The following is a 230,686-nucleotide window of genomic DNA, read 5'->3' on the forward strand; positions in this document are numbered from 1 at the left end:
AACAAGGAAGATACAATAACAGAAGAGTTGAATTATTCTTCCAAAATGTAGACTTCAAAAATGTTAAATTCATTAACCAATAATAATTAATAATTTGGGAACTATTTTTTAGTAGTTCTCAAATTTTATAATTTTTTTAAAATTATTTTTAAAAGAAGGCGAAGGCCTTTTTTTTGTATAATAAAAAATATGAGAAAAAATGATTAAATATTTTCTTTTTTTGTAAAAAATGTGATATAATTTATTATAATTATGTATTGTTCAGGAGAAAAAATTGAAGAATAATTTTAGAGAAAATTTATTAACTGTAGAAAAAATGAGAGAAAAAATAATCGAACTGAAAAGAGAGGGGAAAAGAGTAGTTTTTACAAATGGAGTGTTTGATATTTTGCACATAGGTCATCTGACTTATTTGGAAGAAGCTAGGAATTTAGGAGATGTTCTGGTTGTGGGTATCAACAGCAACTCTTCCGTCAAAGTCAATAAAGGCGACAAAAGACCGATTAACGACGAAAAAAATAGAGCGTTCGTGCTTTTGGGGACAAAATTTGTGGATTTTGCGGTTATTTTTGATGAGAAGACGCCGGAAAAACTTCTGGATATTCTAAAACCTAACATTCATGTGAAGGGTGGAGATTACAGAAAGGAAGATTTGCCGGAAACAAAGACTGTGGAAAAAAATGGCGGAGAAGTTAAAATTTTATCTTTTGTGGATAATGTTTCTACGACGGATATAATTAATAAAATAATTGAAGTTTATAAAAAGTGAGATTAAAATATGAAAATAATGAATTTTGATGAAATAAATAATTTGGCACGAAGTTTAGCAAAAAAGTTGGAAAATGGCGGATGTGTTGGACTAATTGGAGATTTGGGAGCGGGGAAGACGACTTTTACGAAAAAAATTTGTGAATATTTTGGAGTTACAGAGAATGTAAAAAGTCCGACATTTACTTATGTCATTGAATATGAGAGTGGAAGGAAAAAAATTAGCCACTTTGATGTATATAGAATTAGCAATACTGAAGAGATTTATGAAATTGGATTTGAAGATTTTATCGGAGATGAAGAGAGCGTCATAATTGTAGAATGGGCAGATAAAATTTTATCTGAAATGCCGCAAGATACGATTTTTATTGAAATTAATCACCACTCTGAAAATATGAGAAAAATTTCCGTCTATAAATTTGAAAATGGAGAAAAAATAGATTATTTAGAAAAATTGGGAGAATGAAAAAAGAAAAATTAGAAAAAAGAAATAGAAGAAAAAACAAAAAGATAGGAGAAATAAAAAAATAAATAAAGAAAGGGAGATTATGATAACTTTTGCAATAACTACGACCACTAAATTGGCTGGTCTTGCGCTTTATGAAAATGAGAAAGTTTTGGGGAAAATTCATATTGAAGTTGCGAAATCACATTCTACAACAATTTTGGAGCAAATTGACTGCCTTTTAAAGTGGACTGGAAAAAAATTAACTGATATAAAAAATGTGGTTGTGTCGATTGGACCTGGCTCTTTTACAGGTGTGAGAATAGCTATTTCGGTTGTAAAAGGAATTTTTTTTGGAAGAGAAGATGTTACATTTTATGAAGTGAATGAACTTGATGCGCTAGGTTATCAGGCATTTTTTAATATTTGTGCGACTTGCGATAATTTTTTTAATAAAAAAATTTATGCTTTGATAGATTCGAGAAAGGAAAAAGTTTATTTTGCGGCTTATAAAGTTTTTGAAAATAAACTTGAATTAGTGGAAGATTATAAAGTTGTTAAATTGGATGATATAATCTTGGAAATTAATAATAAAAAAAATGAAAAAGAAGATAAAAATAAAGAAAGTAAACAAGATAAAGAAGATAGAGAAGAAAATAAAAATAATGAAATTTATATGATTGGAGATGCAGTTTTTAATTATAAAGAAAAGATAAAAGAAAATTTGAGGCAAAGTGTCCATTTATTTGAAGAAAAAAATTTGAAAATTGATGTGGCAACTTTTGTTCAAATGATGCTCGCAGGAAAACTTGAAGATAAAAAAACTGATATTTTTAATTTAAGACCGAATTATTTGGAAAAATCACAGGCGGAAAGGGATAAGAAATAATGGCGTTAAAAAATTTTTTTAAATTTGGAAAAAAGAAGAAAAAAGAAGAAGAGATTGAAGAAACTAAAGAAACTGAAAAAAATGAAAAAATTAAAAAAAATATAGAAAACAAAGAAAATAAAGAAAATGATAAAGAAGAAAAAACAAAAAAAGGCAATGAAATTTCTGAAAAAAATAAAAAAAATAAAAAATTAGAAAATGAAAAAAAATCAGAAGAAAACAAAAATGAAAAAGGAAAAGAAGAAAAAGAAAAAAAAGAAGAAAAAATTGAAAAAACTAAGAAAAAACCAAAGTTAAAACCGTTAAAAGATAGACTTGCCACACCTAAAAAAGGATTTTTCTCAAAATTGAAAGAGATGTTTTTGGGAAAAACAATTGACGATGAACTTTATGAAGAGTTGGAAGAACTGCTTATTCAATCTGATATTGGAATGGATATGACGATGGAAATTGTGGCAGATTTGGAAAAACAAGTTGACAAAAAGAGATTGAAAGCGTCGCAGGATGTCTATGAGGAATTGAAGGAACTACTGAAAAGTAAGTTGGTCTACAACACCGAAGAAAATACGAAACTTGATATTCAAGATGGAAAACTTAATATTATTTTGGTAGTTGGAGTAAATGGAGTTGGAAAGACGACTTCGATTGGGAAAATTGCGAAAAAGTTAAAGGATAAAGGAAAAAAGGTTATAATTGGAGCTGGAGATACATTTAGAGCGGCTGCAATTGAACAGATTGAGGAATGGGGGAAAAGGACAGGAGTTGAAGTTGTGAAACAATCTCACGGAAGTGATCCTGCGGCTGTCATATTTGATACGGTAAAAACAGCTAAAAATCGAAATTTTGATGTGGCAATACTGGATACTGCGGGAAGACTTCATAATAAAAGAGATTTGATGAAAGAGCTGGAAAAAATTAATAAAATTATAAAAGAACAATCGGGAAATGATAAATTTGAAACACTTCTTGTAATTGACAGCACGACTGGGCAAAATGGGCTTGAACAAGCTAAAATCTTTAACGAAATTGTGGATTTAACAGGTATTATTTTGACTAAGTTTGATGGAACTGCAAAAGGTGGAATTATTTTTCCGATAACTAATGAATTAAAAAAGCCAATTAAATTTATTGGAGTTGGGGAAGGAATTGAAGATCTTAGAAAATTTGATTCTAAAGAGTTTGTAGAAGCGATTTTTTCTGATTAGCTTTAAAAAATGTGTGAAAATAAAAATAAAAAATAAAAAAAGAAATGGAGTTGAAAAAATGTCTAAAAATTTATTAGAAAGTTTGAAGGCTAAAGCAAAAATATTGCAAAAAACAATTATATTACCAGAAACGGAAGATCCAAGGGTGTTAAAAGCGGCTGAAAAAGTTATGAGTGAAGGTCTTGCAAAAATTGCACTTGTGGGAAGCGAAGAAAAAATAAAAAAAGAGGCGGAAAAATTGGGAGTAAATTTGGATGGAGCGATTTTTTATGATCCAAATAACTGTGCGACTATTGACCAAATGTCAGAAATTTTGAGAAAGAGAAGAGAAAAAAAAGGTATGACTTTTGAAGCGGCAAAAGCCACAATGTTGTCAGATCCTAGATTTTTTGCGGCAATGCTTGTAAAACAAGGAAGAGTTGACGGAATGGTCGCAGGTTCGATTTCTCCAACAGCTCATGTACTAAGAGCGTCAATTTTAGTAATTGGACCAAAAGAAGGGCTAAAAACAATTTCAAGTTCGTTTGTTATGGTAACTGACTCGAACTTTGGAGCAAATGGAACACTTATTTTTACAGATGCGGCAGTTATTCCCAATCCAACGGCGTTACAACTTGCAGATATAGCAATTTCAGCGGTTGAAAAAGCCAAAGTTACAGTTGGGATAAAAGAGCCTAAGGTGGCATTTTTGTCTTATTCAACAAAAGGAAGTGCCGACGGAGAATCAGTTAGAAAAGTTAGAGAAGCGATTGAAATTTTAAAAATGAGAGATGTGGATTTTGAATTTGATGGAGAAATGCAACTGGATGCGGCAATCGTTCCAGAAGTGGCAAAACTTAAGGCACCAAACTCAAAAGTGGCAGGAAATGCGAATGTATTAGTTTTCCCTGATTTAAATGCAGGAAATATCGGTTACAAATTGACTCAGAGATTTTCAGGTGCGAAAGCGTTAGGACCGTTAATTCAAGGATTAGCTAGACCTGTCCATGATTTATCGAGAGGTTGCAGCGTGGAAGATATAGTTGAAGTTGTGGCGATTACAGCCGTTGAATCTGATGAAAAATAATAATGATTAAGAAAAAAATAAAAATTTTTGGAGGAAATAAATAGATGAAAATATTAGTTATAAATAGTGGAAGCTCGTCGTTAAAGTTTGAATTAATTGACATGACAAATGAAAAATCAATTGCAAAAGGACTGTGCGAGAGGATAGGAATTGCAAATCCAATGATCAGTTACAAAAATTTGATAAAAGATATAAAAATAACTGAAAAGCCAGAACCTATGGATGATCATAAAATGGCAATTGACGCCGTATTAAAACTTCTTCAGGACGACAGTATGGGAGTTATTAAAAGTGTTGATGAAATTGATGCGATAGGGCATAGAGTTGTGCAAGGAGGAGCTTATTTTAAAGATTCGGCTTTAGTCGATGAAAAAGTTATTTCATTAGTTGAAGAACTTGGAGAACTTGCGCCACTTCACAATCCAGCTGCGGCAATGGGTGTGAGAGTTATGATGGAACTACTTCCAGATAAAAAAAATGTCGTGGTATTTGACACTTCGTTTCATCAGACAATGGAGCCAAAAGCATATATGTACGCTTTTCCGTATGAAGACTATGAAGAGTTAAAAGTTAGAAAATACGGTGCACATGGGACTTCGCACAGATATGTGAGCGAAATTGCAGCTCAAATGTTTGGAAAAAAAGATTCCAAAATAATAGTTTGTCACCTTGGAAATGGAGCTAGTATAACAGCTGTGAAAAACGGAAAAGTTGTTGACACTTCAATGGGTCTAACTCCACTTGCTGGAGTTATGATGGGAACCAGAACCGGAGATGTGGATCCATCGGCAGTTGTTTATATAATGGAAAAAAGAGGTTTAACTCCAAAAGAAATGAATACAAGAATGAATAAACAGTCTGGAATTAAAGGAATTTTTGGACCTAGCTCGGATTTTAGGGACTTGGCAGCTGGAGTTGAAGAAGGAAATGAAAAAGCAAAATTGGCATATGAAATGTTTTGTTACAAAATAAAATCTTATATTGGAGCTTATGCCGCTGCAATGAATGGACTTGATGCAATAGCATTTACAGGTGGAATTGGAGAAAATGCTTTTTATGCGAGAAGAGATATTTGTAGGGATTTGACATATTTAGGAATTGATTTAGATGAAGAAAAATCAAGTAAATGGTTACCGGGAAATGTAGAAATTACTAAAGAAAATTCTAAAGTAAAAGTTTATAAAATTGAAACGGCGGAAGAAATAATGATAGCGAGAGATACTTATAGACTTACAAGAGAAAGTTAGGTGGGGAAAAATGGCAAGTTTAAATATAATTTACTATTCAGCGACAGGAAATACTGAAGAAATGGCAAAATATATTGCACAAGGTGCAAAAGATGCGGGAGCAGATGTGAAAGTGATAAATGTGGAAGAAGCTGACGAAAAATCAGTAAATGCTGATTTTTTAGCGTTTGGTTCACCTGCTGCAGGAGCGGAAGAAATAGCGCCAGAAATAGTTGAATTTATTGAATCCAATAAAGATAAAATTTTTAATAAAACAGTTGGACTTTTTGGCTCTTACGATTGGGGAACAGGAGTTTTTATGGAAAGTTGGGTAGAACAGCTAACTAGCGAAAATTTCTCAATCGTAGGAGAAGGATTTATAAATCACTTGGCAGCTGATGATGATGAAAAAATTGAAAAATGTAAAGAATATGGAAGAAAAATAGTATTGTAGTAAAAACAAAAAAAGGGGGATTTTTTCCCCCTTGATTAAATAAGTAAAAATTTTTTTCTTTTCAAACATATTTTATTTTGCCTAAGAATTAATAATTCTTGATATTAAATAAGAAATGTGATACCATTAAATATAAACTATTTCAAAAAATAAGTTTTTGGAGGAAAAAATTGAGAAATTTGATATTACAGTTTTGTCTTATGGTGCTTGTTGGAACACTTATAGGTTGGTTTACTAATTATTTAGCTATAAAATTACTTTTTAGACCATATAAGGAGATGAATTTTCTCTTTTTTAAAATACAGGGATTAATTCCCAAAAGAAGAGCGGAAATATCTTTAAATATAGCCGATGTTGTGGAAAAAGAGCTGATTTCTGTGGATGATATCGCAGATAAAATTGAAGAAATGGAACTTTCAGATGAAATTATTGATAAGTTATTAGATAAAGTTATTGGAGAAAAATTGCAAAAAAATATATTGGATAAAAATCCGTTATTAAAAATGTTTATAAATGATAGCGTGATTGAAAAGATAAAATCTTATTTTAAAAAGAGCATTTTGGAAAATAAAGAAGAAATTATTGGGGAAATTATAAAAATAGGAAAAGAAAAAATAAATTTTCGTGAAATTATTTTGGAAAAAATGGAGAATTTTTCTTTGCAAGAAATAGAAGAAATTATTTTAAGAATTTCAAAAAATGAACTAAAGCATATTGAAATAATAGGTGGAGTTCTTGGGGGAATTATCGCAGTGTTTCAATTCTTATTGATGGTGGCACTAAAAGCGATATAAGTTTTGAGAGAGGGAGAAAAGATGGAAAAAGAAAGAGTATTGGCACCCGATGAACTGGGAGAGGACAATATTCAAAAGTCACTTAGACCAAAAACTTTTAGAGAATATATCGGTCAAGAAGATTTGAAAAAAAAAATGAACATTTTTATAAAAGCGGCAAAAATGCGAAATGAAACTGTGGACCACATTTTGCTATATGGACCTCCAGGACTTGGAAAGACGACGCTTGCAGGAGTGATTGCAAATGAGATGGGAGTAAATTTAAAAATTACAACTGGACCAGTTTTGGAAAAATCAGGGGATTTGGCGGCAATTTTGACTTCGCTTGAAGAAAATGACATTTTATTTATTGACGAAATTCACAGATTAAATACTTCAGTTGAAGAAATTTTGTATCCTGCGATGGAAGACAATGAAATTGATATTTTAATTGGAAAAGGACCGTCAGCTAGAAGTATTCGGATTGAGTTGCCAAAATTTACATTAATTGGTGCGACGACTAAAGCGGGACAACTTAGTACGCCACTTCGGGACAGATTCGGTGTGACACATAAAATGGAGTTTTACAATCTTGATGAGCTTACAGAAATTGTTCGAAGAGGAGCTGAAATTTTGAGCATTTCGTACGATGAAGACGGAATTAGCGAGATTTCTAAAAGAAGTCGTGGAACGCCTAGAATTGCGAATAGACTTTTGAAAAGAGCAAGAGATTATGCACTTGTTGAAGGAAATGGAGTTTTGGACAAAAAAAGTGTAAATGGAATTTTAAAACTTTTGGGAGTCGATGAAAATGGCTTGGATGAACTTGACAGAAAAATTTTAAGTTCGATAATTGATGTCTATAACGGCGGACCTGTTGGAATTGAGACATTATCACTTTTGCTGGGAGAGGACAGACGAACAATTGAAGAAGTTTATGAGCCGTATTTAATTAAAATCGGATTTATAAAGCGGACACCCCGTGGAAGAGTTGTAACTGAAGCTGGTTACAGACATTTAGGAATAAAAAAAATATTGGAAGAATAAAAATGAGGTGAAAAGCTGTTGTTGACAGTGATAGCAGAAAAGAAAAATATCAGTGATAAAAAAATTATTATTGATAATAAATTGGATTGCGGACATATTCAAAATGTGTACAGACTTCAAATAAATGATGAATTGAGAGTTATTGACGGCGAATTTGAATATTTGACAAAAATTTTAAGCATTTCTAAAAAAGAAGTCATTTTAGAAATAATAAAAAAAATGGAGGACAATTATTCACTTGATGTGAATATTGACATGGCGATAGGAATTTTAAAAAACGACAAGATGAATTTAGCGATACAAAAATTGACGGAAATAGGTGTTAATAAAATAATTCCGTTAAAGACAAAAAGAGTCGTTGTAAAAATTAATGAAAAAAAAGAAAAGTGGGAAACTGTTGTAAGAGAAGCGCTAAAACAATGTAGAGGAGTGAAATTTCCCAAAATTTCAGAAATAAAAAAAATTTGTGAAATTGACTACGAAAAATATGATAAAATAATATTTGCCTATGAAAATAGTGAAAATTCAAAGTCGATTTTTGAATTAATTGATGAAAAAGATAAAGATATTTTGTGTATAATTGGACCAGAAGGCGGAATTACCGAAGAGGAAGTAGATTTTTTGAAAGGAAAAAATGCTTTTGAAGTGAGTCTTGGCGCTAGAATTTTACGAGCTGAAACAGCTTCAATTGTAGTTGCGGGAATTATTTCAAATTTAAATTTAAAATAAAAAATTAAAAAACTAAAAATAATAAAAAACAAAACAAAATTAAATTAAAGAAAGGAAAAAAAGAAAATGAGTGAAATAAAAAATGAATTTGGTGCAGAAATTCAACAAATAATTGACATTATGGAGGATAAGAAGGCACAGGACATAAAAGTATATGATATGCGTGGAAAATCACCATTTTTTGATTATTCGATACTTTGTACTGGAAGTTCAAGTAGAAATATTGAAGCGATTGCGACTGATGTAAAAAAAAGTTTGGAAACGGTTAGAAGTGTTGAAGGACTGGAAGAAGCTAATTGGGTTTTGATTGATGCAGGAGATGTGATTGTTAGTATATTTAGTAAAGATGCGAGAGATTATTACAAATTAGATGAATTTTACAACGGAGTAAATGGAAAAAATAAAGAAAACAAAGAAAATAAAGAAATTGATGAATAAAATATTTTAAAATAAATAAAAAAATAAAGACAAGGCAAAAAAAGAAGGAAAAAAAATGAGAGAATTAGACAAGGAAGAAAAAAATCCAAGGTTTATTGCTTTTATTATGCTTGTAGGAATAGGATTTTTAGTATTAATTTCAAAATTATTTATTTTACAAATTTTAGAAGCTTCTAAATATGAAGAAAGAGCACAGCAAAATAGAATTAGAACAAATATAATAAAAGCTAACCGTGGTGAAATTTACGATAGAGAAGGTCATTTACTTGCAAAAAATATGACAGGATATCAATTGGTTCACATTGGGACAAAAACGCTTGATGCAAATGATGTGAAAATATTGAAAGAAATGAAAAATATGAATCCAGAGCAAATTCATGCAAGACTTTCAAGTGAGAAAAAGAAAAAAGCTAAGGACTTGGAAGAGACAATGCTTGATATTAAAAAAATTAATGAAGTGACTGGAACAAATTTGGATGACATAATTGATAAATTTTTTAAAGAGCAAAGACTTGGAACGGATAAAAAAATATTGGTTATTGAGGATTTGGATAAAAATGTTGCACTAAAAGCTATTGAAAAATTGGATAACGATAGAATTGACATAGTTGAATATAATAAGAGATTTTATCCTGAAGATACAATAGCATCTCATGTTATAGGTTATGTAAAACCGATAAGTGAAAAAGAATATAACGAGTTAAAAGACAAAGGTTATCAAAATAGTGACCTAATTGGGAAAAAAGGTGTTGAGCGTTCTTATGACAAAGAGATGAAAGGTCAGGATGGAAAAGAGAGTATTGAAGTTGATGCAAAGGGGAATATAATAAGACAAATTTCCACAAACGAAAGTATTGCTGGAAAAAATGTATATTTGTCACTCGACTTTGACTTGCAAAAAGCTATGACAGAAGCATTTAGCGGGAAAACTGGTGCATTTATTGCAATGGAAGCGAAAACTGGGAAAATAGTCACTTTTGTAAGCAATCCTGAAATAAGCTTGAATTTGATGAGTTCAAAAATTCCTGGAGCTCAGTGGAACGCTTTGGTAAATTCTAAATCAAAACCACTTGTAAACAAAGGAATTGCAGGACTTTATCCTCCTGGATCGACATTTAAGGCAGTAACTGGTACAGGAATATTGGAATCTGGAATTTCTCCGTATGCAACAGTAAATTCTACAGGACAATATAGATTTGGAGGTTCAGTATTTAGAGATTCGCATAAAGCTGGACATGGTATAACTAACTTTGCTAAATCTATCGAAGAATCAGTAAATACATATTATTATGTATTTTCTCAAAAGGCTGGAATAAAAAATATTGATAAATATGCTAAAGAATATGGAATCGGTGAAAAAACAGGAATTGACATACCTGGAGAATCTACGGGAACATTGCCAAGTCCTGAATGGAAAAAGAAAAGATTTAAGAAAAAACAAGATCAAAAATGGCTTCCAGGAGATTTAATCAATATGTCAATAGGACAAGGTTATGTGCTTGTTACACCAATACAAATTGCTTCGGTTTATCAAGCAATTGCAAATAATGGTGTGCAGTTAAAACCAACTGTAGTTGACAGATTTGTCACTTATAACGGAAAAGTCACAGTGAATCAGCCAAAATTGTCGAGAAAATTAAATGTAAGTCCGAAGACGCTAAAATTGTTGCAAAATGCATTAAGATTGCCAGTAATGGGTTCAGGCGGAACGGCAAAAATTCTTAGAATAGAGGGATATCCTGTTTCTGCTAAAACAGGTACGGCACAAAATTCTGGATTTAGAGACAATCACTCGTGGATAGCTGGATACTTTCCATCAGATAAACCGCAAATTGTATTTGTTTCGGTCGTAGAAGGTGGAGGATATGGTGGAGACGCATCTGGAGAAATGGCTAGAGTCTTTATAAATAAATATAGAGAAAAATATGTTTTAAAAGTAAAACAAAAAGATAAAGATAAAACACAAGATGATAATAAAAATAGCAAAAATAATAAAAATAACGAAAATGATAAAAATAATGGAAATAACGGAAATAAAAAAGGATAAAATTTGAAAATATAAAAATATAAAAAAATAAAGTGAGGAGGTGTTTACTAAATGTCAGATAAAGAAAGAAGAGAAGTAGGAAGTTTAAATTCAACAATAAAAAGACATTTTTCTAAAAAAGAAGATACTAATAAAATAAAATCTAATTTAAAGAGATTTAGAAGAAAAAGTACGAATAGAAGACATTTAGATGAAAAAAACGAAACAAGATATGTTCCACTTGCAAACAATAGAAATAGACATGTTGACAAAAGAAGTTTCAAAGATGAGGCAAGAGATGAAAAAATGTATGTAATCCCATTAGGCGGATTGGAAGAAGTTGGGAAAAATATGACGGCATTTCAGTATAAAGACGAAATAGTTGTGGTGGATGCCGGACTTACATTTCCAGAGGATGAACATTTGGGAATTGATGTTATAATACCTGATTTTGCATATTTAGAAGCGAATAGAAATAAAATAAAAGCTTTGCTTTTGACACATGGGCACGAAGATCATATTGGAGCGGTGCCGTATTTTTACCAAAAATTGGGAACAGAAAATATACCGATGTATGGTGGAAAACTAACACTTGCACTTGCAAAAGCTAAATTTGAGAAAAAGGATGCGAAACTTCCAAAAGAGAAAGTTATAACTGGAAGAAATATTTTAAAGATTTCAAAATATTTTACGGTGGAATTTATAAGTGTTACACATAGTATTGCTGATTGTTACGCCATTTGCATAAAAACTCCTGCTGCGACAATTTTACATTCGGGAGATTTTAAAGTGGATTTGACGCCAGTAGATGGAGAAGGATTTGATTTTGGAAGGCTGGCACAACTAGGAGAAGAAGGTGTGGATTTACTTTTGTCAGACAGTACAAATGCACAAATTCCTGGATTTACACCATCTGAGAGAACTGTTGGAGAAAGTTTGAAGGATGAATTTTCAAAAGCCAAAGGAAGAATAATACTTGCGGCATTTGCATCTCATGTTCACAGATTACAGCAAATTGTAAATATTGCCTATTCTCATGGAAGAAAAATTGCAATTGATGGAAGAAGTATGATTAAAATATTTGAAATTTGTTCAAATCTGGGATATTTAAAACTTCCAAAAGACATAATGATAGATATTGAAAGAGTGGAAACACATCCAGCAGATAAAGTGTTAATTTTATGTACTGGAACTCAGGGAGAGCCACTTGCAGCGCTTTCAAGAATCGCAAATGGAACTCATAAATATATAACGTTAAGACAAGGGGATACAGTTGTAATTTCAGCAACACCTATTCCAGGAAATGAAAAGGCTGCAACCAAAAATATCAATCAATTGATGAAGCGGGAGGCCAATGTCGTGTTTGAAAAAGGAATTGGAATTCATGTTTCGGGACATGGTTGTCAAGAAGAACAAAAACTTATGATAAATCTTGTGAAACCAAAATTTTTCTTGCCAGTTCACGGAGAATATGCGATGATTAAAAAACATAAAGAGTTGGCGGTTGCTGTGGGAGTTGAAGAAAAAAATATACTGTTGGGTGAAAATGGAGCAAAATTTGAACTTTCCAAAAGAGAGTTTAGACAAGTTGGAAAAGTACCAAGTGGAGCGACATTCATTGATGGATTTGGAATTGGTGATATTGGAAATGCAGTCTTAAAAGATAGACAAAACTTAGCTGATGATGGAATAGTAATTATTTCGATTTTAAAATACAAAAATGGAACTTTTAATGAAAATATAGAACTTGTTACAAGGGGATTTGTTTACAATAAAGATGCAGAAAGCTTACTTTCTAAAACAAAGGAATTGGTAAAAAAAGAACTTTCCGTTTTACAGAGTGAAAAAGTTAAAGAAATTGGAAAAATAAAACAGAGAATTAGAATAAAAGTCGGAGATTTCTTGTCAAAAGAAACTGACAGAGATCCAATAATTTTACCAATAATTATGGATAATTGAGAAAGGAGATAATACAAAATGGTACAGCAACTTTCAAGTAGAGAAAGAGCTTTTTTGAGAAAGCTGGCACACAATCTTGAGCCTGTCGTAAGAATTGGAAAAGAAGGAATAGATGAAAATGTTTTAAAAAGTATTGCTGAAGTTGTAAAAAAAAGAGAATTAATAAAAGTAAAAATCTTGCAAAATTCATCAGTAGGATTTGATAGAGAATTAGCTGATGAAATTGCAAAAGATACAAAATCAATTTTTGTGGATAAAATTGGAAATGTTCTTATATTTTTTAAACCTAAAAATACAAAAGATGCAGTAATTACAACTGAATTTAATGAATTTAAAAAGAAAAAAAATAAAAAATAAAAAAATTGAAAAAAGAAAAAATAGAAGTAAAGTGAAGAAAAGAAATAAGAAAAGGAAAAGAAGATGAGTGCAGGAATATTATTTGGAAATAGACTTTTGGATGTTGCGGCAATATCTTGCCTTTCAGCGCAATTTTACAAAGTTTTTTTTCCTGTATTTAAGGGAAGAAAACCGCAGTGGGGAAGGTTAATTCAAACAGGTGGAATGCCGAGTTCTCATGCTTCAACGGTTGTTTCTCTCGCAACTGGCGTGTTTTTTATAAAAGGCGCTGCTTCCATAGAATTTGCTATTTCAATGGTATTTGCTGGAATTGTCCTGTACGATGCGACAGGTATCAGACGTCAAGCTGGAAAACATGCAAAAGCATTAAATACATTAATAGAAGCGATAGAACATCGAGAAGGAATAGAAATAATAAATGAGAAATTCAAGGAACTTTTGGGACATACTCCACGAGAAGTATTTTGGGGTACTGTTTTAGGAATAATGTTGAGTTTTTTATTCAAAAGATATATTTTGGGATAAATTTTAAGTTGAAAAAATTTCTCAATTGTATTATAATGAACAATAAAAAAAAAATAAAGAATGAAGGAGCGGATGAAATAATGATAGAAATGATATTACCTGATGGTAGCAAAAGACAGCTAGAAAAACCAATGACAGTAGTGGAATTTGCAAAAACGATTGGTTCTAGTTTAGGTAAAGCAACTGTAGGAGCTATGATTGATGGAACCCAAGTAGATCCTTCGTACATAATTGAAAAATCAGGAAATATACAGCTAATAACAAATACTAGCGAAGAAGGAATAGAAATAATTAGACACAGTGCGGCTCACATAATGGCTCAAGCTGTGCAAAGATTATTTCCAAATACAAAAGTTACAATAGGGCCTGTTGTGGAAAATGGATTTTTCTATGACTTTGATCCTGAAAGACCTTTTACTGAAGAAGATTTAACAAAAATCGAAGAAGAAATGAAAAAAATAGTAAAAGAAAATTATCCTTTTGAAAGAAGTGAAATGAGTGCCGAAGAAGCTAAAAAATTCTTTGCTGAAAAAGGTGAAACTTATAAAGTTGAAATAATTGATGACTTGGGAGTTGATAAAGTCAGTATTTATAAACAGGGAGAATTTGTGGATTTATGCCGTGGAACACATGTTCCATCAACTGGATATTTAAAAGCATTTAAATTAATGTCAACTGCTGGAGCTTATTGGCGTGGAGATTCAAATAATAAAATGCTTCAAAGAATTTATGGAGTAGCTTTTGCGACTAAAAAAGAGCTGGATGACTATTTGACAATGATGGAAGAAGCTGAAAGAAGAGATCACAGAAAATTAGGAAAACAGCTTAACTTATTTTTCTTGGATGAACATGGACCAGGTTTCCCATTCTTTATGCCAAAAGGTGTGGAAATTTTTAACAAACTTCAAGAAATGTGGAGAGTTGAACATAAAAAAAGAGGTTATCAGGAAATAAAAACTCCAATTATGCTGGATAGAGAACTTTGGGAAATTTCTGGACACTGGTTTAATTACAGAGAAAATATGTATACATCGACAATTGATGAAAAAATTTATGCAATTAAACCAATGAACTGTCCAGGTTCAATAATAGCATATAAAAATAACTTGCATTCATACAAAGATTTACCATTAAAATATGGAGAAATGGGACTTGTTCACAGACACGAATTTAGTGGAGCTTTGCACGGACTTATGAGAGTTAGAGCATTTACACAAGATGATGCGCATGTTTTTTGTACAAAAGAGCAAATTGAAGAACAAATTATTGAAATTATTGATTTATACGATAAATTCTATACTTTATTCGGATTTGAATATCATATTGAATTATCAACAAAACCAGATAAAGCAATCGGTTCAGATGAAATTTGGGAAATGGCTGAAGCTAATTTAAAATCAGCTTTGGAACACAAAGGGATTGATTATAAATTAAATCCTGGAGATGGAGCGTTTTACGGTCCAAAAATTGACTTTAAGATGAAAGATTCAATTGGAAGAATTTGGCAATGTGGAACAATCCAATTAGATTTCAACTTACCACAAAGATTTGAAATGAGCTATATCGGAGCAGACGGAGAAAAACATGAACCAGTAATGATTCACCGTGCAATGTACGGAAGTTTAGAAAGATTCCTTGGAATTTTGATTGAACATTATGCAGGAGCTTTCCCAACTTGGTTAGCGCCAGTACAAGCAAGAATTTTAACAATTTCTGATGAACAAGTGCCTTTTGCAAAAGAATTATTTACAAAATTTCAAAATGCAGGAATTAGAGTTGAACTTGACACAAGAGCGGAAAAAATTGGATATAAAATTAGGGAAGCAAATGGAGATCAAAAAATACCAGTTCAGTTGATTATTGGTAAAAATGAAGTTGCGAATAATGAAGTGAATGTTAGAAGATTTGGTTCACAAGAAAGCAAAAATGTTTCAGTTGATGAAATTGTTAATATTTTGTTGGAAGAATCAAAAGTTCCGTTTAAAAAATAATTTTATGTAAAAAATTATTAAAGTTACTAAATAAATAAAAATAGAGGTGATTTTTATGAGTAATTATTATGATGAAAATAACGATTTTTTGGAACAGGAGTACAAAAATGAAGAAAAAAATCCACGACTTGCAACTTATGAAGATTTAAACAGGTTAGTTGCTTCAAAGGTTCGTGGAAGTGTGTTTTGGATGGTTTTTGGATTGGTATTATCTGGAATCGCAGGTTTTTTTGTAATGAATGCAGCTTATGTTGGGATATTTTCGTACGAGGTATTTGCAGCTTTAGTAAAAATATCAGTAATATTGGAACTGGTAACAGTTTTAGCGTTCACGTTTTTAATTTACAAAGTGTCGTCAAGAGTTCTAAAATTGATGTTTATTGTGTATTCGATACTTACGGGAATAAGTTTTTCAGTCCTTTTTGCAACTGATTTAAATATTGTAATTACAGCATTTTCTGTAACTGCACTATTATTTTTGATTTTGGGGATTTACGGCTATGTCACAAATGAAGATTTGACAAAATTTGGAAGCATTGCAACTGTAGGACTTATTACAATTATTTTGGCAAGTATAGTAAATATATTTTTACAAAGTGACGGTGTAGTCTGGTTTATGACAATTCTTGGAATAATCATATTTGTTATTTTTATCGCTGTTGACATAAATAGAATAAAAAATAATATAATTGCTCATGCTGTGCAAGGAGATACAGAAATTCTTAATAAAATCGAAATTATGGGAGCATTAAATTTATATTTAGACTTTATAAATTTGTTCTTGTATATTTTAAGAATATTGGGAAGAAGAAAATAAATTATATTAAAAATATTTATGTGAAAAATGCTTTAAAGTCGGAGTTTTTCTGATTTTAAAGCAATTTTAATTTTTTAGGAAAGTGGGAAAATCTTGCAAGATAACAAATTAAATAATGATACGGAAAAATTCATTAACGATGAAATTATAAACAGTAAAATTTGGGTGTTTTGCGGCATATTGATTTCAGTTTTGTTGTCGCAGATGTTAAATTTACAGGCTGAAATGTATAAAATTATGTATATTTTTAAAATGAAGCAAGTTTTGGATAAAATATCGTTTTTATTTATTGGAATAATTGTTTTAGAAATTTTTTTGACATTTTTTTTATATAAAATTATAATTAACAAAAGCAAAAAAATTATAAAATCAAGTTTTGTAATTTATTCACTTTTGACAGGTTTAAATTTGTCAATTTTTTCTTCGGTAATAAAAGTTTTGTTTCAGAAAAATATTGGAATTTTATCTGTAATATTGCTAATAATATCGTTATTTCTAGCGATAATTTTAATAATTTTTGATTCAAAAAAATAAAAAAAATGATAAAAATAAAAGTTTTAGAAAATAATGAAACTGAATTTTTGGAAAAAATAAGATTTTATGTGGCGGCAGTTTTATATACGGATATTGTAAAAATACTGATTTTGCTTATAATAAGCACGATAATTTTAATATAAATTTGAAAGGAAAATAAAAATAGATGAAAAGAAAAATAGAATGTGTGGAAGAGTTTCACAGAATTTATAAACTTGGAAATTCTAAAAAGCCGATTGGAAAATTAAAGGATGGATTGGAAAAATTGAGGTTTGACTTGATGGCTGAAGAAAATGGAGAATATTTGGAAGCGGCTAAAAAAGGGAATGTTGTAGAAGTGGCAGACGCACTTGGAGATATGCTCTATATTCTTTGTGGAACAATTATTGAGCATGGAATGCAAAATGTGATTGATGATGTTTTTGAAGAAATCCACAGAAGCAACCTTAGCAAATTGGATGAAAATGGAGATCCGATTTATCGGGAAGATGGGAAAGTTATAAAAGGACCGAATTATTTTCCGCCAAATTTAAAGAAATTTTTTGAAAAAAATGATAAGTAGTTTTTGAAATAAAAAAATTTATTCTGTCTAAATAGTGAAAATACTTGTAAAAATTTGAGAAATATGATAAAATATAAACCGATATGTGAAGAATTTTAACTAAAAAAATTAGTTAATTAAAAGTTATAAATAGTGAAAGCTATATTCAAAATTAAGAAAGGAGCTACTAATTTTAGTAGGGTGAAAAACAATGAGAAGATGTGAAGTTTTTGGAAAAGAAGTTAGCCACGGAAATAGAGTAAGTCACTCTCATAAAGCTACAAAAAGAATATGGAAACCAAATTTACAAACAATGCTTTTAAATATTAATGGAAGTGAAATAAGAGTAAAAGTTTGTACAAAAGCTATGAAAACATTGAAAGGAAAAAATGTTGATCAAGTTAAAAAAATATTATTAAAAAATATTAAAACATTAAGTCCTAAAATTCAAAAAGCATTATTTTCAGTAAAGTAAGTTATTAATAACTTACTTTTTTTTGAAAATTTTAAATTATTTTGAAAAAATAAAAAAAATGAAAAAAAGTGTTGACATCTAAAAGTATATATGATATAATCTCTCTTGTCTGTGAGATATTAAGATTTTATAGATACGATGTGCGGTCTTCGTCTAGTGGTCAGGACTCCAGGTTTTCATCCTGGCAACAGGGGTTCGACTCCCCTAGACCGTACCAAGTATTAATTATGGTCGCATAGCTCAGTTGGGAGAGCACCTGCCTTACAAGCAGGGGGTCATTGGTTCGAGCCCAATTGTGACCACCATTTATGGAGGTGTAGCTCAGTTGGTTAGAGTGCTTGCCTGTCACGCAAGATGTCGCGAGTTCGAGTCTCGTCACTTCCGCCATAAAATTTGATTGCCGCTTTAGCTCATCTGGTAGAGCAACTGACTTGTAATCAGTAGGTGGTTGGTTCGAGTCCGACAAGCGGCACCATAAAAAATTAATAATGTTGTGGAGAGGTTCCCGAGTGGCCAAAGGGATCAGACTGTAAATCTGCCGGCTCAGCCTTCGAAGGTTCGAATCCTTCTCTCTCCACCATTTTTTTTTATAAAAATTTTAATATGAAAAATCATATAATTTCATAGGAGGAAATATTAATTATGGTTAGAAAAATAAAAGGAGCAGGAAATAAATCAGGAGGAAGCCAACAAGATATTATAAAACAAGCTCAAGTGATGCAACAAGAAATGTTAAAAATTCAAGAAGGATTAAAAGATAAATTTGTAGAAAGTTCTGTAGCTGGTGGTGGAATCACTGTTAAAGCCAATGGTCAAAAAAAAATAGTTGATTTATCAATTTCTTTAGATGTTTTAAAGGATGCTGTTGAGGAAAATGATTCAACAATAGTTTCAGATTTAATTATAAATGCAGTAAACGAAATTTTAGATAAAGCTGAAGAAATGGCTGAAAAGGAAATGGAAGTTGTTACAGGTGGTGTAAGCATTCCAGGATTATTTTAATAAAAATTTAGATTTTTTGTAGTTTTCATGCCATATAAGAATAAACCAGAACGAAACTTCTGGTTTTTTTATAAAAAAATAAAAAAATATTTGACAAATTATATAAAATATGATAACATACTTTATGTAACGTGTGGGTGGATGTCCGAACGGTAAGGGACCGGTCTTGAAAACCGGCGAAATCGCAAGATGTCTGGGTTCGAATCCCAGTTCACCCGCCATTAAATATAATTTTGGAGAAGTGGCAGAGATGGCCGAATGCGCTCCCCTGCTAAGGGAGTATCCGGGCTAAAACTTGGATCGAGGGTTCGAATCCCTCCTTCTCCGCCATTTTTTTATAAGAAGGTTTTTTTGCATCTGTAGCTCAACTGGATAGAGCGTCTGACTACGGATCAGAAGGTTATGGGTTCGACTCCTGTCAGGTGCGCCATAGTTTATTAAATAAAAAAAATATTAGACATTGAAAATCAATAAATAGTTTTTATTGGTTTTTTTATTTTAAAAAAAATTTAAGGAGAATGAATGGAAGAAAATAAAGAATTAGAAAAGAAAAAAAATATCAATAAAATGATAATAATGATGTTTTTGTGTGTAATTGTCTATAATTTTGGACATCCTGGAACTCCAGCACTAATTGAAATGAGAGGATGGGAAAAAAGTGTGTCAGGAGAACTTTTGGCATTTATGAGTGTGGCTATGTTTATTTCGTCGCCATATTTGGGAGCTATTGCAGATCATATTGGAATGAAAAAGTTATTTATCTTTATGCCGTTTATCTATGGGACTTCTCAGTTATTTTTTGGATTTGTTCCCCAATTGCCTTTGGTGTTTATCGCAAGAGTTGTTTCAGGATTCGCATCTGGTGGGACTTATGCGATTGCTTTTGGGTATGTGAGTCAACTGTCGAAAAGTGGCGAGAAAGCTAAAAATATTGCCAAAGTCAGTTCGGCTACTGTAATAGGTGGCGCAATTGGTCAGAAAATTGGAGGAATGGTCGCTGATATTGACCCAAGATATTCTTTTGTACTGCAGTTTATATGTGGAAGCATCGTTTCCATTATTATATTATTTCTTATGAAAGAAATAATTTGCAGAAAAGATAAAACTGAAAAGCTTGATCCAAAAAAATTAAATCCATTTGCAACTTTTAAATATATAAAAGATTTGGATAATTATTCAAGATATTTTTGTCTTATAATTTTATTATCTGGAATAGGAATTTATTCATATGCCAATGCGCTTAACTATTTTTTGCGGTTTAATGAAAAAGTTTCCTCAAATACAATAGGAACTTTTGTGATGTTTTCTTCACTTACCGCTTTTTTTGGAACGGCATTTTTGCTGGAAAAATTGGTTTCAAAATTTAAAGAAAAAAATATTTATAAATTTATGATTTTGATTGGAATAATTTTTATGGCAGTAATTTTGTTTGAAGTGAAATTGGATGTGATTCCGTATGTTATAATGGCAATTTATACGATGTCTTACGAAATGGTGAGATCACTTGGAAATACAATTATTGCTAAAAGATATAAAGAAAATCAAGGAAAAATTTTAGGAGTGGCGTCCGCTGTTGGCTCGCTTGGAAATGCGATTGGCTCCCTTTTATCAGGACACCTTTTGAAAATGAGTGAATTTTTGCCTTTTATTACAAATATTGCTGTAATGGGAATTGTATTTTTACTTATTTTATTTAATAAATTTGATAAAGAAAAAATAGAAAAAAACTAAAATTTATGATAAAATTAAAAAAATTGTAAAAAAATAGAGAAAGGAAATTTATGTATAATTTTAGTTATTTCAGTCCAATTCATATAGAAACATTTATTGTTTCAGCATTATTCTGCACTTTGCTGCTTTTTGTTCCAAAAATTTTTAAAAGACTTGATTTGAAAAAATATTCACTTTTTTTGGGGTATTTTTTGCTATTTTTTAAAGTTGTTGATTCTGTCTATCGGGTAATTTATCAAAAAGAGCCAATCTATAATGTGATGCTTGTTCATCTTTGCAACTTTGTGGCAATCTTTGCTGCTTTTTATCTAATTTTTAGGACAAAATATTTGTATAATGTCGTCTATTATCTATCTTTCGGTCCTATTTTAGCGCTAATTCTACCAGGAATCACGAATTATTTTAACAATTACTATGTCTATATTTTTATGATAATGCACGCTTTGATTGTTTTTACAGTTGTATTTGGAGCAAAATATTTAGATGGAGAACCTACGAAAAAAGGGCTTTTTCAATCTATAGTAACTTTACTTATAATATTTTTGTATGCCGCATTTTATAATTTTTTATTTAAAGATATAAATGCAATGTTCTTGCGAGAATATATTGAACCTAGAATATTTGGATTTATAAAGCCATTTTGGATATATAGGATTGTTTTAATAATTGGAATGGTATTATTAGAAGTTTTGCTTTATTTTCTTTCAAAAATAAAAGCAAAAAATGAATTCGATTAGATTAAAAAAGCACAATTTATCCCGTATTAAAAAAGGGGGGATTATTGTGCTAGTTCGTAAAAAAAAAATTATTTTTCAGTTTTATTGCTTTCTTCTTCAAATTTATCAAGTATAACTTTTGTTATTTCTTGCCGTAATTCAGGAGTTATAGGATGAACTATATCTTTAAATTCTCCATTTGGCATTTTTCTAGAAGGCATTGCTACAAATAATCCATTTTGACCGTCAATTATTTTTAGACCGTGTATAACAAAGCTATCTTCAAAAGTAATGTCAACATGTGCCTTTAATCTATCATTGGCATCTTCAGGCTTTTTTCCAATTCTAATACGAACATCTGTTACTTTCATAAATTTTTCTCCTTTTCTGTATGTTATTTGTTACCTTTTCAATATAATTATACCCCATTTGTTGCAAAAAACAAGAGATTTTCCTGATATTTTTTATACTTAGATAGATAAGGAATTATTTTTTTTATAAAATAATTTTTAGAAATCAAAAAAATAAAAATTTTGATTTTATTTTAGAATGTGTTAAAATTAGCAAAGGAGGTATTTATGTACAAAGCTATTGTCAGTGATTTGGATAGAACACTTTTGAATGAAAATCACAAAGTTAGTCCATACACAAGAGAAACTATTAAATTGCTCTTGAAAAAAGGCATAAAGTTTTATATCGCAACTGGAAGAAGTTATCTTGGCGCAAAGGAAGTTATGGAAGAAATTGGACTAAAAATTCCATTAATTACATCAAATGGAGCAAGAATTTTAGATGAATCTGGAGCTGAAATTTATGTGAATAATCTTGCAAGAAAATATGTCGAAAAATTACTTGCGATGGATTACAAATCATTTGGAAGTGATATTATTTTAAATGGATATTCAGGCAGCAATTGGTATGTGACCGAAGATGCACAAGCTTATTTTTATGCGCAAAAGCCAGAGAGAAAATTGTATCCAGAACAGATTTCTTTTGAAGATTTTAGCACTAAAAATTTTTCTAAAATATTTTTTTTGGGTAATCATGAAAATCTTTTGGAATTGGAAAAAGAAGTTAAAAAAGTTACCAATGACGAAACGAATATCGTTTTTGTAAATAAAAGAAGTTTGGAAATTTTTTCAAAAACTTGTGATAAAGCTGTCGCAGCTAACTTTTTACTGCAAAAAGATGGGCTTACATTAAAAGATGCGGTATCTTTTGGAGATGGAGTCAATGATTATGATTTAATAACGCAGACGAGACTTGGATTTGCAATGAAAAATTCTATTTATAGGCTGCTGGAAAAACTTTCTGATATAGAAATTATTGAAAGTAATGAAAATGATGGAATGGCTAAAAAAGTGCAAGAAATATTTGATTTGTAGTTTTTTGAAGTGAAAAAATTGTAAAAAAAAATTATTTTTAGAAAGGAAACTGTTATGAAAAAATTAGCATTGGTTGTCGATGACACACCTTATATAAGAGAAGATATAAGAGATATATTGGAAGAAATGGGATACGAGGTATACGAAGCAAATGACGGACTGGAAGCTTTGAGAATGTATAAAAAAATAAAACCAACAGTTGTGACAATGGATATTAATATGCCAAATATGCATGGACTTGCGGCTACAAAAGAAATTTCAAATTATGATAGGAATGCGAAAATATTGATTTGCAGCACAATGGTGATGTTTCCAAATTATCAAAAAATGGGACGTGAAGCAGGAGCAAAATCATTTTTACCAAAACCATTTACTGATGAAGAATTTATAGATGCATTTTCAAAATTATTCTTGTAAAATTGAATTTACTGAATAAATTAAAAAAATTAGGAAAAATTTTTCATATACGGTAAGATTCTAGACGCTATAAATGAGTTTATTAAGTTAAAAAGATTTTTATAAAAATTCGTAAAAGGAGACAAAAAATGTATAAAGCAGTTATTAGTGATTTAGATGGAACATTAATTGGCAAAGGGCATTATATCTCGCCTGTCACCATTGATACAATAAAAAAAATAATGGAAAAAGGCATTAAATTTTATATTGCTTCTGGAAGAAGCTATGAGCAAATTGGTTATGTGACAGAACAGCTTGACATAAAAATTCCTGTGATTGCTGCAAATGGTGCAAGAATTTTTGATGGAGATGGGAAGTTGATTTATGAAAGAGGATTAAATAAAGAAGATTCTGATGCGATACTTAATTTAGATTATAGAAATATTGCAAAAAAATCTCATCTCAATATCTTTTCTGGAAATGAATGGATTATAACAAAAGGGACAGCACAAGATGTCTTTGACAGAATAACTAATCAAGTAAAAGTGAATTTTAGGGAAGTTCCAGAAACAGAATTAAAAAATTTGGATATTTTAAAAATTTTTTATATTGGCGACCACGAAGAGCTTTTAAAATTGGAAAAGGAGATTTTGAAGGTGACTAAAGGTGTAAATGTGATTTTTGTTACAGATACATGTATGGAAATTATGTCAAAAGGAGCTAATAAAGGACTTGCAGCGAAATTTTTGCTGGAAAAGGAAAATGTAAAATTGGAAGAAGCTATAGCTTTTGGCGATGGAGAAAATGACTTTGAGCTGCTTACGATGGTTGGAAAAGGTTATGCTATGGGAAACGCCATTGATAGACTGAAAAATTTGTTGCCAAGTGATTTTGAATATGTAGGAAAAAATATGGAAGATGGAGAAGCGCTAAAATTGCAGGAATTGTTTTTAAAATGAATTTTTTTATTTATTTTTTGTAAGGAGAAAAAATTTTTGATTTCTCCTTGCAGCTAGTACTTATTTTAAGAAATAAAAATTTGAGAATTTTTTAGGTTGGCAGTTGACAATTAATTATATTTTTGATAGAATGAACAAGTAAAAAATAAAAATAAAAAAATGTAGGATAGTAGGTATAATTTGCACTTTTTTGCAAATTTTGGAAGTGAAAATGAAAATTATAAAATGTAGTTATTGGTAGGAAAATATGCGTTTTTGCATAATTTAGTAGTATTGAATTTAATAAATTTTTTAAAATTAATTATTTGTAAATTTTAGTTTATAAATTAAATATTTTTTAGTAATAAAAATTCTGTCAATGAGTTTCTTTTTATAAATTTATTTTATTGAGTTTTTATATAATAAAATATAAGTGCAATTTTCAACTCTCCTATTATAGAGAGTTTTTTTATTACAAAATAAAAAATAAATGGAGGAAAAATTATGATTATAAAAGTAGATGAAAATATTTCACAGGAAAATATGGAAAAATTATTGAAAAGAGTGGAAGAGCTTAATTTAAAGCCACATTTGTCTTATGGAAGTGAATATACAATAATTGGATTAGTTGGAGATACAAGTGTTATAGATGTGAACAGAGTTTTGGCAATTGAAGGAGTGCTTGATGTGCAAAGAGTGCAAGAGCCGTACAAAAGAGCGAGCAGAAAATTTCATCCAGAAGATACGGTTGTAAAAGTGGGAGATGTAGAAATTGGTGGAAATAATCTTGTGATGATGGCAGGACCTTGTTCGGTTGAAAATAAAAAGCAAATTATGACAGCGGCAAGAATAGTGAAAAAATATGGAGCAACAATGTTAAGGGGTGGAGTAGTAAAACCAAGAACATCACCGTATGCGTTCCAAGGTCTAGGAATGGAAGGAATTGAATTGATGAAAAAGGCAAAAGAGGAAACAGGACTTCCAATAATATGTGAAGTGATGTCAATTTCACAATTGCATGAATTTGGTCCACACGTTGATATGATTCAGCTTGGAGCAAGAAATATGCAGAACTTTGATTTATTAAAGGAAGTTGGGAAAACAAATATTCCAGTACTTTTGAAAAGAGGACTTAGTGCGACAATAGAAGAATGGCTTATGTCGGCTGAATATATTTTGGCAGGAGGAAATGAAAATGTAGTTCTTTGTGAGAGAGGAATAAGAACTTATGAAACCGCTTATAGAAATGTGCTTGACTTAAATGCAGTGCCAATGATTAAAAAATTGACACATTTACCAATAATAGTTGATTCAGCTCACTCTACAGGAAAATACTGGATGGTAGAACCGCTTGGAATGGCAGGAGTGGCAGCAGGAGCAGATGGACTTATGGTGGAAGTTCACCCGGAACCAGATAAAGCGTTGTCAGATGGACCACAATCATTGAAAGAAGATGTGTTTAAACATTTGATGGAAAATGTGGAAAAAATTGCGAATGTATTAGGAAAAAGTTTTAAAGCAAAATAATTTTGTTGAAAAATAGATTTTGTTTTTAAAACTTTGAAACACTTGAAATTTTATAAAAAAGTATGTCAGCAATAAATTATAAAAATTAGAAAATTTGATAGAACAGAATAGAATACAATAGAATAGAACTGAAAATAAAAAAAGAAAAGAAAATAAAGTAAAAGAAAGGGAAATAAATTTATGATTATAAAAGTAGATGGGAAAATTGATAAAAGCGTGTTAGAAAGATTGATAAAAAGATTGGAAGAAGAAAATAATGTTAAAGTGAAGCCAATTATTGGGGCAGAATATTCAATTTTAGGACTGGTTGGAGATATTAGCTCTATTGATATTAAACATATTCAATCTTTGGAATATGTAATTGATGTGCAAAGGGTGCAAGAACCGTATAAAAGAGCAAGTAGAAAATTTCATCCAGAAGATACGATTGTAAAAGTAGGAAATGTGGAAATTGGAGGAAGTAATCTTGTGATGATGGCAGGGCCTTGTTCAGTTGAAAATGAAAAACAGATAATTGATACAGCAAAAGCTGTTAAAGCCGCAGGAGCAACTATTTTAAGAGGTGGAGTAGTTAAACCTAGAACATCTCCTTATGCATTTCAAGGACTTGGTATGGAAGGTGTTAAACTTATGGAAAAGGCAAAAGAAGAAACAGGGCTTCCAATAATATGTGAAATTATGTCAATTTCTCAACTTCACGAATTTGGTCCACACGTTGATATGATTCAGCTTGGAGCAAGAAATATGCAGAACTTTGATTTATTAAAAGAAGTTGGGAAAACAAATATTCCAGTGCTTTTAAAAAGAGGACTTAGTGCGACAATAGAAGAATGGCTTATGTCGGCAGAATATATTTTAGCTGGCGGAAATGAAAATGTAGTTCTTTGTGAAAGAGGAATCAGAACTTACGAAACAGCTTATAGAAATGTACTTGATTTAAATGCAGTGCCAATGATTAAAAAATTGACACATTTACCAATAATTGTAGATTCAGCTCATGCGACTGGAAAATACTGGATGGTAAAACCGCTTGCAATGGCAGGAGTGGCGGCAGGAGCAGATGGGCTTATGGTAGAAGTGCATCCTGAACCAGACAAGGCATTGTCAGATGGGCCTCAATCATTGAAATTTAACGTATTCGAAGATTTGATGCAAGATGTGGAAAAAATTGCAAATGTGTTAGGAAAGAGCTTTGAAGCAAAATAAATTATTTAGCTAATGAAGGAGAAAAAAATATGATTGTAACAACTACAAATAAAGTTCAAGATAAAGAAATATTGGAATATAAAGGAATTGTTTTTGGTGAGGTTATAACAGGAATTAATATTTTAAAGGATATAGGAGCAGGAATTAGAAATTTTTTTGGTGGAAGATCTGGAGGATATGAGAAAGAATTGCTAGCAGCTAGGACTGAAGCTCTGAAAGAAATGGAAGAAAGAGCAAAAGATATGGGAGCAAATGCCATTGTTGGAGTAAAAATGGATTATGAAGTGTTGGGTGCTGATAATGGAATGCTTATGGTTACCTGCAGTGGTACAGCTGTTGTAATTTAAGATTAAATTGTGAAATGAGATAGAATTATGATGAAAAATAATTTGAAAAAAATAGAAGATTTGACGGTAACGATTGTTGGGCTTGGAGTGATTGGCGGGGGATTTGCTCAAAGCTTAAAAAATATTGGGGTAAAAACAATTTATGGGATTGATATTGACGAAGAAACTTTGAGAAAGGCTGAAGAGAAAAAAATTATAACCGAAGGATTTGTAAAAACTAAAGATCCTTTGAAAAAATCGGATTTGGTTGTAGTTACGCTTTATCCGAATATTGTGAAATCATTTTTTGTAAATAATATTGAAAATTTTAAAGACGGTGCGATTATTACTGATGTTATTGGAATTAAAGGGAAAATAATCGAAGAGATAGATCCGTTTATTGAAAAAAGTGAAAAAAAAATTGATTTTATTTTTGGACATCCGATGGCGGGGCGTGAAAAGAGAGGAATTGATTTTGCGGATAGCCGTGTTTTTCAAAATGCGAATTATATTCTTATAAAAGATAAAAAGAATAAAAAAGAAAATCTGGATTTGTTGAGTGAGATAATTAAAAAAATGGGCTTCAAAAGTGTAAGTTTTTTGACCGCTAAAGAACATGATGAAATAATTGCATTTACAAGTCAGCTTACTCACGCAATAGCGGTTTCACTCGTAAACAGCGACAATCAAAAATATGATACAAATAGATTTATCGGAGATTCCTTCAGAGATTTGACAAGAATTGCCAAAATTAATGAAGACTTGTGGTCAGAATTATTTTTGGGAAATAAGGAAAATTTGCTGAAAATGATTCAGCAGTTTGAAAATGAACTGGATATAATAAAAAATGCTTTGAAAAATGATGACATTGGAACATTAAAAGAGCAGTTTATAATTTCCACAAGAAGAAGGGAAAAAATAGACTAAAAGATTTTTAGTTCTAAATTTTTCCAAAAAAAATAAAAATAAAATAAAATTTTTTAAAAAAAATCAAAAACAAAAACAAAAAAATATAAAAGATAAAAAATAGTGAGTGCTTTCACAAAAAAAGAGTTTTGTAGTCAAAGCCTCACTTTTGAATTATAAAAATATAAATATTTAGGAGAAAAAATTATGAAAAAATTACGTGTTGGTTTGGAAAAAAATTCTTATGATATTTTAATTGGAGAAAATTATGCGAAAGATTTTCCAAAATATATAAAAGAAATTTATAGCGGGAAAAAATTATTTGTCATAACTGACTCGAATGTGAACGAAATTTACAAAAATATTTATGAAAAAATGTTTGGTGGATTTGATTACACGGTTTATGTACTAAAAGCTGGAGAAAAAAACAAACATATTGGAATTATGCCGGAAATTTATTCAGCGATGGTAGAAGCTGGTGTAAAAAGAAAAGATTTAGTCGTGGCTTTTGGAGGTGGAGTTGTTGGGGATATTGCTGGGTTTGCAGCGGCCTCATTTTTGAGAGGGATTAGTTTTATTCAAATTCCTACAACAATAGTTTCGCAAGTTGACAGCAGTGTTGGAGGAAAAGTTGGAGTTGATTTGCCTGAGGGGAAAAATCTTGTTGGGGCATTTCATCAGCCAAAACTTGTTTTAATTGATAATTGTTTTTTAAATACACTAACAGATAGATATTTTTACGACGGATTTGGGGAAATTGTGAAATATGGATGTATTTATGACAAGAAATTTTTTGATAGACTTGTGGAAATTGTGGAAAAAGTTGGGGTTTCGCAAGATGATGAAAATTATATAAAAAAATTGCGTGAACATTTGATGAAGTATGTGAATGAGCTTGTTTATCGTTCTTGTGAGATAAAGAAGGAAGTTGTGGAAAAAGATGAGAAGGAAAGCAACTTGAGAATGATATTGAATTTTGGGCATACGATTGGTCATGCGATTGAGCAGTTTACAAATTATGAAAAATATTCACACGGAGAGGCGATTTCTGCTGGGATGGTGGATATTACGAAAATTGGGGAGAAAAAAGGATTTACTAAAGAAGGGGAAGCTGTGAAAATTGCAAAATTGCTTAAGGCATTGAATTTGCCGACTGAAATTGAGTATCCAAAAGATGAGATTGCTAAGATTATGAAAAGAGATAAGAAAAGTACGAGTGATGGAATTAATTTTGTAATTTTGAAGGAAATTGGGGAAGTTGAGATTATGAAGATTGGGGCGGAAGAGATTTTTGAGTAAGCATTTGCAAGTGTGGAAATATAAATGTGTGATTATATTGGAAAATTGAAAAGGTTAGGCAGTGTCTGATAAATTTATTAAAATCTTGAATTAAAAAAGAATAAAATGGAGGAATAAGATGGATAATAAAATTATTAAAGATGAAGTTTTTGGAGAAATAAAAAATTTTGAAACTGAAGTTGAGTGGCTTGGGAGAAAAATAAGTGTGAGTTTTGATGGTGGAATTGGGCATAATTGGAGTGAAGAGAAAAAAGTAGAAGAAGTTAAAGGGGCAATTGAACAATTTAAAATTATGTATCTCAATCAAAAAGAATGGGATGAGAGAATAAGAGATAGAATTGTGGAAGATTTGCGTTGGTTAGCGGAAGATTGGTTTTCTTCGGTCGATGAGGAAGATGTGGATGGAATGATAGAAATACTTGAAAAAAATTCAAATTCTAAATTTACGGAAAAAGAAAAGGAAGAGTTAAAAGAACAAAAAGTTTCAAAAGAAGTTTTTAAAAATGGAATTTATTTAGAAAGTTTGAACATAACTTCTGACGGAGATTTTACGGTGTATTTTTATGATGATGAAGTATTTTTTGCAGGGCATTGGATTGATTTAATGGGGAATGTTAGCGGGGAATTTAGCAGTGAAGCGGATATTATAGGATAAATTTTTAGTTTTGAGTGTTGAAAAAGGATTTGGATAAGGATAAGATTTTGAGTAAAGGTTTTGATTTAAAGGCTTCTTTTAGACCTAAAATGAAGAGAAAAAAATAAATAGAAAAAGGAGAAAGATGTATGAAAATAAAAATAAAACCAAGCACCTTAAACGGTACAATAGAAATACCACCATCAAAAAGTTATTCACACAGGGCGGTAATTGCGGCTGCATTAGCTGAAGGCGGGAAGAAGTCAAAGATTGATAATTTGAAGTTTTCTGTGGATATTACAACAACGACAGATATTATGGAAAACTGGGGAGCGAAAATTAAAAGATTTGAGAGTGCTCTTGAGATTATCGGGAATGATGGGAAAGTCGTTCCGAAAGATAAATATGTACAATGTAATGAGTCGGGATCTACAATCAGGTTTTTGATACCGATTGGGATTACAAGTGAAAATGAACTGATTTTCGATGGAAAAGGAAAACTGGTGGACAGACCGCTTGACTCGTATTATAGGATTTTTGATAAGCAGGGAATTTTTTATAAAAATGAGAATGGGAAATTGCCGCTTACAGTAAATGGAAAATTGAAGGCAGGAAATTATGAAATTGACGGGAATATAAGTTCACAGTTTATTACGGGACTTTTGTATGCCTTGCCACTCTTGGACAGAGATTCAAAGCTGACTATTAATAAGAATTTGGAGTCTAAGGGATATATTGATTTGACATTGGAAATATTGAAACTGGCAGGAATTGAAATTGTGAACAATGACTATAAGAGTTTCGATATAAGGGGAAATCAGATTTATAAGCCGTTTAATTATACTGTTGAGGGGGATTATTCACAAGTTGCGTTCTGGATTGTGGCTGGAATAATTTCTGCAAACAAGGATAATGAAGTGAAATGCCTGCATGTGAATAAGAACTCGCTACAAGGTGACAAGGAAATAATAGAAATTGTTGAAAGAATGGGTGCAAACCTTGAGATTTTGGATGATTATGTGATTGTGAAGCCATCTAAAACAAAAGGAACTGTGATTGATATTTCTCAATGTCCTGATATTGCACCGATTTTGACTGTGCTTGCTGCATTGAGCGAAGGAGAAACTCGAATTATTAATGGAGAAAGACTTAGAATTAAGGAGTCGGATAGAATTACTTCAATAAAAACAGAGCTTAATAAACTTGGTGCGAATGTGACTGAGGAAGGAGACAATTTAATTATTCAAGGTGTAGAAGGATTTGCAGGCGGAGTGACTGTAAATGCTTGGAATGATCATAGAATTGCAATGTCGCTTGCGATCGCTTCAACAAGATGCAAAAAGGAAATAATTCTGGAAGAGGCTGAAAGCGTTAGAAAATCTTATCCGCATTTCTGGGATGATTTTGTGAAAATGGGTGGAGAAATAGAGAAAGACTTTTAAAAAGATTTTTTAGAAAGATAAAGTTTATTTGTAATAGAAAAATAAGTTAAAAATGGTAGAATTTAAAATAAAATTTTTTAAAATAGAAATAGAGAGTTAATTGAATATGCGAATGTGAAATTTAATTAAATATTGTTAAAACCGTTAGGAAAGGGAATTTATATGAGTAAATTATTTTTGACATCATATTTAGCGGGAACGAAAAATTTAGTGAAAGAATTTTTAAAAGATATACTAGAAAAAGAAATTACGTTTGTTCCTACTGCTTCAAACACTGAAGATTATAAAGGATATGTAGACGAAGCTAAGGAGGCATTTTTGGAATTGGGATTTTCAATAAATATTTTAGATATTTCAAAAACAGAAAAACAAAAAATAGAAAATATATTGAAGGATACAAAAATTTTGTATGTATCAGGTGGGAATACATTTTATCTATTGCAGGAGCTAAAACGTAAAAAAATTTTGGATACTATTAAAAATAAAATTTCAAATGGAATGCTTTATATAGGAGAATCGGCTGGAGCGATTATTACTTCTAAAAATATAGAATACAATCAGATAATGGATAATAAGGAAATTGCTCCTGATTTAGATAATTATGAAGCAATGAATATTACAGATTTTTATATTTTGCCACATAATAATGAATTTCCGTTTGTCGAAAGTACAAAAGAAACTATAAAAATTTATGGAAATAAATTAAAATTGCTTCCAATAAGTAATAGTGAGGCAGTTTTTGTAAATGGAAAAGATTTTGTTGTAAAAAATGATAACAAGTAAAAATAAACGTTAGTGTGGAAAAAGTATTGTGAGAAGTGGAGAAAAATTTATGAAATTAAATTGTAAAAAGAAACTATATTTTGGACTGATGGTCTTATTTTTATCAGGAATGACATTTAGTACTATTTCTGTTGCAAAAACTGTGAATAAAAGTAAAATATCAAAATCAATTTTAGCTGATAATGCAATTGTTAATGTTAAATCTTATGGATTTGTAGATTTGGAAGGTGCGAAAACTTCGGCGATTATTGTTGAGTATAATCAGAATATTAAGTCAGATTCTGTGGATAAAAATGATTATGAGATTACAGATTATGCGATTTATAGCGAGAAAAAAGATGGTTTTGAGAAAACTGTGGAAATTGATAGAGATGGTATGAAAGGGAATGAAGGGCAAATTACGAAAATTTATGTCAATGATAAGACAGAAATTTCCAAAAATGGTGGTACTAAAGAGGGAAAATATGTAATTATTGAAGTGAATACAGCATATATGCTTATGGGACAGAATTTATCCTATACGAGCACAATGATGGCTGGAGTGAAACAAATTGGAGAGGTTACTGGTAAGAATGGAAAAATTGCTGCTGGAACGAGGGAAATTTCAAATTATACTTTGGAAGATAAACAGCAAACTAGACCAACAGGTGAAACAGTTAAGCAGAGTATTATTACAGCAGATAAAAATAAAATTATCTTGCCAGAATTTGACAAAAATAGTGGTTGGAAAATAAACTATATTGGAAATGGAGGATTTAAGGCAACTAAGGCATATAGTGAATATACTGGGAAATATGAGAATTTTGAGTTACCTTATGCAATTTATATTCCAAATAAAGAAGTTTTAGAAAAGAATAAAGGAAATATTTCGGTTGTACTTCATATGGAACACGCAGGAGCAAATGATACTGATCCAATGGCTTCGCTGACTTCTACAAAAGCGGCTGCAAAAATGGCAAGTAAAGAACTTCAAGAGAAACATCCAGCAATAATCATTGTTCCACAAGTTGAAGAAAATCGTCGTTCTACTAATGATGTTGTTTCTTCGAGCGAAGAAAATCCAGCAATTTGGGAACTTTTGGATTCTGTTTTGAAGGAATATAAAGGATATATTAATGAAAGCCGTATTTATGGAACAGGTCAATCTATGGGAGGAATGCTTCTTTTAGATATGGCGGCACAAAGAGATAATTTTTTTGCAGGTGTAGCAATTTTAGGTTCTCAATGGTCTAATAATTATAATAAAGATTTTCAAAATAATGGTGCGCCAGCTCGTTCACCACAAAATGATTCGATTAGTTTTAATGGGTTTGGACTTGATAAAAAGAATTATCAAAATTGGTATTATATGATTTCTGATGATAATATATTGGTTCATACAGCTTCAAATGATTTGATGGCAACAAGTTTGTGGAAAACGATTCAGGAATATTTTAAGGCTGCAGGAGTTGAAATTGCTCATGATGAATGGGATCCGTATCTTTCAATTGAAGAGCAAAATAAAATTGATAAAAAAATGACAATCCACGATAATACAAAACCAGGTACTGGAATTAACTGGGGAGAATTTAGCAAGGGATCGCATATGTCGACTTGGAAATATGGATATCAAATAGATTATCCTTTTGAGTGGCTATTTGAGCAAAGACGGGAAACTGCTCAAGCTCGTGGAAAAGTGGAACAATTGAAAAATAAATGGCTTGGTCGTGATAAAAATGGAAATATTAAAAAAGGATCTGGGACTGCTGAATTGAACACAGCTCAATATACGCCTAATGGAAAAAGTGATATTTACACAGAAGATTGGAAACCTTATATTATTGTGAGTAAATTGATAAGTGATATTCCGAACGCTGAAAAAATAGTATTGAATAAGAGAACTGGCGAAAAATATACGAAAAAATCATATGTGGAAATGGTTCGTAAATTATATAATTTACTTTCAAAAGAAGAAAAAACAAAAGTTAAAAATTATAAAGATTTAGTAAAGGCTGAAAAATAGAGTTTTCAATCTTAAAAGTTGCAAATAAAGATTGATATTATTAAAAATGGATATAAAGTTAAAAATTAAATTTTTAAAGTATTGTGGAATATTTTAAAATATATTAAAGAAAAATTGTTAAAAGATAAAAATCATTTTTTATTATGATTTGCATAAAATAGAAGGAGTAAAAAAATGGCAGCAAATTTTGGAAAAAATTATAAAATTTCGATTTTTGGAGAATCGCATGGTAGTGCATTAGGAATAAATATTGATGGAATTCCAGCAGGAACGGAGCTGGATTTGGAATTTATCTCGCAGGAAATGAGAAGAAGAGCACCTGGAAGATCTAAATTGACAACACCTAGAGTGGAAAAGGATGAATTTGAGATTTTGAGCGGATTTTTTGATGGAAAAACTACTGGAACACCGCTTGCAATGATTATTAGAAATTCAAATCAGCGTTCAAAGGATTACAGCGAATTAAAAAGAAAGCCAAGACCAGGACATGCAGACTGGAGCGGATTTAATAGATATAACGGATTTAATGATATTCGTGGAAGCGGACATTTTTCTGGGAGAATAACGGCTTCGTTGGTATTTGCTGGAGCGATTGCAAAACAGATTTTGAAGGAGCAGGGGATTTTAATTGCAGCTCACATTAAATCAGTGAAAGATATTGAAGATAGAGATTTTGTGGAAAGCGATATTATAGAGGAAAATATTGATAAACTCAGAAATATGACTTTACCTGTCTTGAATGAGGAAATTGTGGAAAAAATTGAAAAGGCTGTGGAAAAAACTAGGGAAGAAAAGAATTCACTTGGTGGAATTGTAGAACTTATGGTTAAAGGACTTCCTGCGGGAATAGGAGATCCATATTTTGAATCAATGGAAAGCGAACTTTCGAGAATGATTTTCTCGGTGCCAGCTACAAAGGGAATAGAGTTTGGGACAGGCTTTGGAATTACGGAAATGACAGGATATGAGGCGAATGATGAAATGTATTTTGATGAAAATGGAGAAATAAAATCATTTACAAATAATAACGGTGGAATCATAGGTGGAATAACTACTGGAATACCAATTTCATTTAAAGTGGCGATAAAACCGACGGCTTCAATTGAAAAAGCACAAAAAACTGTGAATCTTGAAACTAAGAAAAATGATATTTTAGAAGTTCATGGAAGACATGATCCAATAATAGTGCCGAGAGCGGTGCCAGTACTGGAGGCGGCTACGGCGATTGTAATTTTGGATAGGTTGTTGGAAGCTAAGAAATATCAATTGTAAAAAATTAAAATAGAGAAAGTGAGAAAATTATGAAAAAAAGCTTAATGACTGCAATATTTTTTCTTTTAGCGATTGGAGTAGTCGGGAATAGTGCTAAAAAGATTGATGTAAAAACAAGAAATTTTAGGAAGGTAAGTGAAAAGTCCGTGAAATTACCGAATTATGATGGAGTAAAGAAAATCAGTATTTTTGTAAAAGGTTTTGAAAGTGGGCCTACAGTGAGTAAAATTATTTTGCAAATGGATGATTATCGAATTACTGGGCTTGATAAAAATAATTGGAAGGTCAAGACTAATGGAGTTGAGAGAAAGGTAACTAATGTATATATTTCAGATGATAAGGGGGAAAAAGCCTTTGATACTGGAATTGTTACGCTTGAATTGGAAAATGTATTTAATCAGAAGACTTTGGAATACGAAGGCTCACCGTTTTCATTTAATATTAAGAAATTTTTTAATGAATGGGCGAAAGAATATGTTGTAGAAATTGACGGGAAAGTTACTGTTGATGGGAAAGATTATGCGATTAATAAAAAGGAAGATGTAATTAATAATCGTGTTTCAAGTGATACAGCATTATTTAATTACAGAAGTTCATTTAGTGGAAATTACAAAAATCCGATTACTAAAAAGATGGAAAATTTGAAATTGGAAATGGCTGCATATGAGCCTGAAAATTTGAAAAAAGGTGAGACAAAACCATTAGTTATTTGGCTTCATGGACAAGGTGAAGGTGGAGATGATCCTGATATTGACATTTTGGGAACAGAAACTTCAGCACTTGCGAAAGAGGAAATTCAGAAATATTTTACTACGAGTGGAACTGATACGAAGGGAGCATTTGTGCTAGCTGTGCAGTCGCCTACTTACTGGATGGACGAAGGTGACGGGACAAATGGTAACGGAAGTGGAATTTCACGATATACTCAAATTTTGATGGATACAATTAAAGAATATGTGAAACATAATCCATCTGTTGATACAGAAAGAATTTATCTTGCTGGAGATTCAAACGGCGGATATATGACAGTAAATATGATAATTAATTATCCAGACTATTTTGCAGCGGCTGTACCAATTTGTGAGGCGTATGCTTATTATGAATATGAGAGAAATGCTGACGGAACTTATAAAACAAATGATATTGAAGTTTCTGCAGGCGGGGAAAATAGTGCAGTTTCAAAATTTAAAGAAACAAAGAAATTATGGGTAACAAAGGAAAAAATTCAAAAAATGAAAAAAACGCCAATTTGGTTTATCGCAGCGGCAGATGATAGAATTGTAACGCCGCAAAAGTTTTCGCTTCCAACATACAGAGATTTATTGAAGGCTGGAGCAGATAATGCGTGGTATTCGTACTATGAAAATGTGATAGGGACAGATGAGCCAAATTCTAGATTTCCAGGACATTTTTCGTGGATATATTTTTTAAATAATCAAGTGGAAGGTGTGCAAAATCGAGAAAAAATAAAAAATTCTAAAGATGAGTCAACTTTTGGTTTTGAGCCAAGCAATTCTGGGAAAGGTGGAAACAAGAAAGCTCAGTTGAAAGGAAAGACATTTGAAAATGTGTTCGAGTGGATGAATTTTCAGAAAAAAATAAAAAACAGATAAAAGTTTAGAGAAATTTAGAAAGGAGCTGTCTTTTTCAGAAAAAATTAAATATTTGCAGTAACTTTTTTAAATTTATGTTATTATTACCTTGCATAGTAAAAATGATTTTTTCTAATTAGGCGAGATATTTTAGTATATCATTTTTACTATGTTTTTTAATGCATTTTTTTGTTACACTTAATTATACAATGTACTTTCAAAAAAAATTAAAAAAAGTGTTGACAAGATAAAAAATATATGATATACTAACTGGGTAGTTAGGAATTTTGAAAAAAGATTATGCCTTGGTGGCGAAATCGGTAGACGCACAGGACTTAAAATCCTGTGGAATATTATTCCGTGCCGGTTCAAGTCCGGCCCGAGGCACCACAATCATATTTATGCGGGAGTAGCTCAGTTGGTAGAGCGTCAGCCTTCCAAGCTGAATGTCGCGAGTTCGACCCTCGTCTCCCGCTCCAAAGTATGAGCCATTAGCTCAGTCGGTAGAGCACTTGACTTTTAATCAAGGTGTCACTGGTTCGATCCCAGTATGGCTCACCATTTTTACCATATGTGCCTGTAGCTCAGTTGGATAGAGCAACGGCCTTCTAAGCCGTGGGCCAGGAGTTCGAATCTCTTCAGGCACGCCATATGGATCCATAGCTCAGCTGGTTAGAGCACTCGGCTCATAACCGAGCGGTCGCTGGTTCAAGTCCAGCTGGATCCACCATTTGAATTTTATGCGGTCTTCGTCTAGTGGTTAGGACTCCAGGTTTTCATCCTGGCAACAGGGGTTCGACTCCCCTAGACCGTACCATTTTTTTTAAAAACCATATTAATATGTGGTATTTTTTTTGAAGTAATTATAATATAAATTTTTAAGTTGTGGGTGGATGTCCGAACGGCTAAGGGACCGGTCTTGAAAACCGGCGAAATCGCAAGATGTCTGGGTTCGAATCCCAGTTCACCCGCCATATGCCCAGATAGCTCAGTCGGTAGAGCAAGGGACTGAAAATCCCTGTGTCCGTGGTTCGATTCCGCGTCTGGGCACCATTAAATTCAATAATTTGTATTTTAAGTATGATGTTTTATAAAAACATCTTTTTTTTTATTTGTTGAAAAAAAAAGGGAAATACGATATAATAAAAAAGGGTTAAAAAATTGAGGGGATTGTAATGGAAGAAATTTTAAAAAAAGATGAAGAAAAAGAAAAAGGGCATCGCAAGCGGTTGAGAGAAAAATTTTTGACTGTTGGAACTAAAGGGCTTCAGGATTATGAAATTTTGGAATTGCTCTTGACTTATACAATTGTGCGAAAAAATTGCAGGGGGATTGCTAAAGAATTGCTTTTGAAATATGGGGATTTGTATTCTATTTTGAAGCAATCTGGCGAAGAATTGCAAAAAAATAAAAATGTGACAGAAAGAGCTGTCGTTTTTTTGAAATTGATATTTGAAATAATTGAAAATGGGTTGTATAAAAAAATTTATAACAAAAGAATCGAAATATCCAGTAATACTAAATTATTAAATTATTTGAGTTGTTCTCTTTTAAAAAGGGATGTTGAAGTTTTTAAAGTTTTATTTTTAAATAGTCAAAATGAATTGCTGAAAGAAGAAGAGTTATTTTTTGGGACTTTGGATAGAAGTACAGTTTATATCAGGGAATTGATAAAAAAGATATTAAATTATAATGCAAAATCAATAATTATTGTCCATAACCATCCATCTGGATCGTTAAAGCCATCAGATTCAGATATTTTTTTGACAAGAAAGATAAAAGAACTTTTTGACAAGATAGAAATACAGCTTTTGGATCATTTGATAATTAGTGAGCGGGGATATTTCAGCTTTTTAGAAGGTGGAATATTGTGAAAATAATAAATATAAAATTTAGGAAAACTAAAAAAGTTTATCCGTTTATAATTAATGAAGTGGAAAATTATAAAAAAGGAGACTATGTCTTGGTTGATACCATTCGGGGAGAGCAGATTGGGATTGTTTTAGATGCTGTGTTAAATCAGGAAAAGATTTTGGAGGAAAAAGAAGAACTTAAAATGCGTGAAGTTAAGCGAAAATTGAATGAAAGTGAAATAAATAAACTTACGGAGCTTGATAAAAAGGCAGACGAGGCTTATTTTATATGTAAAAAAATTGTAAAAAGATTTCTTCCTGAAATGAATCTTGTAATTGGCGAGTATACTTTTGATGAAAATAAGCTAATTTTTTATTTTACAGCGGAAAAAAGACTTGATTTTAGGGAATTGGTAAAAGAAGTGAACAGAACTTTTAAAAAGAGAGTGGAGTTTTATCAAATTAAAGTAAATGATGAAGGTCGTATCTTATCAGCATTTGGAAAATATGGAAGAGAAATTTATTGGTAAAATTATATACTCAAACCTATTTAAAATTAAATTATTAAAAATTATATAAATCTAGGAGTTGAGTAAAATAGTCATAGTTTTTGAGTTCGGTTTTAAAACAGTTTTACTATAAAATAAAAAATTAAAAAAGATAAAAATTAGAAAATATCTAAAATTTATCTTTTTTTATTTTTATGTTAAGAAAAAATTGTTTTTTATAAATTTAATTTTTATGTATTTTTATTTTTCATAAAAATTTTAATTATTTATTATTAAATTTTCCACATATTTTTTTATAATATTTTGTGCTTTCTTGCAAATTTCGTCATAACTGCCAGCTGGCTTAAATTTTTCTAGTACCGCAACTTCAATTTTTTTCGGTCTTGGAAATTTCATATATCTCGAATATGCGTTAAATGCGCCTTTTATCCCAAGGCACTGAATATCTACACCCATTTCTTTAGCTATGATTGCGAATACTTTTTTAAACTCGGCAACTTTACCATCTTTTGTCCTTGCACCTTCAGGGAAAATTAGCACACTTTTACCACTTTTTAAATGTCCAACAATCTCTTCCACGCTTTTTCTTATATTTTTGTTTATGTCAACTAAAATAACATTTCCATGGTTTACAAGAAGTTTCATAAAACCTTTTTTAAAATACCAGTCAATTGCTAAAAATAAAGTGTTATTTAATATTTTTCGTGGAAGCAGAGTTCCTAATACAACTGGATCAACAAAACTTTGATGGTTTGAGACAAAAATTTGAGGTTCTGCCGTAAGATTTTTTTTATTTATTTTTTTTGTCCTAAAATACAAATCAACTATTGGTTGAAGTGGTTTTAAAATTTTTGTAACCCAACGATTTTTATTGTCAACAATCGGTTTAGTTTCATCAATTATCTTTTTCCAGTCAACTTCATTATCTTCAATTTTTGTAGCTTTTTGGTTGATATATTCAGAAAGCAAAAGCAAATTAGGCATTTTAGAAAACTCATCTTCATCCAGTCTAATTCCAAAGTTACTTTCAATATATGCAAAAAATTCGACGATGTCAAGTGAATCCATTCCAATTTCAAGTTCCAGATTTTCTTGTGGCTGTGGAGCAATTCCCTTATTCTTTTTGACATATTCTTTTAAAATTCTGTAAATTTCGTTATCTGGCTCGATTACTTTTTCTTTTTTATCCGTTTCACCTTTTTCGTATAAGTCAGGCAACATAAATCTTCTTGTTTTTCCAACTCGAGTTTTTGGCAATTCATTTTCAAAAAGTTTATAATCCAGTATTTTTTCATAGTTATGAGCTTTTAAGTTGTAGTCTTCAACAATATTTTTTATGTAAGTTTTTGTGTTTGTAATATTTCTTTTTCTAAATTCCAATAAATCTGGAACAATTATTGCCGCAAGTTTATTTTTATGATTAAAAATTCCGATTTCCTTTATAAGTCCGTCACTTTTTTTTAGAACTCTATCTTCTAGGGTTTCAGGATCAATATTTTTACCATTCGATAAAACAATCATCGTATTTCGTCTTCCACGAATTGTAATAAATCCTTCGTCGTCAATTGTTGCCAAATCCCCTGTTTTAAACCATCCATCTTCAGTAATCACTTCTTTTGTTTTTTCCGGTTTATTGTAATAACCTTTCATCACAATTGGTCCTTTTACCATAAGCTCTTCATTTTCAATCTTTACTTCGACATTAAAAAGTTTTTTCCCAACGGTTCCAATTTTTCTCTCTTTTTTAGAATTTACTGCTATAACTGGCGAAGTTTCAGTAAGTCCGTAACCCTCCAGAGAATAAATTCCCAAAGTTTCGTAAAATCTTGAAATTTCAGGATCCATTTTTGCTCCACCGACGACGATGAAATCCAAACGTCCTCCAAATTTTTTGTGAACTTTTGCGAATACTTTTCGTTTTAATTTTATAGAATTTGAGTTTTTCATAATTTTGTAAATAGTTCTTGTTAAAAATTTTGCATTAATTTGCTCCATAACTCCATCATAAAATAATTTAAACACTCTTGGAACCCCAATTAGCGCTGTAACTCTATTTTTTTCAAGAGCTTCGAAAATCTCTTTACTTGCAATTTTTTCCACAAAAACGATGGAAGTCTGATATTTTAACATCAAAAGCACAGTCGCTGTAAGTGGCAAAATGTGGTGAAATGGAAGCAGCGCCAAAATTTGGTCACGGTAGTCAAAAATTCCTTTTTCATAAATTCCTTCCATTTCAGAATTTAAGTTATCAAATGAGAGCATAACTCCCTTGGGATTTCCAGTCGTTCCAGAAGTGTAGAGCATAGCAGCAGTTTCATTTCCAGTCGGATTATTTAACTCAAAATCTGAATTTCTTATAAAATTTAACTTTTCTTCTGAGATTTTAACTTTATCAACATTAATTATTTTTATTTTATCTTTAAATTCATATTGATTGACAGCATCAATTATATTTTTTTGAGTCTCATCAGAACACAAAATAATATCAGGATTTGCGTCATTTAACACATACAAAATTTCTTGAGGGTTGCTATTCGCATCAAGTGCAATTCCCGCCGAATTTTTATCCCAAATAGCCATAAATCCATAAATCCACTCGGGACGATTTTCCATAATTATAAGTCCAAATCTGTCTTTTTCTAAATTTATTACATATTCTGAAAAATATTTAATATTATTTATAAGCTCAGTATAATTTATATGTCTATTTTTAAAATCGACTAAAGCAAGTCTGTCCGCTCTTTGTAAAAACATATATTTTCCTCCTCTTTTTAGATAAAAAAATTATATCACATTTTGGGTTGATACGCTATTTTTTTCTATTTTGGAGATAGTGTAAAAATTTTAGGGGCATATTTTGATTATAGGATGTTATTTTGTTTAATATAGTTTTTTATTGTTTTAAATAAGGGGAAAGGACCGCCATTTCCCCTTATAATCCCCACGCTCGTCTAAGCATTTTTTGAAGCAAAGCCGAAACTCACTTCGTTCAGACAGTCGTCTTTACTCCAAAAAAATCACAACATCTTTTGTATAGCACTTCTGCATAAAAAAGAAAAAAATGTTATTTTAATAATTTTATGGGTTGAATAAGAAATCTAAAATAGAAGTTTTTATTTACTCCTAAATATTTTACTCTATTTATTTACATAAAAAAATTGCTTTTTTTCCATAACTGTGGTAATCTTTGGGTATAAAAATTAAGTGAAGGGAAGTAAAGAAATGAATTTTAATGACTACAAATACGAACATATAGAAGTAGAAAAAATAAAAGATGAATTTTCTGAAAATATTAAAAATTTTGAAAATTCTAAAAACATGGAAGAACAATGTGAATATTTTGACAAAATTATAAAACTTAGAAATTATGTGGATACGATGCAGACACTTGTGTCAATTAGACATAGCATTGATACAACTGACAAATTTTACGATAAGGAAAACGAGTATATGGACGAAATTAGTCCAATTTTATTTGGTTTTACAAATGATTTTTATAAAGCGCTTGTAAATTCTAAATTTAAAAAAGAGCTAATCCAAAAATACGGAAAATTTTTGTTTGACCTGGCTGAAAATACGCTAAAAACATTTTCTAGCGAAGTTATCCCAGATTTTCAGGAAGAAAATAGACTTACAAGTAAATATGAAAAACTTATCGCAAGTGCAAAAATTGAGTTTGACGGAAAAGAGCTAAATTTGTCACAAATGGTGCCTTACACTCAGTCGAAAGACAGAAATGTGAGAATTGAAGCGGCTAAAAAAGTTGCTAATTTTTTCTCTGAAAATAAAGAAGAATTTGACAACATTTACGACTCGCTTGTAAAAGTTAGAGATAAGATGGCAAAAAAATTGGGTTACAAAAATTATGTGGAATTTGGCTACAAAAGATTATCTCGACTTGAATATGACGCAAAAATGGTCGCTGGATACAGAAAACAAGTGTTAGAAAACATTGTGCCAATTTATACAGAACTTAGAAAAAGACAGGAAAAAAGATTGGGTGTAGGAAAATTGAGATTTTATGACGAAGCGATAAAATTTAATTCTGGAAATGCCGATCCGCACGGATCACCTGAATGGATTTTAAATAACGGAAAAACAATGTATAAAGAATTGTCCAAAGAAACCGACGAATTTTTTACATTTATGACTGAAAATAATTTACTTGACTTGCTTTCAAAAAAAGGAAAGATGAGCGGTGGATACTGCACCTACATTCCAGATTACAAATCGCCATTTATTTTTGCGAACTTTAATGCGACCTCGCACGATGTCGATGTTTTGACACACGAAGCCGGACACGCTTTTCAAGTTTATCAAAGCCGTGGTTATGAAGTTCCAGAATATTTGTGGCCGACTTACGAAGCCTGTGAAATTCACTCGATGAGCATGGAATTTTTAACTTGGCCGTGGATGAATTTATTTTTTGAAGAAGATACCGAAAAATACAAATTTATTCATTTATCAGAAGCGCTTTTATTCATTCCATACGGAGTAACTGTGGACGAATTTCAGCACTGGGTTTACGAAAATCCAGAAGTTTCGCCACAGGAAAGAAGAGAAAAATGGCTTAAAATTGAAAAAAAATATCTTCCTATAAGAGATTATGGAGAAGTCGAAGAATTAAAAGACGGAATTTTCTGGTTTAGACAAGGACACATCTTTTCATCGCCATTTTACTACATAGATTACACTTTAGCACAAGTTTGTGCATTCCAGTTTTGGATAAAAGCCAATGAAAATAGAGAAAAGGCTTGGAGTGAATATTTAAATTTATGTAAATTAGGTGGAAGTAAACCATTTTTTGAGTTGATGAAGTCGGCAAACTTAAAAAATCCTTTTGAAAAAGGCGTATTAGCTGAAGTTGTGCCAAAGATAAAAGAATATTTGGACAGTATTGATGATATGAAATTATAAATAAAATATATTAAATTATAAAAAAAATATATAATTAAATAATTATTTTTTACTTGCATTTACAAATGTTTAGTGGTATACTAATTGTAGATACAAATATGAGAGTTGAAAAATATAATAAATTATGGAGGAAAACGTATGATATACGAAAATATTATTGATTTAATCGGAAATACACCAGTTGTAAAATTAAATTTTTTAAAAGGTGATGATGTTGCTGATATTTATGTAAAATTGGAAAAATATAATATCGGAGGAAGTGTAAAAGATAGAGCAGCTCTTGGAATGATTGAAGCTGCGGAAAAATCTGGAGAATTAAAACCAGGTGGAACAATTGTAGAACCAACATCAGGAAATACAGGAATTGCATTAGCAATGATAGGGAAAGCAAAAGGTTACAAAGTTATAATTATTATGCCAGATTCAATGAGTATTGAAAGAAGAAGTATTTTATCTGCTTACGGAGCTGAATTAATCTTAACTGAAGGTGCTAAAGGAATGAAGGGTGCAATTGCAAAAGCTGAAGAACTTGCAAAAGAAAATGGATATTTCTTGCCACAACAATTTAAAAACCCTGCAAACCCTGCAAAACATTATGAAACAACAGCAAAAGAAATTTTAGATGATTTTCCTGTACTGGATGCTTATATTTCAGGAGTTGGAACAGCTGGAACTCTTGTTGGGGTTGGAAAAAGATTGAGAGAAGAAAGACCAGGAACAAAAATATATGCTGTAGAACCTGCTTCATCAGCTGTGTTATCAGGAGAACAACCTGGAAAACATCTGCAGCAAGGACTTGGAGCTGGATTTGTTCCTGCCAACTATGACAGCAGCGTAGTCGATGAAATTATAAAAACAACAAATGAAGAAGCTGTGGAATTTTCAACAAGAGCTGCCAAGGAAAACGGATTATTCGTTGGGATTTCTTCGGGAAGTGCAATAGCTGCAGCGTACAAAGTTGCTAAAAAATTAGGAAAAGGTAAAAAAGTACTAGCCATACTTCCAGACGGTGGGGAAAAATATTTATCAGTGGATGCATTTAGAAATAGTTTACAATAAAAAAAAGAAAAGAGGGAGCATATTTTTGCTTCCTTGATTTTAAAAAATATATAAAATATGAGAATAGTTCAAGTAGTAATAAAATTATTTACTTGAAATTTTTTTATAAATTTTATAAAATTAAATATATAGAAAGCTAAAAAAACTAAAAGAAGGAGGAGTTTGCCATTTTTAAGCAATTAAAAGAAGAATTTGACAATATCGCTCAAAAAGATCCAGCGGCCAGACATAAATTGGAAATTTTATTATATCCGTCGCTACATGCAGTAATAAATCACAAAATAGCGCATTTTTTTCAAAAGAAAAAACTTTTTTTCTTGGCTAGACTTTTTTCTCAAATTTCAAGATTTTTTACTGGAATAGAAATTCACCCAGGAGCAACTTTAGGAAAACGAATTTTCTTTGACCACGGAATGGGAATTGTAGTTGGAGAAACTGCTGAAATTGGTAATGATTGTGTAATTTATCACGGTGTGACTTTAGGTGGAGTGACGACTGAAAAAGGAAAAAGACATCCTACATTAAAAAATAATGTGACAGTCGGTGCGGGAGCAAAAATTTTGGGAAATATAACAGTTGGAAACAATGTAAAAATAGGTGCAAATTCTGTCGTTTTAAAAGATATTCCCGACAACGCCGTAGCTGTTGGAATTCCTGCCAGAATTATTCAAAAAGCCGAAGAGGACTTTTTTATGTGGCATATTTAGTTTGTAAAAGTAAGTTTTAAAAATAGGGAATATTGAGATTGAAGTTCGATATTCTCTCTATTTTTTTATTTTAAAATTACCCATAAAAAATTTTTTGGATAAAAATAAAAAAAGTGTTGACAAAATTATTTTTTTTTGGTATACTTGTGAAGTCGTAAAAAAAAAATTATAATTTGTTGGGCTGTCGCCAAGCGGTAAGGCACTAGACTTTGACTCTAGCATGCAATGGTTCGAATCCATTCAGCCCAGCCATTTTTAAAAATTTAAAATAGTTATTTATACGAACTGTCTGAAAAGGCAGTTTTTTTTTAATATTTCATAAAAAGAATTAAAATATTGAAAAATAAAAATAAATTTGATATAATTGTTAGACAAAAAGAATAAAAATTAAAATAGCGCTAGTCCTTTTTTAAAAGGAGACGAGGAAAAAGAGTTATCGAAATTTCAGCGGATGCTCTTTAGGTTATCACAACCTAAATAATATACAAAAATTATAAGAAATTATAAAACAAAAATATTATAGTGATTATTCTTTTTGAATTTTATATTTGTAAAGGAGAATGCTATGTGTGGAATAGTAGGTTACATTGGTTCACAAAATGCTCAGGATTTTGTAATTGATGGATTGGAGAAATTGGAATATAGAGGATATGATTCAGCTGGAATTGCTGTAAATACTGGAAAGTCAGAATTTAACATTGTAAAAAAAGTTGGAAGACTAAAAAATTTGGAAAATGCTCTAAAGGAAAATCCTTTGGAAGGAAATATTGGAATAGGGCATACGAGATGGGCAACTCACGGGAAACCATCTGACATAAATTCTCATCCACATTTCAACAAGGATAAAACTTTGGTTGTAGTTCACAATGGAATCATTGAAAATTATTTGGAACTAAAAAAAGATTTAATTGCCAAAGGATATGAGTTTGTTTCTGAAACTGATACGGAAGTTGTAGTACATTTGCTAGATAGCCTTTATGAAGGTGATTTATTAGAAGCTGTAAAAAAATTGCTAAAAATTATTAAAGGTGCGTATGCGCTAGGAATGATGTCAATTTCAGAACCTGACAGAATTATTGCTGCAAGAAAAGAAAGTCCATTGATTGTGGGACTTGGAAAAGGAGAAAACTTTATCGCTTCTGACATTCCAGCAATTTTGAAATATACAAGAGATGTATATTTAATTGAAAATAATGAAATTGTAGAAATAAAAAAAGATTCTGTCAAAATAATGGATGTAGATGGAAATGAGATAAAAAGAGATATAACACATGTTGGGTGGGATTTGGAAGCAGCTTCCAAAGGTGGCTATGAATATTTTATGGAAAAAGAAATTCATGAGCAGCCAGAAGTGCTTGTAAAAACTTTAAACAGCAGAGTTGATGAAAATTATAACATTAATTTTGATGATGCGGGGCTTACAAAGGAATATTTGAGCGGAATCAATGATATTTATATCGTGGCTTGCGGAACTGCTTATCACGCTGGGCTTGCTGGAAAGCATATTATTGAGAAAAAAACAAGAATCCGTGTGGATGTTGAAATTGCGTCAGAATTTAGATATAGAAATCCTGTGATTGATGAGAAGACGCTGGTTATTGTATTAAGCCAGTCTGGAGAAACTTTGGATACACTTGAGGCTATGAAAGAAGCGAAAAAACATGGAGCGAGAGTTGTTGCAATTACAAATGTAGTTGGTTCTTCGATAGCAAGGGAAGCGGATCACGTAGTTTATACTTGGGCAGGACCTGAAATCGCTGTTGCTTCTACAAAGGCATACACGACTCAAATGGTAATTTTAAACTTGATGGCAATTGATTTTGCATACAAATTTGGAAAAATTACAAAAGATGAAGCAGTTGAAGATATTAAAAAATTGTATGATGTGGAGCAAAGTATTCAGAAAATGCTGGAGTATGACGAAAAAATAAAAAATGCCGCAGACAAGATTAAAGATAGCGAAAGCATGTTCTATCTTGGACGTGGGCTTGACTATGTAATCGCTGTGGAAGGTGCATTAAAATCCAAGGAAATTTCGTATATTCATTCGGAGGCATTTGCTTCAGGGGAATTGAAACATGGTACAATTGCACTTATTACAGACGGAGTACCAGTTGTTGTAAACGTTACACAGTCTGGGTTGTTTGAAAAATCAGTATCAAATATTAAGGAAGTTACGTCAAGAGGAGCCTACGTTATCGCAATTGCAAAAGAAGGAAACACAGTTGTGGAAGAAGTGGCGGATGAAGTGTTCTATATTCCAGATGTAGAAGATGATTATGCAGGATTTCCAACAATCGTTATCCATCAGCTATTAGCATACTATTTATCAAAATTAAAAGGAAATGATGTGGACAAACCAAGAAACTTGGCAAAATCAGTAACTGTAGAATAAGATAATTATCTAATAATTATAAATAATAATGAAAATGGAGGAAAAAATTATGAAATTTGATGATTTGAAAAAAGGAGCGGAAGACGCTTTAAAGAAAACTGAAGATGGAGCAAAAAATTTAGCTGATAAGGCTGCTGAAAAAGCAAAGGAAGTTGCAGGAAGCGAAGTTGCTCAGAATATTAAAAAAGGAACAGAAGAAGTTTTTGAAAAAACTGTGGAAGGCGCAAAAGATTTAGCAGAAAAAGCTTCAAATAATAAAATTGTTCAAGATGTGAAAAAAGGTACTGAGGAAGCAGTAGACAAGACAGTAGAAGGAGCTAAGGGCTTAGCAAATAAAGTTACTGGTGTATTTAAAAAATAGTAATTTTATAAGATTTACATAGAAGAACAAGAGTAATAAAAAATTAAGGGTTATCTTTTTATAAGATAGCCCTTTTATGAACTTAATTTATATAATTATTTTGAAATTTTATACATTTGTCTGTAATTTTCTAATTTTTCTTCAAGTTCAGCAACTCCCCATTTTCCATTGTCTTTTTCCAAATAAATTGTAGCTTTTGAAGATGAATATTCTTGTGTTTGTTCCAAAGTTTTTTTCACAGTTTCAAACATTTTTGTTGTTATTTTATCAAAAATTTCATCTTCTGACAGATTCTTCAATTCTTTTTTGCTTATAAAATCTTCGTTTGTCATTAATTCAAATATTTTTTTGTAGCTTCCTGCCACATCTGGCATTTTTATATTTAATGTAACTTCTGCGACATCGTTTGTAACATATCTTATTTTTTCAACTTCAATTTTATTGTTATTTAACACATAATCAAACGTATCGCTAGAAAATTTTTCCATCTTTTTTTGATAATTTTTAAACATTTGTTTATTAGTTTTAGATGTTTGTAATTCTTGGTTCATCATTCGGGAAAGCATTGATTTTGTTCCAATTGATGCTCCTTGTAAAATTAAATTATAGTCTCTTTTAGCTGCAATTTCGATTTCTTTATTATTCTTATCCAGTTCTTGCTGTGATAAAGTGACACCTTTTTTTTGAATAACTTTATAATTGTCTGAAAATAGCTGGATTGACAAAGTTAGTAAGAGAAAAGTTAGTAGCTTTTTCATAAATAATCACTCCTTTAAATTTTATTTTCTAATGTCATTTTAACATATTTTTTTAGAAAATGTAAAATTTTTATTTAACATAATATTTCTTCCCATAACTTTGCATAAGTTCCAAAATAGGCAGCAAATCTTTTCCTTTTTCAGTGAGAACGTATTCTGTCTTTTTTGGATAAACATCATATTCCCTTTTTTCGATGAGTTTTTCTTCGATTAAATAGTTTAGATGCTCAATAATCATTTTTTCGTTACTGCCTTTTATTTGATTTTTGAAATCTTTTGTTCTGACTTTTCCGTGTCTTAAAAGCCATAATATGATGACTGTCCATTTTTTTGATAATATTTTTTGAGTTAATTCCAGCGGACAAGTGTAAATTTTTTCTTCCATATAAATTTTCCTTTCGATGAAATTATTTGAAATTTTAAAAAATACCAAATAATCTTCATTTTACTATAATTCTTTTAATTTTTCTATATTTTTTTAGAAATTTTTATAAAATACCACACTCGAATTAGCAGTCCTCCTGTCCAGCCTATCGGTGCGGCAATCCAAATTCCGTTATAGCCTAACGACGTTTTGGAAAGTAAAATGGCTAGAGGCACTTGAAACATACAAAATGAAGTGATAGAGGCTATTAGTGGAACTAAGGATTTTCCGTAACCTAGTAGCAACCCATTTAGTATTTGCATTGTGCAGAAAATTACGTAAAATGCTGAAATTATACGTAAATATTGATTTCCTATAAAAATCACCTCGGGATTTCGGTTAAATATTGAAATAAAGAATGCTGGAAAAATAAAAATAATAATTGAGATTATGATGGAAAATGCGATTCCTAAAATTAGGCTATCTTTTCCACCTGTAATTATTCTATCCATTTTTTTGGCTCCATAGTTTTGGGCTGTAAAAGTCATCAACGCCTGTCCTAAATTTATGGATGGCAATTCTGCAAAGGAGTCGATTCTGGAAGCAGAAATAAAAGCTGCAATACAGTCTGTTCCAAATCCATTTACAAGAATTTGAATAACAATAAATCCTAGGCTGATTAAAACTTGCTGTAACATTGCTGGCATTCCAATAATCAGTATTTCTTTTAAAATATTAAAATTTAAGTTGAAATAATGTTTTTGAAAAATTAGATTCGGATATTTAAATTTTATGTAAAATAAGCAAAGAAAAAAAGAAACAAACTGTGAAATAACAGTTGCAATTGCAGCTCCAGCAACTCCAGAGTTTAGTACTGCTACAAAAAATATATCTAAGATAATATTTAAAATTACGGAAGTAATTAAGATGTAAGTCGGCGTTTTTGAATCACCTACGCCTTTTAGTGTGTTTGTAAGAGAATTGTAGCCAAAAGTTGGAACAACTCCAATAAAAATAATTTTTAAATAGAGATTTGCCTCCAGTAACAATTTTTGCGGAACATTAATTAAAATTAAAATATTGTTTGACAGTAAAAAACCTAGTGTTGTAACAATAAGAGATAAAATTATGGAAAAAATAAATCCTGTATTTGCCGTGATTTTCAAATTGTCCATATCTTTTGCACCAAAATATTGGGAAATTAGAATGCTTGTCCCTAATGAAATTCCTATTGAAACAGCTATTATAAGTACATTAATCTGATAACTTGAGCCTACAGCCGCAAGGCTTTCCTTTCCTAAAAAATTTCCCACAATGATTGTGTCTGAAATATTATAAATCTGCTGAAATAAATTTCCTATTAAAATTGGTAAAGAAAAATAAATTATAGTTTTTAATTCGTTTCCTTTTGTTAAGTCTTTCATCTTTATTTTTTCTCCTTTTTTTCTTTATCTGCCTCTTAATTGATATTTTAACATTTATTTCATTTGATATGAATAACATACTTTTTTGTAAGTAAAAATTTTAGTAGTATTTTTATTTGAAAAAAATATATTTTTTTGATATACTTAAAATGTAAAAAAATATTTTATAGATTTGAGGAGAAAAAAAGATGAAATTAGAATTTAGTTATAAATTTGCAAAAAATTTTTTTGATGAAAAAGAAATTACTCAACTAAAACCATTTGTAGAATTGGCAAATGAAGTTTTAGTAAACAAGGAAGGAGCGGGGAACGATTTTTTAGGTTGGACAACTTTACCTTGCGACTATGACAAAGAAGAATTTGCTAGAATAAAAAAGGCTGCCGAAAAAATTAAAAATAATTCAGAAGTGTTGGTCGTAATTGGAATTGGTGGTTCTTATTTGGGAGCAAAAGCTGCAATTGAATTTTTATCACACAGTTTTTATAATAATTTACCAAAAGAAAAAAGAAATACCCCAGAAATTTATTTCGCTGGAACAAATATGAGCGGAGTTTATTTGAAACACCTAATTGAAGCAATTGGAGACAGAGATTTTTCAGTAAATATTATTTCAAAATCTGGAACAACAACTGAACCAGCAATCGCTTTTAGAGTGTTCAAAAAATTGTTGGAAGAAAAATACGGAAAAGAAGGTGCAAAAGAAAGAATTTTTGCCACTACTGATAAAGCAAAAGGAGCATTAAAAACATTAGCTACAAGTGAAGGATATGAAACTTTTGTTGTACCGGATAATGTTGGAGGAAGATTTTCTGTTTTAACAGCAGTTGGACTATTGCCAATCGCTGTGGCTGGAATAGACATTGATGAGTTGATGCGAGGAGCGGCTGATGCTGTAAAAGATTTTTCTAGCAAAAAATTGGAAGAAAACCAAGCTCTGCAATATGCAGCTGTTAGAAATATTTTACTTAGAAAAGGTAAAAGTGTGGAATTGATGGTCAATTATGAACCAAGATTACATTATTTCGCTGAATGGTGGAAACAATTATTTGGAGAATCTGAAGGAAAAGATGGAAAAGGACTTTATCCATCATCAGCTGATTTTTCAACTGATTTGCACTCTTTAGGACAATATATTCAAGAAGGTCAAAGAGTATTCATTGAAACTGTTGTTTCAATTGACAAACCATCGGTTGAATTTGAAATTGAAAAAGATGCAGAAAATTTGGATGGATTAAATTTTGTGGCAGGGAAAACTTTGGATTATGTAAATAAAAAAGCGAGAGACGGAGTTATTTTGGCTCATGTTGATGGTGGAGTACCTAATTTAGCGGTAAATATTCCTGAATCAACTCCTTATCATTTAGGATACGCTTTTTATTTCTTTGAAAAAGCATGTGGAGTAAGTGGATATATATTGGGTGTAAATCCATTTGATCAACCAGGAGTAGAAGCTTACAAGAAAAATATGTTTGCATTGCTTGGAAAGCCAGGATATGAAGAAGCGGGAAAAGAATTGGAAGCAAAGTTAAAAGAAATGGAATAAATAAAAGATTTTTTTAAAAAATAAATGTAGTAAAAAAGGGTTATTTTTTAGTAAAAGAAAATTAAAAAATAACTTTTTTTTAATTATTTTAAAAATAACTTGATTTTTTATAAAAAAGATGTAAAATATATTTGGATAGATGTAATATTAATTTTAAAATTGGTTTAATTATTAAATTGTTTATCGAAAAATTTAATTGAAAGTAATTTAAAGATAAATAATAAAATATATTTATGAGAAATGAATAAAAGGAGTTAGCGGTGACAAAAGAGAATTTATGGAAAAACTATTCCGAAGAAAAAAAATCAAAAGTATTTGAGTTTGCCGAAGGGTATAAAAAATATTTGAATTTGGCAAAAACGGAAAGAGAATTTGTTGTAGTAACAGAAAAGGAACTTAAAGAAAATGGTTTTATTGATATAAATGCAAAAGAAACTTTAAAAGAAGGAGATAAAGTTTATTTTAACAATAGAGATAAAAATATTATTGCAATAATTATTGGAAAAGAAGATATAAAAAATGGAATTAATATGGTCGTTTCGCATTTGGACTCTCCTAGACTGGATTTGAAACCGAATCCGATTAAGGAAGTAGAAGAATTTGCACTATTAAATACACATTATTATGGAGGAATAAAGAAATATCAATGGGCTTCAACTCCACTTGCATTACACGGAGTAATTTATCTAAAAGATGGTAAAAAAGTAACTTTATCAATTGGAGAAAAAGAAAAGGAACCTGTATTTTGTGTACCTGATATTTTGCCACATTTAGCTCATAAAGTACAAGGAGAAAGAAAAACGGCAGAAGTAATAAAGGGTGAGGAATTAAAACTGCTTTTCGGGAATACGCCTGTAAAGAACAAAGATATTGATAAAAAAGTGAAACAATGGGTTTTAAACAAATTAAAGGAAAAATATGGAATAGAAGAAGATGACTTTTTTACAGCAGAGTTAGAAATTGTTCCAGCTGGTAAATTAAGAGATGTAGGTCTAGATGAAACTATGATAGGTGGTTATGGACAAGATGACAGAATTTGTGCATATACTTCGCTAAAAGCGTTATATGAAGTTAAAAATCCTAAAAAAACAGTTATGGTTTATTTGACTGATAAGGAAGAGATTGGAAGTGAGGGCTCAACGGGATTAAAATCGACATTACCAGAATATATTGTAGGAAAAATTTTGTCAATGACAGAGAAAAATTATAATGACCAAATTTTAAGAGAAACATTGTGGAACTCAAAAGCATTGTCATCAGATGTGACGGCGGCTATAAATCCAGTTTTTTCTTCAGTTCACGATTTAGATAATGCGGCGAGATTATCTTATGGAATAGCTTTTGCAAAATATACCGGTAGCGGAGGAAAGTTCGGATCGAGTGATGCTGACGCGGAATTTATTCAAGAAGTTAGGAAAGTTTTCGAGAAAAATGCCATAGAATATCAGATTGGAGGGTTTGGAAAAGTAGACGAAGGCGGTGGAGGAACTGTTGCAAAATTCTTGGCTTATTATGGAATAAGGACAATAGATGCAGGACCTGCACTTATATCTATGCATTCGCTATTTGAGATTTCTTCAAAAGCTGATTTGTATGAAACATATAAAGCGTATAAAGTGTTTTTTGAAATATAAAGGAGAATATAAATGAGCTATAGAATAGATATATACAAAGATAATAAGTTTTATAAAAAAGCCGATTTCAGAGAAAAGGGAGATAAACTTCTAATTTATAAATGGGAAAATGTTGATAAGGGAAGTTATTTTTTTGAAATAAAAGATGAAAACGACGAAACCTATGGGGTTACTTATAGTCACACAGCTCCATTTGCTGAAACTTTTGAGGCTGTTGTCAAAAAAAGTGTCCCTTCTAAACCAATAACAGGTTTTCAAAAAGGTGTCGACATTTTAATTATATTTGTACCAGAAGAAAAGAAATTTATTTTAAAAAAGATGAAGTTTTATAAGATGAATTTAAATATAGCTGAATTTGGATTGAGTGAAGCTAAGAATATAAAAATTGCAACAAATTACGACGGTTGGAGATTGGAAGACGATCCAATAAGACAGCTTGACAAGACAAATTATGAAGTAATTTTAGCAATTCCTGAGGGAAGTTACGAATATAAATATGAAATTGATGGAAAATGGTATCCTGAAGGTGCGAATAGAAAATTAATAATTGGAGAAAATGGAGATTTATTTGCCAAAGGAGACTTGGGAACTGGAAAATTTGTGTATGAAGCAATTGACAAAAATGTTAATTTAAAAGCGATTGCACATAACTACAAAAGTTTACAGTATTTTAATAAAATTTCTGATAGGGAATATGAATTTAAGCTTAGAACGCAGATGAATGATGTTGAAAGAGTTTATATAAGCATAGTCTTACATGAAGAAGACAACTATGAAATGATTTATGAGCTTGAGAGATTTCGTGACAGGACAAATGGATTTGATTATTTTGAGAGAATTATAGATTTTGGTAAAAAAGTTGATAAAATTCGTTATTACTTCATTTTGGAAGATGGTGGCGTAAAAGCTTATTTTAACGGGAAAATTCTGGATTATAAAGTGCCGCCTAAAATTGTAATTGATACAAAATCAGATGACATTCAAATTTTTAGTATTCCTGACTGGGCTAAAGAAGTTATTTGGTATAATATTTTTCCTGATAGATTTTATAATAAAAACCATTATAATGATCCTGTTTTTAATGAATTTGGACCAGAAGTATTCAAAAAAAATGAACTTCACGAACAAAACTTTATAGAAAAATATAGATGGGGAAAAGTTAATAATTTATATGGAAAATTTGACAGAAACCGTTGGACAGCTGATTTTAAGGATAAAGTTGGCTGGGAGAGAGTCGGGGAGCAAAATATAGATTATAGCTTAAAATATGCTAGAATGTATGGTGGTGATTTGCAGGGAATAAAAGAAAAGATACCGTATTTGTTGGAATTAGGAGTAACCGCAATATGGTTGAATCCAGTATTTTTTTCATATCAAAACCACAAATATGGAGCAAATGATTTTAGACATATTTCACCAGATTTTGGAACTATTAAGACGAGTGGAAAAGAATACGGTGTGAGAATTAACAAAGAAAATAAATTTGGGAATAAATCTTATGTTGATGTACTTAGATCAAATGTAAAAAATAATAGTGAACTGAAGTTATTACAAGTAAATTTAAAAGGAGAAAACAGAGGTAAAAACGGCTATGGTGAAACTGAAGATCCGGCGACTTGGGTTTGGACAGAATCAGATTTGATAATGGTTGATTTAATAAAAGAGTTGCATAAAAATGGAATAAGAGTTATATTTGACGGAGTTTTTAACCATAGTAGCGATAGACACTGGTCATTTAATATTGTAATGGCACAAGGGGAAAGTTCAAAATATAAAGATTGGTATAAATTTACTGATTTTAGTGGTCATGTTCCAGTAACTGATGATATGACTGATGAACAAGCTTATGAAACGCTTATAATGAATAAGAAAAAAGTAGGTTATAACGCTTGGGCAGGATTTTATTCACTTCCAGAATTTAATACATTTAATCAGGAATACAAGGACTACATTTTTAATATCACGAGAAAATGGATGTATGGTCCAGATGGAGTTGAAAGTGAAGATTGGAGACAGGACGACGGAATTGATGGATGGCGATTAGATGTGCCAAATTGTTTGGAAAATCAAGGATTTTGGAATGAATGGAGAAAAGTTGTAAAAGAGAGCAAAAAAGATTCATATATAACAGCAGAATTATGGGGAAATGCTTCAGCTGATATAAATAACGGAAATAAGTTTGACACAGTCATGAATTATGAGTGGCTAAAAACTGTAATTGGTTTTTTTGTAAACCAAAGTAGCCAAGGTGGAGATCGATATAAGTTAAAGGCACAGGATTTTTTTAACGAACTTCGGGAAAAGAGCTCTTGGTATCCGTATCAGGCACTTCAAGCCAGTCAAAATTTAAATGGTTCTCACGATACGGATAGACTTTATTCAAGAATAGTGAACGATGGAATTGGAAGAAATCTGGAAGAAGGAAAGCAGTTGGAAAAAGGTTATAACAGCATAAAACCGTGTCTTGCAGGAAATTATCATCCAAATACAACAATTGACTGGAGAAATAGCGAAATTAAGCCGAAAGACATTTTAAAATTAATTTCAATTTTCCAAATGACTTATATTGGAGCACCGATGTTATTTTACGGCGATGAAGTTGGAATGTGGGGAGCAACTGATCCATATTGCAGAAAACCTATGTTATGGGAAGAATTTATTTATGATGATGAAAAAAATCCATCATATATCAATCAAAATGAAGTTTATCCGCAAGAAGTTGATAGAGATTTGTTTCAATGGTACAAAAAATTAATAAGAATAAGAAAAGAAAATAAAGTTTTAGTCTATGGAAAATTTAAAGAAATAATGGCAGACAATGAAAAAGATGTCATTGTTTATGAAAGAATCAATGACAGGCATTCAATAATTGTCATAATTAATAATTCCTTTTATGAACAAGAAATTGAATTTTCAACTGATTACTTAGACGAAAGATTTATAAATTTGATAAATGGAAATACATTTCGTTCTACTAGTAACGGAAAGATAAAATTAAAATTAAAGCCAAAAGAAGGGAAAATTTTAAGAAAAGGGCATAAATGAGAAGATTGGAAGAAAAAAAAGTAAATTTCCGATTTGCGACAGCTGAAGATGCCAGTAAAATTTTAGAAATTTACAAATATTATATAGAAAATACAACTATAACTTTTGAATACGACGTACCAACATTTGTGGAATTTAAAGAGAGAATAAAAAATACTCTGCTTGAATATCCATACATTGTCTGTGAATATAAAAATGAAATACTAGGTTATGCCTATGCTCACAAAGTTTGGATGAGAGCTGCATATCAGTGGGATGCGGAGCTTTCTGTTTACATAGATAAAGATTACACAGGAAATGGATTAGGAAAAAAATTATATAAAATATTAATCGAAATTTTAAAATTGCAAAATGTCGTAAATGTGTATGGCTGCGTAACTTATCCAAATGAAAAAAGTGATAAATTACATGAAAGTTTTGGCTTTAAAAAAGTTGGAATTTTTGAAAATTCAGGCTATAAATTTGGAAAGTGGATAGGCGTAACCTGGTTTCATAAAGCAATTTTAGAGTATGAAAAAAAACCACGAAAATTAAAAAAAATATCACAAATTGACAAAGAAAAAATAAAAATGATTTTTTTTAACAAATAAAAAACGTTTTTAAGAGAGAATAAATTTGTGCAATAAATAACTTGAAAATTAGATTAAAGAGTGATATAATTTTAGTGGAAAATAAAATAATAAATATAATAAATTTAGGAGGCACTAATGGCTAAGAAAACTTTAAAAGATTTAGACGTAAAAGGAAAAAAAGTATTAGTAAGAGTTGATTTTAACGTACCTATAAAAGACGGAGTTGTTGGTAACGATAATAGAATTACAGCTGCATTACCTACATTAAACTATATTTTAGATAATGGTGGAGCAGTTATTGCTTTTTCTCACTTGGGAAAAGTTAAAACTGAAGAAGATAAAGTTTCAAAAACATTGGCACCTGTTGCTAAAGTATTGGCGGAAAAATTAGGAAAACCAGTTAAATTCGTACCTGTAACAAGAGGGCCTGAATTGGAAAAAGCGGTTGCAGAATTGAAACCTGGAGAAATTTTAATGTTTGAAAACACTAGATTTGAAGATTTGGATGGTAAAAAAGAATCTAAGAATGATCCTGAATTAGGAAAATACTGGGCATCACTTGGAGATTTATTCGTAAATGATGCATTCGGAACTGCTCACAGAGCTCACGCTTCAAATGTAGGAATTGCATCAAATATCAAAGAATCAGCAGTTGGATTCTTAATTGAAAAAGAAATTAAATTTATTGGAGGAGCTGTTGATAATCCTGAAAGACCATTAGTAGCTATTTTAGGTGGAGCAAAAGTTTCTGATAAAATTGGAGTTATTGATAACTTGTTAGAAAAAGCCGATAAAGTAATTATCGGTGGTGGAATGATGTTTACTTTCTTAAAAGCTTTGGGAAAAAATACAGGTTCTTCATTATTGGAAGCTGATAAAGTAGATTTAGCTAAATCATTGATTGAAAAAGCTAAAGCAAAAGGTGTTGAATTATTGTTGCCAGTAGATGCTGTTGTAGCTCAAGAATTTAGCAATGATGTACCATTTAAAACAGTTTCAGTGGATGAAATTGAAGATGGATGGATGGGATTAGATATAGGTGAAAAATCTGTAGAATTATTCAAAAAAGCTTTAGAAAGTGCTAAAACAGTAGTATGGAATGGACCTATGGGAGTATTTGAAATGTCTAATTTTGCTAAAGGAACAATTGGTGTTTGTAAAGCAATCGCTGAATTGAAAGATGCTAAAACAATTATTGGTGGAGGAGATTCTGCGGCAGCAGCAATTCAGTTGGGATTTGCTGACAAATTCTCTCATATTTCAACAGGTGGTGGAGCTTCATTGGAATACTTAGAAGGAAAAGTATTACCAGGTGTAGCGGCTATTTCAGAAAAATAAGATGAAAGATAAAAAATAAAGTTTGTTATTATATATAATTTTTTCATTTTAACAATATCTAGCAAGAAGTCTCCCTCTTCTACAAGAGGGAGATGAATTGCAGAACATAACTTGAAATAATAATTATTATATGGTATAATCTCGTACATCAGGGCAGGGACTGCCCGAAGAGCTTGGTAAATATATTTGGCTAACAGAAGCAGATACTTCCCAAGAAGCTCCCACTTCTAAAAGCGGGAGTAGTTCACTTATGGCTGTTTCTAAAATTTACTATTTTGGGAACGGTCATTTTTTATTAAAAAAATTTAGATAGGAGAACTATGGCTATTGATATTATTAGAATTCTAGCTTTTATTTTTATTGTATTGCTTCATACAGTAAATATTCAATACGGGATAAATATATGGATTTTGTTATATGGCGTAATTTCTATAGGGGTTAATTTGTTTATAATGATTAGTGGGTATTTGCTTCTAGATAAATCAGAAAAAATGTCAGTTTTTTTTAAAAAAAGAATTAGGGGGTATTTCCACTTTTCATATTTTTCAATATAGTTTATATTTTTGTAAATAAAGTAAAAATAATGCCAGTATTACAAGGAAAAGAAATTGTAGCTCCACATTTTTGGTATATTTATATGATTTTGGGTCTTTACTTTATCACACCTTGGCTTCAAAAAGTTCTGAAATTTGCTAAAAAAGAAACTTTTATAATATTAATTTTATGGTTTTTATGTAGCATTTTAAATCCACATTTGATAAAATTTGATCTTCCAAGAATTCCATTTTCACATTTTCCAATAACAGAATTTATAGGCTACTATATTTTGGGTTATTACATAAAAGTCGATAGAAATAAAATAAAAAAAGTACCTTTTTCTATAATAATTATAATTTATTTAATCGGATTTTTTATAAGTGCAATTTCCACAAAATATGTTTTATTAAAAACAGGAAACAGAATCAGCGACTTTTTTGATAAAAATTCACTTGGAACATTTTTTATGACAGTTTCATTTTTTACTTTTTTTATAAAACTTGATTTTAAAAATAGAAATGAAGCAGTTAAAATTGTCTCAAATTCAACATATTTTGCATTTTTAGTACATTTATTAGTTTTAAAAATTGTTGTGAAATTTAGTGATGAAATGATTTTTAAATCTTTTACTACAGTGATTATCAGTATTTTACTTGGAATAATTTATGAAATATTTGTAAGAAAATTTTTTTTAAAAATAAAATTATAAATTTTATAAAAATATTGTTTTAAATATAAAAATATTTTATTTACAAAATAACATTTATTACAAAAAAGGTTGATTTTTTCTCAAATTAAGGGTATTATTTTAGAGTAGTATGATTTTGTAATCATATTTATTTTAGTGTAATTTAAAAAAATATGGACAACAAAACTTGTCTATATTATAGAAGGAGAGAAAATGAGTATAAAAAAAGATTGGGCGGCAAAAGTCGTGAAAAGAGAAAAAGTTGCAAATAAAACTTATGAGCTGACTGTTTCAAAACCTGAAGGATTTAAATATGAAGTGGGGCAATATGTTAATTTTAAATTTCCGGAACCATATTTTGAAACTGAAGACAATATGATGAGACCACTGTCTATTGCTTCACATCCTGAAGAAGATGTACTAAAATTCGTAGTTCGTGAAAGTGAAAGCGATTTTAAAAAGATGTATAAAGAAATTAAAACGGGAGATCCTGTTTCACTTTTTGGACCACTTGGAAACTTTATTCCAGTAGAAATTCCTAAAGATCAAAATATAGCTCTTTTAATTTCAGGAATTGGAATTGCGCCAGTATTGCCATTTTTCAAAAAATTAAAAGATAAAAAACATGAAGGAAAAATTAAATTATTTTACAGCAATCGTACGCCTGATATTGTAACTTATGACAAAGAATTGGAAAATTATCCACTTGGCGATAATTACGAATATATAAAAGTTTTGACAGGAGTTCAAAAAAGAATTGATGGAGATTTTATTGAAGCTCATGTTGGAGATCTAAATGACTATGTTTATTATATCGTAGGAACTAAAGAATTTATTAAATCAATGAGAGTGGCATTAAAAGATAAAGGTGTTGACAATAAAAAAGTAAAAATTGATAATTTTGGATAAAAAAAGAAGGTTGTCGAAAAAGACAGCCTTTTTTCTTTTTATTGATTTTTTGAATAAATATTTTTTATGAGATTATTTCAGATTAATCAGAGAAATTTTTATCATTTACTTCTCTAATTTCATTTTTACTCTTTGCCACAACAATTGTACAGACAGCGTCTCCTGTAATATTTACAACTGTTCTGAACATATCAAGAATTCTGTCAACACCAATTACAACTCCAATTCCTTCAAGCGGCAGTCCAGCTTGTTTTAACACAAGTGACAACATAAGCATTCCAGCTCCTGGAACTCCTGCCGTACCGACTGAAGCTAATACCGCTGTTAAAATAATTCCAATGTATTGTGTTGGTCCCAAATGGATACTATAAAGGTTTGCGATAAATACTGCCGCAACTCCTTGCATAATCGCAGTTCCATCCATATTTACTGTCGCTCCCAGTGGTATTGTAAATGAGCTAATTTCTTCTGAAACACCGAATTTTTCTGATAGTGTTTCAATATTTACTGGAATTGTCGCATTACTGCTGGATGTAGAAAATGCCACTGAAACAACGTTTAAAAAGTTTTTGAAAAACTTAATTGGATTCATTTTTGCCATACCTACAAGCATTATTTGATAAACTCCTGTGTGAATTACAAAAGCTATTAATGTCACGACAACAAATCCTATTAATTTAACAAGCACATCTATTCCTGTTGAAGCAACTACTTTTGAAATCAGTGCAAAAACTCCAAGTGGAGCAACTTGCATTATAAGTTCTACCATTTTTAATACAAGTTCATTTGCTTCTTCAAGTAAAGTCTTTAAATTTTTAACTTTATCTCCCAAAGCTGTAATTGCAACTCCTAAAAGCAAAAAGAATATTATTATAGCAAGCATTTTTTCCTCTGACATCGCATTTACGATATTTTTTGGAATCATATCAAGCAACACGTCAATAAGTTTGCTCTGCTGAGCAATTTCATATTCTCCTTTTGGAAGATTTCCGTGAATCATTCCTTTTCCAACATTAGTAATTTTTGCTACAAATAATCCAATGGCTACGGCAATCGCAGTAGTTGCAAAATAAAATCCTAAAACTTTTGTCCCAATTCTTCTAAGTTTCTTTACATCTCCAATGGAAGCTGCTCCCATCGCAAGAGAAATAGAAACAAGCGGTACAATCATAACTTTCATAAGATTGATAAACATTCCTCCAAAAAACGCAAGAATCGAATCAATAACAACATCTTTCACAAATGGATTTTGTGAAAAAGGACTCAAAATTAACCCAAATACAACCCCAAGTGCCAGTCCAATCATAATTCTGGTTGTCAAACCAAATTTTTTCATAAATTTTTTAACAGTATAAAATACTGCCTCCTTTCCAAAATTTTGTAATATATCCTGTATTCTAACTTTTTATGAAAAAATTTACAACCTATTTTGAAAAAATTTATTATTTTTAAATGTTTTTTTAATATTCTTATTTTCTTTGAAATTTATTTCATCTAATATTTCGTTAACTTTATCGCTAAAAAGCATTTTGATTGTATAAAAAATATGTGAGAAAATATACATTTTTCACTGTGTTGGTGTAAACATTGATGTATTTTCATCTATTTTTCGTGATTTTTTCTATTTTTTATAAACAGATAAATAATTTCCATAAGCAACATTACACTCCAAAACATCATATAGAATGCTCTGTCTTTTTTATACTTTGTTTCCAATTTCTTGCTTAATTCTGAATTTAAAGAAATATTTTCATCTAAATCTCCTGTTTTATCTAATTGATATTGATACAGAATTTCTTTTTTACTTCCAAATTTATCAACAAAGTGCTCTGCATCCTGTAATTTTATTTCTTTTAAACCTAATCTTTTTTCTAAAGTTTTTTCATCTAAGTTATATTCAATCTTATTACCGTTAATCCAAAAATATGTTTCTGGTTTGACACCATATTTTCCTTCGTAAGAATCTGTTTCCTCGATATAACCAACCCAAGTATTATTAATTTTAGCTAATCCATTTAAATACAAAATCAAATCTTCAGGCTTCGTCTTATCAACAAGTTTATAAACTTCATGCTCTGAATCCGAACTCAAAGTTCTTTTTATCAAAAAATTTCGTGATACTTCGAGTTCACTGTTACGGTTAACTGTGTCATAGGGAAAACGAAGATACCTAACAAATAATAATGACAAAATTGTAAATGCAATAAGAAAATTAAATTTTCGTTTTGAAACAAAAAACCAGAAAGTTAATAAAATTAATATTGGAATTATAAAAGGGGATAACAAGACAAATCCCCAAGTTATATTTGTATTTGTAAGCATATTTACTCCTAAATTTCTATATATTTATAACCCTTTTATTTTTCAGAAATACTTTTTAAATAATTTTCATAAATCTCAAGTTTATCATCAAGATTTTGTAAATATTTTTGCCACTTTTCAATTTCTATATTTACATATTTTTTATGATTTGTCAAAATTTTCATTCTTTCTTTTATCGTTCCGTTCCCTTCATACCGTAAATCTGAATATTTCTTAATTTCACTCAATTTCATTCCCATATCTTTTAATCTTTTTAACATTTTTATCCATTCAATATCAGTTTCATCGTATATTCTTCTATTTTTTTCATCTCTTTTTACACGAAACAGCTCCTTTTTTTCATAAAACCTTATTGTATATGGAGTTAAGCCTGTTTTTTCTGAAAATTCCTTTATTTGCATTATTTTTACTTCCTCTTTCAAAAACAATTTATAAAACTATTATACAACAAAAAAAGGCTACTGCAAAATACAATAGCCTAAATTCATCACTTTATTTCAAATTATTTTTAAAAAAACTTTCAAATTTATCAAATGGAATTAGATTTTTTCCACCACCATCATATAAATCTGTATGCACTGCACCTTTTACAATGTATAATTCTTTATTTTTATTTCCTAATGCTTTATAAGCATCTTCTGAAAAGTATCTTGAGTGAGCATTTTCTCCGTGAACTATTAAAGTAGGCGTTCTCATTTCAGAAGCATATTGTAAAATTGGCATATTAATTAATGGTAACATTCCAGTTGTTGTCCAACCACCATTTGGATTTGAATTTACTGAACGAGGGTGGAATCCTCTTTTTGTTGTGTAATAATCTGAGTAATCAGCAACAAATTTTGGTGTATCTTTTGTTATTTGATCTTGTCTTAAATTAACAGGTGGTACTACATCAGAATAATTATTTTCAACGGCTTTCCATCTAGCTTCATTCATTTCTTTTTTCAGATTATATCTTCCTTCTGCATCAACTGAATCGTTGTAACCTTTTGCAGAAACTCTTGTCATATCGTACATTGTCGAAGTTGCAACTGCTTTAATACGAGTATCTGAAATTCCTGCATTTAAAGCAAATCCTCCCCATCCACAAATTCCTAAAATTCCAATTTTATCTCTGTCAATAAATGATTGTGTTCCTAAAAAATCAACTGCCGCACTAAAGTCTTCAGTATTAATTTCAGGTGATGGAACATTTCTTGGCTGTCCTCCACTTTCTCCTGTATATGAACCATCAAACGCTAATGTTACAAATCCTCTTTCTGCTAGTGTTTGTGCATATAGTCCTGATGATTGCTCTTTAACTGCTCCAAATGGACCTGAAATTGCTATTGCAGATAGTTTTTGATTTCCAATATTTTTTGGAACATACAAATCCCCAACCAGAGTTATTCCATAACGATTTTTAAACATAACTTTAGTATGCTCAACTTTATTACTTCCCGGGAAAGTTTTATCCCATTTTTGTTCTAATTTTATACTCGAATCTTTCACTTGTTTAATTGCAGGTATTGCCATAATATTTCCTCCTATACTTATTATTCCTAATATTGTAGTTACTAATAACCTTTTTCTTAATATTATTATCACATTCCTTTATTTTGATATTTTATTTCTTTCATTTTTCACAAGTGAATTGTACATCATTTTTTTAACTATTTCAAATACTTCTAATTTATATATAACTATAATTTTTAGTTATAATTAGAAATATATATTTTCAAATTTTCTAAAAATTTTTTTGAAACATTTGATAAAGTTTGATTTTTTTTCCAAATAATGCTCATCTCTGTTTCAAGCTCCGGTTTTAATGGAATGAATTTCAAATTGCTTTCACCCGTATTTATTATTCCATCAAAACATAGAACACTTCCAATATTTTGATTTGCCATTAATGATGCATTATAAAGTAAGTTATAAGTACCTACAACAGTGAACTACTCCCGCCTTTAGAAGCGGGAGCTTCTTGGGAAGTATCTGCTTTTGTTAGCCAAATATATTTACCAAGCTCTTCGGGTAGTTCCTACCCTGTCTTCTTTTATTTTCTTAATATTTCAACATCGCTTTTCCAATGTTTCTTACATTCAATGCCGCATTGTAATCTCTATCAATTTCAATCCCACAGCACTTACATTTATAACTTCTTTCTGATAATTTCAGCTCCTCTTTAATATTTCCACATCTACTACAAGTTTTCGACGATGGAAACCACTTATCTATCTTCAAAAATTCTTTCCCTAAAAATATCAGCTTATACTCAAGCATTCTCAAAAACATTCCCCATCCATTATCTCCTACACTTTTCCCAAAATTTAATGCCTGACTCATCCCTTTCATATTCAAATCCTCAACAACCACAGCATTATACGCTTCAGACAATTTTTTTGATAATTTATGTAGAAAATCTCTTCGACAATTTTTAATATATTCATGCAATTTTGATATTTTCGCTTTTTGCTTATACCAATTTTTAGAAAATTTTACTTTTCTCGATAATGATTTCTGTAATTTCTTCAATTTTTTCTCCAACATCCTAAAATATCTTGGATAATCAGCTCTTTGGTTTTCAGAGCTGACAAATAATTCAGACATTGAAAAATCAAGTCCAATCACTTTATCATTACTTGGATTTTTTTGAATTTCTTTTTCAAATTCTGTCAAGATGGAAACATAGTAATTTCCATTACTGTTTGTCAATGTTACTGACTTTATCTTGTAATCCTTCGGTATTTCTCTATGATATTTTAATTTAACTTTTTTCAATTTTGGCAAAACCAAATATTTTGTTTCCTCAATTCGTATTGAATTATTCACACAATTTGTCGTGTAACTTTTAACATTATTCTTTTTAGATTTGAACCTTGGAAACTTCGCTCTTTTCTGAAAAAAATTCGTAAACGATCGTTTTACATTCAATTGAGCATTTGAAAGTGCTAGACTGTCTACTTCTTTTAGAAATTGATTTTCACTTTTTAAACTGGCAGGTGTAATTATTTTATTTTTTCCCGTTTCTTCATAAAATTTATTTGCAGCATACAAAATCGTATTGTAAACAAAACGAACACATCCAAAAGTCTTGTTTATCAATAATTCTTGCTCCTTATTTGGATAAATTCTGTATTTGAATGCTAAATTATATTTCATGAAATTACACCTCCTTTTAATTTTGAATATTATTTTTAATGACTTCTCTTCAATATTTTACACAAAAATTGTATCATAGACATATCCTTTTTTCAATTTTTTTACAAAAAAAGCAATTCATCTCCCACTTGTAGAAAGCCTACGACTTCTTGCTGTCTTTTTGTTAAAATTTTCTATACTTTTTCCTATCCAGCCAGCTAAAAAATTATCCACATTTGTTTGTTTTGAAATAATTAAAGGAATATTTTCTAAATCTTTGGACAAAATATAGTCTTTTTTTGCAAGAAAATTATCCTTTCTCACAAGTAACCCCCATTTATCACACCAGGGCAAACTCAAATGCTCATATTTACTTTTATCCACAAACCCAAATGTAATTGCAAAATCTAAAGTTCCATTATCCAGTTTTAAAAGCATTTCGTCTGCATTTCCACTAGTAACATTTGTTTTTATATTTGGATAATCAATCATCATATCATTAATAATCTTAAAAATATGTCCCATTTGAGCACTTTCTCCTGCACCAATATTTATCTCTCCTCCAACAATATCTTCTTGTGTCAAGTTGGCAACTGTCGTATCAACTAATGCTAAAATTTCTTTTGCTTTTGTTAAAAAATAAACACCATCTTCTGTTAAAGTAATATTCCGATTCCCTCTTTTAAAAAGTGTAACACCCAATTCTTCTTCCAAATTTTTTAATTGCTTTGAAAGTGCTGGCTGTGAAACATAAAGAATTTTAGCCGCATTAGAAATATTTCTTTCTGTTGCCACAACTAAAAAATATTTTAAAACTCTTAATTCCATTTTTTCTCCTTTTTTACTATAACTAAAACTAATAGATAAATATTAGTTATAAGTATTAGATATTTTTATTGTTTTATATTATACTAAATATGTAAAATAAAAACAATTTGTTAGAAAAAATTAATTTGCGAAAATCTTTCAAAAAACTCTTGACTTATACCATACTCTAACTGCTATCCTTTATTTATCAAATTTATGGAGGTAATAACTATGAAAACAAAATATACTGTTATAACAGGAGCAAGTTCGGGAATAGGAAAGGCTGTGGCTCTAAAATTTGCAGAAAGAAATAAAAATCTTGTTCTAATTGCACGAAGAAAGAATTTACTAGAAGACTTAAAAAGCGAAATTTTGAAGAAAAATCCTAATTTGGACATTATTGTAATAGATTTTGACTTAACTGATGTCGGTAAAATCCCTGAACTATATTCAAAATTAAAAAATTATCACATTGAAACTTTAATAAACAATGCAGGTTTTGGAATGTATGGCGATGTAAGAGAGCAGCCTTTAAATAAAATTTTAGATATGCTTCATCTCAATGTAGAGGCATTAACTTTGCTATCTTCTTTATACGTCCAAGATTACCACAACGAAGAAGGCTCTCAATTAATCAATATCTCCTCAACAGGAGGTTACACAATCGTTCCAAACGTAATTGTCTACTGTGCCACAAAATTTTACGTAAATGCCTTCACAGAAGGACTCGCACTAGAATTAAAGCAAAACAACGCACAATTAAAAGCAAAAGTCCTAGCACCCGCCGCAACCAAAACTGACTTTGGAAATGTCGCAACTGATAAGACTGATTTTGATTATGATAAATCTTATCCAAACTATCATACATCCGAAGAAATGGCAGATTTTCTCATTCAACTTTACGAAAGCGACAAAACTGTCGGCTACATCAATCGTGAAACTTTTGAATTTGACTTGTCCGATGGATTTTTTCAAAATGCATTTAGTTCTAAAAATAATATGAAATTTTAAATATTAGTTTTTATTGTTGATTTTCCTAAAAAAATATTATAAAATATAAAAAAAATTATTATTATGGGAGTGATTTTATGAAAAAATTTATATTTTTATTTTCTTTGTTAATTTGCAGTTTAAGTTTTTCTGACACTAATATTGACCAAATATCTTCTGAAGTTTGGAGATGCCCTTATTCTGTTGACAGAACTTTTAAGGGACTTACTTATATAAAATTCTTGAATGAAAATGGCAAGCCGTCTATTTCAGTTAGCATATTGGATAATCGCGCAGCATTAAAAACAGGAAAAGTTTCGCTTGAACTTTCACAATTAGATTACGAAGTAAAAGAAAATGAAAATTCTATCTATTTTACAAACTTGAGTGACAAAACACAAGTTTTTTCAAATTACAAATTATCTTATTCATTTGATAAAAAAAATAGACCTAAAATGGATTTATATCGTATTTCAGATAACAAAAAACTTTGCAGTCTTATAACAAATTAAATTATCAAAAATACAAAAATAATCAATAATTTTTAAGCAACGATTTCTTAGTGATTTTCGTTGCTTGATTTTTTTCCGACGGTTTTTATATATCTGATATTTCTAGTTGCTCCTATTTTTTGTAATATATCATTTTTCACCAAATATCTTAACAAATCTCTAGCACGGCTTTCTTTTACATTCAAAAGTTTTTCTAATTTCAATCGTGTAAGTTCATCATTAGTTTCAAAAAACTCCATTATTTTTTGAATTTGCACCTCTAAAATCTTTCTTTTTTTGATTTCAGTTTTAATTGTGGATTCCCTATTATTTAAATTTTTTATAAAATCATAATTTAAGTTTTTCATTACCACTTTAAATCCATTAAAATCTGAAAAAAATTCAACTAATTTTGTTTTCTGTATAATCATAGATTTATAATATAATTCTATATACTTTTATTTTTTATGTATTCCTCAACATAAAAGTTACCAAATTCTTCCATTGTATCGAGGACAGGAATCAATTTTTTTCCTTTCTCTGTCAAAAAATATTCAACTCTAGGAGGAACTTCAGGATAAACTTTTCTTCCCACGATACCGTCTTCTTCAAGTTCCCTTAACTGTTTAGTAAGTGAACCTTGAGAAATATTCGATAAAAACTTTTTGATTTCACTATATCTTCTGGCTTCATTTTTTAAAAACCAGATAATTGTTATTTTCCATTTTCCTGCAAAAATTTTTTGAGTATAATTTATTCCACATATTCTATTATTCTTTTCAATATTCTTTATTTTGTATTTTTTTAAATCTTTCATTATAAAACCTCCTCATATCACAAAAGTACATTTTTTAATACTATGTCATTTTTTATTGCCTACTTCAATATTTAGTGTAAATGTATTATAATATTTTAAAACAAAAAAATCAATAAAAATTGAGAGGAGAATAATAATGAAAAAAAATAGAATAACAGAAATTTTAGGAATCAAATATCCGATAATACAAGGACCAATGGCATGGCTAACAGATGCAAAACTAGTAGCAGCCGTTAGTAATGCCGGTGGACTAGGAATTTTAGGACCTAGTGCAGGTCAAACAACAATGACGCCTTCTCCACAGGAAACAATGGAAAGAATGAGGGAAGAAATTAGAAAAACAAGAGAATTAACTGACAAACCTTTTGGTGTTGTAATAATAGTAGATGTAGATATGAAATTTACAAATCCTCTTTTAGATATGATAATTGAAGAAAAAGTTCCAGTTGCACTTGTAAACGGAGTCGCAGGAATGGATTTTGAAAGTACATTTAAAAGATTAAAAAATGCTGGGATTAAAATAGTCTTTAGAGGGGAACCAACTGTTGAAAATGCTAGAACTATAGAAAAATTAGGAGCAGATGTATTTGTTGCAACAGGATTTGATGAAGGAGGAATGCTTCCAGGAGGGCAGATAGGAACTTTTTCAATAGTACCTTTAATAGTAGATTCTGTAAAAAATATTCCTGTTATGGCTGCTGGAGGAATTTCTGATATACGTGGTGTCAGAGCTGCATTTGCACTTGGAGCTGAAGGAGTATTTCTTGGAACAAGATTTTTAGCTACAGAAGAAGCAAGAACAGCGCAGAATGTAAAAGAACTGATGCTAAAAACAACCGCTGAAGATTTACATATTTTTAGAACATTGCCCCACTTTTACAGATCTATTCCTACAAAACTATCGGCAGAATTAGTTGAAATGGATAAAAACGGTGCTACAAGAGAAGAACTGTTCTTAAAACAGGGTGGAGGAAAAAATATGAAACTCGGAATGCTTGATGGGGATGAAAATGGATACATTTCGGTTGGTTTAGGAGTAAGTTTTATTAAGGAAATTAAATCTGTTAAAGAAGTTGTAAACGAGTTAATGGCTGATTTTATTGATTAATTAGAGAGGTGTCTCATAAGTTAGAAATAATCCAAAAAACATATATATTATATATTCTTATAAATTAAAGATTTTTGTTTTTATTAATTTTATAAAAATAATCATATATAAAATTTATGATTTTGTATTTTTATTCCTCTTATGAGACATTCTTTTTTATTTCATTTTTCTAATATACCCATTCCCATAAAATGCCCAAGCCAACTGTCCCGTCATCACAATCCAAATCAGCGGCTCACAAATCATCACACCAAAATAACCCAACTTTGGCACAATAAAAATTACGAAAATTATTTTCCCAAAAAATTCGATTATACTGGAAACTAGAGGGATTACTTTTTCTCCTAGAGCTTGTAGAGCGTATCTTAAGTTGAATAAAACGCCTAATATTGTGAAAAATGGTGAGGCTATTTTTAGGTAGGTTGAACCGTTGTAAAGGACTACTTCAGAGTTTGAGCCAGACATTAGGTGAATCATATTTTTGGAAAATAAATATACAAAAATTGTGATTCCAATTGCAAAAATTATATCTATCATATTAGCGTAAAATACGCCTTTTCGGATTCTGTCTACTTTGTTTGCACCTTTATTTTGGGAAACGAAAGTTGCAAGTGCGAGTGCTATTGTAGTTAGCGGAATGTTGCAAAATCCCATAAGTTTTCTTGCCGAAGTATGTCCAGCGATAATCAAGTATCCAAACCCATTTATCGCATACTGTAAAATAAGCGTTCCCATAAGTACAATTGCAATCATAAATCCCATAGAAAGTCCCTGTCCAAGCAGTTCCTTGTACAATTTTTTATCAAATCTGAAATGTTTTTTTCTAGGTATTAAAATTGGCTCTTTTACGTAAATGTAGATAATACTTAAGATAACTGAAATTGCCTGTGCAATAACTGTTGCAACCGCAGCTCCTCCAATTCCCATTTTAAGGGAAGTTATAAAATAAATATCAAGAAAAATATTTAAAATTGAGGCAATTACCAAAAATACGAGCGACATAAAGCTATTTCCGATTGCACGTAAAAGTCCTGACGACAGGTTGTAGGAAAAAGTTACGCCAATAAACATTGTTATTATGTTTATATATTCAAATGCTTCTTTTATAATATTTTCAGGCGTATGCAAAATTTTTAGCAGTGGCATAAGAATAAACCGTGATAAAATCATTACTCCCACAGTAATCCAAATTCCAATAACAATTGAACCAGCTACAGACTTTTTCAAAAGATTCTTATTATTCGCCCCATAATTTCTAGCTGTAACCATACTAAGCCCATTTCCAATTCCTAACGCAAATCCAAAGATTAGTTCAAAAATAGCAGCCGAAGCCCCAATAGCCGCAAGCGAGTTATCTCCCAAAGTATGCCCCACAATAGCAATATCCGCCATATTGTAAAGCTGCTGAAAAATATTCGACACAAGTATCGGTATCGAAAAAATCAGAAGCGACTTCAAAATATTATCATTTATCAAATCAACCGAAAAATTAAATTTTTTCATTTTTTGTCCTTTCTTTTTGTTTTTAAATCATAAATTTTTTATTTTTATTTTAAAAATAGTTTTTTGTAAAAAATATAATTTTTCTATTTTTCTAAAAACTCTTTCATATCTGTAAACATTGGTATTTCCAGTTCAACTTCCTTTTTGCTTGCAGGATGTGTAAATTTTACCTTGTAGGCGTGCAAAAATTGTCTATTTATTCCAAGTTCTTTATTTAAGCCATTTCCATAAAGTTCGTCTCCTATAATTGTGTGTCCGATGGATTTCAAATGCACACGAATTTGGTGCGTTCTTCCTGTAAAAAGCTCACATTCCACAAGCGTCACATTTTTTTCATGATAAGTTTTCAACACTTTTACAGCCGTTTTCGCATACTGACCTTTCTCGTCAATAATTCTCTCCAAATTATCACCATCTCGAAAAATCCGTCTTTCGATAATTATTTTATTTTTTTCATCTTTTTCAAAATTTTGCTTCTCCTCAAATTCTTCATTCTCAATTTTTCCAACTTTTCTAACTTTTTCAACTTCAGCTTTCAAATTTTCTTTCTCAAAATCCTGAATTTTATGATTTTCCTCATCTTTTGCCAATTCATCTTTAATTCTAGAAATTTCCTCATCATCAATAATTCCATCCACAATCGCCAAATATTTTTTCTCAAAAATCGAAAAATTTTGTAAAAATGCCTGTGCAAAACTGTTTTTGGCAATAATAATCAGTCCAGATGTATTCATATCGAGCCTGTTGTAAAATCGTGGCACTCGAACTTCACCATATTTTTCCAAAAAATGATTTACGATTCCGTTCGCAAGTGTAAAATCAGCTTTTTTCTGTGTCGGATGTGTCAATAAAAATGGCTCTTTATTCACAACCAAAATATCTTCATCTTCAAAAATAATATCAAGTGGCAATTTAATAGGCTTAATGTCCGTCCCCTTTTTCTTCTCCACAACTCTCAAATTTCCGTGTGACGGCAATTTCTTAGTTAATCTTACCTGCTTTCCATTCAAAAAAACTTCCACATTTCTCAAACTTCTTCCCGAATAATTCTGTACTTCCCGCAAATACTGCGAGATTTTCATCCTCTGATGTTCCTTTTCTATCCTAAATTTTTTCATTATTTATACACATCCTTTTTACAAATTTATTTTTTAATAAGCTTTTAGTTTTAAAAATAAGTTGCTAAACAAATCTATTATTATACCATCTTCCCATTTAAATAATAAAAATCAGAAAATTCATTTAATTAAAGCTTTTTTTACAAGATTGTACTATTTATAATCTATGTACTTATAGAATATTTTTTAATTAAAGTTAATTATTAAGTATCCATATAAGGGATTTTATTTAGAGTTATGAAAAACTACTTATTGTTAATAAATGTTTTTTCATAATTCTATGTTTTCTCTTTTTATAAAGCAAGGGAAATCAATCGCCATTTCCCTTCATTTCGCAATAATAGTTATTCTAACATATTTAAATAATGATATATTAAAGAGAATGGCGAATGTGCTACGCACTAACCCTGACTCGTCTAAGTATTTTTTTGAAATATTCACAAATTTTATTTGGGAAAGTAGTCTAAACATTTATTATTTGGATAAAACCTTGATTACTACGAAAACGAAACTCGCTGACGCTCACTTTCGCAAACGAAGATTAGAACAACTTTACAAAATTTATTTGCTATGAAGGTTCTAGCGAAAGAAACACATTTATGTGTTTAGTCGTTTTCATTCCAAAAAAATCACGACATTCTATATTAAATTATAAAAATTATTATATTTAAATTTTAGGTTTTACATTTGGAAAATATTAAATAAGCAAAATTTCGTTAAAGGAAAAATAACTGTCTGAGCGTAGTTTTTACGAAGCGAGTTTTATTTTTTCTTTATAAGAAAGTTTTGCGTAAAGCGGGGTTGTAAGGGCATGGCATCTGATGCCCTTACGTTAAAAAAACATATAAATGAAATAAGAAAAAGCATTTATTAATCATAATATTTATAAATAAAAGTACAAAAGTCTTTAAGATGGATACTTAAAAATTAGATTTAATTTTTTAAATGAGGGTGTTAGTATAAAAGATTTTTATTATTATTTTTCAAAATAATTATCAGTTTCCCATTTTTAAATTCCACGCTAGCCTCATTTTCAAGAATAACATTGCTCACAAGTCTGGAGCTTTCCCTTTTCACATCAATTTTATCTGTTTCAAATTTAAAGCCCTTCAAGGTTAATTTTTCAACTTTTTCACTAATTGGAATGATTGAAAATTCACATTCCTTTTTATTTTTTAGGACAAAAGATTTTTCTGCATAAAAAATTTCTTCATTTTCCTGCAAAAAAACAAGATTTTTATACTTTTCCATTATGAATAAATTGCTCAAAGTCATATCAATTCGTTTCCCAAGCCCACCAACAACAAATATTTTCTCAACAAAATTCTTATTTTCCGAAATTTTATTAATTTCTTTCAAAATCAGCTCAAAATCTGTAAAATCCTTGTCTTTTGGGAATTTTTTTATCAAAATATTTTTACTTTTATAATATTCCAAAACTTTTTTCTCAATCGAATCCAGATCTCCAATAATCATTTCTGGCATTTTTCCATATTTAAAGGCAAAATTCGCTCCGCCATCTGCACAAAAGCAAACTGCATTTTCCGAAACTAATTTATCCATAAATTCCTGCGAATACTTATATTCACCATTTAAAAAAATTACATATTTTTTCTCCATTTTTCTCCCTTCAAATCAAGAAATATACTCAAATCCATTTTAAATTAAACTGCTAATTTAAGGTTTGAGTAAAATAGTCATAGCTTTTGAGTTTAGTTTTAAATAAGTTTTACCATACAATATATTTATTATACTGTTTTATCTGATTATTTACAAGATTGTAAAAAAATTCCTTTAAATTTCAGGAATCTCCAAAACAACCTTAAATCCTCCATATTCACTATGTTTCATCATAATTTTACCATTATGGACATCAATAATTTGCTTTACGATAAGAAGTCCCAAACCGTGCCGCTGTTCTGTCATATTTTTATCACAAACCATATAATGTGGGGCATTATTGAGTTTTTCCAGCTCTTTGTCAGAAACTCCTGTTCCATTATCTTCAACACAAATTATGCAATTTTTTTCATCTTCTTTTACCGAGATATAAATTATACATCCATTTTCGTTGTGATTGATGCTATTTTGAATTAAGTTCGCTAGAGCTCGTTTTATCAAATTACTGTCGATATTGGCAAAGCAAGATACAAGTTCATTTTTCGTCTTCCACTCTATCGGAAATTTTTCATCGATATCCATATTCAAAAAATCAACGACAACTTGCCTAACTACTGCTACTAGATTTTCTTTTTTCTGCTCAAAAGGCTGCATATTATATTCTAACTTTGAAGCAAGGTTCAAATCATTTATTAAATTTTTTATACGCTCACTTTGTTTCAAAATGACGGAAAGCTTTTTATCCGTTTCATCTGATAAATTCAAAGATGTTTTCAATTGACTTGTGTAACCCATTATCATTGATAGTGGAGTACGAATATCGTGAGAAACTCCTGCAATCCAGTTGGCTCGTGCCGTGTCTTTATTTCGCAATTGTTCCCTTTGATTTTGCAAAATTTCAGAAGTTTTATTTATACTTTTTGCAAGTTCTGACAAAACGCCTTTTTCTTTCACATGTACAGGCGTATCTTTAGGCAAATTTTGTATGCCTTTTATTATTGGATTTACAGAACCTAAAAGTTTAGAGTTGGAAATAATGTATATTAAAAATACAAAAATTATGTTTAGACAAAAAAGTATAAGTAAAAATTTTGGAATATTTTTGACAAGTCCGTATTTCCAGTTGGCTACTGGGTATTTCCAATAACTATTTTTAGGATAGCCTAGCACGAGTAAATTATTTTCAACTTTGGAAGTGAAAACAGGATAGTTTTTTATATAGGCATGTGAAAATATGGCAATATCAGATATTGAGTATTCTTTTGGAATATCATCAGGTAAATTGTCTGTTTGCCATATAACTTTCTTTGAATCGTTGTCAATCAAGATTGCCCATATATTTTGTTTTTTTAAGTCAGCAGTCATTTCGTCAGGCAAAGTGTATTTACCATTTTCAAATTTTAACATATCTGCTACTTTAAAAGTATAGTTCATGGGAGGATTCTTTGACACATATTTAAGAATCCATAATCCGTATAAAAAAATATTTAAGAATAGAAGTAGGACAAAACTTAATATTAAGGTTATTATAAAACGACGTATTAGTTTTAGTATGCTTTTCATATCATTTTCCCTCCACAATTAGTTTGTAGCCTAATCCTTTCATTGTTATTAATGACACAGGATGGGAAGGGTTAATTTCAATTTTTTCTCTAATGCGTCTTATATGTGTCATCAGTGAATTTGTATAAACATAGGCATTTTCGCCCCATACAGCTTCACACAATGTATCAATGGTTACAATATGTCCTGCGTTTCGGTAAAGAGTCTGTAATAATTCATATTCCTTTGCGGTTAACGGTATATTTTTATTATCTTTTATAATTTCTCCACGAGAAAAATCAATTTGACAGCCATTTAAATTTACAATTGGACTTTCTTTTTTGTAAGTTCGCCGCAAAATAGCAGTAATTCTGAATAAAAGCTCTTTTGGCAAAAAAGGTTTCACAATATAGTCGTCCGCTCCTAATCCAAAGCCCTTGAATTTATCCTCATCTTCTCCACGTGCTGTAAGAAATAATATTGGATAATTACTGGTTTTTCTCAACTTTTCCAGTAATTCAAAACCGTTCCCATCTGGAAGCATAACATCCAGTATCGCTAAATCAGGCTGTTTTTCTTCAACGCATTTCATAGTTTCTTTCACACTTTTTGCAGTCTGTATATTTTTATACCCGTAATCAGCTAAAATTGATGTAGTCATATCTAAAATTTCCTGCTCATCATCAACAATTAAAATACATTTATTTGTCAAATATTTTTCAATCATTTCAAAATCTCCTTTTATTGCTATTTAAAATTTTATCAATTAATTATAGCATATAAATTAATTTCAGTTTTTTATTTTTCAAAAAAGTAAGGTAAATGTAAAGTAGAGAGAATGTTATCGTAAGGTTGATATGGTAATATATGAGTGTAGGAAAGGAAGGAAGTATAAAATAAATATAAAAAATTTAATAGATGAGAGGAAGATTATTATGAAAATGGAACTAATAAAAAAATTAAGCGATGATGTTTTTGCAGATAAAAAACAACATTTAATGGCTAGCAGAATAGCATTAATTATGAGCGTAGTACCTATTTTAAGTCAAGTTATGTCAATATTTAAGGTAAATTATGTAATAGCGCATATGTTTGGTGCAGTAAATGCCTTGTGTATTCTAGGTTCTTTCGTGTTGTCTGTTTTATGCATAAAAAATCAAAAAAATCGTAATTTTATGAATGTTTGCTCAATAATAATAAGTGGATTTTTTATGCTTGTTGCTGCAGTGTTGATGGCTATAGGTTTAATTTATACTATTGCTTATGTAGTAAAACACTAGAAGAATTAGGAATTTTTGTATAATATTATTTCAGATATTTGAATTTCATATTATGAAAAATAAAAATTTATATATTGATTTGGAATAACAAAATTAATTGTGAAATATCAAAATAAATAGAAATAAATTTATTAGATTTGTTTAAATAAAGGAACTGTCTCAAAAATGATTAAAATTTTGAGACAGCTTTTTTTTTGTCATAAAACAGCAATATTTATATATTTTTAAATCATATTATTATTTTCAAAAATTTCTTCTAAATTCTTACTATTTTTCTCAAACTCAGTTCCTTCCAAATATTTCTCCAAATAATCTTCATCTTTTGCAGTTTCCAATTTTATTTTTTTTGCAATAAATGTATTTTCTAATTTTTTTAAATTTTCCTTTTTTAGAGCAGGATTTTTGATTTCTTCGTTTATCATCAGAATATTTAGAAATAGCAAAGTTTCTTTTCGTTCATTATATTTTCTGATATTATCAGGAACATCACTGTTTCCAATGTTTTTTATATATTCCAAAACTGCTTTTTCAATTTTTCCAGTATTATAATATTTTCTTGCTTCTACAAGCGTGTAGGTCAAATTCATTGAATGAATGTCCTCATCAGACAGGCCCAGCTCTTTTTTCACATTTTCATCTTTTAATAAATTTAACACTTTTTTTATTTGTGCTTGCCTTTGTATTTTGTCTTTTGTTGTATAAATTTTTATCATTTCCAAAATCGGCGTATTTTTATATTTTTCTTTTAACTGAGAATAATATTCGTCATATTTTTTTTGACTTCCATAACTTCGCTCGTAAACCATTTTAGCAAAAGTTTTCTCAAAGTCATAAGGTGTGTATTTTACAAATAAATCCAAGTAATTTTTATAATCTTTTCCAATTTTTGATTCATAGATTGTAATAATATTCTCAGCAGCAACATAATTTCTTTCATCCTTTTTCAAAATATCTGAAAATCGTTGTAATATTTTCCCAATGACAACTTCATCAGTTTGAAAAGCCACAATGTCTCTCGCATCATAATCAGCTTTTACCGTTTCGTTAATAATTTCTTGATTAATTCCCAATTTTTGCAAACTATTTTGTATTTTTTCTTCTCTTGTAAAAGAAAAAGTTAAAATACTTAAAATCAAAAATTTTATCAAAATTATTTTTTTCATCAAATTCTCCTTTTTTATTATTTAGATTTTTATTTATCAAATTATTTTATTTGAACTCCTTCCAATTCTAACAAAAACTGCTTTATATGAAGTCCCCCGCCATAACCAACCAATTTCCCATCGGCACCAATCACACGATGACATGGAATAAAAATTGAAATTTTATTTCGATTATTCGCCATTCCAACTGCACGGACAGCTTTTGGATTATTGATTGCGATTGCGATGTCTTTGTAAGAACGAGTTTTGCCATAAGGAATTTTTTCAAGAGCACTCCAAACAGAAATTTGAAATGGCGTTCCTTCTTTCAAAAATGGCAAATCAAAATTTTTTCGTTTTCTTTCAAAATATTCAAAAAGTTGTTTTTTCGCTTGTTTAATCAGTTCAGTTTCACAAATTTTAAAATCATTATGTTTTTTAAAATCTTCAAAATCTGATTCCCAAATTAAATCTGTGATATGAGAGTCATTTTCCGTCGTAGCAATTCCAATTTTTCCAATTGGAGTGTTTGTTTCATAAAAATAAATGTTTTTTTTCATTGCGTTTACTCCTTAATTTTCATTTATAGTAAAACTACTTTAAAACTAAACTCAAAAGTTATGGCTACTTACTTAAAATCCAAATTTATACAATTTTAGTAGTTTGGTTTTAAATAGGTCCGAGTGTACAATTGATTTAAAAAAATTAACTTCAAATTACAAAAAATTTTTCATAAATTATTCTCTCTCAAATTTTACTTCAAACTCTTTTCCAAAAAACGCAATTCCAATTTTTAAAATATTGTCAATTCCAGCATTTTTCAAAATTGAAGTATACTCTTTTTCTTCAATTTGATGTAGTGCAACTTCACATTCGTTTAACAATTTTTTGTGAACCTTTTCTGAATTTAATTTCAAATTATCTATATTTATTGCTTTTAATTCAATGATAATTCCTTCTTTTCTTCCAAAAATATTTTTAGGTTTCAAAAGTAAATCATATCGACCTTTTCCTGAAAAATTATTTGATGAAATTTCATATTCATTTTTTAACATTAAGATTAGTCCTAACATTAATCCATGATAAAACTGCTCTTTATAAATTCCAATTACATCAAAAATACCAATATTTTCTAATAAGATTTTATTCAATTCAAATTTAAATTTTTCAATATTTCCAGTTACAAGTGCATCAGTCATATCTAGAAAGGTTTCAGAATCTTTGAAATAAATTTCGATAAACATTTCTGAAAACATTTCTAGAATTTCTTTGTTTGGAATTTTAATACTAGCATTTTTTTTCATCACATCATACTTATCAGCCAAAGTCAAATATCCACTATGAAAAAATAGATTCCAAATATTTTTTCCAAAATTAGTTTTCAAATTTTCAAAAGTCATATTGTTGTTTATTCTTTTAAGAATACTTTCTTTATTTAATAATTTTGAAAAATCGTCAAAAACATCATTTTTTAATTTTTGGAGATATAATTTGATTAATCCATTTCCACTTGTATTTACCCAGTAAGATTTTAAATTTCCACGATTTAAAAAATTAATAATCGACCAAGGATTATAAACTTTTTTTTCGCCGAATAAATACCCATTGTACCATTTTTGAACATCATTTAATTCATATTCTAAGTCAAAATCTTCAAGAGATTTTTCAACTTCATTTTCCATAATTCCAAAGTATTCTGTAAATTCATCATCTAAAATTGTGTGAACTTCCAAATTATTCAATCCCGAAAAGACATTTTCCTTTGCAACCCGTAATATTCCAGTTAAAATTCCCATTTCCAAATAATTATTATCTTTCAAAACTTTTCCATAAAATGCTTTAAAAAACGCAATACATTTCTCATAATTTCCTTTTATATAGGAATCAATTATTGGCTGGTCATATTCATCTATCAAAATAACAACTTTTTTTCCAGAAAGTTCGTACAAATATCTAGTCAAATTAAACAAGGAATTAATCCAGTCAGCATTATCTTTTTTTAGCCAAATAGCGTCAAAATCTGCCAAGTCACTTTGATTTAAATTATCTCTTATCAAATAAAATTCATTATACAGTAATTTTATTTCGTTTTTAATTGTGTTAAATCCACTTTCCCAGTTTTCTGCATCATAATTTTTAAAAGAAATAGAGATTACAAAGAAATTCCCCTGTTTTTCAAAATATTCACTTTTAGAAATTTCTAAATTTTCAAATAATTTTTTGTTTTCGTCTTTATTTTTAATGTCAAAAAAGTACTTTAACATCGAAATATTTAAAGTTTTACCAAATCTTCTCGGACGAGTAAATAATTTAACTTTAGAGCCATCTTCTAAAATATTTTCTATAAATTTTGTTTTATCGAAATAGTAGTAGTTATTTTCAATAATTTCTTTAAAATCAGATATTCCAATTGGTAATTTCTTTTTTTTGCGATTTTTCATCTTCATTACCCCTCCTTTTTATTTATAAATAATTTTATTGTTTTAACTAAGTGAATATATTATAATATGAATTATAAAAAAGTAAATTATTTGATTATTACAAAATAGATTGTATAGTGAAATACAATAAATTTAGAATAAAAATATTGTATTAATTAAAAAGTAAAAGGGAGTAAAAAAATGAATTTATTTGACAAAGCATATGAAAATAAAAAGCCACTTGCGTTTAGATACCGTCCGAAAAGTTTGGATGATTTTTATGGTCAGGAAAAATTGGTTGGAGAAAATGGAATTTTGAGGAAGATTATTGAGCGCGGAAATTTTATGAATGCGATTTTTTGGGGAGCACCGGGAACGGGGAAGACGACTCTTGCGGAAATTGTTGCTGAAAAAATGAATTATCATTATGAATATTTGAATGCGATAAAGGCATCTGTGACTGATATAAAGGAGATTTCTGATAAAGCACACAACAGATTTCATACGAACGGACAGCAGACACTTTTGTTTTTAGATGAGATTCATAGATTTAATAAGTTGCAGCAGGATTCGCTTTTACAGGATTTAGAAAATGGAAATATTATTTTGATTGGTGCGACGACTGAAAATCCTTATTATAACTTGAATAATGCGTTGTTGTCACGATGTATGGCATTTGAATTTAAAAAATTGAGTGAAAAAGATTTACTTGAAATATTAAAAAATATTAATGAAAAAGAAAAAATTGGAATTTCAGATGAGATTTTGAAGTATATTTCAGAGATTATTGAAGGGGATGCGAGACAGGCTATAAATATTTTGGAATTAATTGCGAATGTTGGGGTGGATTTTACACTTGATGAAGTGAAGGAAGTGCTGAATACGAAAAAATCTTATCACAAGACGGAAGACAAGTATAACACGGTTTCTGCAATGATAAAAAGTATTCGTGGAAGTGATCCTGATGCAGCTGTTTACTGGATGGCAAAAATGCTCTCTGGTGGTGAAGATATTTTGTATATTGCAAGAAGACTTATAATTTTGGCATCTGAAGACATTGGGCTTGCAAATCCACAGGCGTTACCAATTGCCGTGGCAGGGCTTAATGCGATAAAGGAAATTGGAATGCCCGAAGCTAGAATCATCTTGTCTGAAGTGGCAATCTATCTTGCAATTTCTCCCAAGAGCAATTCAGCTTACAATGCTATAAATTCAGCACTCAAACACATTGAAAATGAAAAAATTCAGGAAGTTCCAGTTCATCTTACAAAAGTTGGTAAAAAAGATTATAAATATCCTCACAACTATGAAAATCACTATATTGATCAAGTCTATATGAATGAAAAAATAAAATTTTATGAATTTGGCAACAATAAATTTGAGAGGGCGGCTGCGGAATATTTTAAGAAAATAAAAAATAAAATAAAATAATTTGACTATCAAAATAATTTATGATAAAATTAAACATATGTAAAAATTTTTAATATTTAATAAATTAGTAAGATCTCTAAAAGTAATCAAATAGGAGTTTTTTGCTATTAAATCCAATAGGATTTATGTCAATTTTATATTAAATTATAAATTTGAGGATTAATTTTAGAAGAAATTATTTTGTAGGAGGAATTTTTGATGGAAAAGATGAGAAAAAGCAGAATGAAGAAAAACAGGAGTTTCAAATTTCTTGTGATGATGATTGGAATTTTGATGTTTGTGATGTCGTGTGGAGGAAATGTTAGAAAAAATGCTAGTAAAGACGAAATTGTAGCCGCTAATTTTCGTGATATTAGAGATTTGAATCCGCATAACTATGCAGGTGAGCTTTATGCACAGAATATTTTGTATGAGGGACTTGTTTCGATTAATAAAGATGGGAGTATCGCTCCGCAGTTGGCTGAAAAATGGGAAATTTCAAAAGATGGGAAGGAGTATACATTTCATCTTAGAAAAAATGTTGTGTTTTCAGATGGGGAAAAGTTTGATGCAAAGGCTGTAAAAGCGAATTTTGATGCAATTATGGAAAATAAAGATAGACATGGGTGGCTTGAAAGTGTGCGTTTATTTAATGGATTTGAAACACCAGATGATTATACATTTAAAATTAAATTAAAAGAGCCTTATTATCCAATGTTGATTGAGCTTGGTTCGATTCGTCCATTTAGATTTATTTCGCCAAAAGCTATGAAAAATGGTAAAAGTACAAAAAATGGAGTTGACAAGTATATTGGAACTGGACCATATGTTTTAAAATCAAATAAAACTGATGAAGAAGCAATTTTTGAAGTAAATGAGAAATATTGGGGAAAAAAACCAGCAATTAAGACAATTCGTGTAAAAGTTATTCCTGAAGAACAGACAAGGGCATTGGCACTTGAAAAAGGGGATATTGATATTGTGTTCGGGCGTGATATGATTGATAGTGAATCGTTTAAGAAATTTAAAGATAAAAAAGGATTTTCAGCTATAATGTCTGAGCCAGTTGCGACTAGAATGATGCTTGTGAATACTACAAAGGGTGCGTTGAAAGATAAAAATGTGAGAAAAGCGTTGCAACATGTTTTAAATAAGAAAGAAATTTCAGAAGGAATTTTTGAAGGTACAGAAACTCCAGCTGATTCAATTCTTGCGAAAACAGTTCCGTATGCGAATATTGATGTGCCAGTTTACGATTATTCATTAGATGAAGCAAAAAAATTGTTGGATGCTGCAGGCTGGGTTCAAGGTGCTGACGGTAAAAGACAAAAAGATGGAAAACCATTGGTAATTACATTGAATTATAATGCTGATAGTGTTAGTGAAAAAGCAATTTCTGAGTATTTTGGACAGCAGTTGGCTAAAATTGGAGTGGAATTGAAAACAGTTGGGGAAGAAGAGCAATCATATAGAGATAGAATGAAAAAAGGTGATTTTGGTATAGTATTTAATATATCTTGGGGAATTCCGTATGATCCGCAATCATTCCTTGGTGGTATGAGAAAACCTGTTTATGGAGATTTTGCAGCACAGCAAGGATTGCCAGAAAAATCGAAAATTGATGAATCAATTTTAAAAGGATTGAAAACTACAAGTGAGTCTGAGAGAGCGGAATTATTCAAATATGTGTTAACAACTTTACAAGATGAAGCCGTTTACATTCCAGTAACTTACGAGACAAATAGAGCAATTTTCAATGATAGAGTAAAAAATGTTAAATTCGGAACATCATTATACGAAGTTCCTTATTACTCAATGAATTTAAAATAAAATAGAATAAAATAAATTTATATCTAAATATATATTTGACAAGTTTGAATATAAAAATTAATATTAATATTGTTCGGTAATTTCAAAAAATTAAAAAGTTTTGGTTATCGAACAAGTTTGTTTAAAGTAAAATTTTTTAAAGAGAATTTTTAAGAAATTTAGAAAGGAAAATTTATTAGATGAAAAAATATATAATAAAACGAATCTTAATATCAATTCCTTTAATTATTGGAATTACATTTATTACATTTTGCTTGATAAATTTGATTCCATCAGATCCAGCTGAAGTGGCTTTGCGTGTGAATGACATCACTCCGACAGAGGCTGATATTCATAAGATGCGTGAATTGCTTGGGTTAAATAGACCATTTTTCTTGCGGTATTTTGACTGGCTTTGGAAGAGTCTGCATTTTGATTTTGGGATTTCATATGTAAATACAAATAGGAAGGTTACTGATGAAATTGCTAGAAGTTTGCCTGTAACGTTAAAATTGGCGGGAGTTTCGCTTGTTATGATATTTGGGATGAGTATTCCGATTGGAATATTTTGTGCTATTAAGAAAAATAGCTTTTTTGATAAAATGACGAGAGTAATCGTATTTTTAGGAACTGCAATTCCAGATTACTGGCTATCGCTAATACTTTTATCAATTTTTGCGTTAAAACTTAACATATTCCCAATTAGTGGAGTTAATTCGGTTTCAGGGTATATTTTACCTGCATTTGCACTTAGTATGAATTACATTTCGATATATGTTCGATTAATTCGTGCAAATATGATTGAAACATTGGAGCAGGATCATATCTATTATGCGAAAGTTAGAGGACTTTCAAAAAAGTCAATAATTTTTAGACATGCATTAAAAAATTCCATTCATTCGTCATTAAATGCGCTTGGAATGAGCGTTGTAAAATTAGTTGCAGGAACATTTATAATTGAGAATATTTTTGTGTTGCCGGGAATTGGACGACTTTGTGTACAAGCGGTATTTGGAAGGGATTATCCAATAATACAGGCTTATGTGCTAATTATGGGAGTTTTGTTTATTGTGTGCAATTTAATTGTAGATATTGCAAGTTGCTATATTGACCCAAGAATGGTGGAGAAAGAGGTATAAAATGAAAAAAATATTAAAAGACAGGGTGGCGTTGGCGTGTTTGATTATACTTGCAATAATTGTACTTTTAGGTATTTTTGCACCAGTTATTTCGAGTTATAATCCGCTTGAAGGAAGTCTTACTCAAAAATTTAAAAGTCCGTCGCTAAAACATCTTTTAGGGACAGACTATTTGGGAAGAGATACCTTTACAAGATTAATTTATGGAGTAAGATCGACTTTGTTTTTATCAGTTGCAACAATGGTTCCAACAATTTTGATTGGACTAATTGTGGGGCTTATTTCAGGATATTTTCGAGGAATTATAGACGAAATTCTTATGAGATTTTGCGATGTAATGATGTCGTTTCCAAGTCAAGTAATGATTTTAGCTATAATTGGGGCCTTGGGAATAGGAATAAAAAATGTGATTATTGCGAATATTGTTGTGAAATGGATGTGGTATGCAAGAATGATACGTGGAAATGTAATCCGTCAAAATAATAAAAATTTCATTCTTTTTTCAAGAGCAATTGGAGCCAAAACATCATATATTTTTAAAAAGCACATTATTCCATTTATAATGCCAGAATTAATCGTATTAATTACACTGGATATGGGTTGGATGATTTTGAGTATATCGACCTTATCTTTTTTAGGATTGGGAGTACAACCGCCAGTTCCCGAATGGGGTGCAATGCTTAGTGAGGCCAAAAATGTAATTAGTACAAGACCAGAACAAATGCTAGTTCCAGGACTTGCTATCGTAATAACAGTTGCAGCTTTTAATTTATTAGGAGATAGTTTTAAGGATAATCAATAAAGGAGTTTTGGCAAAATGGACATATTAGAAGTAAAAAATTTGGAAGTAATTCTTAAAAAAAATAACAAAGAAATTATAAAAAATATTAGCTTTTCTATAGGAAAAAATAGCTGTGTTGGGATTCTTGGGGAAAGTGGAAGTGGAAAAAGTGTTACATGTAAGTCGATTTTGAATATTTTAAATGATAATTTCAGGGTAAATGGAGAAATTATTTTTAATGGAAAAAATTTAATTGATTGTACAGAAAAAGAAATGAAAAATATTCGTGGAAAACAAATTTGTATGATTTTGCAAAATCCAATGACCTCGTTTGATCCATTATTTACAATTCAAAATCAAATGGTTGAAACTTTTTTGGAACATTTGGATATTTCATCTAAAGAAGCACTGGATTTGGCGAAGGAATCATTAGAAAAAATGAGAATGAAGGAAATTGATGCTGTTTTAAAAAAATATCCGCATGAGTTAAGTGGTGGAATGTTGCAAAGAGTAATGATAGCGATAGCAATTGCATTGAAACCAAAGTTGATAATAGCTGATGAGCCGACAACAGCGATAGATTCTCTCAATCAAAAAGATATTATTGAAGAATTTAAAATATTAAAAAATGAAATAGCTGTGTCAATTCTTTTTGTAACACATGATTTGGGAATTTTGTCATATTTGGCGGATAAATTAATTGTTATGCAAAATGGAAAAATTGTCGAAAGTGGAACGACAGCTGAGATAATAAATAATCACAATCACGAACATACAAATTTTTTGATTGAAACTCGAAGGACCTTGATGAAAAAATTTAAGGAAGTGGCTGATTGGACATTAAATGAAGGTGAGAATAAAATTTATGAATAAAGAAATAAAAAATAAAAATAATATTTTACTGAAAGCTTCGAATATTACAAAAAGTTATACACAGAAAAAGTTTCTGAAAAAATTTGTGAAAACTGTATTGAATAATGTTTCACTTTCGTTGGAGCAAGGGAAATGTCTTGGAATTATTGGTGAAAGCGGGAGTGGAAAAAGTACGCTTGGAAGGATAATTACTGGGATTGAGAAAGCAGATTCTGGCATAGTCGAATTTGAGGGGAAAAATATTCACCAAAAAGAAAATAAAGATGCAAAAAATGATATTAGCATTGTTTTTCAAAATTATGTTTCATCGGTAAATCCTAGATTTTCAGTTGCTCAGATTATTGCTGAACCGTTAATAATTAGTTCTCAAGTGAATAAAAGTAAAATTGATAAAAAGAAGATCGATGAAGAAGTGAAAAAATTGATAAAAATTGTGGGACTTTCGGAGGAATTTTTGGAAAGGTTTCCAAATGAATTGAGTGGCGGACAGCTTCAGAGAGTTTGTATAGCACGAGCAATTGTGACAAAACCGAAGTTTATTTTGTTGGATGAAGCTGTTAGTTCTCTTGATGTTTCTACACAAGTTGAAATTTTAGATTTATTGCAAAAATTGAAGAAAGAGTATAATTTATCGTATATATTTATAACTCACGATTTATTGACGATAACTTATATTTGTGATAGTGTAATATTTTTTAAAGATGGAAAAATTGAAGAAAAAATTAATGATATACGAAATTTGAAAAATATAAAAAAAGATTATTCTAAAAGATTGTTGGAGGCAGTAATAGAATTTTGATAATGAAAAAAATATAAATTTAGAAAATTATAGAAATTGGAAATAAAAAACAAGTAATTCTATGTGTTTTATATTGAATTTATTAGTTTTTTATAATTGAAATCATAGTTCTTTGTAGTATACTCCTATTGAAATAAATTATGAGGAGAAGAGATGATTAAGATGAAATTATTAAAAAAATCTATGTTAGTATTATCTGTAATGACTTTAATTGGAGGAATGAGTTTTGCTGCAACAGCTAAAGCTGGGAAAAAATCGTCTGCTAAAAAAACTGTTGCTAAAAAAGTAGTTAATAAAAAATCGTCTGCCAAAAAAACTGCTACAAAAAAAGTGCCTTCAGAATCATACACTTGCGGTACTGAAAAAATAACAGTTTCTTACCCAACAACAAAAACTGCAAAAGTAGTAACAAAAGCTGGAAAAGTTTATAACTTAAATGTAGCAGTTTCAGGTAGTGGAGCAAGATATGTATCTAAAGGTGGAGATATTGAGTTCTTTAAAGGCGGAAAAGACGTTATTTACAGAGGAGCAAATAATATCGAAAAATCTTGTAAAAGAAGATAGTAACTTTGAAAATTAAAAGAAAAACATAATTGACAGATCGAACAGAAAATCTAAGATTTGAAAATTATGTTTTTTTTATAAAATATTTTTGTTTAAGATAGATTGTATAATAAAATGTAACAGATTTAAAATAAAATAAAACTCATGATAATTTCGTGTTAAAATGTTAGTAACTATAAAAACATTAACGAAAGGAAATTTATCATGAGTCGTAAGCATTTTACCATAAATGAAAGAAATCAACTAGAGGTTTTGCTAAAAGAAAATTATAAAATAACAAGAATTGCTAAAATTCTTAAAAAATATAGAACTACTATATTTATCGGGAAATTAAAAGAGTTAAAGGTGAATATTGTGCTAAAAAAGCTCAGGTAAATACCAATAACAAAGGAGATAAAAAAGGCAGAAATTTAAAAATTTTCTTTATAAATTAACGAATATAGTCAAAAGTTTCCAAAGTTAGATTTCTATTTCCCTTTCCGTAAAAATATACTTTAAATATTGTTCCTTTTGAGAATTTGTAATAAGTCTGGTCAACAAGTCCTGTAAAATTAAATGTTTTTCCTGACTGAAGGCTAACACAGTTTGCGAATCTTTTACCATCTTTTGTTATACCTCTTGAAGTCACACGACATTTTTCTACTGTTCGTAAAGTTCCTTGTGCTGCAAAATTGTAAGCACTTGCTAATATTAAAAATGCAAAAATAATTTTTTTCATAACAAATCAGCTCCTATTATTATAATTTTTAGTTATTTGTGAAAATTTATAAATTCTACCATTTTACTCCCAATTTTTCTATAAGCTGTACATAGTTCGCAGGAGGCATCCAGTATTTTATAATTTTTTTATTTTTATTGAATATATCCAATGCTTTTTCCTTTTCTCCTTTTTTCAAATAAATATCTATCATAATTGTGAACAGTTCATTCATTGGATGATTTCTGCTATTTTCATAAACAAATTCTGGATATTTTTTTGTATTGACATTTTTATATGCTTCAATTCCTTTTTGTGCATAATTTAATATTTCTGAATAATTATCAGGATAATTATGATAAAGAAAATTTGACATAATACGGTATCCTTCCGGATAATCAGGGAAATTTTCTATTAATTTTTGCGATATTCTTTTAAAGTTACTATTATCAGGATTTTTTACCGGTGAATAAAGTATTAGAAGCAGTTTATAATCATCAATTTTTGCTGTTTTATTTTTTATTTTTTCCTCTTTTTCACTAATTAAAAGTTTTCTATCCTTATCATCTGATGGTGTTCTTGTAATTTCTCCTATTGTTTTATCCATCCCCTTTATTTTATAATTGTCAAGCGAAAGAATATTTATAAATTCCTTATTGCAGTCTTCGGGAATTACCCATCTTCCGATTGGAATATTATATTCAAATTTTACAGTCATCTCTTTTTCGATATATTTTGTGTCATTCTTCTTTAATTCACTTTTCAAAAAAGAAGAGATTTCCTGTTCTATTATTTCTAGTTGTGTAGATCTGCTTTTTCCTCTTACCAACGAATTAAAGTCTTTGTTTTTATAAAATTTAGACATTGTATAGTTTAAATCGGGATATTTTAATGACACATTTACATAAGCCAGCTTTATGTCCCTTCCGTTTCCATTTTTCTGCTTTGTTAGTTCAATTTTATTTATTTTATAAGTAAGATATTTATAACTTTCTTGTGAAGTACGCCAGATATTAAACCACATTAAATGATATTCACTAACTTTTTTTGTATCTTCATTTTTTGCTGCATTGATATAATCGCTAAAAGCCGATGCTACTGCCTTTTTATCATCATTTTCAGAACCTTCACTAATTCCACAGCTTGTTATAAATATGATTGCCAGTAAAATAAATGATATAAATCTTTTCATGATTCCTCCTGATTTTTCTAATAATAAATTTTCTCATTTGTACTGAGAAATACTATATTCTTTTAACTTTTTAATCAAAAAATAAACTATTCTTCCATATTTTCTGGAGTAGATGCCACATCTTTGGAAAATATCATTGAAATTCCTGTATCCTGATTATACTGCACTTTTCCATTTTTTACAATAATTTCATCTGATTCCTTGCCGTTTCCTACAAGAATGTATCTCCCGTTGTCCTTACTTTGCATGTCATAAGTTCCTGCCTTTGTTATACATTTCCCATTAACTACATTGTTAAGGCTTATATAGGCAATATTTCCTTTTATTTCAAAATATGAATCTTCAAAGCATTTCTGCCCTGCCACCTTTACAGTCTGCCCTTTTGTAGTCAGCGTTTCCACATTATATTTTCCTGAAATGGTACCCTGAGAAGTTTTACCCTTTGATTCACATCCCATACTTATTAAAATCATTCCTGCCATTACAACCAGATTTACTTTTTTAATTTTCATTTTTTTACCTCTGTTTATATTTAACTATTCAAAATTCCATCAGTTATTTTAAAATAAATACATATATGCTTTACTTTTATACAAAGAAACAAGTGTCACAATTGATATAAAAAGTAAAAAAAGAAGTATGCTCTGCATTTTTTTCATTTTAAAAAGTCTGAATTTTACTTTTGGAATTTGTTTTTCTTTGATTACATCAATAATATCATCTATAATTTTTGAAATTCTGTCATCTTCCATTATTATGTCTATTCGAGATCTTTTTAACTGTCTTTCAGGTATAAAACAGATTTCTTTTTTGCCATCAAGAAGATAAATATGGGATTTAGAGTATATTATTTTAGTTCCAAATAGGGGAAGTAATTCAGTACCCCAGTTGTAGCCCTTAATATTCAACAATTTTCCATTTAAGTAAAAGTCTTCATTTATTATTTCAAGTGTATTTTTTGTTTTTTCTTTTGAATAATAATATTTATATCCATATATCGTACTTATTACAGCACAGACTATTAAAAGCAGTATTCCAATTTTTATTCCCAAAAATATTAATATTAGCATTATGGCAAAGCAAATAAGATTTAGAACAACTGCTTTTTTCAAATCCTCTGGCACTTCATAAAATACTCTTCCTGTTTCTATCTTTTTACGGTAAACCGTATCAGCGGTTAAAATTCCACGTTTTATTTTTTCTTTAATTTCATCTTCCTGTTTTTGATTAATTTTACGAAGATTTTTTCTATTTTTTATTTGTTTCACACCAAAAACAATTAATATAACAGCAACTGAAAGATACACTAATGCAATAATTGAATTCATTTCAGTCCCCTCCGTATTAATAAGATATTCCTTGAGCTGTTATACGGACTCTGTCAGCATCCACTTTTAAAATAGCTTCAAGTATTTGTTTTCCTGCCTCCCTTAATTGAGCTGTAGTCTGTGAGTTTGGATTACTCTGATTTAATGACTGTCCCACAGCCAAAGTCATTCCTACCATAACCATCTGGTCATACATGCTTTTTTTCTCTCTATTGCTCATTCCATCAAAGAATCTGCTATTTTCAAGATGAGCTTTGAACTGATTTGCCATAGGTTTCACATAGTCGTCATTAAGACTTATATTGTTATATGCCATGTATGCTCCTGCTATTACAGCCGCTACTGCTGAAGACAAATCATTTGTCGGTATTCCTACAGAACGTGCTACCTGTGGAAAAGCCTCATACAGCTGTTTTAATGATGCCCTTACTTCTTTATGTTGACTTTTCGGATAACTTGCAACTAATGTTTCCAGTCCATCAGTACTTCCGTCCTGTGTGAAAGTGAGCGATGATTTTCCATAGGAATTACCTTGTGAAGACGAAGTTATATTCAGAAGTTCCTGCATAATCCCATTTTTAAATGCATCGCTGTAATCAGCATAAGCCTGTCTTGAAATTCCAAATCCTAGTGTTAAAACACTTAAAAGAAATATTTTTTTCATAAATTTTGTTTTCATAGCTTCTCCTCCTATAATTTTTTTACTTTACTGTTAATTTAAATTAGATAATATTTTCTTGTTTTCCTCATATTTTTTACTGTTGGAAGATTTTAGCGTTTCATTATCTTTTTTGGCATTATTTAATGCTATATTATACAAAAGAGGATTATAATTTTCCTTTAGAAATTTTTGATTAATTATAAAAGTTTCTACTGCTTTTTCATTATCTCCTGATAATCTGTAAGCTTGTATCAAATTTTTTTCAATTATTTCTGAAAGTACATTATTTAATACTTTAATATCCTTGTATTCCGCATAACTCTGTTTACCATGTTTTAAAATACCTATTGCTTTTTCATAATATTCAGTACTTTCCTTATATTTTTTTTCATAAAAGAGAATATCTGCCATCACTCTGTAACCATAGGAATAATCAGGAGCATTTTTTAAAAATATTTCTGTAATTTCCTTTGTTTTTTTTAATTCACGGTTTTGATAAAATGCCACGGTTACATAATTACGGTATTTCTCAAGATTTTTGCTGTCCTTTAAAAATTCCTCTTCCGCTTTTTTTATAGCTTCTTCTGATGAAAGTTCCTTCTGCTTTTCTATTTTAGTGCTATCTTTTTCTGAATTTTCTTTATTTTCTTCAGTTTTACTTTTCTCGCTCTGGCTTATATCAATATTATTACTTTTTTTTGTTTTATTTTGTTCCTGTTTCTTATTGCAGCTAAAAACAACAAAAACTATCATAGCTATTATTAAAATTTTTTTCAATTTTATCACTTCCCCAATGGATATAGAATTTTTTATGTTTTTATTTTATTAACAGTTCTTCTTAAACTTTTGCTTTGTAAATATTGGCTTGACTTAATTTCCATAATTCTTACCTATCAAAGAAATCAGATATATCATAAAAGAAACATAAATCGCCACTATTAGTAAAAGGTGTAATGGATAAAAGAAATAAAACATATATTTTGTAAATTTGTTATGAATACCTTGTTTCCCATTATAAAGCCATATTATCGGCAGTGAGAATATCGTAAATATCTGTGTTTTTATAAATATCTCATTTCCAAAAAAGTTAAACGGTAATTCAAGTCCAGGCATAATAAATATGTTTAGAAACACCATTAATAAAGCCTGAAATATTATATTCCTATAATTTTTTTCCCTGAAAAAATAAAATATCAAAATAGTTATAATTCCATATTCCAAATAATCACTTCTTGCAAAATGTGCAATTATAGCAGTGATAATACTTATAACAGCTTTTGCAAAAAATTTTATTATTTTATTCAGATTTTCTGATTTTTCTACTTTTTCCAGCAAATTCATTCCGCATAGAGCAATTCCGAAAGTCCATAATACATTGTTGTATGGATAAAATACCATTATTTCTCCTCTTAATGCCAGACTTGCAAAAAGATTGAACGGAATTTCCGAAATAGTCGCAAAAATAAAAATACGTATTAAATATTTTTTTCTGTTTTTAGTCCTAAAAAATCCTTCCACGAGCATAAAGGCAAAAATAGGAAAAGCAAGTCTTCCAAGCATATTTAACCATATCTGATTAGGAAAAAATATATTCCACAGATGATCTGCCACCATAAATGTCATTGCCAGAATATGCAGTGTAAAAGAATTTATCCCTTTAGAAAATATATCTTTTTTATTCATTTTTACTCCTAATTTTTTCTTTTCTGTTAATAAGGGGTAAATGAACTGAACCCCTTATTGCATTTTGTGAATATAAAACTATTCTTTATTTAATAAACAAGCCCTGATGATGTTATTTTTACTTTACTTGCGCTTACTCCAAGAAGTCCTTCAAGTACCTGCTTTCCTGCGTTTCTTAACTGGGCAGTAACTTTTGTATTTGGATTTTGTTGATTTTGAGATTGATTTACAGCCAAAGTCATTCCTATTATTACCAATTGATCGTAAATATATTTTTTATCACTGTTACTCATTTTATCAAAGTCATCTACACCTTGAAGCACTGTTTTTAACTGATTTTGCATAGGTTTCATATAATCATCATTCAGACTTACATTGTTATATGCCATATATGCTCCTGCTATTGCAGCTGCCAGTCCTGAAGACAGGTCATTTGTAGGTATTCCCACAGAACGTGCTACCTGCGGGAAAGAATCCTGCATTTTTTTCAGATATGTTCTTGCTTCCCCTCTCTGTTTTGACGGATAGTTATTAACAAAATAATCAAGTCCTCTTGTATTTCCATCCGATTTAAAAGTAATATTTGCTTTTGTTGTTTTTGGGGTTGTAGTTGAAGTTGCTGAACTTCCCATTGTTTTTGTAGTTGTTTTTTTAGAATTTGATTTTTTCTTTGAAGAATAATCTCCTTTTTCAATGTGGCTTATTACTTCACTACTAAGTAAATAATTTCTTGTACTATTTATCACATTGTTTGTATAGTTAAAACTGTCTGACATATCATAATAAAATGCCTGTGCAGGCTGCGATACAAATACTCCCATTCCGATAATTGCCGTAACAAATAGTTTTTTTAAATTTATTTTCATAATTATTCCTCCTAAAAATTTTATTTTTTTATGATTTCTATTATTTGATTATACTGTATATTTTTTAGATTAAAAGAACATTAGAGCTTTTTACTTTTTATTTATTTTTTGATGTTTTTTTGAATACAAGATTACTTTCAGGAACTCCGATATAGAGAGTCTGCTCGCTATTCATAAGTGTTATTACATCGGCATTACTTAAATCATCTAAAAAATCTTTATCACTGTTGGTCAGTTCGCTCCATTTTTCCAGCAGATTGTTCAAATTATCTATTTCAAAAGAAATCCTGTGATTTTTCAGAGAATATTTTCCCAAATATTTTTTCCCATTTTTTCCTGTTATAACAACATTTCCTTTATCAAGTTTTATTGAAATTTTACTGTTTTTAAGTTCAAGCCCTGCAATATTTACAAGAGCCCATTCATTAGCCATTATTTTTTTCTCAAAATCTTCAATATTACTAAAAAATGAAAATCTGTCTTTATATTTTTCTTTAGAATATTTTTCCATATTATTTAACATAAAGCCGTCCCTTTTTTCAAAGCTATTTTTCAAAAAATTGGGAATATCCTTTCTGTATATGAGATATACAGTTTCATAATTTTTGTTATCCACATAGACAGGATAATAGCCGTAATCAGAATTTCCTAACGACAGCATAGGCGAAAGGATTGCTTTAACTGTTCCATTTTTGAGATTCTGCACCATAATATCACTGTCCTTATATTCAGTCGCTTTGAAAATAGTATAAGTGGGAGAATGCTCTATTTTTTCGGCAAATTCCCTGTCAATCTCATTGGATACACCTACTTCTAATATATATCCCTTGTCTATTATGTCTTTTTTTGAAGGTTTTCCACAGGAAATAAATATTATTCCAAAAAGTAGAAAAATCATAAATCCTGTCAATTTTTTAATTTTTATCATGCTGTTTTCTCCTTCCTATCAATAAATTTACACCAAGCCCCACAAGAAATATTACATCCAATAAACCTATGACAAAATAAGCATAATAAGTTGGTAAAAATTCTTCATCTTCTGCTGATGAAACTAAATATTTATACGATATTAAAAATATTAGTATTTTTAATATTACACCAATTATTGTTAAAATTATCAAAGCCTTTTTTCCTATTCCTACTTTTGCATAAAAATATGATAAAAATAATATTAAGCAAAATTAATATAAGATTTTCCGAGTATATGGCATATATACCTCCAACCTCCAATCATTTTCAAATTACTTAAAACTGATACTTCTAATACAGCCAGAAAAAATAGTACTAGAATATTAAAACAGAGCAGATGAATAAAATACAGGCTTCCAAAAAATATTTTTTTCATTTTTCCTCCTTATTCAAATACTAATTAATTAGTCATTTTTCAATTTTATGATATGTAATATAGATTAAAATAAAATGAGAATTCTACTTTTCTTTTTTCTTTCCATAGATATAAAACCAGGCTGCGAGAAATATAATTGATGGCAGTAATGACATAGTATAATTCCCTTTTCCAGTGTGCCCTATTACTTCACTACCAAGTATATAATTTCTTGTACTGTTTATCAGATTGTTTGTATAGTTAACATTGTCTGACGTATCATAATAAAATGCTTTTGCAGGCTGTGATACAAATACTCCTGCTCCGATAATTGTTGCAATAAATAGTTTTTTCAAGTTTACTTTCATAATTTTTACTCCTTACTTAAAGTTATTTTTTAATTTTGTGATATGTAATTCTAATTAAAATAAAATGAAAGTTTCTACTTCACTTTTTTCCTTTCATAGATATAAAACCAGGCTGCAAGAAATATAATTGAAGGCAGTAATGACATATTGCCGTTTGTTTTATTGCTATTATTAAAAACTTTGTTATGATTATCAAAAGTTTGCTGCAAAAGATTTTCCCGTAACGTATCGCTTGGCAAATTTGTAGGATCCATATAATAATCATATCCCATAAATGCATGTGACTGTTGTGATACAAATACTCCTGCTCCAATAATTGCTATAGCAAATAATTTTTTTAAATTTAATTTCATAGTTCTTACCTCCTAAAATCTGATTTTTTACATTTTCCCTCTTTTAATAAAACTTATTACAAAAAAACCTATTCCCACAGCCAAAAGAGGAGTATTTTTTATTAAAATTCCAATAGAAAGAGCATATATTCCACCCCAGGCAAATTTTTTGATAAATCCATATCCTTCTATTTTTTTATCTATTCTCGTTTTCATTTTTTTTACTGTTAAAACCATATTATCAACCTTTTCTGCCATTTCCTTTTTGTTTTCCCAAAGTATCTCATCATCTTTTGTTGCAAATTTCCAGCCACTTTTCAAAAGCATATTAATATAAATCCTATTATATAAAAAACTAAATACCACCAATATCAAAAACATTAGTAAAGGCAATATCATATGGGATATAACCATTATTGTCAAAAGCATCCAGCCGGTATTCCAGTCTTTCCTATAAAACGGAACAAGAAAACCGAAAAAGAAAGTTACCCAGGAAAATCCAATTTTCACTATCTTTATCTCCTCTTCTTTGCTCAATGTTATCTCTTTCTTGAAGCACCCATTTCTACTATTCATTTCCATATCTAAAATCCTCCCATCATGTTTTTTTATATAGAATTTAAAAATCTTATTTCACTTTAACAATATGCTTTTTAGATTAAAGGAATATTAGAGAGAAAAATTATTTTTATTTTTTAAATAACAAGATTTGTAATTTTCTGAATGTGAAATGCAATAAAAAAATGTTTAATAAGATTATACAAAAGAAATGAGAAAATTAAATACAGGGATTTACGAAAATGAACAATCCCTGCAAAAATAAAAATTAATAGACTACTTTCAATCCTTCTTCCTCCAGTTCCTGCTGTCTTATTTCCAGAAACTGAACATTTATCATATAGAGAATTTGAAAAAGCTCATCATTTGTGCTGATTGAATTATCTATAAAATCTCCAATAAATAACATATCCTGAAAAGCGAGTGCCTTATTTGTCGGAAGTTCCAGTAAATAATAATCTCCTTCTTCTTTATTTATCGTCTGTTTTGTAAGATATTCGACTGCATAGTCTGAAGCTGTTATGTAACGGTACATATCGCCATCATATTTACACCTCATTTGAAATACAACAAGCCTTTTTTCTTTTAATGTTTTAACAATTTCAGGATTTGCTACGTCAGCCGGTACTTCCTCATCTTTATATTTTTCCGTATCTTCGTAAATTAATCTTGCTTTACTGTTTGTTTTTAACTCTTTAGGAATATAGCACATAATTTTTTCAATCTGTTCTGCAGAAAAACTTAAATTAAAAAATATAAGTGTCAGTATAATAATAATTTTTTTCATTTTCTTTCCTTCCATATATGCAATATAAAGTAAAAATTTAATTTTAAAGTTATTTAAGTACATTATATAACAGAAAAAGATTTTTCTCAAATAAAATCTTTAAAAATAGCTGAAAGTTACTTTACTACAAAATAAAATAAATAGAAATAGAAGTAAAATATCTCTCATTTTATTTTAATATTCTAATGGTAGCTTATTTTATAAGAATAATTCATGAAAGGAGGAATAATCAGAATGGAAAAAAATATTAGTAAATCTAAAATGGAAGAATTAGGACTGCTGATATTGAATACAGCCTGCTACTCAGCATTAATTATAACATCTGTAATAATTTTGCTTACCGTTTTAAGTTTTTTGTTATCAAAAAAGATAATTCTTGACGATTATTCAAAACAGTCTTTTGAAGTTAATGAACTGCTTAAATTTCTAGTATTTTATCCTGTTGGGGAAGAGCTTTTATTGAGAGGACTAATACTTCATTTTTTAAAGAAAAAAACAAAATATGCTAATTTAATTCAGGCTGTAATTTTTGGAATACTTCACCTGAATCCAATTAAGATTATATACACAACAATATCAGGTATCTTTTTCGGAAATGTGCGACTAAGACCCAGTCCAATCTGGTGGACAATTTTACTGCATTCGACATTCAATCTTGTTTCAATATTTCTATATAAGCGTTTTATAATTACAATTGAAAAGATATTTTATCTTCAAAATATACCGATAATAACATTAATTATTGTATTTATTCCACCTTTATTCATATTTGATTATACTCTTAAACAGCTTAAAAATAGATTTAATTATGAAAAACTTTACAAAGCATAATTTTTAACAAAAAAATACCCTCTTCAGTATACTAAACTTTAGAGGATATTTTACTCTACTAATTTTCATTTACTTCCCAAGTTATTACTTCACCTGTTATAGCATCAATGTCGAACTTATACTCTGTATTTTTATATACAATTTTTCCTTCATAAATCTTTCTTCCTTTTTCACTATCCATCTGAATATTTGTAACGTTGATTTTTTTCGCACCAGTAATCCGTGCAACTGCTATTTCTTTTGCTTTTTCTATTCCAATATATTTTGTTGTTTTTCTTATTTCTGTATCACTGCCATTTGTATTAATAATTTTTCCGTCATCTCTGATTACTGTTGAAGCTGATGACCGTTCTTTTTCACTGTAACTCAGAACTTTTCCTGTGTTTGCATCAATGTTATATTTATATTTTTTTCGTTCTGTATAGAATTCTATTTCATAAATAAATTTTCTATTTTCTTTATCCAAACGAATTTTAGTCATTTTTGCCATATTTTTTGACACTTTTGAATGATTCAATGCAAGTTGTTTTGCCTGTTCAATTGAAATTTTTACATCGACATTTAAAACTCTTACGGTTTTGGTCTTTTTAGCTGAATTTCCGTTTGCAAAAACTCCCGTTACTATAATACAAAACATAATAAGTAATATTTTAAAAAAATTATTTTTCATTTTTTCTCCTTTTTCAGCCTAAATATAAACGAACTTCCTTTTCCAATTTCACTCTCTACAGCAATCTGTCCTTTATGTGCCTCTATAATCCATTTTACCATTGATAAACCAAGCCCTAGATTTTCTGTTGTTCTGGAACTGTCCACCTGATAAAATCGTCCCCATATTTTAGGTATATTTTCTTTTTCAATACCAATTCCGTCATCGATAATTTTACATATTGCAAAATCTTTATCCTGTGATAACTTTATCCAGATATTACCGTTTTCATGACCATAGTTAATTGCATTTGAAATTAAATTTACAAAGACTCTCATAATCATCGTCTCATCGCCAACAATAAAAATGTTTTCCTCTGCTTCAGAATGGATTTTTATATTTTTAGTATCTGCATTATGTTGTTGACTGTCAGCAATAAGATGCGCCATCTCGCTAATATTTATTTTATCAAAACTAAGTTTCTGATTACCTCTGTCCATTCTTGATAAAGTTAAAAGTTGCGAGATTAATTTTGACATTTTTTTAGTTTCATCCAGTACAGAAGAAATTGTATCTTTTGCATTTTCTATTGAAGTTAGATTTTCAAGCCCGTATTCACATTCAGAAATAATAATTGCTACAGGTGTCCGCAATTCATGTGAAACATCCGATGTAAACTGCACTTCTCTTTCGAAGGAGTTTTGCAGCCTGTTAAACATTGTATCAAATGTATTTGCCAAAGTGTAAATTTCATCATTTCCTTCTCCAATGTTAATTCTTTGTGTCAAATCGTTTCCCTCATTGATTTTCTCCGCAGCTTCCCTTATTTTTTCTATCGGTTTAAATGCTTTCTTTGTTATGAAATATCCGCTTATTGCTGAAAATAACAAGAAAAATGGTAATACAATCAGAGAAATGAAAACAATTGTTTCAATAACATTTTCCACTTCTGTTGCAGGAGCAATTCCACGAATATGAATAATACCATAACCTGAAAAATTCTTTTTACTGTCAAAGATATACCATTTTTTATTTTTATGTTTTATAATTCTCACATCGTTTTTATCGGAAAAAGTTTCATCATATTTAAAATCCAGCGGAATATCCCCATAAATAAATCCTGTTTCATCGTCATAGACCGACAAATGGACATTATTGTTAAAAATAATAAAATCATTGTCAATTGTAAGTTCACCATCATAAACTTCAATTTCATCAAATGCTGAGATTACAGAGCTTTTCAAATTTTTATAAGCGTTTGCCCGTACAAGATTTTCACTGATATAAATTATTGTTGTAAGAAATATGATTGCGAGGCTTATCATAAGGCCAATATACCAGAAAGCTATTTTGGATTTTATGGAAAGTTTATTTATTTTCATTATCAACCCTCAGGACATAGCCCAATCCACGAACTGTATGAATGAGTTTCGGAGTATAGCTGTCGTCTATCTTTTTTCTCAAATATCTGATGTAAACATCTATAACGTTGGTTCCGCCTGCGTATTCATAATTCCATATATGGTCTTCTATTCTTTCTCTTGGTAAAATTTTTCCTTTATTCCGTATCAAGTATTCCAAAACAGAATATTCCCTAGCTGAGAGTTTTATAAGTATATCATCCCTAAAAACTGTTTTAGCATCAAGGTCAACCTTAAGATTAGCTATTGTAACTATATTATCGGCATTTCCAGAATTACGTCTTAAAAGTACACGGATACGAGCCATAAGTTCTTCAAAGATAAAAGGTTTCACAAGATAGTCGTCTGCACCGTAATCTAACCCTTTCACTTTATCATCTATATTGTCTCTTGCTGTTAGAAGCAGTATTGGAACTTTATTTTTCTTTGCTCTTATTTTTTTTATCACTCCAAATCCATTAAGTTTTGGAAGCATAATATCCAAAATTATTACATCATATTCTGTTCCTTCAACGTATCTGACTGCTTCCTCTCCGTCAAAGCAGCTGTCAACTCCGTAATACTCCTTTTCCAGCTTTTTTGTAATAAGTTCATTTAATTTCTTTTCATCTTCCACAACTAATAATCTCATCATCTTTCACTCTCTTCCATTTTCATCAGGATACACTGATTCTTTTCACAAAATAGTTTTAATTGTTCTATTTCTACTATTTTTTCATACTTTTCATCATTTTCTGTAAACAATTCATTTCTATTATACCTTATAAATACCGTTAAAAACAGAGAAAAAAGAAAAAAATTTTTTATTAAATTTTTGTAATTTTCAGATTTAATTAAATATTTTTTTATTTCCATTTTATCTTATCCTTATTTTTTACTGCTAAAAATGCTCCTCCGCCTGTCAGTCCTGCTCCTAAAAGAATTAAAATACTATTTGCTGTAAAAACTCCTAAAACAAGCGAAACAAATCCTCCACCAATTGATCTTGCTACAAATTTCTGAATTGTACGGTTTTTATAATTCATTTTTGGAACATTTGGATTACCATTATGAAAATTATCAGTATTCATATTATCCATACTGTTATTACTCGTATCAGAAAAATCATTAATACTGTCATTTTTCTTGAATTTAACAACTTCAGTTTTTTCTGACGGCTGCATATCGTAATACTCAATTTCTTTTGCTATTCTTTCCCTATTATTTTCAGAGGAATTATTTTTGTCATCAAAAAGAATTCCATTCATTCTTAGAATTTGTGCATCTTCTTCTGTAAACGGATGCCATCCTTGTTTAATCAGCTTTTTAACATACATTTTATTGTATAGAAAACCGAATACCATTGATAGAACAAATATCAATGGGAAAAATATCATACTTGCTATACTAATCACGACAAAAGAAATTCCAGCCACCATATAATCCTCTTTAATTAACGGATATATAAATCCTAGAAAAAATGCTCCCCATGAAAATCCAAATTTCACTTCTTTTCTTAAAGTTCCATTCTCTAAAATCGCTCTTTTTACATTTATCTTTTTCATAAATAATCATCTCCTTTTATTTTTTATCATACATTCTTATTTTTTGTTTTCAAAAATATGATATTATCAAAACATTAAAGTAAAATGAGAGTTTTAACAAAAGATAGCAAGAAGTCGTAGGCTTTCTACAAGCGGGAGATGAATTGCTTTTTTTTGTAAAAAAAATTGAAAAAAGGATATATTTATGATATAATTTATTCAGTGAAATAATATAAAAGTAGGTAATAATAATGTCATATAATAGCAATTATCATTCAGTATTTGATATAAGTTATCATATGATTTTTTGTATAAAATATCGAAGAGAAGTAATTAATGATGAAATTTCTAATAGATTGAAAGAGATTTTTGAAAAAATATGTCCGAAGTATAACATTGTTCTTAAAGAATGGGAACATGATGTTGATCACATTCATATGTTGATTAATGCTATGCCTAATACTGAACTTTCTAAGTTTGTAAATACTTACAAAAGTGCTTCCAGCAGGTTGATAAAAAAAGAATTTCCTGAAATAAGGGGAAGATTGTGGGAAGAATATTTTTGGAGTAGAAGTTACTTAGTTGTAAGTGTTGGAGGTGCACCGTTAGAGATAATTAAAAAATATATTCAAAATCAAAAGGAGGTGTAATTTTATGAAATATAATTTAGCATTCAAATATAGAATTTATCCAAATAAGGAACAAGAATTATTGATAAACAAGACTTTTGGATGTGTTCGTTTTGTTTACAATACAATTTTGTACACTGCGAATAAAATTTATGAAGAGACTGGAAAAAATAAAATAATTACACCTGCCAGTTTGAAGAATGAAAATCAATTTTTGAAAGAAGTAGACAGCTTGGCACTTGCAAATGCTCAATTAAATATAAAACGATCGTTTATGAATTTTTTTCAGAAAAGAGCGAAGTTTCCAAGGTTCAAATCTAAAAAGAATAGTGTTAAAAGTTACACAACAAATTGTGTGAACAATTCGATACGAATTGAAGAAAACAAATATTTGGTTTTGCCAAAATTGAAAAAAGTCAAATTGAAATATCATAGAGAAATGCCAAAGGATTACAGAATAAAGTCGGTAACATTGACAAACAGTAATGGAAATTACTATGTTTCTATTTTGACGAAATTTGAAAAAGAAATCAAAAAAAATCCAAGTAATGATAAAGTGATTGGACTTGATTTTTCAATGTCTGAATTATTTGTCAGTTCTGAAAACCAAAGGGCTGATTATCCAAGATATTTTAGGATATTGGAGAAAAAATTGAAAGAATTACAAAAATCATTGTCAAGAAAAGTGAAATTTTCTAAAAATTGGTATAAGCAAAAATCAAAAATATCAAAATTGCATGAGTATATCAAAAATTGTCGAAGAGATTTTCTACATAAATTATCGAAAAAATTATCTAAAGAGTATAATGCTGTGGTTGTTGAGGATTTGAATATGAAAGGGATAAGTCAGGCATTAAATTTTGGTAAAAGTGTAGGAGACAATGGATGGGGAATGTTTTTGAAGATGCTTGAGTATAAACTGATGTTTTTAGAAAAGCAATTTTTGAAGATAGATAAGTGGTTTCCGTCATCGAAAACTTGCAGTAAATGTGGAAATGTTAAAGAGGAACTGAAATTATCAGAAAGAAGTTATAAATGTGAGTGCTGTGGAATTGAAATTGATAGAGATTACAATGCGGCATTGAATATAAGAAACATTGGAAAAGCGATGTTGAAATATTAAGAAAATAAAAGAAGACAGGGTAGGAACTACCCGAAGAGCTTGGTAAATATATTTGGCTAGCAAAAGCAGATACTTCCCAAGAAGCTCCCGCTTCTAAAAGCGGGAGTAGTTCACTTTTTATATTATAAAAGGAAAAGAAAAAAAAGCGAGAACCAAAAGAAACAAGAGGAGAAGTTTATGTTGAAAAGTCAATTGATGTGAGAACAAAAGAAATTAAGACAAAAGAAGTTTTTAGACATTGGGAGCTAGATTCCATTTTGCAAATCTTTATTGCTCGTGGCAGAGAGGCAGCAACGAAAATAGCAATGGTTTTCTGAGAGAATTTTACCCAAAGAAGACAGATATATCAAAAGTAGAAACAGAAGACTTGATAAGAACTTTAATGCTAATAAATTCAAGACCTAGAAAATGTTTGAACTACACAACATCATTTGAAAAATTTTTATATGAAATTAAATTTTAGGCAATTTAAAAAATGTTACATTTAATATTGTAATTTATGATAAAATAAAAAATTGTTGTTAAGTTTTTCCAAAACTTTTGAATAAAAAAATGGCGTACCTGTGAGGAATCGAACCCCAAGCCTTCTGATCCGAAGTCAGACGCTCTATCCAGTTGAGCTACAAGTACACAAATTTATGTTACCATATTTTTTTTAAATAGTCAACGAAAAAAATTTGGAAATTTCGTAAAATGTGGTAAAATTAAAATGAGTGGATAAATTATTTAATAAAAATTTGGAAAATAAATTTTAGGAGGAAAATACTATGGATTTTATGAAAAAATACGAATATTGGCTAAATTCAGATGCCATTGACGAAAAAGACAGGGAAGAATTGAAAAGCATCGCAGGGAATGAAAAAGAAATAGAAGATAGATTTTTCAAAGATTTGAGCTTCGGAACTGGTGGAATTCGTGGAGTTCGTGGAATTGGAACTAACAGAATGAATAAATACGTAATTAGAAAGGTAACTCAAGGACTTGCAAATTATATGCTAAGTTTTGATGAAAAAGCTGCAAAAGAAAAAGGAATCATAATTGCTCATGACTGTAGAATAGGTTCGAGAGAATATGCGCTAAATACTGCAAGAGTAATGGCTGCAAATGGAATTAAAGCATATATTTATGAAAGTTTACGTTCAACTCCTGAATTGTCATTTGGTGTAAGATATAAAGGATGTATGTCAGGAATCGTTGTTACGGCTTCTCATAATCCAGCTGAATACAATGGATATAAAGTTTATTGGGATGATGGAGCACAAGTTGTTGATCCACATGCACCGGCAATTGTTGAAGAAGTAAATAAAATTTCTACATTGGAAGAAATAAAAGTTATTTCTGAAGAAGAAGGAAGAGAAAAAGGATTAATCATTCAGCTTGATCATAAAATTGATGATGACTATATAGCAGCAATTAAAAAACAAACTATACATACAGATATTCCAGGAAAAGAAGATTTCAAGATTGTTTATACTCCGCTTCATGGAACTGGTGGAAGACCAATGAAGAGAATTTTATCTGATTTTGGATACAATTTTGAAGTTGTAAAAGAACAAATTGAGCCAGATGGAAACTTCCCAACAGTAGTTTATGCAAACCCAGAAGAAGTGGCAGCATTTAAATTGGGAACAAAATTAGGAAATGAAATTGGAGCACAATTAATTTTGGCAAATGACCCAGATGCTGATAGAATCGGTATTGCGATAAGAGATGACAAAAATGAATGGTACTATCCAAATGGAAACCAAGTAGGATTGTTGTTATTGCAATATTTATTGAATTACAAAAAAGATATTCCAGCTGATGCACAAGTTATTACAACAGTTGTTTCAACACCTATGATTGATGTTGTTGCACCTGCTAAAAATGTTGGAGTTATGAAAACATTGACTGGATTCAAATACATTGGACAAAAAATTAGACAATTTGAACACAAAGAATTGGAAGGATCATATTTATTTGGATTTGAAGAAAGCTACGGATATTTGATTGGAACTCATGCAAGAGATAAAGATGCGTTGGTAACTTCAATGGTTATTTCTGAAATGGCAACTTATTACCACTCAAAAGGAACTTCTATTTACAAAGAATTACAAAAATTATATGAAAAATTTGGATATTATTTAGAAGGAATTAAATCAGTAATGTTAAAAGGTAAAGATGGAATTGAACAAATGGCAGCATTAATGTCTAACTTGAGAGAAAATGTTAAAGATGAATTGCTTGGTAAGAAAATTAAAATTAAAAGAGATTTCTTCTCACACAAAGAACATAACTTGGAAACTGGTGAAGAAAAAGAAATTAAATTGCCAAAAGAAAATGTATTACAATTCGTGCTTGAAGACAATACATTCATTACAGCAAGACCATCTGGAACAGAACCAAAAATCAAATTCTATTTCAGCGTAAATGCAGATTCTAGCGAAAATGTCAAAGCTAAACTTGATAAAACAATGGAAGAATTTTCTAAATTTATTGGATTATAATTTTTTGAGTAAATGTTTTGAAAAATTTGATAGATTGAGAGAAAATAAAAATTTTATACAAAGTTTATAAAATTGAGTAAAAATTAAAGTAAATAAATAGATGAAAACAGGGAAATTTCTTGTGATGAGAATGATTTTCCTGTTTTTTTATTTGAAAATTGAAAATATTTTTGATTTATATGAATTCTTATGAAAAATAGAGATTGAATTTGTTTTACTTACTTAAAAAATATAAATATTTTTAAAAAATGTATCATAAGTTACACGTCTTGAAGATAAAAATATGATAAAATAAAAGAAAGTTTTGCAATCAAATATTTTTTGAATAAAATTAACTTGTAAAAAGATTTTGAACTTTGATTAAAAAAATAAAGTATGAGGTGGTGTTTTTTATGGAAAAAGCGAATATGAAGGATCATTTGAATATAAATTTTGATCTGATTGAAAAAATGACTGAAATTAAGAAAGATTATATAGAGGGAACGGCGGATGTTGAAACGACAAAAAGGCGGATAAAGGAAACTTTTAAGGATAAAAAGATAACTCCTGCTGAGTTTGCCTATTCTGAACAGAAAATAAAAGATTTGGGATTTGATGATGAGACTGTTCATGATAAAATGAATGATGTGCTTGATTTGTTTGATGAAATTATTGAAAGAGAGAAACCTTCGCTGCCTGAAGGACATCCAATAAAAACCTATTTGAGGGAAAATGAGGCGGCTAGAAAACTAATTGCTGAAATGAAGGAAGAACTGAATAAAAAATTTATAAAAAATAGATGGCTGGAGTTTTACGATAAACTTTATACATTTAATTTGACACATTTGGCTAGAAAACAGCATCAATTATTTTCAATACTTGAAAGTAAAGGATTTGACAGACCGTCTAGAATAATGTGGACTTTTGATAATGCAGTCAGGGATAATATAAGTGAGGCTAGAAAGCTTTTAATGGAAGATAAAATGGAAGAATTTTATGCAAAACAGGAAATTGCTTTGGAATTGACGTTGGATATAATGCACAAGGAAGAAGAGGTTTTATTTCCGACTTCACTTAAAATGATTACTGAGGAAGAATTTAGAAATATGAGAAGTGGGGATGATGAGATTGGATATTTCCTGATTGAGAAGCCTAAAGGATTTTTGCCTGAGAAAAAAGAGGAAAAAATTGAAAAAGAGGAAAATGCAAATATAAATACGTCTCAAACAGGTAACTTTATGAACGACTTAGCGGGACTTCTTTCAAAATATAATATGAATGCAGGTGGAGAAAAATCTGACGTGTTAGATGTCAAACAAGGAAAACTTACTTTGGAGCAAATAAACTTGATTTTCCAACATATGCCAGTGGATTTATCTTTTGTGGACGAGAATGAGATTGTTAAGTTTTATACTGATACGAAACATAGAATTTTTCCTAGAAGTGCGGGAGTTATAGGGAGAGATGTTAAAAACTGTCATCCGAGAGAAAGTGTTGCTTCGGTTTTGGAAATAATTGATGCGTTTAGAAATAATGAGCAAGATGAAGTGGATTTCTGGCTTGAAATGAATGGGAAATTTATTTATATCTATTATGTAGCTGTGAGAGATGAAAATGGTATATTTAAGGGAGTCCTTGAGATGATGCAAGATGTTACGAGAATAAGAAGCCTTGAAGGAAAGAGAACGCTTGTAACTTGGGAAAAACCTAAAAAATCTGAAATTAATCGGGAAAATCAAAAAAATTCTAAAGAAGATAAAAATCCTTATGGATTAACAGAAAATACAATAATCGGAGAAATAATAGATAAATATCCTTATATAAGAGAGTTTATGCCAACATTGTCGCCTACATACAAAAAACTGCTTGATCCAATTCAATATATGATAATGTCTAAAGTTGCAACGCTTGATATGATTGCGATGCGTGGTGGATTCCCTCTAGATGAATTAATAGATAAAATCTCAGATGAAATTAAAAGGCATGAATCTAAAAAATAGTTTTATGGAAAGGAAAAATTAATGTTGCTACACTATTTTATTTCAGGTGGAATATTTATGTGGGGAATACTGGCGACTTCAATTTGCGGAGTCGCAGTAATTTTGGAAAAATTATGGATTTTTTTTACAATGGAAAAGGATTTTACAAAAGAGTATAGAAAAGAGCTGTATAAGGCATTGCAAACAAAGAGTAAAGAGGAAGTTATTAAGATTACAAATTCAAAAAGAGATTCAGTTTCTAGAATTATTACAAAAACAATGGAAAATATAGATTTGGATTTAAATAAAATTGAGGAATCAGAGAAGGAATATCTTGAGGAAATAATAAGAGAAGCTGTTTTGGCACAGACAGGAAAACTGGAAAAAGGGATGTGGCTTCTTGGGGCAGTAGTAAATACAGCACCTCAGTTGGGGCTTCTTGGAACAGTTACTGGAATGATAACATCATTTTCGGCATTATCTGCAAGTGTGGAAAGTTCTAAAACAGTTGCAGCAGGAATATCAGAGGCTCTGTACACTACGGCGTTTGGTCTAATTGTGGCGATACCTACTTTAATCTTTTACAATTACTTTAATAGAAGAATAGATGCGACAGCGTTGGAAATGGAGAGAGCGGCTTTGCATATTATGGGAAGAGTGAAAAAATAGAATTATAAAGTATTGAAGGGAATAAAAAATGAAATTTTCTAATAGAAGAAATAGGCAGAATGCGGAAATATCAATGCTTAATCTTATCGATGTCATATTTATGTTATTAATATTTTTTATGATTGCCACGACATTTAATAAATATTCACAATTTCAGCTTTCTATTCCTAAATCGGATGCTAAATTTGATAAAAAAGAGGAGACGAAGGCAGAAATAATAGTTAATAGAGAGAAAAAAAATTTTTTGAAGTTAGGAAATAATATTAAAGAAATTTCGGGAGAGAATATTCATAATGAGATTTTGAGATTGCCAAAAGAGATGCTTGAAAATATGACATTGACGGCTGATGAGCATCTTGAATATGGATATATTGTAGAAATAATGTCGAAATTACGTAATGAGAATGTAAAAAATGTTAGTCTTAATATACAAAAAAATGATAAATAATAAATATTAATTTTAAGAAAAGGAGAGCGTGACAGATATATATAATTGTCATGCGGGAATGAAATTTATGTTAAAAAAAATTGCAATTTTAAGTTTAATTTTAGCTAGTCTTTCTTTGTATGCAGAAGGAAAATACGAGGGAAAACTTGAAGAAACAGTCGTAACAGCGACAGGATTTAATGATAACATTGATAATCAAATAAAAAATGTTACGATTATTACGTCGGAGGATATTCAAGAAAAAGGGTATAATACTGTAGAAGATATATTAAAACAGGCACCAGGAGTTAATATCACACAAACTGGATTCGGTTCAGCGGTAGATATGAGAGGTCAAGGGAGATTTGGATTAGGAACGAGTGCAAACATTTCTAAAGCAGTTTCTTCAGTAAAAATCTTGATTGATGGAGATATTGCTATGGATACGATTGATACTTCCCATGCTTATATTCCTTTAAATACAATATCAGTTAATGATGTGGAAAGAGTAGAGATAATAAATGGTGGGGGAACAGTTCTGTATGGGAGTGGAACTCGAGGTGGAGTTGTAAATATTATTACGAAAGATAGAACAAAAGAAGGAGCTTCAGGCAAAGCTTACTATCAAAATAGCTCTTATGGAACAAATAAATTAGGATTTGATGCTGGAATAAATTATGGTAATAAATTTATCATTGATTTGGGGTATGAAAATGTTAATGGAAAAGGATATAGAAGAGGTTCTAAAGAAGCGTATGAATATTTGAATGGGAGCTTGAAATATAATATAACAGATAATCACAGTTTGAAATTTAAGGCGGCGAGATACAATTCAGAAGAAACATTGGCATCAGATTTAACAAAATCGCAACTTTTGAGTGACAGAAGACAGTCTGGGACTTTGAGTGATCTTGATGTTGATAGAAAAGAGTATAGCTTGGGATATGAAGGGAAAGTTACCGATAACTTGAAGTTATCATTGACAGGATATAAACAGGATACAAATAAAATTATGTACGGAATGCCTAAAACAAAATTTGAAGATAATAAAAAAGGAATCAATTTTAAGGGAAATTATGGACTTGAAAATGGGAATATAATTTTTGGATATAACTACATCGACCATAAAGGAAGTAGAGAGCAAACTATATTTGGAACGCCAATTATGAATGTTGATTTGGCGAAAGAGACGAATTCGTTTTATTTGCTAGGGCGTCATAAAATTGTTGGCAATTTAGAAGGAACAGCAGGTTATAGATACGAAAGAGCGGAATATAAAACAAATAGGGAAGTTCCGTCTACGAGAATGCCGATACCTGGTGGAAGAGGCTTTGTGAATATTCCATCAAGAGAAATGCACGGTTTGAGAAAAGACAGTAATAGTGCTTATGAATTGGGACTTAATTACAAATATTCTGATACAGGAAATGTTTATGCCAAATATGAAAGAGGATTTAGATCACCAGCTGCAACAGAATTTGTTGATTATGCACCAGGAGCTAGAAATTATACTTTAAATAATTTAAAAACAGAAAAATTTAATACATATGAAGTAGGATTTAAAGATATGTTGTGGAATTCGTTTGTAAGTGCTACAGCGTTTCATACACGAACAGATAACGAAATATACTTGAATATGGATCACGGAGTATTGGGAGGACCAAGTACAGCAAGATGGACATTCCATAATTTAAAAGCTACCGAAAGAACAGGTGTAGAACTATTTGCTGAGCAATATTTAGGTAAATTGAGAGTAAATGAGTCGTTTACATACGTGAATGCTAAAATTAAAAAAGTGGGAGATGATGTACTAACTTCAACAACTTATAATTTTAAAGATGGGCAAAAAATACCAGGAGTTCCATCTACAAAAGTTACATTAGGACTTGATTATGAAATAGCAGACGGTTTGAGAACTACTGCTAACTTAAATTATTATTCAAGCTCAGTGGATACCTACAATGAAAAAATACCTTCATATTCTACAACAGATTTAGGTTTAAAATACAAACATCAAAGTGGATTTGGGCTTAATGCGGGAGTAAAAAATGTATTTAACAAAAAATATAATGTCGCTCAAGGAAAAGATCCACTTACAGGAAAGACAGTATATTCACCAGCTGACGAACGAACTTATTATATTGGAGCAAGCTATGAATTTTAGAAAAGTGAGCTTATTTCATAAATTTGTTTAGAGCGTTAAAGAGAGGGAAAAAATGAAATTTTATATAATTTCAGTTATTTTAAATATTATGATTTTGTTTATTCCAGTAGCCTATTATACTTCAAATAGCAGTAAAAAAGAAAATAAGCAAAACGAGCCAATAACAGTAAATTTAAGCGAAAGTGTATTCCAAAGTGTTTCACAAGGAACAACTGGAAATGAAAATATTGGAGAGAAAAATGGAGAATCTGGAAATAATGAGAGTGTAAAGAATTCTGATGACACTAAAAATACTGGAAATTCTGAAAAAATAAAAGTTTCACAAAAAAATGAAATCTCAAATTCACATTCTGAATCTAACTCAGAAAAAATTAATAACTTAAACGATCAGAAAGAAAGTCGGAAAACTGAAAATATTAAGACAATCTCACAAAATGAACAAGAAAAAGAAGAGCTAAAAGTATTTCCATTAGAAAATAAGAAAAAGGATATTTCACAGGCTATTTCTGGTATTTCATCAACCTCACCTTTAGAATCAATATTTTCCTCAAAAAATACTGAAAAAATTTTACAAAAAAATGAGAACTTGAAAGTAATTTCAAAAGAAAATCTGACAAATGCAGTATCAACATCTACAAATATTTCAAAAAATATTTCAGAAAACGCTGCTGGAAATCACAAAAATGATTCTCATACTTATAAAACAAGAACTAATAGTGTTGCTGGAAAAAATGAGAATCAGGGAGATGGTACTAATAAAAACAGTAAAAGCAATTCTTTTATTCAAAAAGGAAGAAATAATGGGAATAATGGAAAAGATGGAAATAACAGGGGAAATATTAATGGAAAAGGTCAAAGTGGAGATAATTCAAAAACAGGAAATTTAGAAAAAATTAGCAAAAATTCTAGTAAAAATCATAATATTGAACGAAAAAGAAGTACTGAAAAAGGGGAAGAGGGAAATGAGAATGTCTGCAATGAAGGGAAAGATTTTACAGTTTCATATAATCCAAATTTGAGTTATCCTATTGCAGCACGAAGACTTGGAGATAAAGGAGTTGTTACAGTTTCAGTAAAATTTCATTTCAATAGTAGTGGTTCTGTTAGTGTGATTTCAGTATCAGGCGGGAGCTCAATATTTCAGCAGGAGGCAAGGAGAGCAGCTAGAATAAGAGTGAAAATAAAAAATCCTGAAACTTTGAAATGTACGATAACAAAACCATTTAAATTTGAATATAAATAATCTAAAAAAGGTTAAAAAGGGAGTTGTATTTCTCCCTTTTGTTTTATCTGAAATTTTGTAATTTTTATTAAGATATTAATGCAAAAAGTTTGAAATCACATCTTACATATGGTAAAATATATTAAGTAATTTAAAAAAGGTAAAAAAATAATGATTGAAGTAAAAAATATTAAAGCATCGAAGGAAAAAAATATTGATGCAATATACATTCATATTCCATTTTGCAGTAAAAAATGCGAATATTGTGATTTTTGCACATTTGTGAGAATGGAAGAAGAATATAGAAAATATACGGATTATTTGATTAAAGAAATTAGAATGTATCCAAAAATTAAATATGATACAATTTATTTTGGTGGAGGAACGCCTTCTCTGCTGCCTGTTGAAATGATAAGCGAAATATTAAATGAACTTGACTGGTCTAAAAATGCTGAAATTACGCTGGAATTGAATCCAACGGATATGACTTTTGAGAAATTGAAAAAAATTCGAGAAAGTGGAATAAATAGACTAAGTATTGGAATTCAAAGTTTTCAAGATCATGTTTTAAAATTTATTGGAAGGCAGCATAGTTCTGATGATGCAATAAATGTTTATAAAATGGCAAGAGAGGCAGGATTTTTCAATATTACGGTGGATTTGATGTTCGGGATTCCTAATCAAAGTCTTGAGGATTTGCAAAGGGATCTTGATATTTTGCAGGGATTAAAGCCTGAAAATGTTTCGATTTATTCGCTTATTTGGGAAGAAGGAACGGTTTTTTGGAGTAAGCTGCAAAAGGGTATTTTATCCGAAATTGATCAGGATTTGGAAGCGGAAATGTATGAGAAAATTATTGATTTTTTTGAGAAAAATGGATATTGCCAGTATGAAATTTCTAATTTTGCGAGAATTGACGACAAAGATAAAGATGTTGAAATTAATGAAATAAAAAAATTTGAAGATTTAAGAAAAATGCAGAAAAATGCGGGAAGACATAATTTGAAATATTGGCGAAATCAGAAATTTATTGGCGTTGGAATGAGTGCAGCTAGTTATTTTGACGATAATAGGCATAGTAATGTGCGGACTTTTAAGAAATATTATAATCTGATTGATGATGAGAAATTTCCAATTGATGAAAATACAATTGAAAAAATTGATGATTTTGAAAAAGAAAAATTGAAAAAAATGTTGGGTTTAAGACTTATTGAAGAAGGGGTAAATTATAGTGAAAAAGATGCCAAAAAAGTTGAAAAACTTATAAAAAATGGATTGATTGAAGAGTTTTTTATTGAAAAAAATGAAAAAATAAAATTTAAAAATAAAAAAAATTTTGTTAAAAATTATGAAAAAAGAATAAAATTGACAAAAAAAGGACTTTTTTTGGCAAATAATGTATTTGTTGAATTTATTTAAAAAAAAGGTTATAATAAAATAATTATAGATAACAAAAATTCTTTGATTTTTAAAATAGGAGCAAAAAAATGGAAAAAAAAGAAATAAAACTTGATTGTGAAAAAATAAAAAAAAATTACAACGAAATTTTGGAAGATATAAAAAAATACTCTTCTAATCCAGGAAAAGTGAAACTTTTGTTTGTCAGCAAATACTTTGATGTTTGTCAGCACAAAGAAATTGTCAAAATGGGATACAATTATTTCGGAGAAAATAGAGCGCAACTTTATCGGGATAAATTAAATGAAATTGGTAACAATGGTATCAAATGGGATTTTATTGGAAGATTGCAAAAAAATAAGATAAAGTATATAATTGATAGCGTAAATTTGATACATTCCATAGATTCATATGATTTACTTTTAGAAATCAATAAAAAGGCGACTGAACACGGAAAAATTGTAAATGGACTTCTGCAAATCAATGTTTCAAAAGAAGAGTCAAAAGCAGGAATTTATATCGACGATTTTGAAAAGAATTACAAGAAATATTTTTCACAAGGTAATGTAAAAATAATAGGTTTTATGACGATGGCACCATTTTTGGCGACAGATTGTGAAATTGATAGTTATTTTAAAAAGATGCAAGAATTGAGAGAAAAATTTTCAAAAAAATATGATTATTTGACAGAGCTTTCAATGGGAATGTCAAATGATTATAAAATTGCTCTAAAAAATGGTACAACAATAATCAGAATTGGAAGCAAATTATTTGAATAGGAGGTTAGAATTTTGGGACTAAAACGAAAATTAATGGAATTTTTTGGGGATGACATTGAAGATGACGATGAAGAATTGGAACAATCGGCAGAAGAGAATAAAGAGGTAGAAAATCCAAAAACACAGCAGCAACCAAAGCCAAAACCGATTTTTAAAGAGGATAAACCTAATGAAGAAAAAAAAGGTATAGGTAGTATTTTTGGTGTAGGAAATAAGAAGGAGGAGAGTACAAAGATGGCAGCAGAAATGGCATCAGCTACAAAAGTTAGTTATGTTTCAATAATCAGACCAAAAGTTTTTGAAGATTCAAGACTTATTGCAGATGCGATAAAAGAAAATAAAGTGGTAACATTCAGTTTGGAATTCTTAGAATATGAAGTGGGACAAAGAGTAATAGATTTTGTAAGTGGAGCAGCATATGCTATGAATGCACACTTATCAAAAGTTACAGATAAAGTTTTGACTTCGATTCCAGTTGGAATAGATTATGAAGATATTGATGCTTCACTAGGTGAAGACTCTAAAGATAGCAATTATTTATAGTCATAAATTTCTTTTGATTCGTTTCATAAAAAGAATTATTTCTATTTTGTAATTATTAGAAATAGTTCTTTTTAATTTAAAAAAAATTTTTAAAAAATAGAAAAATTTGTTATAATGTAAAAAGAATATTTGAATATTAAATAAAAAAAATAGGAGATGTAACTATGAAAAGAATAAATAAGAAAAAGATGTTATTTATTGTGGGATTCATGACCATGTCAGCCATTTCTTATGGTAAAGATGTTTTTGCAAATTATGGTATTAGTTTTGGGAAAGTAAACTTATCTAATGTTACAGGTATTGGTCCAGAAGATGCCAAAAGAATTAATGGAGCAACTTATCAGCTCGTTGGAAGCGGAGAGTACAGAATTATGGATGAAGGTGGAAGAAGACTTGTTGTCAATACGGCTAACGGTGTTCTAAATGGTAATTACACTGAATATTATGCAAATGGAAATCAATATACGACAGGAAGGTATACAAATGGAAAAAAAGAAGGAGAGTGGCTAGTTTACTACGAAAATGGAAAATTGTGGAAGAGATACCAATATGCTAACGATGAATTAAACGGAAGATATTATTCATATTATGGAAAAACTGGAAGTCAAGAAACAGTTGGAGAATATCAAAATGGAAAGATGACTGGAACTTGGATGGAATATTATGAAAATGGTTCTAAAAAATCGCAAGGAACTTATGCAGGAGGCTATAAAAACGGATTGTTTACTGAATGGAAAGTAAATGGTACAAAAGTTTCGGAAATTAATTATCAAAATGATCAAGTTAATGGTTTGATGAAGGTTTACTACGAAAATGGAAATTTATTTTACGAAGCAAATTTAAATAATGGAGCTGGAACTCTAAAAGGCTATTATACAAATGGGGCAGTTGGATTTACTGGAAATCTTAATGGAAGAAGAAGAGTTGGAACTTGGACTTACTATGACAAAGCTGGAAATTCGAGAACTGTAAATCATTAAAAATTAAAAAAAGGAAAAAAAATGTCATATTCAGCAAATTTAAAAAGGGAAATACTGGGTTTGGAAAATGAGAAAAATGAAGTGGTTTTTGCAGAACTATTTGGAATACTTGCTTCAAAAAATGCGATTTTGGAAAATGGGCTTTTTTTTAGCACAGAAAATGTTTCATTTGCCAAAAGGGTTTACTCAAATTTGAGAAAAGTTACAAATTTAGATATTCAGTTAAAATATATCATAAGCAAGCGTCAATTGTTCTCGAAAACATATAGGATAATATTGATTCCCACAAAGCAAAATGAAAAAGAGTATAAAAGTTTTTTTGAAAAGCTATTTTCTTGTAAAAATTGTTCAGCAAAAAATGTTGAAGATGAAGAAAAAATTGCAGGAGTGATTCGAGGCGCTTTTCTTAGTTGCGGTTATATAAAAGCTCCTGAAAAATCTTATGCATTGGACTTTTTTTTAGACAGCGAAGATTTTTCAAACTTTTTATTTAATTTATTTAGCGAGATGGGGAAAAAATTTTCAAAAACTGAAAAAAAAGAGAAAAAAATTGTTTATTTGAGAAATTCGGAAGATATCTTGGACATAATTTTTTTGACAGGAGCAGTAAATTCGTTTTTTGCATTTGAAGAAGTTACGATAAATAAAGAGATTCGCAATAAAATTAACAGAAATATGAACTGGGAAATTGCGAATGAAACAAAAAAAATCTCGGCGTCAGAAAAACAAATAAAAATGATAAAATACATTGACGAAAAAATAGGTTTAGCTGAACTCTCAAATGTGTTGCAGGAAACGGCAAAGGCACGGCTGGAAAATGAAGAACTCTCACTTCAGGAACTTGCAGATTTGATGAATATTTCAAAATCTGGAATAAAAAATAGATTTCGAAGAATTGAGACGATGTATAAAGATTTATTAAATTATTAAATTCTTAAAATTGGAGAAAAAATTGGAATTATTATCAATGATATATGGATTTATAGTATTTTTACGAAATAAACTTTTTGATTTAAATATTTTGAAATCTAAAAAAGTTGACGGAGTAAAAGTGATTTGTATCGGAAATATTGTTGCGGGAGGAACGGGGAAAACTCCAGCTGTGCAATATTTTGTGAATGAATATTTAAAAAAAAATATGAAAGTTGGGATTTTGAGCCGAGGTTATAAAGGCAAGAGAAAGACGGATTTGCTTTTGGTACGTGATGAGAAGAAAATTTATTGCACTTCAAAAGAATCTGGAGATGAAGCGTTTTTTCACGCTGAAAATTTTAAAGTTCCAGTAGTTGTGTCAAAAGACAGATACAAAGGTGCAAAATTTTTGAAAGAAAATTGTAGTGTTGAAGTTATTATTATGGACGACGGATTTCAGCACAGAAAACTTTTGAAGGATGAAAATATTGTTTTGATTGATGCGACGAATCCTTTTGGGAATGGGAAGTATTTGCCAAAAGGAAGGCTTCGGGAGTCGATAGATGCGCTAAATCGTGCGGATGAAATAATTATCACTAAGAGTAATTATGTTAAAAAAAATGAAATCTTAAAAATTTTGGAGAAAATAAAAAAATATAGAAAAGAAATTTTTTTTGCTTCCTTTGAAAGTGATTATTTTTACAAATTAAATTTTGAAAATGATGAAAAATTTGGTAAAATAAATAGTGAAAATAATAAAAATTTTGAAAATAAAAAAAATAAAATTTCTAAAAATATTATAAAAAATAAAAATATTTTAATTTTTTCATCTATTGCAAATCCTGCGATTTTTTACAAGACGATAAAAAATTTGGCACCAAAAAATGTGGATGAAATTAAATTTTCAGATCATCATTTGTATAGCTCTGAAGATTTTGCAGAAATTGAGAAGAAGAGTAAAAACTATGATTTTATTGTAACGACGGAAAAAGATGCCGTTAAAATTGATAAAAATATAGAAAATTTGCTTGTTTTAAAAATGAAATTTGATTTGAAAAAAGATTTTTAAAATTATAAAAAATAAAAAAACAATAAATAAAATAGAGAAAAAAATTAGATAAAAAAACAAAAAAATAAAAAAACTAAAAACTAAAAAACTGGAAGGAGAAAGTTTTGGAGATAAAAAGTTTTTCACAATTTATTTTGGAACATAAAAATCGTTTTGAAAAAAGAAAATATTTTATTTTGGACAAAAATTTTAAGATTGTTCGTAAAGAGCCATCTTTTATACTTGAGATGGCTTATATTTATTGTGAAAATGAAAAAAAAGATGAAAAAGTTTTGGAAAATATAAAAAGTGAATTTGAGAACACATTTTTGGAAAAAGAAAAAAATGTAAAAAGACAGTCTAAAATCGAAGCTAAAAAATTGGAAGATAGTTTTATTAGAAGTCTTTTTAACAGGGAGAGCATTCATGCACTAAAACTTGGAAACGAAATGTTTTACAAAAATAAGAAAAAATTTTTTGAAATTTTATATAATTTTTCATTTGTTTCGGCTGATGAAAATAAATTTATAAAAACTTTTTTTGCAGAAAAAATGGTTGAAAAAATTGTTCTTGAAAATGGCGAAAAATATTCAAATATAAGATTTTTTGTGGAAGAGATTTTAAAAAATATTTTAAATTATTTTACAAAGTCGCAATTCTGTTTTTTGGATTTTGAAGATGAAAAAAATATAAAATATTTTTTGGAAAATGAAATTTCTATGCTTTATAAAAAAATTTATGTGGAAAATTTTGACAAAATTATAGAAAAATATGAGATCCGAAATGTGAAAAAAATAAATTTTGAAAAAAATTATAATTTTGAAGAATTATCAGAAAGTAAAAAATATTATATAATTTTATTTAAACATAAAAATAAAAAAATAAAAAAAACAAGTAAAAAAATAGAGAAAGGGAAAAAGATGCTAGAAATGAGATATATCCGTGAAAATTCGGATAAAGTAAAAGAATTTTTAAAAAATAGAAAAAGTGATTTTGATTTAGATGCACTTTTAAAATATGATGAAGTGAGAAGAAATTTATTGCAAGAAGTGGAAATGCTAAAAAAAGAGAGAAACGAATCAAGTTCATTAATTGGAAAATACAAAAAAGAGGGAAAAGATACGGTCGAACTGCTTTCAAGAATGCAGGAAGTGAGCGCAAAAATAAAAGAATTGGACCAAAAATTGGCTGAAAATGATGAAAAACAGCTTTTATTGAATTATACAATTCCAAATAAACTAAGTCCTGATACGCCAATTGGAAACGACGAAGACGACAATGTTGAAATTAGAAAATGGGGAACTCCAAGAGAATTTGATTTTGAAATAAAATCTCACGATGAATTGGGAGTTAATCTTGGAATTTTAGATTTTGAAAGAGGTGCGAAACTTGGTGGTTCAAGATTTACAGTTTATAAAAATGCGGCTGCTAGATTGGAAAGAGCGTTAATTGCTTTTATGATTGATGTTCACACTCAAGAAGAGGATTTTGAAGAAATTTTCACGCCACAGCTTGTAAAAAAAGAAATGATGATTGGAACTGGACAACTTCCTAAATTTGCTGAAGATGCTTATAAAATCGAAGGGGAAGAAATGTATTTAATTCCAACAGCAGAAGTAACGCTTACAAATTTACATAATGGAGAAATTTTAGATGAAGAAGAATTGCCTAAACATTACTGCGGATATACAGCTTGTTTTAGAAAAGAAGCTGGTTCAGGTGGACGTGATTTAAAAGGACTAATTCGTCAACATCAATTTAATAAAGTTGAAATGGTAAAAATTGTAAAACCTGAAACTTCTTATGACGAACTTGAATCAATGGTAAATAGTGCAGAAAAAATCTTGCAGAAATTGAATTTACCATATAGAGTGATTTCACTTTGCAGTGGAGATATAGGATTTAGTGCTGCTAAGACTTATGATTTAGAAGTTTGGGTGCCTAGTCAAAATAAATATAGAGAAATCTCATCTTGCTCAAATACAGAAGATTTCCAAGCAAGAAGAGCTATGATTAAATATCGTGATAAAGAGACGAAAAAAAGTCATTTTGTACATACATTAAATGGTTCAGGACTTGCAGTTGGACGAACATTACTTGCAATTATGGAAAATTATCAGCAAGCTGACGGAAGTATTGTAATCCCTGAAGTTTTAGTACCTTACATGGGTGGAATGACAGTTATTAAGTAAAAAAATATTTCTTTAAGATTGTCATAAAAAAATGATTAAAATTCGTGAATTAAGTTAAAAGGAGGAAAATCATGAAACAAATTATATTCAATATTTTGAAATTTTTGGTTGTTGTGATAATCTTTGGAGGAATAGTAGTTTTTTTAGAATGGTGTGGATATTTGAATCACAATGAAGCACTTGCTCTATTTAAGGGACATAATATTCAGGGGCTTGATATTTCCCATCATCAGGACAAAGTAAATTGGACAAGGGTTGACAAAAAATATAAATTTATCGTATTAAAAGCGACAGAGGGGCAAAATTTTTTGGATTCGGATTTTTCATATAATTGGAATAACGCAAGATTAAATGGATTTACAGTGGGAGCGTATCATTTTTTTACTATGACAAGTGGTGGAGAAGCCCAAGCAGATTTTTATATAAGCAAAGTTCCCTATTCAAACAGGACTTTACCGCCGATTATAGATTTAGAAATCTCCACAAAAAAATATAAAAAGAGTGAAGTTTTGCCAGAATTGAAAAAAATGATACAAAAACTAGAAAATTATTATCAAAAAAAAGTGATTTTTTATGTGAATTACAAGACATATAACAGTTACATAAAAGGAGAATTCTTGCAAAATAAGCTTTGGATAACGGATTACAAGTATTATCCGAGAATAGTGGAAGATGATAGATGGGTAATTTGGCAAATTTCTAAAAAGGGAAGAGTCGAAGGAATACCTGGTTTTACTGACAAAAATGTTTTAAGAAAAGGGATTACGGTGGAGAGATTGATAGAAGACAGTAAATTAAATTAAAAAATAAAAATTATTTTATTTTAATTATTGATTTTTATAAAAAAATTTGGTAACATATAAGTGGAAAATTAATTTATTAATTAAAATATTTAGGAGGCAAAAAAAATGAAATATCATTTTAAAGATTTAGGGTTAGTAAACACTAAAGAAATGTTTGCTAAAGCAAACAAAGAAGGATATGCAGTTCCAGCATTTAACTTCAATAACATGGAACAATTGCAAGGTATTATTGAAGCAGCTGTTGAAACTGGTTCTCCAGTAATTTTACAAGTTTCTACAGGAGCTAGAAAATATATCGGTAAAGAAATGTTACCTTGGATTGCTAAAGCTGCAACAGCTTATGTTAAAGCTGCAGGATCTGACATACCAGTAGCATTACACTTGGATCATGGTCCAAACTTTGAAGAAGCTAAAGACTGTATCGAATATGGATTCTCTTCAGTAATGTATGATGGTTCTCACCACCCATATGATGAAAATGTTGCAGAAGCTAAAAAAGTTGCTGATTTTGCTCACCAACACGATGTAACAGTTGAAGCTGAATTGGGAGTTTTGGCTGGAATTGAAGACGATGTAAAAGCAGCTGAACACATTTATACTCAACCTGAAGAAGTTGAAGATTTCGTATCTAAAACTGGTGTTGATTCATTAGCAATCGCAATTGGAACTTCTCACGGAGCTCACAAATTTAAACCAGGTGAAGATCCTAAATTAAGATTAGACATCTTAGCTGAAATCGAAAAAAGAATCCCTGGATTCCCAATCGTATTACACGGTTCTTCAGCAGTACCTCAACAATTCGTAAAAATGATTAAAGAATATGGTGGAGAATTAGCTGACGCAATTGGTATACCTGATTCTGAATTGAGAAAAGCCGCTAAATCAGCAGTAGCTAAAATTAATGTAGATACTGATGGAAGATTAGCATTTACTGCAGGAGTTAGAGAAGTATTTACTAAAAACCCTAAAGAATTTGACCCAAGAAAATATTTAGGACCAGCTAAAGACTATATCAGAGATTATTACAAAGATAAAATCAAAAATGTATTTGGATCTGATGGAGCTTACAAAGCAGGTTCTGCAAGATAATAATTTTAATTAAAAAAATTAAAAAATTAATTCAAAAAGGAAAAGTTAGTGTAATTTTTATTAATTTACTAACTTTTTCATATAAATTTGCATTGATTCTTTAAAGTGAGATGAAAATTTTTTTTTCATCTTTTTTTTGTAAAATATTTATAATTAATAAATAAAAAGACTGATAAATAAAATAAAAAATAAAATTAATATTAAGTGTAATACTAAAATAATAATAGCAATAATTATAATTTAAGGAGGAAAAATGAAAGTAAAAGGAAACACAAAATATATATTTGTTACAGGTGGTGTTGTTTCTTCGCTTGGGAAAGGAATTGTTGCGTCGTCGCTTGGTAGACTTTTGAAAGAGAGAGGATACAAAGTGACAATTCAAAAATTTGATCCATATTTAAATGTGGACCCAGGGACAATGAGTCCTTATCAGCACGGGGAAGTTTTTGTTACTGAAGATGGTGCGGAAACTGACTTGGATTTGGGACATTATGAGAGATTTATCAATGAAAATCTTACACAGTATAATAATCTTACTTCTGGAAGAGTGATGTCAAGAATTATTGAAAAAGAAAGAAGAGGAGATTTTTTAGGAGGTACGGTTCAAACAGTTCCTCATGTTACCGATGAAATTAAAAGAAATATAAAACTTGCAGGAGAAAAAACTGGTGCAGATTTTGTAATTACTGAGATTGGCGGAACAATTGGAGATATTGAAAGTGATCCGTTTATTGAAGCTATTAGACAGTGGAAAAGAGAAGCTGGAAGAGAAAATATCGCTTATATTCATGTGACTTTGCTACCTTATTTAAAAGCGGCAGGAGAGCTTAAGACAAAGCCTACTCAGCATAGTGTAAAAACATTGCAAGGACTTGGAGTTGCACCTGATGTTATAGTTGTGAGAAGTGAACATCCAGTAGATCAAAATATTAAGAAAAAAATCTCTATTTTTTGTGACATTGATGAAGAAGCCGTGATTGAGTCAGAAGATGCCAAAAGCCTTTATGAAATTCCATTGACAATGGAAAAATTAGGACTTGCTGATGTGATTTGTAAACATTTTAATTTAGAAAATAAGAAACCGTCTTTAGAAGGATGGAGTAAAATGGTAGATAAATTTAAACATCCTAAAAAATCAATAAAAGTTGTGGTTGTCGGAAAATATGTGGAATTAAAAGATGCTTATATAAGTATTCATGAATCAATAGAACACGCTGGATTTAATCTTGATACAAAAGTAGAAATTGACTATTTGAAAGCTGGAGATTTTGATGTAAAATCGCTTTCAAAGTATGCTGGAATCTTGGTTCCTGGAGGATTTGGAGATAGAGGGATTGGTGGAAAAATAGATGCAATTCAATATGCAAGAGAAAATAATATACCGTTTTTAGGAATTTGCCTGGGAATGCAGATGGCTTGTGTAGAATTTGCGAGAAATGTGCTTGGGTATAAAGATGCAACTTCGACAGAATTTGACAAAGACACAAAAACTCCTGTAATTAGCCTTATGGAAGAACAAGAAGGAATTGAGGATATGGGAGGGACTATGAGACTTGGGGCTTATCCATGTGTTTTAAAAAATGACAGTATTGCGGCACAAGTTTATGGGAATACTGAAATCGCTGAAAGACATAGACATAGATATGAGTTTAATAATACTTACAGAGAAGAATTTGAAAAAGCGGGAATGGATATTGTGGGATTATCTCCAAATGGAAAATATGTGGAAGTTGTGGAAATAAAAAATCATCCTTATTTTGTGGCTTGTCAATATCACCCTGAGTTTAAAAGCAGACCAAATAGACCTCATCCACTATTTACTGGCTGGATAAAAGCCGCTATAAAAAAAATCGAAGGAAAGTAGGAAAAAATTATGAATATTCAAAAAATTAGAAAAAATGTAAAAAAATATTTGGACGAAAAAAGATATAATCATGTGGAAAGAGTGGCAAAATGTGCAGTTGAATTATCAAAAATATATGGAACGGATCCATTAAAAGCTGAAACTGCTGGGATTCTTCACGATGTGGCAAAATTTTTTGAAATACCTAGAATGCTTGATTTGGTTCGTGGAAAATATCCTGAGATTGAAAATAAGATTTTTTGGACAAATGCGATTTTACACGGATTTGCAGGAGCTGAGTTTGTCGCAAAAAATTATGATTTATTTGAAGTTGACGACGATGACATTTTTTCTGCGATAAAATATCACACAATTGGCAGCGAAAATATGACAACTTTGCCTAAAATTATTTATTTGGCTGATGCGATTGAAGAAAAAAGAGATTGGGATGGTGTAGAAACTGCAAGAAAATTGGCAAAAGAAGATTTAGATTTGGCAATAAAATTTGAAATTGACAGAAAATTAGAATATTTACTTGAGAGAGATTCGGTTATTCATCCAAATATTATTAAATTTAGAAATTCTATTTTAAAATAAAAACTTTAAGAATTTAAAAAAATTAAAATAAAAGTTATTTAAAAATTTTATATTTTTGAGTAACTTTTTATTTTTATTTATATATAACTTATTATATTTATATATTATTTAACTTAAATTACTTAAATTACTTACTTATATTTACATATAACTTATTTTTTTATGAAAAAATTTGATTTTTTTATAAAGTTGTGATAATCTAAATAAAAAAATAAAAAATTAAAAAGGGAGATGAAAATAGATAGTTATGAGCATAATTTTAACATTGATATTACTTGGAGTTATAGTTTTAATTCATGAATCGGGACATTTTTTTATGGCAAAATTTTTTAAAATGCCTGTTTTTGAATTTGCGATTGGAATGGGACCTAAGATTTTTTCACGGAAAAAGGGAGAGACGGTTTATTCAATTCGTGCTTTGCCGCTTGGAGGATTTGTCAATATTGGCGGAATGCAGCCAGAAGAGTTTGACTTTGAAAATTTTAAAAGAGAAAAAATTGATGAGATTGCCGAAATTTTGAAAGAAGAAGAAGATTTTAAAAATTTAGAAATGGACGACGAAAAATTTGTGGACGAAGTGGAAAAAAGAGTGAATCTTGAAATGAGAGAAGAAGAAAAAAGACAAAATTACATTTCTAAAAATGGATTTTATACAAAATCTCCGTTCGCAAGATTTGCTGTTTTGATTGCTGGAGTTGTAATGAATTTTATTTCGGCAATAATTGCGATTTTTATAATGCTTTCTGTAACTAATATGAAACCTATGGAATTGACAGAACCTGTTGTTGGTGTAGTTAGAAGCGACTCAAAAGTCAATGGGAAGCTGGAGAAAAATGATAAAATTTTGGAAATTAATGGGAAAAAAATCCAAAATTGGAAAGAGATGACTAAAGAAATTTCAAAAATTGGTAAAAATTATAAAGACGAAGATATTTCGCTAAAAATCTTGAGAAATAATAAAGAAATGACTCAAAATGTGAAATTAACTTATTACAGTGAAGCTAAATCAAATTTGCTTGGAATACAAGTTTTGCAAAAAAAATTGACTTTTGGAGAAAAGATAAATTCGACTTTTTATACATTTAAAGATTATTTTAAAATGACACTTGACGGTGTAAAAATGCTCGTCACAGGGAAAGTTGGAATGAATGATATGACAGGACCTGTGGGACTTCCAAAAATTGTTGGAATGGCTTACAGTAACGGTGGTGCTTTGGCTCTGCTCGGTATATTTATTTTGATTTCAATAAATATAGGAATAATGAATTTGCTTCCGATTCCTGCTCTTGACGGAGGAAGAATTTTATTTGTTTTGCCAGAATTTTTCGGAATAAAAATTAATAAAAAAATTGAAGAAAAAATACATATTATCGGAATGATATTTTTGATGGCTATTATGTTAATAATAGTATTTTTTGATATAACAAAGTATTTTTAGAATAAAAAAATATTGACAAAAGGGGGAAAAAATTATATTATATTTATTATATTAAGTGACTTATTAGTCATTTAATATAATAAAAAAATACGATTTTGGGAGAAGAAAAGTTGGCTAGAAGTTGTGAAAAGGAGAAAAAAAGAGAGAGAATTTTAAAAAAATCTTGGGAATTATTTAAAAAAAATGGGTATGAGGAGACAAAAATTGAGAGGATAACAAAGGAAGTGGGAATATCCAAAGGAAGTTTTTATACTTATTTTAAGACAAAAGAAGATGTTTTGTTCTCGATTTTGGAAAAAATAGAAATTGAAATTGAAAATTCTATAAATGATATAGATACTTCTGAAGAACCGTCAAAAGTTTTGTATAATCTATTAGAAAAAAGAGTGGAGCTATTTTTGGGATATGTTCAAAATATGAAATTGGAAAATTTGTATATTATGAAATCAGGTCAAATTGATGAATTTAAAAATAAAATAACTATCTTTTATACGACTTATATTAAAGAAAATATCATAAAAAATTATGGAAATAAAAAAATTTGGAATTTGGAAATTATTTCAAAATATATAAATTCTTCAATTGAAGGTTATTTTTTGGAAGAGATTTTTGAAAATAAAGGGGTAGATAAAGATTTTGAAAATAGAGCCAAAATAGCGATTAAAGAAATTGCAAGGTTCATAGATAGTGCATTAAAATAGACTTACGAGGAGGAAAAATGAAAAAAAATAATTTGAGAATACTAGTATCATTATTATTGTTTATTGCAATTCCAGCTTTTGCTGAAAAAATCTCAATTCAAGATGCGGCTGAGATGGCAATTAAAAATAATAAAGATATTAAAATAGCGATGTTAAAAACCGAACAAAGTAAAATTGATGTGGATAAGGCGTGGTCCAAAAAGTTTTTCACAGTTGGCTACACGGCTGGAGCAAATACATATCTAAATAAAAATTTTTCCAAAACAGGAGAAAAATTTCAGCATTATTTGACATTGTCACAGCCAATTTACACAGGTGGAAAGTTAAAGTTAGGGCATGAAATAAGTAAAGAGAATCTGACATTGTCACAGCTTAATTTGGATAAAGTGAGAAAAGATACAATTCTTGATACAGTTAAGGCATATATTGATGTCTATGATGCTATGAGTACACTTGAAGTTTTGCAGAAATCTAAAGAAACATTGAATCAAAATTTGAAGACACAGCAGGAGCTGTATGATTTGAGAATGACGACAAAACCTGAATTTACAGAAGCCCAGAGAAGTGTGGCTGATATTAATGCACAAATTGTGGAACAGGAAGGAAATATTGAAGTTTCAAAAGAAGCGCTTGGGATTTTGATTGGAGTGAAAGATAGCTCACAAATTGAAATAATTCCTTTTGGAGTCGATGACAACTTCACTTCAACAGTTAAATTGGATGAAGATTTGGCAAAACTTAAAACTGATAATACAGAATATAAAATTGCGATGAAACAAAATGATTTAAGTAGAAAAAATGTGGAAGTGGAAGAAGCTTCTTTTAAGCCGTCTATAAATGGAGTCATTAATTATGGGACATTGCAAGGGCAAGATAGATTTGGAAATATTTTAAAACCGAGAAATTTTTCGACTTCTGCGGGAGTTAATTTTAGCTGGGATATCTTTGACTGGGGACAGAGAAAAAATAATGTGAGATATGCTAAAAAAACTCAGGAAATTTCTTCTGTTCAAATTGATCAGACACTTGACACGGTTACTGCAAATATGAGAAAAACTTATTTTCAGCTAAGATCGCTTGAAAAAAGTATAAAAGCGTTGGAACTTGCGGTACAAAAAGCTGAAGAGTCGTATGAAATGGAAAAAGAAAGATATGCATATAGACTTATCACAATGGAAAATTTATTGCAGTCGGAAACTAGTTTAAGACAGGCTCGTGTAAATTATGCTCAGGCAAAATTAAAATACTATTATTTAGTTTCAAAATATGGAGCGTTTTTGGATTAATAATTTAGATTAGAAAAAATAGGAGGAATATATGAAAATTAATAAAAAAATAGTTGCAGTAGTGGCAATTCTAGCGATGTTTTCAATTTCATGCGGAAAGAAAAAGCCAAAGATGTCTAGCTCTTCAAGACCAGTGAAAGTTCAAATGATAGGTCAAAATGAAATTTCTATAGGATATTCTGCCAGTGGAACGATAAAAGGGATTGAGGAAATACCGTATACAGCGACTTCAAGTGGAGAAGTAGTGGCAATTAATGCACAAAATGGAGATTATGTGAATGCAGGACAAGTGATAGTTTCGATTGAAAATCAGGCGGCTAAATCTGGAGTGAGATCGGCAGCTTCAAATGTTCGAACGGCTGAGTCAAACATAAGTTCGGCAAGAGCGGATATTAGTGCATCAGAAGGAAACATAAGTTCAGCACAGGCCGCTGTCGAAGAAGCAAGAATTAACTTTAGAAAATATCAAATGCTGTATGACAAAAGGCTAATAACGGAAACTGATTATTTACAGGCAAAAACACAGTTAAGTGCGGCACAAGCTAAGCTAGATTCAGCAAGAAGCAGTTATCACACAGCAGTAAATTCACTGTCTGCCAGAAGAAATAGTCTTGATTCAGCACAAGCGGATCTTGATACAGCAAGAGATACAAATAGTAAATCAAGCATAAAAACAAAGGTTTCGGGAGTAATTGCCAATATGAATTTGGAGAGAAGTCAAGAAGTTTCAAATGGACAGCAATTGTTTACTTTAGTTAATGAAAGTGAAATGAAATTGGAAATTGGAGTTTCAGCCGATATTGTTCAGAAAATTCAAATTGGAACACCAGCAACTGTTAGAATTGACGACTTGAAAGGAAAAGAAATCAATGGTGTAGTTTATGAAGTTGCGGCAACAGCTGATTCAGAGAGTAGACAATTTATTGTAAAAATAAAACTTCCAAATGAAAATAGAGAACTAAGAAGTGGAATGTATGCAAAGGCTAATATTTCAACAGGAGCAGAAAATGGTTTAGTAATTCCCAAAAAAGCCATTGTTGTAAGAGGAGTTCAACAAGTTATTTATGTCGTGCGAAATGGAAAAGCGGTGGCAATTCCTATAAATATAACAAATCAAAACGAAACATTTGCGGCAGTGACAGGGCAAGGTTTAGATTCTAGTGACGAATTAATTGTCGATGGACAAAATGTTGTACAAGCAAATGAAAAAGTTAAAATTGTCAGATAGTTATTTTGCACAAATTTAAGGAAAGGAGTACACGATTTTTATCGTGTGAAAAAAAATGACAGTAGCAGAATTTGCAACGAAGAGAGTAGTGTCGACAACGATGATACTTATATTTATGATTTTTGCTGGTTGGGTAGCGATGACAGGTATGAAACAGGAGAGAATACCAGATTTCGATATACCAATAGTTGTTATTAATGCCACTTGGACGGGAGCAACAGCGGAGGATGTAAAAACACAAGTATCAAAAAAACTAGAAGATGCGGCATTAAATGTAGATGGAATTAAAAATATAACAACTTCATCTTCTTATGGTTCATCAGTAGTTACGATAGAGTTTAACTATGGTGTAGATACGGATATTAAACAGGTACAAGTTCAAACACAAATAGATAAAATAAAAGGACAATTGCCAGATGATGATAACTTTAAAGATCCTACAGTATCAAAAATGGATGCGACAGGTAGTTCCAATATGGCACTGATGATTGGGATTACTGGGAAAAATAAAGAGTTAATAACATCATTTGTTGAAGAAACATTACAGCCTAGATTGAAGAGAAATAGAGGTATTGGTAATATTTCTGTAATGGGTAATGCGACAAGACAAATTAAAGTTTGGTTGAATCCATCTAGATTAAAGGAGTATAATTTGTCAGCGGCAGAAATTTATAGTAAAATAAAAGCGGCTAATACGGTAACACCAGCAGGTACAATAACTGATGGGACGAAAGAATTTATCCTAAAAGTTGATGGAGAGTTAAAAGAGCTTGATCAAATTCAGGATATTGTTATTTCAAATCAAAATAATCAGACAGTTAGATTGGCTGATGTGGCAAAAGTTGAGTATGGAACAGAGGATCCAACATCATATGTAACATATAATGGAAAAGAAATGGTTGCTGTTATGATTCAAAAGAGTAAAGATGGTAACTTGGTAGAGGTTGCGAAAAAGGCTAAGGAAACTTTGAAAGAAGCAAAACCATTATTTCCAGAAGGTTCTAATTATAATATAATAGTTGATAATAGTGAACAAGTTAGTAAATCAATACAAAATGTTGCGAGTTCCGGGCTGCAAGCGGTTATCATTACAATTATAGTGCTTTTTGTATTCTTGAAAAACTTAAGAGCATCATTAGTTGTAGGAACATTGATTCCAATTTCAGCAATGTTTACATTCTTCTTGCTTACAACACAAGGGATAACACTGAATATGATTTCGTTAATGGGATTGTCACTTGCGGTTGGGTCACTGGTAGATAACGGGGTTGTTACGCTGGATAATATTTTTGATCATATTCAGGTTAATAAGGAACCAGCAAATGTAGCAGCGATACGAGGTACAAATGAAGTAATTCTTCCAATGATGGCATCAACGGCAACTTCAGTTTGTGTATTCTTGCCAATTATATTATTTGACGGAATAGCTAAGGAAGTATTTAAGAGTATTGCGTTTTCAATGATGTTTGCGTTGTCAGCTTCGATTATTGTTGCGATGTTATGGGTTCCGATGGCTTCAAGTTTATTTTTAGATGTTAAAAAAATCTCAGAAAATTCTGAAAAAGCTGCTAGATTTAATGCATTTAGAGATAAATATAAGGAATTAGTGGCAAAAGTATTGGAAAATAGATGGAAAATGGTAATTGGAATTGTAATAGCATTTGTAGTAGTTGTATTTGGAATAGGAAAAACAGTAAAAACTACATTCTTTCCAACGATTGATGATAATCAATATTCGGTGGTTGCGACGCTTGCGACAGGATTAGATTTAGATGTATCGAGAGATATTGCGAATAAAATGGAAGCTGTTGTAAAAGCAGATCCAGTAACTAAAGATATAAATGTACTTGCTTCAAAGGGTGCAGCGGTAATAAATGTCGATGTAAAAAAAGACACAATGAAAGCAATGAACCGTGTTAGGGAAAAATTAAAGGATTTACCAAATGTAACACTTGCAGTTTCGCCACAAAAAGCAGGAGGTCGTTCGTCGCAGAAAGATTATTCGTTTCAAATAGAAGGTGATGATCCACAAGAATTAGACAGAATTGCAAATTCAATAATGAATGACATGAAGAGACAGTCTTGGTTTAAAGATGTCAAGTCATCAACTGAGGGTGGGTATCCACAAGCTAAGTTGGAAGTTGATAGAGTAAAAGCAGAAAGTTATGGAATAACTGTAACAGATATTACTCAAATGTTATTTATGACAGCTTCTGGATCTGCAAATCCGATTGATGTAACTCAAAGTACAGAAACATTGGATGTAGTATTGGAATTGGAAAAAAATCAAAAAAATTCATTGAATAAAATTATGGATTTAGAGATAAAAACTAATAAAGGAACTTATGTTAGATTAGGAGATATTGCTACAATGCAATATGAAGAAAGTGCTTCGACTATTTCAACAGAAAATGGTACAAGAATTGTAACAGTTGGTGCAAACTTGGATAGTTCGAAAGGGTTTAACGATGCAGCAGCATTTATTCAACAGTCATTCAAGAAAACAAATCCAGCTGAAGGATACAAAATTGGGGTAGCAGGACAAGCTAAAAACCAATCTGAAATGGGTGGACAAATTATGAAAGACTTGTTGCTTGCGATTGTGTTGATTTATACAGTACTTGCGGTTCAGCTAGAATCATTTATATTGCCGCTTATGATTATGACAACATTGCCACTTTCTATGATTGGAGTAATTTTTGGATTAGCGATAACTAGAATACAACTTAGTATGTTCGTTATGATCGGTATTTTGATGTTATTTGGTATGGCGGTTAATAATGCGATTGTAATGCTTGATTTCGTTGCAGGATTGCGAAAAAAAGGCTGGACGATACACGATGCCTTAGTAGAAGCCTGTGGTTCAAGACTTCGACCAATTTTAATGACAACACTTACAACAGTATTAGGATGGCTTCCAATGGTATTTTCAAGTAAAGGAAGTTCGGGATACTATCAAGGTATGGCGATTGCAGTAATGTTTGGACTTTCATTCTGTACGGTGTTGACATTGTTTTTTACACCAGTATTGTATTCATTAGTTGAAGAAAGAAAAGAAAGAAAACAAAAAGAAAGAGAAGAAAGAAGAAGACAAGAAAAAGAAGAAGAAAGAAGAGGATATGCTAAATAATTCAATTCTTTGATTTATTGAAATGTTTGATAATTTATAAATTCACGGGTTATCAAATAGAGTTAAATTTATAAAAGTTAGAGAGGAGAATTTTGTGAAAAGATTAGAGATATATTTTGATTCATTTTATACTGAAAAAATGAAAGAAGAGTTAAGAGAATATGGGATAGAGCAATATTTTATTGTTCCAACTATTCATAGTTCCTGGAGCAAGGATTTTAAACATTTTAATACACATGTTTGGCCAGGAACAGATAGTATTTTAATTACTTATTTGGAAGATAGGCATGCAGAAGAAATTTTACGGATTATAAAAATTATGAAAATAGACTTAGGTCGAGGAATTTCGATGGGAGCGGTGATGTTACCAGTAGATGATATCATTTTGTAAAATAAAAAAATCAGCAGAGATGCTGGTTTTTTATTTATATTTTTGTTTAAAAATTTTTAAATTTGTGATAAAATAACTTCAAGAAAAAATGGAAAGGAAGTAAAATTATGGAAAAAATAGTGGAGTGCAAAGATTTAAAAAAATCGTATAAAAATAATATGGCACTAAATAGTATTAATTTATCCATTAATAAAAATAAAATAATCGGATTACTTGGTCCAAACGGGAGTGGAAAAACGACTTTTATTAAACTTGCGGTGGGACTTTTAAAGCCGACTTCGGGAGAAATTTTAATTGATGGATTGCCGATTGGCGTGGAGACTAAAAAGATAATCTCATATCTTCCAGACAGGGATTATTTAGATAAAAATCAAAGTATTGATTCCTTGATTCAGTTATTTTTGGATTTTTATCCCGATTTTGATGAAAATGTGGCAAGAGAGATGTTAAAAGATTTGAAAATTGACACAAACGCAAAATTTAAGGCATTGTCAAAGGGAAATAGAGAAAAAGTGCAACTTATTTTGGCAATGAGCAGAAAAGCGAAGCTGTTTCTATTAGATGAGCCAATAGCGGGTGTTGATCCTGTTACGAGAGATTATATTTTAAATACTATAGTTAAAAATTATAGCAAAGATGCGACACTTATTATTTCAACTCATTTAATCAACGATGTTGAAAAGATTTTAGATGAAGTAATTTTTGTAAATAATGGAGATATTTTACTTTACGATTCGATTGAAAATATTAAAAAAGAGCATAATGTCAGTATTGACGAATATTTTAGGGAGGTGTTTAAATAATGTTAAAATTGTTTAAATATGATTTTAGAGCGATTAGCAGACGACTTGTGCCACTTTATTTGGTGGCAATTATAATTGGAGTGGTAAATCAAATATGTACAGCGTTTGTCATACATTTAAGTGTCAATGTATCACAAGAAAATGTAAGCTTTATTATATTCTATATTTTAAAAATGATATTTTCACTTTCATTTTTTTTGATAATGTCATATGTTTCTATTTTAACTCTTTTTATTTTAATAACGAATTTCAATAATTCGGTTTATGGAAATGAAGGATATTTGATAAATTCTTTGCCAATAAGTTCAAAAAATTTAATTTTGGCAAAATATTTGAATTTTATATTTTGGACATTTGTTTCAGCGATATTCTACATAGTTTTTTACATAATTGGAATAGTTAATGGAATACTTGTAAGTGGTCAAAATTTAAAAACTTTGAGCTCAGAAATAAATATATTAAAACAGCAGATTTTTCACAATCCATATACTGGAAAGATTGTAGGAATAATGATAATTGTGGTAATCTGTCTGATTTTACAACATCTTTTAAATTCTTGGATTTTTATGATGTGCGTAACTTTTGCAAATTTAGTAAAATCTAATAAACTTGTTATGGGAATAGTTACATATATTGTCACAGGTATAATAATTGGAATATTTTATTTTTCATTATTAGCGAGTTTTTTAGTAAAATTGGATTCTGACATTAGTATAAGAGAAACAATAATTTTTGATCTATTAAGAAATTATGGAATAACCTATATAATTTTTGTAATTCTTTTAAATATTGGAATTTTCTTTCTTGTAAATTATATTCATTCTAAAAAAATAGATTTGGAATAGAAAAAAGTTTCAGAATGTGCTATAATAAATGATAGTTAAAAATCGGAAAATTTTAAGGAAGGAAATTGAAAATGGGAAACAGCAGAAAAATGATTAAGAAATTGTCCATTATTATGATAGTAGTGTTTGCAATTGGAATGCTTGCAAGTGCGATACTTTTTTTAAAAAATACTATTTTTGGACAAATGTCAAACAGGGAAGTTATTGTAACGGTTAATAATGAGAAAATTTATAAAGATCAGTTTGAATCATATAGACAGATATTAAAAGATCAATTATCACAACTAAATCAGCAAAAGGCGCAGATGGGAATCCCTCAAGAAAATTTGCAAGATGTGCCAGATAGCATAACAGATGAAATAATTTTGCAAAACCTTATAAGTAAAGCGCTTTTAATTTCAGCGGCATCTGATTTTAAAATAAAAGTGCCAAACGGGGAAATTAATAGACAAGTAAATAAGGAAATTAAAGGTGTGAAAAAAGAAGAGCTTATGAATGCGTTGGCAGCTCGTGGCTATAGAAACTTAACTGATTATAAAAATGCAATAAAACAGAGTAAAATTATGCAAAAATTACAGGAAAAAATGTTTGGAAAATACCAGCTTTCTGATGCGGATGTGAAAAAAGCATTTGACAGAGAACAATACGCTGGACTTGCTGGAAAAGATTACAATGATATAAAAGTTAAGTTAAAAGAAAGTTTGCAACAAGATAGAAATGATGCATTGTTAAATTCTTATCTAGTAAAATTGAATGAAAAAGCGAAAATTGAATTTAAAAATCCTGAAATAAAAAAAATATATAACGATTCTAAAGTGATTGTAGCAAGAAATGGCGAATATAAAATATTAAATAAAACAGTAAATGAAAGAGTTTTAAAAGCTATTTCAGAGTCACAAGATGGATATTCTGAAAAATTATTAAACGATATAAAAGCTAATTTAAAAGTGGAATTGGATAAGTTAGTAAAAATTTCAGTAAAAGCAAAAGCTGCTGGATTAAAACCAGATCCAGAACTTGTCGGAGTTGACCAATTACAAGATTTGTCTAAAAGATATTACAATTCTTTAATTGACAACTTTAAAGTTGACGATGCGACACTAAAAGCTAAATTTGAACAGAAAAAAGATAGTTACAGCATTCAAAGCAGTGTTGGCGGATATGTAATAGGTGATGAATATCAGCCAAGTTCACAAGATTTGGAAAATGCTAAAAAACAGGCGCAAGAAATTATGAAAACAACAAATAAAAATAATTTTGCGCAAAAAGCTAAAGAATTCTCAAAAGATCCAGGTTCGGCCACTAAAGGAGGAAGCTTGGGAGAAACAACTGATTTATCTGGACTTGTCCCAGAATTTGCAAATGCGGTTAAAAATGGAAAAGCTGGAGATATAGTGGGACCTATTCAAACACAGTTTGGATACCACATTATTTATATTGAATCAAAAGATGCAAATAATCCAAATGTAGCAAAAGTTAGTCACATTTTGATTACACCAAATATATCAGAAGCTACAAAACAAAAAGTTGCACAAAAAGTTAATGACTTAAAAGCGCAGGTTCAAAGCGGAAAAGTTACTTGGGATCAAGTTGAAAAACAAGACAGATTTAACTTTAATGTAAAAGAGAGATTTAAAAAATTATTAAAAGGTGAAACCGTTCCAGGAATTGGAAAAGATGATGAATTAGTAAATAAATTATTTGCTTCTAAACTGAATGAAATAATAGAAAAAAATCTTCCAGTTGGTTATTTCCTAGTTGTAAAAACTTCAGAAATACCATTTACACCTGCAACTTTTGAAAATTCAAAAGAAAGAGCAAGATTGGAATTGGCGCACGAATTTGCCGAAAAAACTCTTGCAAGTATAAATTAATTAAATTATGAAAAGGACAGCTAAAATTAAATTTGTAAAAAAACTTTATTCAGTGAATAAGGTTTTTTTTATAATTGAAGTGTACCAAGATTTTGAACATAAACAAGGCAGGAGGTGTAGATAATATAATTTTCAATTCTTTGTAAAATACTGGTAAATTACAAGATTTTTTAAGGAAAAAAACAAAATTTTGACAAAAATATGATATATAATATAGTAAATAGTAAAAATAATAAAATATTTAAATATAAAATATTTAAAGAATAGGAGGAATTGCTATGAAAATAAAAACTTTAGGAAATGTAGTGCTTGGAGCTTTGATTGCATTAGTTGGATTTGTAATATTGACTGAAAGCAAGGATAATCATATTGATATAAAAATTGCAGATAAAGGAAATTTGAATGTAAATAATGTAAAAAATGTAACGGCAATAACTGAAAAAAAAGGTTCTGGAAAAAAAGTAAAAGCTGTTGTCATCGAATTTGACAAGTCTTTAAAGAATGAAAAATTGTCAAAAAATGCAGTTACAGTAACTCAAAAACATATTTCTAAAAAGATAAAAGAAGATAAAGGCGATGAACCAATAGTTAATAATACAACAGAAACAAAAGTAAACAGAGAAGTTTCTAAAATATACACAAGTGATAAAATAGATGATGAAAATGCAGAAGCAAAAGATGGAAAATATTTGTATCTAGAATTGAGTGAAGATAAAAATTCCAATAAAGAAGCAGCTCAAAATGATACGGAAGATTTGAAAATATCAGTTTCACAAAATAAAAAAAATTATTTTACAAATAATAGCAAAAGTTTTAATATAAACAGTAAATTGTAATTGTAAATACTAAGTTATAAAATAAAAAATATTTATTAGTTAAGATGGAGATTAAATGAAAAATAAAAAAATGTTATTGATTTTTACAGCAATTATTTTTTCGTTAAGCTGTTCCAATGAAAATGGCGTTAAAAATAATAATATAAAAAATATAAAAAATTTAAAAACAGAACAAGAATATTTGAAAAGTATAGATTATTCAAATATTGCGGATAAAGTCACTCAAAATCAAATTCGTGAAATTTTAGAAAATGCAAAAGTTAATTTTGGCAATATAGACCTTTTTTTGAAAAGTGTAAATTATTATAATGAAGCGACTGAAAATAAAGGATTGATAAAATCAGGATTTTTAAATTCTAAAAATATAAATCCGAATTACGACGAAGCGGCAATTCAGCAAATTTGGGACAAAAAAAATAAAAATTTTCCTGGATTTAACTGTCGAATAACGGCATTTACATTGATGAAAGATTATATAAAAATGGAAAAGCCAGTTGTAAAAGCAGGAGAAATGCTTTTTATGGATATGGAGTCATTGAAAAATGTGCCATTTAAGTTATTTTCTCAAAATGAAAAAGATAAATTTGTTAATTTATTTTCGGAAATTCCGACAGAGATGACTAAAGATGTGAGAATTCACGCTAAAAATGTAAAAAACGCTTGGAAAGAGCGAGGAATTGTATTTGATAAGAATAGTAAAATTTCGATGATTTCTGTATTTTTTCATTTTAACGATGATCCAAAGAAGAATATTTTATTTGTAGGACATGTTGGGATTCTGGTTCCTGAGAAAGATGGAAAATTATTATTTATTGAAAAATTGGCATTTCAGCAGCCTTATCAAGCATTGAAATTTAATAATCGGACTGAACTTAACGATTATTTGATGAATAAGTATGATACTGCATGGGGACAGCCTGTGGCTAAACCGTTTATTATGGAAAATGATGAATTGCTTAAAGAATATAGAATTAATCCAAATAATAAAAACTAAAAATTTTAAAGCTCTAAAAATATAAAAAGACTATTTCATAAAATCTTATTTTTATGGATAGCCTTTTTTATTTTTTATTTTATTCTATTCTATTCTATTCTACTTCGACCAAAATTGAATGAAAATTTGTATAAATGACATTTCCAGGTTTGCTATTTTTAATTTTTTTGACAAATTTTCGCTGACAATAATCAACTGTGACTTTGTCGCCTTTTTGTGCTTTTGAATGTTCACAAGCCAATTTTGCTGCATAAAAAATGACATCTTCACTTGGAACTCGATTTCCACAGAGAATTAACACATGACTTCCAGGAATATCCTTTATATGAAGCCAAATATCGTTTGGTTCTCCTTTTGCAAAGGAAATTTCCTCATTTTCTTTATTATTTCTTCCAACAAAAATTTTAAAGCCGTCATATTTAAATGAAAGGAGTTCTCTTTTTTTATGTTTATTAAGTTTAATTTTTTTAGTGTGAGTGAAATTTGACATTTTTAACTCTGACTCAATTTCTTCAATTCCAATAAAATCATTCTCTTTTTCAATAAACATCTTAATTTGCTCAAAATATTTAATTTCATCTTGAATGTCAATAAGTCTTTCGTTTAGTGCCGTAAGTGTTCTTTTTCCTTTGTTATACTTATTATAATAAAAATTTAAATTATCTTTTGGCGAAAGAGTTGGATCAAGATTTATTGTAATTTCTTCATTTGCATAAAAGTCAAAAACAGTGACTTTTTTCATTCCATATTTTAATTTATGCATATTTGCAGCTAAAATATCGCCGATATTTTTATATTTTTGATAATTTTCATTTTTTTTCAAATCAATATTTATATTTTTATTTATTTTCTTAAATTTTTTAATTTGCGTGTCGACATATTTTAGCAAATTTTTTTTCTTTTCGTTAAGCACATTTGAAGTAATCGTTGCTTTAAAATATTCGTTAAGACCTTCATTCAAAGTTTCATAATATTCATTTTCGCCAACTTTTTTTTTCTCAAATTCAGAAAATTCATTGTAAGTAAAAACTTTTTGTATTTTTTTATTTTTTGAAATTTTATAAATCACAGGTTTATAATTTTCCAAATATTTTTTAAAAGTGTCATAATTACTTGCACACTGCACAGCAAATGGAATTCCAGCACCTTCGCATTTTTTCAAAAAATCATCCGTTTCAAAAGGAAAATTTTCGCTCTCAAAATAAATTGGCGGAATTTTCTTTTCTTCAAATGGCAAAGTGTATTTTGCGCCAGTCATAATGACACGATTTCCAACTTCAAGTGTAGTAAAATAAAGTGCAGCTAAAATTTTATCTCTGCAAGTGAGAAAGACATTACTCGCTTTTCCCATTATTTCAATAATAAGTGTATATTTTTCAATATCTCCAAATTGATTGAGTTTTTCAAAATCAAAATATACAATTCTGTCAAAATTTTCCTGTCTTATATTTATTAAAACTGAATTTTGCAAATATTTTTTCAGAGATAATAAAAACTTTGACTGATAATCTGTGTTTAAATCTTTTTCATTTTTTAAATAAAAAATTGTAGAATTATCTTTCACTTGAAAAATTAAATTATTTTTTCCGAAAAAAAGTGAAAATGAATTTCTGTCATATTGAAAAATTTTTGTAATTTTATATCTTAAAATTTTTTCTTTAATCTCCTTAACCAAAAATGAAATTCCAATTCCATCCAAATAAAGCATATTACCTCCTTTTAATTATAATTATATTCAAATTATATTTAACTAAGAAATAAAAACCTCTTGTTATCTTATAATTTTTAATAAAGTTCTAGTTTATACGGCAAGTAATAAAGCGGTTTATTTTTATTCGCAAGAGCCACATCATATGCTTCAAGTGCCGTTTTAGCTCCAGGAATTTTTTCTTTCAATTCAGTTGATAACTTAAATTTTTCAGAAACTTTTGAAGTCAGCATTTGTAATTTTGTCATAAAGTCTTCTTCCAAATAAATATTTTCAACCGCATAATCTCTTTTATCAATTCCCAAATCTTTTGCCATAGTTTTAATAACTTCATCAAGACTAGCAATTCCGTCAACTAAATGTATATTTTTAGCTTCATCCCCAAGCCAAATTCTTCCTTGCGCATAATTTTCCAATACATTTTCGTCAATTTTTCTATTATTTGTAACTCGAGATTTAAATTCAGCATAAGTTTGCTGCATTGACTGAACAAGTTTTTGTTTTGATTCCTCAGATAATGGTGTAAAACTGTTGTCAATATCTGAATATTTCCCTTTGCTTATGCTATTTGATGAAATCCCCAATTTATTTTGAGTGTTATATAATTTTGGAACCATTGAAACAACACCGATAGAACCTGTAATTGTTGCATTGTCGGCAAATACTTTTTTACCTGACATTGAGATATAATAACCGCCTGACGCTGCCATATCAGACATTGAAACATAAACTGGAACATTTATTTTAGAAAGTTCCTGATAGATAACTTCTGAAGCCAAAGCTGAACCTCCGCCAGAATTTACACGAAGCACAATTCCCATCAAATTTTTAGTTTTCATCGCTTTTTCAAGTTTCTGAGTGATATTGTCAGGAGTGATCACACCTTGTGTAACACCACTTGCATCGTACAAAATTGAACCTTCTGCATAAATCACAGCAATTGTCCCATTTGAGCCATTTCCAACTTTTGTATCTTTAACTTTTTTTTCATAGTAATCGTAAATATCTGAAACATTGTCCTCTTTAATATTTAACCTTTTCGTAAAGTCAGAAAAATGTTCCAATTTATCGACTAATTTTTTATCCCTTGCATCAAAAATTGATAGATTAGTATCTACACCGCTTACAATATCGTCATTTAAAGCATTTTTATCAATATTTCTATTTTTTGAAATATCAGTTACAAATTTTTGGTATCTATTTTCAAAAATTCTTGTAAGTTCCGATTTTAGTTCAGGCGACATCTGATTGGAAATGTAGTTCTCTCCATAAGATTTATAGTTTCCGATTCTTACAACTTCCATATCTACACCAAGTTTGTCAAGAAGCCCTTTCATATAAATATCAGAATAGTTGTAGCCAGTTAAATTTACACTAGCTGAAGCTGATGGAACTGCCACGATTTCATCGGCAATGGATGCCAGTTTATAATTCGCATTTGTGATGTATGCTCCAAAAGCGTATATTTTTTTATTGTTTTGCTTAATTTCTAAAAACTTTTTCGTAAGTTCTTCAATTTTAGAAGAAGATAAATTAATGTTGTCCAGCGACAAAATAACTCCTTTTATAGAATTATCATTTTTTATTGCATCCAAACTTTGTAAAATATCCATATATGATATATCTTTTTTGTCAGAAAGAAAATCTGAACCGATAACTTTGTCTTCTACAACATCTGAAACATTAAATAGCACGTAATCATTATTTTTCTTGACTTTTTCGCCATTTAATTTAGAATCTAGAATTGCCACAGTTGAAAATCCTATAATAAAAATTAAGATTATCAATAATGTCAGCTTCAAAAAAAATGAATAAGTTTCTTTTAAAGTGAACCAAAAAAATTTTTTTATAAAATCAAAAAATTTCATCTTTTACCTCCAATTTAAGTTGTTTAAAATTATAACATTTTAAAAATGAAATATCAAATATAGAAGTTTTTAAATAAAACTAATCATAGCTGTAGCTCTTCCACTCATTTTTCCCTCTCTTCTGTAAGAATGAAATCTTGGATCAAAAGTATCTTCATTTGAGATAATTAAGTTTTCTTTTAAAATGCCCAGTTTTAGTGCCATAATTTCATTAAATTTTGTATTGTCAAAGTGGTATTTTTTTGTATTTTCGTTCCAGTAAAAAGATTTTTTTATAAACTCAGTTTCTTTTCCAAATTTATCCGAAAACTTTTCATAAAATTCTATTCCAACTTCATAATATTTTTGTTGCATTCCAATTCCAAGTCCCATTAAGACATCTTTTAGATTAGTTTTATAAATCTCTTTCATCTTATCAAGTCCACTTTTCATCATTTCTTTAAATGTTCCTGGCCAACCTGAGTGCCACACTCCAATTACCTTATTTTTTTTGTCGTACACAAAAATTGGAAGACAATCCGCATAAAAAGTAAAAATGACGATGTCTTTTCTCTTTGTAAGAAATCCGTCGATGTCGCACTCCTTTTCATAATAATATTTTGTTGTATTTTCATCAATTACAAAAACATTTGCAGAATGCGTTTGAAATGCCATAACGGACTTCTTATTTTCAAATCCAAACTGCTCCAATAATTTTTTTCTGTTTTCTTTTTGAATTCCTTCAATTTGATTTTCAATGGGACAGTAATCTGACATATTTCCAGCATTTTTTTTTGTGTAAATCGCTTTTACTCCCAGTTTTTCAAATTCTTCTATGTAGAAATAATTTTCTTTTTCAACAAACATTGTTTTCCCCTTTATTTTATAATGGCTTGTGATAAATTTGAAAATATAATTTCTATATTTTTAATTTGTTCATTCAAATCTTTAATTTGCCATTTTCCGTTAATTTTTTCCATATTCACAGTTGCACTTACTTGTGTGTAATTTTCTTCTTTTTTCATTTCATCGTCCATAACTTCGGCAATTCCGTTCATAATTTTAGAAGTACCTTCGTTTTTGTCCATTGATTGCATTTTAGAAATCATGTCATTTACATCTTTATATTTCAGTTTTTTTGCCACAAGATCAAAAAGTACGCCTTCATTTTGAAGTTTCTGAATTTTAGAGTTGTCTAAAATTTTCACTTTTTGAGAAATTTGAGCGTCTTTATCACTAAAAAATTTTATTTCTTCGATTTTTGATTTTTGATATTCAATTCCTTTTTCAATCATTCTAACTGCCATTTGTTTAGCAGTTTGAAGACTTAGGTCATCGCCACCGTTTTTAGTTGATTTTATTTGTTCTTCAATCACTTTTGTCGCAAGTTCTTTCACTTTTTCCTTAAATTTTTTCTGATCTTCTTCAAACGCTTTTTTCACTTCCAAAGAATTTCTTTTCATCTTTTTTTCAGAAATTTTATAATTTTCACTTTTGGTTACATTGTAATCTAATTTTAGGTCAGGACCACACATTTGTATTGACATAGCAAGTAAAAAAATCATAAATAGTTTTTTCATAAAGTTCCCACTTTCTTTTTAAATAAAATTTTTTTATTTTTTTCTGTTCTCAAAATATTGCGTAAGTTCCATAAGCAATTCATTTCCGTAAAAATCATTTTTTATAATTTCATTCGCTTCTTTAAGACATTTATCTAACATCTCTTTGCTTTTTTTTAAACCAAACAAACTTGGATAAGTCAATTTTCCATTTTCCACATCGTTTGATTTTTTTCCAGTATTTTCAAATTCTCCTTCAATATCCAAAATATCGTCTTTTATCTGAAAAGCAAGTCCAATAAGTTTTGAATATTCCACTAATTTTTCTCTTTTTTCTTTTTGTGTATCAAAAGCAATTAGCGGCAATTCAATTGCAGCGGTTAAAAGTTTTCCTGTCTTATGGGTGTGAATGTATTTTAATATTTTTTTATTTTCTTCAATATTTATATTTTTTTTGATATTTTTTTCTGTGTCTAAATTTTGTAATTTTTCAGATTCAACATCTTTATATTGTCCGCCAACCATTCCGTAAAATCCTGCATATTCTGAAAGTTTTAGAATTATCGCAACTTTATTTTTATCGCTAATTTTCGTTGAACTGGAAATGATATTAAACGCTTCCGTCAAAAGCACATCTCCCACTAAAATAGCCGTCGCTTCATCAAATTTTATGTGAGTTGTCAATTTTCCACGGCGATACATATCGTTGTCCATTGCTGGTAAATCGTCGTGAACAAGCGAATAGCAGTGAATAAACTCAAGTGCAGCTGCAATATCTTCCACATTTTCATAACTTTTTTGAAATAAGTCGCACATCATATACATAAGAATGGGACGAATTCTTTTTCCGCCGTTCATAACAGCATAATTCATCGCTTCGGAAAGTCTTTCTGGATATTCATATTTTTGCAATTTTTTTTGTAAATTTTTTTCTATAATTTCTTTTTTTCTTTTAAATAATCTTTTAACATAGTTTTTACACCGTTTCATATTTATATATTTTTTAATTTTTTTAATTAGAATAATTTTTTAAAAGTATTTTTTAAACTAATCTAGATCTTCAACTTCTATTTTCCCATTTTTTTCCAAAACTTTTAGCACTTTTCCTTCGCCAATTTCTAGTAATTTTTCCGAATCTTTTATCAGTTTTATCGCTTTTTCATATTCTTCAATCGAATCGTCAAGCGACAATTCTTCACTTTCCAATTTTTCCAAAATTTTATCAATTTGTTCAATATTTTCTTCATAAGTTTGTTTTTTTGCTGCCATTTTTTCTCCTTTATTTAATTTAAATTATTTAATTTAATTTTTAAATTTTTTTATTCAAAATTATAAAAGCTGACAATTTTTTTATTATAATTTCTCTCGTCATATTTTACAAATTTTTCTATTTTTTCCGGAATTTTTTCATATACGCCATGTTCTGAAATAATAATTCCATTTTCGTCAAGTATTTCGCACTCAAAAATTTTTTTAATTGTCTTTACTGAAATATTTTCTTTATATGGCGGATCTAAAAAAATTATGTCAAATTTTTCATTTTTTCTGCCAAGTATTTCTATCGCACGAAAAACATCATTTTTGTAAGCTCTGCAGTTGTCTGCCAAATTTAAATTATTTATGTTTTCAATAATTATTCTCAGTGCTTCTTTATCTTTTTCAATCATAACAGCTCTTTTAGCTCCACGGCTAAGTGCTTCAATCGCAATATTTCCAGTTCCCGAATATAAATCTAGAAATCTTGCATTTTCAATTTGTTCGCCAAGTATGCTAAATATCGCTTCTTTAATTCTCTCTAAAGTTGGTCTTGTATCTCTTCCTTCTCTTGAGTAAATTTTTCTGTTTTTTAATTTTCCAGCAACAACTCTCATTTTTCTCCTTTCATCTGTTAAATTAATTAATTAATAAAAATTTATGATCATTTTGTCATCTAAATTAACATTTCCCACAAGAAGTTCAAAATGTTCCTTATTTTTATTTGTACTTATATTTTTAAATTCATAGTTTTTGTAATCAATATTTTTTATTTTTTTAGCCGATTTATTATAAATATTTACATAAAAAATTTCTGCTTTATTTTTATTTAAAAAATTATTCACTAAATCAAAACTGTATGTGAAATTTTTTGTTCGCAAGAAATCTATGTTTTTTAAATCATAAGAAAGATAAAGTTTCCCTTCTTTATTTGGTTCTATAGTTTTTGAAATTGCAAACCATTCTCTTTGAATGTCTTCTCCATTTTGATTTTTGTAAATATTTTCGTCAAATTTTATAACCGCTCTCAAATTTTGAGATTTTTTGTAATCAGAGAAAAATTTTATATTGTTAATATATTTTCCACGATTATTCGTATTTTTATTGCTAAAATCTTCTTTTTCAACTTTTTCTATATTTGAATCCAGCCAAAAAAGAAAAGTTGATTTTACATTATAATTCCCAACATTCTCAAAATTGTAAAAACTTTCAACTTTTATAGTGTTATCTTTTTCAATTGTAATATTAAGATCTTCTCTTTTAATTGCAAGTGGCTCTTGCCGCACAATTTTCACATTTCCAACTGCCAAAAATTTATTATTTTGAGCAAATGTTATGACGCTAAATAAAAAAAATGTCGTTAAAATTAATATTTTTTTAAACATATTTACCTTTCTAAATTTATTTATTTATTTAATTATATAAAAATTATCATAGACTAAAGTAAATGTCAAGATATAACTAAATTTTTCTAAATATTTTATTTATACAGATTTTCAATATATTCACTTTTTTTCCCATTTTTATCATAAACAAAAATTGGCATTTCAATCAAAAGTCCGCTATTTGCATCTTTAATCGCTTCAATCATGCAAATTTTAGCATTTTCATTCCATTTAGTATAACAGTTTTTCATTCTCTTTGGCTCTAAATTATATTTTTTTAGTAATTCCAAAATTTCAATTAGCCGCTCACTCCGAAAAACTATCGAAAAACTTCCCATATTTTTTAATAAATATGTAGAAATTTTTATAATTTCTTCAATCGTCAAATTCATATTATGTCTAGCACAAGCCAATTGCTCCAAGTCATTAATCTGAGAAAAATCTCCCTTAAATTCAAAATATGGTGGATTTGTGACAATTGTGTCAAACTGCGCTTCTGAAAAAGTTTTTTTATAATTTTTAATATCTTCGTTCACAATCGAAATTTGTTCATAAAAACCGTTATTTTTAACATTTTCTTTCGCAATTTCAGCCATTGTTTCCAAAATTTCAATTCCAGTAATTTTTGCTTTACTTCGTTTTGCCAAAAGAATTGAAATAATTCCACAGCCAGTTCCAATATCAAGAATTTTTTTTGTCTTTCTGTTGATTTTCACAAAATCAGAAATTAGTACAGAATCTAAAGTGAAATTTTGAAAATCGTTTCTTTGAATAATTTTCAAATCTTTAATCGGTGTTGTCGTTTTTTCTCCATTTTTTTTCATGATTTTTTATAAAATTTTTTGCCTTTCTCATTTTTTAAACTTTTTTTCAAATTTTTTTAAATTTTTTCAATTTCTTTTTTTTTCAGAAAAATAAAAACTCTTTCTTTAATTATTATTCTTTAATAATCGAAAAAATGCAAGAAAGAGTTTTTAAGTTTAAAAAATTACAGAGAGTTTTTTCTAACCATTATATTTTCTGCATCTTCCACATTTAAAATTTTTTCATCTCCGTCAACTAACATCGTAATTAAAAATTTGTCGATATTTATGATTTTTATAAGAGATTTTATCAAGACTCCCTTTTCATTTAAATATTTTCTTATTGCAACACTTCCTTTGATGGAAGAAACTTGAACGGTGTCGCCTTCTTCAAAAGTTAAAATTGATTCAGGCTGAATATCTTTTTTTATCACTTCCAAATTGTTTAAAATGGTTTCAAAAGTTGTGACAAAAGCTTTTAGTTCTTCTTTTGGAATATTTTCTGTAATTTTTTCTAAAATTGTTGAATGAAAATTCCCGTGATAATTTAACGCCATTTCCCCTTTTTTAGAAAGTTTTACAAAAACTTTTCTTCTGTCTTCGTCAGAACGAATTCGCTCAATAAATTGCTTCTCGTTTAGTTTATTTATGGCAATTGATGCAGTTCCCATTGTAATTCCAAGTTTTTCAGCCAGTTCGTTCATTGTGATTTTATCTTGTCCGATGGCTTCAATTACATGTATTTCAGTAGTCGTGAGACATTTTATAACTTGATTTAAATTAATTTCTTCAATTTTATAGTATGTTTTATAAAATTGATCCAATAAATTTTCTATTTTATTATACATTTATTTTTCCCTCTCTTTAAAATTTTAATGAGTTAATTTTATTTTCATAATTTCCGCTAAATATGTAAGAACCTGCAACTAATATATTTGCTCCAGCTTGGACTGCCAGTTTTCCAGTTTTGTCATTTATTCCGCCATCCACTTGAATGTCAATTTCTGGTGCTAAATTTCTTAGCTCTTTTATTTTAGGAAGCATTTCAGGAATAAATCTTTGCCCGCCAAAACCAGGATTTACCGTCATAATTAAAACCATGTCAATATTGTCTAAATCATATTTTATAAAATCCAGCGGAGTCGATGGATTAAGAGCAACTCCAACTTTTTTTCCAAAAGATTTTACCAGTTGAATGGTTCTGTTCAAATGTTTCGTGCTTTCTGCGTGAATGGTTATGATGTCCGCACAGTCTTTGAATAGATGAATCAGACGGTCAGGATTTTCAACCATCAAATGAACATCAAAAACAAGTTTTGTGTGTGGTCTTATCGCTTCTAAAATTGGAGAGCCGAAACTGATATTTGGCACAAAATTTCCGTCCATTACATCAAGATGAAGAAAATCCGCTCCAAATTTTTCCACTTCTTGAATTTCCTTTTTTAAATTGCTAAAATCTGCTGCTAGTAGAGAAGGCGCAACGATTATTTCTTTTCCCATCAAAATTTCCTCTTTTCTTTTTAAATTTATTTGATTTTTATATTTTTTAGTGAATAAAGATAAAAGTCATATCGTTTCTTATGAATTTTATGATTTTGAACATTTTCTTTAATTGCGCAATTAGGTTCATTTGTGTGAATGCAGTCACGAAATTTACAATTTTTCAAAAATTCCAAAAATTCTGGAAAAAGCAGCTCTAGTTCCTTTTTGCTTTTCAATCTTGGAAAATCAAGCGTAGAAAATCCTGGCGTATCAATTATATAAGAATGCTCATCCGTCATAAAAAATCTACTCTCTGTAGTCGTGTGTCGTCCTTTTTTTGTCTTTTGACTGACATCATTTGTGGCAAGTAGCTCTTCTCCCATTAAAGAGTTAATAAGTGAAGATTTTCCTGCGCCAGACGGTCCTGAAATTACGATGGATTTCCTCTTTATATAATCTTTTAATTCTTTTATTCCAAAATTCCCTTTTATAGAAATTGGAAAAACACGGACTGTGTTTCCAAAAATTTTTAGAAACTCTTCTAAAAATTGGTTTAATTCATCTTTAGAAACAAGGTCAATCTTTGATAAAATCAAAATACACGGAATATTTTGATAATTTGAATTTAATAGCATTTTTTGAAAATTAATAAAATCAAACTTAGGATTTTCAATTGCAAATAGAATTCCAATGAAATCTATATTTGAGAGAAGTGGTCTGTGTAAATAATTTTTTCTCTCAAAAATTTTAGTTATAACTTTTTCATCTTCGTCAAATTCGACCACATCTCCAATAATACAGTTTAGTTTACTGTTTTTCACTTTTAAGCTGCCTCTCAATTTGCACTCAAAAATATTTTCTTTGCTCAAATTTTTGGCATCTTCTTTTATGACATAATAAAAACCTTTAATTTTTCTAATAACTTTTCCTTTAATTTTTTCTTTTATGATTTAGTCCCCTTTCTTTTTTATTCTCCGCTGTCATCTTCCGATTGCTGACTATCTGAATTATTTCCTTGCGATGGATTATCTTCGCTGTTTCCGCCATTTCCACTATTTGTCGGATTATTTGTGCTGTTATTATTTCCAGAATTACTGTTATCAATTTTATTAATTGTGTCATCAATTGCTTTTTCTATTCCGTTTTTATTAATGTCATTTTTTGATCTATTTATTATTTCTTCAGTTGTTTGACGTCTTCTGGCACGAGAAGCTGTATTTATGACAACTGATACATTTTGTCCCCGCTGAATTCTAGCTCCTGCTGCAGGATTTGTAGAAATAATAGTATTTAGCGGCAAAGTCTGATCGCTTGTGTAAGATACATTTTGAATATTTATCCCAACTTGTTTTGCAAGTTCTCTTGCATCATTTAAATCAAGTCCAACTATATTTGGCATAACAGACGGATCTATCATCTGCTGTGAAGATACAAGTATTGAAATTTTTTGATTGATTTCAAGTTTTGTTCCAGGTTTTGGATAAACTCCTAAAATTGTGTTATATTTTTGGTTTGAAGGATAATAATCAATTGTTTCAATTTGAATATTTTGTCCTTTTAACTTTGATCTAGCTTCTAAAAGTTCGAGTCCAATTATATTTGGGACAACTTGATTTTGACCGTTGTTTACCCAAATCTTTATAACTCTATTTACTTTAACTTTTTTCCCAGGTCGTGGATCCTGATTGTGAACCACATTTAGTGGTACTTTTTCGGTTTTTGAATGAATGACTTTAACTTTCAGTCCAGCTTCCTTTAAATATTTTATCGCTTCTTTTTCATTTAAGTTCATAACATTTGGAATAACGGTCATGCGAGTGTTAAAAAAATGTCTATCGAATACACCTCGTCCAAAAATTCCTAGTGTCACTAAACAAATCATCACAATAACAAATCTTATTATTTTACCGGGATTTAATTTTTTTTTTGTTGACATCACACACCTCATATTTTTATAGATTTTATTTTAATAAATTACTCATTTATATAATATCACAATTAATAAATAAATACAATTTTTAAATGAAAGATTGTAAACTAAAAAATCAACTCTGAAATTATAACTTTTAAAATAAAGAAAATATGGTATAATTATGATTAAGATAATAAAAAAAATAAATAAAATTTAAAAAATAAAAAAAAGGAGGATTTTATGAAAAAAATAATGATGTCTTTGATTATTTTAAGCAGCTTTAATTTGTTTTCAACAAGCGAAAATCTCATAAGAAAAATAAGCGTGACTGGAAATTCTGAAAAAGAAGTTATGCCAGATATTGCGGTTATAAATTTTTTGATTTCAGAAAAAGACAAAGATTTGAATGTGGCGACCAAAAAGACAAAAGATGTGCTGGAAAATTTTAAAAAAGAACTTGGCGCTAGAAAAATTCAAACGGGAGAAATTGAGACAGTTTCATTTTACGATACAAAAAAGACGGAGTATGAAGAAGATGTAAAGCCAAAAAATTTAAAGAATCAAAAACAAAAAAGTGAAATAAAAACGCCAGTTTCTTATACCGCTGAAATTGAGATTTTGGTAAAAAATATTGATTTTAATAGATTAAGTGGATTAATTGGCGTAGACGGGGGAAAAAATTTTAGTAAAATTGAAAAAAATTTTTCTCAAAATGCTTATTCTGTAAATTTAAAAGAAACTGATAAAACTGTGGATACAGCTTTGAATAAATTATTTGTCAAAGTAAACGATGTAAAAGAAAAATTGCAAAATTTGAGTGAAACTAAAAACGATGTCGTCTTTGGCGGATATAAAATTACTGAAAATTTTACAAATGACAGTAAAACACCTGTTGACATGTATTATGTAAATCATAATTTAAAATTGACAGTAAAAAATTTAAAAAATTTGAATACGATAATTTCCCTTGCGGCAGACAACGACATTTACATAAATGGTTCAATTCAGTTTGACTTGTCAAATAAAGATGAAATTGAGCGGCAGATGTATAAACAGGCATTTAATGAAGCCGAGAAGAAAGCTAAAAGCATTTTGAAGTCAAGTGTGCTAAAACTTGGAAAGCCAATTATAGTCAGCGAAGATTTGGATTTTCAGCAAAAAATGATAGATAAAATTGACAGTCAGTGGGAAGTGAAAGCAGTAACAAACACAGCAGAGCTTTCAGCGCCAGTAGCAGAGAGTTATCTTGAAGATCGTGTCAACTATTATAGTACATCAAAAAGGGCGGTAAATACAAAAGTTGATTACACTCCAAAACCACTAAAATTGGAGCAAAATGTGTCTGTGATGTATGAAATAAAATAAATTTTTTAGAAAGGAAAATAAAATAATGAAAAAATTTAATGGAAAAAGCATGGATTTAGTTCAAGAGAATATTAAAAAATTGAAAGAAATTTTTCCAGAAGCATTTGTGGAAGGAGAAGTAGGTTTTGATGTATTGAGACAAATTTTCGGGGGAGGGGTAGATACTTCTAAAGAAAGATATTCTCTAAACTGGAATGGAAAATCAGAAGCAAGACAGAGAGCACAGGAAGTAAGTACAGGAACATTAAGACCTGCAAAAGAAGAATCGAAGAATTGGGATAATACAGAAAATATTTATATAGAAGGAGATAATTTAGAAGTACTAAAATTGTTACAAAAATCATATTATGGGAAAATAAAAATAATATATATTGACCCGCCATATAATACAGGAAAAGATTTTGTGTATAAAGATAATCTTACAGATAGTATAGAAAATTATAAAGAAATAACAGGACAAGTAAACAAAGAAGGAGTTAAATTAACAACTAATACAGAAACTAATGGAAGATATCATTCAGATTGGTTAAGTATGATGTATCCAAGATTAAAGTTGGCAAGAAATTTATTAACAGATGATGGAGTAATATTTATATCAATAGATGATAATGAACAAGCCAACTTGAAAAAACTATGTGATGAGATATTAGGGGAAGAAAACTTTATAACAACTATGATTATAAAGAAAGCTAGTCAGATTGCGACAGAAAACACACTAAATAATCATGAGTATCTTTATATTTATACTAGAAATATTCAAATGTTTCAATTAAGTGATAATTTTATAGAAACAATCTCGAGAGGAACGATTGGGAATGAAAATCAAACAACTCCGATTATTACCTTTCCAAAAGGGTTAAAATGTTATAATTTAGAAGATGGTATATATGAGGAAACTAGAAAAGTTGAGAACAGTAAAGAAAATATTGATAATTTAGATCCTATTATAGTAAAAGAAGGAAGATTAGAAAAGGCTGTAAGATTAAAAGCTAGATGGAGAAGTCCAGGTGATATGAGAGCATTTTTTAAAAATAATTGTAAACCAACAAAAACTAAAATAAATGGAGACTTGGTAGAGATATATTTTGAAAATGATAAATTTAATCCACAGTTAAAAAAAGTTGTTAGAAAAAAGTTTAATACACTAGAAGAAATGTTTTATTTAGAGAATAAACGCGGAAGTAAAAATTTAGATGATTTGGAAATAAACTATTTTGATAATCCAAAATATGTAGGATTCATAATGTACTTATTAATGAGAAGTAGTAACAGTAACAAAAAAGAGGTAATTCTTGATTTTTTCTCAGGTTCAGCCACAACAGCTCACTCAGTAATGCAACTAAATGCCGAAGACGGAGGAAATAGAAAATATATAATGGTTCAACTTCCTGAATTATGTGAAGAAGATAAAGAAGCTTATAAAGCAGGATATAAAAATATTTGTGAAATAGGAAAAGAAAGAATAAGAAGAGCAGGAGATAAAATAAAAGAAGATGAAACATTACCACTTGAAAATAGAGAAAAACTGGATATAGGATTTAAAGTATTTAAACTGGATTCATCAAATATAAAAGAATGGGATACAGATACAAATGATTTACAACAATCTTTGTTAGATTCAGTGGAAAATATAAAATCAGATAGAAATTCGTTAGATGTCCTATACGAAATTTTATTAAAATATGGATTAGATTTAAATGTTCCAATAAAGGAAACTAAAAATTTCTACTCGATAGGAGGAGGAATTCTTTTAGTAAGTTTAAATAATGAAATTGATTTAGATGTGATAAATTCGATATGTGAAGAATATAAAAAAATATTAGAAATAAATAAGGAATTTAAAACAACAGTAATATTGAGAGATAATTCATTTAAAAATGATGTAGATAAGACAAATGCACTAAAGAGATTAGAACAAGTTGGAATAAGTGAAATTAGAAGTATATAGGGAGAAACTATGAAGATTAGATTTGAAGAAAATTTAGAATATCAGTTAGAAGCGATAAATTCTGTAACTGGCATATTTTCAGGACAGGAAACAGGCAGAACAGTATTTACAGTTGAGAAAGCAATGAATCCTCAATTAAAGTTTGAGAAAGAAAATTATTTAGGGATAGGAAATAAAATTTTATTATCTTCTGAAAAAATTTCAGAAAATTTAAATAATATTCAAATTAGAAATGGTTTGGAAAAAACAACAGTATTAAAAAAGGAAGATTACAATTTTTCTGTTGAAATGGAAACAGGAACAGGAAAAACATATGTATATTTAAGAACCATAATGGAGTTAAATAAAAAATATGGATTTACAAAATTTATTATAGTTGTACCTTCAATAGCGATAAAAGAAGGAGTGTATAAAACACTTCAAATTACAGAAGAACATTTTAAGAGTATATATGAAAATACTCCTTATGATTATTTTATTTATGATTCTGAAAAAATAAACATGATAAGAAATTTTGCTATGAATAATAATATAGAAATTATGATTATAACTATACAGTCTTTTAACAAAGATATAGAAAGTAGTAACCCAAATAATATTTATAAGGAGCTGGAGCAGGTAAATGGCTACAGTCCTATAAGCTATATAAAGCAATGCAACCCGATAGTAATAGTTGATGAACCACAAAATATGGAAACTGATATAGCAAAAAAAGCTATAAAAGCGTTAAATCCTTTGTGTACATTAAGATACTCGGCAACCCATAAAGAAAAATATAATCCAGTGTTCAAACTGGATTCAATAGATGCTTATGAAAAACAGCTTGTGAAACAAATAGAAGTTGCTACTGTCGGTGTTACTAAAAGTGCAAATACAGAATATATAAAAGTTACTAGTATAAAAACTAGCAAATCTGGTATTACAGCGAAAATAGAACTTGATATAAAAAGTAAATCGGGAGTTACTAGAAAAGAAATTAGTATAAAGTATGGAGATATTTTAAGTAAAAAGGCAAAAAGAGATATCTATGATGATTACATAGTAAATGAAATTACATACAATGAATCTGATCCTGCAAGCTCTTTTATAGACTTTGGAAAAGTAAGATTAACTTTAGGACAGGTAAATGGAGGATTGGAACCTGATTTTATAAAAAGATTGCAGATAAGAAAAACAATACAGGAACATTTTGATAAGCAGTTAAATTTAAAAGATAAAGGAATAAAAGTTTTATCGCTCTTCTTTATAGATAATGTTAAAAACTATAGAATATATGATTCAGAGACAGGGGAAGCTAAAAAAGGCAAATATGCTTTAATGTTTGAAGAAGAATATAATAAACTTCTACAATTGGAAAAATATTCATCAATGGGGAAAGTTTGCAAAGTGCATGACGGCTATTTTTCGCAGGATACGAAAAAAGCTAAAAATGGTAAAGAGTATTCGGAAATTAAAAACACAAAAGGTGATACAAAAGCTGATAATGATACATTTAACAAGATAATGAGAGATAAAGAAAAACTTTTAAGTTTTGATGAGCCTTTGGCATTTATCTTTTCACATTCTACATTGAAAGAAGGTTGGGATAATCCTAATGTGTTCCAAATCTGTACTCTGAATGAAACAGTTTCTGAAATGAAGAAAAGACAGGAAATAGGTAGAGGGCTTAGAATAGCAGTAAACCAAGATGGTGAAAGAGTCAGAGGCTTTAATGTAAATACACTGACAGTAATGGCAAATGAATCTTATGAACAGTTTGTAGAATCACTGCAGAAAGAAATGGAAAAAGAAGAAAATATAAAATTTGGAATTGTAGAAGATTTTATTTTTGCAAATATTGTAATTAGTGATGAAAATGGAAAAGAAGAGTTTCTTGGTCATGAAAAATCAAAAGAAATATATCAAGATTTAATCAAAAAAAATTATATTGATGAAAATGGAAATCCAAAAGAAAAATTAAAAAAAGATTTGGAAAAAGGGATTTTAGAAATATCTGAAGAATTTGAAAATATAAAAGAATCAATTATAAAAAAACTTGAACCTATTTCTAGAAAATTAGTCATTAAAAATGCAGATGATAAAAAGAAAATAAAAATAAATAAAGAAGTATTTTTAAGTGATGAATTTAAAAAATTATGGGATAAAATAAAATATAAAACTACATATCAGGTTAATTTTAATGAAGAAGAACTGATAAAGGAATGTATAAAAGGTCTGGATAATGAAATTTATATACCTTCTGAAAAGTTATTGTTTAATAAAAAAACATTATCAATTACAAAAGGTGGAATTGAATCGGAAAGTGAAGATGAAATAAGTGAAGATATAAGCACTTTTGATAGATTTAAACTTCCAGATATAATTACTTATTTACAGAATGAAACTAATCTTACAAGAAGAAGTATAGTAAAAATTTTGACAGGATCTAGAACTTTAGAGAGTTTTAGGAAAAATCCACAGTATTATTTAGAACAAGTTAGTGAGATAATTAAAAGTACTATGAAAAATTTTATAATTGATGGTATAAAATATGAAAAAATAGGGGATACGGAATATTATTCACAGGAATTGTTTGAAGATAGTGAAATATATGGGTATTTAAAAAGTGAATTTTCAAAAAGAATTATAGTTGAAACTAAAAAAACACCTTACGATAGTATTGTTGTGGATTCAGAAACAGAGAGCAAATTTGCTGAAAATTTAGAAAAATATGGAAATGTTATTGTTTATGCCAAACTTCCATCATGGTTTAAAATAGCAACTCCACTGGGAAATTATAATCCTGACTGGGCTATACTTGCTAAACCTGATATAAACAAAGAAGAAGAGAAACTTTATTTTGTAATAGAAACTAAAGGTTCAAAAAATAAAAATGATAGAAGAGACAGTGAAAATGGTAAAATTAGATGTGGAGAAAAACATTTTGAAGCAATTTCTGAAGAAATAAACTATGATGTTTGTAAAACAGGAGAAGATTTTAAAAATATTTTGTAGTTGATAAAAAATTTAGAATTGCAATAGTCAATAGTACAAAAAAAGCTATATTTTAAAATTTTATTTAAAAAATAGCTTTTTTATTTAGTTTTTAAAAAAAAATAAGGTATAATGAATAATATAGGAAAAATTTAAAAATTTAAAAGCAAAAAAGTAAGTAAAAAAGTTAATTAATTGGTAAAGTTGTAAAGTCTTTAAAGGAGATATAAACATGAAAAAAATATTAGTGGCACTTTTTGCATTATTAAGTCTAAATATTTTTTCTGCAAATGAAGATAATGTAAAAAAAATAAGCGTGACGGGAAATGCACAAAGAGAAATCATGCCAGATATGGCAACATTGAGTTTTCAAATTAAGGATAAGGACAAAAGTTTGAGTGTGGCATCTTCAAAAGTGAAACAAAAATTGGAAAAATTTAAGAAAGATTTGAAAACAAAAAATTTAGTGTCTGGCGATGTTGAAACAGTTTCTATTTCAGATAGAAAAATTAAAGATAAAAATTATTCAGAAAATAAAAGTGTGTCTTCATATTCTGGTCAAATGAGTGTTTTCGTAAAAAATATAGATTTTGAAAAGCTGGGAGAACTCATTGAACTAAATAACGGAGATAAATTTCAAAGCGTGAAAAAGGACGAGAAAGAAAATGTTTACGAAATTAAGTTAAAAGAAAGCGATAAGACATTAAATGGCACTTTGAATAAATTATTTTCAAAACTGGATATTTTGAGAAATAAACTAAAAACAATAAATGCAACAAAAAATAATGTTTTTTTTGGAGATTATGAAATTAAAGAAAATGCCGAAAATTATAAAGAAACGGAAGTTTATGAAGTAATTCAAAATTTAAAAGTTACAACAAAAAATTTAAAAGATTTGAATACGATAATAACTTTGGCAGACACCGATGGTCTTAATATAGCAGGTTCGATAAAATTTGACTTGTCCAACAGAAATGAAATCGAGTCGCAAATGTACAGCGATGCCTATAATGAAGCAAGACAAAAGGCGGAAAGTATCTTAAAATCAAGTAATTTAAAAGTTGGAGATGTGATTGTCGTAAGCGAAGATGTGGACTTTCAGCAAAAAATGATAGACAGGATTGACAGCCAATGGGAAGTCAAAACACAAGTTGCTGATTTAACAGAAGAAAGAAATTCTTCAGGAATGCAGATAAGAGGTGGATATGATTTTAATAGAGGCTATAAAGCTAATAAAACAAGAGTTGACTACACTCCCAAACCTTTAAAAATAGAGCAAAATATATCTGTTATGTATGAGATGCAAAAAAAATAAATGAAAGGAGATAAAATTATTTAAATAATAATTTTAAAATGAAAAAATGAAAAAAATAATGACATTTTTATTTATGATGACTTGTGTTTTGACATTTTCTGATGTCGTCTCTGGAAAAAGAATACAAGTTAGAGGAATTGCAAAAAAAGAAATATTTCCAAATTTAGCAAAAGTGCAGCTTACAATAAAAACTCAAGATGAAAATTTGGATAAAGCAAGTCGGGAAAATTCACAAAGACTTGAAAAATTTAAAAGTTTACTGAGTAAATCTGGTGGAAAATATGAAAAAATAGATTCAGTTTCTTATTTTACCGATAAATCTTACGATTGGGAATATGAAACAGTCAACAAAGGAGCAAAGGAATACGAAACAGTTCTGACCATTGAAGCAAATAAAATTGAGTTAAATAGTTTAAAAGACTTTTTGCAGATTTTATCAAATGAAAAAATTTATAAAGTGGAAATAAATTCACAAGGAATAAATACTTTCGAGATAAAAGCAAGGGATAAAACAGCTAAAGTTGCTTACCAGAAAGCGATTGATAAATTTAATGATTTGCAAAAAAAACTTGGCACAAAAGGACTTGGAAATATTATAAAAATTGCTGGATTTAAAAATGACGAAGTCAGTCTTGAAAAAAGAGAAAGTGTAAAAAAAGAAGTTAACACAGTCACTCACAATGTGGAAGTTACAACTAGAGATATGAAAAGTCTGGGAAATATAATAAGCGTTGCATATGCAGTTGGAATTGGAACAAACGGATATATTGAGTATGATATTGATAACAAGCAGAAATTGGAAGATGAACTATATGAAAGCGCTTACAAGGAAGCGTTAAAAAAAGCGCAAGTTATTTTGGGAAAAACTAATTTGAACTTAAAAAATCCTGTTACAATAACTGACAAGTCAAATGGTATAATCCGAGCATATTCTGACTACGATTACAGCTACAATTTATATGCTTCAATTGATTCAAAAATTTTAGAAAAAAGCGACAAAGAGCTAATGGACAAAGTTTTGGAAAAAAATGTTGTGATAAATCCATCGAAACTTAATATTTCAAAAGAAGTTTACATTGAATTTGAGATGAATTAATTTTTTTAAAGGGAATGAAAAAAATTTCCCTTTTTTTGTGGTATAATTATATTATAATGAAATAATTAAATTTTAAAAATAAAAATAAAAATAGGGAGAGTGAAATTAATGGAAAAAAATTTTGAGCAAAAATGGTGGCATAAATCAGTAGTTTACCAAATTTACCCAAAAAGTTTTAATGACACGACTGGAAGTGGACAAGGAGATATAAAAGGAATTACAGAAAAATTAGATTATTTAAAAAAATTAGGAGTGGAAGTGCTGTGGCTAACACCAATGTATAAATCTCCACAAAATGATAACGGTTATGACATAAGCGACTATTACAGCATAGATGAGAGCTATGGGACAATGGAAGATTTTGAAGAAATGTTAAAAGAAGCTCACAAAAGGGATATAAAAATAGTGATGGACATTGTCGTAAACCATTCTTCAACTGAAAATGAGTGGTTTAAAAAATCTGAAGCAGGTGACCCTGAATACAAGGATTTCTATATTTGGAAAGATGCAGTGGATGGAAAAGAACCGACAAACTGGCAGTCAAAATTTGGTGGAAATGCTTGGAAGTGGAGTGAAAAAAGAAAACAGTATTATTTGCACTTATTTGATGTAACTCAGGCTGATTTGAACTGGGAAAATGAAAATATGAGAAAAAAAGTTTATGAAATGATAAAATATTGGCTTAATAAAGGAGTTGACGGATTTAGATTTGACGTGATTAACTTAATTTCAAAAGACCAGAGATTTTTAAACGACGATGGAAGTGATGCAAGATTTGTTCCAGATGGAAGAAGATTTTACACAGATGGGCCTAAAATTCACGAATATTTGAAGGAAATTCACAAAGAGGTATTTGGAGAAAACAATTTACTGACTGTTGGAGAAATGTCATCAACGAGTCTTGAAAATTGTGTAAGATATTCAAATCCGCAAGAAAAAGAACTTTCAATGGCTTTTTCATTTCATCATTTAAAAGTGGATTACCCAAATGGAGAAAAATGGGTAAAAGCGCCATTTGATTTTGTAGAACTTAAAAAAATACTTTCAAAATGGCAGATTGGAATGTATGAAGGAAATGGATGGAATGCAACTTTCTGGACTAATCACGATCAGCCAAGAGCTTTATCAAGATTTGGAGATGACAAAAATTTTCATGAAAAATCAGGGAAAATGCTTGCAACTGTACTTCATGGGCTTCAAGGAACTCCGTATATTTATCAAGGGGAAGAATTTGGAATGACAAATCCATATTTTGATAAAATTGAAAAATATAGGGATGTGGAGTCTAAAAATATGTATAAAATATTGAGAGATAAAGGACTTTCTGAAAAAGAAGTACTTGATATTCTGATGCAAAAATCAAGAGATAACTCAAGAACGCCAGTTCAATGGGATGATACAAAAAATGCCGGATTTACAAGTGGCACTCCGTGGATTGAAATTCCAGAAAATTATAAGAAGATAAATGCCGAGAATGCACTAAAAGACAGCAATTCAATATTTTATCACTACCAAAATCTAATTCAGTTAAGAAGAACAGAAGAGCTTTTAATTACTGGAAGATATGAAGATATTGATTTAGAAAACAAAAAAGTTTACGCCTATAAGAGAGTAGGAGAAGATGCAGAATTGATAATAATTGCCAATTTTTATGACAAAACTACTGAATTCGATGTAAAAGGGCTGGATTTGGAAGAAGCCTTTATTTTACTTTCAAATTATGTGCAAAGTCCTGAAATAAATGGGAATAAACTTATTTTAAAGCCATATGAGGCAATAATTTTCAAAAAAGTAAAATAAGTTTAAAAGTAATTGAAGATAAAAATTTTGAAAAAATTTAAAAAAAAACTTGCAAAATTTCAAATTTTATAGTATAAAATATTTGTTAATCGAAATATATTTTGAAGATAAGGAGAAAGAATTATGGCAAAAGAAACATTAAATCCGTTTGAAATTGCACAAAAGCAGATTAAATCAGCTTGTGATAAATTAAATGCAGATCCAGCTGTGTATGAAATTTTGAAAAACCCTCAAAGAGTATTGGAAGTATCATTTCCAGTAAAAATGGATAATGGAGATATTAAAACGTTTATAGGTTACAGATCTCAGCATAACAACGCAGTAGGACCTTACAAAGGTGGACTTAGATTTCATCCAGGAGTTACAAGAGATGAAGTAAAAGCTCTGTCTACTTGGATGACATTCAAATGCTCTGTTGCAGGAATTCCTTACGGTGGTGGAAAAGGTGGAATGGCAATAGATCCTAAAGAATATTCAAAAGGTGAATTAGAAAGAATTTCAAAAGGATTTGCAAAAGCAATTTCGCCAGTAATCGGAGAAAAAGTGGATATTCCAGCTCCAGATGTCAACACTAATGGACAAATTATGTCTTGGATGGTTGAAGCTTATGAAGAAAAAGTTGGAAGATCAGCGAAAGGAATTTTCACAGGAAAACCATTGGAATTTGGAGGTTCATTAGCTAGAACTGAAGCTACTGGATACGGAGTTAACTTAAATGCTAAAAAAGTACTTGAAAAATTAGGAATTGATATAAAAGGAGCAACTTATGCGGTTCAAGGATTTGGGAATGTAGGATTTTATACAGCTTATTACGCCCACAAAGACGGAGCAAAAATTGTAGCTTTCTCAAATACCGATGTGGCAATTTACAATGAAAATGGAATCGATATGGAAAAAGTTATCAAAGATTTTGAAGAAAATGGTCGTATCATTGAAAATAAAGGTTATGGAAAAGACATCACAAATGCTGAATTGTTAGAATTGGAAGTTGATGTACTTGCACCTTGTGCACTAGAAAATCAAATTACTTCTGAAAATGCAGACAGAATTAAAGCTAAAGTGATTACAGAAGGAGCAAACGGGCCTACTACTCCAGAAGCTGATGAAATTTTATTTAAAAAAGGAATTACAGTAATTCCTGATATACTTGCAAATTCAGGTGGAGTTGTAGTTTCATACTTTGAATGGGTACAAAACTTGCAAAGCTATTACTGGTCATTTGATGAAGTTCAGCAAAAAGAAGATGCGCTATTGTCAAAAGCATTTGAAGATGTGTGGAAAATAGCTGATGAATATAAAGTAGATCTAAGAAATGCAGCTTATATGAAGAGTATTGATACAATTTCTAAAGCAATGAAAGTAAGAGGTTGGTATTAAAAAATCTAGTTTTTATAATTTAATAATAAAAAAGGCTTATTCTTTGTGATAAGTCTTTTTTTAGAAAAATAAATTTAATTTTTATAAAAAAATTTTGAGAATGAGTGATAATATTGTATAATAAGCATATCTTATAAAAAGAGGAGGAAAATGAGAGTTTTTGGGAAAATAAAGTTTAAAAATAAAATATTTTTTAAACTGCTTTCTTATTTTGGTTTATCGCTTCTTGTGTTTTCAATTGTAGTGGGGATTTTCTTTTATTATGTCTTTCGGCAAAATACTATTTTGTTGCATAAAAAGAATTTGGAAGAACGAGCCATAAAAATATCAGAGACTTTGTCGGATATGTGGTTTTCCCCAAGACCTAAGGAGTTTTTGAAAGACGGTGGAAAAAAAATGGAAAAAGAAAAAAGGAAGTTTCCAAAGCCTCCTGATTTTCCAAATGCAATCGGAAATTTAAATAATCAAAATTTTCAAAATGATAATTCTCCAAAAGTAGAAGAGATTCCTAAAATAGGCGAAGAAGAAAATAATAAAAATTTGCATGAAGTTGACGAAGAGCAGGAAAATAGCTTTAGAATTTTTAGAAGTATGAAAATGATTGAAAATATTGCGATGGCAGAAGTGTGGATTTTGGATGCAAAGACAAGAAATATAGTACAGGGAGAAAAAAATCAATTAATTTCTTATTTTAAACTTCCGCCAAATGCTGAAGATACTATAAAAAAAGCATTAGATGGAAAAGTTACAACTACTGAAAATTTTAATGATTATTTGAGTGAGAATTCGATAACTGTTGCAGTTCCCATAAAGAATGGCACAAAGATTGAAGGAGTGGTTCTACTGCATTCTCCTATAAAATACTTGTCTCTTTCTTTGAAAAGTGGAACTTATACTCTTGTTCTAAGTATAATCATCGCTTTATTTTTAGCGAGTATTGCGGCAATTTGGCTGTCTGCAAGTTTTACAAATCCACTTAATAAAATAAAAAATACTACTTTGGAACTTGCAAAAGGAAATTATGAAATTAAAACGAATGTGAAACAGAGTGATGAAATAGGGGAGTTAGCTAGAAGCATTGATATTCTTGCACTGAAATTGGATAAATCTTTAAAAGAGCGAGAGAGATTTGAAAAAATGAGGCAAAATTTTATAGCAAATGTGTCACATGAGCTAAGAACGCCAATAACAGTTATAAGAGGGTCAATAGAAGCCATTTGTGATGGAATTATAAATGATTCTAAACAACTTGATGAATATAATCATCAAATTTTAGCGGACAGTATTCATATGCAACACTTGATAAACGATTTAATTGATTTAACAAAATTACAAAATTTGGATTTTTCGATAAAAGAAGAGATAATAAGCTTGAAAGATATAATAAACGATGTGGTAAGAAGTATGAAACAAATTTCTTCTAAAAAAAATATAAAAATTAATTTTGAGTTTGAAAATTTGAAAGAGAATTATTTATTTCGTGGAGATTATCAAAGAATTAGACAGATGATAATAATTGTTGTTGACAATGCAATAAAATTTTCTAAAGAAAATCAGAAAATTGATATTTTTTTGAAAACGCTCAAAAAAAAAGATAAATATGAATTAAAAATTATTGATACAGGAGCTGGAATTGATTCTAAAAACATTGGAGAAATTTTTAATCGCTATCATAAGTCAAACAGTACTGAAAATAAAAATGGAATGGGACTCGGACTTGCAATAGCAAAGGAGATAGCACAGCGTCACGAGATTTTGATAAATGTTGAAAGTGAGCCAAATGTTAAGACGATATTTACATTTTTTATAAAAAAATTAAAAATTTGAGAATAAAATTAAATATAAAGATTGACAAATCTTCAAAAAAAGTATAAAATTGTAATAGATACAAATAAGTTATTGAAATACCTTCATAAATTAATTAAATAAAATAATATAAATAAAATCAAGGAGGAAAATATGCACGTAGAAAATATAAGTGAATATTTAAAAGGAAATGGTATAAAACCTTCTGTCCAAAGAATGAGAATATTTCAATATTTGCTAGATCATCATACGCATCCAACAGTTGATGATATTTTCAAAAATTTGTCACCTGAGATGCCGACCTTATCAAAGACTACTGTTTATAATACGCTGAATATATTTGTGAAAAATCATATTGTTCAAGAAATTATAATCGAAGAAAATGAAGTTAGATATGATGTAGTAACAAAAAGTCACGGTCATTTTAAATGTAAAAAATGCGGAGAAATATTGGATTTTGATGTAGATTTGTCAAAGTTTGATTTGTCGTCATTAGGTGATGTGGAGGTAAATGAGATGCATTTTTATCTAAAAGGAACTTGTTCTAAATGTTTAAACAAAAATTAAAATAAAAGAGGAGAGATAAAAAAATGAAATTAAATGATGAATTAAAAGCATTATTAAACGCACAAGTAAACATGGAAATTGAAGCGGCATACCAATACAAAGCTATGTCAGCTTATTTTGAAGGAAGAGAATTAGAAGGATTTGCAAAATGGATGGATGCTCAAGTACAAGAAGAATTGGGACATTCTAAAAAATTCTATGATTATCTTTTAAAAAGAGAAGGAAAAATTGAATATTTTGAGTTAAATAAGCCTAAAGCTGATTTTTCTTCAGTAAAAGAAGTATTTGAAGTGGCATTGGCACACGAGCAAAAAGTTACAGCATCTATTGAAAATATTTACAAAGTTGCAAGAAATTTGAGTGATTTTGGAGTAGAAAACTTTTTAGATTTCTTTATCGAAGAACAGGAAGAAGAAGAAGAAACAGTTAAAAAAATAATTGATAAAATCACTTTGTTAAATGTTGACAACAAAAATGTTGAATTATATTTGTTGGATAAAGAAATGGGAGAAAGAAAATAATAAATTATTTGACTTTCTAGCTACACCTTTTTAGGTGTAGTTTTTTTTTAAAAGAATAAAAAAAGAACCCCAAAATAAATTTGAGATTCTTTGTTATTATTGAATCCTAATTAGTCAATGTAATCATTTACTTCAATTGGTTCAATATTCCAAATTTCTTTTGCATATTCTGCAATTGTTCTGTCAGAACTGAATTTACCAGCATTTGCAATATTTTTAAGAGCTTTTCTAGTCCATTCTCTCTTATCTTTAAATGCGTTTTGAAGTTTATCCTGAGCTTCCCTGTAAGATGCAAAATCTTTTAATAGGAAGTAAACATCAGGTCTTGAACCGTCTACACCGTATAACAATGAATTCTGCAATTCTTTAAAGATACCTGTGTGATTGTCGTCATAAGTTCCGTCTGCCAATTGGTCAATAACTTTTTTAAGACCTTCTACATTCACATATTCTTCATAGGGATTGTATTCATTATTAGCTTCGTAAGCTTCTACTTCTTGAGCTGAAAGTCCGAAAATAAATGCATTGTCATCTCCAACTTCTTCAACGATTTCCACATTTGCTCCATCCATTGTTCCTAGTGTCAATGCACCATTTAACATAAATTTCATATTTCCAGTTCCTGAAGCTTCTTTACTTGCAGTTGAAATTTGTTCTGATACATCGGCTGCTGGGAATATTTTTTCAGCAAGTGAAACTCTATAATTTTCTAAGAATACAACTTTAATTTTTCCGTTGATAGATGAGTCGTTGTTAATAACTTCTGCGATAGAATTAATCAATTTGATAATTCCTTTGGCTCTTCTATATCCAGCGGCTGCTTTTGCACCAAAGATGAAAGTTCTTGGTTCTACATCTAAATATGGATTATCTTTTAATTTATTATATAAGTCCATAATGTGTAAAACATTTAGTAATTGTCTTTTATATTCATGTAATCTTTTTACTTGAATGTCAAAGATAGAATGCGGGTCGACTACAATACCAGTTGTTTCTTTTATATAATTTGCTAATCTTTGTTTGTTGTTAAATTTAATTTCAGAAACTCTATTTAAGATGTTGTCGTCATCTAAATATTTTTCTAATTTTTTAAGTTCATATAAGTCAGTAATCCATTTATCTCCGATTAACTCGGTAATTAAAGAAGCTAGTTCAGGATTTGCTTTTAGAAGCCATCTTCTTTGAGTGATTCCGTTTGTTTTATTTAAGAATTTTTCAGGATACAATTCGTTCCATTCTTTTAATTCAGAATTTTTTAGAATTTCTGTATGAAGTTCAGCAACTCCATTTACTTTGTGTGAACCTACGATTGCAAGCCACGCCATTCTAATTTGTCCATTTCCGATAATTGACATTTTGTTAATTCTATGCCAGTCTCCTGGATATTTTTGTTGTAATTCAGTAATGAATCTTCTATTGATTTCTTCTATAATTTGATAAATTCTTGGTAAAAGTGGTTGGAATAAAGGAATATCCCATTTTTCTAATGCTTCTGATAAAATTGTATGGTTTGTATAAGCAAATACTTTTTTACAGATGTTCCAAGATTCGTCCCAACCTAATTTTTCTATATCTAAGAAAATTCTCATAAGTTCAGGAATTGCAACAACTGGATGTGTATCATTCAATTGAATTGCAATTTTGTCAGCAAATCTTGAGAAATCGTTTCCATAGATTGATTTGTATCTTCTTACAATATCCTGTAATGATGCTGAAGTAAAGAAATATTGCTGTTTTAATCTTAATTGTTTTCCATCTTTTTTAGTATCATTTGGATATAATACTCTTGAAATATCTTCAGCTTCTACCGCTTTTGCCGAAGCTTGTAAATAAGTTTGGTCATTGAATAGTTTTAGATCAAATCCTTCAGGCGATCTTGCTTCCCACAATCTTAGCGTGTTTACAGTATCGTTTCCATATCCGATTACAGGCACATCGTAAGGAACTGCAAGAACAGTTTCAGTATTTATCATTTTATAATATTCTTTTCCATATTCATCTTTATGGACTTCAATTTGTCCTCCAAATTTTACTTCAAACATTCTGTCAACTCTTTTAATTGACCAAGGATCACCGTATTTTGTCCAATCGTCAGGGTATTCCACCTGGAATCCATTTTCGATTTTTTGCTCAAACATTCCGTATTTGTAACGAAGTCCATATCCGTGTCCAGGTAATTTTAAAGTTGCAAGTGAATCTAAAAAACAGGCAGCAAGTCTACCAAGTCCACCATTTCCAAGTCCAGCGTCCATTTCAGAATCTTCAAGTTTGTTAATATCCACTCCAAATTCGTCCAAAGTTTCTCTAATAACATCATTAATTCTTAAGTTAATCAAGTTGTTTCCCATAAATCTTCCCATTAAAAATTCAGCAGAAAGATAATAAGTTTGTTTTGCCTGTTTTTTGGCATAAGTTTTTTTAGTGTTGTACCATTTTTCTACAACATATTCCAAAGCCGCACGAGAAACTGCATAATATAATTCATATTCATGAGCTTCTTCGATAGTTTTACCAAAATTTGCTCTTAATTCTCTGGTAATACTTTTTTTTAATTCATTTTTATTAATCGTCATTTTTCCTCCTAAAAGACTTTTATTTTTTTCAATTGCTATTTTACCCTTTTTTTCAATTTTTTTCAATTAAAATATAATTAAAATTATCGTATAAGGATAAAGTTAAATTATAATTTTATAAAATTCCTTTTTCTTTAAAAACTTTTGTCAATTGTTCATAAGTTTTTTGTTCTGCCGAAACAAGTGGCAATCTTACATCGTCGTTGTCTATCATTTTTAAAATTTTCATAGCAGCTTTCACTGTGACAGGATTTCCTTCCAAAAACATATTTTTACTTACGTCGTAAAGTTTTGTGTGTAGATCAAAAGCCTTTGCAAAATTTTTGTTTAAAAATGAACTGATTAAATCATTCATTTCTTGCGGCATAATATTTGCAACAACAGATACTACTCCTTTTGCTCCAATTGATAACATTGGTAAAATTAGATGATCTTCGCCTGATAAAATTTCAATTTTATCGCCACACAAGTTTTGAATTTTAATCATTTGTTCAAGACTTCCAGTTGCTTCTTTTACAGCTACAATTTCTGGAATTTCGGCTAACCTTGCGATTGTTTCAGGCTCAATATTTGTCCCAGTTCTTCCAGGAACATTGTATAGCATTACAGGAAATTTTGAATCATTTGCAATTTTTTTGTAATGTTCATAAAGTCCACGTTGACTTGGTTTATTATAATAAGGACAAGTGCTAAGTGCAGCATCCGCTCCCAATTCTTTTGCATATTTTGTAAGTTCTATTGCTCTATTTGTGTTATTTGAACCAGCTCCAGCAATAACTTGTATTCTTCCTTTCACTTCTTCCACAACAATTCTAATAACTTTTTCATGCTCAGCAAATGTAAGTGTAGGTGCTTCTCCAGTCGTCCCACAAGGTACAATTCCAGCTGTCCCATTTTCAATGTGATAATTTACTAATTCACGCAATTTATCTTCGTCTAATTCGGTTCCATTATTTTTAAATGGTGTAATTAGAGCTACATAAGATCCTTCAAATTTCATTTTTTTATCCTTTCAATTTTTTTATCTTTTATATTTATAAAATCCTTCAGCAACTTTTTCACTAGGCCCAGTCATGAAAGCGTCATCACCTTCTTTGTCATATTCTATGACAAGCTGTCCACCAGGCACTTTTACATTGACCTTGTATTCTGTATAGCCAAAAATTCTTGATAGAACAGCAGCGGCAGTGACACCTGTCCCACAGGCAAGAGTTCTTCCAGCTCCTCTCTCCCAGGTGATAACTTCAATATGAGTCTTGTCATACACTTTTACAAAATTTACATTAACTTTTTTTGGAAATAATTCAGTATAATTTTCAATTTTTTTCCCAAAAGTATTAATAATTTTGTCGTCAAATTCATTGACGAAAATTACACAGTGGTCAGTTCCAGTAAAAATGTAAGAAATTTCAAATTCTTTTCCGTCAACTGTAATTTTTTCTTTTAAAAATCTCTCTTTTTCTGTATTAATTAATTTATTTGCATCAAAAACAGGTTTCCCCATATTCACACGAGCTGTAAAAATATCATTTTCATCATCATAACTTGTTCTGATGTTTAAATCCCCAGGAACAGTTTTTACTGTAAATTCATTTCCTTCAACTAAATGATTGTTAATTAGATATTGAGAAAAACATCTAATTCCATTTCCACACATAGGCGCTTGGCTTCCATCTGAGTTAAAGAAGAACATAAATGGCATATTTGCCACATATTTTAAAATTATAAGTCCATCTGCACCAATACCATAATGTCTATCACAAATTTGAGCTGCAAATTCATTGTAGTCGGGAATTCCTTTTTCTATCAAGTCTCTTTCGTTTACAATGACAAAATCATTTCCAGCTCCTTGATATTTTTCAAATTTTAACATAATTTAACCTCCATTAACTTCTTAATTTTAATAAATTATTTTAATTATTTTTATAGTTTTCTAGAAAATTTTTTAGTATGTAATTTGAAATACTTTCTTTTGGAATCCATTCATTTCCTTTTAATTCAAATCTTAATTCAATGTCCATAATTTCTGTGATATTTTTATCATTTTTCATTAATTCTTTTGAATAGATATCTAAATATTGAGATATTTCAGATTTTATTTTTTCATTTAAAAGTATGTCCAAATCTACTTGACCATTTTTTCCATATTTTTTTATCATATATTCTTTTAATTTACTTAAAGTATCAAGTGCATCTACAAATTTTAATTCAAGAGTTCCATTTGCCTTGTTTTTTGATATATTTGTAATATCATACAATTCAATTTTTGAATTATAGATAATATTTTTTAAGTGTTGTTCTGTAATCATTTCCATCAAGATTCTAAATGATTTTTGTTTCTTTTTATCTGCCGCTTCCATACCGTTAAATTGTATCATCTCATCAGTCAAAACTGATTTTTTTTTCATCATTTCATTAAATAATTTATTTTTTTCAGTTTCATTAAACTGATTTATTGTTTTATTTATTGCTGATTTTAATTGAGCTTTATCATTAAATTCACTAAAGGATAGAATGTTAATAAACAACAGTAAAAATAATAATATTTTTTTCAATGCAAAGCCTCCTATAAATCAAATTCTTTAGCAAATAATTCAGCCACTCTTTTTCCCATCACTTCATCGACAATTAGAGAAATACTTATTTCCGAAGTTGAAATTTGGTGAAAACTTATGTCGTTTTCTGCTAAAATTTTGAACATTTTTGAAGCTACGCCTACATTACTTATTAATCCTATTCCTACGATTGAAACTTTTGTAACATAAGGGTTTATTATAAAAGATGTATTTTCGTATTTTGCTTCAATTTTTTCTCCAATTTTTTCAAGCGCCGCCATATCAGTTTTTGGACAAGTAAAGGCAAAGCTTCCGTGATGGCTTGAAACATCGTTTTGACTTATCATATCTACATTTATTCCGCTTTTTTCTGCTTTTTCAAAAATTTCGTAGACGTTTTGCGCATTTGTCGGAATTTCCTCCACATTCACCATTATTGTATTTTCGTTTATTGACACTCCTGTGATTACTTTTTGTTCCATTTTTTTATTCTCCTTTATTTTTTCGATTGAAGTTATTATCGTTCCATTTTTTTCACCCAATGATTTTCCTACGTAAATTTCAACGCCATATTTTCCACCTAGTTCAACGGCACGGGGTTCCATCACTCCAGCTCCCAAATAAGCCAATTCCATCATTTCATCATAAGAAATAAATGGCAATTTTTTTGCATCACTATAAACTCTTGGGTCAATTGAATAAATTCCGTCAACATCTGTATAAATCTCGCATTTTCCTTTTAACGCTGATGCTAGTGCCACTGCTGATGTGTCAGAACCACCACGTCCTAGAGTTGTAACATCTCCTGCTTCATTTACTCCTTGAAATCCAGCTACTACAACAATTTTTCCACTTTTTAAATGTTTTTTTATAATGTTCGCATCAATGTCGACAATTCTGTTTTTCATATAATGCCCGCTTGTTTTGATTCCCGCTTGAGCTCCTGTTAACGAAATTGCGTCATATCCCAAAGTTTTTAGAGCAATACTTAAAAGTGAAATTGTCTGCTGTTCCCCTGTTGACATAAGTCTGTCCATTTCTCTTGAATCTGGATTTTCTGTTATTTCGTGAGCTAGTTTAATTAATGCGTCAGTTGTTTTTCCCATCGCAGAAACTACGACAACAACATCATTTCCAGCGTCTTTTACCCGTCCTAAATATTTAGCAATGTTCATAATTTTTTCTGTTGTGGCAACTGAAGTACCACCATATTTATGCACAATAATCACAATAAATACACCTTCCTTTTTTATTTTTTAATTTTTATTATAATTCAAAAATTTCATCATTTTTTATTAAATCTTCATAGTTTTCTCTTCTAACTGCCACCTTAGCTTTTCCATCTTTTACAAATACAACTGCTGGTGTTACCATTCTATTATAGTGGCTTGACATTGTGTAGCAGTATGCTCCAGTTGTCCCAACTGCCACTATATCTCCAATTTTAGTTGATTTTGGCAATTTTCCCTTGTTTATGATAATATCTCCCGATTCGCATAGTTTTCCAGCAAGTGTGATTTCTCTTGTGTCGGTGTCATTTGGATTATTTACAACACAGGCTTCGTATTCAGCTTGGTAAAGCGCAGTTCTTATATTATCTGACATTCCTCCGTCGATGAACACATAAGTTTTTCCGCCGACAGTTTCTTTTATTCCACCAACTTCGTAAAGAGTAGTTCCTGCATTTCCGACAATACTTCTTCCTGGTTCAATACAAAGTTCTTTAAATCCAATTTGGTATTTAATTTCCATTGCTTCTGTGTAGGTAATTATTTCAGATAGCACGTCTTCAATAGGTTTAGGGTCATCTCCCTCTTTGTAGTAAACTCCAAATCCACCACCCATATTTACAGTATGAACGATTATTCCTAACTCTTTTTTCAATTTGTCCAAATATTTGAAAATTTCTTCCAATGCAAAAATAAAAAATTTTGATTGAAAAATTTGTGAACCAATGTGAGTGTGAAATCCTTTAAAATCAATATAGGGACTATCGTTTAATCTTTTTACAATATCAATTAAGTTTTCTTGAAATAATGAAATTCCAAATTTTGAAGTAAGTCCAGAAGTTTTGATGTAATGATGTGTGTGTGCTTCGATTCCAGGATCAATTCTCAGTAAAACCGCCTGTTTTTTTCCTTTTTTTAGGCAAATATTTTCAATTTTAGAAATTTCATCTTTATTATCTACAACAATTGTGTCAATTCCATATTCAACAGCCATTTCAATCTCATTTATAAGTTTGTTGTTTCCATGCAAATGCACTCGTTTCATTGGAAATCCAGCTTTGTAGGCAGTATAAAGTTCTCCACCTGAAACGACATCTAAATCAAGTCCTTTTGATTCAATTAATTTAATCATTCCAGTTGTAAGAAATGCCTTTCCAGCGTAAGCTATTCTCGTTTTAAATCTTGTCGAATGAAAAGCGTGTTTCATTTTGTCAATAGTCGTTTCGATTAATTCCTGATCCATCACATAAAGAGGTGTATTAAACTCTTTTACAAGTTCTAGTGCATCAACTCCGCCGATGGACAAGTTTCCTTTTTCATTAATTTTTGAAGTTCCAAATAATTTCATTTAATTATTATCCTTTCATATTATTTAATTTATTTTTTTATTTTATTCAGCACCTTAAAGAAGTAATAAACTAAAAAAATTAATAATTAAAAATGCTGATAATAGCATATCAGCATATAAAACATACATTTATCTTTAACTTTTAATTTTAAATAATGAATTATATCTGACAGCTCCCCATTATCCTATTGATAATGACAGTTCTACGGATATTCTCCACAGACCCAGTATCAAAGCTGGTCAAACTTTGTACTTCGGCAATTATTCCTTTCAATTTATTTCATCAAATTGACCATTCTCCGTAAATCTACTTATAATAATTGCACCTCTATCTTTTTTATATTTATTATTATAACTAATTTTTTAACTTTTGTAAAGAATTTTTACACAGTTAATAATTCTTTTTCTTTTGCAGCGAGAGCTGTATCAATTGCAGCAATAAATTTATCTGTTGTTTTTTGAACTTTTTCTTCACTTGATTTTAGTTCATCTTCTGTAATTTCACTATCTTTTTCAAGTTTTCTTAATTTATTGTTGACATCTTTTCTTATGTTTCTTATGGCAACTTTTCCTTCTTCAGCTTCTTTTTTTACCATTTTTACATATTCTTTTCTTCTTTCTTCAGTTAATTCAGGCACCACTAATCTTATGATATTTCCGTCGTTTGAAGGATTAAATCCTAAATTTGCCTGTAAAATTGTTTTTTCAATGGTTTTTATTAGTGATTTGTCCCATGGGTCGATTACTAAAAGTCTTGCTTCTGGAGCTGAAATTGTCCCAACTTGATTAAGAGGAGTCGGTGCACCATAGGCTTCAACTGTAACACCATCAAGCATAGATACATTTGCTCTGCCTGCTCTTGTGTGAGAAAATCTTTCTTTTGTATTTTCAACTGATTTTGACATTTTTTCTTCAACTTCTTTTAAAATTGTATTTAGCATTTTTTTACCACCTTTTTATTTATTTTTTTACTGTTGTTCCGATAGTTTCCCCTTGCGCCATTTTTAAAATATTACCTTCTTGAAGTGCGTTAAAAACTACGATTGGCATTTGATTTTCCCTGCAAAGAGAAAGTGCGGCCGTGTCCATCACGCCTAAATTTTTTGAAATTGCTTCGTCAAATGAAACTGTATCATATTTTATTGCGTCATCAAATTTCATAGGGTCTTTGTCATAAATACCGTCAACTTTTGTACCTTTGGCAAGTACATCAGCCTGTATTTCCACAGCTCTTAGCGCTCCCGATGAATCTGTCGTAAAATAAGGGTTACTTGTTCCTCCCGCAAAAATTACAACTCTTCCTTTTTCCAAATGTCTTATAGCTTTTCTTCTGATAAAAGGTTCAGCTACTTGTGGCATTTGAAGTGCAGTCATAACACGAGTTGGCACTCCCAGATTTTCAATTGCATTTTGGAGTGCAAGTCCGTTCATGATAGTTGCAAGCATTCCCATTGTGTCGCCAGTAACTCTGTCAAAACCTTTCTCCATACCGCTTATTCCGCGAAAAATATTTCCACCACCAATTACGATAGCTATTTCTACACCTTTTTCATGGACTTCTTTAATTTGCTTTGCAAAGCTTTCCAAGACTTCGTTTGAAAATCCAAATTCCTTGTTTCCTGCAAGTGCTTCACCACTTAATTTTAAAAGTATTCTTTTATATTTTAACACAAAATTCAACCCTTTCGTAAACTTTTTTAAAAAAAGGGGACTTTATCCCCTTAGAGTAATTTAAATTATTATTGTCCCAATTGTGCAGCCACTTCTGCAGCAAAATCTACTTCTTCTTTTTCGATTCCTTCTCCAACTTTAAATCTGTCAAATGAAATAATTGTGCTTGGAGCGATAAATTTTTCAACAGTAACTTTGTCATCTCTTACATATTTTTGTTGAACTAGACAATTTTCTTCATAAAATTTTCTCATTTTACCTTCCAATATTTTTTCAATTATATTTGCAGGTTTTCCTTCAGCTGTTAATTGATGTCTTGCAATTTCTTTTTCTCTATCCAAGTCAGCAGTTGTAACTTGTGATTTGTCCAAATATTTAGGATCCATTGCAGCTACATGCATTGCAACACCTTTTGCTTTTTCAATATTTTCGTCAGTTGCTTCACCATTTACATTTAGTAAAACTCCAATTTTTCCGCCTAAGTGAATGTAAGTTTCGATAAATCCTGTAGTTGCAACTAATTTTAATCTTCTGATGTTCATGTTTTCACCAATTTTAGCGATTAATTCTGTCAAGTGAGTTTCGATAGTTTTTCCTTCGTGTTCAAATGCTTTTAATTCATCTTCACTTGTCAAATCGTGTTCCAAAGTTAATGTAACTAATTTTTCTCCAAAAGATTTAAATTCGTCATTTTTAGCAACGAAATCTGTTTCTGAGTTAAATTCCAAGATAGCACCTTTTTTTCTATCTTCAGAAACTGCTGCGAATACTAATCCTTCAGCTGCTACTCTTCCTGATTTTTTAGCTGCTTTAGCAATTCCTTTTTCTCTTAACCAGTCAATTGCTTTTTCGATGTCTCCATCATTTTCTCCTAGAGCTTTTTTACAGTCAAGCATTCCTGCTCCAGTTCTTTCTCTTAATTCTTTAATAAGTGCTGTTGTAATTGCCACTTTATTTTCCTCCTATATTATTTATTTCTAATTTTTGTTTTTTTTATTTTGTTTAATAATCAATTTATTAGTGAACTGCTCCAACTTTTAGAAGTTAGAGATTCTTGGGAATTATTTGCTTTTATTAGCCAAATATATTTACCAAGCTCTACGGACAGTCCCTGTCCTGATATATTTAGTATAATAAACTTTGTTATGAATATCAAGCAAAAATGCAATTCATCTCCCACTTATAGAAGTTGGAGACTTCTTACTATCTTTTTGTTAAAAAAATTATTTTGAAATATTTTTTAATATATTTAAGATTTCTGGATTTGTTTTATCAAATTCTAAAAATTCCTTTGCATATTTTTCTGCCATCTTATGATTTTTAGTACCACTATAATAAATTGCTAATCTATATATAGAATATGCATTACCAATTAATGCCATTTGTTTGTGTTCTCTAAGTTCTTTAAGTTTATCATGCGTAAAGCCGGCATCCGACAGTTGCTTTTCATATTTGTCTACTATGCTATTTTTTTCATTTTTCTCTTTAACAGTCAAATTTAATGATTTTAGATAATCTTCGTCACTGTATAATAAAAACAGTGAATACACTCCTGTGTCGTCATCTCCTAATTCAATTGCTTTTAAATAATACTTCTCTGCCTCTTTTTGATTACCTAGTATATCATAATCAGTTCCTATCTCTTCATAAGCGTAAGCATCATTTGGATATTTTTTAACATATTCTTTTAATAATGCAATCAGATTTTTCTTATCTCTCTTTTGAGTTAAAGCCATGTATTTATTTTTAAATTCAGTTTTTTCTTTTGAATACATATTCATAAGGCTTCCATCTACTGCAAAATATTGATTATCTATATTTGCCGTATAATTTGAAGTGCTCGTAGTTTTTTTCTGGCTATTTGCACCTAGAACACTTAAACTTGCTATTAAAAATAGTCCAATCAAAACTTTTTTCATAATCGCTCACCGTTTCTTTTTTATTTTTGACCAATAAAAATGTGAGTTCGTTTTTTATTAATTTAAACTTGCTATTTTTACAAGAACAGGGAAATGACTTTATTTCCCTATTGTATTTTATCTATTTAGCAAAGAATTAATTACTTTAATTATTGATATTCGTCTGGATTGTCTTTTAAAATTAAAGCACAGACGATGTATGGTAATATTCCAGTTCCAAATGCAGATGCAAAAATAATCCAGAGTATTCTTATAACATTTGAATCAATATTAAGATATTCAGCAATTCCTCCGCAAACTCCTGCTATTTTCCTATCTTTTAATGATTTATATAATTTTTTTTCCATAATATTTCCTCCTAAAATACATTTCATGGTAAATTATTTAACTAAAAGAAAAAGCAAATCTTCTCTAAAAAATTAAATAATTTTGTATTTTGGCACATCAAATTTTATATAGTATCTTTGATTTTTAAAAATTATTCTTCAGTTACTACTTCTTCTTCCACAACTTCTTCAGTAACTTCAAATTCTTCATCTAATGGAGCAGCAGTTTGGTCAGCGTTAGCTTCAACTCCACCGTTAGCTTCGATTGCAGCGTTTGCTATAACTTGAGAAAATAATCTTACTGATCTTATAGCATCATCATTTGCAGGGATTTTGTAAGTTACTAAATCAGGATCTACATTTGTATCGATTAATGCAATTACAGGAATTCCCAATTTTTTAGCTTCTTCCAATGCCAAAAATTCTTTTTTGATGTCAACAACGAATAGTGCCGCTGGCAAAGTGTTCATTTCTTTAATTCCACCGATATTTTTAGAAAGTTTTGCCATTTCTTTTCTTAATAATCCAGCTTCTTTTTTAGTGTAAGCTTCGTCTAAAGTTCCATCAGCATCCATTTCTTCTAATTCTTTTAATCTTTTTACTCTTTTTTTAATAGTTTCTAGGTTAGTTAAAAGTCCTCCTAGCCATCTGTGGTTTACATAAAATCCTCCAGCTCTTTGGGCTTCTTCTTTAATAGCTTCTTGAGCTTGTTTTTTAGTTCCTACGAATAAAATTTTTCCACCTTCTTCAGAAATTTGTCTTACAAATTCATAAGCTTTTTCAGTTGCTTCTAAAGTTTGGTGTAAATCCAAAATGTGGATTCCATTTCTTTCTGTGAAAATATAAGGTTTCATTTTTGGATTCCATCTTTTTGCCTGATGTCCAAAATGTGCTCCTACTTCTAATAATTGTTTCATTGTAATTACTGCCATTACTAATTTCCTCCTAAATTTTTTTGGTTTTTTCTCCCACTTTTCTTTTGCAACAGATTGCAGAATTTGCAACACCCTATTGCAAAATAATGCAAAGTGTGATTAATTCATAGTATTATAACATTGATATGTATTTTTTGTCAAACATAAAAATAAAATTAATTAATAGAATCACAATTCTTCAACTAAAAATTTAAAAAATTCTAAATTTGAGAAAAAAGAAATATGTGGATATCCTGCAAGAGAACTTTTTTTTCTATATCCACAATTCCATTTTCTATCGTCGTTTTTAAAAATTTTATAAAATGTAAAATTTTCTTTATTTTCAACTATTTCAGAATAGTGAAATTCATGTCCTTTTAATTTAATCTCATTTCCTGTTTCAATATTTATGTATCCAAAACGCTTGATATTAAGAGTTTCCCGCATTTTTATCTCCAAATCAAGAATTCCGCAAAAGTTATAATTCTCGCCGTTTAACAGATGGATTTTTTTAGCTAAGTACATAAATCCGCCACATTCCGCATAAATTTTTGTTCCTTTTTCAAATTGTTCCAAAATGCTTTTTTTCATAGAAGTATTGTCTTGCAGCTCTTTTGCAAAAAGTTCTGGATAACCACCGCCAAAGTAAATAAAATCAATATTTTCTGGAATTTTTTTATCGAAAATCGGACTAAATTCAATTATTTCAAAGCCGCAAAATTTTAATAAGTCAAGATTTTCCTGATAATAAAAAGAAAAAGCTCTGTCTTTTGCAATTGCAACTTTTTTGCCAAAGTATTTATTTTTCAAATTTTTAATTTTTTCCCAGTTCTCAAAAGTCATTTTTGGCTCAAAATTTTTAGCGATTTTTTTAATTTTTTTCAAATCCAAATATTTTTCTCCAATTTCACAAAATAATTTTTTTCGCTGCAAAATCTTTTTTTTATTTTCTTCGAATGCCAATTTCAGTCCCAAATGTCGACTTTCAAGCGCCAAACTCTCATTTTTTGGAACATACCCGAGACATTCAATATTTGTATATTTTTCTATAGCTTCTTTTAAGCTCAAATAGTGTCTTTGTGAACTCACATTATTTAAGATAACGCCACATATATTTATTCTAGGATCTAGCATTTTAAAGCCAAGAGCGATGGCGGCACAACTTGTAGAAATCGCTTTAGCACTGATTACCAAAATCACTGGAATATCTAAAATTCTTGCAACATGCGCTGTACTAAAATTGTCAAATTCATTGGAAAGTCCGTCAAAAAGTCCCATAACTCCTTCAATAACCGCAATATATTTATTTTGTGAATAAATTTCAAAGATATTTTTTACATTTTCTTCGCCAACCATAAAAATATCTAAATTATGTGACTTATTTCCTGTGAAAATCTCGTGATAAGTTGTATCGATGTAGTCAGGACCCACTTTAAAAGGAGCGACATTTGCTAGACAAGACATAAGAATGCTTGTAACTGTTGTTTTTCCGCTTCCACTATTTGTTCCAGCAATCAATACTTTTTTTATTTTTTTCATTTTTTCTTTTTCCCTTTCTTTAATTTTATTTATTCTTTTATAAAAATCATTTTTTTTATATTATTATACTTTATTTTTTTATGAATTTAAAATAAAATAATTTTAAAATTTTAATTATTTTAAATTTATAAAAAAAATAAATTATTTCATAATTGATTTTATTACAATTTTTTGGTAAAATATAATTGTCAATTTTGTTTGATAAAAAAATATTTATAAATAAAATATTTAGGAGGTAAAAATAAAATGAGTTTATTACAATTAAAAGATATAAGATCTGAAGTTGAGGGGAAAGAGATTTTAAAAGGTCTTAATTTAAATATCAACAAGGGGGAAGTCCATGTTATAATGGGACCAAATGGTGCTGGAAAATCTACGCTTGCAAGTATTCTGGTGGGAAATCCGAAACATAAGTTAATCGGTGGAGATATTATTTTGGATGGAGAAAATATTAACGATGATACTGTTGATGAGAGAGCAAAAAAAGGAATTTTCTTGTCATTTCAATATCCTGAAGAAATTCCGGGGCTAACAGTGGAAGATTTTTTGAGAACGGCAAAAGAAGCTGTAACTGGAGAAAAACAATATTTGATGCAGTTTCATAATGAATTAGAAGAAAAGATGGAAAAACTCCACATTAATCCAGAATACGCTCAAAGACATTTGAATGTTGGATTTTCTGGAGGTGAAAAAAAGAAAAATGAAATTTTACAGATGGCGGTTCTTGAGCCAAAATTGGCGATTTTAGATGAAACTGATTCAGGGCTTGACATCGATGCGACAAAAATTGTGTTTGAAGGTGTGCAAAAATTAAAGACAAATGATACAGCGCTTTTAATTATAACACACTACGACAAAGTTTTGGACTATTTAGATCCAGATTTTGTACATATTCTGATGGATGGAAAAATTGTGAGAACTGGTGGAAAGGAAATAGTTGAAGAAATTGAAAAAAATGGTTATGGAAAAATGAAAAAGCAATTTGGGTTATAGAATTTTAAGAGAAAAAATTAAAAAATGGAAAGTGTAGGAAATTATGGAAACAAGAAAAAAAACATATGTCGCAGATATTGAACGGGGAGTCTATGACATAAAAGACGAAGTTAAATACAGATATAAAGTTCAAAAGGGGTTGACAGAAGAAATAATTAGAAAAATTTCTGCTAGAAAAAATGAGCCGGAATGGATGTTAAATTTTAGACTAAAAGCGCTAGAAGTGTATAATTCAAAGCCGATGACTGACTGGGGTCCAGATTTGTCAGACTTGGATATGAATGACATAATTCACTATTTGGAGCCAGATTCTGCGCCAATGAATGAAAATTGGGACGATGTGCCAAGTTATATAAGAGATACTTTTGATAGGCTTGGAATTCCTGAGGCGGAAAAACAGTCACTTGCAGGAGTTGGAGCGCAATATGATTCAGAAGTTGTGTATCACAGTATTCATAAGGAATTAACTGAGCAAGGTGTCATTTATACGGATATTGAAACAGCCATCAAAGAATATGAAGATATTCTAAAAGAATATTTTATGACTTTGATCACAGTAAATGACCACAAGTTTTCAGCGCTTCACGGGGCTGTTTGGTCGGGAGGCTCGTTTATCTATGTGCCAAAAGGTGTGAAAGTCAATATGCCGCTTCAATCTTATTTTAGATTAAATGCGCCAGAAGCTGGACAGTTTGAACATACGCTAATAATTGTTGACGAAGGAGCGGACTTACATTTTATTGAAGGATGCTCTGCGCCAAAATATCAGAAAAATGCGCTTCACGCTGGAGCGGTTGAGCTTTTTGTGAGAAAAGGGGCTAGACTTAGATATTCTACGATAGAAAACTGGTCGAGAAATATGTATAATCTTAATACTAAAAGAGCACTAGTTGAAGAAGATGGTGTAATTGAGTGGGTTTCAGGTTCATTTGGGTCAAGAATTTCAATGCTTTATCCGATGAGTATTTTAAAAGGAGACCGTGCTAGATGTGAATTTACTGGAGTTACTTTTGCTTCAAGCGGACAGAACCTGGATACTGGTTGTAAAATTGTCCATATTGGAAAAAATACAACTTCAACAGTGCATTCAAAATCGATTTCTAAAAATGGAGGAGCTTCTTTTTATAGAGGACTACTAAGAGTTATGCCAGAAGCGACTGGAACTAAAGCGACAGTTGAATGTGAATCGCTTATGTTAGATAATATTTCGTCTTCAGATACGATACCTATAATCGACATAAGAAATGACAGCGTCGATATTGGGCATGAAGCTAAAATTGGAAGAATTAGTGATGAGGCAATTTTTTACTTGATGACGAGGGGAATTAATGAAGATGAGGCAAAAGCGATGATTGTAAGAGGATTTGTTGAGCCAATCTCAAAAGAGTTGCCGCTGGAATATGCAGTTGAGTTAAATAAACTTATTGAATTGGAATTGGAAGGGACAATTGGATAAATTTTTATATAAATAAATGTAATTAAATTATTAATTTATAAAGGAGAAATGGGATGCTAGAAAAGACAAGTTTAAAAAATCTTGAAAATAGCGAATACAGGCTAAAAGTTTTTGAAAAATATAAAGACTTGAAAAAACCTGACTGGAAAAGAGTTAAATATAAATATGAAGAACCGCAAGAATTTAAAAAGTTTGATAATTTTTCAACAAAAAATGAAAACCAGGAAGGTATGGAAGTAAAAGGGATTAATGATTCCCTAGAAGATTTGGAAAGATTGAAAAGTAATTATGAATACGGACTTGGAGAGTTTTTCAAATTGCAAAATTTTGCTTTTTATAATCAGGGACAATTTATTAAAATAAAAGAGAGAAAAAAAATTGAACATCCAATTTATTTGACTTATGTGGCAGATAAAGAAAATAATTTTTTAGTTGACTACAATGTGATTGAAGTAGAAGATTTTGCAAGTGCTACAATTATTATAAGCTATAATTCAAGTGACGATGCCGAAAGTTATCACAACGGAGTTATAAAAGTGTTTGCTGGAGCAAATTCAAATGTGAAAATAATAAAAATTCAAACATTGAATACAAAAAGCAGAAATTTTGAAAGCTCTAAAATTGAAGTGAAAGGGCAGGGAATCGTAAATTATTACAGCGTTGAACTGGGGGCGCAAGTAAATGCAGTTAGCCACACTTCATATTTATTGGAAGATAATTCACAGGCTTATGTATTTCCAGGATATTTGGCTGACGGAGATAGAAAAGTTGACTTGGAATATTCGACAGTATTTTACGGCAGAAAAACATTGGGAGACATTCACGGAAGAGGAGCTGTAAAAGACACAGCAACCAAAGTATTTCGTGGAAATATGTACTTTAAGCAAGGGGCTTCAAAATCGGAAGGAAGAGAAGGAGAATTTGCCATTTTGCTGGACAAAAATATAAATGTTCACTCAATTCCGACATTATTTTGTGATGAAGACGATGTAATTGGAGAACATTATGCGTCAATCGGAAAAGTCAACGAATCACAGCTGTTTTATTTGATGAGTCGAGGCCTATCTGAGAGCAGAGCCAAAAAATTAATTGTGGAATCGTCATTTAAACCAATATTAAATAATATCGATGATGAAACATTAAGAGAGCATTTATTAGAAGAATTGGAAGAAAGAATATAAAAAAATATAAAATTTGAAAAAATACCCACTGAGTGCTATACTTTAAAGTAGTAGTGAAGTGGGTTAAATTATATTTTTTAATAATTTAAAATAAAAAAATAAATAAAAAATACAAATAATATAAAAAATAAAAAAATTTAAAATAAAATAATATGATTTAATTTAAAATAAAATAAAATAAAACTCTTAAGAAAGGAAAAAAAAAATAAAAATGAATTATAAAAATAAATTTCCGATATTTTCAAATATAGAAAATCATTATTTAGACACAGCTGCAACTTCTCAAAAGCCAAAAGTTGTGCTGGATAAAATTAGAGAATATTATGAAAAGTATAATGGAAACCCTGGACGAGGGTCACATAAATTATCTGTGGAAGCACAGTCGCTGTTAAGTAATGCAAGAGAATGTGTGAGAAAATTTATAAATGCAAAAAGAGCCGAAGAAGTGATTTTTACAAAAAATACGACTGAAAGTATAAATTTAGTCGCTTATACTTATGGAATGAATTTTATAAGTGAAAACGATGAGATTATTTTAGGAATTTCAAATCATCACGCCAATATCGTGCCGTGGCAATTTGTGGCAAAACAAAAAAAAGCTAAGTTAAAATATATTTATCTTACAAAAAATGGACAATTTGACTTAGAAGAGTTAAAAAGTAAAATTTCTGATAGAACTAAAATTGTCGCAATTTCTGCGGTTGTGAATGTAACAGGTGTAATTCAGCCGATAAAAGAAATAATTGAGATAGCTCACAGTAAAAATGCTCTGGTTTTGGTTGATGCAGCACAGTCAATGCTTCATTTTAAACACGATGTGCAAGAATTAGATGCAGATTTTTTGGTATTTTCAGGACATAAAATTTTTGCACCTATGGGAATTGGTGTGATGTATGGGAAAAAAGAGATTTTGGATAAAATGCCACCATTTTTGTATGGCGGGGATATGATAGAATTTGTTACAGAACAGGAATCAACTTTTGCGCAGTTACCGAATAAATTTGAAGGTGGGACTCAAAATGTGGAAGGAGCTGTGACTCTGGAAGAGGCGATTAAGTTTATTTGCGAAATTGGGTATGAAAAAATTGAAAAAATTGAGGAAAATTTGGCAAATAAAGCACTAGAAGAATTAAATAAACTTGATTTTGTGGAAACTTATTTTACAAAAGATGTGGAAAGAACAGGAGTTATTGCGTTTAATGTGATTGGAGTTCATTCGCACGATGTTGCATTCATCTTGGATTCTTTTGATGTAGCCGTGAGATCAGGTCATCACTGCGCACAGCCACTTATGAAATATATTGGAGTTGCGTCATGCTGTCGTGCTAGTTTTAGCATTTACAATGATGAAAGTGATATTCAAAAATTAATTGAAGGACTTTTGAAAGTAAAGGAAGTTTTTAAATTGTAAAAAATTGAGAATTAAAAATTTTAGAAAATAAAAGAATAAAAAGGAGATATTAAAAATGGATTTGGAGAGAATTTATCAGCAGACAATATTGGAATATAGCCGTAGAAAAGAATTAAATCACGAAATGGACAATCCGACTTATGTGGAGAGAGGTCATAATCCCAATTGTGGAGATGACTTGACATTGGAATTAAAAGTGGAAAATAATGTCATTGTGGATGCGGCATTTATCGGCTCTGGATGTGCTATTTCAACTGCTTCGATGGCAATGTTAATTGATTTGATAAAAGGAAAAACTTTGGAAGAAGCAAAAGAAAAAGTTGACATTTTTTTTAAAATGATGAGCATAGACGAAAATAAAGAAAAATTGACAAAGGAAGAAATGAAAAAATTAGGAGATGCAGTGCTTTTGGAATATGTGGCTAAAATGCCTGCTCGAGTAAAATGTGCTACACTTAGTTGGCACTCACTAAAAGTGATTGTAGAAAATAAAAAATAGAAAATTATTTAAAAAAATACAAAGAATAATAAATTTTGAATTTTTTTAGTATTTTTATAAAATGAATAGAGTATTTAAGGTAAATAAAAACTTCTATTTTAAGTTTCTTATTCAATCCACGAAGTTAATAAAATAATTTATTTTTTTAAGCAGAAGTGCTCATCGCCGCACCCCTGCACCCCGGCTAGTCTTCGACATTTTTATGCGCTGACAAAAAACTCGCACTAATCGTGCTCAGACAGTTTTGTCAGCACATAAAAATGCTCCGACGGTTTAAATTTTACTACCATATAAAAGTGTCGTGATTTTTTGGGAGTAAAGACGACTGTTTGAACGAAGTGAGTTTCGGCTTTGCTTCCAAAAAATGCTTAGACGAGCGTGGGGATTATAAGGGGAAATGGCGGCCCTTTCCCCTTATGTAAAAAAATAAAAAACTATACTAAATAAAATAACATCTTGTAGACAAAAATAAATTAAAAAATATTGAAATTAAAATTTGCCCGTAAAATTTTTACGCTATCTTTATAAAATAAAAAAATTGTAAAAATTTTTAAATATATGGTAAAATAATAATAAAAAAGAAAAATAAAAAAACAAGAAAATAAAATTAAGGAGAAAAAATTAAATATAATGAAAGAATTAAAAATAGTTTTATTTGGACATCCAACTTTGAAAAAAGTTGCCGAGAAGGTGGAAAAATTTGATGATGAACTGAGAGAAACATTGAATGAGATGGTTAATTTGATGAGAAAAGCTAATGGAGTGGGACTTGCAGCAAATCAGGTCGACATTCCTAAAAGATTTTTTGTGCTGGAATACGAAGGAGTTTTAAAAAAGGTCGTTAATCCGGAAATATTGGAATTTAGTGTGGAAAAAGTGGATTTTGAAGAAGGGTGCTTGAGTATTCCTGGAATTTATAAAAAGGTTGTAAGACCTAAAAAAATTAAAGTTAAATATTTTGATGAAAATGGGATTGAAGTTCAAGAAGAACTTGATGAAATGTGGGCTAGAGCATTTCAGCACGAACTTGATCATTTGGGCGGAATTTTGTTTACAGAGCGACTTTCTGTTATGAATAAAAGGCTTGTTGCAAAAAAAATAGAAGTTTTGAAAAAAGATTTTAGCAAAGGTAGAATTTATAGGGAAGATTTGGATTAAAAAAGGAGTGAATTTTTTTGAAAACAATATTTATGGGAACGCCGGAATTTGCGATTCCAAGTTTGAAAGTTGTGGCAAAAAATACGGATTTGAGAGCAATTTTTACAAAGGAAGATAAAGTAAATGCCAGAGGAAATAAAATAATCTTTTCGCCAGTGAAGCAGTTTGGAATTGATAACGAAATTGAAGTCATTCAGCCAAAAAAAGTTAAAGATGAAAAAATAATCAAAAAAATAAAAGAGATAAATCCAGATTTAATCGTAGTTGTAGCATATGGGAAGATTTTACCAAAAGAAATTATAGATATACCAAAATATGGAATAATCAATGTCCATTCTTCGCTTTTGCCAAAATACAGAGGTGCTTCTCCGATTCACTCGGCAATTTTAAACGGTGACACGGAAAGTGGCGTGAGCATAATGTACATTGAGGAAGGACTAGATTCTGGCGATGTGATACTGCAAGAAAGCTGTGATATTTTGGAGAATGATACGCTTGGAACTTTGCATGACAAATTAAAGGACTTGGGAGCGATAGGGCTTGAAAAGGCGTTAAAATTGATTGAAGATGGAAAAGTTGAAGCTACAAAACAGGATGAAAGTCTTGCAACATTTGTTAAACCTATTACGAAAGAACAGGCTAAAATTGATTGGAACAATACAAAAGAAGTGATTTTTAATCAAATTCGAGGGTTAAATCCATTTCCAGCGGCGCACACTTTTAATGAAAAAAATGAAAATATAAAAGTTTATAAAACTGAAAAATTAGATAAAGAATACGAAGGGAAAAATGGTCAGATTGTCGATATTATAAATAAAAAAGGACCTGTTGTAAAAGTTAAAAATGGAGCTTTAGTTTTGCTCGAAGTGAAATTTCAAGGAAAAAAACTGCAAAGAGGAGCAGATGTCATTAATGGTAGAAAAATGGCTATTGGTGAGTGTTTAAAATAGTTATTTAGTAAAAATAAATTATAAATATTATAAAATTTTGCATATTTTTGAAAGGAGTGGTGGAATGAAATTTAAAAAATTAGAGATTTCAGAAAAAGTGATTCAGAGATTGACGGAATATCTATCAATTTTAAAAGATGTTCAAAAATATGAAAATGAAATTAACTCGATTGAGCTTTCCAAAATAATGAATACGACATCAGCTCAAGTCAGAAAAGATTTATCAACTTTTGGAGATTTTGGTGTGCGTGGAAAAGGATATGATATTTCTAAATTGATTGAAATCATCGAAGATATTTTGGGAATAAATAAAGTTAATAACGTCATAATCGTTGGACACGGAAAAATGGGAGAAATGATCTCGTCTAACAGAAATGTCTTGGGAAAAGGTTTTCAGATTGTTGGAATTTTTGACAAAGATAAAAATAAAATAGGAAAAGTTGTTTCTGACAATCTTGAAATTCGTGATGTCAATGATGTAAAGGAATTTAGAGAAAATTTCTGTGGGGAAGTTGATACGGCAATTCTTGCGGTTGTAAAGGAACAGGCGCAATTTGCGGCAGAACAGCTTGTGAAAAATGGAATAAAAGCTATTTTGAATATGACGACTTACAAACTTGAGCTAGGTTCAGATATAACAGTTGTAAATATTGATATTTCGGCAAAATTGCAAGAATTAAATTTTTGGAGATTGAATAAAGAAGAAAAATAAAATGGAGGTCTTATGGGAAAAATTATTGATGGAAAAGCGCTTTCACAAAAAATTTTTGAAAATATAAAAGAAGAGCACGATAAAATTAAAGAAAAAATTGGGAGAAGTGCGGGACTTGCAGTAATTATAGTCGGAGAAAATGCGGCTTCGCAAGTGTATGTGAGAAATAAAATAAGAGCTTGTGAAAAAGTTGGATTTTATTCTGAAAATATAAAATTACCAGAGAACATTACGCAAAAAGAGTTGCTTTGCGAAATAAGAAAATTAAATGAAGATAAAAAAATTGATGGAATTTTGGTGCAATTGCCACTTCCAAAACATATTGATGAGCTAAAAGTCATAAATGAGATTGCAAGCTCAAAAGATGTGGACGGATTTCATACTGAAAATATTGGAAAAATGATGATAGGCGACAAAACAGGATTTTTACCATGCACGCCATACGGAATTATGCAGATGTTTGAAGAATATGGCATTGAGCTTCTTGGAAAAGATGCAGTAATTGTTGGGAGAAGCAATATAGTTGGAAAGCCACTTGCACTGCTTTTAATTCAAAGTGGAGCAACTGTCCAAGTTTGTAATTCAAAGACTAAAAATTTAAGTAAGAAATTGCAAAAAGCTGACATAGTTGTCGCAGCCGTTGGAGTTCCAAAATTGATAAAAGGTAAAGATATAAAAGACAATGCAGTTGTGATTGACGTTGGAATAAATCGTGTGGATGGAAAGCTTTGTGGAGATGTGAATTTTGACGAAATTTTTGAAAAAGCTAGTTTTATAACACCAGTTCCTGGCGGAGTAGGGCCTATGACAATTGCAAGCCTTATAAAAAATACATTTAAAAGTTATAAAAGTAAATTATAAAAAAGGAAGTGCATTAATTATGCCAACATATACAATTAGAATAAAAGATAGACAGACAGGAAAAATATTGACGATTAAAATAGCGGCAAAATCTATTCAAGAAGCAAAACAAATAGCGTCAAAAGATTATGGAGTTGCTTATGAAATTTTATAATTAATATTTTGAATAAAGATCAGTAAAAAACTGGTCTTTTTTTATAAAAATAATAATTGATTAATATTTTTATTGTTATTTATTTAAAATCAATGTATAATATAGGAGTAAAAAATTATGAAAAAAAGAAAGCGAGAAAATTAATGAAAGAAAAAATTAAATTTATTAAAGAACTGGCACAGAGTATGAATGAAAATAAAATTGAAACAGTGAAATATGAAGAAAATAATTTTGAAATTATACTAAGTAAAAAGAAAAAAGAAAAAAATGTTATAGTCAGTGCGGGAGCGATTCCTCAAAATATAGTTTCAAATACAGTGCCAACACAAGAACAAGTTGTGGAAGTGCAAGAGTCAAAAACAAGTGAAGAAACTGAAGAAATTACGGGAAATAAAATTACTTCACCAATGGTTGGGACTTTTTATTCGGCACCGTCGCCAAATATGCCACCGTTTGTAAAAGAAGGGGTAAAAGTAGAAAAGGGACAGACACTTTGTATTGTTGAAGCAATGAAACTTATGAATGAAGTAAAATCAACAGTTTCAGGAACAGTAAAAAAAGTATTAGTAAAAGATGGAGAGGCAATAAAAAAAGGACAAACTTTAATGATAATTAAATAATATTTTTTGAATAGGTTTATTAAAAAAGAAGGGATAAGATTTGGAAGAGAAAATAATATCAATAGATATTGTGTTATTAATAGTTATGCTATTTTTTACAGCATTTTTATCAACGGCTGAATCAGCTCTTTTGTCACTTAGGCAAATTCATTTAATTGATGGTGACAACGAAAAGAATGTAAAAGAAGAAAAACTTTTAAAATTATGGCTAAAAAATCCAAATGAGCTTTTGACGACACTTTTATTTGTAAAAACAATTTTGTGTTCTTTTCTAATTTTTTTAGAAATAAATTTAATAAGGCAATTTTTTGAGAAAAAATTATATTTTTATTTAGTATTTTTTGTTTTCTCAATAATAATTTTAATATTTGCTGAAATGATTCCAAGACTTATTGCGAGAGTAAAAGTATATGAAATTTCAAAAGCTGCGATAATTCCGTTAAATACATTAAGAATTGCGATAAAACCGATTATTTCACTTTTTATCCATATTTCACGGTTTGTTATGAAAATATTTAAAATAGAAGTGAAAGATCAGATGTTTGAAATAACAGAAGAAGAAATTTTGACATTTGTAAAAGCAGGAACTCAAAGTGGAGCGATTGAAGAGGGCGAAGAAGAAATGATTTCAAGCATAATAGAATTTGCTGATATGACTGTGAAAGAAATTTTGACACCGAGAAGAGATATTTTTGCGCTGGATTCTGAAAGCAAGCTAGAAGATGTCTGGGAAGAAATTTTAGAGCAGGAATTTACTCGAATGCCGATTTATACCGGAACAATTGACAACATTGTAGGAACGGTTCACATAAAAGATTTACTTCGTTATGCAAATGACAAGAGCAGTGGTAATCTTTTGGTGAAAGAATTTATGAAAGAAGCATATTATGTGCCGATCACAAAGTCTCTTGTGGAACTTTTGGAAGAATTTAAGACAAAACAGCTTCATATGGCAATTGTGATTGACGAATATGGTGGAACGCAGGGAATTGTAACAATCGAAGACTTGCTAGAAGAAATTGTTGGAGAAATTAGGGATGAATTTGACAAGGAAGAAGAAAGTATTCAGAAAATTCGAGAAAAGATATTTGATGTAAAAGGTGATACACTTATTGAGGAAATAAATGAAAAACTTGATTTAGATATTCCGCTATCTGAGGAATATGACACAATATCAGGTTACATTCAAGATAAATTGGGAAAAGTTGCCGATGTCTTTGACCAGATTAAAGAAGATAACTTTGTTATGAAGGTGCTGGATACTGACAATAAAAGAGTGGAAAGAGTCAGAATAGTTATTTTAGAAAAAAAAGAAGAAGAATAGGAGAAGTAAAAAAATGGAAGAGCTAAGACCTCGCATAAGGGTAGCAGGAATACTTATTGAAGATGATAAAATCTTATTAATTCAGCATCAAAAAAATGATAAAAAATATTGGCTAATTCCAGGTGGTGGAAATGACTGGGGAGAGAGCACAAAAGAAGCTGTAATTCGTGAATATAAAGAAGAAACAAATCTTGATATAAAAGTCGACAAATTTCTCTTTTTTTCTGAAACAATTTCGCCAGATAAAAGTCGACATGTGCTAAATTTATTTTACAGAGTTCACAGGGGAAATAGAGATAATAAATTTATGAAATTGGGAGATGAAGCTGTACTTGCAGATTTAAAATTTTTTGGAAAAGATGAGATAAAAGATTTGACAATTTATCCAAATATTAAAGATAATCTTGTAAAAATAATGAATGGAGAAAAAGTTGAAAGTTATTTGGGAAATTTATGGAATGACTAGAAAAATAAAAAAAGAAAAAGAGGACAAAAAGAGATGAATAAAAAAGAAAAAGAATTTGTTAAAAATTTAGTGAGAAGTGTAGAGAACTTCCCTGAAAAAGGTGTAATTTTTAGAGATATTACAACGGCTCTTAAAAATAAAGAGGGATTACAAATTATTATAAAAGATTTGACAGAGAGATATAAAGATAAAGGAATTGACTATGTTGTAGGAGCTGATGCCAGAGGATTTATTTTCGGTGCTGCAATTGCTTATAATATCGGAGCAGGATTTGTTCCGGCAAGAAAACCTGGAAAACTCCCTGCCGAAGTTGAAAGCGTGGAATATAGCTTGGAATATGGTAAAAATAGTATAGAAATTCATAAAGACGCTTTTTCAAAAGGTGATAGAATTTTAATAGTTGACGATTTACTGGCAACTGGTGGAACTGCCAAAGCAATGGTTCAATTGGTGGAAAAATTAAGAGCTAAAGTCGTGGAATTAGCATTTATGATAGAACTTGCAGATTTAAAAGGAAGAGAACTTTTAGATGGATATGAAGTATATTCTCAGCTAGTTTATTAATATCAAAAAAAGTTTAATATAATTTAAAACAAAGAAAACAGGAGTATACTTATTTAAATAAAAAAAGAAGCGGAGGAATAAAAATGAAAATAAAAAAATATATACTAGTATTTTTAGTTATGGGATCAGCACTAAGCTTTTCATCTTCTAGAAGATTAAAAAGATTGGGAAAAAGAATTTCAAATATAGTTAAAAAAGATAAAGACAAAGAAACAACTAATAAACAAGGTACAGGTGATATTTTTAAAAAAATTGAGAAAAAAGATAAAAACAAAAAAGATAAAGAAGACGAAAATGTTAATAGAGCTGGAATAGATGAAGCGATTAAGAAGAAAAAAACCGATGAAAATTCGCCAAAAACAAATATCAAAGGTACTTCGGAAGGTAATCGCTACAAAAATAATCAATAATTTGAGAGTGTCTGGAATTTTGTTCAAACTCAAAATGCAATATATGGTACAGGATGATAATTTTTATCATCCTGTTTTTCAATTCATTTAAAACATTTAACAAGCACTTGCTTGGTTCACTTTATTCTATCCAGAATCCTAGAACCTCGTTAAGTAAATTCTTAAGCATATCTTTAATATCATTCGTATTTTAAATTTTATAGCCTAATTCTGTTACCATATTCTTATCTTTTTCTATTGTTGTTCCTGTAGTTGTTAAGAAATTTCCTGTAAGTGCAGAATTAATTCCACATTTTAAACCAGTTTTTACATAATTTCCTAATTTAATTCTTCCTCCAGCATATCTTAAATGAGTTTTAGGCATAATAAAACGGTAAATAGATATAGTCTTTAAAATTTCTAATGGCTCTACTGCTTTATTATTCTCAAATGGAGTTCCAGGGATTGGAGTTAAAATATTTATCGGAACAGAATTGACTTTTAATTCTTTTAAATCAAATGCCATATCAATTCTATCTTCAATAGTTTCCCCTAATCCAAATATTCCTCCACTGCAAACGTTTAATCCAATTGCTTTTGCATTTTTTATCGTATTAACTCTATCATCATAAGTGTGAGATGTACAGACATTAGGATAAAATCTTCTCGATGTTTCTAAATTGTGATGATACATCGAAATACCTGCATTAGCCAATTTTTGTAACGCTTCTTTTGTACAGATGCCATGAGAAGCGCAAAGACTTAATTTTTTAGTGTGTTCTCGCATAAATTCATAAATTTCAGCTAATTTATACAATTCTTTTTCATTTCCATTAAATCCTCTACCGCTTGTTACAAGTGAAAATCTATGAGCGCCTTCGTTTTCATTTCTTTTGGCTTCGCAAAGCGCTGTTTCTTTTGAAATAAGACCGTAGACATTTACTGCTGTTTTAAAATGAGTTGACTGTGCACAGAATTTGCAATTTTCAGAGCATTTCCCAGATTTTGCGTTAATAATAGTGCATAAATCAAAATTTTCTCCACAAAATTTTTCTCTAATTTGATTCGCTGCTTCAAAAAGCAAGTTTAAAGTTTCGATATCATCATTAGGAATTTTTGATAAAAAGATTGCTTCTTCATGAGTTATATCGTATTTTTCATTTATAATTTTATTTTTTAAATTTGATATAAATTTAACTAGTTCAGTTTGATTATTATTATTTTTCGACATTTCTTTTTTTCCTTTCTTTGTATTCAAAAAATTGTATTAATGGAAGATACAATAATATAAATAAAAAATCTCCTAAAATTTTTATAAAGGAGATTTTTTGTTCAACAAATAAAATAACTTAATTTTTATTTTTTTTTATAAATTTCCATAATCTTGGAAATAAAAGAGTTGCAGCAACTGCTTTTAACATATCTCCAGGAATAAAAGGAAGTACACCGGCCATAAATACATTTTTAATAGGCACAAATAACATCAATACTAATGCACCTAATACAAAAATAATGACACTTACAAGTAATAGTGAAAGAAATGTCTTTACATAAGATTTTGCAATACCTTTATCGAATAAAAAACCTAAAATTAATGCAGCTGCAATATATCCTAAAATATATCCTCCTGTTGGTGAAAATAACGAACCTGCTTTAAATCCAGCAAAAATCGGAGCTCCTAAACTACCCGCTGCAACATAGGAAAGCACAGTTGCTGTTCCCAATTTTCTACCGTATAACAATGCTATTAACATTACTCCAAATGATCCTAGTGAAATAGGTACAGGAGTAAAATAAAGCGGTATTATAAGTTGCGACATTATTGATAAAAATATAACTCCGCTTAATACCAAAAAGATACTTTTTAAAAATTCTTTTTCTTTTGTTTTAATTTTTATACTGTTACTTAAAATATTTTGTTTCATAAAAATACCTCCATTATTTTTAATTTTGTAGTATTATAACACCTGTTATATAAAAAGTCAATAAATTTTTTTAATTAATGCTTAATTGCTGTTAAACAATATAATAATAAATCAAGTGCAACAAAAAGCAAAAATTTTTTATTCAGTTTAAATTCATTTTTTTATACATATGAAATGAAATAAAATAATTTAAAAAAGTAAAAACAAAGAAAAGTGGACTATAATATTTTGATAAAAATGAAATGGAGATAAAAATGAAAAATATAAAAAAAATAATATTATTTTTAGGAGCAATAGCTCTTATCGGATGGGGAAACTACGTCAAACAAAAATCTAAAATAGTAGAAGTGACCACAAATAATCCTTCTGGAAATATAAATTCTTTAGGAAATAGCACAACTATTGAAAATAAATTGCCTGAGAGTTCAACTTCTTCTAAAGGAAAAGATGAAAATAAAAATTTCATAAAAAAAGAAAATAAAAGAGCCGAAAGAGCTTCATCTTCTTCTAAAGTACAAAAAGAAGTTAAGCAAAATAATGAAAAGATTGAACAAAAAACAAAAGAAAGAGCAACTTCTTCCAAGAATGAAAATCAAAATAAAAATCCAGAAAATAAAAATAATTTAGAAATTCAAAAAGAAAATAAAGATTCTGGAAAAGCATCTAATGAAGAGAAAAAAACAAACCCAATTGAAGTAAAAAGTTCTGAAGGAACAGCTTCTAATAAAAATTAATAAAATTTATAAAAAAATTATAAAATTGTTCAAGGAAAAAAATGGAAAGAGAATATAAAGTGCAAACTAGATTTTTATTTCACACAAATATTAAGATAAAAATTCCTGATAGCTTTGAAAATAAAGTTTTTGATGAACTATTTGAAATTTTGGAAGATGTGAATAAAAATTATAATTCGTATTCAAAAAATTCTTACATTGATAAAATTAATAAAAATAACGGAAAATTTGTGCAAGTGAATGAAGAAACTGTGAATTTATTGGAAAAAGTAGTGCATTTTTCTGAAATTATGAATGGAGAATATGACATAACTATAATGCCACTTATAAAACTATGGGGATTTTATAAAGAAAATTCTGTAAAATTCCAGAAAATCTTGAAATTAAAAAAATAAAAAAATTGGTGGATTATAAAAAAATTATTATCGATAAAAAAAATTTAAAAGTAAAAATTGATAAAAATCAAGAAATTATAACAGGTTCTTTTATAAAAGCATATGCGATTGATAAAGCTATTCAAAAAATGAAAGAACTTAAAATTGACGACGCCATAATTAATGCTGGTGGAAGCAGTATTGTGGCTATTAACGGATGGGGAATTATTGTAGAAAATCCTGAACCTGAGAAAAAATTGTTAAAAAATGATGATGGAAAAATTTTGAAAATTACAAAAGAAAAGTATGAAGGAAATGACGAATATAATGATTTATTTGAGATAGAAATAAAAGACTTAACATATTCTACTTCAAATCAGGTAAATACATTTTTGGAAATTGATGGTGAAAAATATGGTCACATAATCAGTCCCAAAACAGGATTTCCTGCAAAAAACAAACAGATTGGAATCATTACTGAAAATGCTTTTTTTGGAGATATGATTTCAACTGGACTTTATAATCAAACTCCTAAAAATTTTCATGAAATAATAAAAAAACTTTCAAAAGAAATAAAAATTGAAGGATATTTGATTGATGAAAATGGGGAAATACATTATACTGACAGATTTTTAGAATATGTTAAATAAAAAATTTAAAAATTTTAAATTTAAATTATAAAAAAGAAAAAAATGGAGAGAAAATGAGTAAAGATATAATGAAAATTGAGTCAATGAAAAATATGACAAAAGTTTTGGAAATAGAAAAATTGCAAGATCCAAAAATTTTTCATATTTATTTGGCACAGCATATCGGACAAATTTCAAAAGAAACAGTAAAAGTTGGAGATTTTGTAAAAAGATATGAAAAAATTGGGGAAATGCAAGGAAATATTTCTTCACCTGTTCACTCGCCTGTGTCTGGTCAAGTTATTGATATAAAAGAAATGATTTTGCCAAATAAAAAAATGGCTAAAACTATTGTTATAAAAAATGATTTTAAAAATGAAGAAATTGGAAAAGAAAAAAGAGAAATTTCAGAGTTAGAAAATTATAAAAAAGAAGAAATTATTGAAATTATTAAAAATAGTGGAATTGTTGGAGAAGGTGGAGCGCAGTTTCCAACTTACGTCAAATATGACATAAAAAATAAAAAAGTTAAAACTTTTATTATAAACGGCGCAGAATGTGAGCCTTACTTGACTTCGGATTACTCCGTTATTAAAAGTTTTGCAAATGAATTAATAAAGGGTATAAAAATTGTAAAATATCTCATCAATCCTAAAAATATCGTGATTGGGATTGAAAAAGAAAATCTGGAATTGAAGCAAATTTTAAAAAAAGCGATTTTGGAAGAAAAGATAAAGATTAAAATAAAAATACTTCCAACTTCATATCCACAAGGGAGCGAATTACAACTTATTGCATCAGTTACTGGGAAAAAAATAAAAAAAGGAGAGCTTCCCATAAATAAAGGCGTTGTGGTAAGCAACGTAAGCACCGTAAAATCAGTTTACGATGCCTTTTTCAAAGGAGCTCCGCTAGTTGAAAGAATTGTCACTGTTTCAGGGGAAAATCTAGAAAAAATTGGAAATTATTTGATAAAAATAGGAACACCGCTTGAGTACATAATTAAAATATTGGAGCCGAATGAAAACTCAAAAATCATTTTTGGCGGACCTATGATGGGGCAGGAAATATTTGATAAGTCAACGGCAACTATAAAGGGAACCTCAGGAATTTTGTTTTTAAAAAATGAAGGAGAAATTGAGAGAAACAACTGTATTTCATGTGGATATTGTGTTGAAGTCTGTCCGATGAATTTAATGCCTTTTGAATTCGCTGAATTTTACGAAAAAAAAGAATATAAAATGATGGCAAAAGCTAATATAATGAATTGTATTGAGTGCGGTGCCTGCGAATATGCGTGTCCATCGAGGGTACCTTTGATTGAGAGTATAAAAAATGGAAAAGAAAATTTAATGAAAATGGAGGTAAATAAATAATGGAGTTAAAAAATAGTTACACGCCTTATATAAGAACAAGAGATGATATAAAAGCTGTAATGTTTGACGTAATTTTAGCTCTTACACCGGCAATATTACTCTCACTTTTAGTTTATGGATTATCTTCATTTTTAATCATCGTAATTTGCGTTTTGTCAGCAGTTTTGACAGAAATTGTTTTTTCAAAAATATTTTTTAACGAAATAACTAGCATAAAAAATTTGTCAGCTATAGTTACGGGAATTTTACTGGCATTTATATTGGCACCATACACTCCAATTTATGTAGCTGCATTTGGCGCTGCAATGGCGATAATTTTCGGAAAATTAATTTTCGGCGGAATTGGAAAAAATAGATTAAATCCCGCTGTTGTAGGAAGAGAGTTTATGACGGTATTTTTTCCGCTTGTTATGACTTCACCTGCGATATGGTCTGGAAATTCACTAAATATTTCAGAATTAAAAATATTTTCTTTTATAAATAACAACGATTTTACAAATTATTTGGATAAAATGCTGCTAAATCCAACGGGTGCGTTGGGAGAAGCCTCAGTTTTAGCACTTATTGTGGGGGGAATTTATTTACTTATAAAAAATAGAATTTCTTGGCACATTCCAGTAGCTTTATTCTCTACAGTTTTTATAGTTTCACTTTTTATAAAAGAGATTGAAATTTCAATGGGAGGTCTTATGCTCACAGGAATTTTTATGGCGACAGATATGCCTACAAGTCCAACATATTCTTTTGGGAAATTTTATTACGGAATGATGATGGGACTGACAATGGCTATATTTTGGAAACTTGGTATTCAGTTTGAAACATTGTCATATTCAATAATTGTTTTAAATATCTTTTCAAAAATGATTAACAAAGTTTTTAGACCTGTAGTTTTTGGTTACAAATTAAATTTAATAAAAAAAATATTTGAAGTTTTAAAAATTTCAGTATTAATATTACTTTTTGATGTGTTATGGGCGTTTTTACATAGATTTGAGTTAATTCCTTACATCGTGTTTATTTATATTTTTGTAATATCTATAAAACTTATCGCTTCAAAAAAAATAAAATAATATAACTAAAAGGATTGAATTCTACAAAAATCAATCCTTTTTTTAAAATTTTTATATGTCTGACAGTTCTTTTTCTTTTTATAAATATTTTAGTTTTCCTTTAAATTCTTCGATACTTTTGTATCCTTTTTTTTCCATAATTTCTTTTAATTCACTTGTAATTCTTGAAAATGCACTTACTCCTTCTTTATGTAAAGTTGTCCCAATTTGAACCATACTTGCACCACATAGAATATGTTCAAATGCATCTCTTCCTGATAAAATTCCCCCAGTTCCAATAATCTGAATACTTGGCTTTAATCTTTGATAAAAAGCATGAACATTTGCAAGAGCGGTTGGTTTTACATATTCTCCACCAATTCCTCCAAATCCATTTTTAGGTTTTATAACCACCTTCTCATCTTCGATTATAATTCCATTTCCAATGCTGTTCACACAGTTTACAAAAGATAGTGGAAATTTGTTAAAAACAGCTGCTGCTTGGTCAAAATGAACTAAATCAAAATATGGCGGCAATTTTATTCCAAGTGGCTTCTTAAAATATGAAAAAATGTCTGTCAATAGTTTTTCAGTTGTTTCCAAATCGTAAGCTATCTGCGGTTTTCCTGGCACATTTGGACACGACAGGTTAAGTTCTGTTATTCCGTCAAAATTACTTTCTTGCACTTTTCTTAACAATGTGTGAGTGTCATTTTGCGACATTCCCACAAGTGAAAAGAAAAAGGTTCTTTTGGGATGAGTTTTCTTTAATTCTAATAAATAGTCAAGGTAGTAGTCAAATCCCAAATTAGGAAGACCCATTGAATTAATACTTCCCAACCTTGTGTCATGGTATCGAGGTTCTGGATTTCCCTCTCTTGGTTCTAGAGTCGCTGTCTTTGTAACAAATGTTCCAGCTGCAGAATTTAATATTTTCGTCAGTTCATCTTTGTCATAGCACAAAACTCCTGCCGCATTCATAATGCAGTTGTCAAATTCAAAATTCGCAATTTTTGTCTTTGTAGAAGTCATAAATTTAATATCCTTTCTTTTTTATTGAATGTGAAGCGCTAATTTATAGTATTCAATAGCATTTTTAAATTGATTCGCTGATTCATATAATTTTGCCACTTCGATAATATTTTCATTTTCACACAGATATTTGTTTTCTTTGAAACATTCTTCAGCAATGTCAAATTTCCCAAGTGAAACACAGCTTTTACCGTAATTGAATTTTAATTTTTCTTTATCAATTCTGTCCATATAAAATGTAGGTTTTTCTTTTAGATGGGATGTTGCATTAAAAAAGTTATTGTAGTTTGAAAATGCAAGTCCATAATTTTTTTCTTGCGTAAAAATATCTCCCAATTTTACAAATGCATCTAAATTATTTTTGTCGGCAAGTAGCGATAAATAATGTTTTCTTAATGTTAAATTATCTTTGTAGTAGTCAACTAATTTTTTTTGTGCTTTTTTATCATCATATTCATCAGCTGCAATTTTCCAATTGTTTTCAGCTAGAGTCAGTTCATTTTTTTCTTCATATAAGTTTCCTAAATAATAATAAGCTTTTGCGTTGTCTTTCGCAGCACTGAAATATTGCTGTGCCAGGTCAATTTGTCCTAAATCCTTGTAAATTTTGGCAAGTAAAACTTGCGCTTGCTGATCCTGTTCCTGATCCGCTGCAATTTTTAAATTTTCTGTCGCCAAATTATTTTTTTTGTATTCATAATAAAGTTTTCCCAAATTGTAATGCGCTTTTTTATTCCCATTTCCAATTGCTAATTTAAAATAATATTCTGCGAGTTCAAAATTCGCTTTTTTTCTATAAACTTCACCCAGTTTATTTTGAAACTCAAAATCTCCTCCATCAGCAAGAGGTTTTAAATATTTTTCTGCAATGTTAGTTCTATCATCTTTTAAGAATATGTCAAAAAGCAATAAAAATGCTTCTCTATTCCCAGATTTTGTCGCCTTTTTTAAATATTTTTCAGCTAAAACAAAATCCCCTTTTTCAAAGTATCTTTTTCCTTCTTCAAAAAAACGTCCCAAATCATTATTATCTAAATTTTCCAAATTAATCCCTTCCATAATCATCACCTATTTTAATTTATATTAAAATAATTATAACAAAAAAAAGTGAGAATATCAACAGATTGAGTGATGAAATATTAAATTATATTTATTTTTTTTCAAAAGAAAAAATCAATGATAATTTCTCCAAAATAAAATCATTATTTCTTCTATCTTTTATTGCAAGTCTAAAAAAATTTTTATTCAAAAAAATAAAATTTGAAGCATCTCTAATTAAAATTCCATGTTCCAGCATCTTTTCCTGTAATTTTTTTGAGTTCATTCCTTTTTTTATTTTTGCTAGAATAAAGTTTACTTCTGTTTCAAAAACTTCAAGTTCTTTAATTTTTGATAATTGTTCAAACATATATTTTTTTTCCAACTGTATCCAATTTTCTGTTTTTTTTATATATTCTAAATCATCAATTACGTAAGTTCCAGCAATTTCAGCAAGGCTGTTGACGCTCCACGGCTCTTTTTTAGCGTTTACTTTAAAAATGTCTTCTTTGTCAAAAAAAATTCCATATCCAAGTCTTAATCCAGGTATTGCAAAAAATTTCGTAAATGCTCGGATTATAAATAAATTTTTTTTATCAATTTTTGTCTGTGCAATTGTTTTTTCCTTCCAATTTTCAACAAATTCAATAAATGCTTCATCCACAAGAAGTTTTGTATTTTTTTGTTACACTTTTCCAAAATTTTTTCCATTTCATCTCTTTGTAAAAATTTTCCCGTCGGATTATTTGGATTACAAATTATAACCAAATCATAATTTTTTTCCATTTCCATCTCAAATTTTTTTTGATTAAATTTAAAATTTTCCTTTTCTTCAAGTTTAAAATATTGAATCGCAACATCATCTTTCAAACTTTTTACCGCTCTTTCATATTCTCCAAAAGTTGGTGCCGCAATCAAAACTTTTTTTGGATTTAAAACTTTTGTAATTAAAAATATAATTTCTGTTGCCCCATTTCCCAAAATTATATTTTCTAAATGAACGCCATTTTTTTTTGCAATTTTTTTTCTCAGCTCAAAATAGTCGGGGTCAGGATATTTTTCCAGAGTCTCCAAATTTTCTAAAATAACTTTTTTTAAGTTTTCTGATATCCCAAATGGATTGATATTTGAACTGTAATCTAGTATGTTTTTAATTTTTCTTTCTCTAAAAATTTTATAAATATTTCCACCATGAAAATCCATATCTCCTCCTTATTATAAAAAAGTATATCAAAATTTTGATTTTTTATCCATAAAAGTAAAAATAATTTTTTAGTGCTCTTAAACTCTTTTATTTTAAGAGGTTTTTTAAAAATTAAGAAAAACACAAAAAAAATTTAAAAAAAGTGTTGACAAAAAAGAATAATTATGATATTATATTTCTTGTCCAATAGGTATTAAGAAAATAAAAAACTTATTACTTAGGAGCGGTGTATAGCGCAGTTCGGTAGCGCACCTGCCTTGGGAGCAGGGGGTCGTAGGTTCAAATCCTACTACACCGACCACTAATTGCGGGAGTAGCTCAGTTGGTAGAGCGTCAGCCTTCCAAGCTGAATGTCGCGAGTTCGACCCTCGTCTCCCGCTCCATTTTATTTGAAAATTAAAATAAAACTTTCATATATATGGTGATCGTAGTTCAGTTGGTAGAGCGCCAGTTTGTGGCACTGGTTGTCGCGGGTTCAAGTCCCGTCGATCACCCCATGATATGAGCCATTAGCTCAGTCGGTAGAGCACTTGACTTTTAATCAAGGTGTCACTGGTTCGATCCCAGTATGGCTCACCATTTAAAAAAATTTTTGCGAGAGTGGCGAAATTGGCATACGCACTAGACTTAGGATCTAGCGTCTTTGACATGTGGGTTCGAGTCCCACCTTTCGCACCATAAAAGCCCACACGAAATAGTGGATTAGTTTAGTAATATCAGCACTTCTAAAGGTTGATATTTTTTTATTTTTACCTTTTTTATCAACATTCTGAACATCAAAAATAAATTATACCTGTCTGTTTCGTCCATATTTTCAAGCACTTCTTTTAAAATTTTTATATTGTCCATTTTTTCTTCGCTTATTGTCTTGTCTTTTATTATTCTATCAATATCATTTAAGGAATCTTCAAATATTCGTTTTCTATTTTTGAGTTCCTCAAGTTTATCATTTAATTCAAATTCATTTATCAATTCTTTTGCAAATAATTCTAAATATTTAGTTCTTTCTTTATCTATTTTTTTAATTTGTTTATCTATATTCTCTCTATCTTTTGTATATTTTTCTAAATTAGGTTTTTCATTCAAAAACTCTAATTCTTTTAAGTTTAATAATTTATGTATTATAAACTTTTCAGCCTTATTCATAGATATTGCTTTTTTACATTTGTCACATCTATAATTAACACCATTTTTGAACATTTTACCGCCACAGGTACACTCTAATATACCTGTGAATAAAAACTTTCCTTCTTTACGTATTACACGTTGTTTAAATAACATTTGACGTTGTACTTCCCTAAAAACTTCTTCACTTATTAATGCTTTGTGATTTCCTTTAAATATCGTTATTTTTTTGTTTATTTTCACTTCTCCAGTATTAATATTATTTTCTTTTCTTCCGTACATCAGATTTCCAATATAAAATTCATTTTGCAAAATCCATTTGACAGATGAAATGTTTTTGTTGAAAATATTTGCTGTTTCAGATAGACTTTTAGTATTTAAGTATGTGTTAAAAATGCTTATAACATCTTCAGAAGTTTCAGGATCTATTGTAATATTGTTGTGTTCATCTTTTTTATAACCAATCGGAATAGTTCCGCCTTGCCATATTCCGGCTTTGGCTCTAGCCCATTTGTTTGATTTCACTCTCATTGATATTTGCTTTCTTTCGTAATCTGCCAATACAGCGAATATTTGAAAGAACAGCATACCAGTAGGGGTTGTTGTATTTATTTCAGACTGTGAAATGGATACAAATTTTATATTGCTTTTTTGCAGCTCTAAAACAAAATTTAACATAGTTAAAGTTATACGAGAGATACGGGAGCTCTCATAAACTACAAGCACATCAAACGATTTCTTTTTGATTTCTTGCTGTAGTTTAAGAAAGCCTTCACGATTATCGTTGCCTCCGCTCTCCACATCCTGTATAACTTCCTTGAGCTTATAACCGCTCATTTTACAAAAATCTTCACATTTTCTTATCTGAAACTCAAGTGAACGCCCCTCTTCCTGAATTTCTGTACTAACTCTTGCATATATAATTGCTTTCATTTACTTTCTCCTTTTGTCCTGTTCTGCTTTAATTTTGTATAATAGTTTTAATACCTCTTCTTTGTTTTTCATCATCATTCCTCCATTTCTGTCATATCAAGGTAATTCGATATGACACAATCTTTCAAAATGTGTTTAGCAGTTTCTTCAAATGTTGAACTGCTAAAACTTTCATCTTCTATTTCTTCTCTACCAATATAAACTTTTGCTATATATCTTATTTCATTTTCAATTTTGATTTTGTGTATTTCAGCATATTTTATCATTGATCCATCCTTTTCCAGTCCTCAACTTCCTCTTCTGTTTTTAGGACTTGGAAACCTGTTTCTATATTATCCCATAACCAAGCTTCGAATTCTTCTTTCAGCTTTTTCTCATCATTTATTATTTCTTCCGCCTCTTTCTCTGTATAGCCGTAATCTTCGACTAAATCTATAACTTCAGCATTTGTAGAGTAGACATTTGCGTTGCTATTCGCATAAAATCCTACCTTGTATTTACTCATTTGTTCTCCTCCAATAATTCAAGATTTTCATAAATATTTCCTAAAATTTCAAAATCATTACTGTCAAATCCACGATTGAAAATATAAATATAATTCTCTCCGTCAATTAAACTAGCAATAAAAGCTCCCTCTTTGAATTTAACAACTGTTTTATACCAAGTTGATATCCCGCCTGGTTTAACTAATACAATATCCCCCTCATAAATTTCTTTGCTGTTTTTGTCTTTTAATCCTGTATATTGCATTAACTCAACATCATCAAAGCTCACTCTTCTTAAAAGATATGCATTAATAAATTCATTCTTTTTTAAACATCGTATAGTTTTATCTGTAAAATCCATTGTTTTGACATTTTCCATTTTCTTGTCTTCTTTAAGCCAAGCTCTGAATTTTATTTCTTTACTCATTTTATCCTCCTTTTTCTCTCAAACATTCCCTCACTTTAATTATTTTACCAATAAACTTTGAGTTGTTTCTAAATGCACTCCTGGAATTTCTACCCCATTTTTAATTTCTTTTTTTATTTCGTTTTTTTCAATTTTTATAGAACTAATATGCGTTATAAATTTTTGCGGAATTAAATTTTCATCTTCAATAATTAGTGATGGCATGTTATTTCTAATTGTGAATGTTCCTGTTGCAGTTTCTATTTTCTTAGTGTCAAGTTTTTGCATCGCTCCAAGGATTAATTCCTTGAACATTTTTTTCTTTTCGTTTGCATATTTTGCTTTTTTAGAATAAAAATCAGCAATTTCTTTGCACTTTTCTTCTTTTGCTTCAAGTTCTTTTAATATCAGCTCTAACTGCTCCGATTTTTCTTCTAAAAGCAATTCTATACTTTCTTTTGTGTCATTTATTGTTTTTTCGTCTAATTCGTTATTTTCGCTGTCTAAAAAATTTGCAATATTATTTATTTCTTTTAACTCGTATTTTATTAAATTTAAATTGCTCATATCTTCCTCCTATTTTGCTCACATTCCCCTTTTTTATTTAAAATGGGAAATCCTCGTCATCATCATTGTCATCACTATCAAATTTAGCGTCATTATCATAGTTTTTATTACTGCTACTTTTATTGTTGCTTTCAACGAATTCAAATCGGCTTACTAAAATATCAGTTGTGTAAATAGTTTGACCATTTTTTTCATAACTTCCTGTTCTAATACTTCCTTGAACTAAAATTCTTTGACCTTTTTTGAAATACTCAGCTATTGTTTTAGCTGTTTTCTCCCAAGCGACACAGTTTATAAAATCAGTTCCTTCTCCGATTCTGTTTACTGCAATGTTAAATCTTATAAATGCTTTACTTCCCGAAGTGTAATTCAATTCAGGGTCTTTCGTCATCCGACCAATCAAAATTGCGTTGTTCATTTTATTTTTCTCCTTTTTCTCTTTTTAATATTCCACGTGCTAAGTTGCTCACTTCTTCATCAGTTAAATCTTTTATTGATTCGGCTTTATTTATTTCCAAAAAATTATCTATTAGTTGGTGATATTTTTGAGTATGTTTTGCTATGTAGTCTTCCATATTTTTTCTTTTTTCCTCATCAGTAGCGGCTTTTTTTGTATGTTGTTTCTTATCTTTGTCAATTGTTGCATTTACTTCATCATCTTCAATGATTTCTAAAGCATTTAAATAGCAATATCTTTTTAAGTATGTGTGTGTCGAGCCTATCATTTGCAAAGCATTTTGTCCTTTCAATGTTATTTCCGCTTTAGGTGATTCAAAAACCACAAGTTCGTCTATTTTTTCAGCATTAATTATAGTTAAAGTTGCCTTTTCTTCTAACAAATCAAATTTTGAAAAAAGTTTTAATTTGTTAAAGAGAGTATTTACTTCTGGTAAAAAATCTTTTAAATCATAATATTTAAAATTAGCAAATTTATTAAATCCACTTTTTTTTAAATTCATCTCTTGTAATTCAATTCTTGCCTGTTGTATTTTTTCGTAAATATTCATATCTTTACCCTTTCATTTCTTTCAATTTTTTTATTAAATTATTTAATTTTTCAACACAATCGTCTTTGTCTAAATATAAATAACTTTCATTTAATTTTTTTCTTCCTTCTCCATTTTCTCTCCAGTATTCCCAACCTTTTTCGTAAACTTTAGCACAAATTTCGTTCGTGTGACCAAAATACTCAACAAAAATTGTATTTTTCTCTTTCGAATTAATCTCGAGAGCTAAATCCATTATTTTCATCACTTTTTCCTTAATTTCTTTTTTCATTTACCCACTAATCCTCTCGTATTTTTTCTTTATTCTTAAAGCTTCTTTTCTGCTATATCCTACCCATTTAATTTCTATTCCAGCCTCTTCGAACTCTAATAAACTTAAAGCTTCTTCTTCGTGATTAATTTCCCCACCTTCTGTTAAGACCTCTAGCATTTCGTTGAATTTATTCTTTGTTTTAGTTATAAAAGTTTTAACATATCTGTTTGTTAGATTTGGGAATCCTATTTTTTCCGCATTTTCTCGAAAAATATTAAAAATTCCATATAAATCTAAAAAATTTAATGTCTCCCTTTCTGTCTCTGGATAAGCACGATTGATAAAACCGCCATATTTTATCCCTAATTTTGCTGATTCCATCATATGTTTTTTTTCAAATCTTTTCACAATTTCGTCGTCATCAAATATTTTAATAAATAATTTTTCTTTATCCGAACCTAAAATCTCATCTAAAATCCTTTTTAAACTCCTACACGCTCTTAGTATGATTTCTTCCAAGTGAAAATCAAACCACAATGTATTTTTCTCTGTCATCTTTTCAACTTTCCCTTCGCCTTTTTTCATCTTATCAAAGTCAATATTCAAGTGAAAATATGCTTTGTAATATCCGCACAGTTTTGCTAATGAATAAATTGCCATTAACTGTACTTCCTTTGCAGAGTCTTTTAAAACTTCTTTTGCAAGTTTTGATTTTTCTTTCTTTTGAAATTTTTTAATTCTTCTCAAACTGCTCATAATTTTCTCCTACTTTCTCAACATTTCTTTAACCATTGAAGGCAAAAGCCAAAACAGCATTCCGCACAACGCTGGAATAAAAGTTTCTCCACCGCCAATCACTCCTAAAAAATACCCTCTTTCTATCGCAGCATATCTATAAGCTGCAATAGTTAATGCGATAGTCAAAATCACTTTTACAGTATTTTTAAATATTCTCTTTTTCATTTTTCCTCCTAAATATATTTTTTCAATTCATTTATCACGTTTTCATAGTATCTAAAACTTTCTACTTGTTTATTGCTATGCTTTGCTTTATCATAAGCCCAAAAGCCAAATTCTTCTGTTTTTAGATTATGCTTTTTAGCTATGCTTCCAACTTTCATTTCGACAATTTTCTTCCTGTTGTATCTTTATATTCACTCAACTCAAAAATGAGTTCAGCTCTTTCAGTTCCTAATTTGCTGATTTCGTCTTTAACATTGCCTCCTGCTATCCAATGCCCTTTGATTTTAATCACTTCAATCTGAATCCAAATTGATGTCAGTATCAAAATCATCCATTTTGTTGCATTCACTGTTGTCATCATTTTCTTCCTCCATTTCCTTAATTTCTTCTTGATCCATTTCTAACTCAAGTTTTTCTCTTATTGTCATAATACCTCCCCCAAAGCTCCAGCATACTCGTCTAACATTGTATTAAGTTCATCTTTTTTTACTTGAAAATCTGTGAAGAATACCGAGCCTTTTGTAAAATGTTTTTTCTGACGGGTATTTAAAAACCCGTTAGGGATTAATAATATATAAGGATTTTCTAGTTTTTTATCTTCATCTGTATTTTTTTCGTTTTCTAGAAATATCACATATAAATTTGCGCTTCCGTTACATCTTGCAGCCCAATACCTTGCATTTGAATTTTCATTTTTACGGCTTTTGAGATAAGAACTGAACTTCACATCTATGGTCATATTTTTGTACATAAAATCATATTTTGGATTATTTTGTTGCCAGTATTTATTGGCGTCAACTGCTTCTGGAACTAGCTTTTGAAAAAGTTCTTCAGCTTTTCCACCAAGCTTTGCACTTTCGCTTCCATATTTTATTTTGTCTTGAATTTTTAATACTCCGCTTGATAGTAGTTTTACATGTGCTACAAGTGCTGGCAATCCGCTTTCTTTGACTGCCTGATGAAAATTACCGCATTCTTTGTATATTTCTACAATATCTCTCTTCATATCTTATCCTTTCTAAAATAATTTTAATTCTTTAATTGTATATTTTACTTTTCCTGTACACAGCGCCTCTTTAACTTCCTTTTCAAAATCATTTAAAAACTTTTTCCGTTTTTTTATTTTATTTTCTATTTATATCAACCCCAAAATTGACTATTAAGAATAAATCTTGCTTCAATCCGTTTTTAAACTTTTCAAATTCTACTCTCTCAATTTCATTTTCTACCGAAAGTATGTCTATCTCTTCTCTTTCAGATTCTTTATAGATAAAGAAATTAGTCTATGTCAATAATTTCTATTTCAGAATTTTCAAAAGTTAATTCAACAATTTCTTTTTTTTCTTCTTCAGTTTCACCGTAGGAGTAAGAAATATTTATATTTTTTACTCCTTCCAAAATTTCTCCGTTTAGTTTTGGAACTAAAACTCCAGCTTTTTTTCTTCTTTCAATTGTTATTTTATTTTTCATAAAAAAATCTCTCCCATCTATATTTTTATTGTCTAAGATAACTAATATCTTATCCAAACTCACTAACTAACGTTAATGAGCTTGGTAAAACATCAATTACTTTTTAAACAATTTCTTAATTCTGTTCACTAACTTTTTGCTGTTTTCTTTTCTCACTTTACTGCTGTTATCATTTACTATTTTTAATGCTTCAAATTTCATCTCTCTACCTCTATCCTATAATTATTTTTCTTTGCTTTTTTTATTACTTCTTTTGTACTTATCTCAAAAACACTTTTCATTCCTAGAGCCTTCAGGAGATATACTCTTAAAGGATAAAAATGTTTTCTTCGGATTATGAATTTATTATCTTTATATAAAGCGAAGTTCATTTTACTTGCTCCCTACTTTCTTCATCTCAAAACGAGTATTTATTGTATATCCACTCTCATACCAGTCAACTCCTCCACCTTCCGTTTTAAATTCAAAGAATTCTGGTTCTTCTTCTTCGAATTCATAACTCTCGAAACATTCTTTTATAACTTTCTGTTCTTCTGAATCCCAGCCGTTCTCTGCAAATTCTTGCAGAGTTTCTTCTAATTGTTCATCAGTAAATTCAATTGTACCTTCGTCGTAATTTTTCACGAAAGTACCGTTTGAAATCTGTCTCTGTATTTCGTCAGAGACAATATCTTTTATTTCTTCTAGTTCTGTCATTTTAATCACTCCTATTGTTATTGTAACTTTAAATAAATTTTGTATCTAAAATTTAGTTACGATTTTTTTCAAAAAAAATTAAAGTTATTTGTATATCCTATTTACAAACATATTGTAACTTATTTTTAGTTACAAGTCAAGTATTTTTTTGAATTTTTTTAAATTTTTTCTAGGAAGTGTGAAAAAATGTGGTAAAATAATAATGTAAATTAATGAACGAAGGGAAGTTGAATCCATGAGTTATCAAATAGAAAAATTTTTGACAGAATTTTTGAATAAGAAAAATATGACTTTAACAGAATTTTCAAAAAAAATGGAAGTTACACATGTTTATGTATCCAACATAAAAAACGGTAAAAAAACAGCTTCCAAGAAATTTGTTGAAAACTTAATAAGGAAATTTCCAGAGTGTGCAAAAAAAGAAGAAGAATTAATAGCTATGTTAGAAAAAGATAAAAAAATTGAAAAATTAAAAAAATTAGAAAAACAAAGAAGGGAAACAATTGGCAAAAGCGAAGAACTTGACAGGATTTCAAGATTAAACAAGAGGGAGAGAGTACAACTAGATGAAGTTATGAATAGTGCAGCCTACTTTTTTAACGATAACAGTGTAAGCGACGAGGATAAGAAAAAATTATACGATAGTTTACAAGAACTTTTTTTTGATGCTAAAATAAAAAATAAGAGAAAATAGAGGATTTATATGAGAAAATGTAGAAATATGAAACTCAGAGTAAAAAATTTGGTAGAGAAATATAATACTAGTAATCCGTATATATTATGTGAAAAACTAAACATCGAAATAAGATACTTTTATTACGAAAGCATAAAAGGTTTTTTTAGACGAATATTAAAAAGAAAATACATTGTTATAAATGAAAAACTGGATGAATATTCGCAGTTAGTTGTACTATGCCACGAATTAGGACATGCGATTTATCACAGTTCAAAAAACAAACTTCTTTTGAAAAATAATTTTCTGTGTTATACTCCAGAGTTAGAAAGCGAAGCAAATGAATTTGCTGTAGAATTGATGAAGTATCAAGAAGAAATTAGTTATGAAGTTGCTAGAAATTGTGATTTAGGATTGCAAGTATTAGAAGAAATGAAAAGATATGTAAAATATTAATATAAAAGCATTGATGAGACTGGCGGAGTTGAAAAGCAGATTTGAGAGATAAAATATTTGTGTTAGTAATTCCTATTATTTTTTTAACAAAATAGGAAAAATATGTTATAATACTACTATAAAGATTGAGTTTTAAAGGAGTTAATAAAAATGAAAATAGGAATTTTTTTTAAGGAATATAGGAAAAAACACAAATATACATTACAACAAATGAGTGAAAAAATAAAATATAGTACAAGCCAAATAAGTTTGGTTGAAAGAACAAACAAAGCGTCAAAAAGATTTATTGAAAATTTTTTAAAAAAGGTTAAATTAACGCAGAACGAGAAAAAAAGACTGGAGAAGGAATTAATACGAATAAAAAAAGCACCTGTTAAAGCTTCTAACAATTTTATTATTGAGAAAGAATTTTTAAAAACGGAAGAAAAAGATACAAGATTTTTAGAAGCATTGGATTATGATTATGTTCGTAGAAATGAAGTAATTTTTGCCATAAAAGATATTATAGAGTACAATAATCTTAAAATGGCGAAAGTTGATATTTTAACAACATGGGATGAAAAAGATAAAAATAAATTAAAAAAAATGATAAAAAAATTAATTGAAAATTATAAAGAACATATAAAAAAATTGGAAAGTTATACAACAGAAGAAGCGGTAATTATTTTAGAGGAGGAATGAAATGTACGAATTAGATGAAATACAAGTTGGTAACAGAATAAAAATGATAGCGGAAATCAACAGAATGTCAGTTACAGAAGTAATGGTGAAAGCAACAGTTACGATGATGGCAACAGTTGTGAAACCCAGATTAAAAGATTATGATGTTTATCTTATGGAAACAGGAAGGATAAAAGGAGTCACAATAAGAAACAAAATAGCAGGAAGAAAACCTTGGAAAGATGGAACACACGGAATTACTGATCATATAAATAATATGTTCGAGGAATATGAGTTGGAAGTTATAAACGAGGATTTTTTTAGCCATACGTTAGAGCTGATAGACAGAACTTTAAAAGCTATATACGACGGAAATCACGGACAAAAAGTCAAAGAAATTTACGATGTTGCTTTATCTCATCCTAATTTTTTATACTCGATGTTGCAAATTGGAGTCAGATTGTTAGGTCAAAGATTGCAAGATAAGAATATAGAACTAAAGAACAAAACTTTGGATCATATATTGCAAGAAATAAAAAAGAAAAGAAATCGAATAGAAGAATTATTCAAATCCGTTAGAACAGCAGAAGATTTAAAACAAGCGTTGATTGTTTATTACGATGAAATAAATGTTTATTTTGATGAGTTTTTGGACAGAGATGTAACCGAGGGAACAAAATGGAAATCAGCTTTAGAAATTGCAGGAGAAAAGGCAATGTTGGATCAGGTTGGAGAAGACAACGTTTTGTATTTTATAGGGCAAATTATATTTAAAATTCAAGAAAGGTTTATGATAAATATTCCGTTAATTCGTCCTGAAGCAATAACGATGAAATAAAAATATTTATTTTGAGAAAAATAATTGTTAAAAATATAAGAAGCTGTAAAGGGCTTCTTTTTTGTTGCTTTTTGTAAAAATTTAAAAAAACACTTGACTTGTAACTAAAAATAAATTACAATATATAGGAGGTGAGAATAATGACAATGAGCGAATATCATAAAAATGTTTATGCAAATATAGAATTTGCAAGGAATCGAAAAGGTTTAAGCAAAGGAGAGTTAGCTAATAAAATTGGAATATCAAAGTCAGCGTTATCTTTTGTTTTGAATAGATTAAAAAACGGAAAAACTATAAATACTAAAACTCTTGAAAAGTGGGCAGTTGCTTTAAATGTACCTTTCTCATTTTTTTTTGAAGTTAAATGTAACTAAAAACAAATTACAGAAAAATATTGAGAGAGGAGGTGTGAGATGTACAGAAAGAGCGGGAGATATAAAAATTATTGCAGAAAAAGAAAAAAACGAAAAGACAATATTCTAAAGTCTGTTATAAAAATATTAAAAGGTATGAACAGAGAAGAAAAGAAAAAACGCACAGAGTTATTTTAATTTTGGTTATTTAGTCAGCCATAAAGTCGTTTAAGATATTATGAAATATTTCTTGGTATGTATCTTCAGGTAATATCTTATTTAGTTGTTTTTTCAAAAAATCTTTATCTTTTAATAATTTTGAAGTTTTGTCATTGAATTCTTTTTCAGAAATTATGTTGTTTTCAAACAGTATTTTTGCAAGTGCAGCAATTTTAATTTCTTGATAAAGATTTTCAATTAATAAATTTGCAATAATTTCGTTCATAGTATACCTCTTTCCACTCTGTGCGATATTAGAAGTATATCATAAAAATTAACAATCCAAAAGAAAAGCAAGGAGGTGTGAGATGAACGAGAAAATAAATTCTTATGATTATAATGACAGAATTGACAAAGTAAGGAAACTTACAAAAGAATTTAGAGAAATTATAGAGAAAAAATTCCCAGAAATAACGGAAATAGATGTTGAATTAATAACCGAAACACTGGGAATTGAATTGAAACATTATTTTAGAAAATTTTGATTACATACCAGGAAACCATTCTTTAGCTTCTTTAAGCATTTTGTAGGCTTTTTTCATAAGAGTAATTGAAGATGAGTTTTATATAATAGGAAAAATGATAGAAAACGAGTTTAAGAGATTAAAAGAACAAAACAAAAAAAGCACTCCTAGGAGTGCTAACAAAAATTTATAAAATACTATATCTTGTGTTAATTATAACATAAATTTGATAAGAACACAAGATGTAGGGAGAGGAAAAAGATGAGGGATATAAGAAAAAAAGGTTGGTTCTGGGTTGAAAATGAACTAATAGATAGAACTGACTTGTCTTTTGAAGTCAAATCAATGTATATGATTTTAGCAAGGTTTGCGGACGCAGAAGGAAAATGCTTTCCGAGCGTTGAGAAATTAGCTGAAATTATAGGAAAAGATAAAAGAACGGTAATAAGATATATGAAAAAGCTGGAAGAAAAAGGATTAATTGAGAAAAAGAGAAGATTCAATCAAACGAACATTTATTATCTAAAAAATGTTGCTCTTAATAGTGACAAAATTGATAATGACAAAAATGATAGTGACATAGTTGTCACTTCCCTAGATGACACAGGTGTCACTTCCGATAGTGACAAAAATGTAAATCTAAAAAAACACAATGAAAAAAACACAATTAAAAATACCCAATATAATATAAAAGAAAAAAGTAAAAAAGAAAAGACAAAAAGTAAAATTGAAGACTTTGTAAACAAACTTGAAAAATCAGACGAATACAAAGCCTTGATTTTAGAATACATAAAATATCGCAAAGAAATAAAAAAAACAATAAAGACAATAGCTCCTATTAACAAATTGTTGAAAGATTTTCCTGATTCCAAACGGCTTTCGGAAGCAATAGAAATCGCTAAAGAAAGGGAATGGACAGGATTAGAGCCTGAATGGGTAGAGAACTATAAAAATACAAAAAACGGAGGAAATAGCAATGCAAAAGGTGTCAGATATAATAAAACAGAGGGTAGAAAGAATAAAGCTGGAGAAAGAAAACCAAACTACGACATTGAGTTTTAGCAGTTTTCCATCATTTTCCGATGTTGACATGGCAGAAAATAAAAGAAAAATGGAAATAAAATATTTTAAAAGATTGTCGAATTTGCCTAAAAAAATTAATAATTGCACTTTTGAAAAAGCAATTGTAAAAAGTGACAAGGAGAAAAAAATAAAAGTCATGCTTGAAAAATACTGCAAAAACTTTGAAATGGCTCTCGAAAATGGAATAGGACTGTATTTTTACGGTGTAAGAGGGACAGGCAAGACTTTTTATAGCTTGTGCATTTATAACGAATTATGCAAGAATTACAGAGTTTACCGCACAAGCTTGATGAACATTTACAAAAGAATAAAAAAAACTTGGAAAATGCAAGATCAGGATGAAGAAGATGTGCTTAATGACTTATTAAAAGCAGACTTGATAATTCTTGATGACTTAGGTAAAGAATATTTAAGTCAAGAGTGGGGAAAAGAAAAACTGTTTGATATATTTAATATGCTTTACGAAAAAGAAAAGTGCTTAATAATCTCAACAACGTTAGATCCTGAGCAGATGTCGGAATATTTAAGCATAAATGGCAGCGATGATGTTCTTGACAGGTTAAAAGAGAACTGCAAAGGTCTAGCATTTAATTGGGAAAGCAGAAGAAAAGAAGTGAAAAAAGAAATTTTTGAAGAAATTTTTGGGTAGGAGGATAAATGGAGAAAATACAAAGTGAAATAAAAAAGCTTGAATCAGAAAACAAAAAGATGAGAACAGCTAACAAGAGAATGCAGAAAACGATAAATGAGAAAACAAAAGCAATTAACGAGAACGGAATTTTGATTGATAAGAATAACAAAAAAATTGAGAGGTTAGCAAGGTTGATAGAGAAAAAGAAAGGGAGATAAGAAAATGGATTTTTTAGATGAAGCAAAAGAGCGGTTTGAAAATTTAAAAAAATTAAGCGGAGAGTTAAGAGATGATGTGATTGAAAAATACCCAGAACTAAGAAAAGACGAAATAAAATACTTAACTCAATTGCTGGGTATGGAATTAGAAATATTATTTTCTAGTAAATTTGCTGCTGATGATAGCCGCAATAACATTTACTGAAATTTCTTTAAATCCATGTAAAGAATTAATTCCTAGCTCTTTCGCAGTGGATTTGGTTTTGTTCCAAATAGTATTGTTTCTAATATCCGCCAAAAAAGAATGACCTGCGGGTGTTAAATCATAGATAGTGGTTTCTTTTAAATTTTCTGATATTAGAATAAAATCCATCATATTACATTGATTGATATGATAGAAAATTTCAATTGAAGAATAGTTTTTTAAAAATTCTAATTCTTCAAAAAAAGTATCTTGGATTCTTGAACGATTAGGAAGTGTAAAACTTCCGTTTTCAACTTGTAAAAGTATATCACGAATACAATCAGGATTCAATCGCATAAAAACACCTCCTTTTGTATTAATCTTACTGGCACTAATATTATAACATAAAGGGGTAGTATATAAAATTGACGGAGGAAATAAATGATAAAATTGGAATTATCGACTGTACCACCAAGTGTAAATACACTTTGGATAAATAAACCAAATGGGAGGTATAAGTCTAAAAAGGGCAAGATATTCGAGGAAACAGCTCGTAGTGAACTTAAAAAGCAATTTAGGCGTAAACCTTTGGATAATGGTTTAAAAGTCCATATATCGCTTTATTTCAAGGATAAGAGAAAAAGAGATATAGACAACTATAATAAGGCGATTTTGGATTCAATGACTAAAATTATTTATGAAGATGATTCGCAAATTGAAGAACTTAACGTGAAAAAGTTAGTTGGCTGTGGATTTAATAAAGTAGAAATTGAACTGGAGGAGCTGAAATAGATGGAAGCGTTAAAAACATTTGATGTAAAAGAATTGCTAAGAAGACAGGCAATGCTGGATGAGAAATTTAAAGATAAAATGGGGACGGAAGAAATTGATCCTAACAAAATTAGAGTGGCTTATATAGATGAGGTTGGCGAATTTATTCACGAATTAAAGCCAAAATGGTGTTACTGGAAAAATAATTTTAAAGAGATGGACAAAAGAAAAACATTAGAAGAATTAAGTGATTGCATGCATTTTGCATTAAGTCTTAAAAATAATAAGAAAGGACAGGATTTCTTGAGTGAAACAGTTTGGAGCGAATTTTTAGGAGGGGCAGTTGTTCTAAGTGATAAAATAGAAGAAAATTTAATTCAATTAAGTAATATTTTAAATCTTGAATTTTTAAGTATATGGTTTGAGTTAGTCGGGAAAATATTAGAAAATTTAGATGTTTCCCAAGAAGAGTTTTTGAAAATACATCATGAGAAGTGGCTTAAGAATATGAATGAGAGAACGAAAGAAAGTTATTAACTTATGTGTATACAAGTTAAAGTGCATAAGTAGGACAATGGCAACTAAATATAATAACTGTGAAACCTAGAAATATTGTGGAGTTTATAGAGTATAATAAAAAATTTAAAAAAAGTAGTTGACAAGTTAGTCCCAATATGTTATAGTTATATGGGACTAACGAAAGGAGAAGAAATGGAAAAAAGAGATTTAAATATTTCTTTTTACAAAGCTGGAAACGGAACTGCAACTAGATTGACAGTACCTATCACTTGGTTAAGAAAATTAGGGGTTACACCAGAAGACAGAACCGTTGAATTGTTTTTTGATGAAGAGAACAACCAGTTAATATTGAAAAAGAAATAAAAAATCTCCTAAAATCCTTTTAGTTAGGCTTTAGGAGAATACAGTATAAACTGTCCAACCAACTTTATTATACTGTATAAACTCCAAAAAATCAATATTTTTAGGAGGAAATTTTTATGACACTTAGACAAGAGCTAGGATTTGAAATTACAGAAAGTTTACTGGATGAACACAATCACAAGTTAAAATCAGCAAAAAAGGTGGTATTTGATTTATTAGAGGAAATGTATGAGATGTTGTCTAAAGAAAATTTGGATAAATTAATGGATTTGGAAGATGCTTTGGGTGAATATCATCAAACAATTAAAAGAGAATACTATGAGGCTGGTTCAAACATAGACACATTGGTTCAAAGAAACGAAGAAAAAGAAGTCGCTGAAAAAGTGGCAAGAATTGAAAGAAAAAATATAGTATAATGGAGGATAAAGAATGTACGATTTAAAAGTTATAAATGATGAAAGATTTCAAATATTCAGTAAAGAAAATTTAGGAAGTGTAAGAACAATATTGGTGGATAATGAGGTATGGGTTTGTGCAAAAGATGTTTGCGATATTTTGGAAATAAAAAATGTTACTCAAGCTGTACAGAGATTGGATGAAGATGAACGGTCTATGTTTAACATAGGTCGTCAAGGAAATACCAATTTTATTAATGAAAGTGGATTGTACGCTTTGATTGTAAGAAGCGACAAAAAGGAAGCAAAACCATTTAGAAAGTGGATAACATCAGAAGTTATTCCAGCAATAAGAAAAACAGGAATGTATATGACTGACGATGTATGGAACAGTATAATGAATGAACCTGAAAAAATAGGAGAACTTCTAATTAATTATGGAAAAGTAAGACAAGAAAATGAAAATCTTAAATTTACTAATAAAGTTCAGGAACAGCAGATAATAGAATTGCAACCGAAGGCATTATATTATGATTTGATTTTGCAATGTAAGGATTTATTAAGTACAACAATGATTGCTAAAGATTATGGAATGGCTGCAAAAGGATTTAATAAAATGTTACATGAATTTGGAATCCAATATAACCAAAGCGGAGTATGGTTTTTATATCAAAAGTATGCAATTTACGGATATACACAAACAAAAACAAATGCTTTTGTAAGAAGTGATGGAACACCTGACGGAAAACCGCATATGTATTGGACACAAAAAGGAAGAATATTCTTATACAATTTTTTAAAAGATAAAGGTGTATTACCAATAATCGAACAAGAAGAAATGGGGGCTTAAAATGGTAGATAAAGCAAAAATATTTTTACAATTATTTATTGAAGAAATGATACCTGAGACAGGGCAATGGTATGAAAAAATAGAAAAAGATGGAACAAAACTTGTCATTAATGATGAAGTGGCAGAAGAAATAGCAAACGATCCTGAATATAGTGATAGATTATACGACGTTTTTACGAAAGAATTAGAAAAAATACTAAAAGAATATCCTGAAAAATGGTTTTTAAATGAATATAGATAACAAATAGTAAATGGAATCACAGTTGTTGAACTAATGACTGTGATTTTTTTATAAAAAAGGACAATGGCAACTGAATAATAACTGTGATTTGTAATATTTTACTTTACAATGTCAAAAAAACTCTAAATTTTTGTTGCACTTTCGCTACTTTTAAGATATAATTTAATTGTCAAATGATAACAAGAGGAGGGTGGCAATATGGAAAAAATAATAAATGTTGCTCAATATATTTTTAATGAATATAAAAGAGTGACAGGAGAAATTATTGATGAAATGAAATTGCAAAAATTATTGTATTTTTCACAAAGAGAAACATTTGCTATTTTAAATGAGCCTCTTTTTGATGAAGTGTTTGAAGGCTGGAAGTATGGACCTGTATCAAGAGAGGTACGGACTTCTTATACAACGGACGGAATAAATTATGAAACAGAAGACATAAAAAGTGAAAGTAAATACATAATAAATAATGTAATTCAGGAATACGGAGCATTAGCATCGTGGAAATTAAGTGCATTAACACACAAAGAAACTTCTTGGATGAATTCTCGAAAGGGACTTAAAAAGGAAGAAAACGGAAGGATTAAAATCCAAACCGAAGATATAAGAGAAGATGCAAAGAAAGTAAGACCTTATGACTATATGTGGGATATGTACTATGATGAATTTGATGACTATGAAGCGGTGGTTTGATGGTAGGAAAAATAGTCAGATGTTTAACTCAATACTACGATACAAGATTACATAGAAATTCAATCAAATCAAGACCTGCTTTAGTATTAAGAAGTCCTGAAAATGATGATTATGTAGTTCTTCCTATTTCAACTATTCCAAACAGAATAAATGTAAATCCAGTATATGATATAGAAATAGATCCGTCAAAATTTCCCAAAATAAACTTGACTAGATTATCGTATATTAGGACACATAGAATGGTTTCAATACCAATGCAACAGATAGATACAAGTGTTATAATAGGAGATTTGAAATCAGATTACGAAGAACTATTTTTAGAAATAGCGGAAAAAGTAGAGCAGTTTCATAATGAAGTTATGGAAGGGTTGTTAGAATAGCAATTAAAAATATTTAAAATCACAGTTATTAATTTAGCTGTGATTTTTTTTATGCAAATAGTAAATAAAATATAAAAATAGCAAAAATTATACGATAGTATAAATTAAAACATATATAAAATATAAAAAATGATAAAATTATGTTTTAAAAATAGAGGATGGAGAAAAAGTGGATGAGAATGTATTAGAAAGAATGAAGTCAAGACTTTTAAATGGAATAAAAGTAAATGACAGCGATTTTAATTTTATGAAGTTAAATGCTAATTTGTTCAAGAATATTAAATTTATTAAGAAAAGGAAGGCTAAGAGAAAATGTCTAAGAGAATGAGCAGGGAAAACCAAAAACTAATTTACTGGTTTATAGACTGCTACGCCTATCATTTGAAAGGAGTAGATATAAATTGGCAGACTAGCAAGCAAAAGCCTGCCATTTCAGATTATTTTTTATACAAGGCAAAGGAGGACTTGAAAAAACTTTATATCAGGCACAGTGGCAAGAATATAAAGGGATATGAGCCTTTTAAGAATATGGAAATCAAGCTGAAAGACAGAATTGGAGATATAATTGACAAGAACTATACGAAAGAAAGCAAAATTAATATAATCACAAACGATTTAATGGATTTTGTAACTGACGAGATTCAAATGTTGTTTATAAAACTGAATGATACTTTTAGTTTAGCACTTAAATTAATGAGTAATGCCGAAGCTGTGGCATTTACCAATTTCCTGTTTGACTATTTTTTGCAGAATGATATTGATATGTGGCAGGAGATACATGAACTGTATAGACAACAGGAAAATAGAAATTGGGTGTACTGGATGTTAAAAAAGAAAATATGTGTTATTACAGGAAAACCGAATGCACAGTTGGCACATATTTCAAAAAGTGCTGGAGCATTGGGAGGCTACAAATATGACAAAGGAATAGGGAACAGTTATTTGCCTTTGTCAGCAGAGTGGCATATAGGAGTAGATCATGGAGTTGGTGGTGGTAGAAAAAATTTAATGTCAAAACTGAAAGAGCTGAATATAGAGCCTTTTGAAATAAAGAGCGAGGAAGAAGTTAAGGAATTGAAGAAAATATATAAAGGGCATTTTAAAGCGTTTAAGGAATAAAAAAGTTCAGTCGCAGAAAGTCGTTTTGGCTGGAAAAACAGGTTGAAATATAGTGTTTATAGGGAAAAATGACAGTCGTGAAAAGTCGTTTTAATTAGAGAAAGGTTAGGAGTAGAAATGTCAAGTAAAATAATAAGAATGATAATTTGTTTTATATTATTGTTCATAGGAGTTGTATCCATCTCACAAACTAAAAATTTTTTGGATTTAAGTAAATTAGTTCTAAGCTTTGTATTTGGTATATGGCTAACAAATAAATTTTAATATGTTTTAGAAAGGAATCAAAATGAAGAAATTATTATTAGGAATTGCAATTTTAGGATTATTAGGAAGTTGCGCAAGTTGGGAAGATAGTCAAAAAGATATCGAAAGTAATACAAGTGGATTAAAAAGAATTGTTAGAGTTTATACTTTAGATGGGAAACTTTTGAAAGAGTATAAGGGGATGATTAGAATAAGAAGTTCAGAAGAAAGCGATAGAATATCATTAAATTTAATAAGTGAGAATAATCGCAGAGTTACAATTGATAATGCAATCGTGATAACAGAGGAGGAATAAATGGGAATAATAATGAGAATGATAAACGGACTGATTACAGTAACAGCCACTTTAGTGCTGTTAAAATACATTTGTGAATTAGTTATTGTATATAAAAACAAGGCAAAGAGATTCAGATTCAACATAAGCAATGTAATAATATTTTTAGTTGCTACAATAATAAATTTGTTTGTGATTTATGGATTGATTTGGATTATAAAGTTTTTTGCGATTAGAGTGTGAAAAAGGTTGCAAATACATAAAAAATAAGGTATAATTAGGAGGTAAAATTGAACAAAAAAAAAGAACTTACACAAGAGGATATTAATGAGCTTTTAAAGGATAAAGAAGTTTTGTATTTTTTGCAAGATTTAAAAACAGCAAAAACTTTTGAGGATAATATCAAAATTACTTTATACATAAAAAAAGGTGAAATAAAAGATAAAGAATACAAAACAAAAAAATATCATAGGGGCAAATAAACCTCGGATGAGTGAGCCGCTGAATAGATAGATTAGAAATAGTCTATTTGTTTAGTGGCTCTTTTTTTGTCTAAGAATCAAAGAAAGGGATAACAAATGTTAATTATATTATTGATTGCAAGTTTTGTTATTAATATAGCAGTAATATTAATACTATTTCAAATTATTTGTTATGGGACAAAAAAATACATAAAAGAAAGAATCGAAAGAAATTTGGAACTCTTGGACAAATTAGAAGAGATTGAAAAAGATATAGATAACAAGATAGATGGATTAAAGATAATGATATATAACAGATATCTTGATAGATGTAGAGTAGGAATGAAGAAACAGAGAGAAGAAGACAAAGGATTAAGAGATAAGCTAACAGAAATAGAGAGCAAATGTTCAAAATAGTGAGCATATCAAGTAAATATTAAAGTGGAAATAAAGAAAAAATAAAATTTTGATTAAAAAGGTACTTCTGAGAGGTCAAAAAAGAGCGAACGGGTTCGAAGCCCCAAAAAAAATATGTATGATGCCTTTTTTAAGTTTTAGTTCCGTTCCGAAATGGAGGTGTTATGTTAGTAAAAGAGAATCAGATAATAAAGGCAAACGAGTTAGCAAAATTGCTAGGTATAACAGATAGACACCTCCGCAATTTAGCTAGTGAAGGAATAATAAAAAAAACGGAAAAAGGCAAGTATCTATTTTGGGAAAATGTACTTGGATATATTGAGTATATTGAATCTAAAAATGATGTGGATTTGAATTTGAAAGATGAAAAGATTAAGGAAGAGATAAAACGAATAAAAAAAGATGTTGAACTAAAAGACTTAAAAATTAAGGAAACTAAAAATCAATTACATTTAGCGTCAATTGTAGAAAAAGTAATGACTGATATGCTTATGAACATTAAAGGAAAGCTGCTTTCTATATCTAGCAAGGTAGCACCAGCAGTTATTGCTTCGGATAATCTTGGGGAAATTCAGGATGTTATTCAAGATGAAATATTCGAGGTTTTGGAAGAACTCAGTGAGTACGATCCAGAAATGTTTAAAAATAATAAAATTTTTGTGGAAAATGAGGAAGATATGGAAGTGAAAGTTGAAAGTGAAAAAAGAATTAGAGGAAGACCTAAAAAGAACAGTTAAATTATTTAAAAAAATTGCTTTGGTTTTAAAGCCACCGCCAAAATTAACAATTGATACTTGGGCGGATATGTACAGAGTTTTATCAACTAAAAGTTCAGCGATTCCGGGAAAATGGAAAACTGACAGAGTGCCATTTCAAAGAGAAGTAATGAGGGCAATTTCTGATAAAAATACAGAAAAAGTTGTGATGATGTATGGGGCTCAGCTATCAAAAACAGAAATTCTTATGAATACAGTTGGATATTTTATGGACTACGAACCTTCTCCGATTATGTTTTTAATGCCCACGAAAGATATGGCAGCTGATTTTTCAACAACAAGGCTTAATGACATGATTCAATCGACACCACAACTTAGGAGCAAAGTTATCGAAAGTACTGATGCCAGGGATACAAAAAGGCAAAAAGAATTTTCAGGCGGATACATTGTTTTAACTGGGAGTAATTCAGCTTCAGAATTAGCAAGTAGACCAATTAGAATTTTATTAGCAGATGAAATTGACCGTTTCCCTCGAAGTGCTAAAAAAGATGGAGACCCATTGAATTTGGCGATTGAAAGGGTAAAAACTTGGCCAAACAGTAAAATAGTTTTGACAAGCACACCAACTATCAAAGGTGGGAGCAGGATAGAACTTGAATACGAGAATAGCTCAAAAGACGAGTATTATATTCCTTGTCCAAAATGTGGAGAGATGCAAACTTTGAAATGGGGAAATATCGTTTTTGAAGATGTGTCACATAAATGTGAGAAATGTATGGAAACTTCAACAGAGTACGAGTGGAAACGAAACCTTATTAAAGGTGAATGGAGAAGTACCAATCCTGATGTAGACCCACATATTTCAAGAGGGTTTCATGTATCAGAGTTATATAGCCCGTTCACCAAATGGGCTAGTATGATTCGTAAATTTAGAGCAGCAAAAGGCGACGAGCAATTAATGAAAGTATTTGTCAATACAGCTCTTGGGGAATGCTGGGAAGAAAAAGTTGAAAGATTTGATTTTGAAAAAATACAAGCGAGAGCTGAGGATTATGGAGAATATATAAACGAAGAAGATGGTACGATAAATGATATTGAAATACCTGATAAAGTTACTGTATTAACTGCTGGAGTGGATGTTCAAGATAATAGGCTTGAAGTTGAAATTGTTGGATGGGGACCAGGAGAAGAAAGCTGGGGGATTTATTATAAAGTGATTATGGGAAATCCTGCGTTGCCGTATGTGTGGAATACGTTGGATGAATTTCTTATGAGAGATTTTGAATATCAGAATGGAGAGAAAATAAGAGTTGCTTGTACTTGTATTGATACAGGTGGACATCATACTGACGATGTTTACAGGTATGTAAAAGCAAGAGAACAGTTGAATATTTTTGGAATAAAAGGAAGTGGAGAAGCTGGAAGACCTCTTATTTCACGACCTAGTAAAAATAATAAAGGAGGAATCTCTTTATTTGTGTTGGGAGTTAATACTGGAAAGGATACTATAATGAGCAATCTTAAAGTAACAGAACCAGGAGCTAAATATATGCACTATCCAAATGATCCTAAGCGTGGATATGATGAAGTTTACTTCAAAGGGCTTACTTCTGAAATAAAAGTTGTTACTTTTAGCAAGGGACAAGCTAAAATTGAGTGGAAAACAATTGGAGACAAAAGAAATGAGCCTTTGGACATTCGGAATTATGCACAAGCGGCATTAAGAATAGCAAACCCCAACTTAAATATACGGTATTCAACGGATGTACTTAATAGTTTTAGGACACAACAAAGAAATAGCGGCAGGCGAATAATTCGTAGCGGAATATAGGGAGGTAAAAATGTATAGTATAGAAACTTGCAAAGAAATGATAAATTCATATATTGAGGCTGAAAAGGCTGTATTGTTAGGACAGAGCTATAAAATTGGAAGTAGAGAACTGACGAGAGCAGATTTAACTGAAATTATAAAAGCTAGACAATTATGGGAGCATAATTTAACACTTGCACAAAACAGTGGACGGCGTACACAGTCTGTACAGGTTATAATAAGAGATTTGTAATAGTTAGGAGGTGGAAATGATTGAATTTATTTGATAAGGCAGTAGGAGTATTTAATCCAGAAAAAGCATTAAAAATGGTTGGAGCAAGAGAAAAGCTAAAGCTGTTTAACCAAAATCAAAAAATAATGAATAAAGGTTATGGAGAACACGGGGCAAGTACCCGTAAAAAATCTTTGAGAGGATGGTTTGCTTCTCTAGGTGGAGTAAAGAATGATATTTATAACTACCGTGAAAAACTTGTGGCTCGTTCCAGAGATTTGTATATGGGAGCACCTTTGGCAAATGGAGCATTGAATACAATGAAAATGAATGCTGTTGGTTCAGGGCTAAAATTAAAGTCAAGTATTGATTCAGATATTATAGATTTATCTGAAAATGAAATAGAAGTGTTAGAAACAAAAATTGAAAAAGAATTTAATTTGTGGAGCAATTCTAAAATAGATCAAACAGGTTTGCTTAATTTTTATGAAATTCAAGATTTAGTTTTTTTGACAACGTTGTTAAATGGAGAATGTTTTATTCATTTGAATTATTTTGAAACTCCAGAAAATCCGTATAGCTTGAAATTATCCATAATTGAGCCTGATAGAGTAAATACTCCAAGCAATAAAATGAGCGACACTTCTATTGTTCAGGGAGTACAATTGGACAAAAATGGGCGTGTTAACGGTTATTATATTCAAGAGCATAATCCAAATGATGAAATCAGAGGCATGAATCAGTATAAATATGTAAAAATGTATGGAAACGAAAATCAGTTAAATATAATTCATTTGACAACTGCGGAGCGTCCAGGACAGGTGAGGGGTGTACCGATATTAGCTCCTGTAATGGAAAGCTTGAAACAGCTCGACAGATACACGAATGCAGAATTAACGAGTGCAATCATCAGCAGTATGTTTACAATTTTTATTGAATCAGCTGATATACCTCAAACAAATCCAGGGGATTTATCGAACGTCGGACAAAAAGATGCCATAGCAAATGAAGAATCTGGAACGCTGGAACTTTCAAGCGGTGCAATAGTATCTCTTAACAAAGGCGAAAAAGCGACATCAGTGAATCCAGCAAGACCTAATGCACAATTTGACCCATTTATGACAGCTATAATACGGCAAATTGGAAGCAGCTTGGGCATTCCTTATGAACTTATGATAATGCACTTTACAAGCAGTTATTCGGCGAGTAGAGCAGCTTTATTAGAAGCGTGGAAGACTTTTAGAAAAAAGCGTGAATGGTTTGCAAAAAATTTTTGTCAACTTATTTATGAAGAGTGGCTAAGAGAGGCTGTTTTGCTTGGAAGAATAGAAATAAAAGATTTTGAAAATGACATTTTGATTAGAAAAGCATACAGTAATGCAATTTGGAGTGGAACTTCACAAGGACAGTTAGATCCTATAAAAGAGGTTAATGCGGCAATTTTGAGAATAAATGCTGGGTTATCAACGAGAAGCCGTGAAACTATTGAATTAAATGGGGGAGATTTTGAACAAAATATAAAAATATTGGCAAAAGAACAAAAAATAGCAAATGAGAAAGGAGTGATTTTGGATGGGACAATCTATACCGAACCACCAAACGATGAACCAGAGGAATAAAACTATATGGAATTTAGTCAAAAATGATGATAAAAGTGCTGAATTAATGCTTTATGGAGATATAGCTGAAAGTTTTTGGGGAGATACGGTAAGTGCTAAAGAAGTAACGGAATATTTGGCTGGCTTAGATGTAGAAAATATTGACGTTTATATTAATTCAAACGGTGGAGTAGTTGACACTGCTATTGCAATTAGTAACGCTTTGAGAAGACACAAAGCTAAAGTAACTGTAAATATTGACGGTATCGCAGCAAGTGCAGCCACTTTAATCACCTGTGCTGGAGATACAGTTAGAATGCCTAAAAATGCTTTGTTTATGATACACAATCCCTCAACAATTGCAATGGGGGATTCAGAAGAGATGAGGAAACAGGCAGATGTACTTGAGAAATACAAAAATTCAATAACAGAAACCTATTTGCAAAAGGTTAATATTGATAAAGAGAAATTATCAGAATTAATGGACAACGAAACTTGGTTAAACGCCGAAGAAGCATTGGAATATGGATTTATTGACGAAATAACCGAAAACACAGATATTCAAGTAGTTGAAAATAAGGTTATTTCTAATAATATGGTATTTAATATGGCGGAATTTAAAAACTTTAATGTTGATAAAAATATAAAAAATAATGGAAAAGGAAGTGGAAAAATGACAAAAGATGAAATAAAAGCACAATTTCCTGACATTTATGCCGAAATTGTAAATGAAGGAAAAAAAATTGGAGTAAAGGAAGAAAGAACAAGGATACAGGAAATTGAGAATTTAGGATATAACCACGAAGTAGTTGATAAAGCTAAATTTGAAGAGCCTAAAAATGCTAGAGATTTAGCATTGGAAATTGTAAGTTTAATGAAACAGGAAAATCAAAATAAACTTAACAGAATACAAGATGAAGGGAAACCACTTAACAATACGCCAAAAGGTAATGATGATGGGGTTAATGATGAGCAAAAAGCAGCAAATAAAATTTTAGCATTTTTTAAGAAAGGTGGTAAATAAATATGAAATATGATTATACAAATGAGTCAGATCATTTGATTGTTGGCAAAAAAGAGCTAGTTGTAGTGGAGCTTATTTTACAGGTTGGAAAAACTGTAAAAAGAGGGGATATTGTGGATAAAGATGGTGCAATAATAACTGATACTGGAAAAGTGTTTGGAATTGTTACAAGAGATGCCGATGCAACTGGAGCTACTACGAAAACAACTGTTTATACTGAAGGAGAATTTAATATTGAAAAAGTAAACTTCGGTACAGCGACAAAAGAAAAAGTAATTGAGTTATGCAGCGACAGAAATATTTATTTAAGAACATTAGGAGGTAAGGAATAACAATGAGCATGAATTTAGATTTGAGTTTAAGAACATTATTTTTAGTAACAGAGGCAATGCCGAGACCAAGAACATTTTTATTTGATACGTTTTTTGGAAACAGAGAAAATTTGGATACTGAAACAGTAACTATTGAATTTAAAAATGGTAGAAGATTGATGGCTCCATTTGTCGATAGATATGTTGACGGAGAGGAAATGCCAAAAGATACATTTTCAGGAAAAACATTCAAACCGTATGCAGTGGCTCCTAAAAAGACGTTTCATGCAGATGAACTGACCTTTGAAAGATTGCCAGGAGAAAATCCGTTTTCACAAAGTGATCCTGATACAAAAAGGCAGAAAAAAATTGCCGAAACTTTGCAGGAACAAAGCGAACAGATTGCAAGACGTTGGGAAGCGATGGCAGCTGAAACATTATATAAATTACAAACTACAATCGACGGAGAAGGAATATCAGACACAATCAAATATTATGATAACTCTTCTACGGAACATCATACAACCGTCGCTTCAACTTGGGACAATGCTAATTCTGACCCAATTAAAGATATAAAGGCTGTATTAAGCGAAATTAATAAAGCTGGAGGAACTAGACCAGAAGCAATAATTCTTGATCCGTTGGCAGCGGAATTATTTATTAATAATAAAGCTGTACAAAATATGATGAATCTTAGAAATGCTTATTTTGGGGACATAAGACCTGAAGTTGAGGGTGTAAATGGTGCGAGTTATATTGGTACATTGACCGGATTAGGAATCGATGTTTTTGAATATCAGGAATATTACGATTATGTGGATAAAACTACAAAACAAACTAAAACAAAAGCAATTATTCCAGACTATACAGCTTTATTTGCACCGAAAGGCAATTTAGTAAAATTTGGAGCTGTAAGTACAATTAATGATGGACTTTTGGAAGGGGATTTAATTCCTAGAACTCACACAAAGGAAGAAAATGATACTATAACAATCCGTACAATGTCAAAACCAGTAACAATTCCTTTGAACACAAAATCATTAAAAGTTCTAAAAGTTAAGTAGGTGATGGTTGATGACAGTGTATATAGTTAAAGAATCGTTTATTTATGGCGGGAAAATACAAAATATCGGCGAAGAAGTTCAAATACTGGAAAAAGATGTGATTGAAAATTGTATTGATAGAGGACTGATAGAGAAAAAAGACAATAAAAAAGCAGACATAAATGACATTCCTGAAGAAACAGGAGTGTCAGATTCTGAATCTAAATCAGATAAAAATAAGAAAAAGTAGGCAAAAAGAATGAATTTTAAAGATATTTTAGAAAATGATATACAAAATGTATTTTTAAGTTCAGAAGAGTTTGGGGAAACACAT

The 230,686-nt window shown here is 29.6% G+C and carries 249 protein-coding genes, 23 tRNA genes, 2 pseudogenes and 1 riboswitch (2 of these 275 running past the window's edge); of the genes and pseudogenes, 182 read left to right on the forward strand and 92 right to left on the reverse strand.

Annotated elements, in window-relative coordinates; all coding sequences use genetic code 11:
• The 33 genes from BCB68_RS04095 to BCB68_RS04250 form a co-directional block, all read left to right on the forward strand.
• Positions 1 to 83, forward strand: the end of a protein-coding gene (locus BCB68_RS04095; RefSeq protein WP_094079641.1) for an OmpA family protein. 1,048 nt of this gene lie to the left of the window's left edge; only the last 83 of its 1,131 coding nucleotides appear in the window; its start codon lies beyond the left edge, outside the window; it ends in the stop codon at positions 81 to 83.
• A gap of 233 nt (positions 84 to 316) precedes the next feature.
• Entirely contained in the window at positions 317 to 769 is a 453-nt protein-coding gene (gene rfaE2, locus BCB68_RS04100; RefSeq protein WP_172826481.1) for a D-glycero-beta-D-manno-heptose 1-phosphate adenylyltransferase, read from the forward strand.
• A 9-nt stretch (positions 770 to 778) separates the two neighbouring features.
• Positions 779 to 1,234 carry a tRNA (adenosine(37)-N6)-threonylcarbamoyltransferase complex ATPase subunit type 1 TsaE gene (gene tsaE, locus BCB68_RS04105; RefSeq protein ID WP_094079643.1) on the forward strand — a complete coding sequence of 152 codons (456 nt, stop codon included), beginning with the start codon at positions 779 to 781 and terminating at the stop codon, positions 1,232 to 1,234.
• A gap of 82 nt (positions 1,235 to 1,316) precedes the next feature.
• Positions 1,317 to 2,102, forward strand: a complete 786-nt coding sequence (gene tsaB, locus BCB68_RS04110) for a tRNA (adenosine(37)-N6)-threonylcarbamoyltransferase complex dimerization subunit type 1 TsaB (protein WP_094079644.1) — start codon at positions 1,317 to 1,319, stop codon at positions 2,100 to 2,102.
• On the forward strand, positions 2,102 to 3,307 hold the full coding sequence (gene ftsY, locus BCB68_RS04115) for a signal recognition particle-docking protein FtsY (protein WP_094079645.1): 1,206 nt from the start codon (positions 2,102 to 2,104) through the stop codon (positions 3,305 to 3,307). The genes tsaB and ftsY overlap by 1 nt, the downstream gene beginning before the upstream one ends.
• 58 nt (positions 3,308 to 3,365) lie before the next feature.
• Positions 3,366 to 4,373 (forward strand): phosphate acetyltransferase, encoded by a 1,008-nt coding sequence (gene pta, locus BCB68_RS04120; protein ID WP_094080768.1) that lies wholly within the window; start codon positions 3,366 to 3,368, stop codon positions 4,371 to 4,373.
• A gap of 44 nt (positions 4,374 to 4,417) precedes the next feature.
• The gene (locus BCB68_RS04125; RefSeq protein WP_094079646.1) at positions 4,418 to 5,620 is read left to right on the forward strand and encodes an acetate/propionate family kinase; all 1,203 of its coding nucleotides are present in this window, start codon (positions 4,418 to 4,420) and stop codon (positions 5,618 to 5,620) included.
• A gap of 10 nt (positions 5,621 to 5,630) precedes the next feature.
• Positions 5,631 to 6,053, forward strand: coding sequence for a flavodoxin domain-containing protein (locus BCB68_RS04130; protein WP_094079647.1), 423 nt, complete (start codon positions 5,631 to 5,633; stop codon positions 6,051 to 6,053).
• A 170-nt stretch (positions 6,054 to 6,223) separates the two neighbouring features.
• A complete protein-coding gene (locus tag BCB68_RS04135; protein WP_094079648.1) occupies positions 6,224 to 6,847 on the forward strand; it encodes a DUF445 domain-containing protein in 624 nt (207 codons plus the stop codon).
• A 21-nt stretch (positions 6,848 to 6,868) separates the two neighbouring features.
• Positions 6,869 to 7,873: a Holliday junction branch migration DNA helicase RuvB gene (gene ruvB / locus BCB68_RS04140; RefSeq protein WP_094079649.1), complete on the forward strand. Its 1,005-nt coding sequence runs from the start codon at positions 6,869 to 6,871 to the stop codon at positions 7,871 to 7,873.
• Between the two features lie 18 nt (positions 7,874 to 7,891).
• Complete coding sequence (locus BCB68_RS04145; protein WP_094079650.1) at positions 7,892 to 8,602, forward strand: RsmE family RNA methyltransferase; 711 nt, start codon at positions 7,892 to 7,894, stop codon at positions 8,600 to 8,602.
• Between the two features lie 66 nt (positions 8,603 to 8,668).
• Positions 8,669 to 9,040, forward strand: a complete 372-nt coding sequence (rsfS, locus tag BCB68_RS04150) for a ribosome silencing factor (RefSeq protein ID WP_094079651.1) — start codon at positions 8,669 to 8,671, stop codon at positions 9,038 to 9,040.
• Between the two features lie 55 nt (positions 9,041 to 9,095).
• Positions 9,096 to 11,087, forward strand: coding sequence for a penicillin-binding protein 2 (mrdA, locus tag BCB68_RS04155; protein WP_094079652.1), 1,992 nt, complete (start codon positions 9,096 to 9,098; stop codon positions 11,085 to 11,087).
• A 51-nt stretch (positions 11,088 to 11,138) separates the two neighbouring features.
• A complete protein-coding gene (locus tag BCB68_RS04160) occupies positions 11,139 to 13,025 on the forward strand; it encodes a ribonuclease J (protein WP_094079653.1) in 1,887 nt (628 codons plus the stop codon).
• Between the two features lie 18 nt (positions 13,026 to 13,043).
• Positions 13,044 to 13,382, forward strand: coding sequence for a ribosome assembly RNA-binding protein YhbY (gene yhbY / locus BCB68_RS04165; RefSeq protein ID WP_094079654.1), 339 nt, complete (start codon positions 13,044 to 13,046; stop codon positions 13,380 to 13,382).
• A gap of 63 nt (positions 13,383 to 13,445) precedes the next feature.
• Positions 13,446 to 13,907: a divergent PAP2 family protein gene (locus BCB68_RS04170; protein WP_094079655.1), complete on the forward strand. Its 462-nt coding sequence runs from the start codon at positions 13,446 to 13,448 to the stop codon at positions 13,905 to 13,907.
• An 80-nt stretch (positions 13,908 to 13,987) separates the two neighbouring features.
• Complete coding sequence (thrS, locus tag BCB68_RS04175; protein ID WP_094080769.1) at positions 13,988 to 15,898, forward strand: threonine--tRNA ligase; 1,911 nt, start codon at positions 13,988 to 13,990, stop codon at positions 15,896 to 15,898.
• Positions 15,899 to 15,953: 55 nt separating this feature from the next.
• Entirely contained in the window at positions 15,954 to 16,715 is a 762-nt protein-coding gene (locus BCB68_RS04180) for a Bax inhibitor-1/YccA family protein (RefSeq protein ID WP_094079656.1), read from the forward strand.
• A 93-nt stretch (positions 16,716 to 16,808) separates the two neighbouring features.
• Positions 16,809 to 17,249, forward strand: coding sequence for a hypothetical protein (locus BCB68_RS04185; protein ID WP_237048702.1), 441 nt, complete (start codon positions 16,809 to 16,811; stop codon positions 17,247 to 17,249).
• A 5-nt stretch (positions 17,250 to 17,254) separates the two neighbouring features.
• Positions 17,255 to 17,392: a hypothetical protein gene (locus BCB68_RS10850; protein ID WP_237048703.1), complete on the forward strand. Its 138-nt coding sequence runs from the start codon at positions 17,255 to 17,257 to the stop codon at positions 17,390 to 17,392.
• Positions 17,393 to 17,415: 23 nt separating this feature from the next.
• Entirely contained in the window at positions 17,416 to 17,811 is a 396-nt protein-coding gene (locus BCB68_RS04190; protein WP_094079657.1) for a nucleoside triphosphate pyrophosphohydrolase family protein, read from the forward strand.
• A gap of 190 nt (positions 17,812 to 18,001) precedes the next feature.
• Positions 18,002 to 18,265, forward strand: a complete 264-nt coding sequence (gene rpmB, locus BCB68_RS04195) for a 50S ribosomal protein L28 (RefSeq protein WP_094079658.1) — start codon at positions 18,002 to 18,004, stop codon at positions 18,263 to 18,265.
• A 142-nt stretch (positions 18,266 to 18,407) separates the two neighbouring features.
• A tRNA-Glu gene (locus tag BCB68_RS04200) sits at positions 18,408 to 18,482 on the forward strand.
• 12 nt (positions 18,483 to 18,494) lie between these two features.
• A tRNA-Val gene (locus BCB68_RS04205) sits at positions 18,495 to 18,570 on the forward strand.
• Positions 18,571 to 18,575: 5 nt separating this feature from the next.
• A tRNA-Asp gene (locus tag BCB68_RS04210) sits at positions 18,576 to 18,652 on the forward strand.
• Between the two features lie 12 nt (positions 18,653 to 18,664).
• Positions 18,665 to 18,740: transfer RNA gene (locus tag BCB68_RS04215), tRNA-Thr, on the forward strand.
• A gap of 20 nt (positions 18,741 to 18,760) precedes the next feature.
• Positions 18,761 to 18,845: transfer RNA gene (locus tag BCB68_RS04220), tRNA-Tyr, on the forward strand.
• Between the two features lie 62 nt (positions 18,846 to 18,907).
• Positions 18,908 to 19,267, forward strand: coding sequence for a YbaB/EbfC family nucleoid-associated protein (locus BCB68_RS04225; protein ID WP_094079659.1), 360 nt, complete (start codon positions 18,908 to 18,910; stop codon positions 19,265 to 19,267).
• A gap of 135 nt (positions 19,268 to 19,402) precedes the next feature.
• A tRNA-Ser gene (locus BCB68_RS04230) sits at positions 19,403 to 19,488 on the forward strand.
• A gap of 14 nt (positions 19,489 to 19,502) precedes the next feature.
• A tRNA-Ser gene (locus tag BCB68_RS04235) sits at positions 19,503 to 19,597 on the forward strand.
• Between the two features lie 23 nt (positions 19,598 to 19,620).
• Positions 19,621 to 19,697: transfer RNA gene (locus BCB68_RS04240), tRNA-Arg, on the forward strand.
• A gap of 92 nt (positions 19,698 to 19,789) precedes the next feature.
• Positions 19,790 to 20,998 carry an MFS transporter gene (locus BCB68_RS04245; RefSeq protein ID WP_094079660.1) on the forward strand — a complete coding sequence of 403 codons (1,209 nt, stop codon included), beginning with the start codon at positions 19,790 to 19,792 and terminating at the stop codon, positions 20,996 to 20,998.
• Between the two features lie 50 nt (positions 20,999 to 21,048).
• Positions 21,049 to 21,735 (forward strand): YwaF family protein, encoded by a 687-nt coding sequence (locus BCB68_RS04250; RefSeq protein ID WP_094079661.1) that lies wholly within the window; start codon positions 21,049 to 21,051, stop codon positions 21,733 to 21,735.
• 68 nt (positions 21,736 to 21,803) lie between these two features.
• Here the strand turns inward: BCB68_RS04250 and spoVG are convergent, their stop codons facing one another.
• A complete protein-coding gene (gene spoVG / locus BCB68_RS04255; protein WP_094079662.1) occupies positions 21,804 to 22,085 on the reverse strand; it encodes a septation regulator SpoVG in 282 nt (93 codons plus the stop codon).
• A 207-nt stretch (positions 22,086 to 22,292) separates the two neighbouring features.
• Here spoVG and BCB68_RS04260 point away from each other — a divergent pair, with 207 nt between their 5' ends.
• The 24 genes from BCB68_RS04260 (at position 22,293) to ricT (ending at position 39,805) form a co-directional block, all read left to right on the forward strand.
• The gene (locus BCB68_RS04260; RefSeq protein ID WP_094079663.1) at positions 22,293 to 23,099 is read left to right on the forward strand and encodes an HAD family hydrolase; all 807 of its coding nucleotides are present in this window, start codon (positions 22,293 to 22,295) and stop codon (positions 23,097 to 23,099) included.
• Positions 23,100 to 23,153: 54 nt separating this feature from the next.
• Entirely contained in the window at positions 23,154 to 23,516 is a 363-nt protein-coding gene (locus BCB68_RS04265) for a response regulator (RefSeq protein WP_094079664.1), read from the forward strand.
• A gap of 128 nt (positions 23,517 to 23,644) precedes the next feature.
• Positions 23,645 to 24,454: an HAD family hydrolase gene (locus tag BCB68_RS04270; RefSeq protein ID WP_094079665.1), complete on the forward strand. Its 810-nt coding sequence runs from the start codon at positions 23,645 to 23,647 to the stop codon at positions 24,452 to 24,454.
• 483 nt (positions 24,455 to 24,937) lie between these two features.
• Positions 24,938 to 25,960: a 3-deoxy-7-phosphoheptulonate synthase gene (aroF, locus tag BCB68_RS04275; protein WP_094079666.1), complete on the forward strand. Its 1,023-nt coding sequence runs from the start codon at positions 24,938 to 24,940 to the stop codon at positions 25,958 to 25,960.
• 180 nt (positions 25,961 to 26,140) lie between these two features.
• On the forward strand, positions 26,141 to 27,166 hold the full coding sequence (gene aroF, locus BCB68_RS04280) for a 3-deoxy-7-phosphoheptulonate synthase (protein ID WP_094079667.1): 1,026 nt from the start codon (positions 26,141 to 26,143) through the stop codon (positions 27,164 to 27,166).
• 29 nt (positions 27,167 to 27,195) lie between these two features.
• Positions 27,196 to 27,513, forward strand: coding sequence for a putative heavy metal-binding protein (locus BCB68_RS04285; RefSeq protein WP_094079668.1), 318 nt, complete (start codon positions 27,196 to 27,198; stop codon positions 27,511 to 27,513).
• A 27-nt stretch (positions 27,514 to 27,540) separates the two neighbouring features.
• Positions 27,541 to 28,419 carry a prephenate dehydrogenase gene (locus BCB68_RS04290; protein WP_237048704.1) on the forward strand — a complete coding sequence of 293 codons (879 nt, stop codon included), beginning with the start codon at positions 27,541 to 27,543 and terminating at the stop codon, positions 28,417 to 28,419.
• 186 nt (positions 28,420 to 28,605) lie between these two features.
• A complete protein-coding gene (gene aroB / locus BCB68_RS04295) occupies positions 28,606 to 29,697 on the forward strand; it encodes a 3-dehydroquinate synthase (RefSeq protein WP_094079669.1) in 1,092 nt (363 codons plus the stop codon).
• A gap of 118 nt (positions 29,698 to 29,815) precedes the next feature.
• Positions 29,816 to 30,352 carry a DUF2262 domain-containing protein gene (locus BCB68_RS04300; protein ID WP_094079670.1) on the forward strand — a complete coding sequence of 179 codons (537 nt, stop codon included), beginning with the start codon at positions 29,816 to 29,818 and terminating at the stop codon, positions 30,350 to 30,352.
• 128 nt (positions 30,353 to 30,480) lie between these two features.
• Complete coding sequence (aroA, locus tag BCB68_RS04305) at positions 30,481 to 31,773, forward strand: 3-phosphoshikimate 1-carboxyvinyltransferase (protein ID WP_094079671.1); 1,293 nt, start codon at positions 30,481 to 30,483, stop codon at positions 31,771 to 31,773.
• A 162-nt stretch (positions 31,774 to 31,935) separates the two neighbouring features.
• The gene (locus BCB68_RS04310; RefSeq protein WP_094079672.1) at positions 31,936 to 32,556 is read left to right on the forward strand and encodes a Type 1 glutamine amidotransferase-like domain-containing protein; all 621 of its coding nucleotides are present in this window, start codon (positions 31,936 to 31,938) and stop codon (positions 32,554 to 32,556) included.
• A gap of 49 nt (positions 32,557 to 32,605) precedes the next feature.
• Positions 32,606 to 34,558, forward strand: coding sequence for a peptidase (locus BCB68_RS04315; protein ID WP_094079673.1), 1,953 nt, complete (start codon positions 32,606 to 32,608; stop codon positions 34,556 to 34,558).
• A gap of 174 nt (positions 34,559 to 34,732) precedes the next feature.
• Complete coding sequence (gene aroC / locus BCB68_RS04320; RefSeq protein ID WP_094079674.1) at positions 34,733 to 35,830, forward strand: chorismate synthase; 1,098 nt, start codon at positions 34,733 to 34,735, stop codon at positions 35,828 to 35,830.
• A 29-nt stretch (positions 35,831 to 35,859) separates the two neighbouring features.
• Positions 35,860 to 37,443 carry a prolyl oligopeptidase family serine peptidase gene (locus BCB68_RS04325; protein WP_094079675.1) on the forward strand — a complete coding sequence of 528 codons (1,584 nt, stop codon included), beginning with the start codon at positions 35,860 to 35,862 and terminating at the stop codon, positions 37,441 to 37,443.
• Positions 37,444 to 37,724: 281 nt separating this feature from the next.
• Positions 37,725 to 37,812, forward strand: a tRNA-Leu gene (locus BCB68_RS04330).
• Positions 37,813 to 37,825: 13 nt separating this feature from the next.
• A tRNA-Gly gene (locus BCB68_RS04335) sits at positions 37,826 to 37,901 on the forward strand.
• A gap of 6 nt (positions 37,902 to 37,907) precedes the next feature.
• Positions 37,908 to 37,983, forward strand: a tRNA-Lys gene (locus tag BCB68_RS04340).
• Positions 37,984 to 37,995: 12 nt separating this feature from the next.
• A tRNA-Arg gene (locus tag BCB68_RS04345) sits at positions 37,996 to 38,072 on the forward strand.
• 3 nt (positions 38,073 to 38,075) lie between these two features.
• Positions 38,076 to 38,152 (forward strand) — tRNA-Ile (locus BCB68_RS04350).
• Positions 38,153 to 38,164: 12 nt separating this feature from the next.
• Positions 38,165 to 38,239 (forward strand) — tRNA-Glu (locus BCB68_RS04355).
• A 70-nt stretch (positions 38,240 to 38,309) separates the two neighbouring features.
• Positions 38,310 to 38,396 (forward strand) — tRNA-Ser (locus BCB68_RS04360).
• Positions 38,397 to 38,399: 3 nt separating this feature from the next.
• A tRNA-Phe gene (locus tag BCB68_RS04365) sits at positions 38,400 to 38,475 on the forward strand.
• 122 nt (positions 38,476 to 38,597) lie between these two features.
• A complete protein-coding gene (gene radC / locus BCB68_RS04370; protein WP_094079676.1) occupies positions 38,598 to 39,296 on the forward strand; it encodes a RadC family protein in 699 nt (232 codons plus the stop codon).
• On the forward strand, positions 39,293 to 39,805 hold the full coding sequence (gene ricT / locus BCB68_RS04375; RefSeq protein WP_094079677.1) for a PSP1 family protein: 513 nt from the start codon (positions 39,293 to 39,295) through the stop codon (positions 39,803 to 39,805). The genes radC and ricT overlap by 4 nt, the downstream gene beginning before the upstream one ends.
• Before the next feature lie 237 nt (positions 39,806 to 40,042).
• Here ricT and BCB68_RS04380 read toward each other — a convergent pair whose 3' ends face one another.
• The gene (locus BCB68_RS04380; RefSeq protein ID WP_094079678.1) at positions 40,043 to 42,538 is read right to left on the reverse strand and encodes an AMP-binding protein; all 2,496 of its coding nucleotides are present in this window, start codon (positions 42,536 to 42,538) and stop codon (positions 40,043 to 40,045) included.
• 468 nt (positions 42,539 to 43,006) lie between these two features.
• On the opposite strand from BCB68_RS04380, the gene BCB68_RS04385 reads away from it, so the two are divergent.
• From BCB68_RS04385 to BCB68_RS04410, 6 genes are all read left to right on the forward strand, one after another.
• On the forward strand, positions 43,007 to 44,701 hold the full coding sequence (locus tag BCB68_RS04385; RefSeq protein WP_094079679.1) for a M3 family oligoendopeptidase: 1,695 nt from the start codon (positions 43,007 to 43,009) through the stop codon (positions 44,699 to 44,701).
• 138 nt (positions 44,702 to 44,839) lie between these two features.
• Positions 44,840 to 45,760 carry a cysteine synthase A gene (gene cysK / locus BCB68_RS04390; protein WP_094079680.1) on the forward strand — a complete coding sequence of 307 codons (921 nt, stop codon included), beginning with the start codon at positions 44,840 to 44,842 and terminating at the stop codon, positions 45,758 to 45,760.
• Between the two features lie 167 nt (positions 45,761 to 45,927).
• Positions 45,928 to 46,467, forward strand: coding sequence for a serine O-acetyltransferase EpsC (gene epsC / locus BCB68_RS04395; protein ID WP_094079681.1), 540 nt, complete (start codon positions 45,928 to 45,930; stop codon positions 46,465 to 46,467).
• Positions 46,468 to 46,644: 177 nt separating this feature from the next.
• Positions 46,645 to 46,719, forward strand: a tRNA-Gln gene (locus BCB68_RS04400).
• 313 nt (positions 46,720 to 47,032) lie between these two features.
• Positions 47,033 to 48,862 (forward strand): glutamine--fructose-6-phosphate transaminase (isomerizing), encoded by a 1,830-nt coding sequence (gene glmS / locus BCB68_RS04405; RefSeq protein ID WP_094079682.1) that lies wholly within the window; start codon positions 47,033 to 47,035, stop codon positions 48,860 to 48,862.
• Between the two features lie 49 nt (positions 48,863 to 48,911).
• The gene (locus tag BCB68_RS04410) at positions 48,912 to 49,223 is read left to right on the forward strand and encodes a hypothetical protein (RefSeq protein WP_068155935.1); all 312 of its coding nucleotides are present in this window, start codon (positions 48,912 to 48,914) and stop codon (positions 49,221 to 49,223) included.
• Between the two features lie 95 nt (positions 49,224 to 49,318).
• Here BCB68_RS04410 and BCB68_RS04415 read toward each other — a convergent pair whose 3' ends face one another.
• From BCB68_RS04415 to BCB68_RS04425, 3 genes are all read right to left on the reverse strand, one after another.
• Positions 49,319 to 49,981, reverse strand: coding sequence for a hypothetical protein (locus BCB68_RS04415; RefSeq protein WP_094079683.1), 663 nt, complete (start codon positions 49,979 to 49,981; stop codon positions 49,319 to 49,321).
• Between the two features lie 70 nt (positions 49,982 to 50,051).
• Positions 50,052 to 50,366, reverse strand: coding sequence for a winged helix-turn-helix transcriptional regulator (locus BCB68_RS04420; protein ID WP_094079684.1), 315 nt, complete (start codon positions 50,364 to 50,366; stop codon positions 50,052 to 50,054).
• A gap of 83 nt (positions 50,367 to 50,449) precedes the next feature.
• Positions 50,450 to 51,769 (reverse strand): MATE family efflux transporter, encoded by a 1,320-nt coding sequence (locus BCB68_RS04425; protein ID WP_094079685.1) that lies wholly within the window; start codon positions 51,767 to 51,769, stop codon positions 50,450 to 50,452.
• Positions 51,770 to 51,957: 188 nt separating this feature from the next.
• On the opposite strand from BCB68_RS04425, the gene BCB68_RS04430 reads away from it, so the two are divergent.
• The 8 genes from BCB68_RS04430 (at position 51,958) to BCB68_RS04465 (ending at position 62,036) form a co-directional block, all read left to right on the forward strand.
• A complete protein-coding gene (locus tag BCB68_RS04430; RefSeq protein ID WP_094079686.1) occupies positions 51,958 to 53,313 on the forward strand; it encodes a glucose-6-phosphate isomerase in 1,356 nt (451 codons plus the stop codon).
• Between the two features lie 260 nt (positions 53,314 to 53,573).
• The gene (locus tag BCB68_RS04435) at positions 53,574 to 54,947 is read left to right on the forward strand and encodes an aminopeptidase (protein WP_094079687.1); all 1,374 of its coding nucleotides are present in this window, start codon (positions 53,574 to 53,576) and stop codon (positions 54,945 to 54,947) included.
• Positions 54,948 to 54,959: 12 nt separating this feature from the next.
• Positions 54,960 to 57,992, forward strand: a complete 3,033-nt coding sequence (locus tag BCB68_RS04440) for an alpha amylase N-terminal ig-like domain-containing protein (protein ID WP_094079688.1) — start codon at positions 54,960 to 54,962, stop codon at positions 57,990 to 57,992.
• The gene (locus BCB68_RS04445) at positions 57,989 to 58,582 is read left to right on the forward strand and encodes a GNAT family N-acetyltransferase (protein WP_094079689.1); all 594 of its coding nucleotides are present in this window, start codon (positions 57,989 to 57,991) and stop codon (positions 58,580 to 58,582) included. Before BCB68_RS04440 ends, BCB68_RS04445 begins: the two co-directional genes overlap by 4 nt.
• A 117-nt stretch (positions 58,583 to 58,699) precedes the next feature.
• Positions 58,700 to 59,902: a phosphoglycerate kinase gene (locus tag BCB68_RS04450; RefSeq protein WP_094079690.1), complete on the forward strand. Its 1,203-nt coding sequence runs from the start codon at positions 58,700 to 58,702 to the stop codon at positions 59,900 to 59,902.
• A gap of 320 nt (positions 59,903 to 60,222) precedes the next feature.
• Entirely contained in the window at positions 60,223 to 60,456 is a 234-nt protein-coding gene (locus BCB68_RS11045; protein ID WP_094079691.1) for an acyltransferase family protein, read from the forward strand.
• A gap of 29 nt (positions 60,457 to 60,485) precedes the next feature.
• On the forward strand, positions 60,486 to 61,148 hold the full coding sequence (locus BCB68_RS04460; protein ID WP_094079692.1) for an acyltransferase family protein: 663 nt from the start codon (positions 60,486 to 60,488) through the stop codon (positions 61,146 to 61,148).
• A gap of 192 nt (positions 61,149 to 61,340) precedes the next feature.
• A complete protein-coding gene (locus BCB68_RS04465) occupies positions 61,341 to 62,036 on the forward strand; it encodes an FAD-dependent oxidoreductase (protein ID WP_094079693.1) in 696 nt (231 codons plus the stop codon).
• 82 nt (positions 62,037 to 62,118) lie between these two features.
• Here the strand turns inward: BCB68_RS04465 and BCB68_RS04470 are convergent, their stop codons facing one another.
• The 7 genes from BCB68_RS04470 to BCB68_RS04500 all read right to left on the reverse strand — a co-directional run bounded on the left by BCB68_RS04470 (position 62,119) and on the right by BCB68_RS04500 (position 68,306).
• Positions 62,119 to 63,372, reverse strand: a complete 1,254-nt coding sequence (locus BCB68_RS04470; protein ID WP_094079694.1) for a dicarboxylate/amino acid:cation symporter — start codon at positions 63,370 to 63,372, stop codon at positions 62,119 to 62,121.
• 266 nt (positions 63,373 to 63,638) lie between these two features.
• Positions 63,639 to 64,358, reverse strand: coding sequence for an endonuclease (locus BCB68_RS04475; RefSeq protein ID WP_094079695.1), 720 nt, complete (start codon positions 64,356 to 64,358; stop codon positions 63,639 to 63,641).
• A gap of 35 nt (positions 64,359 to 64,393) precedes the next feature.
• Entirely contained in the window at positions 64,394 to 64,759 is a 366-nt protein-coding gene (locus BCB68_RS04480; RefSeq protein WP_094079696.1) for a MerR family transcriptional regulator, read from the reverse strand.
• A 91-nt stretch (positions 64,760 to 64,850) separates the two neighbouring features.
• Complete coding sequence (locus tag BCB68_RS04485; protein WP_157697347.1) at positions 64,851 to 65,873, reverse strand: alpha/beta hydrolase; 1,023 nt, start codon at positions 65,871 to 65,873, stop codon at positions 64,851 to 64,853.
• Positions 65,874 to 66,049: 176 nt separating this feature from the next.
• The gene (locus BCB68_RS04490; protein WP_216639361.1) at positions 66,050 to 66,247 is read right to left on the reverse strand and encodes a hypothetical protein; all 198 of its coding nucleotides are present in this window, start codon (positions 66,245 to 66,247) and stop codon (positions 66,050 to 66,052) included.
• A 154-nt stretch (positions 66,248 to 66,401) separates the two neighbouring features.
• Positions 66,402 to 67,499 (reverse strand): RNA-guided endonuclease TnpB family protein, encoded by a 1,098-nt coding sequence (locus BCB68_RS04495; protein WP_094079698.1) that lies wholly within the window; start codon positions 67,497 to 67,499, stop codon positions 66,402 to 66,404.
• 117 nt (positions 67,500 to 67,616) lie between these two features.
• Entirely contained in the window at positions 67,617 to 68,306 is a 690-nt protein-coding gene (locus BCB68_RS04500; RefSeq protein WP_237048705.1) for a LysR family transcriptional regulator, read from the reverse strand.
• A gap of 210 nt (positions 68,307 to 68,516) precedes the next feature.
• Here BCB68_RS04500 and BCB68_RS04505 point away from each other — a divergent pair, with 210 nt between their 5' ends.
• Both BCB68_RS04505 and BCB68_RS04510 read left to right on the forward strand, forming a co-directional pair.
• Positions 68,517 to 69,296 (forward strand): SDR family NAD(P)-dependent oxidoreductase, encoded by a 780-nt coding sequence (locus BCB68_RS04505; protein ID WP_094079699.1) that lies wholly within the window; start codon positions 68,517 to 68,519, stop codon positions 69,294 to 69,296.
• A gap of 77 nt (positions 69,297 to 69,373) precedes the next feature.
• Complete coding sequence (locus BCB68_RS04510) at positions 69,374 to 69,787, forward strand: hypothetical protein (protein WP_094079700.1); 414 nt, start codon at positions 69,374 to 69,376, stop codon at positions 69,785 to 69,787.
• 47 nt (positions 69,788 to 69,834) lie between these two features.
• On the opposite strand, the gene BCB68_RS04515 is transcribed toward BCB68_RS04510, so the two are convergent.
• Positions 69,835 to 70,197, reverse strand: a complete 363-nt coding sequence (locus tag BCB68_RS04515) for a glutamyl-tRNA amidotransferase (protein WP_094079701.1) — start codon at positions 70,195 to 70,197, stop codon at positions 69,835 to 69,837.
• Positions 70,198 to 70,214: 17 nt separating this feature from the next.
• Positions 70,215 to 70,583 carry a winged helix-turn-helix transcriptional regulator gene (locus BCB68_RS04520; RefSeq protein WP_018450686.1) on the reverse strand — a complete coding sequence of 123 codons (369 nt, stop codon included), beginning with the start codon at positions 70,581 to 70,583 and terminating at the stop codon, positions 70,215 to 70,217.
• A 136-nt stretch (positions 70,584 to 70,719) separates the two neighbouring features.
• On the opposite strand from BCB68_RS04520, the gene BCB68_RS04525 reads away from it, so the two are divergent.
• Positions 70,720 to 71,691: an NAD(P)H-dependent flavin oxidoreductase gene (locus BCB68_RS04525; protein WP_216639362.1), complete on the forward strand. Its 972-nt coding sequence runs from the start codon at positions 70,720 to 70,722 to the stop codon at positions 71,689 to 71,691.
• 156 nt (positions 71,692 to 71,847) lie between these two features.
• Here BCB68_RS04525 and BCB68_RS04530 read toward each other — a convergent pair whose 3' ends face one another.
• The 5 genes from BCB68_RS04530 to BCB68_RS04550 all read right to left on the reverse strand — a co-directional run bounded on the left by BCB68_RS04530 (position 71,848) and on the right by BCB68_RS04550 (position 78,201).
• On the reverse strand, positions 71,848 to 73,194 hold the full coding sequence (locus BCB68_RS04530) for an MATE family efflux transporter (protein WP_094079703.1): 1,347 nt from the start codon (positions 73,192 to 73,194) through the stop codon (positions 71,848 to 71,850).
• A gap of 83 nt (positions 73,195 to 73,277) precedes the next feature.
• A complete protein-coding gene (locus tag BCB68_RS04535; RefSeq protein WP_094079704.1) occupies positions 73,278 to 74,312 on the reverse strand; it encodes an RluA family pseudouridine synthase in 1,035 nt (344 codons plus the stop codon).
• A gap of 954 nt (positions 74,313 to 75,266) precedes the next feature.
• Positions 75,267 to 75,932: a thiamine diphosphokinase gene (locus tag BCB68_RS04540; protein WP_094079705.1), complete on the reverse strand. Its 666-nt coding sequence runs from the start codon at positions 75,930 to 75,932 to the stop codon at positions 75,267 to 75,269.
• Between the two features lie 174 nt (positions 75,933 to 76,106).
• Positions 76,107 to 77,366, reverse strand: a complete 1,260-nt coding sequence (locus BCB68_RS04545) for a sensor histidine kinase (RefSeq protein WP_237048706.1) — start codon at positions 77,364 to 77,366, stop codon at positions 76,107 to 76,109.
• Between the two features lie 130 nt (positions 77,367 to 77,496).
• Positions 77,497 to 78,201, reverse strand: a complete 705-nt coding sequence (locus BCB68_RS04550; RefSeq protein WP_094079707.1) for a response regulator transcription factor — start codon at positions 78,199 to 78,201, stop codon at positions 77,497 to 77,499.
• Positions 78,202 to 78,409: 208 nt separating this feature from the next.
• Here BCB68_RS04550 and BCB68_RS04555 point away from each other — a divergent pair, with 208 nt between their 5' ends.
• Positions 78,410 to 78,754 (forward strand): hypothetical protein, encoded by a 345-nt coding sequence (locus BCB68_RS04555; protein WP_094079708.1) that lies wholly within the window; start codon positions 78,410 to 78,412, stop codon positions 78,752 to 78,754.
• Positions 78,755 to 78,978: 224 nt separating this feature from the next.
• Here BCB68_RS04555 and BCB68_RS04560 read toward each other — a convergent pair whose 3' ends face one another.
• The 3 genes from BCB68_RS04560 to BCB68_RS04570 form a co-directional block, all read right to left on the reverse strand.
• The gene (locus tag BCB68_RS04560; RefSeq protein ID WP_094079709.1) at positions 78,979 to 79,917 is read right to left on the reverse strand and encodes a hypothetical protein; all 939 of its coding nucleotides are present in this window, start codon (positions 79,915 to 79,917) and stop codon (positions 78,979 to 78,981) included.
• Between the two features lie 41 nt (positions 79,918 to 79,958).
• A complete protein-coding gene (locus BCB68_RS04565; RefSeq protein WP_094079710.1) occupies positions 79,959 to 80,456 on the reverse strand; it encodes a methylated-DNA--[protein]-cysteine S-methyltransferase in 498 nt (165 codons plus the stop codon).
• A gap of 177 nt (positions 80,457 to 80,633) precedes the next feature.
• Positions 80,634 to 82,337: an AAA family ATPase gene (locus tag BCB68_RS04570; protein WP_094080771.1), complete on the reverse strand. Its 1,704-nt coding sequence runs from the start codon at positions 82,335 to 82,337 to the stop codon at positions 80,634 to 80,636.
• 180 nt (positions 82,338 to 82,517) lie between these two features.
• Between BCB68_RS04570 and BCB68_RS04575 the strand changes: the two genes are divergently transcribed.
• The 7 genes from BCB68_RS04575 (at position 82,518) to BCB68_RS04605 (ending at position 89,691) form a co-directional block, all read left to right on the forward strand.
• Complete coding sequence (locus tag BCB68_RS04575) at positions 82,518 to 83,747, forward strand: replication-associated recombination protein A (protein WP_094079711.1); 1,230 nt, start codon at positions 82,518 to 82,520, stop codon at positions 83,745 to 83,747.
• A gap of 198 nt (positions 83,748 to 83,945) precedes the next feature.
• Positions 83,946 to 85,556 carry a nickel ABC transporter substrate-binding protein gene (gene nikA / locus BCB68_RS04580; protein WP_237048707.1) on the forward strand — a complete coding sequence of 537 codons (1,611 nt, stop codon included), beginning with the start codon at positions 83,946 to 83,948 and terminating at the stop codon, positions 85,554 to 85,556.
• Positions 85,557 to 85,735: 179 nt separating this feature from the next.
• Positions 85,736 to 86,674: a nickel/cobalt ABC transporter permease gene (gene opp1B, locus BCB68_RS04585; RefSeq protein ID WP_094079712.1), complete on the forward strand. Its 939-nt coding sequence runs from the start codon at positions 85,736 to 85,738 to the stop codon at positions 86,672 to 86,674.
• A 1-nt stretch (position 86,675) separates the two neighbouring features.
• On the forward strand, positions 86,676 to 87,476 hold the full coding sequence (gene opp1C / locus BCB68_RS04590; protein ID WP_094079713.1) for a nickel/cobalt ABC transporter permease: 801 nt from the start codon (positions 86,676 to 86,678) through the stop codon (positions 87,474 to 87,476).
• Positions 87,477 to 87,491: 15 nt separating this feature from the next.
• The gene (locus BCB68_RS04595) at positions 87,492 to 88,328 is read left to right on the forward strand and encodes an ABC transporter ATP-binding protein (RefSeq protein WP_094079714.1); all 837 of its coding nucleotides are present in this window, start codon (positions 87,492 to 87,494) and stop codon (positions 88,326 to 88,328) included.
• A complete protein-coding gene (locus BCB68_RS04600; RefSeq protein ID WP_094080773.1) occupies positions 88,321 to 89,127 on the forward strand; it encodes an ABC transporter ATP-binding protein in 807 nt (268 codons plus the stop codon). The genes BCB68_RS04595 and BCB68_RS04600 overlap by 8 nt, the downstream gene beginning before the upstream one ends.
• Before the next feature lie 153 nt (positions 89,128 to 89,280).
• Complete coding sequence (locus tag BCB68_RS04605; RefSeq protein WP_237048708.1) at positions 89,281 to 89,691, forward strand: MliC family protein; 411 nt, start codon at positions 89,281 to 89,283, stop codon at positions 89,689 to 89,691.
• Between the two features lie 430 nt (positions 89,692 to 90,121).
• On the opposite strand, the gene BCB68_RS04615 is transcribed toward BCB68_RS04605, so the two are convergent.
• The 14 genes from BCB68_RS04615 to BCB68_RS04680 form a co-directional block, all read right to left on the reverse strand.
• Positions 90,122 to 90,409, reverse strand: coding sequence for a ubiquinol-cytochrome C reductase (locus BCB68_RS04615; protein WP_094079716.1), 288 nt, complete (start codon positions 90,407 to 90,409; stop codon positions 90,122 to 90,124).
• 55 nt (positions 90,410 to 90,464) lie between these two features.
• Positions 90,465 to 91,580, reverse strand: a complete 1,116-nt coding sequence (locus BCB68_RS04620) for a hypothetical protein (RefSeq protein WP_094079717.1) — start codon at positions 91,578 to 91,580, stop codon at positions 90,465 to 90,467.
• Between the two features lie 86 nt (positions 91,581 to 91,666).
• Entirely contained in the window at positions 91,667 to 92,092 is a 426-nt protein-coding gene (locus tag BCB68_RS04625; RefSeq protein WP_094079718.1) for a hypothetical protein, read from the reverse strand.
• 48 nt (positions 92,093 to 92,140) lie between these two features.
• The gene (locus tag BCB68_RS04630) at positions 92,141 to 92,908 is read right to left on the reverse strand and encodes a hypothetical protein (RefSeq protein ID WP_094079719.1); all 768 of its coding nucleotides are present in this window, start codon (positions 92,906 to 92,908) and stop codon (positions 92,141 to 92,143) included.
• A gap of 16 nt (positions 92,909 to 92,924) precedes the next feature.
• On the reverse strand, positions 92,925 to 93,587 hold the full coding sequence (locus tag BCB68_RS04635) for a DUF6683 family protein (protein ID WP_094079720.1): 663 nt from the start codon (positions 93,585 to 93,587) through the stop codon (positions 92,925 to 92,927).
• Positions 93,588 to 93,620: 33 nt separating this feature from the next.
• Positions 93,621 to 94,355: a hypothetical protein gene (locus BCB68_RS04640; RefSeq protein ID WP_237048709.1), complete on the reverse strand. Its 735-nt coding sequence runs from the start codon at positions 94,353 to 94,355 to the stop codon at positions 93,621 to 93,623.
• Positions 94,356 to 94,439: 84 nt separating this feature from the next.
• A complete protein-coding gene (locus BCB68_RS04645) occupies positions 94,440 to 95,252 on the reverse strand; it encodes a TraX family protein (RefSeq protein WP_094079722.1) in 813 nt (270 codons plus the stop codon).
• A gap of 89 nt (positions 95,253 to 95,341) precedes the next feature.
• Positions 95,342 to 96,118: a DUF6683 family protein gene (locus BCB68_RS04650; protein ID WP_094079723.1), complete on the reverse strand. Its 777-nt coding sequence runs from the start codon at positions 96,116 to 96,118 to the stop codon at positions 95,342 to 95,344.
• Positions 96,119 to 96,215: 97 nt separating this feature from the next.
• Positions 96,216 to 97,046: an amino acid decarboxylase gene (locus tag BCB68_RS04655; RefSeq protein ID WP_094079724.1), complete on the reverse strand. Its 831-nt coding sequence runs from the start codon at positions 97,044 to 97,046 to the stop codon at positions 96,216 to 96,218.
• A complete protein-coding gene (locus BCB68_RS10855; protein ID WP_237048710.1) occupies positions 97,033 to 97,239 on the reverse strand; it encodes a hypothetical protein in 207 nt (68 codons plus the stop codon). The genes BCB68_RS04655 and BCB68_RS10855 overlap by 14 nt, the downstream gene beginning before the upstream one ends.
• A 307-nt stretch (positions 97,240 to 97,546) precedes the next feature.
• The gene (locus tag BCB68_RS04665; protein ID WP_094079725.1) at positions 97,547 to 97,810 is read right to left on the reverse strand and encodes a hypothetical protein; all 264 of its coding nucleotides are present in this window, start codon (positions 97,808 to 97,810) and stop codon (positions 97,547 to 97,549) included.
• Positions 97,811 to 97,884: 74 nt separating this feature from the next.
• Positions 97,885 to 98,163, reverse strand: coding sequence for a hypothetical protein (locus BCB68_RS04670; protein WP_094079726.1), 279 nt, complete (start codon positions 98,161 to 98,163; stop codon positions 97,885 to 97,887).
• A gap of 27 nt (positions 98,164 to 98,190) precedes the next feature.
• Entirely contained in the window at positions 98,191 to 98,724 is a 534-nt protein-coding gene (locus BCB68_RS04675) for a hypothetical protein (protein WP_094079727.1), read from the reverse strand.
• 244 nt (positions 98,725 to 98,968) lie between these two features.
• Complete coding sequence (locus BCB68_RS04680; protein ID WP_094079728.1) at positions 98,969 to 99,487, reverse strand: DNA methyltransferase; 519 nt, start codon at positions 99,485 to 99,487, stop codon at positions 98,969 to 98,971.
• Between the two features lie 234 nt (positions 99,488 to 99,721).
• On the opposite strand from BCB68_RS04680, the gene BCB68_RS04685 reads away from it, so the two are divergent.
• A complete protein-coding gene (locus BCB68_RS04685) occupies positions 99,722 to 100,318 on the forward strand; it encodes a CPBP family intramembrane glutamic endopeptidase (protein ID WP_094079729.1) in 597 nt (198 codons plus the stop codon).
• A 58-nt stretch (positions 100,319 to 100,376) separates the two neighbouring features.
• On the opposite strand, the gene BCB68_RS04690 is transcribed toward BCB68_RS04685, so the two are convergent.
• Genes BCB68_RS04690 through BCB68_RS04710 form a run of 5 tightly spaced genes read right to left on the reverse strand, consistent with a single transcriptional unit; the run spans position 100,377 to position 103,932 of the window.
• A complete protein-coding gene (locus BCB68_RS04690; RefSeq protein WP_094079730.1) occupies positions 100,377 to 100,988 on the reverse strand; it encodes a PepSY domain-containing protein in 612 nt (203 codons plus the stop codon).
• Entirely contained in the window at positions 100,985 to 102,349 is a 1,365-nt protein-coding gene (locus BCB68_RS04695) for a sensor histidine kinase (protein ID WP_094079731.1), read from the reverse strand. Before BCB68_RS04695 ends, BCB68_RS04690 begins: the two co-directional genes overlap by 4 nt.
• A complete protein-coding gene (locus BCB68_RS04700) occupies positions 102,336 to 103,019 on the reverse strand; it encodes a response regulator transcription factor (protein WP_094080775.1) in 684 nt (227 codons plus the stop codon). Before BCB68_RS04700 ends, BCB68_RS04695 begins: the two co-directional genes overlap by 14 nt.
• Positions 103,019 to 103,243: a hypothetical protein gene (locus BCB68_RS04705; protein WP_094079732.1), complete on the reverse strand. Its 225-nt coding sequence runs from the start codon at positions 103,241 to 103,243 to the stop codon at positions 103,019 to 103,021. The genes BCB68_RS04700 and BCB68_RS04705 overlap by 1 nt, the downstream gene beginning before the upstream one ends.
• Positions 103,234 to 103,932, reverse strand: a complete 699-nt coding sequence (locus BCB68_RS04710; RefSeq protein WP_094079733.1) for a DUF2628 domain-containing protein — start codon at positions 103,930 to 103,932, stop codon at positions 103,234 to 103,236. Before BCB68_RS04710 ends, BCB68_RS04705 begins: the two co-directional genes overlap by 10 nt.
• 230 nt (positions 103,933 to 104,162) lie before the next feature.
• Here BCB68_RS04710 and tnpA point away from each other — a divergent pair, with 230 nt between their 5' ends.
• The 3 genes and pseudogenes from tnpA to BCB68_RS10860 all read left to right on the forward strand — a co-directional run.
• Positions 104,163 to 104,561, forward strand: a complete 399-nt coding sequence (gene tnpA / locus BCB68_RS04715) for an IS200/IS605 family transposase (RefSeq protein ID WP_094079734.1) — start codon at positions 104,163 to 104,165, stop codon at positions 104,559 to 104,561.
• A 4-nt stretch (positions 104,562 to 104,565) separates the two neighbouring features.
• Entirely contained in the window at positions 104,566 to 105,663 is a 1,098-nt protein-coding gene (locus tag BCB68_RS04720) for an RNA-guided endonuclease TnpB family protein (protein WP_094079735.1), read from the forward strand.
• 253 nt (positions 105,664 to 105,916) lie between these two features.
• Positions 105,917 to 106,126, forward strand: a pseudogene (locus BCB68_RS10860) (transposase); the annotation flags it as partial.
• A 90-nt stretch (positions 106,127 to 106,216) separates the two neighbouring features.
• On the opposite strand, the gene BCB68_RS04725 reads toward BCB68_RS10860, so the two are convergent.
• Positions 106,217 to 106,293 (reverse strand) — tRNA-Arg (locus tag BCB68_RS04725).
• Between the two features lie 137 nt (positions 106,294 to 106,430).
• On the opposite strand from BCB68_RS04725, the gene BCB68_RS04730 reads away from it, so the two are divergent.
• From BCB68_RS04730 to BCB68_RS04865, 28 genes are all read left to right on the forward strand, one after another.
• The gene (locus tag BCB68_RS04730) at positions 106,431 to 108,149 is read left to right on the forward strand and encodes a phospho-sugar mutase (protein WP_094079736.1); all 1,719 of its coding nucleotides are present in this window, start codon (positions 106,431 to 106,433) and stop codon (positions 108,147 to 108,149) included.
• Positions 108,150 to 108,541: 392 nt separating this feature from the next.
• Positions 108,542 to 110,128 (forward strand): PAS domain-containing protein, encoded by a 1,587-nt coding sequence (locus tag BCB68_RS04735; protein ID WP_094079737.1) that lies wholly within the window; start codon positions 108,542 to 108,544, stop codon positions 110,126 to 110,128.
• 57 nt (positions 110,129 to 110,185) lie between these two features.
• Entirely contained in the window at positions 110,186 to 110,776 is a 591-nt protein-coding gene (locus tag BCB68_RS04740) for a MotA/TolQ/ExbB proton channel family protein (RefSeq protein WP_094080776.1), read from the forward strand.
• 28 nt (positions 110,777 to 110,804) lie between these two features.
• Positions 110,805 to 111,224 carry an ExbD/TolR family protein gene (locus BCB68_RS04745; RefSeq protein ID WP_094079738.1) on the forward strand — a complete coding sequence of 140 codons (420 nt, stop codon included), beginning with the start codon at positions 110,805 to 110,807 and terminating at the stop codon, positions 111,222 to 111,224.
• Between the two features lie 28 nt (positions 111,225 to 111,252).
• Complete coding sequence (locus BCB68_RS04750) at positions 111,253 to 113,367, forward strand: TonB-dependent receptor (protein ID WP_237048711.1); 2,115 nt, start codon at positions 111,253 to 111,255, stop codon at positions 113,365 to 113,367.
• Positions 113,368 to 113,419: 52 nt separating this feature from the next.
• Positions 113,420 to 114,610, forward strand: a complete 1,191-nt coding sequence (locus tag BCB68_RS04755; RefSeq protein ID WP_094079739.1) for a TonB family protein — start codon at positions 113,420 to 113,422, stop codon at positions 114,608 to 114,610.
• Positions 114,611 to 114,760: 150 nt separating this feature from the next.
• Complete coding sequence (gene hemW, locus BCB68_RS04760; RefSeq protein ID WP_094079740.1) at positions 114,761 to 116,008, forward strand: radical SAM family heme chaperone HemW; 1,248 nt, start codon at positions 114,761 to 114,763, stop codon at positions 116,006 to 116,008.
• A 68-nt stretch (positions 116,009 to 116,076) separates the two neighbouring features.
• Complete coding sequence (locus BCB68_RS04765; RefSeq protein ID WP_237048712.1) at positions 116,077 to 116,766, forward strand: YggS family pyridoxal phosphate-dependent enzyme; 690 nt, start codon at positions 116,077 to 116,079, stop codon at positions 116,764 to 116,766.
• Between the two features lie 12 nt (positions 116,767 to 116,778).
• Positions 116,779 to 117,309: a cell division protein SepF gene (locus BCB68_RS04770; RefSeq protein ID WP_237048713.1), complete on the forward strand. Its 531-nt coding sequence runs from the start codon at positions 116,779 to 116,781 to the stop codon at positions 117,307 to 117,309.
• A gap of 164 nt (positions 117,310 to 117,473) precedes the next feature.
• Positions 117,474 to 118,289: a toxin-antitoxin system YwqK family antitoxin gene (locus BCB68_RS04775; protein WP_094079741.1), complete on the forward strand. Its 816-nt coding sequence runs from the start codon at positions 117,474 to 117,476 to the stop codon at positions 118,287 to 118,289.
• Between the two features lie 21 nt (positions 118,290 to 118,310).
• Positions 118,311 to 119,219 carry a DNA-binding protein WhiA gene (gene whiA / locus BCB68_RS04780; RefSeq protein ID WP_094079742.1) on the forward strand — a complete coding sequence of 303 codons (909 nt, stop codon included), beginning with the start codon at positions 118,311 to 118,313 and terminating at the stop codon, positions 119,217 to 119,219.
• A 22-nt stretch (positions 119,220 to 119,241) separates the two neighbouring features.
• The gene (lpxK, locus tag BCB68_RS04785; protein WP_094079743.1) at positions 119,242 to 120,270 is read left to right on the forward strand and encodes a tetraacyldisaccharide 4'-kinase; all 1,029 of its coding nucleotides are present in this window, start codon (positions 119,242 to 119,244) and stop codon (positions 120,268 to 120,270) included.
• Positions 120,271 to 121,169: 899 nt separating this feature from the next.
• The gene (gene serS / locus BCB68_RS04790) at positions 121,170 to 122,441 is read left to right on the forward strand and encodes a serine--tRNA ligase (protein ID WP_094080780.1); all 1,272 of its coding nucleotides are present in this window, start codon (positions 121,170 to 121,172) and stop codon (positions 122,439 to 122,441) included.
• A gap of 71 nt (positions 122,442 to 122,512) precedes the next feature.
• Positions 122,513 to 123,244, forward strand: a complete 732-nt coding sequence (locus BCB68_RS04795) for a GH25 family lysozyme (protein WP_237048714.1) — start codon at positions 122,513 to 122,515, stop codon at positions 123,242 to 123,244.
• A gap of 105 nt (positions 123,245 to 123,349) precedes the next feature.
• Entirely contained in the window at positions 123,350 to 124,333 is a 984-nt protein-coding gene (locus BCB68_RS04800; RefSeq protein WP_094079744.1) for a class II fructose-bisphosphate aldolase, read from the forward strand.
• A 253-nt stretch (positions 124,334 to 124,586) separates the two neighbouring features.
• Positions 124,587 to 126,197 carry a CTP synthase gene (locus BCB68_RS04805; RefSeq protein ID WP_094079745.1) on the forward strand — a complete coding sequence of 537 codons (1,611 nt, stop codon included), beginning with the start codon at positions 124,587 to 124,589 and terminating at the stop codon, positions 126,195 to 126,197.
• Between the two features lie 9 nt (positions 126,198 to 126,206).
• Complete coding sequence (gene yqeK / locus BCB68_RS04810) at positions 126,207 to 126,773, forward strand: bis(5'-nucleosyl)-tetraphosphatase (symmetrical) YqeK (protein ID WP_094079746.1); 567 nt, start codon at positions 126,207 to 126,209, stop codon at positions 126,771 to 126,773.
• Between the two features lie 247 nt (positions 126,774 to 127,020).
• Complete coding sequence (locus BCB68_RS04815) at positions 127,021 to 128,211, forward strand: M50 family metallopeptidase (RefSeq protein WP_094079747.1); 1,191 nt, start codon at positions 127,021 to 127,023, stop codon at positions 128,209 to 128,211.
• A 110-nt stretch (positions 128,212 to 128,321) separates the two neighbouring features.
• Complete coding sequence (locus BCB68_RS04820) at positions 128,322 to 128,912, forward strand: TetR/AcrR family transcriptional regulator (RefSeq protein ID WP_157697348.1); 591 nt, start codon at positions 128,322 to 128,324, stop codon at positions 128,910 to 128,912.
• 17 nt (positions 128,913 to 128,929) lie between these two features.
• Positions 128,930 to 130,198, forward strand: a complete 1,269-nt coding sequence (locus tag BCB68_RS04825) for a TolC family protein (protein WP_094079749.1) — start codon at positions 128,930 to 128,932, stop codon at positions 130,196 to 130,198.
• Positions 130,199 to 130,229: 31 nt separating this feature from the next.
• Positions 130,230 to 131,426 (forward strand): efflux RND transporter periplasmic adaptor subunit, encoded by a 1,197-nt coding sequence (locus tag BCB68_RS04830; protein WP_094079750.1) that lies wholly within the window; start codon positions 130,230 to 130,232, stop codon positions 131,424 to 131,426.
• Between the two features lie 55 nt (positions 131,427 to 131,481).
• Positions 131,482 to 134,556 (forward strand): efflux RND transporter permease subunit, encoded by a 3,075-nt coding sequence (locus BCB68_RS04835; RefSeq protein ID WP_094079751.1) that lies wholly within the window; start codon positions 131,482 to 131,484, stop codon positions 134,554 to 134,556.
• Between the two features lie 94 nt (positions 134,557 to 134,650).
• A complete protein-coding gene (locus BCB68_RS04840) occupies positions 134,651 to 134,947 on the forward strand; it encodes a PG0541 family transporter-associated protein (protein ID WP_094079752.1) in 297 nt (98 codons plus the stop codon).
• Between the two features lie 107 nt (positions 134,948 to 135,054).
• Entirely contained in the window at positions 135,055 to 135,750 is a 696-nt protein-coding gene (locus BCB68_RS04845) for an ABC transporter ATP-binding protein (protein ID WP_094079753.1), read from the forward strand.
• Complete coding sequence (locus tag BCB68_RS04850) at positions 135,750 to 136,595, forward strand: ABC-2 transporter permease (protein ID WP_094079754.1); 846 nt, start codon at positions 135,750 to 135,752, stop codon at positions 136,593 to 136,595. Before BCB68_RS04845 ends, BCB68_RS04850 begins: the two co-directional genes overlap by 1 nt.
• A gap of 71 nt (positions 136,596 to 136,666) precedes the next feature.
• Positions 136,667 to 138,469 (forward strand): peptidylprolyl isomerase, encoded by a 1,803-nt coding sequence (locus tag BCB68_RS04855; RefSeq protein ID WP_094079755.1) that lies wholly within the window; start codon positions 136,667 to 136,669, stop codon positions 138,467 to 138,469.
• Positions 138,470 to 138,747: 278 nt separating this feature from the next.
• Positions 138,748 to 139,305 carry a hypothetical protein gene (locus BCB68_RS04860; protein WP_094079756.1) on the forward strand — a complete coding sequence of 186 codons (558 nt, stop codon included), beginning with the start codon at positions 138,748 to 138,750 and terminating at the stop codon, positions 139,303 to 139,305.
• 55 nt (positions 139,306 to 139,360) lie between these two features.
• Complete coding sequence (locus BCB68_RS04865; RefSeq protein WP_094079757.1) at positions 139,361 to 140,299, forward strand: DUF4300 family protein; 939 nt, start codon at positions 139,361 to 139,363, stop codon at positions 140,297 to 140,299.
• A 94-nt stretch (positions 140,300 to 140,393) separates the two neighbouring features.
• Here the strand turns inward: BCB68_RS04865 and BCB68_RS04870 are convergent, their stop codons facing one another.
• The 13 genes from BCB68_RS04870 to BCB68_RS04930 form a co-directional block, all read right to left on the reverse strand.
• Positions 140,394 to 142,007: an Rqc2 family fibronectin-binding protein gene (locus BCB68_RS04870; protein ID WP_094079758.1), complete on the reverse strand. Its 1,614-nt coding sequence runs from the start codon at positions 142,005 to 142,007 to the stop codon at positions 140,394 to 140,396.
• A 77-nt stretch (positions 142,008 to 142,084) separates the two neighbouring features.
• Entirely contained in the window at positions 142,085 to 143,875 is a 1,791-nt protein-coding gene (sppA, locus tag BCB68_RS04875; protein ID WP_094079759.1) for a signal peptide peptidase SppA, read from the reverse strand.
• Positions 143,876 to 143,944: 69 nt separating this feature from the next.
• Positions 143,945 to 144,721 carry a polyphenol oxidase family protein gene (locus tag BCB68_RS04880; protein WP_094079760.1) on the reverse strand — a complete coding sequence of 259 codons (777 nt, stop codon included), beginning with the start codon at positions 144,719 to 144,721 and terminating at the stop codon, positions 143,945 to 143,947.
• An 11-nt stretch (positions 144,722 to 144,732) separates the two neighbouring features.
• A complete protein-coding gene (locus tag BCB68_RS04885) occupies positions 144,733 to 145,434 on the reverse strand; it encodes a hypothetical protein (protein ID WP_094079761.1) in 702 nt (233 codons plus the stop codon).
• 33 nt (positions 145,435 to 145,467) lie between these two features.
• Positions 145,468 to 146,403 carry a polyprenyl synthetase family protein gene (locus BCB68_RS04890; protein WP_094079762.1) on the reverse strand — a complete coding sequence of 312 codons (936 nt, stop codon included), beginning with the start codon at positions 146,401 to 146,403 and terminating at the stop codon, positions 145,468 to 145,470.
• 57 nt (positions 146,404 to 146,460) lie between these two features.
• The gene (gene xseB, locus BCB68_RS04895) at positions 146,461 to 146,682 is read right to left on the reverse strand and encodes an exodeoxyribonuclease VII small subunit (protein ID WP_094079763.1); all 222 of its coding nucleotides are present in this window, start codon (positions 146,680 to 146,682) and stop codon (positions 146,461 to 146,463) included.
• Positions 146,683 to 146,732: 50 nt separating this feature from the next.
• The gene (gene rsmD, locus BCB68_RS04900) at positions 146,733 to 147,284 is read right to left on the reverse strand and encodes a 16S rRNA (guanine(966)-N(2))-methyltransferase RsmD (RefSeq protein ID WP_094079764.1); all 552 of its coding nucleotides are present in this window, start codon (positions 147,282 to 147,284) and stop codon (positions 146,733 to 146,735) included.
• Positions 147,285 to 147,314: 30 nt separating this feature from the next.
• On the reverse strand, positions 147,315 to 148,052 hold the full coding sequence (locus tag BCB68_RS04905; RefSeq protein WP_094079765.1) for a hypothetical protein: 738 nt from the start codon (positions 148,050 to 148,052) through the stop codon (positions 147,315 to 147,317).
• Positions 148,053 to 148,147: 95 nt separating this feature from the next.
• On the reverse strand, positions 148,148 to 148,876 hold the full coding sequence (locus tag BCB68_RS04910) for a tRNA1(Val) (adenine(37)-N6)-methyltransferase (RefSeq protein WP_094079766.1): 729 nt from the start codon (positions 148,874 to 148,876) through the stop codon (positions 148,148 to 148,150).
• Between the two features lie 164 nt (positions 148,877 to 149,040).
• Positions 149,041 to 149,703 (reverse strand): MarR family transcriptional regulator, encoded by a 663-nt coding sequence (locus BCB68_RS04915; RefSeq protein ID WP_094079767.1) that lies wholly within the window; start codon positions 149,701 to 149,703, stop codon positions 149,041 to 149,043.
• Between the two features lie 16 nt (positions 149,704 to 149,719).
• Positions 149,720 to 150,355 carry a ribulose-phosphate 3-epimerase gene (rpe, locus tag BCB68_RS04920; protein WP_094079768.1) on the reverse strand — a complete coding sequence of 212 codons (636 nt, stop codon included), beginning with the start codon at positions 150,353 to 150,355 and terminating at the stop codon, positions 149,720 to 149,722.
• 26 nt (positions 150,356 to 150,381) lie between these two features.
• Positions 150,382 to 151,287 carry a ribosome small subunit-dependent GTPase A gene (rsgA, locus tag BCB68_RS04925; protein WP_335621992.1) on the reverse strand — a complete coding sequence of 302 codons (906 nt, stop codon included), beginning with the start codon at positions 151,285 to 151,287 and terminating at the stop codon, positions 150,382 to 150,384.
• Between the two features lie 17 nt (positions 151,288 to 151,304).
• Positions 151,305 to 152,273, reverse strand: coding sequence for a PASTA domain-containing protein (locus tag BCB68_RS04930; protein ID WP_094079770.1), 969 nt, complete (start codon positions 152,271 to 152,273; stop codon positions 151,305 to 151,307).
• A 216-nt stretch (positions 152,274 to 152,489) separates the two neighbouring features.
• Here BCB68_RS04930 and BCB68_RS04935 point away from each other — a divergent pair, with 216 nt between their 5' ends.
• The 10 genes from BCB68_RS04935 to BCB68_RS04980 all read left to right on the forward strand — a co-directional run bounded on the left by BCB68_RS04935 (position 152,490) and on the right by BCB68_RS04980 (position 167,017).
• A complete protein-coding gene (locus BCB68_RS04935) occupies positions 152,490 to 153,614 on the forward strand; it encodes an SIMPL domain-containing protein (RefSeq protein WP_094079771.1) in 1,125 nt (374 codons plus the stop codon).
• Positions 153,615 to 153,639: 25 nt separating this feature from the next.
• Complete coding sequence (locus tag BCB68_RS04940) at positions 153,640 to 155,562, forward strand: site-specific DNA-methyltransferase (RefSeq protein WP_094079772.1); 1,923 nt, start codon at positions 153,640 to 153,642, stop codon at positions 155,560 to 155,562.
• Between the two features lie 9 nt (positions 155,563 to 155,571).
• Positions 155,572 to 158,556 carry a restriction endonuclease gene (locus tag BCB68_RS04945; protein WP_094079773.1) on the forward strand — a complete coding sequence of 995 codons (2,985 nt, stop codon included), beginning with the start codon at positions 155,572 to 155,574 and terminating at the stop codon, positions 158,554 to 158,556.
• Between the two features lie 211 nt (positions 158,557 to 158,767).
• Entirely contained in the window at positions 158,768 to 159,850 is a 1,083-nt protein-coding gene (locus tag BCB68_RS04950) for an SIMPL domain-containing protein (RefSeq protein ID WP_094079774.1), read from the forward strand.
• Between the two features lie 46 nt (positions 159,851 to 159,896).
• Positions 159,897 to 160,946: an SIMPL domain-containing protein gene (locus BCB68_RS04955; protein ID WP_094079775.1), complete on the forward strand. Its 1,050-nt coding sequence runs from the start codon at positions 159,897 to 159,899 to the stop codon at positions 160,944 to 160,946.
• A 108-nt stretch (positions 160,947 to 161,054) separates the two neighbouring features.
• A complete protein-coding gene (gene treC, locus BCB68_RS04960) occupies positions 161,055 to 162,746 on the forward strand; it encodes an alpha,alpha-phosphotrehalase (RefSeq protein ID WP_094079776.1) in 1,692 nt (563 codons plus the stop codon).
• A 123-nt stretch (positions 162,747 to 162,869) separates the two neighbouring features.
• Entirely contained in the window at positions 162,870 to 164,123 is a 1,254-nt protein-coding gene (locus tag BCB68_RS04965) for a Glu/Leu/Phe/Val family dehydrogenase (RefSeq protein WP_094079777.1), read from the forward strand.
• Positions 164,124 to 164,273: 150 nt separating this feature from the next.
• A complete protein-coding gene (locus BCB68_RS04970; protein ID WP_094079778.1) occupies positions 164,274 to 165,950 on the forward strand; it encodes a sensor histidine kinase in 1,677 nt (558 codons plus the stop codon).
• A gap of 132 nt (positions 165,951 to 166,082) precedes the next feature.
• Positions 166,083 to 166,496 (forward strand): Fur family transcriptional regulator, encoded by a 414-nt coding sequence (locus BCB68_RS04975; RefSeq protein ID WP_094079779.1) that lies wholly within the window; start codon positions 166,083 to 166,085, stop codon positions 166,494 to 166,496.
• Between the two features lie 23 nt (positions 166,497 to 166,519).
• On the forward strand, positions 166,520 to 167,017 hold the full coding sequence (locus BCB68_RS04980; protein ID WP_094079780.1) for a ferritin: 498 nt from the start codon (positions 166,520 to 166,522) through the stop codon (positions 167,015 to 167,017).
• Positions 167,018 to 167,127: 110 nt separating this feature from the next.
• Here BCB68_RS04980 and BCB68_RS04985 read toward each other — a convergent pair whose 3' ends face one another.
• The 13 genes from BCB68_RS04985 to BCB68_RS05045 all read right to left on the reverse strand — a co-directional run bounded on the left by BCB68_RS04985 (position 167,128) and on the right by BCB68_RS05045 (position 181,082).
• Complete coding sequence (locus tag BCB68_RS04985) at positions 167,128 to 169,590, reverse strand: glycogen/starch/alpha-glucan phosphorylase (RefSeq protein ID WP_094079781.1); 2,463 nt, start codon at positions 169,588 to 169,590, stop codon at positions 167,128 to 167,130.
• Positions 169,591 to 169,705: 115 nt separating this feature from the next.
• Positions 169,706 to 170,590 (reverse strand): 4-hydroxy-tetrahydrodipicolinate synthase, encoded by an 885-nt coding sequence (gene dapA, locus BCB68_RS04990; protein ID WP_094079782.1) that lies wholly within the window; start codon positions 170,588 to 170,590, stop codon positions 169,706 to 169,708.
• Between the two features lie 21 nt (positions 170,591 to 170,611).
• The gene (dapF, locus tag BCB68_RS04995; RefSeq protein WP_094079783.1) at positions 170,612 to 171,463 is read right to left on the reverse strand and encodes a diaminopimelate epimerase; all 852 of its coding nucleotides are present in this window, start codon (positions 171,461 to 171,463) and stop codon (positions 170,612 to 170,614) included.
• 40 nt (positions 171,464 to 171,503) lie between these two features.
• Positions 171,504 to 172,145, reverse strand: coding sequence for a hypothetical protein (locus BCB68_RS05000; protein ID WP_094079784.1), 642 nt, complete (start codon positions 172,143 to 172,145; stop codon positions 171,504 to 171,506).
• Positions 172,146 to 172,156: 11 nt separating this feature from the next.
• Positions 172,157 to 173,374 carry an aspartate kinase gene (locus BCB68_RS05005; RefSeq protein WP_094079785.1) on the reverse strand — a complete coding sequence of 406 codons (1,218 nt, stop codon included), beginning with the start codon at positions 173,372 to 173,374 and terminating at the stop codon, positions 172,157 to 172,159.
• Positions 173,375 to 173,411: 37 nt separating this feature from the next.
• The gene (lysA, locus tag BCB68_RS05010; RefSeq protein WP_094079786.1) at positions 173,412 to 174,722 is read right to left on the reverse strand and encodes a diaminopimelate decarboxylase; all 1,311 of its coding nucleotides are present in this window, start codon (positions 174,720 to 174,722) and stop codon (positions 173,412 to 173,414) included.
• 162 nt (positions 174,723 to 174,884) lie between these two features.
• Positions 174,885 to 175,061, reverse strand: a riboswitch (Lysine riboswitch).
• Positions 175,062 to 175,105: 44 nt separating this feature from the next.
• On the reverse strand, positions 175,106 to 175,663 hold the full coding sequence (gene frr / locus BCB68_RS05015) for a ribosome recycling factor (protein WP_094079787.1): 558 nt from the start codon (positions 175,661 to 175,663) through the stop codon (positions 175,106 to 175,108).
• 19 nt (positions 175,664 to 175,682) lie between these two features.
• Entirely contained in the window at positions 175,683 to 176,393 is a 711-nt protein-coding gene (gene pyrH, locus BCB68_RS05020) for a UMP kinase (RefSeq protein WP_094079788.1), read from the reverse strand.
• Between the two features lie 68 nt (positions 176,394 to 176,461).
• Positions 176,462 to 177,343, reverse strand: a complete 882-nt coding sequence (gene tsf / locus BCB68_RS05025) for a translation elongation factor Ts (RefSeq protein WP_094079789.1) — start codon at positions 177,341 to 177,343, stop codon at positions 176,462 to 176,464.
• A 273-nt stretch (positions 177,344 to 177,616) separates the two neighbouring features.
• A complete protein-coding gene (locus BCB68_RS05030) occupies positions 177,617 to 178,312 on the reverse strand; it encodes a tetratricopeptide repeat protein (protein ID WP_094079790.1) in 696 nt (231 codons plus the stop codon).
• 149 nt (positions 178,313 to 178,461) lie between these two features.
• The gene (locus BCB68_RS05035) at positions 178,462 to 178,659 is read right to left on the reverse strand and encodes a PspC domain-containing protein (protein WP_094079791.1); all 198 of its coding nucleotides are present in this window, start codon (positions 178,657 to 178,659) and stop codon (positions 178,462 to 178,464) included.
• A 131-nt stretch (positions 178,660 to 178,790) separates the two neighbouring features.
• The gene (rpsB, locus tag BCB68_RS05040; protein ID WP_094079792.1) at positions 178,791 to 179,570 is read right to left on the reverse strand and encodes a 30S ribosomal protein S2; all 780 of its coding nucleotides are present in this window, start codon (positions 179,568 to 179,570) and stop codon (positions 178,791 to 178,793) included.
• Between the two features lie 171 nt (positions 179,571 to 179,741).
• The gene (locus BCB68_RS05045; protein WP_094080782.1) at positions 179,742 to 181,082 is read right to left on the reverse strand and encodes a cobyrinate a,c-diamide synthase; all 1,341 of its coding nucleotides are present in this window, start codon (positions 181,080 to 181,082) and stop codon (positions 179,742 to 179,744) included.
• Between the two features lie 255 nt (positions 181,083 to 181,337).
• Between BCB68_RS05045 and sufC the strand changes: the two genes are divergently transcribed.
• From sufC to BCB68_RS05115, 15 genes are all read left to right on the forward strand, one after another.
• A complete protein-coding gene (gene sufC / locus BCB68_RS05050; protein WP_094079793.1) occupies positions 181,338 to 182,084 on the forward strand; it encodes a Fe-S cluster assembly ATPase SufC in 747 nt (248 codons plus the stop codon).
• Positions 182,085 to 182,127: 43 nt separating this feature from the next.
• On the forward strand, positions 182,128 to 183,540 hold the full coding sequence (gene sufB, locus BCB68_RS05055) for a Fe-S cluster assembly protein SufB (RefSeq protein ID WP_094079794.1): 1,413 nt from the start codon (positions 182,128 to 182,130) through the stop codon (positions 183,538 to 183,540).
• Positions 183,541 to 183,593: 53 nt separating this feature from the next.
• Positions 183,594 to 184,721: a Fe-S cluster assembly protein SufD gene (gene sufD, locus BCB68_RS05060; protein WP_094079795.1), complete on the forward strand. Its 1,128-nt coding sequence runs from the start codon at positions 183,594 to 183,596 to the stop codon at positions 184,719 to 184,721.
• A 211-nt stretch (positions 184,722 to 184,932) separates the two neighbouring features.
• A complete protein-coding gene (locus BCB68_RS05065; protein WP_094079796.1) occupies positions 184,933 to 186,132 on the forward strand; it encodes a SufS family cysteine desulfurase in 1,200 nt (399 codons plus the stop codon).
• A 55-nt stretch (positions 186,133 to 186,187) separates the two neighbouring features.
• On the forward strand, positions 186,188 to 186,631 hold the full coding sequence (sufU, locus tag BCB68_RS05070) for a Fe-S cluster assembly sulfur transfer protein SufU (protein WP_094079797.1): 444 nt from the start codon (positions 186,188 to 186,190) through the stop codon (positions 186,629 to 186,631).
• Between the two features lie 630 nt (positions 186,632 to 187,261).
• Positions 187,262 to 187,789 (forward strand): peptide deformylase, encoded by a 528-nt coding sequence (gene def / locus BCB68_RS05075; RefSeq protein ID WP_094079798.1) that lies wholly within the window; start codon positions 187,262 to 187,264, stop codon positions 187,787 to 187,789.
• Between the two features lie 17 nt (positions 187,790 to 187,806).
• A complete protein-coding gene (gene fmt, locus BCB68_RS05080) occupies positions 187,807 to 188,739 on the forward strand; it encodes a methionyl-tRNA formyltransferase (protein WP_094079799.1) in 933 nt (310 codons plus the stop codon).
• 64 nt (positions 188,740 to 188,803) lie between these two features.
• Positions 188,804 to 189,451 carry a redox-sensing transcriptional repressor Rex gene (locus BCB68_RS05085; RefSeq protein WP_068155004.1) on the forward strand — a complete coding sequence of 216 codons (648 nt, stop codon included), beginning with the start codon at positions 188,804 to 188,806 and terminating at the stop codon, positions 189,449 to 189,451.
• A gap of 12 nt (positions 189,452 to 189,463) precedes the next feature.
• The gene (folD, locus tag BCB68_RS05090) at positions 189,464 to 190,312 is read left to right on the forward strand and encodes a bifunctional methylenetetrahydrofolate dehydrogenase/methenyltetrahydrofolate cyclohydrolase FolD (protein ID WP_094079800.1); all 849 of its coding nucleotides are present in this window, start codon (positions 189,464 to 189,466) and stop codon (positions 190,310 to 190,312) included.
• Between the two features lie 19 nt (positions 190,313 to 190,331).
• Positions 190,332 to 190,466 (forward strand): hypothetical protein, encoded by a 135-nt coding sequence (locus BCB68_RS10960; RefSeq protein ID WP_257789800.1) that lies wholly within the window; start codon positions 190,332 to 190,334, stop codon positions 190,464 to 190,466.
• A gap of 143 nt (positions 190,467 to 190,609) precedes the next feature.
• Positions 190,610 to 191,086 carry an acetyl-CoA carboxylase biotin carboxyl carrier protein gene (accB, locus tag BCB68_RS05095; RefSeq protein ID WP_094080783.1) on the forward strand — a complete coding sequence of 159 codons (477 nt, stop codon included), beginning with the start codon at positions 190,610 to 190,612 and terminating at the stop codon, positions 191,084 to 191,086.
• Positions 191,087 to 191,126: 40 nt separating this feature from the next.
• Positions 191,127 to 192,410: a hemolysin family protein gene (locus BCB68_RS05100; protein WP_094079801.1), complete on the forward strand. Its 1,284-nt coding sequence runs from the start codon at positions 191,127 to 191,129 to the stop codon at positions 192,408 to 192,410.
• Positions 192,411 to 192,423: 13 nt separating this feature from the next.
• Positions 192,424 to 192,876, forward strand: coding sequence for an NUDIX domain-containing protein (locus tag BCB68_RS05105; protein ID WP_094079802.1), 453 nt, complete (start codon positions 192,424 to 192,426; stop codon positions 192,874 to 192,876).
• 33 nt (positions 192,877 to 192,909) lie between these two features.
• Positions 192,910 to 193,440 carry an adenine phosphoribosyltransferase gene (locus BCB68_RS05110; RefSeq protein ID WP_094079803.1) on the forward strand — a complete coding sequence of 177 codons (531 nt, stop codon included), beginning with the start codon at positions 192,910 to 192,912 and terminating at the stop codon, positions 193,438 to 193,440.
• Between the two features lie 83 nt (positions 193,441 to 193,523).
• Entirely contained in the window at positions 193,524 to 193,850 is a 327-nt protein-coding gene (locus BCB68_RS05115; protein WP_094079804.1) for a hypothetical protein, read from the forward strand.
• A 190-nt stretch (positions 193,851 to 194,040) separates the two neighbouring features.
• Here BCB68_RS05115 and bioB read toward each other — a convergent pair whose 3' ends face one another.
• Both bioB and BCB68_RS05125 read right to left on the reverse strand, forming a co-directional pair.
• A complete protein-coding gene (bioB, locus tag BCB68_RS05120) occupies positions 194,041 to 195,060 on the reverse strand; it encodes a biotin synthase BioB (RefSeq protein WP_094079805.1) in 1,020 nt (339 codons plus the stop codon).
• A 118-nt stretch (positions 195,061 to 195,178) separates the two neighbouring features.
• On the reverse strand, positions 195,179 to 195,754 hold the full coding sequence (locus tag BCB68_RS05125; protein WP_094079806.1) for a biotin transporter BioY: 576 nt from the start codon (positions 195,752 to 195,754) through the stop codon (positions 195,179 to 195,181).
• A 254-nt stretch (positions 195,755 to 196,008) separates the two neighbouring features.
• Between BCB68_RS05125 and BCB68_RS05130 the strand changes: the two genes are divergently transcribed.
• Genes BCB68_RS05130 through BCB68_RS05145 form a run of 5 tightly spaced genes read left to right on the forward strand, consistent with a single transcriptional unit; the run spans position 196,009 to position 199,937 of the window.
• A complete protein-coding gene (locus tag BCB68_RS05130) occupies positions 196,009 to 196,488 on the forward strand; it encodes a hypothetical protein (protein ID WP_094079807.1) in 480 nt (159 codons plus the stop codon).
• A 41-nt stretch (positions 196,489 to 196,529) separates the two neighbouring features.
• Positions 196,530 to 196,883: an FAD:protein FMN transferase gene (locus tag BCB68_RS10945; protein WP_250645013.1), complete on the forward strand. Its 354-nt coding sequence runs from the start codon at positions 196,530 to 196,532 to the stop codon at positions 196,881 to 196,883.
• An 8-nt stretch (positions 196,884 to 196,891) separates the two neighbouring features.
• Complete coding sequence (locus BCB68_RS10950) at positions 196,892 to 197,512, forward strand: FAD:protein FMN transferase (protein WP_250645014.1); 621 nt, start codon at positions 196,892 to 196,894, stop codon at positions 197,510 to 197,512.
• A 53-nt stretch (positions 197,513 to 197,565) separates the two neighbouring features.
• Positions 197,566 to 198,867, forward strand: a complete 1,302-nt coding sequence (gene rsxC / locus BCB68_RS05140; protein WP_094079808.1) for an electron transport complex subunit RsxC — start codon at positions 197,566 to 197,568, stop codon at positions 198,865 to 198,867.
• Positions 198,867 to 199,937, forward strand: coding sequence for an RnfABCDGE type electron transport complex subunit D (locus tag BCB68_RS05145; RefSeq protein WP_094079809.1), 1,071 nt, complete (start codon positions 198,867 to 198,869; stop codon positions 199,935 to 199,937). Before rsxC ends, BCB68_RS05145 begins: the two co-directional genes overlap by 1 nt.
• 78 nt (positions 199,938 to 200,015) lie before the next feature.
• Here the strand turns inward: BCB68_RS05145 and BCB68_RS05150 are convergent, their stop codons facing one another.
• The 3 genes and pseudogenes from BCB68_RS05150 to cobD form a co-directional block, all read right to left on the reverse strand.
• Positions 200,016 to 200,948, reverse strand: coding sequence for a dihydroorotate oxidase (locus BCB68_RS05150; RefSeq protein ID WP_094079810.1), 933 nt, complete (start codon positions 200,946 to 200,948; stop codon positions 200,016 to 200,018).
• A gap of 21 nt (positions 200,949 to 200,969) precedes the next feature.
• Positions 200,970 to 202,007: a tetratricopeptide repeat protein gene (locus BCB68_RS05155; protein WP_094079811.1), complete on the reverse strand. Its 1,038-nt coding sequence runs from the start codon at positions 202,005 to 202,007 to the stop codon at positions 200,970 to 200,972.
• 91 nt (positions 202,008 to 202,098) lie between these two features.
• A pseudogene (cobD, locus tag BCB68_RS05160) lies at positions 202,099 to 203,189 on the reverse strand (threonine-phosphate decarboxylase CobD).
• A 225-nt stretch (positions 203,190 to 203,414) separates the two neighbouring features.
• Between cobD and BCB68_RS05165 the strand changes: the two are divergent.
• The 5 genes from BCB68_RS05165 (at position 203,415) to BCB68_RS05185 (ending at position 203,868) form a co-directional block, all read left to right on the forward strand.
• Positions 203,415 to 203,491, forward strand: a tRNA-Pro gene (locus BCB68_RS05165).
• A gap of 6 nt (positions 203,492 to 203,497) precedes the next feature.
• A tRNA-Gly gene (locus BCB68_RS05170) sits at positions 203,498 to 203,573 on the forward strand.
• A 38-nt stretch (positions 203,574 to 203,611) separates the two neighbouring features.
• Positions 203,612 to 203,687, forward strand: a tRNA-His gene (locus BCB68_RS05175).
• A gap of 6 nt (positions 203,688 to 203,693) precedes the next feature.
• Positions 203,694 to 203,769 (forward strand) — tRNA-Lys (locus tag BCB68_RS05180).
• A 15-nt stretch (positions 203,770 to 203,784) separates the two neighbouring features.
• A tRNA-Leu gene (locus tag BCB68_RS05185) sits at positions 203,785 to 203,868 on the forward strand.
• Positions 203,869 to 203,892: 24 nt separating this feature from the next.
• On the opposite strand, the gene BCB68_RS05190 is transcribed toward BCB68_RS05185, so the two are convergent.
• The 17 genes from BCB68_RS05190 to BCB68_RS05250 all read right to left on the reverse strand — a co-directional run bounded on the left by BCB68_RS05190 (position 203,893) and on the right by BCB68_RS05250 (position 211,095).
• Entirely contained in the window at positions 203,893 to 205,248 is a 1,356-nt protein-coding gene (locus BCB68_RS05190) for a recombinase family protein (protein ID WP_094079812.1), read from the reverse strand.
• Positions 205,249 to 205,322: 74 nt separating this feature from the next.
• A complete protein-coding gene (locus BCB68_RS05195) occupies positions 205,323 to 205,514 on the reverse strand; it encodes a hypothetical protein (protein ID WP_094079813.1) in 192 nt (63 codons plus the stop codon).
• Complete coding sequence (locus BCB68_RS05200) at positions 205,511 to 205,753, reverse strand: hypothetical protein (RefSeq protein ID WP_094079814.1); 243 nt, start codon at positions 205,751 to 205,753, stop codon at positions 205,511 to 205,513. Before BCB68_RS05200 ends, BCB68_RS05195 begins: the two co-directional genes overlap by 4 nt.
• A complete protein-coding gene (locus BCB68_RS05205; protein WP_094079815.1) occupies positions 205,750 to 206,160 on the reverse strand; it encodes a YopX family protein in 411 nt (136 codons plus the stop codon). The genes BCB68_RS05200 and BCB68_RS05205 overlap by 4 nt, the downstream gene beginning before the upstream one ends.
• 39 nt (positions 206,161 to 206,199) lie before the next feature.
• Complete coding sequence (locus BCB68_RS05210; protein WP_094079816.1) at positions 206,200 to 206,706, reverse strand: siphovirus Gp157 family protein; 507 nt, start codon at positions 206,704 to 206,706, stop codon at positions 206,200 to 206,202.
• 37 nt (positions 206,707 to 206,743) lie between these two features.
• Positions 206,744 to 207,124, reverse strand: coding sequence for a single-stranded DNA-binding protein (locus BCB68_RS05215; RefSeq protein WP_094079817.1), 381 nt, complete (start codon positions 207,122 to 207,124; stop codon positions 206,744 to 206,746).
• 1 nt (position 207,125) lies between these two features.
• Complete coding sequence (locus BCB68_RS05220; protein WP_094079818.1) at positions 207,126 to 207,713, reverse strand: ERF family protein; 588 nt, start codon at positions 207,711 to 207,713, stop codon at positions 207,126 to 207,128.
• Positions 207,714 to 207,717: 4 nt separating this feature from the next.
• Positions 207,718 to 207,984: a hypothetical protein gene (locus tag BCB68_RS05225; protein ID WP_094079819.1), complete on the reverse strand. Its 267-nt coding sequence runs from the start codon at positions 207,982 to 207,984 to the stop codon at positions 207,718 to 207,720.
• Positions 207,985 to 208,722 (reverse strand): hypothetical protein, encoded by a 738-nt coding sequence (locus BCB68_RS05230; RefSeq protein ID WP_094079820.1) that lies wholly within the window; start codon positions 208,720 to 208,722, stop codon positions 207,985 to 207,987. It abuts the gene before it with no gap.
• A gap of 9 nt (positions 208,723 to 208,731) precedes the next feature.
• Complete coding sequence (locus BCB68_RS05235; RefSeq protein ID WP_094079821.1) at positions 208,732 to 208,929, reverse strand: hypothetical protein; 198 nt, start codon at positions 208,927 to 208,929, stop codon at positions 208,732 to 208,734.
• 8 nt (positions 208,930 to 208,937) lie between these two features.
• Complete coding sequence (locus tag BCB68_RS10495) at positions 208,938 to 209,087, reverse strand: hypothetical protein (protein ID WP_157697349.1); 150 nt, start codon at positions 209,085 to 209,087, stop codon at positions 208,938 to 208,940.
• Positions 209,084 to 209,287: a hypothetical protein gene (locus BCB68_RS10500; RefSeq protein WP_172826462.1), complete on the reverse strand. Its 204-nt coding sequence runs from the start codon at positions 209,285 to 209,287 to the stop codon at positions 209,084 to 209,086. The genes BCB68_RS10495 and BCB68_RS10500 overlap by 4 nt, the downstream gene beginning before the upstream one ends.
• Positions 209,223 to 209,357 (reverse strand): hypothetical protein, encoded by a 135-nt coding sequence (locus BCB68_RS10965; protein WP_257789801.1) that lies wholly within the window; start codon positions 209,355 to 209,357, stop codon positions 209,223 to 209,225. The genes BCB68_RS10500 and BCB68_RS10965 overlap by 65 nt, the downstream gene beginning before the upstream one ends.
• Positions 209,354 to 209,935 (reverse strand): hypothetical protein, encoded by a 582-nt coding sequence (locus BCB68_RS05240; RefSeq protein WP_094079822.1) that lies wholly within the window; start codon positions 209,933 to 209,935, stop codon positions 209,354 to 209,356. Before BCB68_RS05240 ends, BCB68_RS10965 begins: the two co-directional genes overlap by 4 nt.
• Positions 209,936 to 210,207: 272 nt before the next feature.
• Complete coding sequence (locus tag BCB68_RS05245) at positions 210,208 to 210,399, reverse strand: hypothetical protein (protein ID WP_094079823.1); 192 nt, start codon at positions 210,397 to 210,399, stop codon at positions 210,208 to 210,210.
• A gap of 197 nt (positions 210,400 to 210,596) precedes the next feature.
• Positions 210,597 to 210,770, reverse strand: coding sequence for a hypothetical protein (locus tag BCB68_RS10505; RefSeq protein ID WP_157697351.1), 174 nt, complete (start codon positions 210,768 to 210,770; stop codon positions 210,597 to 210,599).
• A gap of 1 nt (position 210,771) precedes the next feature.
• Entirely contained in the window at positions 210,772 to 211,095 is a 324-nt protein-coding gene (locus BCB68_RS05250; protein WP_094079824.1) for a hypothetical protein, read from the reverse strand.
• Positions 211,096 to 211,330: 235 nt separating this feature from the next.
• Here BCB68_RS05250 and BCB68_RS05255 point away from each other — a divergent pair, with 235 nt between their 5' ends.
• The 5 genes from BCB68_RS05255 (at position 211,331) to BCB68_RS05275 (ending at position 214,096) form a co-directional block, all read left to right on the forward strand.
• Positions 211,331 to 211,789 carry a helix-turn-helix domain-containing protein gene (locus BCB68_RS05255; protein WP_094079825.1) on the forward strand — a complete coding sequence of 153 codons (459 nt, stop codon included), beginning with the start codon at positions 211,331 to 211,333 and terminating at the stop codon, positions 211,787 to 211,789.
• Between the two features lie 9 nt (positions 211,790 to 211,798).
• Positions 211,799 to 212,224, forward strand: a complete 426-nt coding sequence (locus BCB68_RS05260; protein WP_094079826.1) for an ImmA/IrrE family metallo-endopeptidase — start codon at positions 211,799 to 211,801, stop codon at positions 212,222 to 212,224.
• 150 nt (positions 212,225 to 212,374) lie between these two features.
• Positions 212,375 to 212,905, forward strand: coding sequence for a helix-turn-helix domain-containing protein (locus BCB68_RS05265; protein ID WP_094079827.1), 531 nt, complete (start codon positions 212,375 to 212,377; stop codon positions 212,903 to 212,905).
• Position 212,906: 1 nt separating this feature from the next.
• Entirely contained in the window at positions 212,907 to 213,722 is an 816-nt protein-coding gene (locus BCB68_RS05270; protein WP_094079828.1) for a hypothetical protein, read from the forward strand.
• A 140-nt stretch (positions 213,723 to 213,862) separates the two neighbouring features.
• Positions 213,863 to 214,096, forward strand: coding sequence for a helix-turn-helix domain-containing protein (locus BCB68_RS05275; protein WP_094079829.1), 234 nt, complete (start codon positions 213,863 to 213,865; stop codon positions 214,094 to 214,096).
• A gap of 187 nt (positions 214,097 to 214,283) precedes the next feature.
• Here the strand turns inward: BCB68_RS05275 and BCB68_RS05280 are convergent, their stop codons facing one another.
• Positions 214,284 to 214,520: a hypothetical protein gene (locus BCB68_RS05280; protein WP_094079830.1), complete on the reverse strand. Its 237-nt coding sequence runs from the start codon at positions 214,518 to 214,520 to the stop codon at positions 214,284 to 214,286.
• An 82-nt stretch (positions 214,521 to 214,602) separates the two neighbouring features.
• On the opposite strand from BCB68_RS05280, the gene BCB68_RS10510 reads away from it, so the two are divergent.
• The 5 genes from BCB68_RS10510 to BCB68_RS05300 all read left to right on the forward strand — a co-directional run bounded on the left by BCB68_RS10510 (position 214,603) and on the right by BCB68_RS05300 (position 216,895).
• Positions 214,603 to 214,779 carry a hypothetical protein gene (locus tag BCB68_RS10510; RefSeq protein ID WP_156440367.1) on the forward strand — a complete coding sequence of 59 codons (177 nt, stop codon included), beginning with the start codon at positions 214,603 to 214,605 and terminating at the stop codon, positions 214,777 to 214,779.
• A 240-nt stretch (positions 214,780 to 215,019) separates the two neighbouring features.
• On the forward strand, positions 215,020 to 215,820 hold the full coding sequence (locus BCB68_RS05285) for a helix-turn-helix domain-containing protein (protein ID WP_094079831.1): 801 nt from the start codon (positions 215,020 to 215,022) through the stop codon (positions 215,818 to 215,820).
• Positions 215,735 to 216,490: an ATP-binding protein gene (locus tag BCB68_RS05290; RefSeq protein WP_094079832.1), complete on the forward strand. Its 756-nt coding sequence runs from the start codon at positions 215,735 to 215,737 to the stop codon at positions 216,488 to 216,490. Before BCB68_RS05285 ends, BCB68_RS05290 begins: the two co-directional genes overlap by 86 nt.
• Positions 216,491 to 216,498: 8 nt before the next feature.
• Complete coding sequence (locus BCB68_RS05295) at positions 216,499 to 216,690, forward strand: hypothetical protein (protein WP_094079833.1); 192 nt, start codon at positions 216,499 to 216,501, stop codon at positions 216,688 to 216,690.
• 4 nt (positions 216,691 to 216,694) lie between these two features.
• Positions 216,695 to 216,895 (forward strand): hypothetical protein, encoded by a 201-nt coding sequence (locus BCB68_RS05300; protein WP_094079834.1) that lies wholly within the window; start codon positions 216,695 to 216,697, stop codon positions 216,893 to 216,895.
• Here the strand turns inward: BCB68_RS05300 and BCB68_RS05305 are convergent.
• Positions 216,845 to 217,231 carry a DUF2513 domain-containing protein gene (locus tag BCB68_RS05305; protein ID WP_094079835.1) on the reverse strand — a complete coding sequence of 129 codons (387 nt, stop codon included), beginning with the start codon at positions 217,229 to 217,231 and terminating at the stop codon, positions 216,845 to 216,847. The genes BCB68_RS05300 and BCB68_RS05305 overlap by 51 nt on opposite strands.
• Positions 217,232 to 217,315: 84 nt before the next feature.
• Here BCB68_RS05305 and BCB68_RS05310 point away from each other — a divergent pair, with 84 nt between their 5' ends.
• The 23 genes from BCB68_RS05310 to BCB68_RS05410 all read left to right on the forward strand — a co-directional run.
• Positions 217,316 to 217,666 (forward strand): RusA family crossover junction endodeoxyribonuclease, encoded by a 351-nt coding sequence (locus tag BCB68_RS05310; protein WP_094079836.1) that lies wholly within the window; start codon positions 217,316 to 217,318, stop codon positions 217,664 to 217,666.
• A complete protein-coding gene (locus tag BCB68_RS05315; protein ID WP_094079837.1) occupies positions 217,667 to 218,182 on the forward strand; it encodes a dUTP diphosphatase in 516 nt (171 codons plus the stop codon).
• A gap of 174 nt (positions 218,183 to 218,356) precedes the next feature.
• Positions 218,357 to 218,527, forward strand: coding sequence for an AbrB/MazE/SpoVT family DNA-binding domain-containing protein (locus BCB68_RS10515; RefSeq protein WP_155801913.1), 171 nt, complete (start codon positions 218,357 to 218,359; stop codon positions 218,525 to 218,527).
• Positions 218,528 to 218,643: 116 nt separating this feature from the next.
• On the forward strand, positions 218,644 to 218,943 hold the full coding sequence (locus tag BCB68_RS05320) for a hypothetical protein (RefSeq protein ID WP_094079838.1): 300 nt from the start codon (positions 218,644 to 218,646) through the stop codon (positions 218,941 to 218,943).
• 13 nt (positions 218,944 to 218,956) lie between these two features.
• A complete protein-coding gene (locus BCB68_RS10865) occupies positions 218,957 to 219,772 on the forward strand; it encodes a phage antirepressor (protein WP_094079839.1) in 816 nt (271 codons plus the stop codon).
• Between the two features lies 1 nt (position 219,773).
• Positions 219,774 to 220,013, forward strand: a complete 240-nt coding sequence (locus tag BCB68_RS05330) for a hypothetical protein (RefSeq protein WP_094079840.1) — start codon at positions 219,774 to 219,776, stop codon at positions 220,011 to 220,013.
• Positions 220,014 to 220,211: 198 nt separating this feature from the next.
• Complete coding sequence (locus BCB68_RS05335; RefSeq protein WP_094079841.1) at positions 220,212 to 220,703, forward strand: Panacea domain-containing protein; 492 nt, start codon at positions 220,212 to 220,214, stop codon at positions 220,701 to 220,703.
• Positions 220,703 to 221,083 (forward strand): type II toxin-antitoxin system PemK/MazF family toxin, encoded by a 381-nt coding sequence (locus tag BCB68_RS05340; RefSeq protein WP_094079842.1) that lies wholly within the window; start codon positions 220,703 to 220,705, stop codon positions 221,081 to 221,083. Before BCB68_RS05335 ends, BCB68_RS05340 begins: the two co-directional genes overlap by 1 nt.
• Positions 221,084 to 221,252: 169 nt before the next feature.
• The gene (locus BCB68_RS10520) at positions 221,253 to 221,411 is read left to right on the forward strand and encodes a hypothetical protein (RefSeq protein ID WP_157697352.1); all 159 of its coding nucleotides are present in this window, start codon (positions 221,253 to 221,255) and stop codon (positions 221,409 to 221,411) included.
• Positions 221,396 to 222,202, forward strand: a complete 807-nt coding sequence (locus BCB68_RS05345) for a putative HNHc nuclease (protein WP_094079843.1) — start codon at positions 221,396 to 221,398, stop codon at positions 222,200 to 222,202. Before BCB68_RS10520 ends, BCB68_RS05345 begins: the two co-directional genes overlap by 16 nt.
• Before the next feature lie 286 nt (positions 222,203 to 222,488).
• Positions 222,489 to 222,761, forward strand: a complete 273-nt coding sequence (locus BCB68_RS05350) for a hypothetical protein (protein WP_094079844.1) — start codon at positions 222,489 to 222,491, stop codon at positions 222,759 to 222,761.
• Entirely contained in the window at positions 222,762 to 222,983 is a 222-nt protein-coding gene (locus BCB68_RS05355) for a hypothetical protein (RefSeq protein ID WP_094079845.1), read from the forward strand. It begins immediately after the preceding gene.
• Positions 222,984 to 223,030: 47 nt separating this feature from the next.
• Positions 223,031 to 223,222 (forward strand): hypothetical protein, encoded by a 192-nt coding sequence (locus BCB68_RS05360; protein WP_094079846.1) that lies wholly within the window; start codon positions 223,031 to 223,033, stop codon positions 223,220 to 223,222.
• A 96-nt stretch (positions 223,223 to 223,318) separates the two neighbouring features.
• A complete protein-coding gene (locus tag BCB68_RS05365; RefSeq protein ID WP_094079847.1) occupies positions 223,319 to 223,618 on the forward strand; it encodes a hypothetical protein in 300 nt (99 codons plus the stop codon).
• A gap of 164 nt (positions 223,619 to 223,782) precedes the next feature.
• A complete protein-coding gene (locus BCB68_RS05370) occupies positions 223,783 to 224,355 on the forward strand; it encodes a MerR family transcriptional regulator (protein ID WP_094079848.1) in 573 nt (190 codons plus the stop codon).
• Positions 224,315 to 226,165 (forward strand): phage terminase large subunit family protein, encoded by a 1,851-nt coding sequence (locus BCB68_RS05375; protein ID WP_237048563.1) that lies wholly within the window; start codon positions 224,315 to 224,317, stop codon positions 226,163 to 226,165. Before BCB68_RS05370 ends, BCB68_RS05375 begins: the two co-directional genes overlap by 41 nt.
• Before the next feature lie 10 nt (positions 226,166 to 226,175).
• A complete protein-coding gene (locus BCB68_RS05380) occupies positions 226,176 to 226,397 on the forward strand; it encodes a DUF6148 family protein (RefSeq protein ID WP_232052820.1) in 222 nt (73 codons plus the stop codon).
• A gap of 20 nt (positions 226,398 to 226,417) precedes the next feature.
• Positions 226,418 to 227,995, forward strand: coding sequence for a phage portal protein (locus tag BCB68_RS05385; protein WP_094079850.1), 1,578 nt, complete (start codon positions 226,418 to 226,420; stop codon positions 227,993 to 227,995).
• Entirely contained in the window at positions 227,949 to 228,998 is a 1,050-nt protein-coding gene (locus tag BCB68_RS05390) for a head maturation protease, ClpP-related (RefSeq protein ID WP_237048564.1), read from the forward strand. The genes BCB68_RS05385 and BCB68_RS05390 overlap by 47 nt, the downstream gene beginning before the upstream one ends.
• Before the next feature lie 2 nt (positions 228,999 to 229,000).
• The gene (locus BCB68_RS05395) at positions 229,001 to 229,330 is read left to right on the forward strand and encodes a hypothetical protein (RefSeq protein ID WP_094079852.1); all 330 of its coding nucleotides are present in this window, start codon (positions 229,001 to 229,003) and stop codon (positions 229,328 to 229,330) included.
• Positions 229,331 to 229,332: 2 nt separating this feature from the next.
• Positions 229,333 to 230,373, forward strand: coding sequence for a major capsid protein (locus BCB68_RS05400; protein WP_094079853.1), 1,041 nt, complete (start codon positions 229,333 to 229,335; stop codon positions 230,371 to 230,373).
• Positions 230,374 to 230,383: 10 nt separating this feature from the next.
• Positions 230,384 to 230,602 (forward strand): hypothetical protein, encoded by a 219-nt coding sequence (locus BCB68_RS05405; protein WP_094079854.1) that lies wholly within the window; start codon positions 230,384 to 230,386, stop codon positions 230,600 to 230,602.
• Positions 230,603 to 230,611: 9 nt separating this feature from the next.
• On the forward strand, positions 230,612 to 230,686 hold the 5' portion of the coding sequence (locus tag BCB68_RS05410) for a hypothetical protein (protein WP_094079855.1). The gene runs 255 nt beyond the window's last position; 75 of the gene's 330 nt are visible here — the first part of the coding sequence; the start codon lies at positions 230,612 to 230,614; its stop codon lies off the right edge, out of view.

The sequence above is a fragment of the Leptotrichia sp. oral taxon 498 genome (assembly GCF_002240055.1).
In the GTDB taxonomy this organism is placed as follows: Bacteria; Fusobacteriota; Fusobacteriia; order Fusobacteriales; family Leptotrichiaceae; genus Leptotrichia; species Leptotrichia rugosa.

Bases quoted from the DNA above. Each gene is read 5' to 3' on its own strand.
- BCB68_RS04755 (WP_094079739.1), top strand. From the start codon at position 113,420: ATGAAATTTTATATAATTTCAGTTATTTTAAATATTATGATTTTGTTT.
- dapF (WP_094079783.1), bottom strand. From the start codon at position 171,463: ATGTTAAAATTTGAAAAATATCAAGGAGCTGGAAATGATTTTGTCATT.
- radC (WP_094079676.1), top strand. From the start codon at position 38,598: ATGGAAGAAATTTTAAAAAAAGATGAAGAAAAAGAAAAAGGGCATCGC.
- rpmB (WP_094079658.1), top strand. From the start codon at position 18,002: ATGAGAAGATGTGAAGTTTTTGGAAAAGAAGTTAGCCACGGAAATAGA.
- BCB68_RS04630 (WP_094079719.1), bottom strand. From the start codon at position 92,908: ATGAATTCAATTATTGCATTAGTGTATCTTTCAGTTGCTGTTATATTA.
- BCB68_RS05215 (WP_094079817.1), bottom strand. From the start codon at position 207,124: ATGAACAACGCAATTTTGATTGGTCGGATGACGAAAGACCCTGAATTG.
- BCB68_RS10865 (WP_094079839.1), top strand. From the start codon at position 218,957: ATGTACGATTTAAAAGTTATAAATGATGAAAGATTTCAAATATTCAGT.
- opp1B (WP_094079712.1), top strand. From the start codon at position 85,736: ATGAAAAAATATATAATAAAACGAATCTTAATATCAATTCCTTTAATT.
- BCB68_RS04765 (WP_237048712.1), top strand. From the start codon at position 116,077: ATGGAAAAAAAAGAAATAAAACTTGATTGTGAAAAAATAAAAAAAAAT.
- BCB68_RS05275 (WP_094079829.1), top strand. From the start codon at position 213,863: ATGACAATGAGCGAATATCATAAAAATGTTTATGCAAATATAGAATTT.
- BCB68_RS04515 (WP_094079701.1), bottom strand. From the start codon at position 70,197: ATGATTATACAGAAAACAAAATTAGTTGAATTTTTTTCAGATTTTAAT.
- BCB68_RS04490 (WP_216639361.1), bottom strand. From the start codon at position 66,247: ATGGCAAATCAAAATATTGGAAGTGTTCTATGTTTTGATGGAATAATA.
- BCB68_RS04130 (WP_094079647.1), top strand. From the start codon at position 5,631: ATGGCAAGTTTAAATATAATTTACTATTCAGCGACAGGAAATACTGAA.
- BCB68_RS04905 (WP_094079765.1), bottom strand. From the start codon at position 148,052: ATGTTTAAAAAAATATTAATTTTAACGACATTTTTTTTATTTAGCGTC.
- BCB68_RS04865 (WP_094079757.1), top strand. From the start codon at position 139,361: ATGAAAAATAAAAAAATGTTATTGATTTTTACAGCAATTATTTTTTCG.
- BCB68_RS05280 (WP_094079830.1), bottom strand. From the start codon at position 214,520: ATGAACGAAATTATTGCAAATTTATTAATTGAAAATCTTTATCAAGAA.
- BCB68_RS05340 (WP_094079842.1), top strand. From the start codon at position 220,703: ATGGTAGGAAAAATAGTCAGATGTTTAACTCAATACTACGATACAAGA.
- BCB68_RS04720 (WP_094079735.1), top strand. From the start codon at position 104,566: ATGAAATATAATTTAGCATTCAAATATAGAATTTATCCAAATAAGGAA.
- BCB68_RS04300 (WP_094079670.1), top strand. From the start codon at position 29,816: ATGGATAATAAAATTATTAAAGATGAAGTTTTTGGAGAAATAAAAAAT.
- BCB68_RS05205 (WP_094079815.1), bottom strand. From the start codon at position 206,160: ATGAGTAAAGAAATAAAATTCAGAGCTTGGCTTAAAGAAGACAAGAAA.
- aroA (WP_094079671.1), top strand. From the start codon at position 30,481: ATGAAAATAAAAATAAAACCAAGCACCTTAAACGGTACAATAGAAATA.
- BCB68_RS04595 (WP_094079714.1), top strand. From the start codon at position 87,492: ATGGACATATTAGAAGTAAAAAATTTGGAAGTAATTCTTAAAAAAAAT.
- BCB68_RS05300 (WP_094079834.1), top strand. From the start codon at position 216,695: ATGGATTTTTTAGATGAAGCAAAAGAGCGGTTTGAAAATTTAAAAAAA.
- BCB68_RS04815 (WP_094079747.1), top strand. From the start codon at position 127,021: ATGAGCATAATTTTAACATTGATATTACTTGGAGTTATAGTTTTAATT.
- BCB68_RS04965 (WP_094079777.1), top strand. From the start codon at position 162,870: ATGGCAAAAGAAACATTAAATCCGTTTGAAATTGCACAAAAGCAGATT.
- yhbY (WP_094079654.1), top strand. From the start codon at position 13,044: ATGGTACAGCAACTTTCAAGTAGAGAAAGAGCTTTTTTGAGAAAGCTG.
- BCB68_RS04410 (WP_068155935.1), top strand. From the start codon at position 48,912: ATGAAATTTGATGATTTGAAAAAAGGAGCGGAAGACGCTTTAAAGAAA.
- BCB68_RS10510 (WP_156440367.1), top strand. From the start codon at position 214,603: ATGAACGAGAAAATAAATTCTTATGATTATAATGACAGAATTGACAAA.
- BCB68_RS04860 (WP_094079756.1), top strand. From the start codon at position 138,748: ATGAAAATAAAAACTTTAGGAAATGTAGTGCTTGGAGCTTTGATTGCA.
- BCB68_RS05245 (WP_094079823.1), bottom strand. From the start codon at position 210,399: ATGAAAAATAAAATAACAATTGAAAGAAGAAAAAAAGCTGGAGTTTTA.
- BCB68_RS04510 (WP_094079700.1), top strand. From the start codon at position 69,374: ATGAAAAAATTTATATTTTTATTTTCTTTGTTAATTTGCAGTTTAAGT.
- BCB68_RS04470 (WP_094079694.1), bottom strand. From the start codon at position 63,372: ATGAAAAAATTTGGTTTGACAACCAGAATTATGATTGGACTGGCACTT.
- BCB68_RS05335 (WP_094079841.1), top strand. From the start codon at position 220,212: ATGGAAAAAATAATAAATGTTGCTCAATATATTTTTAATGAATATAAA.
- BCB68_RS04915 (WP_094079767.1), bottom strand. From the start codon at position 149,703: ATGTATAATAAAATAGAAAATTTATTGGATCAATTTTATAAAACATAC.
- BCB68_RS04430 (WP_094079686.1), top strand. From the start codon at position 51,958: ATGAAATTAGAATTTAGTTATAAATTTGCAAAAAATTTTTTTGATGAA.
- BCB68_RS05235 (WP_094079821.1), bottom strand. From the start codon at position 208,929: ATGAAAAAGAGAATATTTAAAAATACTGTAAAAGTGATTTTGACTATC.
- BCB68_RS05355 (WP_094079845.1), top strand. From the start codon at position 222,762: ATGGGAATAATAATGAGAATGATAAACGGACTGATTACAGTAACAGCC.
- BCB68_RS05110 (WP_094079803.1), top strand. From the start codon at position 192,910: ATGAATAAAAAAGAAAAAGAATTTGTTAAAAATTTAGTGAGAAGTGTA.
- BCB68_RS04525 (WP_216639362.1), top strand. From the start codon at position 70,720: ATGAAAAAAAATAGAATAACAGAAATTTTAGGAATCAAATATCCGATA.
- BCB68_RS04885 (WP_094079761.1), bottom strand. From the start codon at position 145,434: ATGAAAAAACTATTTATGATTTTTTTACTTGCTATGTCAATACAAATG.
- cysK (WP_094079680.1), top strand. From the start codon at position 44,840: ATGATATACGAAAATATTATTGATTTAATCGGAAATACACCAGTTGTA.
- rpe (WP_094079768.1), bottom strand. From the start codon at position 150,355: ATGGGAAAAGAAATAATCGTTGCGCCTTCTCTACTAGCAGCAGATTTT.
- rsxC (WP_094079808.1), top strand. From the start codon at position 197,566: ATGAGTAAAGATATAATGAAAATTGAGTCAATGAAAAATATGACAAAA.
- BCB68_RS05250 (WP_094079824.1), bottom strand. From the start codon at position 211,095: ATGACAGAACTAGAAGAAATAAAAGATATTGTCTCTGACGAAATACAG.
- BCB68_RS04425 (WP_094079685.1), bottom strand. From the start codon at position 51,769: ATGAAAGACTTAACAAAAGGAAACGAATTAAAAACTATAATTTATTTT.
- BCB68_RS04945 (WP_094079773.1), top strand. From the start codon at position 155,572: ATGAAGATTAGATTTGAAGAAAATTTAGAATATCAGTTAGAAGCGATA.
- BCB68_RS04825 (WP_094079749.1), top strand. From the start codon at position 128,930: ATGAAAAAAAATAATTTGAGAATACTAGTATCATTATTATTGTTTATT.
- BCB68_RS04975 (WP_094079779.1), top strand. From the start codon at position 166,083: ATGCACGTAGAAAATATAAGTGAATATTTAAAAGGAAATGGTATAAAA.
- BCB68_RS04245 (WP_094079660.1), top strand. From the start codon at position 19,790: ATGGAAGAAAATAAAGAATTAGAAAAGAAAAAAAATATCAATAAAATG.
- BCB68_RS04420 (WP_094079684.1), bottom strand. From the start codon at position 50,366: ATGGAAGAAAAAATTTACACTTGTCCGCTGGAATTAACTCAAAAAATA.
- BCB68_RS05220 (WP_094079818.1), bottom strand. From the start codon at position 207,713: ATGAATATTTACGAAAAAATACAACAGGCAAGAATTGAATTACAAGAG.
- ftsY (WP_094079645.1), top strand. From the start codon at position 2,102: ATGGCGTTAAAAAATTTTTTTAAATTTGGAAAAAAGAAGAAAAAAGAA.
- BCB68_RS05225 (WP_094079819.1), bottom strand. From the start codon at position 207,984: ATGAAAAAAGAAATTAAGGAAAAAGTGATGAAAATAATGGATTTAGCT.
- BCB68_RS04935 (WP_094079771.1), top strand. From the start codon at position 152,490: ATGAAAAAAATAATGATGTCTTTGATTATTTTAAGCAGCTTTAATTTG.
- sppA (WP_094079759.1), bottom strand. From the start codon at position 143,875: ATGAAATTTTTTGATTTTATAAAAAAATTTTTTTGGTTCACTTTAAAA.
- BCB68_RS05305 (WP_094079835.1), bottom strand. From the start codon at position 217,231: ATGCGATTGAATCCTGATTGTATTCGTGATATACTTTTACAAGTTGAA.
- lysA (WP_094079786.1), bottom strand. From the start codon at position 174,722: ATGAAATTATTTGGAACTTCAAAAATTAATGAAAAAGGAAACTTGTCC.
- ruvB (WP_094079649.1), top strand. From the start codon at position 6,869: ATGGAAAAAGAAAGAGTATTGGCACCCGATGAACTGGGAGAGGACAAT.
- BCB68_RS04735 (WP_094079737.1), top strand. From the start codon at position 108,542: ATGGAAAAAGCGAATATGAAGGATCATTTGAATATAAATTTTGATCTG.
- BCB68_RS05030 (WP_094079790.1), bottom strand. From the start codon at position 178,312: ATGAAAAAAGTTTTGATTGGACTATTTTTAATAGCAAGTTTAAGTGTT.
- BCB68_RS05240 (WP_094079822.1), bottom strand. From the start codon at position 209,935: ATGAAGAGAGATATTGTAGAAATATACAAAGAATGCGGTAATTTTCAT.
- BCB68_RS04620 (WP_094079717.1), bottom strand. From the start codon at position 91,580: ATGAAAAGATTTATATCATTTATTTTACTGGCAATCATATTTATAACA.
- BCB68_RS04845 (WP_094079753.1), top strand. From the start codon at position 135,055: ATGGAAAAAATAGTGGAGTGCAAAGATTTAAAAAAATCGTATAAAAAT.
- BCB68_RS04485 (WP_157697347.1), bottom strand. From the start codon at position 65,873: ATGGCAATACCTGCAATTAAACAAGTGAAAGATTCGAGTATAAAATTA.
- BCB68_RS11045 (WP_094079691.1), top strand. From the start codon at position 60,223: ATGGCTATTGATATTATTAGAATTCTAGCTTTTATTTTTATTGTATTG.
- BCB68_RS04675 (WP_094079727.1), bottom strand. From the start codon at position 98,724: ATGGAAATGAATAGTAGAAATGGGTGCTTCAAGAAAGAGATAACATTG.
- BCB68_RS04805 (WP_094079745.1), top strand. From the start codon at position 124,587: ATGAAAGTAAAAGGAAACACAAAATATATATTTGTTACAGGTGGTGTT.
- BCB68_RS04565 (WP_094079710.1), bottom strand. From the start codon at position 80,456: ATGAAAAAAAACATTTATTTTTATGAAACAAACACTCCAATTGGAAAA.
- BCB68_RS05310 (WP_094079836.1), top strand. From the start codon at position 217,316: ATGATAAAATTGGAATTATCGACTGTACCACCAAGTGTAAATACACTT.
- BCB68_RS04850 (WP_094079754.1), top strand. From the start codon at position 135,750: ATGTTAAAATTGTTTAAATATGATTTTAGAGCGATTAGCAGACGACTT.
- BCB68_RS04445 (WP_094079689.1), top strand. From the start codon at position 57,989: ATGAGAAGATTGGAAGAAAAAAAAGTAAATTTCCGATTTGCGACAGCT.
- frr (WP_094079787.1), bottom strand. From the start codon at position 175,663: ATGCTAAATACAATTTTAAAAGAAGTTGAAGAAAAAATGTCAAAATCA.
- BCB68_RS04450 (WP_094079690.1), top strand. From the start codon at position 58,700: ATGGCTAAGAAAACTTTAAAAGATTTAGACGTAAAAGGAAAAAAAGTA.
- aroB (WP_094079669.1), top strand. From the start codon at position 28,606: ATGAAAAAATTACGTGTTGGTTTGGAAAAAAATTCTTATGATATTTTA.
- hemW (WP_094079740.1), top strand. From the start codon at position 114,761: ATGATTGAAGTAAAAAATATTAAAGCATCGAAGGAAAAAAATATTGAT.
- BCB68_RS04380 (WP_094079678.1), bottom strand. From the start codon at position 42,538: ATGTTTTTACAAAGAGCGGACAGACTTGCTTTAGTCGATTTTAAAAAT.
- BCB68_RS05345 (WP_094079843.1), top strand. From the start codon at position 221,396: ATGTCTAAGAGAATGAGCAGGGAAAACCAAAAACTAATTTACTGGTTT.
- yqeK (WP_094079746.1), top strand. From the start codon at position 126,207: ATGAATATTCAAAAAATTAGAAAAAATGTAAAAAAATATTTGGACGAA.
- BCB68_RS04170 (WP_094079655.1), top strand. From the start codon at position 13,446: ATGAGTGCAGGAATATTATTTGGAAATAGACTTTTGGATGTTGCGGCA.
- BCB68_RS04555 (WP_094079708.1), top strand. From the start codon at position 78,410: ATGAAAATGGAACTAATAAAAAAATTAAGCGATGATGTTTTTGCAGAT.
- BCB68_RS04190 (WP_094079657.1), top strand. From the start codon at position 17,416: ATGAAAAGAAAAATAGAATGTGTGGAAGAGTTTCACAGAATTTATAAA.
- BCB68_RS05320 (WP_094079838.1), top strand. From the start codon at position 218,644: ATGACACTTAGACAAGAGCTAGGATTTGAAATTACAGAAAGTTTACTG.
- BCB68_RS04665 (WP_094079725.1), bottom strand. From the start codon at position 97,810: ATGAAAGTAAACTTGAAAAAACTATTTATTGCAACAATTATCGGAGCA.
- BCB68_RS04910 (WP_094079766.1), bottom strand. From the start codon at position 148,876: ATGAAAAAAAATGGAGAAAAAACGACAACACCGATTAAAGATTTGAAA.
- BCB68_RS04625 (WP_094079718.1), bottom strand. From the start codon at position 92,092: ATGAAAATTAAAAAAGTAAATCTGGTTGTAATGGCAGGAATGATTTTA.
- BCB68_RS04655 (WP_094079724.1), bottom strand. From the start codon at position 97,046: ATGATAAAAATTAAAAAATTGACAGGATTTATGATTTTTCTACTTTTT.
- rsmD (WP_094079764.1), bottom strand. From the start codon at position 147,284: ATGAGAGTTGTTGCTGGAAAATTAAAAAACAGAAAAATTTACTCAAGA.
- BCB68_RS04800 (WP_094079744.1), top strand. From the start codon at position 123,350: ATGAAATATCATTTTAAAGATTTAGGGTTAGTAAACACTAAAGAAATG.
- BCB68_RS04385 (WP_094079679.1), top strand. From the start codon at position 43,007: ATGAATTTTAATGACTACAAATACGAACATATAGAAGTAGAAAAAATA.
- BCB68_RS05390 (WP_237048564.1), top strand. From the start codon at position 227,949: ATGGGACAATCTATACCGAACCACCAAACGATGAACCAGAGGAATAAA.
- sufC (WP_094079793.1), top strand. From the start codon at position 181,338: ATGAGTTTATTACAATTAAAAGATATAAGATCTGAAGTTGAGGGGAAA.
- BCB68_RS04795 (WP_237048714.1), top strand. From the start codon at position 122,513: ATGAAACAAATTATATTCAATATTTTGAAATTTTTGGTTGTTGTGATA.
- BCB68_RS04475 (WP_094079695.1), bottom strand. From the start codon at position 64,358: ATGCTTACAAATACAAATATAACTTGGGGATTTGTCTTGTTATCCCCT.
- BCB68_RS04695 (WP_094079731.1), bottom strand. From the start codon at position 102,349: ATGAAAATAAATAAACTTTCCATAAAATCCAAAATAGCTTTCTGGTAT.
- BCB68_RS05210 (WP_094079816.1), bottom strand. From the start codon at position 206,706: ATGAGCAATTTAAATTTAATAAAATACGAGTTAAAAGAAATAAATAAT.
- tnpA (WP_094079734.1), top strand. From the start codon at position 104,163: ATGTCATATAATAGCAATTATCATTCAGTATTTGATATAAGTTATCAT.
- BCB68_RS05405 (WP_094079854.1), top strand. From the start codon at position 230,384: ATGACAGTGTATATAGTTAAAGAATCGTTTATTTATGGCGGGAAAATA.
- BCB68_RS04870 (WP_094079758.1), bottom strand. From the start codon at position 142,007: ATGCTTTATTTGGATGGAATTGGAATTTCATTTTTGGTTAAGGAGATT.
- BCB68_RS05370 (WP_094079848.1), top strand. From the start codon at position 223,783: ATGTTAGTAAAAGAGAATCAGATAATAAAGGCAAACGAGTTAGCAAAA.
- BCB68_RS05145 (WP_094079809.1), top strand. From the start codon at position 198,867: ATGGAGTTAAAAAATAGTTACACGCCTTATATAAGAACAAGAGATGAT.
- BCB68_RS10960 (WP_257789800.1), top strand. From the start codon at position 190,332: ATGCCAACATATACAATTAGAATAAAAGATAGACAGACAGGAAAAATA.
- BCB68_RS10495 (WP_157697349.1), bottom strand. From the start codon at position 209,087: ATGAAAGTTGGAAGCATAGCTAAAAAGCATAATCTAAAAACAGAAGAA.
- glmS (WP_094079682.1), top strand. From the start codon at position 47,033: ATGTGTGGAATAGTAGGTTACATTGGTTCACAAAATGCTCAGGATTTT.
- BCB68_RS04600 (WP_094080773.1), top strand. From the start codon at position 88,321: ATGAATAAAGAAATAAAAAATAAAAATAATATTTTACTGAAAGCTTCG.
- BCB68_RS04835 (WP_094079751.1), top strand. From the start codon at position 131,482: ATGACAGTAGCAGAATTTGCAACGAAGAGAGTAGTGTCGACAACGATG.
- dapA (WP_094079782.1), bottom strand. From the start codon at position 170,590: ATGAAATTTGAAGGATCTTATGTAGCTCTAATTACACCATTTAAAAAT.
- spoVG (WP_094079662.1), bottom strand. From the start codon at position 22,085: ATGAAAGTAACAGATGTTCGTATTAGAATTGGAAAAAAGCCTGAAGAT.
- BCB68_RS05380 (WP_232052820.1), top strand. From the start codon at position 226,176: ATGTATAGTATAGAAACTTGCAAAGAAATGATAAATTCATATATTGAG.
- BCB68_RS04980 (WP_094079780.1), top strand. From the start codon at position 166,520: ATGAAATTAAATGATGAATTAAAAGCATTATTAAACGCACAAGTAAAC.
- BCB68_RS04520 (WP_018450686.1), bottom strand. From the start codon at position 70,583: ATGAAAGATTTAAAAAAATACAAAATAAAGAATATTGAAAAGAATAAT.
- BCB68_RS04290 (WP_237048704.1), top strand. From the start codon at position 27,541: ATGATGAAAAATAATTTGAAAAAAATAGAAGATTTGACGGTAACGATT.
- thrS (WP_094080769.1), top strand. From the start codon at position 13,988: ATGATAGAAATGATATTACCTGATGGTAGCAAAAGACAGCTAGAAAAA.
- BCB68_RS10505 (WP_157697351.1), bottom strand. From the start codon at position 210,770: ATGAACTTCGCTTTATATAAAGATAATAAATTCATAATCCGAAGAAAA.
- BCB68_RS05150 (WP_094079810.1), bottom strand. From the start codon at position 200,948: ATGACTTCTACAAAGACAAAAATTGCGAATTTTGAATTTGACAACTGC.
- serS (WP_094080780.1), top strand. From the start codon at position 121,170: ATGCTAGAAATGAGATATATCCGTGAAAATTCGGATAAAGTAAAAGAA.
- BCB68_RS05200 (WP_094079814.1), bottom strand. From the start codon at position 205,753: ATGAGTAAATACAAGGTAGGATTTTATGCGAATAGCAACGCAAATGTC.
- BCB68_RS05190 (WP_094079812.1), bottom strand. From the start codon at position 205,248: ATGAAAGCAATTATATATGCAAGAGTTAGTACAGAAATTCAGGAAGAG.
- folD (WP_094079800.1), top strand. From the start codon at position 189,464: ATGGGAAAAATTATTGATGGAAAAGCGCTTTCACAAAAAATTTTTGAA.
- BCB68_RS04315 (WP_094079673.1), top strand. From the start codon at position 32,606: ATGAAATTAAATTGTAAAAAGAAACTATATTTTGGACTGATGGTCTTA.
- BCB68_RS05125 (WP_094079806.1), bottom strand. From the start codon at position 195,754: ATGAAACAAAATATTTTAAGTAACAGTATAAAAATTAAAACAAAAGAA.
- BCB68_RS04545 (WP_237048706.1), bottom strand. From the start codon at position 77,366: ATGAACTATACTTTTAAAGTAGCAGATATGTTAAAATTTGAAAATGGT.
- bioB (WP_094079805.1), bottom strand. From the start codon at position 195,060: ATGTCGAAAAATAATAATAATCAAACTGAACTAGTTAAATTTATATCA.
- aroF (WP_094079666.1), top strand. From the start codon at position 24,938: ATGATTATAAAAGTAGATGAAAATATTTCACAGGAAAATATGGAAAAA.
- rfaE2 (WP_172826481.1), top strand. From the start codon at position 317: ATGAGAGAAAAAATAATCGAACTGAAAAGAGAGGGGAAAAGAGTAGTT.
- BCB68_RS04650 (WP_094079723.1), bottom strand. From the start codon at position 96,118: ATGAAAATAAATTTAAAAAAACTATTTGTTACGGCAATTATCGGAATG.
- BCB68_RS05035 (WP_094079791.1), bottom strand. From the start codon at position 178,659: ATGGAAAAAAAATTATATAAATCATTAAAAGATAGGAAAATAGCAGGA.
- BCB68_RS05290 (WP_094079832.1), top strand. From the start codon at position 215,735: ATGCAAAAGGTGTCAGATATAATAAAACAGAGGGTAGAAAGAATAAAG.
- BCB68_RS10500 (WP_172826462.1), bottom strand. From the start codon at position 209,287: ATGACAACAGTGAATGCAACAAAATGGATGATTTTGATACTGACATCA.
- BCB68_RS04880 (WP_094079760.1), bottom strand. From the start codon at position 144,721: ATGTTTGTTGAAAAAGAAAATTATTTCTACATAGAAGAATTTGAAAAA.
- BCB68_RS10850 (WP_237048703.1), top strand. From the start codon at position 17,255: ATGATAAAAATAAAAGTTTTAGAAAATAATGAAACTGAATTTTTGGAA.
- xseB (WP_094079763.1), bottom strand. From the start codon at position 146,682: ATGGCAGCAAAAAAACAAACTTATGAAGAAAATATTGAACAAATTGAT.
- BCB68_RS05365 (WP_094079847.1), top strand. From the start codon at position 223,319: ATGTTAATTATATTATTGATTGCAAGTTTTGTTATTAATATAGCAGTA.
- BCB68_RS05105 (WP_094079802.1), top strand. From the start codon at position 192,424: ATGGAAGAGCTAAGACCTCGCATAAGGGTAGCAGGAATACTTATTGAA.
- BCB68_RS04740 (WP_094080776.1), top strand. From the start codon at position 110,186: ATGTGGGGAATACTGGCGACTTCAATTTGCGGAGTCGCAGTAATTTTG.
- BCB68_RS04180 (WP_094079656.1), top strand. From the start codon at position 15,954: ATGAGTAATTATTATGATGAAAATAACGATTTTTTGGAACAGGAGTAC.
- BCB68_RS04570 (WP_094080771.1), bottom strand. From the start codon at position 82,337: ATGAAAAATCGCAAAAAAAAGAAATTACCAATTGGAATATCTGATTTT.
- BCB68_RS04575 (WP_094079711.1), top strand. From the start codon at position 82,518: ATGAATTTATTTGACAAAGCATATGAAAATAAAAAGCCACTTGCGTTT.
- BCB68_RS04325 (WP_094079675.1), top strand. From the start codon at position 35,860: ATGAAAAAAAGCTTAATGACTGCAATATTTTTTCTTTTAGCGATTGGA.
- BCB68_RS05330 (WP_094079840.1), top strand. From the start codon at position 219,774: ATGGTAGATAAAGCAAAAATATTTTTACAATTATTTATTGAAGAAATG.
- BCB68_RS04550 (WP_094079707.1), bottom strand. From the start codon at position 78,201: ATGATTGAAAAATATTTGACAAATAAATGTATTTTAATTGTTGATGAT.
- BCB68_RS05260 (WP_094079826.1), top strand. From the start codon at position 211,799: ATGAGAAAATGTAGAAATATGAAACTCAGAGTAAAAAATTTGGTAGAG.
- BCB68_RS04830 (WP_094079750.1), top strand. From the start codon at position 130,230: ATGAAAATTAATAAAAAAATAGTTGCAGTAGTGGCAATTCTAGCGATG.
- BCB68_RS04605 (WP_237048708.1), top strand. From the start codon at position 89,281: ATGATTAAGATGAAATTATTAAAAAAATCTATGTTAGTATTATCTGTA.
- BCB68_RS05350 (WP_094079844.1), top strand. From the start codon at position 222,489: ATGAAGAAATTATTATTAGGAATTGCAATTTTAGGATTATTAGGAAGT.
- BCB68_RS04265 (WP_094079664.1), top strand. From the start codon at position 23,154: ATGAAAAAATTAGCATTGGTTGTCGATGACACACCTTATATAAGAGAA.
- BCB68_RS05065 (WP_094079796.1), top strand. From the start codon at position 184,933: ATGAATTATAAAAATAAATTTCCGATATTTTCAAATATAGAAAATCAT.
- aroC (WP_094079674.1), top strand. From the start codon at position 34,733: ATGGCAGCAAATTTTGGAAAAAATTATAAAATTTCGATTTTTGGAGAA.
- BCB68_RS05270 (WP_094079828.1), top strand. From the start codon at position 212,907: ATGTACGAATTAGATGAAATACAAGTTGGTAACAGAATAAAAATGATA.
- BCB68_RS04730 (WP_094079736.1), top strand. From the start codon at position 106,431: ATGGATTTTATGAAAAAATACGAATATTGGCTAAATTCAGATGCCATT.
- sufD (WP_094079795.1), top strand. From the start codon at position 183,594: ATGCTAGAAAAGACAAGTTTAAAAAATCTTGAAAATAGCGAATACAGG.
- BCB68_RS05230 (WP_094079820.1), bottom strand. From the start codon at position 208,722: ATGAGCAGTTTGAGAAGAATTAAAAAATTTCAAAAGAAAGAAAAATCA.
- BCB68_RS04690 (WP_094079730.1), bottom strand. From the start codon at position 100,988: ATGAAAAATAATTTTTTTAAAATATTACTTATTATGTTTTGTATTATA.
- BCB68_RS10515 (WP_155801913.1), top strand. From the start codon at position 218,357: ATGGAAAAAAGAGATTTAAATATTTCTTTTTACAAAGCTGGAAACGGA.
- accB (WP_094080783.1), top strand. From the start codon at position 190,610: ATGAAAGAAAAAATTAAATTTATTAAAGAACTGGCACAGAGTATGAAT.
- BCB68_RS10945 (WP_250645013.1), top strand. From the start codon at position 196,530: ATGGAAAGAGAATATAAAGTGCAAACTAGATTTTTATTTCACACAAAT.
- BCB68_RS04160 (WP_094079653.1), top strand. From the start codon at position 11,139: ATGTCAGATAAAGAAAGAAGAGAAGTAGGAAGTTTAAATTCAACAATA.
- BCB68_RS04745 (WP_094079738.1), top strand. From the start codon at position 110,805: ATGAAATTTTCTAATAGAAGAAATAGGCAGAATGCGGAAATATCAATG.
- pta (WP_094080768.1), top strand. From the start codon at position 3,366: ATGTCTAAAAATTTATTAGAAAGTTTGAAGGCTAAAGCAAAAATATTG.
- BCB68_RS04710 (WP_094079733.1), bottom strand. From the start codon at position 103,932: ATGAAAAAGATAAATGTAAAAAGAGCGATTTTAGAGAATGGAACTTTA.
- BCB68_RS04685 (WP_094079729.1), top strand. From the start codon at position 99,722: ATGGAAAAAAATATTAGTAAATCTAAAATGGAAGAATTAGGACTGCTG.
- BCB68_RS05115 (WP_094079804.1), top strand. From the start codon at position 193,524: ATGAAAATAAAAAAATATATACTAGTATTTTTAGTTATGGGATCAGCA.
- BCB68_RS04225 (WP_094079659.1), top strand. From the start codon at position 18,908: ATGGTTAGAAAAATAAAAGGAGCAGGAAATAAATCAGGAGGAAGCCAA.
- BCB68_RS04530 (WP_094079703.1), bottom strand. From the start codon at position 73,194: ATGAAAAAATTTAATTTTTCGGTTGATTTGATAAATGATAATATTTTG.
- sufU (WP_094079797.1), top strand. From the start codon at position 186,188: ATGGATTTGGAGAGAATTTATCAGCAGACAATATTGGAATATAGCCGT.
- BCB68_RS04310 (WP_094079672.1), top strand. From the start codon at position 31,936: ATGAGTAAATTATTTTTGACATCATATTTAGCGGGAACGAAAAATTTA.
- BCB68_RS04540 (WP_094079705.1), bottom strand. From the start codon at position 75,932: ATGGAGAAAAAATATGTAATTTTTTTAAATGGTGAATATAAGTATTCG.
- BCB68_RS04505 (WP_094079699.1), top strand. From the start codon at position 68,517: ATGAAAACAAAATATACTGTTATAACAGGAGCAAGTTCGGGAATAGGA.
- BCB68_RS05395 (WP_094079852.1), top strand. From the start codon at position 229,001: ATGAAATATGATTATACAAATGAGTCAGATCATTTGATTGTTGGCAAA.
- rpsB (WP_094079792.1), bottom strand. From the start codon at position 179,570: ATGGCAGTAATTACAATGAAACAATTATTAGAAGTAGGAGCACATTTT.
- treC (WP_094079776.1), top strand. From the start codon at position 161,055: ATGGAAAAAAATTTTGAGCAAAAATGGTGGCATAAATCAGTAGTTTAC.
- BCB68_RS10965 (WP_257789801.1), bottom strand. From the start codon at position 209,357: ATGACAATAAGAGAAAAACTTGAGTTAGAAATGGATCAAGAAGAAATT.
- BCB68_RS05285 (WP_094079831.1), top strand. From the start codon at position 215,020: ATGAGGGATATAAGAAAAAAAGGTTGGTTCTGGGTTGAAAATGAACTA.
- BCB68_RS05295 (WP_094079833.1), top strand. From the start codon at position 216,499: ATGGAGAAAATACAAAGTGAAATAAAAAAGCTTGAATCAGAAAACAAA.
- BCB68_RS04985 (WP_094079781.1), bottom strand. From the start codon at position 169,590: ATGACGATTAATAAAAATGAATTAAAAAAAAGTATTACCAGAGAATTA.
- BCB68_RS04775 (WP_094079741.1), top strand. From the start codon at position 117,474: ATGAAAAGAATAAATAAGAAAAAGATGTTATTTATTGTGGGATTCATG.
- BCB68_RS04855 (WP_094079755.1), top strand. From the start codon at position 136,667: ATGGGAAACAGCAGAAAAATGATTAAGAAATTGTCCATTATTATGATA.
- BCB68_RS04535 (WP_094079704.1), bottom strand. From the start codon at position 74,312: ATGAAAAAATTTAGGATAGAAAAGGAACATCAGAGGATGAAAATCTCG.
- aroF (WP_094079667.1), top strand. From the start codon at position 26,141: ATGATTATAAAAGTAGATGGGAAAATTGATAAAAGCGTGTTAGAAAGA.
- BCB68_RS04970 (WP_094079778.1), top strand. From the start codon at position 164,274: ATGAGAGTTTTTGGGAAAATAAAGTTTAAAAATAAAATATTTTTTAAA.
- BCB68_RS05315 (WP_094079837.1), top strand. From the start codon at position 217,667: ATGGAAGCGTTAAAAACATTTGATGTAAAAGAATTGCTAAGAAGACAG.
- BCB68_RS04950 (WP_094079774.1), top strand. From the start codon at position 158,768: ATGAAAAAAATATTAGTGGCACTTTTTGCATTATTAAGTCTAAATATT.
- mrdA (WP_094079652.1), top strand. From the start codon at position 9,096: ATGAGAGAATTAGACAAGGAAGAAAAAAATCCAAGGTTTATTGCTTTT.
- BCB68_RS04285 (WP_094079668.1), top strand. From the start codon at position 27,196: ATGATTGTAACAACTACAAATAAAGTTCAAGATAAAGAAATATTGGAA.
- BCB68_RS04250 (WP_094079661.1), top strand. From the start codon at position 21,049: ATGTATAATTTTAGTTATTTCAGTCCAATTCATATAGAAACATTTATT.
- BCB68_RS04635 (WP_094079720.1), bottom strand. From the start codon at position 93,587: ATGAAAACAAAATTTATGAAAAAAATATTTCTTTTAAGTGTTTTAACA.
- BCB68_RS04480 (WP_094079696.1), bottom strand. From the start codon at position 64,759: ATGCAAATAAAGGAATTTTCAGAAAAAACAGGCTTAACTCCATATACA.
- BCB68_RS05130 (WP_094079807.1), top strand. From the start codon at position 196,009: ATGAAAAATATAAAAAAAATAATATTATTTTTAGGAGCAATAGCTCTT.
- BCB68_RS04930 (WP_094079770.1), bottom strand. From the start codon at position 152,273: ATGTCAACAAAAAAAAAATTAAATCCCGGTAAAATAATAAGATTTGTT.
- BCB68_RS04260 (WP_094079663.1), top strand. From the start codon at position 22,293: ATGTACAAAGCTATTGTCAGTGATTTGGATAGAACACTTTTGAATGAA.
- tsaB (WP_094079644.1), top strand. From the start codon at position 1,317: ATGATAACTTTTGCAATAACTACGACCACTAAATTGGCTGGTCTTGCG.
- opp1C (WP_094079713.1), top strand. From the start codon at position 86,676: ATGAAAAAAATATTAAAAGACAGGGTGGCGTTGGCGTGTTTGATTATA.
- BCB68_RS04890 (WP_094079762.1), bottom strand. From the start codon at position 146,403: ATGAAACGGTGTAAAAACTATGTTAAAAGATTATTTAAAAGAAAAAAA.
- BCB68_RS04705 (WP_094079732.1), bottom strand. From the start codon at position 103,243: ATGGAAATAAAAAAATATTTAATTAAATCTGAAAATTACAAAAATTTA.
- BCB68_RS04440 (WP_094079688.1), top strand. From the start codon at position 54,960: ATGAGCTATAGAATAGATATATACAAAGATAATAAGTTTTATAAAAAA.
- whiA (WP_094079742.1), top strand. From the start codon at position 118,311: ATGTCATATTCAGCAAATTTAAAAAGGGAAATACTGGGTTTGGAAAAT.
- BCB68_RS04615 (WP_094079716.1), bottom strand. From the start codon at position 90,409: ATGAAAAAAATTATTTTTGCATTTTTAATATTAGCAAGTGCTTACAAT.
- BCB68_RS04680 (WP_094079728.1), bottom strand. From the start codon at position 99,487: ATGAAAAAAATTATTATTATACTGACACTTATATTTTTTAATTTAAGT.
- BCB68_RS05400 (WP_094079853.1), top strand. From the start codon at position 229,333: ATGAGCATGAATTTAGATTTGAGTTTAAGAACATTATTTTTAGTAACA.
- BCB68_RS05195 (WP_094079813.1), bottom strand. From the start codon at position 205,514: ATGATAAAATATGCTGAAATACACAAAATCAAAATTGAAAATGAAATA.
- BCB68_RS04955 (WP_094079775.1), top strand. From the start codon at position 159,897: ATGAAAAAAATAATGACATTTTTATTTATGATGACTTGTGTTTTGACA.
- BCB68_RS04125 (WP_094079646.1), top strand. From the start codon at position 4,418: ATGAAAATATTAGTTATAAATAGTGGAAGCTCGTCGTTAAAGTTTGAA.
- nikA (WP_237048707.1), top strand. From the start codon at position 83,946: ATGGAAAAGATGAGAAAAAGCAGAATGAAGAAAAACAGGAGTTTCAAA.
- def (WP_094079798.1), top strand. From the start codon at position 187,262: ATGAAAGAATTAAAAATAGTTTTATTTGGACATCCAACTTTGAAAAAA.
- BCB68_RS05085 (WP_068155004.1), top strand. From the start codon at position 188,804: ATGAAATTTAAAAAATTAGAGATTTCAGAAAAAGTGATTCAGAGATTG.
- BCB68_RS04270 (WP_094079665.1), top strand. From the start codon at position 23,645: ATGTATAAAGCAGTTATTAGTGATTTAGATGGAACATTAATTGGCAAA.
- BCB68_RS04465 (WP_094079693.1), top strand. From the start codon at position 61,341: ATGAGTATAAAAAAAGATTGGGCGGCAAAAGTCGTGAAAAGAGAAAAA.
- sufB (WP_094079794.1), top strand. From the start codon at position 182,128: ATGGAAACAAGAAAAAAAACATATGTCGCAGATATTGAACGGGGAGTC.
- rsfS (WP_094079651.1), top strand. From the start codon at position 8,669: ATGAGTGAAATAAAAAATGAATTTGGTGCAGAAATTCAACAAATAATT.
- tsaE (WP_094079643.1), top strand. From the start codon at position 779: ATGAAAATAATGAATTTTGATGAAATAAATAATTTGGCACGAAGTTTA.
- BCB68_RS04560 (WP_094079709.1), bottom strand. From the start codon at position 79,917: ATGAAAAAAATAATTTTGATAAAATTTTTGATTTTAAGTATTTTAACT.
- BCB68_RS04940 (WP_094079772.1), top strand. From the start codon at position 153,640: ATGAAAAAATTTAATGGAAAAAGCATGGATTTAGTTCAAGAGAATATT.
- BCB68_RS04700 (WP_094080775.1), bottom strand. From the start codon at position 103,019: ATGAGATTATTAGTTGTGGAAGATGAAAAGAAATTAAATGAACTTATT.
- BCB68_RS05265 (WP_094079827.1), top strand. From the start codon at position 212,375: ATGAAAATAGGAATTTTTTTTAAGGAATATAGGAAAAAACACAAATAT.
- BCB68_RS04460 (WP_094079692.1), top strand. From the start codon at position 60,486: ATGCCAGTATTACAAGGAAAAGAAATTGTAGCTCCACATTTTTGGTAT.
- BCB68_RS05255 (WP_094079825.1), top strand. From the start codon at position 211,331: ATGAGTTATCAAATAGAAAAATTTTTGACAGAATTTTTGAATAAGAAA.
- BCB68_RS04415 (WP_094079683.1), bottom strand. From the start codon at position 49,981: ATGAAAAAGCTACTAACTTTTCTCTTACTAACTTTGTCAATCCAGCTA.
- BCB68_RS05155 (WP_094079811.1), bottom strand. From the start codon at position 202,007: ATGGAAGGGATTAATTTGGAAAATTTAGATAATAATGATTTGGGACGT.
- BCB68_RS04645 (WP_094079722.1), bottom strand. From the start codon at position 95,252: ATGAATAAAAAAGATATATTTTCTAAAGGGATAAATTCTTTTACACTG.
- BCB68_RS04495 (WP_094079698.1), bottom strand. From the start codon at position 67,499: ATGAAATATAATTTAGCATTCAAATACAGAATTTATCCAAATAAGGAG.
- BCB68_RS04670 (WP_094079726.1), bottom strand. From the start codon at position 98,163: ATGAAATTAAATTTAAAAAAATTATTTGCTATAGCAATTATTGGAGCA.
- BCB68_RS04500 (WP_237048705.1), bottom strand. From the start codon at position 68,306: ATGGAATTAAGAGTTTTAAAATATTTTTTAGTTGTGGCAACAGAAAGA.